The organism is Butyricimonas sp. DFI.6.44 (assembly GCF_022132345.1).
Classification (GTDB): Bacteria; Bacteroidota; Bacteroidia; order Bacteroidales; family Marinifilaceae; genus Butyricimonas; species Butyricimonas muris.
In genome coordinates, this window is the sequence record NZ_JAKNJD010000006.1 from 1 (window position 1) to 230,686 (window position 230,686).

Annotated in this window: 170 protein-coding genes, 2 tRNA genes, 1 pseudogene, 1 CRISPR repeat array and 4 riboswitches (1 of these 178 cut by a window edge); of the genes and pseudogenes, 103 read left to right on the top strand and 70 right to left on the bottom strand. The window is 44.5% G+C overall.

Annotated features, from left to right (window positions below; genetic code table 11):
- The 3 genes from L0M98_RS09340 to L0M98_RS09350 form a co-directional block, all read left to right on the top strand.
- On the top strand, window positions 1-218 hold a 218-nt coding region (locus L0M98_RS09340), incomplete at its 5' end, for a hypothetical protein (protein WP_227215818.1).
- Window positions 219-441: 223 nt separating this feature from the next.
- The gene (locus L0M98_RS09345; RefSeq protein WP_227215817.1) at window positions 442-843 is read left to right on the top strand and encodes a VOC family protein; all 402 of its coding nucleotides are present in this window, start codon (window positions 442-444) and stop codon (window positions 841-843) included.
- Between the two features lie 8 nt (window positions 844-851).
- A complete protein-coding gene (locus tag L0M98_RS09350; protein WP_227215816.1) occupies window positions 852-1,196 on the top strand; it encodes a hypothetical protein in 345 nt (114 codons plus the stop codon).
- Between the two features lie 107 nt (window positions 1,197-1,303).
- Here the strand turns inward: L0M98_RS09350 and L0M98_RS09355 are convergent, their stop codons facing one another.
- Window positions 1,304-1,924 (bottom strand): ORF6N domain-containing protein, encoded by a 621-nt coding sequence (locus L0M98_RS09355; protein WP_099291064.1) that lies wholly within the window; start codon window positions 1,922-1,924, stop codon window positions 1,304-1,306.
- Between the two features lie 222 nt (window positions 1,925-2,146).
- Between L0M98_RS09355 and L0M98_RS09360 the strand changes: the two genes are divergently transcribed.
- The 14 genes from L0M98_RS09360 (at window position 2,147) to L0M98_RS09425 (ending at window position 24,785) form a co-directional block, all read left to right on the top strand.
- Window positions 2,147-2,746: a TetR/AcrR family transcriptional regulator gene (locus L0M98_RS09360; RefSeq protein ID WP_186974660.1), complete on the top strand. Its 600-nt coding sequence runs from the start codon at window positions 2,147-2,149 to the stop codon at window positions 2,744-2,746.
- A complete protein-coding gene (locus tag L0M98_RS09365) occupies window positions 2,743-3,345 on the top strand; it encodes a TetR/AcrR family transcriptional regulator (protein ID WP_227215815.1) in 603 nt (200 codons plus the stop codon). Before L0M98_RS09360 ends, L0M98_RS09365 begins: the two co-directional genes overlap by 4 nt.
- A 75-nt stretch (window positions 3,346-3,420) precedes the next feature.
- A complete protein-coding gene (locus L0M98_RS09370; protein ID WP_176554967.1) occupies window positions 3,421-4,872 on the top strand; it encodes a TolC family protein in 1,452 nt (483 codons plus the stop codon).
- Between the two features lie 42 nt (window positions 4,873-4,914).
- The gene (locus L0M98_RS09375; protein WP_227215814.1) at window positions 4,915-5,904 is read left to right on the top strand and encodes an HlyD family secretion protein; all 990 of its coding nucleotides are present in this window, start codon (window positions 4,915-4,917) and stop codon (window positions 5,902-5,904) included.
- 9 nt (window positions 5,905-5,913) lie between these two features.
- Window positions 5,914-7,086, top strand: a complete 1,173-nt coding sequence (locus L0M98_RS09380; protein WP_227215813.1) for an ABC transporter permease — start codon at window positions 5,914-5,916, stop codon at window positions 7,084-7,086.
- 99 nt (window positions 7,087-7,185) lie between these two features.
- Window positions 7,186-8,376, top strand: a complete 1,191-nt coding sequence (locus L0M98_RS09385) for an ABC transporter permease (RefSeq protein WP_227215812.1) — start codon at window positions 7,186-7,188, stop codon at window positions 8,374-8,376.
- Window positions 8,377-8,418: 42 nt separating this feature from the next.
- Window positions 8,419-9,486 (top strand): efflux RND transporter periplasmic adaptor subunit, encoded by a 1,068-nt coding sequence (locus tag L0M98_RS09390; protein WP_227215811.1) that lies wholly within the window; start codon window positions 8,419-8,421, stop codon window positions 9,484-9,486.
- A gap of 141 nt (window positions 9,487-9,627) precedes the next feature.
- The gene (locus L0M98_RS09395) at window positions 9,628-12,741 is read left to right on the top strand and encodes an efflux RND transporter permease subunit (RefSeq protein ID WP_227215824.1); all 3,114 of its coding nucleotides are present in this window, start codon (window positions 9,628-9,630) and stop codon (window positions 12,739-12,741) included.
- 13 nt (window positions 12,742-12,754) lie between these two features.
- On the top strand, window positions 12,755-14,167 hold the full coding sequence (locus tag L0M98_RS09400; RefSeq protein ID WP_227215810.1) for a TolC family protein: 1,413 nt from the start codon (window positions 12,755-12,757) through the stop codon (window positions 14,165-14,167).
- Between the two features lie 200 nt (window positions 14,168-14,367).
- Window positions 14,368-17,880, top strand: a complete 3,513-nt coding sequence (locus tag L0M98_RS09405; RefSeq protein WP_227215809.1) for an ABC transporter permease/M1 family aminopeptidase — start codon at window positions 14,368-14,370, stop codon at window positions 17,878-17,880.
- Between the two features lie 60 nt (window positions 17,881-17,940).
- The gene (locus tag L0M98_RS09410; protein ID WP_227215808.1) at window positions 17,941-19,020 is read left to right on the top strand and encodes an efflux RND transporter periplasmic adaptor subunit; all 1,080 of its coding nucleotides are present in this window, start codon (window positions 17,941-17,943) and stop codon (window positions 19,018-19,020) included.
- A 325-nt stretch (window positions 19,021-19,345) separates the two neighbouring features.
- Window positions 19,346-22,477: an efflux RND transporter permease subunit gene (locus L0M98_RS09415; RefSeq protein WP_186974652.1), complete on the top strand. Its 3,132-nt coding sequence runs from the start codon at window positions 19,346-19,348 to the stop codon at window positions 22,475-22,477.
- Window positions 22,478-22,489: 12 nt separating this feature from the next.
- Entirely contained in the window at window positions 22,490-23,902 is a 1,413-nt protein-coding gene (locus L0M98_RS09420) for a TolC family protein (protein ID WP_099291052.1), read from the top strand.
- Window positions 23,903-24,068: 166 nt separating this feature from the next.
- Window positions 24,069-24,785: a head GIN domain-containing protein gene (locus L0M98_RS09425; RefSeq protein WP_099291051.1), complete on the top strand. Its 717-nt coding sequence runs from the start codon at window positions 24,069-24,071 to the stop codon at window positions 24,783-24,785.
- On the opposite strand, the gene L0M98_RS09430 is transcribed toward L0M98_RS09425, so the two are convergent.
- On the bottom strand, window positions 24,772-26,121 hold the full coding sequence (locus tag L0M98_RS09430; RefSeq protein ID WP_227215807.1) for a S41 family peptidase: 1,350 nt from the start codon (window positions 26,119-26,121) through the stop codon (window positions 24,772-24,774). The two genes, L0M98_RS09425 and L0M98_RS09430, sit on opposite strands and share 14 nt — an antisense overlap.
- 356 nt (window positions 26,122-26,477) lie before the next feature.
- Here L0M98_RS09430 and L0M98_RS09435 point away from each other — a divergent pair, with 356 nt between their 5' ends.
- From L0M98_RS09435 to L0M98_RS09470, 8 genes are all read left to right on the top strand, one after another.
- Window positions 26,478-27,170, top strand: a complete 693-nt coding sequence (locus tag L0M98_RS09435) for a GNAT family N-acetyltransferase (protein WP_099291049.1) — start codon at window positions 26,478-26,480, stop codon at window positions 27,168-27,170.
- 11 nt (window positions 27,171-27,181) lie between these two features.
- Window positions 27,182-28,366 (top strand): argininosuccinate synthase, encoded by a 1,185-nt coding sequence (locus L0M98_RS09440; protein ID WP_227215806.1) that lies wholly within the window; start codon window positions 27,182-27,184, stop codon window positions 28,364-28,366.
- 166 nt (window positions 28,367-28,532) lie between these two features.
- The gene (gene argC, locus L0M98_RS09445) at window positions 28,533-29,495 is read left to right on the top strand and encodes an N-acetyl-gamma-glutamyl-phosphate reductase (protein WP_227215805.1); all 963 of its coding nucleotides are present in this window, start codon (window positions 28,533-28,535) and stop codon (window positions 29,493-29,495) included.
- Window positions 29,496-29,505: 10 nt separating this feature from the next.
- On the top strand, window positions 29,506-30,618 hold the full coding sequence (locus tag L0M98_RS09450) for an aspartate aminotransferase family protein (protein ID WP_227215804.1): 1,113 nt from the start codon (window positions 29,506-29,508) through the stop codon (window positions 30,616-30,618).
- A 34-nt stretch (window positions 30,619-30,652) separates the two neighbouring features.
- On the top strand, window positions 30,653-31,429 hold the full coding sequence (gene argB, locus L0M98_RS09455; RefSeq protein WP_227215803.1) for an acetylglutamate kinase: 777 nt from the start codon (window positions 30,653-30,655) through the stop codon (window positions 31,427-31,429).
- A complete protein-coding gene (locus tag L0M98_RS09460) occupies window positions 31,429-32,484 on the top strand; it encodes a M20 family metallo-hydrolase (RefSeq protein WP_255723118.1) in 1,056 nt (351 codons plus the stop codon). The genes argB and L0M98_RS09460 overlap by 1 nt, the downstream gene beginning before the upstream one ends.
- A gap of 221 nt (window positions 32,485-32,705) precedes the next feature.
- The gene (gene argH, locus L0M98_RS09465; RefSeq protein ID WP_227215802.1) at window positions 32,706-34,043 is read left to right on the top strand and encodes an argininosuccinate lyase; all 1,338 of its coding nucleotides are present in this window, start codon (window positions 32,706-32,708) and stop codon (window positions 34,041-34,043) included.
- A 506-nt stretch (window positions 34,044-34,549) separates the two neighbouring features.
- Window positions 34,550-35,881 (top strand): sigma-54-dependent transcriptional regulator, encoded by a 1,332-nt coding sequence (locus tag L0M98_RS09470; RefSeq protein ID WP_099291043.1) that lies wholly within the window; start codon window positions 34,550-34,552, stop codon window positions 35,879-35,881.
- 141 nt (window positions 35,882-36,022) lie between these two features.
- Here L0M98_RS09470 and L0M98_RS09475 read toward each other — a convergent pair whose 3' ends face one another.
- Entirely contained in the window at window positions 36,023-38,494 is a 2,472-nt protein-coding gene (locus L0M98_RS09475; protein ID WP_227215801.1) for a hybrid sensor histidine kinase/response regulator, read from the bottom strand.
- Between the two features lie 376 nt (window positions 38,495-38,870).
- On the opposite strand from L0M98_RS09475, the gene L0M98_RS09480 reads away from it, so the two are divergent.
- Window positions 38,871-39,431 (top strand): flavodoxin, encoded by a 561-nt coding sequence (locus L0M98_RS09480; RefSeq protein WP_227215800.1) that lies wholly within the window; start codon window positions 38,871-38,873, stop codon window positions 39,429-39,431.
- A 39-nt stretch (window positions 39,432-39,470) separates the two neighbouring features.
- On the opposite strand, the gene L0M98_RS09485 is transcribed toward L0M98_RS09480, so the two are convergent.
- The 7 genes from L0M98_RS09485 to L0M98_RS09515 all read right to left on the bottom strand — a co-directional run bounded on the left by L0M98_RS09485 (window position 39,471) and on the right by L0M98_RS09515 (window position 44,014).
- A tRNA-Arg gene (locus L0M98_RS09485) sits at window positions 39,471-39,542 on the bottom strand.
- 87 nt (window positions 39,543-39,629) lie between these two features.
- Complete coding sequence (locus L0M98_RS09490; protein ID WP_227215799.1) at window positions 39,630-40,094, bottom strand: ExbD/TolR family protein; 465 nt, start codon at window positions 40,092-40,094, stop codon at window positions 39,630-39,632.
- Window positions 40,094-40,681 carry an ExbD/TolR family protein gene (locus L0M98_RS09495; protein WP_186974638.1) on the bottom strand — a complete coding sequence of 196 codons (588 nt, stop codon included), beginning with the start codon at window positions 40,679-40,681 and terminating at the stop codon, window positions 40,094-40,096. The genes L0M98_RS09490 and L0M98_RS09495 overlap by 1 nt, the downstream gene beginning before the upstream one ends.
- 5 nt (window positions 40,682-40,686) lie before the next feature.
- Complete coding sequence (locus tag L0M98_RS09500) at window positions 40,687-41,133, bottom strand: hypothetical protein (protein ID WP_099291039.1); 447 nt, start codon at window positions 41,131-41,133, stop codon at window positions 40,687-40,689.
- A gap of 3 nt (window positions 41,134-41,136) precedes the next feature.
- Window positions 41,137-41,946, bottom strand: coding sequence for a MotA/TolQ/ExbB proton channel family protein (locus L0M98_RS09505; RefSeq protein WP_099291038.1), 810 nt, complete (start codon window positions 41,944-41,946; stop codon window positions 41,137-41,139).
- Window positions 41,947-42,073: 127 nt separating this feature from the next.
- Window positions 42,074-43,114 carry an asparaginase gene (locus L0M98_RS09510; RefSeq protein WP_227215798.1) on the bottom strand — a complete coding sequence of 347 codons (1,041 nt, stop codon included), beginning with the start codon at window positions 43,112-43,114 and terminating at the stop codon, window positions 42,074-42,076.
- Window positions 43,115-43,117: 3 nt separating this feature from the next.
- Window positions 43,118-44,014 carry a TatD family hydrolase gene (locus L0M98_RS09515; protein WP_227215797.1) on the bottom strand — a complete coding sequence of 299 codons (897 nt, stop codon included), beginning with the start codon at window positions 44,012-44,014 and terminating at the stop codon, window positions 43,118-43,120.
- A 404-nt stretch (window positions 44,015-44,418) separates the two neighbouring features.
- On the opposite strand from L0M98_RS09515, the gene L0M98_RS09520 reads away from it, so the two are divergent.
- From L0M98_RS09520 to L0M98_RS09595, 16 genes are all read left to right on the top strand, one after another.
- Window positions 44,419-44,955: an RNA polymerase sigma factor gene (locus L0M98_RS09520; RefSeq protein WP_227215796.1), complete on the top strand. Its 537-nt coding sequence runs from the start codon at window positions 44,419-44,421 to the stop codon at window positions 44,953-44,955.
- A 160-nt stretch (window positions 44,956-45,115) separates the two neighbouring features.
- The gene (locus L0M98_RS09525) at window positions 45,116-46,324 is read left to right on the top strand and encodes a FecR family protein (RefSeq protein WP_227215795.1); all 1,209 of its coding nucleotides are present in this window, start codon (window positions 45,116-45,118) and stop codon (window positions 46,322-46,324) included.
- Window positions 46,325-46,472: 148 nt separating this feature from the next.
- Window positions 46,473-49,835, top strand: coding sequence for a SusC/RagA family TonB-linked outer membrane protein (locus L0M98_RS09530; RefSeq protein WP_227215794.1), 3,363 nt, complete (start codon window positions 46,473-46,475; stop codon window positions 49,833-49,835).
- Window positions 49,836-49,855: 20 nt separating this feature from the next.
- Window positions 49,856-51,496 (top strand): RagB/SusD family nutrient uptake outer membrane protein, encoded by a 1,641-nt coding sequence (locus tag L0M98_RS09535; RefSeq protein WP_227215793.1) that lies wholly within the window; start codon window positions 49,856-49,858, stop codon window positions 51,494-51,496.
- A gap of 18 nt (window positions 51,497-51,514) precedes the next feature.
- Window positions 51,515-52,261, top strand: coding sequence for a DUF4843 domain-containing protein (locus tag L0M98_RS09540; protein ID WP_227215792.1), 747 nt, complete (start codon window positions 51,515-51,517; stop codon window positions 52,259-52,261).
- 20 nt (window positions 52,262-52,281) lie between these two features.
- Window positions 52,282-53,967, top strand: coding sequence for a PKD-like family lipoprotein (locus tag L0M98_RS09545; protein ID WP_227215791.1), 1,686 nt, complete (start codon window positions 52,282-52,284; stop codon window positions 53,965-53,967).
- Between the two features lie 62 nt (window positions 53,968-54,029).
- The gene (locus L0M98_RS09550; RefSeq protein ID WP_186974633.1) at window positions 54,030-54,950 is read left to right on the top strand and encodes an ABC transporter ATP-binding protein; all 921 of its coding nucleotides are present in this window, start codon (window positions 54,030-54,032) and stop codon (window positions 54,948-54,950) included.
- A gap of 24 nt (window positions 54,951-54,974) precedes the next feature.
- The gene (locus tag L0M98_RS09555; protein ID WP_227215790.1) at window positions 54,975-57,335 is read left to right on the top strand and encodes a Gldg family protein; all 2,361 of its coding nucleotides are present in this window, start codon (window positions 54,975-54,977) and stop codon (window positions 57,333-57,335) included.
- A 202-nt stretch (window positions 57,336-57,537) separates the two neighbouring features.
- A complete protein-coding gene (locus L0M98_RS09560; protein WP_227215822.1) occupies window positions 57,538-58,098 on the top strand; it encodes an RNA polymerase sigma-70 factor in 561 nt (186 codons plus the stop codon).
- A gap of 78 nt (window positions 58,099-58,176) precedes the next feature.
- The gene (locus L0M98_RS09565; RefSeq protein ID WP_227215789.1) at window positions 58,177-59,349 is read left to right on the top strand and encodes a FecR family protein; all 1,173 of its coding nucleotides are present in this window, start codon (window positions 58,177-58,179) and stop codon (window positions 59,347-59,349) included.
- Window positions 59,350-59,508: 159 nt separating this feature from the next.
- Window positions 59,509-62,907, top strand: a complete 3,399-nt coding sequence (locus L0M98_RS09570) for a SusC/RagA family TonB-linked outer membrane protein (protein ID WP_099291824.1) — start codon at window positions 59,509-59,511, stop codon at window positions 62,905-62,907.
- A 17-nt stretch (window positions 62,908-62,924) separates the two neighbouring features.
- The gene (locus L0M98_RS09575; protein ID WP_227215788.1) at window positions 62,925-64,451 is read left to right on the top strand and encodes a RagB/SusD family nutrient uptake outer membrane protein; all 1,527 of its coding nucleotides are present in this window, start codon (window positions 62,925-62,927) and stop codon (window positions 64,449-64,451) included.
- Between the two features lie 15 nt (window positions 64,452-64,466).
- Window positions 64,467-65,171, top strand: coding sequence for a DUF4843 domain-containing protein (locus L0M98_RS09580; protein ID WP_099291024.1), 705 nt, complete (start codon window positions 64,467-64,469; stop codon window positions 65,169-65,171).
- A gap of 16 nt (window positions 65,172-65,187) precedes the next feature.
- Window positions 65,188-66,831: a PKD-like family lipoprotein gene (locus L0M98_RS09585; RefSeq protein ID WP_186974628.1), complete on the top strand. Its 1,644-nt coding sequence runs from the start codon at window positions 65,188-65,190 to the stop codon at window positions 66,829-66,831.
- A 50-nt stretch (window positions 66,832-66,881) separates the two neighbouring features.
- Window positions 66,882-67,808, top strand: coding sequence for an ABC transporter ATP-binding protein (locus L0M98_RS09590; protein ID WP_099291022.1), 927 nt, complete (start codon window positions 66,882-66,884; stop codon window positions 67,806-67,808).
- A 10-nt stretch (window positions 67,809-67,818) separates the two neighbouring features.
- Window positions 67,819-70,140: a Gldg family protein gene (locus L0M98_RS09595; RefSeq protein ID WP_227215787.1), complete on the top strand. Its 2,322-nt coding sequence runs from the start codon at window positions 67,819-67,821 to the stop codon at window positions 70,138-70,140.
- Window positions 70,141-70,215: 75 nt separating this feature from the next.
- On the opposite strand, the gene L0M98_RS09600 is transcribed toward L0M98_RS09595, so the two are convergent.
- The 3 genes from L0M98_RS09600 to dprA form a co-directional block, all read right to left on the bottom strand.
- Window positions 70,216-71,574 (bottom strand): MATE family efflux transporter, encoded by a 1,359-nt coding sequence (locus L0M98_RS09600; RefSeq protein WP_227215786.1) that lies wholly within the window; start codon window positions 71,572-71,574, stop codon window positions 70,216-70,218.
- Window positions 71,575-71,738: 164 nt separating this feature from the next.
- Window positions 71,739-73,073 (bottom strand): NADP-specific glutamate dehydrogenase, encoded by a 1,335-nt coding sequence (gene gdhA, locus L0M98_RS09605; RefSeq protein WP_099291020.1) that lies wholly within the window; start codon window positions 73,071-73,073, stop codon window positions 71,739-71,741.
- A gap of 190 nt (window positions 73,074-73,263) precedes the next feature.
- The gene (gene dprA, locus L0M98_RS09610) at window positions 73,264-74,376 is read right to left on the bottom strand and encodes a DNA-processing protein DprA (protein ID WP_227215785.1); all 1,113 of its coding nucleotides are present in this window, start codon (window positions 74,374-74,376) and stop codon (window positions 73,264-73,266) included.
- Window positions 74,377-74,501: 125 nt separating this feature from the next.
- Here dprA and aroB point away from each other — a divergent pair, with 125 nt between their 5' ends.
- The 20 genes from aroB to L0M98_RS09710 all read left to right on the top strand — a co-directional run bounded on the left by aroB (window position 74,502) and on the right by L0M98_RS09710 (window position 102,289).
- Window positions 74,502-75,533: a 3-dehydroquinate synthase gene (gene aroB / locus L0M98_RS09615; RefSeq protein WP_227215784.1), complete on the top strand. Its 1,032-nt coding sequence runs from the start codon at window positions 74,502-74,504 to the stop codon at window positions 75,531-75,533.
- Window positions 75,534-75,535: 2 nt separating this feature from the next.
- Window positions 75,536-76,741: a 3-phosphoshikimate 1-carboxyvinyltransferase gene (locus L0M98_RS09620; protein ID WP_227215783.1), complete on the top strand. Its 1,206-nt coding sequence runs from the start codon at window positions 75,536-75,538 to the stop codon at window positions 76,739-76,741.
- Between the two features lie 147 nt (window positions 76,742-76,888).
- Window positions 76,889-77,470 carry an RNA polymerase sigma factor gene (locus tag L0M98_RS09625; RefSeq protein ID WP_227215782.1) on the top strand — a complete coding sequence of 194 codons (582 nt, stop codon included), beginning with the start codon at window positions 76,889-76,891 and terminating at the stop codon, window positions 77,468-77,470.
- Window positions 77,471-77,925: 455 nt separating this feature from the next.
- On the top strand, window positions 77,926-79,077 hold the full coding sequence (locus L0M98_RS09630; RefSeq protein WP_099291016.1) for a PDDEXK nuclease domain-containing protein: 1,152 nt from the start codon (window positions 77,926-77,928) through the stop codon (window positions 79,075-79,077).
- A gap of 448 nt (window positions 79,078-79,525) precedes the next feature.
- Window positions 79,526-80,683 carry a FecR family protein gene (locus L0M98_RS09635; protein WP_227215781.1) on the top strand — a complete coding sequence of 386 codons (1,158 nt, stop codon included), beginning with the start codon at window positions 79,526-79,528 and terminating at the stop codon, window positions 80,681-80,683.
- Window positions 80,684-80,784: 101 nt separating this feature from the next.
- Window positions 80,785-84,300 carry a SusC/RagA family TonB-linked outer membrane protein gene (locus L0M98_RS09640; RefSeq protein WP_227215780.1) on the top strand — a complete coding sequence of 1,172 codons (3,516 nt, stop codon included), beginning with the start codon at window positions 80,785-80,787 and terminating at the stop codon, window positions 84,298-84,300.
- A gap of 2 nt (window positions 84,301-84,302) precedes the next feature.
- Window positions 84,303-85,934 (top strand): RagB/SusD family nutrient uptake outer membrane protein, encoded by a 1,632-nt coding sequence (locus tag L0M98_RS09645; protein WP_227215779.1) that lies wholly within the window; start codon window positions 84,303-84,305, stop codon window positions 85,932-85,934.
- 11 nt (window positions 85,935-85,945) lie between these two features.
- A complete protein-coding gene (locus tag L0M98_RS09650; RefSeq protein WP_227215778.1) occupies window positions 85,946-86,599 on the top strand; it encodes a fasciclin domain-containing protein in 654 nt (217 codons plus the stop codon).
- Window positions 86,600-86,621: 22 nt separating this feature from the next.
- On the top strand, window positions 86,622-87,041 hold the full coding sequence (locus L0M98_RS09655) for a hypothetical protein (protein WP_227215777.1): 420 nt from the start codon (window positions 86,622-86,624) through the stop codon (window positions 87,039-87,041).
- A gap of 5 nt (window positions 87,042-87,046) precedes the next feature.
- The gene (locus tag L0M98_RS09660) at window positions 87,047-88,345 is read left to right on the top strand and encodes a thioredoxin family protein (protein ID WP_227215776.1); all 1,299 of its coding nucleotides are present in this window, start codon (window positions 87,047-87,049) and stop codon (window positions 88,343-88,345) included.
- A 7-nt stretch (window positions 88,346-88,352) separates the two neighbouring features.
- Complete coding sequence (locus L0M98_RS09665) at window positions 88,353-91,157, top strand: M16 family metallopeptidase (RefSeq protein WP_227215775.1); 2,805 nt, start codon at window positions 88,353-88,355, stop codon at window positions 91,155-91,157.
- Between the two features lie 192 nt (window positions 91,158-91,349).
- On the top strand, window positions 91,350-92,030 hold the full coding sequence (locus L0M98_RS09670; RefSeq protein ID WP_227215774.1) for a PdaC/SigV domain-containing protein: 681 nt from the start codon (window positions 91,350-91,352) through the stop codon (window positions 92,028-92,030).
- Window positions 92,031-92,138: 108 nt separating this feature from the next.
- Window positions 92,139-92,675 (top strand): RNA polymerase sigma factor, encoded by a 537-nt coding sequence (locus L0M98_RS09675; RefSeq protein WP_237961687.1) that lies wholly within the window; start codon window positions 92,139-92,141, stop codon window positions 92,673-92,675.
- Between the two features lie 94 nt (window positions 92,676-92,769).
- Complete coding sequence (locus L0M98_RS09680; protein WP_227215772.1) at window positions 92,770-93,933, top strand: FecR family protein; 1,164 nt, start codon at window positions 92,770-92,772, stop codon at window positions 93,931-93,933.
- Between the two features lie 103 nt (window positions 93,934-94,036).
- On the top strand, window positions 94,037-97,570 hold the full coding sequence (locus L0M98_RS09685) for a TonB-dependent receptor (RefSeq protein WP_227215771.1): 3,534 nt from the start codon (window positions 94,037-94,039) through the stop codon (window positions 97,568-97,570).
- Between the two features lie 2 nt (window positions 97,571-97,572).
- A complete protein-coding gene (locus L0M98_RS09690) occupies window positions 97,573-99,114 on the top strand; it encodes a RagB/SusD family nutrient uptake outer membrane protein (RefSeq protein WP_227215770.1) in 1,542 nt (513 codons plus the stop codon).
- A gap of 12 nt (window positions 99,115-99,126) precedes the next feature.
- Complete coding sequence (locus tag L0M98_RS09695) at window positions 99,127-99,744, top strand: fasciclin domain-containing protein (RefSeq protein ID WP_227215769.1); 618 nt, start codon at window positions 99,127-99,129, stop codon at window positions 99,742-99,744.
- Between the two features lie 9 nt (window positions 99,745-99,753).
- Window positions 99,754-100,179, top strand: a complete 426-nt coding sequence (locus L0M98_RS09700; RefSeq protein WP_227215768.1) for a hypothetical protein — start codon at window positions 99,754-99,756, stop codon at window positions 100,177-100,179.
- Between the two features lie 60 nt (window positions 100,180-100,239).
- Window positions 100,240-101,529: a thioredoxin family protein gene (locus tag L0M98_RS09705; RefSeq protein ID WP_227215767.1), complete on the top strand. Its 1,290-nt coding sequence runs from the start codon at window positions 100,240-100,242 to the stop codon at window positions 101,527-101,529.
- A gap of 70 nt (window positions 101,530-101,599) precedes the next feature.
- Window positions 101,600-102,289, top strand: coding sequence for a DUF4163 domain-containing protein (locus L0M98_RS09710; protein WP_227215766.1), 690 nt, complete (start codon window positions 101,600-101,602; stop codon window positions 102,287-102,289).
- Window positions 102,290-102,422: 133 nt separating this feature from the next.
- Here the strand turns inward: L0M98_RS09710 and L0M98_RS09715 are convergent, their stop codons facing one another.
- The gene (locus L0M98_RS09715) at window positions 102,423-104,270 is read right to left on the bottom strand and encodes a vWA domain-containing protein (RefSeq protein ID WP_227215765.1); all 1,848 of its coding nucleotides are present in this window, start codon (window positions 104,268-104,270) and stop codon (window positions 102,423-102,425) included.
- A gap of 115 nt (window positions 104,271-104,385) precedes the next feature.
- Here L0M98_RS09715 and L0M98_RS09720 point away from each other — a divergent pair, with 115 nt between their 5' ends.
- Entirely contained in the window at window positions 104,386-104,964 is a 579-nt protein-coding gene (locus L0M98_RS09720) for an RNA polymerase sigma factor (RefSeq protein WP_227215821.1), read from the top strand.
- Window positions 104,951-106,087 carry a carboxypeptidase-like regulatory domain-containing protein gene (locus L0M98_RS09725; RefSeq protein WP_227215764.1) on the top strand — a complete coding sequence of 379 codons (1,137 nt, stop codon included), beginning with the start codon at window positions 104,951-104,953 and terminating at the stop codon, window positions 106,085-106,087. Before L0M98_RS09720 ends, L0M98_RS09725 begins: the two co-directional genes overlap by 14 nt.
- A 9-nt stretch (window positions 106,088-106,096) precedes the next feature.
- Here L0M98_RS09725 and L0M98_RS09730 read toward each other — a convergent pair whose 3' ends face one another.
- Both L0M98_RS09730 and L0M98_RS09735 read right to left on the bottom strand, forming a co-directional pair.
- Entirely contained in the window at window positions 106,097-107,047 is a 951-nt protein-coding gene (locus tag L0M98_RS09730; RefSeq protein WP_186974602.1) for a DUF4435 domain-containing protein, read from the bottom strand.
- 103 nt (window positions 107,048-107,150) lie between these two features.
- The gene (locus tag L0M98_RS09735; protein ID WP_099290996.1) at window positions 107,151-107,987 is read right to left on the bottom strand and encodes an AAA family ATPase; all 837 of its coding nucleotides are present in this window, start codon (window positions 107,985-107,987) and stop codon (window positions 107,151-107,153) included.
- Window positions 107,988-108,096: 109 nt separating this feature from the next.
- Here L0M98_RS09735 and L0M98_RS09740 point away from each other — a divergent pair, with 109 nt between their 5' ends.
- Entirely contained in the window at window positions 108,097-108,465 is a 369-nt protein-coding gene (locus L0M98_RS09740; RefSeq protein WP_227215763.1) for a DMT family protein, read from the top strand.
- On the opposite strand, the gene L0M98_RS09745 is transcribed toward L0M98_RS09740, so the two are convergent.
- Both L0M98_RS09745 and L0M98_RS09750 read right to left on the bottom strand, forming a co-directional pair.
- Complete coding sequence (locus L0M98_RS09745; RefSeq protein WP_227215762.1) at window positions 108,444-109,250, bottom strand: ABC transporter ATP-binding protein; 807 nt, start codon at window positions 109,248-109,250, stop codon at window positions 108,444-108,446. The two genes, L0M98_RS09740 and L0M98_RS09745, sit on opposite strands and share 22 nt — an antisense overlap.
- 1 nt (window position 109,251) lies before the next feature.
- Entirely contained in the window at window positions 109,252-110,268 is a 1,017-nt protein-coding gene (locus L0M98_RS09750) for a FecCD family ABC transporter permease (RefSeq protein WP_227215761.1), read from the bottom strand.
- 170 nt (window positions 110,269-110,438) lie between these two features.
- On the opposite strand from L0M98_RS09750, the gene L0M98_RS09755 reads away from it, so the two are divergent.
- Window positions 110,439-112,253, top strand: a complete 1,815-nt coding sequence (locus tag L0M98_RS09755; protein ID WP_227215760.1) for a TrkH family potassium uptake protein — start codon at window positions 110,439-110,441, stop codon at window positions 112,251-112,253.
- Window positions 112,254-112,423: 170 nt separating this feature from the next.
- A complete protein-coding gene (locus L0M98_RS09760; protein ID WP_227215759.1) occupies window positions 112,424-113,092 on the top strand; it encodes a potassium channel family protein in 669 nt (222 codons plus the stop codon).
- Here the strand turns inward: L0M98_RS09760 and L0M98_RS09765 are convergent, their stop codons facing one another.
- The 14 genes and pseudogenes from L0M98_RS09765 to L0M98_RS22685 all read right to left on the bottom strand — a co-directional run.
- Window positions 113,093-113,890 carry an ABC transporter substrate-binding protein gene (locus tag L0M98_RS09765; protein ID WP_227215758.1) on the bottom strand — a complete coding sequence of 266 codons (798 nt, stop codon included), beginning with the start codon at window positions 113,888-113,890 and terminating at the stop codon, window positions 113,093-113,095.
- A gap of 45 nt (window positions 113,891-113,935) precedes the next feature.
- A complete protein-coding gene (locus L0M98_RS09770; protein WP_227215757.1) occupies window positions 113,936-114,562 on the bottom strand; it encodes an anaerobic ribonucleoside-triphosphate reductase activating protein in 627 nt (208 codons plus the stop codon).
- Window positions 114,553-116,694 carry a ribonucleoside triphosphate reductase gene (locus tag L0M98_RS09775; protein WP_227215756.1) on the bottom strand — a complete coding sequence of 714 codons (2,142 nt, stop codon included), beginning with the start codon at window positions 116,692-116,694 and terminating at the stop codon, window positions 114,553-114,555. Before L0M98_RS09775 ends, L0M98_RS09770 begins: the two co-directional genes overlap by 10 nt.
- A gap of 98 nt (window positions 116,695-116,792) precedes the next feature.
- A riboswitch (cobalamin riboswitch) is annotated at window positions 116,793-116,977 on the bottom strand.
- 255 nt (window positions 116,978-117,232) lie between these two features.
- Window positions 117,233-117,988, bottom strand: coding sequence for a hypothetical protein (locus L0M98_RS09780; RefSeq protein ID WP_227215755.1), 756 nt, complete (start codon window positions 117,986-117,988; stop codon window positions 117,233-117,235).
- Window positions 117,989-118,010: 22 nt separating this feature from the next.
- Complete coding sequence (locus L0M98_RS09785) at window positions 118,011-119,480, bottom strand: DUF5074 domain-containing protein (RefSeq protein ID WP_227215754.1); 1,470 nt, start codon at window positions 119,478-119,480, stop codon at window positions 118,011-118,013.
- A 165-nt stretch (window positions 119,481-119,645) separates the two neighbouring features.
- A riboswitch (cobalamin riboswitch) is annotated at window positions 119,646-119,854 on the bottom strand.
- Window positions 119,855-120,036: 182 nt separating this feature from the next.
- Window positions 120,037-121,056: a PKD domain containing protein gene (locus L0M98_RS09790; protein WP_227215753.1), complete on the bottom strand. Its 1,020-nt coding sequence runs from the start codon at window positions 121,054-121,056 to the stop codon at window positions 120,037-120,039.
- A gap of 7 nt (window positions 121,057-121,063) precedes the next feature.
- Window positions 121,064-122,404: a DUF5074 domain-containing protein gene (locus L0M98_RS09795; RefSeq protein ID WP_227215752.1), complete on the bottom strand. Its 1,341-nt coding sequence runs from the start codon at window positions 122,402-122,404 to the stop codon at window positions 121,064-121,066.
- Window positions 122,405-122,452: 48 nt separating this feature from the next.
- The gene (locus L0M98_RS09800) at window positions 122,453-124,474 is read right to left on the bottom strand and encodes a TonB-dependent receptor plug domain-containing protein (RefSeq protein WP_227215751.1); all 2,022 of its coding nucleotides are present in this window, start codon (window positions 124,472-124,474) and stop codon (window positions 122,453-122,455) included.
- A gap of 10 nt (window positions 124,475-124,484) precedes the next feature.
- Window positions 124,485-125,633: a DUF5074 domain-containing protein gene (locus tag L0M98_RS09805; RefSeq protein WP_227215750.1), complete on the bottom strand. Its 1,149-nt coding sequence runs from the start codon at window positions 125,631-125,633 to the stop codon at window positions 124,485-124,487.
- A gap of 96 nt (window positions 125,634-125,729) precedes the next feature.
- A riboswitch (cobalamin riboswitch) is annotated at window positions 125,730-125,939 on the bottom strand.
- A 130-nt stretch (window positions 125,940-126,069) separates the two neighbouring features.
- A CRISPR array of direct repeats spans window positions 126,070-127,575; the repeat unit is 47 nt; unit sequence GTTGTGATTTGCTTACAAATTAGTATCTTTGACCTATTGGAAACAAC.
- 108 nt (window positions 127,576-127,683) lie between these two features.
- Window positions 127,684-128,016, bottom strand: coding sequence for a CRISPR-associated endonuclease Cas2 (cas2, locus tag L0M98_RS09810; RefSeq protein WP_099290946.1), 333 nt, complete (start codon window positions 128,014-128,016; stop codon window positions 127,684-127,686).
- 4 nt (window positions 128,017-128,020) lie between these two features.
- Window positions 128,021-128,953, bottom strand: coding sequence for a type II CRISPR-associated endonuclease Cas1 (gene cas1 / locus L0M98_RS09815; RefSeq protein ID WP_186974584.1), 933 nt, complete (start codon window positions 128,951-128,953; stop codon window positions 128,021-128,023).
- Window positions 128,954-128,979: 26 nt separating this feature from the next.
- Complete coding sequence (locus L0M98_RS09820) at window positions 128,980-129,978, bottom strand: virulence RhuM family protein (RefSeq protein WP_186974583.1); 999 nt, start codon at window positions 129,976-129,978, stop codon at window positions 128,980-128,982.
- A gap of 2 nt (window positions 129,979-129,980) precedes the next feature.
- Window positions 129,981-134,510, bottom strand: coding sequence for a type II CRISPR RNA-guided endonuclease Cas9 (gene cas9, locus L0M98_RS09825; RefSeq protein WP_227215749.1), 4,530 nt, complete (start codon window positions 134,508-134,510; stop codon window positions 129,981-129,983).
- Between the two features lie 219 nt (window positions 134,511-134,729).
- A pseudogene (locus tag L0M98_RS22685) lies at window positions 134,730-135,011 on the bottom strand (PD-(D/E)XK nuclease domain-containing protein); the annotation flags it as partial.
- 509 nt (window positions 135,012-135,520) lie between these two features.
- Here L0M98_RS22685 and L0M98_RS09835 point away from each other — a divergent pair.
- Together L0M98_RS09835 and L0M98_RS09840 are read left to right on the top strand one after the other, a co-directional pair.
- Entirely contained in the window at window positions 135,521-137,020 is a 1,500-nt protein-coding gene (locus L0M98_RS09835) for an oligosaccharide flippase family protein (protein WP_186974581.1), read from the top strand.
- A 14-nt stretch (window positions 137,021-137,034) separates the two neighbouring features.
- On the top strand, window positions 137,035-138,246 hold the full coding sequence (locus tag L0M98_RS09840; RefSeq protein WP_186974580.1) for a glycosyltransferase: 1,212 nt from the start codon (window positions 137,035-137,037) through the stop codon (window positions 138,244-138,246).
- On the opposite strand, the gene L0M98_RS09845 is transcribed toward L0M98_RS09840, so the two are convergent.
- Window positions 138,243-138,896 (bottom strand): hypothetical protein, encoded by a 654-nt coding sequence (locus L0M98_RS09845; RefSeq protein ID WP_227215748.1) that lies wholly within the window; start codon window positions 138,894-138,896, stop codon window positions 138,243-138,245. The two genes, L0M98_RS09840 and L0M98_RS09845, sit on opposite strands and share 4 nt — an antisense overlap.
- A 270-nt stretch (window positions 138,897-139,166) precedes the next feature.
- On the opposite strand from L0M98_RS09845, the gene L0M98_RS09850 reads away from it, so the two are divergent.
- On the top strand, window positions 139,167-139,850 hold the full coding sequence (locus L0M98_RS09850) for a hypothetical protein (RefSeq protein WP_186974579.1): 684 nt from the start codon (window positions 139,167-139,169) through the stop codon (window positions 139,848-139,850).
- Between the two features lie 657 nt (window positions 139,851-140,507).
- Window positions 140,508-143,369, top strand: coding sequence for a hypothetical protein (locus L0M98_RS09855; RefSeq protein ID WP_227215747.1), 2,862 nt, complete (start codon window positions 140,508-140,510; stop codon window positions 143,367-143,369).
- A 103-nt stretch (window positions 143,370-143,472) separates the two neighbouring features.
- Here L0M98_RS09855 and L0M98_RS09860 read toward each other — a convergent pair whose 3' ends face one another.
- Window positions 143,473-144,240 carry a head GIN domain-containing protein gene (locus L0M98_RS09860; protein ID WP_227215746.1) on the bottom strand — a complete coding sequence of 256 codons (768 nt, stop codon included), beginning with the start codon at window positions 144,238-144,240 and terminating at the stop codon, window positions 143,473-143,475.
- A gap of 142 nt (window positions 144,241-144,382) precedes the next feature.
- On the opposite strand from L0M98_RS09860, the gene L0M98_RS09865 reads away from it, so the two are divergent.
- Window positions 144,383-144,916 carry a methylated-DNA--[protein]-cysteine S-methyltransferase gene (locus L0M98_RS09865; RefSeq protein WP_227215745.1) on the top strand — a complete coding sequence of 178 codons (534 nt, stop codon included), beginning with the start codon at window positions 144,383-144,385 and terminating at the stop codon, window positions 144,914-144,916.
- Between the two features lie 136 nt (window positions 144,917-145,052).
- Here the strand turns inward: L0M98_RS09865 and L0M98_RS09870 are convergent, their stop codons facing one another.
- Window positions 145,053-145,646: a MarC family protein gene (locus L0M98_RS09870; RefSeq protein WP_227215744.1), complete on the bottom strand. Its 594-nt coding sequence runs from the start codon at window positions 145,644-145,646 to the stop codon at window positions 145,053-145,055.
- 269 nt (window positions 145,647-145,915) lie between these two features.
- On the opposite strand from L0M98_RS09870, the gene L0M98_RS09875 reads away from it, so the two are divergent.
- From L0M98_RS09875 to L0M98_RS09920, 10 genes are all read left to right on the top strand, one after another.
- Window positions 145,916-148,633, top strand: coding sequence for a response regulator (locus L0M98_RS09875; protein ID WP_227215743.1), 2,718 nt, complete (start codon window positions 145,916-145,918; stop codon window positions 148,631-148,633).
- A 123-nt stretch (window positions 148,634-148,756) separates the two neighbouring features.
- Window positions 148,757-149,314 carry an RNA polymerase sigma-70 factor gene (locus L0M98_RS09880; RefSeq protein WP_099290936.1) on the top strand — a complete coding sequence of 186 codons (558 nt, stop codon included), beginning with the start codon at window positions 148,757-148,759 and terminating at the stop codon, window positions 149,312-149,314.
- A gap of 58 nt (window positions 149,315-149,372) precedes the next feature.
- Window positions 149,373-150,542 (top strand): FecR family protein, encoded by a 1,170-nt coding sequence (locus L0M98_RS09885; RefSeq protein ID WP_227215742.1) that lies wholly within the window; start codon window positions 149,373-149,375, stop codon window positions 150,540-150,542.
- Between the two features lie 168 nt (window positions 150,543-150,710).
- The gene (locus tag L0M98_RS09890) at window positions 150,711-154,313 is read left to right on the top strand and encodes a SusC/RagA family TonB-linked outer membrane protein (protein WP_227215741.1); all 3,603 of its coding nucleotides are present in this window, start codon (window positions 150,711-150,713) and stop codon (window positions 154,311-154,313) included.
- A gap of 9 nt (window positions 154,314-154,322) precedes the next feature.
- The gene (locus tag L0M98_RS09895) at window positions 154,323-156,059 is read left to right on the top strand and encodes a RagB/SusD family nutrient uptake outer membrane protein (RefSeq protein ID WP_227215740.1); all 1,737 of its coding nucleotides are present in this window, start codon (window positions 154,323-154,325) and stop codon (window positions 156,057-156,059) included.
- Entirely contained in the window at window positions 156,056-157,225 is a 1,170-nt protein-coding gene (locus tag L0M98_RS09900; RefSeq protein WP_099290933.1) for a hypothetical protein, read from the top strand. Before L0M98_RS09895 ends, L0M98_RS09900 begins: the two co-directional genes overlap by 4 nt.
- A gap of 41 nt (window positions 157,226-157,266) precedes the next feature.
- Window positions 157,267-158,628 carry a TlpA family protein disulfide reductase gene (locus tag L0M98_RS09905; RefSeq protein WP_227215739.1) on the top strand — a complete coding sequence of 454 codons (1,362 nt, stop codon included), beginning with the start codon at window positions 157,267-157,269 and terminating at the stop codon, window positions 158,626-158,628.
- A 159-nt stretch (window positions 158,629-158,787) separates the two neighbouring features.
- Window positions 158,788-160,206 (top strand): TlpA family protein disulfide reductase, encoded by a 1,419-nt coding sequence (locus L0M98_RS09910; RefSeq protein WP_227215738.1) that lies wholly within the window; start codon window positions 158,788-158,790, stop codon window positions 160,204-160,206.
- A gap of 25 nt (window positions 160,207-160,231) precedes the next feature.
- On the top strand, window positions 160,232-161,320 hold the full coding sequence (locus L0M98_RS09915; protein WP_227215737.1) for a thioredoxin family protein: 1,089 nt from the start codon (window positions 160,232-160,234) through the stop codon (window positions 161,318-161,320).
- 16 nt (window positions 161,321-161,336) lie between these two features.
- Window positions 161,337-162,695 carry a TlpA family protein disulfide reductase gene (locus L0M98_RS09920; protein WP_227215736.1) on the top strand — a complete coding sequence of 453 codons (1,359 nt, stop codon included), beginning with the start codon at window positions 161,337-161,339 and terminating at the stop codon, window positions 162,693-162,695.
- 120 nt (window positions 162,696-162,815) lie between these two features.
- Here the strand turns inward: L0M98_RS09920 and L0M98_RS09925 are convergent, their stop codons facing one another.
- Window positions 162,816-164,009 (bottom strand): phosphoglycerate kinase, encoded by a 1,194-nt coding sequence (locus L0M98_RS09925; RefSeq protein ID WP_227215735.1) that lies wholly within the window; start codon window positions 164,007-164,009, stop codon window positions 162,816-162,818.
- A gap of 236 nt (window positions 164,010-164,245) precedes the next feature.
- On the opposite strand from L0M98_RS09925, the gene L0M98_RS09930 reads away from it, so the two are divergent.
- The 6 genes from L0M98_RS09930 (at window position 164,246) to rpiB (ending at window position 170,447) form a co-directional block, all read left to right on the top strand.
- A complete protein-coding gene (locus L0M98_RS09930; RefSeq protein WP_099290926.1) occupies window positions 164,246-165,694 on the top strand; it encodes a tetratricopeptide repeat protein in 1,449 nt (482 codons plus the stop codon).
- Between the two features lie 17 nt (window positions 165,695-165,711).
- On the top strand, window positions 165,712-166,152 hold the full coding sequence (locus tag L0M98_RS09935) for a nucleoside deaminase (protein ID WP_099291815.1): 441 nt from the start codon (window positions 165,712-165,714) through the stop codon (window positions 166,150-166,152).
- A gap of 173 nt (window positions 166,153-166,325) precedes the next feature.
- Window positions 166,326-167,351: a Holliday junction branch migration DNA helicase RuvB gene (gene ruvB, locus L0M98_RS09940; RefSeq protein WP_099290925.1), complete on the top strand. Its 1,026-nt coding sequence runs from the start codon at window positions 166,326-166,328 to the stop codon at window positions 167,349-167,351.
- Between the two features lie 186 nt (window positions 167,352-167,537).
- Window positions 167,538-169,079 (top strand): sensor histidine kinase, encoded by a 1,542-nt coding sequence (locus tag L0M98_RS09945; protein WP_099290924.1) that lies wholly within the window; start codon window positions 167,538-167,540, stop codon window positions 169,077-169,079.
- A gap of 75 nt (window positions 169,080-169,154) precedes the next feature.
- Window positions 169,155-169,844, top strand: a complete 690-nt coding sequence (gene rprY / locus L0M98_RS09950; protein ID WP_099290923.1) for a response regulator transcription factor RprY — start codon at window positions 169,155-169,157, stop codon at window positions 169,842-169,844.
- A gap of 171 nt (window positions 169,845-170,015) precedes the next feature.
- A complete protein-coding gene (gene rpiB, locus L0M98_RS09955) occupies window positions 170,016-170,447 on the top strand; it encodes a ribose 5-phosphate isomerase B (RefSeq protein WP_227215734.1) in 432 nt (143 codons plus the stop codon).
- 77 nt (window positions 170,448-170,524) lie between these two features.
- Here rpiB and L0M98_RS09960 read toward each other — a convergent pair whose 3' ends face one another.
- Window positions 170,525-172,807 (bottom strand): NADP-dependent malic enzyme, encoded by a 2,283-nt coding sequence (locus L0M98_RS09960; protein ID WP_227215733.1) that lies wholly within the window; start codon window positions 172,805-172,807, stop codon window positions 170,525-170,527.
- A gap of 150 nt (window positions 172,808-172,957) precedes the next feature.
- On the opposite strand from L0M98_RS09960, the gene L0M98_RS09965 reads away from it, so the two are divergent.
- Window positions 172,958-174,310: a redoxin family protein gene (locus L0M98_RS09965; RefSeq protein WP_227215732.1), complete on the top strand. Its 1,353-nt coding sequence runs from the start codon at window positions 172,958-172,960 to the stop codon at window positions 174,308-174,310.
- 3 nt (window positions 174,311-174,313) lie between these two features.
- On the opposite strand, the gene mutL is transcribed toward L0M98_RS09965, so the two are convergent.
- From mutL to L0M98_RS09985, 4 genes are read right to left on the bottom strand one after another with little or no spacing between them, the layout of a single operon-like run.
- Complete coding sequence (mutL, locus tag L0M98_RS09970) at window positions 174,314-176,197, bottom strand: DNA mismatch repair endonuclease MutL (RefSeq protein ID WP_227215731.1); 1,884 nt, start codon at window positions 176,195-176,197, stop codon at window positions 174,314-174,316.
- A 10-nt stretch (window positions 176,198-176,207) separates the two neighbouring features.
- Entirely contained in the window at window positions 176,208-176,516 is a 309-nt protein-coding gene (locus L0M98_RS09975; RefSeq protein ID WP_099290919.1) for a hypothetical protein, read from the bottom strand.
- Window positions 176,517-176,539: 23 nt separating this feature from the next.
- On the bottom strand, window positions 176,540-177,628 hold the full coding sequence (locus L0M98_RS09980; protein ID WP_227215730.1) for a lysylphosphatidylglycerol synthase transmembrane domain-containing protein: 1,089 nt from the start codon (window positions 177,626-177,628) through the stop codon (window positions 176,540-176,542).
- A gap of 42 nt (window positions 177,629-177,670) precedes the next feature.
- The gene (locus L0M98_RS09985; RefSeq protein ID WP_227215729.1) at window positions 177,671-178,381 is read right to left on the bottom strand and encodes a hypothetical protein; all 711 of its coding nucleotides are present in this window, start codon (window positions 178,379-178,381) and stop codon (window positions 177,671-177,673) included.
- A gap of 1,013 nt (window positions 178,382-179,394) precedes the next feature.
- Between L0M98_RS09985 and L0M98_RS09990 the strand changes: the two genes are divergently transcribed.
- Window positions 179,395-179,568 carry a hypothetical protein gene (locus tag L0M98_RS09990; protein WP_176554956.1) on the top strand — a complete coding sequence of 58 codons (174 nt, stop codon included), beginning with the start codon at window positions 179,395-179,397 and terminating at the stop codon, window positions 179,566-179,568.
- 266 nt (window positions 179,569-179,834) lie between these two features.
- On the opposite strand, the gene L0M98_RS09995 is transcribed toward L0M98_RS09990, so the two are convergent.
- Window positions 179,835-179,908, bottom strand: a tRNA-Ala gene (locus L0M98_RS09995).
- A gap of 695 nt (window positions 179,909-180,603) precedes the next feature.
- Between L0M98_RS09995 and L0M98_RS10000 the strand changes: the two genes are divergently transcribed.
- The 7 genes from L0M98_RS10000 to L0M98_RS10030 all read left to right on the top strand — a co-directional run bounded on the left by L0M98_RS10000 (window position 180,604) and on the right by L0M98_RS10030 (window position 190,525).
- Window positions 180,604-181,185 (top strand): RNA polymerase sigma factor, encoded by a 582-nt coding sequence (locus L0M98_RS10000; RefSeq protein WP_099290915.1) that lies wholly within the window; start codon window positions 180,604-180,606, stop codon window positions 181,183-181,185.
- Window positions 181,186-181,294: 109 nt separating this feature from the next.
- Complete coding sequence (locus tag L0M98_RS10005; RefSeq protein WP_227215728.1) at window positions 181,295-182,455, top strand: FecR family protein; 1,161 nt, start codon at window positions 181,295-181,297, stop codon at window positions 182,453-182,455.
- 95 nt (window positions 182,456-182,550) lie between these two features.
- Window positions 182,551-186,141, top strand: a complete 3,591-nt coding sequence (locus tag L0M98_RS10010; protein ID WP_099290913.1) for a SusC/RagA family TonB-linked outer membrane protein — start codon at window positions 182,551-182,553, stop codon at window positions 186,139-186,141.
- Window positions 186,142-186,153: 12 nt separating this feature from the next.
- Complete coding sequence (locus L0M98_RS10015) at window positions 186,154-187,755, top strand: RagB/SusD family nutrient uptake outer membrane protein (protein ID WP_099290912.1); 1,602 nt, start codon at window positions 186,154-186,156, stop codon at window positions 187,753-187,755.
- Window positions 187,740-188,390, top strand: a complete 651-nt coding sequence (locus L0M98_RS10020) for a hypothetical protein (protein WP_141560896.1) — start codon at window positions 187,740-187,742, stop codon at window positions 188,388-188,390. Before L0M98_RS10015 ends, L0M98_RS10020 begins: the two co-directional genes overlap by 16 nt.
- On the top strand, window positions 188,387-189,154 hold the full coding sequence (locus L0M98_RS10025; protein ID WP_099290910.1) for a hypothetical protein: 768 nt from the start codon (window positions 188,387-188,389) through the stop codon (window positions 189,152-189,154). Before L0M98_RS10020 ends, L0M98_RS10025 begins: the two co-directional genes overlap by 4 nt.
- A 93-nt stretch (window positions 189,155-189,247) precedes the next feature.
- The gene (locus L0M98_RS10030; protein WP_227215727.1) at window positions 189,248-190,525 is read left to right on the top strand and encodes a thioredoxin domain-containing protein; all 1,278 of its coding nucleotides are present in this window, start codon (window positions 189,248-189,250) and stop codon (window positions 190,523-190,525) included.
- A 198-nt stretch (window positions 190,526-190,723) separates the two neighbouring features.
- Here L0M98_RS10030 and L0M98_RS10035 read toward each other — a convergent pair whose 3' ends face one another.
- The 7 genes from L0M98_RS10035 to aspS form a co-directional block, all read right to left on the bottom strand.
- Window positions 190,724-191,845 carry an ATP-binding protein gene (locus L0M98_RS10035; protein WP_227215726.1) on the bottom strand — a complete coding sequence of 374 codons (1,122 nt, stop codon included), beginning with the start codon at window positions 191,843-191,845 and terminating at the stop codon, window positions 190,724-190,726.
- A 137-nt stretch (window positions 191,846-191,982) separates the two neighbouring features.
- On the bottom strand, window positions 191,983-193,008 hold the full coding sequence (locus L0M98_RS10040; RefSeq protein WP_099290909.1) for an endonuclease/exonuclease/phosphatase family protein: 1,026 nt from the start codon (window positions 193,006-193,008) through the stop codon (window positions 191,983-191,985).
- Between the two features lie 155 nt (window positions 193,009-193,163).
- A complete protein-coding gene (locus tag L0M98_RS10045) occupies window positions 193,164-194,087 on the bottom strand; it encodes a rhomboid family protein (protein WP_186974555.1) in 924 nt (307 codons plus the stop codon).
- A 12-nt stretch (window positions 194,088-194,099) separates the two neighbouring features.
- Complete coding sequence (locus L0M98_RS10050; protein ID WP_099290907.1) at window positions 194,100-194,924, bottom strand: rhomboid family intramembrane serine protease; 825 nt, start codon at window positions 194,922-194,924, stop codon at window positions 194,100-194,102.
- Complete coding sequence (gene ricT, locus L0M98_RS10055) at window positions 194,921-196,336, bottom strand: PSP1 domain-containing protein (RefSeq protein ID WP_227215724.1); 1,416 nt, start codon at window positions 196,334-196,336, stop codon at window positions 194,921-194,923. The genes L0M98_RS10050 and ricT overlap by 4 nt, the downstream gene beginning before the upstream one ends.
- A gap of 126 nt (window positions 196,337-196,462) precedes the next feature.
- The gene (locus L0M98_RS10060; RefSeq protein WP_227215723.1) at window positions 196,463-197,590 is read right to left on the bottom strand and encodes a DNA polymerase III subunit; all 1,128 of its coding nucleotides are present in this window, start codon (window positions 197,588-197,590) and stop codon (window positions 196,463-196,465) included.
- 95 nt (window positions 197,591-197,685) lie between these two features.
- Window positions 197,686-199,434, bottom strand: coding sequence for an aspartate--tRNA ligase (gene aspS, locus L0M98_RS10065; protein ID WP_099290904.1), 1,749 nt, complete (start codon window positions 199,432-199,434; stop codon window positions 197,686-197,688).
- 189 nt (window positions 199,435-199,623) lie between these two features.
- On the opposite strand from aspS, the gene L0M98_RS10070 reads away from it, so the two are divergent.
- Window positions 199,624-200,103: a CvpA family protein gene (locus L0M98_RS10070; protein WP_227215722.1), complete on the top strand. Its 480-nt coding sequence runs from the start codon at window positions 199,624-199,626 to the stop codon at window positions 200,101-200,103.
- Between the two features lie 36 nt (window positions 200,104-200,139).
- Window positions 200,140-201,432, top strand: a complete 1,293-nt coding sequence (gene tyrS, locus L0M98_RS10075) for a tyrosine--tRNA ligase (protein WP_099290902.1) — start codon at window positions 200,140-200,142, stop codon at window positions 201,430-201,432.
- Between the two features lie 100 nt (window positions 201,433-201,532).
- Here tyrS and L0M98_RS10080 read toward each other — a convergent pair whose 3' ends face one another.
- The 5 genes from L0M98_RS10080 to L0M98_RS10100 all read right to left on the bottom strand — a co-directional run bounded on the left by L0M98_RS10080 (window position 201,533) and on the right by L0M98_RS10100 (window position 206,215).
- Entirely contained in the window at window positions 201,533-202,246 is a 714-nt protein-coding gene (locus tag L0M98_RS10080; RefSeq protein ID WP_186974554.1) for an energy transducer TonB, read from the bottom strand.
- 220 nt (window positions 202,247-202,466) lie between these two features.
- Window positions 202,467-203,687: a GTPase HflX gene (hflX, locus tag L0M98_RS10085; RefSeq protein ID WP_099290900.1), complete on the bottom strand. Its 1,221-nt coding sequence runs from the start codon at window positions 203,685-203,687 to the stop codon at window positions 202,467-202,469.
- Between the two features lie 63 nt (window positions 203,688-203,750).
- Window positions 203,751-204,437, bottom strand: coding sequence for an energy transducer TonB (locus L0M98_RS10090; RefSeq protein ID WP_099290899.1), 687 nt, complete (start codon window positions 204,435-204,437; stop codon window positions 203,751-203,753).
- Window positions 204,438-204,633: 196 nt separating this feature from the next.
- Window positions 204,634-205,317 (bottom strand): energy transducer TonB, encoded by a 684-nt coding sequence (locus L0M98_RS10095; RefSeq protein ID WP_227215721.1) that lies wholly within the window; start codon window positions 205,315-205,317, stop codon window positions 204,634-204,636.
- Between the two features lie 202 nt (window positions 205,318-205,519).
- Window positions 205,520-206,215, bottom strand: a complete 696-nt coding sequence (locus L0M98_RS10100) for an energy transducer TonB (RefSeq protein ID WP_227215720.1) — start codon at window positions 206,213-206,215, stop codon at window positions 205,520-205,522.
- A gap of 222 nt (window positions 206,216-206,437) precedes the next feature.
- Between L0M98_RS10100 and L0M98_RS10105 the strand changes: the two genes are divergently transcribed.
- The gene (locus tag L0M98_RS10105; protein ID WP_227215719.1) at window positions 206,438-207,115 is read left to right on the top strand and encodes a 4'-phosphopantetheinyl transferase family protein; all 678 of its coding nucleotides are present in this window, start codon (window positions 206,438-206,440) and stop codon (window positions 207,113-207,115) included.
- A 185-nt stretch (window positions 207,116-207,300) separates the two neighbouring features.
- Here the strand turns inward: L0M98_RS10105 and L0M98_RS10110 are convergent, their stop codons facing one another.
- The 12 genes from L0M98_RS10110 to cobI form a co-directional block, all read right to left on the bottom strand.
- Window positions 207,301-208,380 carry a thioredoxin family protein gene (locus tag L0M98_RS10110; protein WP_227215718.1) on the bottom strand — a complete coding sequence of 360 codons (1,080 nt, stop codon included), beginning with the start codon at window positions 208,378-208,380 and terminating at the stop codon, window positions 207,301-207,303.
- Between the two features lie 2 nt (window positions 208,381-208,382).
- Entirely contained in the window at window positions 208,383-209,450 is a 1,068-nt protein-coding gene (locus L0M98_RS10115) for a TlpA family protein disulfide reductase (RefSeq protein ID WP_227215717.1), read from the bottom strand.
- Between the two features lie 69 nt (window positions 209,451-209,519).
- Entirely contained in the window at window positions 209,520-210,713 is a 1,194-nt protein-coding gene (locus tag L0M98_RS10120; RefSeq protein WP_227215716.1) for a hypothetical protein, read from the bottom strand.
- 13 nt (window positions 210,714-210,726) lie between these two features.
- A complete protein-coding gene (locus tag L0M98_RS10125) occupies window positions 210,727-212,184 on the bottom strand; it encodes a RagB/SusD family nutrient uptake outer membrane protein (protein ID WP_227215715.1) in 1,458 nt (485 codons plus the stop codon).
- Between the two features lie 120 nt (window positions 212,185-212,304).
- Entirely contained in the window at window positions 212,305-215,916 is a 3,612-nt protein-coding gene (locus L0M98_RS10130) for a SusC/RagA family TonB-linked outer membrane protein (RefSeq protein WP_227215714.1), read from the bottom strand.
- Between the two features lie 49 nt (window positions 215,917-215,965).
- Window positions 215,966-217,096: a FecR family protein gene (locus tag L0M98_RS10135; protein WP_227215713.1), complete on the bottom strand. Its 1,131-nt coding sequence runs from the start codon at window positions 217,094-217,096 to the stop codon at window positions 215,966-215,968.
- A gap of 83 nt (window positions 217,097-217,179) precedes the next feature.
- On the bottom strand, window positions 217,180-217,746 hold the full coding sequence (locus L0M98_RS10140; RefSeq protein ID WP_227215712.1) for an RNA polymerase sigma factor: 567 nt from the start codon (window positions 217,744-217,746) through the stop codon (window positions 217,180-217,182).
- Between the two features lie 99 nt (window positions 217,747-217,845).
- Complete coding sequence (locus tag L0M98_RS10145) at window positions 217,846-219,210, bottom strand: peroxiredoxin family protein (RefSeq protein ID WP_227215711.1); 1,365 nt, start codon at window positions 219,208-219,210, stop codon at window positions 217,846-217,848.
- Window positions 219,211-219,500: 290 nt separating this feature from the next.
- Window positions 219,501-220,490, bottom strand: coding sequence for an aspartate-semialdehyde dehydrogenase (locus L0M98_RS10150; RefSeq protein WP_227215710.1), 990 nt, complete (start codon window positions 220,488-220,490; stop codon window positions 219,501-219,503).
- 410 nt (window positions 220,491-220,900) lie between these two features.
- Complete coding sequence (locus L0M98_RS10155; RefSeq protein ID WP_227215709.1) at window positions 220,901-222,604, bottom strand: lipid A phosphoethanolamine transferase; 1,704 nt, start codon at window positions 222,602-222,604, stop codon at window positions 220,901-220,903.
- Between the two features lie 16 nt (window positions 222,605-222,620).
- Window positions 222,621-223,766, bottom strand: a complete 1,146-nt coding sequence (locus L0M98_RS10160) for a BamA/TamA family outer membrane protein (RefSeq protein WP_227215708.1) — start codon at window positions 223,764-223,766, stop codon at window positions 222,621-222,623.
- A gap of 88 nt (window positions 223,767-223,854) precedes the next feature.
- Window positions 223,855-224,571 (bottom strand): precorrin-2 C(20)-methyltransferase, encoded by a 717-nt coding sequence (cobI, locus tag L0M98_RS10165; protein ID WP_227215707.1) that lies wholly within the window; start codon window positions 224,569-224,571, stop codon window positions 223,855-223,857.
- A gap of 185 nt (window positions 224,572-224,756) precedes the next feature.
- A riboswitch (cobalamin riboswitch) is annotated at window positions 224,757-224,951 on the top strand.
- Between the two features lie 21 nt (window positions 224,952-224,972).
- Here cobI and L0M98_RS10170 point away from each other — a divergent pair.
- From L0M98_RS10170 to L0M98_RS10180, 3 genes are read left to right on the top strand one after another with little or no spacing between them, the layout of a single operon-like run.
- Window positions 224,973-226,127 carry an ABC transporter substrate-binding protein gene (locus L0M98_RS10170; RefSeq protein ID WP_370645639.1) on the top strand — a complete coding sequence of 385 codons (1,155 nt, stop codon included), beginning with the start codon at window positions 224,973-224,975 and terminating at the stop codon, window positions 226,125-226,127.
- A gap of 33 nt (window positions 226,128-226,160) precedes the next feature.
- On the top strand, window positions 226,161-227,177 hold the full coding sequence (locus L0M98_RS10175; RefSeq protein ID WP_370645640.1) for an iron chelate uptake ABC transporter family permease subunit: 1,017 nt from the start codon (window positions 226,161-226,163) through the stop codon (window positions 227,175-227,177).
- Window positions 227,178-227,223: 46 nt separating this feature from the next.
- Window positions 227,224-228,231, top strand: coding sequence for an ABC transporter ATP-binding protein (locus L0M98_RS10180; protein ID WP_227215705.1), 1,008 nt, complete (start codon window positions 227,224-227,226; stop codon window positions 228,229-228,231).
- On the opposite strand, the gene L0M98_RS10185 is transcribed toward L0M98_RS10180, so the two are convergent.
- From L0M98_RS10185 to cbiD, 4 genes are all read right to left on the bottom strand, one after another.
- Window positions 228,203-228,412 carry a hypothetical protein gene (locus L0M98_RS10185; protein WP_227215704.1) on the bottom strand — a complete coding sequence of 70 codons (210 nt, stop codon included), beginning with the start codon at window positions 228,410-228,412 and terminating at the stop codon, window positions 228,203-228,205. The genes L0M98_RS10180 and L0M98_RS10185 overlap by 29 nt on opposite strands.
- Complete coding sequence (locus tag L0M98_RS10190) at window positions 228,409-229,020, bottom strand: nucleotidyl transferase AbiEii/AbiGii toxin family protein (protein ID WP_227215703.1); 612 nt, start codon at window positions 229,018-229,020, stop codon at window positions 228,409-228,411. The genes L0M98_RS10185 and L0M98_RS10190 overlap by 4 nt, the downstream gene beginning before the upstream one ends.
- Window positions 228,975-229,286 carry a DUF6922 domain-containing protein gene (locus L0M98_RS10195; RefSeq protein WP_099290879.1) on the bottom strand — a complete coding sequence of 104 codons (312 nt, stop codon included), beginning with the start codon at window positions 229,284-229,286 and terminating at the stop codon, window positions 228,975-228,977. Before L0M98_RS10195 ends, L0M98_RS10190 begins: the two co-directional genes overlap by 46 nt.
- 132 nt (window positions 229,287-229,418) lie before the next feature.
- Window positions 229,419-230,686, bottom strand: partial view of a cobalt-precorrin-5B (C(1))-methyltransferase CbiD gene (gene cbiD / locus L0M98_RS10200; protein WP_227215702.1) — the 3' portion only. The gene runs 514 nt beyond the window's last position; only the last 1,268 of its 1,782 coding nucleotides appear in the window; its start codon lies beyond the right edge, outside the window; the stop codon is at window positions 229,419-229,421.

Here is a 230,686-nt window from a genome sequence, read left to right on the forward strand (position 1 = left end):
GTTACAATGATTTGTCGGCGAAAGAATTGAACCGGTTGTTCCGGGATGTCACTTGGTTTGTGGATTTCGGCTGCATAGATTACGGTTTGAATCCCGGAGCTAGTGAGGCGAACAGGTTTTGGCTTGATGAGCATTGTTGGCATATCACGAATTGTTACATGGAGAAGAAGACGGAAAGAATATTGCAGGATGCCGGTAAATGCCGTAAGGAGAATTGATGAACTTGGTTTTGTGGAAGTGTTAATCAAGTATGATGTCAGTTTTTTAATTTTGCAGGAGAGGGAAATATAAATCCCGGGTATTGTTGCAAGAAACTTATAAACGCTTATCTTTGTCAGTACATGCTCCTGAAACTTTATTATCGATGACAGAAAAGGAGTGTTCGAAATTTTAAATGTTGAATGTCAAATCGAGTAAACTAATTTCAAGAAACTACATGATATGAAATTTGCAGGGGTAAGATTGTTAGTTAAAGACTACAAGAAATGTTTCAAGTTTTACACGGAAAAACTTGGTTTTGAACCTCTTTGGGGGGACAAGGAGAGTGGTTATGCTTCGTTCAAAGTAGCCGATGAGATAGAAGGGTTTGCTATATTTGTATCTGATGATATGGCTCCGGCGGTGGGTAATGCGGATAAAGAACAGCCCGTGGGATATCGTGAAAAATCAATGGTATCTTTTGAGGTGGAAAACGTGGATGATGCTTATCGGGCGCTTCTATTGAAAGGAATCGAATTTGTCAATCAGCCGACCGATATGCCTGAGTGGGGAATGAGTGTGGTTCATTTTCGTGACCCGGAGGAAAATTTAATAGAGCTTTATACTCCTCTTCATGCTAAATAAGGTTATTGTTGGATTATAGAGATAAGGCGATACATTGTGTCAAGGATACGGTATTGCCAATGCAAAGAAAGCAATTTGAAGAATGTGGCTGTTGTTTAGACGAACAGTATAAACGATACGGGAATACGGAATGGCTTTTCGCGGAAATAATTGAAGAAGGACACGTTTATGAAATTGGTTACCCGGCGTGTGTTTGTCCGGAAGTGGTAAGCGGAAAAATAAAAGACGTGTCACATTGCGAATGTTCACGCCAGAGTGTATTGTATATTATCGGAAATTTGTTGCCCGATAAAAATATCAGTGTGGAAATAATTGAAACCGTTTTGGGGGGGCGCGGAAAAATGTCGTTTTAAGGTAACCGTGGAGTAAGACCGGATTAGATTGACACGCCCCAAAAAAGAGTTCTTCTCTTTTAAGTTGCTTTTTATACTTTTAATGTGCTACACATGATAACGATAATTTATTCCATTTCCGTATGGTCCGAATCGTTCTGTCTTTTTACACGCTTCACGGTATGCTTGATTTTGCCTATCAAGAAGTTGATTTCTAGGCTTGATTCCGTTTCGGATGTTTCCAAATCGGGCATGACGATATTGGAAAGCATTTCTCCGAAATGCCGCATTTTTGATTGCTGCTTCTTATCATCCGTTTCACTATGAAGAGCACGGAGTTCACGCTTGAGCTGGCGTACCATGGCAAATGTTTCTATGATGGCAATGGTGACTTGTGCAGCTTTCGGACTTTTCAATATGGTGGCAAGCATATAAAGTCCTTTTTCCGTGAACGCTTTGGGAAGCACACGGGATTTGGGAGATATGTTTGCGGTCAATGATTTTGACCGCAAATCGGCAAACTCCTGTTCGCTAAGTTCTAAAATATACCCGACAGGAAACTTTTCCGGATTGTTGCGAACGGCTTGATTTATTTCCTTCGTTTTTACGCCATACAATTCGGCAACGTCCGCATCTAATATCGCCTCGCTATTTCTAAACGGTATGATTCTTTGTCGTACTTGTTCGAATAGCAGGCTGGTATTCGGGAGTACGTTCCCATTTTGTTTTTCTATATCATTGTTTTTCATATGTTTGTTTTTAATGGTAGAGTCAATCAGTAAGTGCAATATTACGAAATTAATTTAAAGAACTCCTTTTTTCAGTTTAGAAAAGTTTAGTTTTTCCCTTGCTCTTCTGTTTATTTTATACTGTATATCTTTTCCCGTTGGTAACACTTTTTGTACTTTTAACGTACTACAGTTATCTTTCAATTTTTATCTTTATCTTTGCAAAGAGTAACAAATAGTTTTATGGCTGAACTTCGGGATGAAATAGTGAAAAAATCGTTACTCCAGTTTTTGAACCGGGGGTATAAAGGTACGTCTTTGAAAGATTTGGAGCAGGCGACAGGGTTGACGAAGGGGGCGTTTTATTATTATTTCAAGGATAAGAAGGAGATGCTGGAGGCCGGAATCGAACGTTATTTCAGTATCACGAGGGAGGAGAGTGACGAGGACGCGGAGCGGGTGGCGACGTTGCGGGAGTATATTGATTTGGTAATTCGGAACAAGGAGGAAGGTGCCGATTTGGCGCAGAAGTTTTTCGGGTGTTTCATTCTGGAAGTGTTGTTTTTTCAGCTTGTGCTGGAGGTGGCGCCGTTGTTTCCCGCTTTCAGGGAACGGATTTACACGTTGTCGAAAACTCGTTTGACACACTGGGAGCGCGTGATTCTGAAAGCGAAGCAAAAGGGGGAGATTCGGGAAACGCTGGATACTTCGGTGTTGGCGCGTAACTTGATGTCGGTGTCGAGCAGTATGTTGAATATTGAATTTGAGGAGCCGAATTTGCAGTATGTCTTTTCCGATATGCGGATGCAGTTCGAGCAATATTATATGTTGATAAAAAAATGAACGGAACGAGGGATACCATTATCGAGACCGCTTTCCTGTTGTTCCTCAAGAAGGGATACAAGGCGGTTACTCTCACGGATTTGGAAAGAGCCGTGGGGATGACGAGAGGTACTTTTTATTATCATTTTCTGAACAAGGAGGAGGTATTGAAGGAAGGTGTCACGAGGTATTACCGGATGTTGAATTGCCGGAGGGCGGGGGAGATTGGGCGTGTACATTCCTTGAGGGAGTTTATTGATTTGACGATACATAATTTGCTGGAGATAGAGAATTACGGGGCAAAGCGGTTTGATAGCGATATCCCGGAGATTTTGTGCCTGTCGCTGATGGTGGAGGTGATTTCGCTTTACCCGGAGTTCAAACAGATGGTGAGTAACACGAAAATCTCGTGGATGTCGAAGTTGGAAGGGGTGATTCTGGAGGCCAAGAAAAATAAAGAGATACGGGATGACGTGGATACGTCTATTTTGGCAAAGAATTTGCTGAATATCAGCGTTGGGTTGATTCATTACGTGGTCATGCATCAAGATATAGCTTACGCTTTGTCGTCCGTGCGTTACCAGTACGAGCAGCTTTATTCGCTCGTGAAAGTGGGGTGAGATTTTTATAAAAGAACATACCGAAAAGTATAAAAACTGATAGAATTGAAAGAGGAAAATAAAAACAATAAGGTGATGAAAAAGTTTACAGTATGTAAATTAGGAATCGGTTGGAGTGTTGTTTTTCTGTGCTTTACATTGGCAACGAACGCGCAGCAAGTGTTAAGTTTGGAGGATTGCCGACGCTTGGCGGTGGAGAATAACAAAAAACTGAAAATTGCAGACGAGGAGGTGAAAGCGAGTGAGGCACAAAAGGCTGAGGCTTTCACGAAATATTTGCCCGGCATTGATGCCATGGGGGTGTACCTGCGTAACCAGAAAGAGATTAATCTTTTGTCGGAAGACGCGCATTTGCCCGTGGGGACTATCGGGTCGGACGGGAAGTTCACGTTTCGTCCGGATCAGTTGATGGTCGGTGCGGACGGTAAACCGGTTATGGTGAACGGGCAGTACGTGCCGAAGGATTACGCCCTTCTGCCGAAGGAGGCGATGTCCGTGGATGCCCGTAACTTGGGAATCGTGCAGGTGGGGTTGACGCAGCCGGTGTACATGGGCGGAAAGATTAGGGCGTATAACCAGATAGCGGGGTTGTCCGAGCAATTGGCGAAAAGCAAGCGTGCGCAGGAGATGCAGAACGTGATTCTGGCGACCGACGAGGCGTACTGGCAGATTATATCGCTGGTTAACCGGAAAAAGTTAGCGGACAAGTACGTGCAGACGTTGCAGAAGTTCGTGAACGATGTTGAATTGATGCACTCGACGGGAGTGGCGACGAAAGCGGACGTGCTTTCGGTGCGGGTGAAGTTGAACGAGGGGGAGATGGTGCAGACGAAGGTGGATAACGGGTTGAGTTTGTCCCGGATGTTGTTGAACCAGATTTGCGGTTTGCCGACGGATACCATCGTGGCGTTGCAAGAGGAAATGACCGAAACGGAAGTGGAAATGGTGCCGGAGGAATCTCTCGAACAGGTATATAGCCGCCGCCCGGAAGTGGCGAGCCTGCAATTTGCCTCGGATATATACAAGAAAAAGGAAAAGATTGTGCTTTCAGAGTATTTGCCGACGGTGGCACTGACGGCAAATTACTTGAGCAGTACGCCTTCTTTTTATGACGGGGTGCGTAGTAAGTTCGAGGGAATGTGGAGCGTGGGAGTGGGAATAAAAGCACCGCTCTTTCATTGGGGGGCTTCCCGCAAGAGCCTGCGGAACGCGAAAGCACAGACCAATGTTATGAATTACAAGTTGGAGGAAGCGAAGGAACAGATAGAGTTGCAGGTGAATCAAGCGGAGTTTAAGATGAAGGAGGTCGCGAAGAAGTTGAAAATGGCGGAGAAGAATCTGGAACGCGCGGAGGAGAATCTGAAGTTCGCTAACCTTGGCTTTAAAGAGGGTACGATTCCCGTGTTGAATGTGCTGGAAGCACAGACGGCATGGCTGACGGCTAATTCCGAATTGATAGACACGAGGATTGAGGCAAGGTTGTGTAAGGTTTATTTGGAAAAAGCGTATGGAATTTTGGATTTATGATTTTAGATTTTTGATTGAGAGATTATAATATATAAGGAAGTTATGAAAGAGGAAAAAAAGGTTAGCGGGAAGGTATTGATGTTCACAGGGATTGTGATTATCGTATTTTTAGTGGCTATTTTTGGATTTATATTCTGGGAGCCGGTGCCGGAGGTGATACAAGGGGAAGCGGAGGCGACGGAAGTTCGGATTTCCGGTAAGGTGCCGGGGAGAATCGAGAAGTTTCTGGTGAACGAGGGCGACCGGGTGAAGAAGGGGGACACGGTGGCGATTCTGGATAGTCCGGAGGTGTTGGCGAAGTTGAGTCAGGCACAGGCGGCGGAGGATGCAGCCCAAGCGATGAGTAATAAGGCTCAGAAAGGTGCCCGGGAGGAGCAAAAAGCGATGGCTTATCAAACTTGGAAGAAAGCACAGGCGGCTCTTGAGGTTGCCCGGAAATCGTATGAACGGGTGCAAAAGTTGTACGAGGGTGAGGTGATGTCCGCCCAGAAACGGGATGAGGCGGAAGCTAATTATAAAGCTATGCTGGCAACCGAACAGGCGGCTAAAGCCCAGTACGAAATGGCTAGAAACGGGGCGGAGAAAGAAGATAAAATGGCTGCCGAGGCTCAGGTAAACCGGGCGAAAGGGGCAGTCGAGGAGGTGAGTTCCTATATCAAGGAAACTTTTTTGGTATCCCCGATTGACGGGGAGATTTCGGAACGCTACCCGAAAGTGGGTGAGTTGGTCGGAACGGGTTCTCCGGTGATGAACGTGTTGGATTTGGAGGATATGTGGGTCGTGTTTAACGTGCGGGAGGATTTGCTCGGAGATTTGAAGATGGGTGCCGAGTTCACGGGTTATATTCCGGCGTTGGGGGATAAAGAGGTTCGTTTGAAAGTGACTTATTTGAAGAATATGGGAACTTATGCCGCTTGGCGGGCGACGAAGACAACCGGACAGTATGACGCGAAGACCTTTGAGGTGAAGGCGGTGCCGATGGAGAAGGTGGAAGGGCTGAGGCCGGGGATGAGCGTTTTAAAAAAAATTTAAAATTGAACTATGCGTGAAAATATAAAGGCGGTGGGGGCGCTGATGAAGCGGGAGATTCGGATGCTGGCAGGGCATCGGATTTACTGGTTCGTGATGGTTTTTGCCCCGCTGTTTTGTTTTTTGTTTTTCATGGATTTGTTGAAGGACGGGTTGCCGAAGAAGTTGCCCGTGGCGGTCGTGGATGAGGATAACACGACGACTTCACGTTCGTTGGTGCGTTCGCTGAATGCTTTTGCCCAGACGGATGTGGTGATGCGGTCGGCGAATTTCAGTGAGGCGAGGGAGGCTTTGCAACGGGGGGATGTGTACGGGATATTTTATATCCCGGCGAACTTCCGGCGGGATGCCTCGACGGGGAGCGAACCCGTGTTGTCGTTCTACACGAATGATACCTATTTTTTGGCGGGTTCGCTGCTCTACAAGGATATGCGTATGCAGGCGAATCTGGCGAACGGGGCGGTGCAACAAACTTTATTGTTGGCACGAGGGGAGAATCAACCCGTGTTGACGGCGAAGTTGATGCCGGTGGTGTTGGATACTCACCCGTTGAATAACCCGTGGTTGAGTTACGCCATTTATCTGGCGAATTTCCTATTGCCCGCGTTCCTGTGTATGTTCGTGATGTTTACCACGGTGTATAGTATCAGCGAGGAGATTAAGCAGAGGACTTCGAGGGAGTGGTTGAGTGTCGGGAACAACTCGATTGTCGTGGCGTTGTTGGGTAAATTGCTCCCGCAGGCGATTATTTTCACGATTATGGGTATGTTGTATCTGTCTATCCTGTACGGTTACGCTCATTTCCCGTTGAATAGCGGTTACTTCCCGATGTTTCTGGCGATGGTGCTGATGATTCTTTCGGCGCAGTGTTTCGCGTTGTTCGTGACGGGGATTAGTCGGCGCAGTCGGATAGCATTGAGTGTATGTGCCTTGTGGGGAGTGTTGTCATTCTCTATTTGCGGTTTCACGTATCCGGTACGTTCGATGCCGGAATTGGCGCAGATCGGTTCTAACCTTTTCCAGATGCGTCACTATTTTTTGATTTACGTGGATCAAGCTTTGAATGGTATACCGATGATCTATTCATGGCAGAATTACGTGGCATTGGCAGTGTTCCTGTTTTTGCCCCTGTTTATCCTGCCGAAATTGAAGTTGGATTTGTTGGAGTTTAAATATATGCCGTAAGCCGCGGAGCGGCTTACGGGTTGCAGGTTACAGGTTGCATTTGCCTGCGGCAAGTTGCAGGTTGAAATCTAAAATCTAAAATCATAAATCTAAAATGGAATGATGGTTTTTTGGACAGATATATATTACGTTTTCAAGCGGGAGTTTTACTCGATTTTTCGGGATCATGCCGTGTTGACGTTTTTTGTGGCGTTGACGTTGGGTTATCCGATCGTGTACACGTTCATTTATAGTAACGAGATCGCACGGGAGGTGCCTGTTGCCGTGGTCGATCATTCGAAGTCGGCGGCGAGTCGGGAGTTTATCCGGAACTGGGATGCGACGGCAAGCGTGGATGTCGTGGCACGTTGTGCGGATATGGAAGAGGCGAAGATTTTGATGTATAAAAAAGATATTTACGGGGTTCTGGAGATACCGGAGGATTTTAGCAAGAATATAGCTCTCGGGGAGCAGGCGCACGTGTCGCTGTTCTGTGATATGGGGGCTTTGTTGAATTACAAGGCTTTGCTTATGGCGGCAACGGATGTGGCTTTGCAAATGAGTAAGGATATCCAGATACGGGGTATGGAGTATGCCACGAAGATAACGGAAGAGATTAAAGCGTCGCCCGTGAAGATTCAGGACGTGAAGTTGTTTAATCCGCAGGGTGGTTTTACTTCTTTCCTGATTCCGGCGGTATTGATTCTGGTGATTCAACAATCTTTGTTGCTGGGAGTGGGAACGATTGCCGGGACGGAACGGGACAGGCGTCGCAAAAGAAGCCAGTTGCCCGTGGGATGTCATTTCTGTCGTCCCGCGCGGGTAGTGTTGGGTAAGGCGTTCGCTTATCTCCCGGTTTATTTTGTCATGGGGTATTGGGTATTTTTTATCGTGCCCCGTTTGTTCGGGATGACACAGATCGGGGAACGGGGGGAATTGATGTTGTTTTTGTTCCCGTTCTTGCTGGCGTGTGTCTTTTTCGCGATCGCGATGTCATTCTTGAGCCGGGAACGGGAAATGCCGTTTCTGATATTTGTATTCACGTCGGTACCGTTGATGTTTATTTCGGGGATCTCGTGGCCGAAGTCGGCTATCCCGGAGTATTGGGTATGGTTCGGCAAGTTGTTTCCCTCGTCGTTCGGGATAGACGGTTTCGTGAAAATTAATAACACAGGTGCCACCTTGTCAGAGGTATTGCCGGAGTTCTGGGGATTGTGGATTTTAGTGGCGGTTTATTTTATTGTGGCATGTTTGTTGTACAAAATAGAGTATAGAAAGCTAAAAAATAAAAAAGATTTAGTGGTTTCGTAACCGGGACAGAAAGATACTGAATCTGAATGTTTAAATGAAAAGATGATGAAAGGTGTTGTGCTTCCCCTGCTGGGGATCGTTTTATTGTTGTGTGCTTGCGGGAATAATAAGTCCGGGCAAGAGCGTACGAGAGCAACGGTGAAAGCCGATACGGTGAGAGATTACCGGGGAGAATTGTCTGTTGTTTATCCGGGGAAGGTTAAGGCTGCCTCGGAGGTGAAATTGTCATTTCGGGTAGCGGGTCCTATAAAAAACGTGTTCCCGGAGGTGGGGGCATTCGTGAAAAAAGGTCAGTTGCTTGCGCGGATAGACCCTCGGGATTACGAGATACAGTTGTCGGCGACCGAGGCGGAGTATAAGCAGGTGAAGGAGGAAGCCGGGCGGGTGATGGAACTGTACCGGCGGGGAAGTGTTCCCGTGAATGACTATGACAAGGCGGTGTCGGGAATCAACCAGATTACGGCGAAGTATAACGCGCATAAAAACGCGTTGGAGGATACGCGTCTGACGGCTCCTTTTGACGGGTATGTACAGCATAAATATTATGATGCGCATGAAACGGTAGCGGCGGGTTATCCGGTAGTGTCGATGATTAACAGTAATTATTTTGACGTGGAGATTGATATTCCGTCAAGTGATTTTGTACGGCAGGATCAGTTTAAGGAGTTTTTTTGCACGATAGATGTATTTCCGGGAAAGGAGTTTCCTCTTGAATTGATAGAAATCACGAGAAAGGCTAATTTGAATCAGCTTTACCGGATGCGGTTGCGTCTGAAGCCGGTGGAGGGGTTGGATATTGCTGCCGGAATGAGCGTGAACGTGACGATAAGTTATAATCCTAACATGGATGCACTGGTGATTATGCCGTTGTCCGCGATCTTCGAGGATAACGGACAGGCTTCCGTGTGGGTGTATAATCCGGGGAAACAGGCCGTGGAGAAACGTCCCGTGCAGTTGAAGAAGTTATTGAGGACGGGTGAAGTGATCGTTTCCGAGGGATTGGTTCCCGGTGAGATTGTCGTTTCGGCAGGTGTGCATAGTTTGAAGGAGGGGATGCAGGTGGAGTTGTTGAAGCCGGTATCGAAGACGAACGTGGGGGGACTGCTTTAATTTTAGATTTAAAATTTTAGATTTAAGATTCGGCAGCTATGCTGCCGTGAACAAAGCGTCCCGCGGTGCCCATTGACCTTATAAACTTTATGGACTTTATAAACTTTATGAACTTTAAACGTTGCGAAGCAACAAAATATGATGAATCTCGCGGAATATGCATTGAATAATAAGGCGCTGGTGAAGTTTTTTATCGCCGTGCTGGTGATTGGGGGTATTTTTGCTTTTATCTCGATGAGTAAGCTGGAAGACCCGGAAATCAAGGTGAAACAAGCTATGGTGGTGACGGTTTACCCGGGGGCTTCGGCGCATCAGGTGGAATTGGAAGTGACGGACGTGTTGGAAAAATCCATCCGTTCGATGGGGGCTATCGGTAGTATAGAGTCGAAGTCGATGGCTGATTTGTCGATGATTACGGTGGAGCTGGAGAGTACCGTGGGACCGGATGAGTTGGAACAGAAATGGGATATTTTGCGCCGCAAGGTTACTAACGCGCAGGCGCAATTGCCGGATGGGGCACGGGCTTCCGTGGTGATGGACGATTTCGGTGACGTGTACGGGATGTTTTACGCGATTACGACGGACGGTATCGGTGACGAGGAATTGTTGGACTATGCCCAACTGGTGAAACGTGAATTGCAGGAAGTGGAAGGTGTGCGTCGGGTGGAGATTTACGGGAACAGGACGGCGTGTATCAATATAGAGATTTTGCAGGATAGAATGGCAAATCTCGGAGTGCATCCGATGGAGGTGCTTGCCACGTTGAATAACCAGAACAAGACGGTGTATCCCGGTTATTTTAACAGCGGGGATCAGCGTTTGCGGGTGGCGGTCAATGATAGTTATCATTCGGTAGAGGATATAAAGAATCTGATTATACAGGGACACGAGGACGATCAGTTGCGCTTGCGGGATATTGCCAGCGTGACGGAAGGATACGAGGAACCTTCCCGCAACGAGATGCGCTATGACGGGAAAAGGGCTTTCGGGCTTGCCGTGTCCATGGAGAAAGGCGGGAATATCGTGAGTCTGGGAAAGAAGGTGGATCGGGAACTGGAACAACTGAAAGAATCGAGGATTCCCACGGGTGTTGAGTTTCACAAGGTGTTTTTTCAGCCGGATAGGGTGAATGACGCGATAAGCGTGTTCATGGTTAACCTGATCGAGTCGGTGGTTATCGTGATTCTGGTGCTGATGCTGACGATGGGATTCCGGAGCGGTGTGATTATCGGTACCGGGCTGGTGATTATCGTGCTAGGTTCTTTCGTGGTGCTTTATTTGTTTGACGGGACGTTGCAACGGGTGTCGTTGGGTTCTTTGATCGTGGCGATGGGGATGCTGGTGGATAATGCAATCGTGATTGTAGACGGTATTCTTGTCGATCTGGAACGGGGGGTGAAGCGTCCGGCGGCGTTGACGAATATAGCGAAGAAGACGGCAATGCCTTTGTTGGGAGCCACGTTGATAGCGATACTGGCGTTTTTCCCGATATTTATATCCCCGGATACGACGGGGGAATACGTGCGGGATTTGTTTATCGTGCTGGCGGTGTCGTTGTTGTTGAGTTGGGTGCTGGCATTGACGCATATACCGATTCACGCGGATCATTCTTTGAAGGTAAAAGCCAAGAAGAGCGGAGAGCAGTTGTATGACAGTAAGATATATCGTTTGTTCCGGCAATTCCTTTCTTTTATGCTTTGGCACAAGTCGATGGCTATCGGGGTGGTCGTGGTATTGCTGGCAATCACGGCTTTCCTGTACCGGTATATCCCGCAAGGTTTTTTCCCGGATTTGAGTTATACGCAGTTATATATAGAATTCAAGATGCCGGAGGGCACGAGAGTGGAGCGGGTGGAATCCGATTTGGCGGAGATCGAGGACTATTTGATGAACCGCCCCGAGGTGACACACGTGACGACGAGTATCGGGGGTACTCCTGCCCGCTACAATCTGGTACGGTCTATTGCCGAACCGTCGATGAGTTACGGGGAGTTGATCGTGGATTACATGACCCCGGAGGCGTTGAAAGAAACGATGGAGGAGATACAGGATTATCTCACGGCGAATTATCCGGACGCTTACGTGCGGATGAAGCGGTATAACCTGATGTACAAGAAATACCCGATAGAGTTGATGTTCACGGGACCTGATCCGGCGGTGTTGAAGGAGTTGACGGAGAAGGCGGAGCAGATCATGCGGGATGAACCCGCGGTGATGCTGGTGACGAATGATTGGGAGCCGATGACGCCGACTCTGATGGTGAATTATTACCAGCCTATTGCCCGAGCGATTGGTCTTTCCCGTTCGGACGTGGGACTTTCCATGCTTTCCGCCACGGATGGAATGCCTATCGGCTCGTATTACGAGGGGGTGCATGCCAAACCGATTTATCTGAAGAGTCTGGATAGCAAGGGCGAGAAGGTGGAAGCCTTGGATAATATTCCCGTGTGGAGTATGTTGCCCTCGACTGCCGCTTTGAATGAAGAAACGCTGAAAGGTTTGTTGATGGGGACGACTTCGGGTGAAGATTTGTTGTCACAGACGATCGGTTCGATTCCGTTGAATCAAGCTACGCGGGGAATCACGATGAAGTGGGAAGATCCCGTGGTGCGTCGCTATAACGGACAGCGTGCTTTGCGGGCGCAATGTAATAATGCCCCCGGGTATACAGCCGAGAGCGCCCGGAAGCTGTTATTGGCGAAAATCGACACGATAGCGTTGCCGGAGGGTTACGCGATGCAATGGTTGGGAGAACATAAGGCGAGCGGGGATTCCATGCGTTACTTGTTTGCCAATATCCCGCTGGCGGTAATTTTGATGATCGCTATATTGATCATGTTATTCAAGGATTTCAAGAAACCCGTCATTATATTCTGTTGTTTGCCTTTGGCGGCAATCGGTATCGTTTTGGGAATGTTGATCAGTGGCAAGGAATTTGGTTTCGTGGCGATAGTCGGGGCGTTGGGGTTGATCGGTATGATGATTAAGAACGGGGTGGTGCTGTTGGATGAGATTGGGTTGCAAATTGCTTCCGGGAAGGAGCAGACACAGGCATTGCTCGATTCGTCTTCTTCTCGTTTCCGTCCGGTGATGATGGCGTCGCTGACCACGATTCTGGGAATGGTACCGTTGCTGGGTGATGATATGTTCGGCTCGATGGCGGTGACGATTATGGGCGGTTTGTTGGTGGGGACGGTGATCACGCTGGTGTTTATCCCCGTGTTGTATGCCGTATTTTTCAAGGATAAAAAATAACAGGTAAAGAGTTATGAGATACGCGTTAGTAATATTGTTGTCGGTTGCCTGTAGTTCGGTTTTCGGACAGGTACATCTGGATTTGAAGAAATGCCGGGAAATGGCATTGGAGAGCAGCAAGAAAATGGCTATTGCCGTGAAGCAAGAGGAAAAGGCGGAAGCGGACAAGAAGTCATATCGAGCCAATTTCTTGCCTAAAATCTCGGCGACGGGCTTGTATGCTTACATGCAGAAAAAGACTTCGTTCACGATTGACGGGGGGTATTTGCCGACATTCGTGCCTCAATTGGACGGGACGTTGAAGCCGAATTATTTGTTGAACCCGTTGACGAACGAGCCGTTGATTGGACCGGACGGGAACCCGATATTTAATCAATACGCTTTTATGCCGGATATTGATTTGGAATTAGGTTTGCGGGGGGCGTATTCGGCGGGAGTGATGTTGGAACAACCCGTTTACATGGGTGGAAAGGTACGTTCTGCTTATCGTATGGCTTCTATCGGTAAAGAAATGGCAGAGATTAATAAAGAGTACAGTCGGGCGGAAGTGATTACCGAGGCGGACGAGGCGTACTGGCAATATTTGCGGGTGGTGGAGTTGGTGGCTTCCGCCGGGAAATATAAATTGGTGGTATCCGAGCTGGTGCGCAACCTGACGGATGCTTTTGAAACGGGGATGGCTTCCCGTAACGATTTGCTGAAAGCACAGGTGCGTCTGAATGAGGCGGAGTTAATGTTGCAAAAGGCGGAGAACGGGAGAGCTTTGTCGGGTATGAATCTTTGTCGGGTGATAGGCATAGATCTTCATTCCGCGTTGCTGGTGAATGATTCTTTGCAGGAGAACGTGACGCCGGGGGTATTGGACAGCAATGAAGGGGTGGAAGGACGCCCGGAATATAATTTGTTGGAAAAAGAGGTCGAGTTGAAGAGCTGGGAGGTTGCCTTGACACGTTCCGATTTCTTGCCTGAATTAGGGGTATCCGCATCATACGGGTATCACGGGGGTATCTCGTTAAACGGGAAGTCCACGGATGTTTCTTCTTTTTCCGCGATAGCGTCATTGAAGATTCCTATATACAATTGGGGTGAAGGAAGAGGTAAAATCAAGGCGATGAAGGCAGAAGAGGAGATGAGCCGATTGAAAAAAGAGGAGATGACTCAATTGATGTTGCTGGAAATAGCCCGTGCCCGTTATAATATCGAGGATGCCCGAACGAGGGTGACTCTGACTCGCAAGTCTTTGAGTCAAGCGGAAGAAAACCTGACCGTGAGCAAAAACCAGTACGAGGTGGGAATGGAAACGATTACCAATTATCTGGAAGCACAAGCCCAATGGCAGAAGGCGTGGAGCGATTGGATCGATGCCAAGGCCGAATTGAGATTGAGTGAAACGAAATATCTGAAGGCGACGGGAAGACTGAACTGATTTTGGATTGAGTGATTCCGTGATTCGGTGATTGCTGACAGTCGTGTAAGGGGAAAGTAACGTGTGATCATGCAAGAAGAGTACATCGTGATTTATGAAGAAAGATGCTCATTTACTTGCAATTGTATTTTATTCTTCCTATCATTGTGAAAACGTGCGCGAAGCTCTTGAGCTAATAAGAATTTTTAAATGCTGTCATCATGAATCTTCACAATTTGAGAACGGTTGCCGCTTACAACTCTAGGTTATTGCTGCGGAGTTGGTTGTTTCGAATCTTCTTTTTACTGACGTTCTGTTGTATTATTTTATACCAAATATTGATTCAGTCGAATCTTTTTATGCTATCGAATAGCGGGTTAATTAGCCTGTCTTCGTTTTTCCCTTACATGAATGCTTATTTGTTCGCGGGATTGCAGGCTATTCCGTTGATATTTCTGGCGGGAATGTTTCTGACGAAGGAGAGGAAGCTGGATTCGATGGATACGATCTATTATCGTCCGGAGAGTAATGCCGAGTATGTACTGGGTATGGCTGCCGGGTTCGCGGGGGTGTTTACCGTGATGGCGATTGTATCTTTGTTTTTCGGTTCTTTGCTGCATCTTTTTGCCAGTAGCTCCCCGATGAACGTGTGGATATATTTGTTTTATCTGGTTACTTTGATTATTCCGGCATTGATTTTCATGGTTGGACTCTCTTTCTTTATCCATACTTGGGTACGTAATCAGGCTTTGAGTATTTTACTCCTTTTGATGGTTGTCGGATTTACGATTTTTTATGCCGGGGGCATGGGACAAGGTGTTTTCGACCCGTTCGGACATAGCTTGCCGAATACTTTCTCGAGCGTGACGGGACATTCGGATTTGACCGGTTATCTTTTACAGAGGTTGTGTTGGTTGCTTGTCGGTTTCGGTTTGCTCGGATTCACGGTGTGTTTGTTCAAGCGACTTTCCAATCGTCCGGTGAACCGGGTACGCGTGATGGGACTTTCTATTGCTTGCATGATAGCGGGTGTTATGGCGGGAGGTCTTGTTTATTCTTTTCACTCCCAAAAAATCTCCGTGAGAAAGGTTTATACGGAAACTTACAATAAATATAATAACGTGCCGAAAGGCAGCGTGACACGTCATGATATACGTTTCGAACAACAAGGTGATGAAATGAGCGCGAAAAGTACTCTATTGATACAGAACCGTACACGGGAAACATTACCGGAGATTATTCTTTATTTGAACCCGGATTTGGAGGTGCTTTCGATCAAGGGGGATTCGGATTTATCGTTCGAGCGGGAGCAACAAGTGATTCGGGTACGAAGGGAATTGCAACCTGACGAGGAGATCGTGCTGACGGTAGTGTACCGGGGTGGAATAGACGAGCGGATATGTTACTTGGGAGTGCCTGATGATATCGTGTTCGAGCAGGAAAGTAATGCTTATTTGAAATGCCGCTACGGAAAGAGGTTCATGTTTTTGGATAAGAATTTCACTTTTCTGACACCGGAATGTCTGTGGTATCCGACAACGACACCGCCCGTGAATCCGGCTCACCCGTATGACGTATCCCCGGAGTTCACGTTCTATTCGTTGCAAGTATCGAACCCGGGCGAACGGACGGTTATTGCACAAGGGGATGAGGAAAAAACGGATAACGGGTTACATTTCACGAATCACCTTCCATTGCCGGGAATTTCACTTTGTATCGGCGGTTACGAGAAAAGGGAGATAACCGTTGATTCCGTGCGATATGAACTTTATCTTTTCAAAGGGCATGATGATATTTTGAGGGGCTTGGAGGCGTTGTCTGATTCATTGCCCGGGTTAATCCGGGAGATGCGGGAAACTGTCGAGTATCAGATGCGTCATTCTTATCTTTATTCCGGTTTGAAGTTGATTGAAACGCCGATAACTTTAGCGAGTTTTTTCCGGCAGGAAAAAGGGACGAGTGAATATATCCAACCCGAGATGGTCTTTCTGCCGGAACGGGGAGTCGGGGTTTGGTCTGATCACAAGGCGGTAATGGAAAGGACAATGAAGGTGATAGCTTCCGTTGCAGGTTTTGATAATATCTCCGAAATGGACAGACTCCGGCAAATGGTTCATGGGAGTTTGACTAATTTATTGACAAGTGCCACGACCATGAATTATGATCGGGGGCAGATACTTATGCGGTGGTTTGGTCCTTCGGCAATCAAGAATGTGGCAGGAAACAATCTTTCGACACGCAACAGTTTGTATTATGCCGCTTCTATGTTTTACGATTATTCGCTTTGTTTCCGGTCAGGTGATTATCCGATTATTAACGCGGTATTATTGAACATATTAAAGAGTCGCTCACGAGATTATTCCGGCCAGATGGCGGAAGAACGTGCTCTGAATTACCTTTCTTCTCATAGTTTTGAAGAGGCTTTCCATGACGGAGAACTTGATCCGGTTGTTTTGTTTCGTGTATTACGGATGAAATCAAAAGAGCTGGTCAGGAGATTGGCTTTAGGAGATATGACAGAAGAGCAGGTCGTCGATTTCTTGGATGGATATATCGCGACACATCGTTTCCAAAAGATTGATTTCGACCAGTTTGATGAAACCTTTGCACGGGAATTCGGCGTCCGTTGGCGGGATGTATTGCCTTCTTGGTACACGAATAAGCGATTGCCTGAATTTTGGATAAAAGATTTTAAAGCGGCGTCCGTGGGTGCAGATAAAGAAAAGGCGGATGAGATGAATAGAATTTTATCTCTTATAGGTAATGGAAGCGTGTATATAGATGGATTGAGCGGCAGTGCCTCGAGGGTGCGTCTTACTATTTTTAATGATAGTGATGTGGACGGGGTGGTATCTATCGAAGCCCGGAAGACAGAGGGGCGTCCCTCTTCCGGCGGTTCCGCTTGGAATTTCGGAAGAAGAATGGAAGAGTCTACCATCACTCGTAATTATTTGATAAAAGCAAAGAGCGGGAAGGAGATCGTGACTAATTTTGACGAGGGTATGATTACTTTGAATACTAATCTTTCTTTGAATATTCCGACAACTCTGAGCGGAGAGAGAGGGGGTACGACAGATGATAAAACCGGCGATAACGAGAGAGAGCTCGGGCGCTCTTATTTTCTCCTCGGTGAAAACGTGACCGTGGTAGATAACGAGGAAGAGGGTTTCCGTATTGTACAGTCTTCATCCAAGAAGCGGTTACGCGATTTGTTCGCCAAGGAGCCGGAGAGTAAATATCTGCGCCAGAATAGGTCGATACAGCTCATGGATGGAGTGGAAGTACGACCGGGATACGTACAAAATGAGAGTGCCTACGGGCTTTCCAAACGTACTCATGCCTTTATGATGCAAGGCGGGGGTGCAAGTATGGAGTGGGTTACCCGGATCGAAAAGGAGGGCGAATATGATGTTTATGCTTATATTCCGCCAAAGATGAGTGCTTATAGAGTCGATAAGGAAAAGCAGGGAAAAGGTATAACCGCCGGTTTTTCCATGGTGACCGCATTTTCGACAACAGAGAGTGATGCGGGATTTAGGCAATATTATACCTTGACAAATGGCAATGAGGAAAAAGAGGTTGTCGGGGAGTGTGACGGGACATTCGGTTGGATATTATTAGGACGATACCGGCTTTCTCCGGGCGAATGTAAAGTCGTGCTGACTGACGAGGGGGAGGCGGATCAGGTGCTTTTAGGTGATGCCGTCAAGTGGGAATATATAGAGGATAAATGATTTTATAGAAACTTTAACACGGGCTTTTGAGTATATATAGTCGATTTAAATGACATATATATGAACAAGACAGTGTTTTCGGTATTGAAATGGGCTTCCGTGTCGGGACTTTTGTTGCTCGTATTTTCCTGCCGTAGGGCTACGCCCGGTTTGGAGATAGCGCAACTGGTAAAGATAGCGGAGGTGCAGAAGTATGAAGGGGAGAGTAGTACGACTTTTCCGGGGAAGATAAAAGCGGCTTCCGACGTGCAGCTGGCTTTCCGGGTAGCGGGTCCTATTTTACGTTTCAACACAGAGGTGGGAGAGTATGTGCGGAAGGGACAAGTGCTGGCAGAGATAGACCCTAGGGATTACAAGTTGCAGTATGACGCCACGAAGGCGGAGTACGAGCAGGTGACGGGAGAATCGGATCGGGTGATCGAGTTGTATCACCGGAAAAGTGTCCCTGTAAATGATTATGACAAGGCGGTTGCAGCGAAGCAACGAATCGCGGCATTGTATCATGCCCACTTGAATGCCTTGAATGATACGAAACTGAAAGCCCCGTTTGACGGGTATATTCAAAAGAAATTTTTCGATGCCCACGAGATCGTGAACACGGGGACTCCCGTGTTGTCCATGATTAATAATGATTACTACGAGGTAAATATAGATATACCTTCCAGTGATTTTATCCGTCGGGAGAGTTTCGAGGAATTTTATTGCGAGGCGGACGTGTACCCGGGGGTAAAGATTCCTTTGGAATTGCTGGATATGACACAACAGGCGAATTACAATCAATTGTTCAAGGTACGTTTCCGGATGAAACCGGAGTCCGATCTGAGTCTGGCGGCAGGGATGAGCGTTAGCGTGACGATTCGTTTTACTCCCGGGCAAGCAGGTCTTGCTGTTGTTCCCATTTCTTCCCTTTTCCAGAAAGAGAATAAGTCGTATGTATGGGTGTATGACACCGCGAAAGAGGTCGTGGGGATGCATCCTGTTCAGATTGTGGAACTGCATAAGGACGGACAGGTAATTGTCGAATCCGATCTGTCGGACGGGACGGTGATTGTTTCGGCAGGAACCAATACTCTTAAAGACGGACAGAAAGTACGGCGATTGACTCCCGTGTCTTCTTCCAACGTGGGAGGACTGCTTTAATTTTAGATTTAAGGATTTTAGATTTTAGATTGAACTCCTCCGTCGGCATAGCCGCCTCCTCCTCTATAAACAGAGGAGGAGCTGGAATACAGTCTTGAACGCGAGAGAAACAACTTGTAACTTGCCGAAGGCAAATGCAACTTGCGACCTGTAACTCGCCGCAGGCGACTCTAAACAGAGGAGGAGCGGTGAATCTTACCGAAGACGGTGAGTATTTTAGTTCTCCCTCTGTTTATAGAGGGAGTCCCCGAAGGGGGAGGGAGTTTGAAATTAACTTGCAACTTGCAACCTGATAACTTGCAACGTTGCCTAGCAACAATATATTATGAACTTTACGGAATATGCATTAAAGAATAGAGCTTTTGTCTACTTCTTCGTTTTCGTTTTGGTAGTGGGGGGAATATACTCGTTTTTCACGATGAGTAAGTTGGAAGATCCGGCGATTACCGTGAAGCAGGCTATGGTGGTGACGGCCTATCCGGGGGCTTCTGCCTATCAAGTGGAGTTGGAAGTGACGGACGTACTGGAGAAAGCGATTCGTTCCATGGGCGATTTGGACCACGTGTCCTCTCGTTCGATGGACGACGTGTCGGAGATTATGGTGGAGTTGAGCAGTACGGTTCCGTTAGCGGAATTGCAGCAGAAGTGGGATATTTTACGAAGAAAAGTGATGGGTGTACAATCCCAACTCCCGGATGGTGCCCAACCGTCTATTGTTATGGATGATTTTGGGGACGTGTACGGTATGTTTTATGCCATGACGTCCGACGGTTTTGATTATCAGGAGATGTCCGACTACGCCGAACTCGTCCGGCGTTCCGTGCTGGATATTGACGGGGTGAGCAGTGTGGACGTGTACGGGGAACGGCAATCATGTATAAATGTCGAGTTCTTGGAAGACAAGATGGCAAACATGGGAGTTCACCCGGCAGAGATAATCATGACGCTCAACGGACAGAACAAAACCGTGTACTCCGGTTATTTCGACAGCGGGGAGAAACGGGTACGTGTAAACGTGAACGGGGCGTATAAGGCGATCGACGACATCCGGAACTTGCTTATTAAAGGGCACGAGGAGGATCAGATACGACTTTCGGACGTGGCGCAAATCACGAAAGGATACGTGGAACCCCAGCGGGAAGGCTTGATATATGATACTTTACCGGCAATAGCTATATCCATTGCCATGGAAACCGGGGGAAATATTCTCGAACTGGGTAAAAAAGTGGATGACAAGCTGGCAGAATTGAAACAAGAGATTATTCCGGCGGGGATAGATTTCCAGAAGGTTTTCTTTCAGCCTGCCAGAGTACGGAGTGCCATTAACGTGTTTATGGTCAATCTGATCGAATCGGTGATTATCGTGATTCTTGTCGTGATGCTTTTCATGGGTTTCCGGAGCGGATATATTATCGGGACAGGATTGGTGATCGTGGTTTTAGGATCGTTGCTCGTGTTATACATGATGCACGGTACGTTGCAGCGGGTTTCGCTCGCTTCTTTTATCGTGGCGATGGGAATGCTTGTCGATAACGCTATCGTGATAACGGACGGTATTCTGGTCGATTTGAAGAAGGGAATCCCGAAACCCGCTGCGCTGGTTAATATCACGAAGAAGACCGCTTGGCCGTTACTCGGGGCTACAACAATCGGTATCTTGACTTTCCTGCCGATATTCCTTTCTCCCGACACGACGGGCGAATACGTTCGGGATTTGTTTATCGTGCTGGCAGTTTCCCTGTGGTTGAGTTGGATTCTTGCCCTCGCTTTCGTGCCAATCCAAGCCGATCGGGCTTTGCGGGTGAAACCGGGCGAGGTGGAGGACGAGCAGAAGATGTACAGTACCCGGACGTACCGGGCGTTTCGTTCCACGCTGCAATTCTCGGTACGCCATCGGGTGTGGGTACTTGGCGGGGTGATTCTTGTACTTGCCGTCAGTGTATATTTGTTCCGATTCATACAACAGGGCTTTTTCCCCGATTTGAGTTACAATCAATTGTATATAGAATACAAGATGCCATACGGTACGAACCCTCAAACGGTGAAACGTGATCTGGCGTCGATACAAAGTTACCTTTCAAGTCAACCGGAAGTCACGACCGTAACCACGAGTCTTGGGGGAACCCCGTCACGTTACAATCTGGTACGTACGGTTGCCGAACCCGCGCTCAGTTACGGGGAGTTGATCGTGGACTTCACTTCCCCCGAAACCCTGAAAGCAAATCTCGATACCTTGCAGCGTTACCTTTCCGAGCATTACCCGGAGGCATACGTGCGGATGAAGCAGTACAACCTCATGTATATGGATTTTCCCGTGCAGTTTATGATTACGGGACCCGATCCCGCCGTGTTGAAAAGGCTTTGTGCCCAAGTGGAGGAGATCATGAAAGAGGATTCGACCACGGTATTGGTGACGAATAACTGGGGACCTACCACCCCCGTGCTTAACGTGGACTACTATCAGCCGATTGCCCGGGTGGCGAATCTTTCCCGCGAGGACGTGGGACTGGCTTTATTGGCAACGACCGACGGGTTGCCCGTGGGTTCGTATTACGAGGGAGAGCATGATTTGCCCATATATATCAAAAGTATCGGGAAGGATCGGCAACGTCCCGGAAAGTTGAATAACGTTCCGGTGTGGAGTCTGGTGCCCTCGACCAATATGTTGAATATTGAAACGGTGAAAGAACTGATGGCGGGGATGATATCTCCCGACGAAGTGATGACAGCCGTGGCGGGTTCTACCCCGTTGAATCAAGCTACAAACGGTATCACGGCCTCGTGGGAGGTTCCCGTGGTGCGCCGTTACAACGGGCAGCGTTCCATCTCGGCCGAATGTAACAATGCCCCGGGATACACGGCAAACGACGTGCGTAACAGTCTTTTGCCCAAGATCGAGCAATTGAATATCCCGCCGGGTTATTCCACGGAATGGCAGGGGGAATACCTCGCAAGTACGCAATCCAAGCAATACCTGTTCAAGAATGTGCCTCTCGGCATCGTTCTCGTGTTGGCAATTCTTATTGCCTTGTTCAAGGACTTCCGTCGTCCGCTAATGATTATTCTTTGTTTGCCGCTTGCCATTACCGGGGTGGTGCTCGGGATGCTTCTGGCGGGTAAGGAATTTGGATTCGTGGCTATCGTGGGAGCCCTCGGATTGGTCGGTATGATGATCAAGAATGGCGTTGTACTTGTCGATGAGGTGGATATCCAGATTCGATCGGGGAAGGATAAAGTGCTCGCTTTACTCGATGCTTCGTCTTCCCGTTTGCGTCCGGTGTTTCTGGCGGCGATGACCACGATTCTCGGTATGATTCCCTTGATTAACGATGATATGTTCGGCTCGTTGGCGGTAACTATCATGGGTGGATTGTTTATCGGTACGGTAGTAACGCTCGTTATCCTGCCCGTGTTGTATTCTCTCTTTTTCAAGATAAAAATGGAGCGGAAAAATTAAAATCATAGTATCATGAAATATTGTATCATTATAATAATCTTTTTGGCTGCATTTCAGACATCTCGTGCCCAGCAGAAACTGGATTTGAAGCAATGCCGGGCTATGGCGCTTGATTACAGCAAACAACTCTCCATCGCCGAGCGGCAGAAAGAGAAAGCGATTTGGACAAAGAAAGAGTACCGGGCGAACTATTATCCCCGTCTTTCTGCCTCGGGAACGTATTTCTACTATCAAAAAAAACAGGAGTACAAATTATCCGGGGGATACCTCCCCACTTATGTGCCGGACGAGAGCGGCAAGTTACAGCCGAACGTGATCATGGGGGGTGACGGCAAACCGGTCATGGGTACTGACGGCAAGCCCCTTTTTCACGAGTATGCCTTTTTGCCCGATATCCCGATTACCCTTTCGATGAGAGGGGTATATATGGCGGGAGTGCAATTACAGCAACCGATCTTCATGGGGGGTAAAATACGGGCGGCACATCAGGCGGCTAAATTCGGCGAGGAGTTGGCGGATGAGAATATCCGGCTCAATCGTTCGGAAGTGCTTGTCGAACTGGAGCAGGCTTACTGGCAATATGTCCGTGTGCAGGAGCTGGTTTCTGTGGCTCGGAAATACAAAGAGGTCACGGGTGAACTGGTGAAAAACCTAGAGGATGCCCGTGACGCGGGTATGGCTCCGTTGAATGATGTATTGAAAGCGCAAGTGAAACACAACGATGCCTTGTTACAACTGCAACAAGCACAACACGGTCGGACGCTGGCAGGCATGAATCTGTGCCGTTTGATCGGGTTGGAGTTGAATACTTCTTTGGAATTGACCGATACTCTTTCGGGGACAATAACACCGGGTATTTTGTCATTACCGGATGAACTTAGTCAGCGTCCCGATTATAATATGCTTGAGAAACAGGTTGAAATGAAGCGTAAAGAGGTGAATGTTACCCGTTCCGATTTCCTTCCGCAAGTGGGTGTTATGGCAGGTTACAGTTACGGGGGCGGTTTAAAATTGAACGGTGATAATTCCAACTCTGCCTCTTTCAGTGCTATGGCTTCGGTTCAAATACCGATTTTCAACTGGGGGGAAGGACGTAACAAAGTGCGGGTAGCGAAAGCCGAGGAAGAGATTACCCGTTTGAATAAAGAGAGGATGAGCGAAATGATGCAACTGGAGATATCCGGTAATCGTTTTAAATTGAGCGACGCCCAGACTCGTGTAAACCTTACCCGGTCGGCTCTGGCACAGGCGGAGGAAAACTTGAAAGTTTCCCGCAACCAATATGACGTCGGCATGGAGAGTCTGACCAATCTTCTTGAGGCTCAAGCGCAATGGCAACAAGCATGGAGTGACTGGGTGGATGCCAAAGCGGCTTTGAAGGTTTGTGAAACGGAGTATTTGAAATCGTTGGGAAAATTAGAATAGTTTGTAAGGTTTGTAAAGTTCATAAAGTTTATAAGGTTTATAGACCCCTGCGGGGCGCTTTGTCCACGGCAGCTTGAGCTGCCGATAAGCACGGTCCGAAGGACACCCGTTACTTTATGAACTTTATAAACTTTACAAACCTTATGAACCTGATAAACTAAACACCATGAAAAACTTATTATTACTATTAGCGTTATTGATTGTCGGGACTGCCGTCGCGCAAGTCAAACGAATTAAAGGAACAGGGTATCTTTTAGTACAGGCACGGGATGCCAAACAATCTTTCACGAAAGTTTCCGTGCAGCAGGGAATCACGTTGTACCTCAAACAAGGTACGGAATTCGGGATCACGATTGAAGCGGATGATAATATCATCTCGTACGTGAAAACGGAAATAAAGAACGGTCAGCTAAACGTGTTCCTTGATCCTAATGTCATCATTCGTAGTTTTACCGCTATGAATGTATCCGTGGCGGCGCCCGATATAACTGATATTAACGTGGAATCGGCGGCAAGATTAATCGGAAGTTCCCCGTTGAAAGTGAATAAATTGGATATAAATGCTTCCGGGGCAGCAGTCGTGAAATTGGAAGTAGAAGGAAAAGAGTTAGACGTGGAAGCCTCTAATGCCGCAAAATTGGAATTGAAGGGAGCGGTCGATCACTTGGAACTGGAACTTTCTTCCGCTGCAACTTTAAAAGCGTGGGATTTACGGGTAACCGATTGCGAAGCGGGAGTCAGCGGGGCAGCCAAAGCAGAGGTATACGTGTCGGGCACGCTGGAAGTGCAATTGTCATCGGCCGGATTGCTTATGTATGACGGCAATCCCCGTATCACGAAAAAAGATGTAAGTGGACGGGGCGCTCTTGTCAAAAGGAAGTAATGTGGTCTTCGAATATCACGACGGATGAGGCTTTTTCGGGAATGATCCGGTTGTATTTCTCTACGGACATACTTCTGGATTTTAATACTACCGGAGTTTTCCCGGGAATCAGAGCGAGAGTCGCGGCAAGCAACGGATCGTTTACATCGTCCAGTTCATACCGGTGCGGGAATGGTTCGGGTATGTATTCTTTCGGTTGAATACCTCCACGTACGGATTCGCCGCGGCTATTCGTGTAGAGCAGGGATATCAACGTGATATTCCAACCTTGCAGGTCACTTTCCGTCGGGGTAAACGTGATACCTCCCATGTTTTTCCCGACAGTGGGAACACCAATGACATTAACTTCCATGTAAGGAGATAAAGCACTGATAAGCAATTCAGAAGCTGATGCGGTTTCTTTTCCTGTAATTACCCACAAGCGCGATAAGTTCAAGCGGGAATCGGCGGGAACCGTTTTGTCGAAACGTTCTTCCAGTTGTTCCGGTATATCTGCATATTTCTCTTGATACACGTCGTTCCATCTTTTGTGTATCAGAATTTCTTCACTTTCCACGACACTTTCCGGGGCTATAAGTGAACACAAGCGTTTAACAGCAAGCATATATCCGCCGGAATTATAACGCAAGTCAAGAATTAATTCCTCGATACCTTCTTCTTTTAGTTTTTGGAAAACGTTGTTCAATTGAAGTAGTGAAGTGGTGTTACGGTACACGAAACTGGAATACGCGATATGACCGATCTTACGTTCCTCGTGGTCGATAACGCCGTACGCGAGTATAGGATTGATAGTAAAATTCTGTGAGGTCAGTTCTATCGTCTTGTAAGGTTCCGATACTTCATCCTCGGACAACCCGATAGATAAAACACTCTTGTAATAAAGATTTGTATAGTTTTCCGTGGTAATCTTCTTACCGTCCATTCGGGTAATCAGGTCGCCTCGTTTTATTCCTGCTTTTGCTGCCGGAGAATTGTCATACACGAAATTCACTTCGGCAATGATGTACCCCTTGTCTTCCCAAAAATTGAGATGATAACCGAATCCGTTTTCGTATCCGCTGGCATCGGCAATTTCACCGAATCCCTGTGATTTAGTGATACGTGACCATGGATCTTTCTCGTATTTCATGTTGGCGAAATAGGTTAACGGATCCAAATCTGCTTCTATCTTTTTATCCTTGACTTCATCTGCCCAGAAATACTGGTCTGTCATCTTGTCTTTCGTGAACGTGTTGATGCGCTCGTAGGTACGAGATGGGGGCGACGGTCGGACTGATGTGTCCTCGCAACCGATCAGAAGACCGATAAGAACCAGAAAGAAGCAAATTCTATACATATTTCATCGTTCTAATTACAAAACACAATATTACGGAATTTTGATGAATTTCCATGCACGAGAAAGTAAGAAAGTTTTATTGGTCTATATTTATGCATATTTATCCAATAGTCAAGCGAGGCTAATATTTTGTGATTCCCGAGAGATTCTCTGTAAAGTGTCCACGTGACGCTTGGTTGTTTTGGAAGCGTTTGATTTATAATGTCGTGCAAGAGAATTCTATTTTTCTTCAAAAAAATGGCATAAATACTTGTTTGTTTGGAATATTAATGCATATATTTGCAAACTCAATAAATAAATATGCATATAGAGAAAACGGAAAATGATTTGAATGATTTAGATTAAATTGTACGAAGATGAAGATTGAAGTATTGGTTGCGTCCGAGAAACACCTGTCATACGTGACGGCGATAAATGACGCGATTGACAACGCTGCAAAAGCGCGTGGAACAGGTATAGCAAGAAGAACGAACGAGTATATCGCCGGGAAAATCCGGGATGGCAAGGCGATTATTGCTTTGAACAGAGAAGAGTTCGTGGGCTTCTGTTATATCGAGTGCTGGGGACACCAGAAATTCGTGGCTAATTCCGGGTTGATCGTTGTACCGGCATACCGGGGATTGGGAGTGGCAAAACGCATCAAGAAAGCCGCTTTCGATTTGTCGCGAAGGCGATTCCCGCGGGCGAAATTGTTTGGTCTGACCACGGGCGAGCAAGTGATGCGTATCAATACTTCGTTGGGTTACGTGCCTGTTACTTTTGCCAAGTTGACCGATGACGAGGAGTTTTGGGCTGGTTGCAAATCATGCGTAAATTACGATATCTTACAACGGACAAATATGACAAAATGCCTTTGCACGGGAATGATTTATGATCCGGAGGTACATGCCCGTGTTCGGGATGCGGCGGGGGAAAAGAGCGGGAACCTACCCGGTAGAATCTTCCGAAAATTGCGTCGGGTGGTGAGTGTTATGCTTGCTGCTTTTAAGGCACCGGGAAATCATCCCGGTGGAAAGCAGGAATACGGGGGAGTTGTTTGTCGTTTGTAAATAACAGAAAAATGAAAAAAGTTGTTTTAGCGTATAGTGGAGGATTGGATACCTCCTACTGTGTGAAATACTTGAGCGATGAACTGGGGCTTGAGGTTTACACGGCGATTGCCAACACGGGCGGGTTCTCGCCGGAAGAGTTGGTTGTGATCGAGGAAAAAGCGTACGCCCTTGGGGCGAAACGTCACGTGACGCTCGATGTAACGGGCGAATATTACGAACAGTGTATTCGCTATATGGTATTCGGGAACGTGTTGCGTAACAAAACTTATCCTGTTTCGGTAAGTTCCGAGCGGACATTTCAAGCGTTGGCAATCGTGCGATATGCCAAGGAAATCGGTGCCGATGCGTTAGCACACGGGAGTACCGGGGCGGGAAACGATCAAGTACGTTTTGATCTTTGTTTCTCGGTATTCGCTCCTGATATGGAAATTATCACGCCGACTCGTGATTTACGATTGAGCCGGGAGGACGAGATCGCTTATCTGAAAGCAAAGGGGGTGGAACGTGATTGGACAAAATTGGTTTATTCCATAAATAAAGGACTTTGGGGTACTTCCGTTGGTGGGCGGGAAACTCTGACGTCCGATCGGTCGTTGCCTGAAGAGGCTTATCCCTCGTCGTTGCAGCGGGTGGGGGAAGAGGAATTGACTCTCGCCTTTGAACAGGGGGAATTGTGTGCGGTGAACGGGAAAACGTATGCTGATAAAATCGAGGCTATCCGTGCGGTCGAAGCCTTGGCTGCTCCTTGGGCTATCGGGCGGGATACGCACGTGGGCGACACGATTGTAGGGATTAAAGGTCGCGTGGGCTTCGAGGCTGCTGCACCGTTAATTATTATCAAGGCGCACGAATTACTGGAAAAACACACGTTGACGAAGTGGCAGTCGTACTGGAAGGAGCAATTGGGTAACTGGTACGGGATGTTTCTGCACGAGGCGATGTACGGGGAACCGGTGATGCGGGATATCGAGAAATTTCTGGAACACTCGCAGCGTAGCGTGTCGGGTGAAGTACGGGTATTGATGCGTCCCTATCACTTTGATTTGTTGGGATGCCATTCTCCGCATGATCTAATGAATGCTTCTTTTGCCAGATACGGGGAGGAAAACAACGCGTGGACAGCGGAAGACGTGAAGGGCTTTACCCGAATATTGTCAATGCCGTTGAGAATACACGAGGCGGTTAATAAATGAGTTTATAAAGTTTATAAGGTTCATAAAGTTATAAAGTTATGGGTGTCTTTCGGACAAAATTAAAGCAGCAGCTTGTGTTGCCGTTGATATGGTATCTCGTGAGTTATTAAAACCTTGTAAACCTTATGAACTTTATAAACTTTATGAACTTTATAAACTGATTGTCATGATAAGAGTTGGAATAGCAGGTGCTGCCGGGTACACGGCGGGAGAGTTGATTCGGATTCTCGTGAATCATCCCGCCGTGGAATTGCGGTATTTGCAGAGTGAATCACACCGGGAAGAACCGATAGGACGGGTACATCGGGATTTGTTGTATTCAAAACAGGTTTTCACGGATTTGGATTTTGATGACATAGATGTACTTTTCCTGTGTATGGGGCATGGAGTTTCTGCCCGTTTTCTATCGGAGAACAAGATACCGCCATTCGTGAGGGTGATTGATTTGAGTAATGACTTCCGCTTACGGGCGTCGGCAGGTAATTTCGTGTACGGGTTACCGGAGTTAAATAAGGACAAGATCATGGAATGTCAACGTGTTGCAAATCCGGGTTGTTTCGCGACTGCGATAGAGTTGGCTTTGTTGCCTTTCGCGAAGAGTGGATTGTTGACAGATAGAATTACGGTCTTCGGCATAACCGGATCGACAGGTGCGGGGCAACGGCCAACAGAAGAAACGCATTACAGTAACCGGGCGCAGAACTTATCCGTGTACAAGGTTTTCACGCATCAGCATTTGGGCGAGATTCGGGAAACCTTGCAGGAGGCGGGAGCAAAAACAGAACTCGATATCGCTTTTGTGCCCGTGCGAGGATGTCATACACGGGGAATTATGGTGAACGTTGTGTTTCAAAGTAAAGCCACGTTAGAGGAATTGACAACTCTTTATAAAACGTATTATGAGCAACATCCGTTTGTACTCATGAGCGATGAGCCGGTGTCATTGAAACAAGTTGTGAACACGAATTATTGTTTTATTCATCCGGATAAAGAGGGGGATAACGTGCTCGTGACATCAATGATTGATAATCTGATAAAAGGAGCTTCCGGACAGGCGGTGCAAAATATGAACCTGATGTTCGGTTTAGACGAAATGACAGGATTACGATTGAAAGCAAATTATTTTTAATGATCAAGAAATGTTTGAAGTATATAATCTGATAAATATAGAGCCCGTCCGGGCAGAGGGAATGTATTTTTGGGATAAGGAAGGAAACAAATACCTTGACCTCTATGGCGGGCATGCCGTGATTTCCATCGGGCATACCCATCCCCGGTACGTGGCGGGAATCACGGAACAGTTGGAAAAGATCGGTTTCTATTCCAATTCGGTGGAGAATCATTTGCAAGGAGAGTTGGAGGAGAAATTGAAACACCTTTCGGGATGTATGGATTACAACCTGTTCCTCTGTAATAGTGGGGCTGAGGCGAACGAGAACGCTTTGAAACTTGCTTCGTTCGTGACCGGGCGGGCAAAGGTGCTTGCCATGCGCGGGGCTTTTCACGGGCGAACAAGTGGAGCCGTGGCGGTGACCGATAATTCCGAAATACGGGCTTCGTGGAATATGGGGCATCAAGTGAAGTTTATCCCGTTGAATGACGAGAAAGCTCTCGAACGGGAATTGGCAAGCGAAGAGTACGCGGCTGTTATCATCGAGGGAATCCAAGGTGTGGGAGGAATCCGGGTTGCGGAACCTGCTTTTTTACAATTGGCACGAGAATGTTGTAACAACCGCGGGACTTTGTTGGTACTTGACGAAATACAATCCGGGTACGGGCGGAGCGGACAATTTTTTGCACATCGCTATGCCGGGATAAAACCCGACATGATTACTATGGCTAAAGGCATGGGGAACGGATTCCCGGTGGCGGGAGTACTTGTTCACGAATGGATAGAGGCAAGGAAAGGAATACTGGGAACCACTTTCGGGGGAAATCACTTGGCGTGTGCCGCGGCCATTGCCGTGTTGGACGTGATACAGCGTGAAAATCTGATAGAGAACGCCTTGCAGGTCGGAGAATACTTTGCCGAACAACTGAGAGGATTGCCCGGGGTAATTGAAGTACGGGGAAAGGGATTGATGATAGGAGTGGATATTGATATTCCGCATATTATATTCCGTCGCCGCTTGTTGGCGAATTACAGGATTATCACGGGATACAGCGGGAAAAATACATTACGGTTACTTCCCCCGTTGTGCATGAGAAAGAAGGAAGTGGATTATTTCACGGAAAGCTTTAAAGGCAATTGAAAATTGAAAGTTGAAAATTGAAAATGAATGCGACATGAGATACAAAGTAATAAAAGTTGGCGGGGCATTGTTGGAAGACGAGGGGCGGTTGGAGCTGCTCTGTCGGAAACTGGCGAAAATAGAACCTCCTTTCATGATTGTGCATGGGGGAGGAATATTTGCCGGACAATTGGCAGAACGTTTGGGAATACCCTGCCGGATGATTGACGGGCGTCGGGTAACAGACGATGAGATGTTGCGTGTAACCGTGATGGCATACGCCGGGTGGGTGAACAAGATATTGGTAGCCCGGTTGCAGACACTTGGTGTAAACGCTTGCGGGTTATCCGGTTGTGACATGAATTTGGTGGGTGCGAAACAGAGAGTGCAAGAAGGAGTAGAATGGGGACATGTGGGAGATGTTGTACATGTAAATAGTACTGTATTGGAATTGTTGTTCCAACGTGGGATTGTGCCAGTCCTGTCACCGATTACGTGTGACGGGCAGGGAGGATTATTAAATTCCAATGCCGATGGAATCGCATCGGCTGTCGCGAAAGCCTTGTCTTCCCGCGTAGAAGTCGAATTAATCTATTGTTTCAATAAACGTGGGGTATTAAGAGATATGGAAGATGAAAATTCCGTGATTCCTCGTTTGACTCCCGTTATGTATGACAAACTCAGACAGGAAGGACGTATTCATGCTGGAATGATTCCAAAATTGGAATATTCATTTGTTGCAATACACGCGGGAGTACAATCCGTGCGATTGGTTCATCCCGATGAATTGGATAATCCCGAGGCAGGCACTCGAATAACCGGAGAAGAATAATGGATACAAAGGAGGCAATAGAAGTATTAAAACGGATTATATCCATCCCCTCTTTTAGCGGGGAGGAGGGGCAAGTGGCAGATGTTATAACCGGAATACTGCAAAAATATAGGTTCGACGTGCATCGTCAAGGTAATAACGTGTGGAGTCGCTCGCCGGAGTTCGACGCGGCGAAACCCACGTTATTACTGGATGCACACTTGGACACGGTACGTCCCGGTGGGGCATGGGATACCGATCCGTTTACCCCGACGGTAAGGGATGGAAAATTGTACGGCTTGGGAAGTAACGACACGGGCGGAAGTATCGTGTCCATGTTGGCAGCGTTCATCATGTTGAACAGAAAGCCACAAGCGTATAATCTGGTGTATTTGGGTTCCGCGGAAGAAGAAAACACGGGAGCCGGGGGAATACAACGCGTATTCCCGGAATTGGGGAGAATTGATTTTGCCCTCGTGGGCGAGCCTACCGGAATGCGTCCCGCGATAGCCGAAAAAGGTCTTATGGTATTGGATTGCCATGTTGCGGGAGTATCAGGACATGCTGCACGGGAGGAAGGCGTGAATGCTATTTACGGGGCATTGCAAGATATAGAATGGTTTCGCACCTATCGTTTCGAACGGGTGTCGGAACTATTGGGAGCGGTAAAGATGAGCGTTACGGGGATTGAGGCGGGAACGGTACATAACGTGGTTCCCGCGACTTGTCGTTTCATGGTGGACGTACGGGTAAATGAACTTTACACGAACTTACAAATACTTGATACAATCCGTCGCCACGTGAAATGCGAGGTATCCCCCCGCTCTATCTCCCTCGATTCATCATCGGTACCCGCGGAGCATCCGGTCGTTCGGCGTTGTCGGGAGTTGGGATTAGAACCCTACGGTTCGCCCACGACCTCGAATCAAGCTGTGATTCCATGCACCTCACTGAAGATTGGTCCGGGAGATAGTGCCCGTTCCCATACGGCGAATGAATATATTCGCTTGGATGAAATAGAGCGAGGAATAGAAATGTTTGTTCGAATATTGGACGGGATAATAATTGATAATTGAAAATTGAAAGTTGAAAATTGAAAATGAAAAGATTTCCGAAGCGAAAGACTATTCTGGCTCCTCCTCTGTTTATAGTCGCCTGCGGCGAGTTGCAGGTTGCAAGTTGCATTTGCCTGCGGCAAGTTACAGGTTGTTTCTCTCGCATTCGAGATCGGCTTCCGGGCTCACTTGGCGGCGTAGCCGACGGAGGAGTTTAATCTAAAATCTAAAATCTAAAATTCATGCGGCTTTGGGATAAAGGATACGATGTAGACAATTTTACCGAATCATTCACCATCGGGAAAGATCGGGAATTGGACGTGATGTTGGCGAAAGCTGACGTGACGGGGAGTTTGGCACATTTGGAAATGTTACATCACGTGAGTTTGGTAAGTGACGAAGAATACAGACAACTACGAAAGGCATTGATCGGTATTCATGCACGGGTGGAAAAGGGGGAGTTTGTGATAGGAGAAGGGGTTGAGGATGTACACTCGCAAATAGAATTGATGCTGGTGGAGGAATGTGGGGATGCGGGAAAAAAGATCCACACGGGACGTTCCCGGAACGATCAAATATTACTTGATTTGAAATTGTTTTCGCGAGAAGCGATTTTCGAGACATTGGAAAGCGTGGAACGCTTGTTCCGTTTGTTGATACAGCGGGCGGAGGAAAGCAAGGATATACTGATACCGGGATACACGCATTTGCAGGTAGCGATGCCCTCTTCATTCGGGTTGTGGTTCGGCGCTTATGCCGAATCGTTGGCAGATGATTTGTTGCTCTTGAAAGCGGCGTACGATATGGTAAATACCAATCCGCTCGGGTCGGGTGCAGGCTACGGTTCGTCGATAGCCTTGAACCGGAAAATGACAACCGGGTTGTTGGGATTCGCCGATCTGGCGTATAACGTCGTGTACGCTCAGATGCAAAGAGGAAAGATGGAAAAGAACGTGTTGTTCGGGTTGGCTGCCGTGGCGACAACTTTGGGGCGGCTGGCTGCCGATGTCTGTCTGTTTGCCTGTGGAAATTTCGGTTTTCTGCATCTGCCGGATAAATACACGACAGGCTCAAGCATTATGCCGCACAAGAAAAATCCGGATATATTCGAACTGATTCGGGCGAAGTGTAATCGCTTACAATCATTGCCAACCCAAATGGCAATGTTGTGCGGGAATCTCACCTCCGGTTATTTCCGGGATATGCAATTAACGAAGGAATTATATTTACCCGCGTTCCGTGAATTGAACGATTGTCTTTTTATGGCTCATCTCGTGCTGAAAGACATGGCGTTAAAACGGGATATACTGAAAGATCCCCGCTACGGGTATATTTTTTCCGTGGAAGATGTAAACGAAATGGTGATGGCGGGAGTACCTTTTCGGGAAGCCTATCGAAAAATAGGAATGCAAGTCCAACAGGGGGAGTATCACGCGGGGACGCGTGAGATTCATCACACGCACGAGGGGAGTATCGGGAATCTTTGTCTGAACAAAATAAAGGACAGGTTTGACGAAAGAATAGCCGCGTGGGATATTTCTGCCGTTCGGGAAGCTGAAAAACGCTTGTTGAAATTGTAGTCTTTTTCTACACTTTTTCCACATAATTCCCCATGGAATACATTCCACGGGGAATTGTAGTTTTATAGCATATCATTGATAATTAGATATCTGAGTGGCAGTGTTACCCTGTTTGCCGATATGGCATACAATTCTCTATTATAAGAGTAAAGGATTGAATGATAAAAAAGGAGGAATTATGGTAACGTACATATTTTTCATCGTGATGGCTATTTCGGGACTTTTACTACCGCACTTTTTAAGTGACCCCGAACATGAAGCGGAATAAAGAAAGCTGGTTGCACGAGCAACTCGATATACACAACTAAGAAGGAATGGACATGCGTCTAAGTTCGTCTGTTCAAAACAGGAACTTTGTCCATAAGTAGAAGATTGAAAGAGGGGAATTTAAAGGGCTTAATTATAGCCCTTTTTTTATGGCTGAGATTTCCATTTTTCCTAAATTGCGTTAAAAACTTTTTTCTTTAGTCGATTAAAACTATTTTCGTGTGTAAAATAATCGACGTATGGCAAAAATCTTAGTGGTTGATGATGATACGACTTTCTGTATCATGTTGAAGAATTGGTTAGGGAAACGGGGATTCGAGGTGGAGAATGCATTCTCGTACAAGGAAGCCGTGAAAAAATTGGACAAGGAAACGTTTGATCTTGTGCTGACGGATTTGCGTTTACCCGATAAGGACGGGATTGATTTGTTGCGGTTGATTAAAGAGAAAACACCCGAGACACAGGTGTTGCTAATGACAGGATACGCCGATATTCAGACAGCCGTGACGGCGATGAAGTTGGGGGCTTTTGATTACGTGGCAAAACCGGTTATCCCGGACGAAATTCTGAAGAAATTGCAGGAAGCGTTGAAGCTGGAAACGGAACCTGCCAAGCCGGTTCAGGCAAAAGTTAAAACAACGGCTTTCGCTTATATAAAAGGGGTAAGTGAGAGTGCTGATCAGCAGTACGAGTATATCCGTTTGGTGGGACCGACCATGATGACCGTTTTAATTAACGGCGAGAGCGGTACCGGTAAGGAATATATAGCCCGTCTGATTCACTTGACGAGTGCCCGGAAAGACGGGCCTTTCGTGGCAGTGGATTGCGGGGCTATCCCGAGAGATATTGCCACGAGCGAGCTTTTCGGACACGTGAAAGGTGCTTTTACGGGGGCAGCGTGTGATAAACAAGGATATTTTGTGACGGCATCCGGGGGAACGATTTTCCTCGATGAGATAGGTAATCTGCCTTATGACGTGCAGGTTCAATTGTTGCGTGCCCTTGAAGAACGCAAGGTACATCCCGTGGGAAGTAGTGTCGATGTGCCTTTTGACGTGCGTATTATTTCGGCTACAAACGAGAATTTGAAAGAAGCTGTTGCCGAAGGGCGTTTCCGGGAAGACTTATACCATCGTCTCAACGAGTTTTCCATCCAAGCTTTGCCGTTAAGAGAACGGAAAGAGGATATCATGGTATTTGCCAATCATTTCCTTGACAAGGCGAACGAAGAATTGGGTAAACAAGTGGCAGGATTTGATGATGAGGTGATGCGGATATTTAATACTTACGCTTGGCCCGGTAACCTTCGTGAATTGCGTAATATCGTGAAACGGGCAACCCTGCTTTGCCAAGGAAAATTAATCACTAAGATATGCTTGCCACCGGAATTATCACAAAAGCCTGTCGAACCGGAAAAGACGATGGGTACCCGCCGGGAGATGGAAATCGAATTAATAAAGGAAGCTCTGCAAAAGTGCAGGAATAACAAGAGCGAGGCTGCCCGGATGCTCCAAATCGACCGAAAAACCCTGTATAATAAGCTAAAAAACTATGGGTTGGAGGATTTATAGTTTGTAAAGTTTATAAGGTTTATAAAGTTCATAAAGTTAAAAAAATCAACGAGATATTATATCAACGGCAGCACAAGCTGCCGTTTTAATTTTGTCCGAAGGACACCCGTAACTTTATAAACTTTATGAACCTTATGAACTTTATAAACTCCGAAGCAACTGTATTACTTCATTCCCCGTTTGAACGACTTTTCTCACGGTTTCAGCTACCTGTGCTTCTTCCACTTGTTCGGGATCCATTCTCTCGAGGGAGAGTAATAGCGGTATAACTTGATTGATTGACAATTGTTTGAACATAGGCAGCATCTTGTGAGCGAGTTTCTTGACTTGTTCCATCTCGTGTTGCTGCACGTGTTCCTCAAGATGTTGGAAATTCTGGACACAATCCGAAACGAAGGATTGAATGATCTGGTTTGCGGCATCCTTATCATTGTCGGCGAAGACCATGATCATACTTAGGTCAAAAGGTGCGTTCGTGTCATGGTCTTCACCCGCGGGTGGAGCTATTTTGATGTCCCAGTCCAATAACTCGTTTACCTTGGTGTAAAGTTGTTCCGGGGTAAACGGTTTATTCAGGTAGGCAGAGAACCCGGCATCAAGGTACTCCTGCTCCTGCATGTCAGCTCGTGCCGACAGCGCGATGACAGGAAGGTCTTTTATCTTTTCCGATGCTGACTGTCTGATCTGTTTCACCAGTTCGAACCCGTCCATATCAGGCATCTGTATATCCGAGAGAACAAGGTCGTAATTCCCTTTTTCGAGTATGGACAGCGCTTCAAGAGGATGGGTGCACGTGTCGCTGCTAATACCTACTTTACGCAAAAATTCCGAATTGACGGTAAGCTGTAATTCATCATCATCCACGAGGAAGGCTTTTGTTCCCTCGTGCATAACGGGAGCGATTTGTCCCGGTTCTGTCGCGGCTGTTTCTTGCATGGGCGCTTTCACGAGAGGAAGTTTCACGGTGAATGTGCTTCCTTCCCTCTTTTTACTGTTGAGGGAGAGTTCTCCTCCTAACAGGTGTACGAGTTGCATCGTGATCGTGAGTCCCAATCCGGTTCCTTCCGCGCCGTTATTGTGCTGTGGTGTAAGTCGGGTAAATTCCTTGAAAATAAGTTCCTGTTCTTCTTCCGTCATGCCGGGACCGGAGTCTTTGATAACGATCATCAGTTGCTCGTTGTTGGTTCCGGGGCTAAAGGCGGAGAGCGAAATCTTACCTTTTTGAGTGTATTTGATGGCGTTGGAGAGGATATTCACCACGATCTGCCTTACTTTCATGGGATCGCCCAAGAAATGTTCGTTCAGCGCGTTGCTGATATCACTCCTTAATTCTAATCCTTTTTCTCCGGCCAAGGGCAGAAAACTGTCTGCAATCTCTTGCAGGAGGCGACCGGGAGTGTACGGAACGGTATTAATCTCCATTTTGTTGGCTTCCAACTTGGAGAAATCCAGTAGGTTATTAGCCAGATGCAATATATGCTCGGCAGAGCCTTTCATGTTCCGGAGGAAATAATATTGGCGTTCCTCCAAGGGTGTATTGCTCAGTAATTCAATATACCCGATAATAGAACTTAGGGGTGATTTTATATCATGCGTAACGGTAAGCATCAACTTTTCCCGGTTGTGCAACAAACGTTCCGTGTAAGCGTTGGCGGCTTCCAGTTCCCGCCTGTATCGTTGGCTTTGGCTGATGTCATTGATGATAAGAATAACAAAAAACACCACCAGCAGGCAGGCTATGATTGCCACCCACGAGAGCGTTTGGGTAAGCTGTTCGGTGGTTGTTTGCTGCTGTTCCAAACGGATACGGGTATGCTCGATTTCCTCTTTTTCGAGGGCTTTTAATATGCGTTTCAAACGTTCCGTGATCTTTTGTCCGCTCTGTATGACAATCTTTTCCCGCTTGTAAATCTCTGCATCGATTTCTTCTTTCTCTTGCTGGTATTGACTCCACGAATCGCGGATCACGTTCATGAGTGAATCCGTGTTATTGGATATCCCGACCGTGTCCGCAAAATAGTGGTAGGTCGTGTCCACTCTTAAAATGGAATCCCTTTTAGTACGGATGCCGAGCCACCCTTTCTTTTCTTTAATAATCTTACTGCTATCCACTGTCGCGACAATCCGATGTTTGATTTCAGGTTCTTTGCCGATAGAGTCTTTCAGAAATTCAATCTTTTCAACTGTCTTATTGTAAAAATCCTCCGGGATAGCGTATTTTTTGACATAGAGTAAATCTTTCAAATTCTGTATCCGGTCGCTCAAAAGCGCATGAACCGTGTCGATCCGCATGTTTTGTTCCTCGCTCATGGACAGGTATTTCAAGGTATCCATATTATACCGGATATCTTGAATCAATTGCATATACCTGTTGAAATTCTTTTCCGAACCGGTTTGGGAAAAAGACAATCCGGTATTCTCTGCCTCGTATAGTTTTGTCAGCGTATTGCCGATGATGAATAATTTCTGTTGCATGACAATCTCGTCATTCCCTTTCTCCGTGAGAGCTATCGTCTGCTTGTAAATAAAAATGATGGCAATAGCACCGAGAAGGAGTATCAGAATATACCCCGTGATCAGTTTGAATTTGGTAAATTTAAACGGTCTTTGCATAACTATCAGTTTGTACAAAGGTATAAAAACTCCCGATAATCCGAATCGGTAATACAGGGCAAATGCGTTAAAAACGCTTCTCGCTCGGTTCATAAAGTTGAGCTTTTCAGCTCCTAAAGTTTATAAAGTTCATAAAGTACTGTGCGTTCTTCGGACAAGGTTTACCGGCAGCCATGCTGCCGTGGACAAAGCGCCCGCCAGAGTCCATAAACCTTATGAACTTTATGGACTTTATAAACTTTTGATGCGTTTGCCCTGATCAGTAATACGGGTATATATATCCGTAATTCGTATAACGAACGGTTTATCGTTTCCCCTTATTTTTGTATTGTCGAATAAACGAGATACAATATAATAATCACAAAAATAGAATAGTATGAGCAAGAAATGTTATTTATTCATGTTAGCGGCGGTATTCACCGGCGTCGGATTGGAAGCACAGCCTTCAGCGGAAAAGAAAAAAGTACTGGTCGTGTATTTTTCCCATAGCGGGAATACCAAAGAAGTGGCGAACCAGATAAAAGAAGCCACGGGAGCCGATGTTTTTGAAATCGTGCCGGAGAAAGCCTATCCGACCAACTATCAGGCGGTAGTCGATCAGGCAAAGAAAGAGATCGCGGAAGGACATAAACCTGCAATAAAGGGAAAGATCGAAAATATCGAGCAGTACGATACCATATTCGTGGGCTCGCCTTGCTGGTGGGCGACGATTGCCCCTCCCGTGTCAACATTCTTGTCCGGGTATGATTTATCGGGGAAAACAATCATCCCGTTTATGACACACGAGGGTAGCCGCATGGGACATACGGGTGACGATATCAAGAAACTTTGCCCGAAATCAAAGGTACTGGACGGCTTCCCGGTACGAGGCAGCCAAGTGAAGAAAGCGAAAGAGGATATATTGAAATGGTTGCGGGAGATTAAGATAATCCGGTGAATAAAAAATGTGTGTCAGTTCTGACACACATTTTTTATGTGATCCCCACGGGACTCGAACCCATATCAAAGGAACCGGAATCCTTCATTCTATCCATTGAACTAGGGGACCATTGTTTTATCCGAGTGCAAAGCTAATCAATTTTTTAAAAAAAGGGAGCGTTTGCCCCCTTTTTTTAAATTATAATTGATAAAATTATTATACTTTCTTCCGTGTCGCGTAGCTGATACGAAGTGAATTCGCTTTACGTAGTTCTTGCTTCACGTCGGTAACAATACCCATCTTTGTAAATTGATCAACTTTCAAGTTGTTGGTAATCATGTTGCGCTCTTCCTCCTTACGAGTTTCCTGCTCGGCGATCACGAAGGCACTGATTTCATGTAATCCGGCAAGTTTGTCATTTAACTGGATACGCGGTTCACTACCGTATACCCCGACAAACTGATCTTTCGGTTTCCCGATATAGATGTTACTAACCAAGGATTTCTTTTCCAGTTTCGAAACTTGTCTTGCCTCGGGCATACCGTTGTTGACCATAAGAGTAACCTCGCGCATCGTTGTACTTACCATGAAGAAGAATAACAACATGAAAACGATGTCAGGTAAAGATGCCGTTGAAATTGCCGGTACATCTTTCGAGCCTTCTTTTCTGAATTTAGCCATTATTTACCTCCTCCTTTCTGTCCAACATTTTTAGGTTCAGCCTCGGAAATAGCCGTCGGGATGTATTTTCTTACCGCATCCATCTGCTCTTCCGTGAGTTCACTATACTTCTTTCCCCACTTTTCCATGGCCTTCATATCTCTTACTTCATCGTAGGCAGCCGTCAATTCATCCTGAACGGCGATATACATTTTGTAAGATGTACCGCGGTCACTTTGCAGGGAAACAATACCATTCGAGATCTCGACTTGCCCGAAGAAAGGAATCTCCTTGAGTTTCTTGCTCGGTAGGTCTGGTTTATTATCCTTGTTCAGGATAAACTCTATCGTTTTTGCCTTCAACTGGGAAACGTCCATCATCTCGGAATTTACAGCCAACATGTCATCCTTGTTTACCATCACCTGTAAAACGTTACGTTTGGCAACGGGAGGAATCTGTACTTTATCCTCGGGTGGCATGGGCGGTAACCGTCTGAACAAACCGGAATCGACGTCCATTGTTGTTGATACCAAGAAGAAGATCAACAACAAGAATGCGATGTCCGCCGTTGAAGTGGCATTAATTTCCGGTGTCTTTTTTCTTGCCATAATAATTATCTAAATCGTCTGATAATTTCAGTTACAATAATTGCTAATACGGCTCCTATTCCCAAGAAATACATGGTAAATAGCATCGTGTCGGCAAATTTCAAAGTGCCTTCCACGTTGTCCGGTCCATCGTATCCCGGAAGATTCATGATCGTTCCGTCTGACATGGAATAAGCGATTAAAACGAGTAAACATACTCCGACGAGCGCGATCAGCGTTTTAACTGCCTGTTTCGGGTTGGTCAACAGGCGACCAATCGGGAATACTAAAGCAGCAAGGGCTGTCAACCCGAACAATATATATGCCCACCATATTAATTGGTCTGTGTATACAGGCGTGCTATATTGGGCGTTCGGAAGCTCTCCCCCGAAGAAAAATAACCCAACTAACACCACTGTAATGGCAAACATTGCAATGGTTAGGATATTTAATAACTTGGTTACTTTAAGCATGGTTTAGTGTTTTTGATTGTACTTTACAAGGATATCTAACAAGGTTACGGATGCATCTTCCATATCGTTTACGATACTTTCAACTTTTGCAACACAGTAGTTGTAGAATACCTGAAGAATCATGGCAACGATCAAACCGGCAACGGTCGTGATCAATGCAACCTTGATACCTCCCGCAACCAATGACGGTTGGATATCACCTGCTGCCTGAATCTTATCGAAGGCGTCGATCATACCGATAACTGTTCCCAAGAATCCCAACATCGGGGCCAAAGCGATAAACAAAGCGATCCAAGACATTCCTTTTTCCAAAAGTCCCATTTGAACGGAACCGTAAGAAACAACAGATTTCTCTACCATTTCGATTCCTTGGTCATAACGGGATAGTCCTTGATAGAAAATACTTGCGATAGGACCTCTGGTCGTGCGGCATACTTCTTTCGCTGCTTCAACACCACCGTTTTCCAAAGCGTCTTCTACACTCGCGATTAATTTCTTGCTATTAGTAGCTGCCAAGTTCAAGTAGATAACTCTCTCGATAGCGATAGCCAAACCAAAGATCAAAGCCAAGATAACGAAGCTCATGAACATGGCACCACCCTCGATGAATTTTTGTTTTACAACGGCGTGGAAAGAAGAACTTTCGATGGCGTCTTCATCTTCCAGAACGGTCGGGTCTGTTGTAGTTTCTTCGTCTTGATAAGTTTCTGTGGTCTCTGTTTGAGTCATTTCATCCTCTTGAGCCATTAGCATAGATGATGCTCCAATAGTAAGCATTCCTAAAACTGCTATTAGTGCAAATAATTTTCTCATGATCAATTTAACTGATTTTTAGTTTATTAATAATTAAATTTTAACTCTATATTTTGTTTTAAGCTGTTATATTTTTCAATTTGCACCACCTTGAGTCCAAATCGGGCACCAAGGTATAAAAAAAACGTTAAAAGCCAATATATTTGGGTGATATTTCTCCCTTCAAGGCGTTATTTAAATATTTTTTCACTTCGTTAGGGTCTTTATATTTGCCCAGCACGTACATCATTTTACACGCTGCCGCTTCCGTCGTGATGTCATGTCCGCTGATAACTCCGGCATTAAGTAGCTCTCTACTTGTTTCATACTTACCCATTTCCACGCTTCCGCCTTGGCATTGGGTAACATTATATATAAAGATACCTTTCGACAGGGCATCCTTTACTTTGTTAAGAAAAACTTTATTTGTCGGGGCATTCCCGGAACCGTAAGTTTCGAGTATGATTCCTTTTAATCCCGGGATACCCGTTACGGCGTCGATCACCTCCGGACGCATACCCGGGAATATTTTCAATATGGCGATATTCGTGTCCACGTCACAGAATGCCTCCACCGGTTCCACCCTCGGCGTGTAATCGATCGCGCTGTAATCGTAATGGATATGAATACCTATGCTCGCTAAAGGGGGATAATTGAATGACTGGAATGCGTCGAAGCTCTCGGCGTTTATCTTGGTCGTCCGGTTTCCCCTGAATAATTTAGCCCCGAACAGGATACTCACTTCCGGTACGATAGCTTTTTCTTGGTCATAAGCCGCCGCGATCTCGATGGCGGCGATCAGATTTTCTTTCCCGTCCGTGCGAATTTTCCCGATCGGCAATTGCGATCCGGTAAACACGACCGGTTTCGTCAGGTTGTTCAGCATGAAACTCAATGCCGCTGCCGAGTATGCCATCGTGTCCGTTCCGTGCAGGATCACGAATCCCCGGTAATCGTCGTAATTCTTCAGAATGATCTCGCACAGATCTTTCCACAGCTTTGGTTGCAGATCCGAGGAGTCGATGATTTCCGGTAATGTATAACTATCGATCGTGAAGCCGAATTCTTTGATTTCGGGAACTTCACAGGCAATCTGGTCGAAATTGAACGGGCATAACGCCCCTGTTTCGGGATCGTTCACCATCCCGATGGTTCCGCCAGTATATATAATCAACACGGGTTTTGTCATAAATCAAAATTTATTATCCACGCTTTTGCTATGCAAATTAAATAAATTCATCGCATTATTCGTTGTTATTTCCTGTAATTTTTTCGTGTCAATACCTCTAATTTCAGCAATTTTAGTGGCTATATACGGAATATAACTACTTTCATTCCGTTTTCCCCGGAAAGGGACAGGCGCGAGGTAGGGTGCGTCCGTTTCGAGAACAAGGTGTTCCGTTTCTATTTTGCCGACGACTTCGGCCATAGAAGATTTCTTGAAGGTGACGACCCCGCCGATACCTAACCGGAACCCGAGATCTATTGCCCGTCGGGCGTCTTCCTCGTTGCCGGGGAAACAATGGAGTATCCCTTTCATATTATAATGTTGCTTTTTCAACACGGCGAAAATTTCCGGCAAGGATTCCCTTGAATGAATCACCACGGGAAGATCCATTTCATGGGCGATATGCAGTTGCCGTTCAAAAACGACGATTTGCTCCTTGTAATAAGTTTTGTCCCAGTAGAGGTCAATCCCGCACTCCCCGATGCCGTATATCGTCGTTTGCCCGAGAAGTTTCTCGAAGGCTTTCATCTCTTCCCGGTACGAGGCGTTGACCGAGGTAGGGTGGACTCCCAGCAACGGGAACAGGTTATCCGGGTATTGCCCGGCAAGTGCCAACATGGATTGTCGTGTAGATCGATCTATATCTGGTAAAATGATATACCGGACGTCAGCTTCAAAAGCCCGTCGCACGGTTTCATCCCGGTCATTGTCAAATTCTTCCGCGTAAATGTGCGAATGAGTATCTATGTACATGTTTTCTTTATCTTGCGGGACAAATATAGGGAATAATTCGGGGGAATGCAAAGGTTTCCGGTTGTAGGTATTCTTCACGGGTTTTACATACATCTTGTTTCTACTCATAACATATATGAATCAAGTATTATTTCCGTATGAATTCCGGTGTAGTAGTACTTGAAAAGTTATTTAAAACCTTTTAGTAAGCTATTAAAACGCTATTATAGTATAGGGTTTTAATAGCGTTTTAATAGGGAACTAATAGCGTTTTATACGGAAATGAACCGGAATTCATACGGAAGTGTAGTTGAATTATTATATGTTATCAGTTTGATTTTTAGAGGAATTGATTGAATCATGCTGAAAATTGAAAACAGCCTCGTGTGATTGAAATTTTAGATAGCCTGTTTTGTTTTAAAACAACCTCTAATGTTGGAATATTGATTTTGTTCTTGATTTTTTTTGTAAAACGGAATAATTTCCCGATTTTTTATAATTTTGTGTTTGGTTCATTCCGTAAACAGGCTAGAATGGGATTATCTATTGAAAAAATCAGGCAGGGTGACGAACAGGCTTTCAAGGAGTTGTTCGACGAGTACTATCAGGCTTTGTGCGTGTTCGCCACGACTTACTTGAAGGATGACACTTTGGCCGCTGATATCGTGCAGGAGAGTTTCGTGAAGTTTTGGAAGCGTCGTGCGGATTTTAATGATACCTTTAATATAAAGTCTTTTCTTTACACGATCGTGCGCAATCACTGTCTGAATTCGATACGGGATAATAAATTGAAACGGGAAGATTTGTCTGTCGTGATGTCGGAGGAATTTTACACGGAAACATTGATCGAGGAAGAAGCGTACAGGATTTTCTACGAGGCAGTGAACGCGTTGCCCCCGCAAACACGTCAAGTCATACAGTTGTCCTTGGACGGTTTGAAAAATTCAGAGATCGCCGAACGTTTAGGTGTTGCCGAGAGTTCCGTGCACACGTTGAAAAAAATTGCTTACAAGAAACTGCGTGTGATGCTGAAAGATTATTATTACTTGGTATTTATGTTTCTTCATTGATTTTTCAGGAGTGTAAGTATTTGTAAATCTGTGTGCTTTGTTCTACTTGAAAAAATAAATGGAATAAAATGAATTTTCCGTTCCCCATAAAAATTGATTTTCGTGTTATATATTAAAACGATTGTAATGACAGACGGTTTTATAGAGGAAAAATTTATTAATGATGAAGCAAGAGAAAAATAAAGTGGAGTATGATCCTTTTGTTATCGCTCAGTGGATCGCGGCCTCGTTGACGGGGGAATTGTCGGGGGAGGAGGAACGGAAGCTGGCGGCATGGCGGGAGAGTTCGGCTAAACACGAACGCTTATACGGGCGGTTGTTGAACGAGGAGAACCGGAGGTGGAAAAAGCAGCAGTTCGATTCGTTTGACAAGGAGAGCGGCTGGAAGGGATACAAGGAAAAAGGGAGTCGGGAGAGAAGGATTTCCCGCGGATGGATACGCTTTGCGCGTTACGTAGCCGTGTTACTGGTACCCTTGTGCGTGGCGCTGTATCTGTGGAAAGGACAGACGGAAGATAAGTCCGTGTTACCGGTAATGGCGAGCCACACGATTGAACCGGGAGGGGCGAAAGCTTCATTGATTTTGTCCACCGGGGACGTTGTCGATTTGGCAGCAACTTCCGGTGCCATCCGGGTAAACGATGGAATGGTTATACAGAATTGCGGAAATATGCTTTCTTATCAAGACACGGCAGGGAAGGTTCCGACGGATAGTTTGATGTATAACGTGGTAACGGTACCGAAAGGCGGGGAATATCAACTGGTGTTGAGTGACGGAACGCAGGTGTACTTGAATTCGATGACTCGGATTCGTTATCCCGTCCGTTTTACCGGGGATACCCGTGACGTGGAACTGGAAGGGGAGGCTTATTTTGAGGTGGCACGGAACGAGGGGAAGCCATTTGTCGTGAGGACGGCGTGTTATGATGTAACCGTGTTGGGAACGCAGTTTAATGTAGCCGCTTACCGGAATGATAACATGACGAGCACGACGCTGGTGCAGGGGGCTGTCGAGGTTTCCGGCAAGGGTATTACCGAGGCGAGAAGGTTGCGGGTGGATGAACGTTTCGTGCTGGATAAGGTGACGGGTAAAGTGACGGTGGAAAAGGTGGACGTGAGTTATGACACGGCGTGGAAAGACGGGAAATTTCGCTTTCGGGACGTGCGTTTGGAGGATATCATGCGGGATGTCGAACGCTGGTATGACGTGACGGTCGAGTATGACGGTGACGAGGTGAAAGATTTCCGGTTCGGTTTTAACATGAGCCGCCACGAGACGATAGAGCCTTTGTTGCGAATTTTCGAGTTGAACGGTAAGGTAGAAATAGAGAGAAATGGAAACATATTAAAGGTTAAACGCGGCAGATAAAAATGGCAGGAAATGCCGGTAACATTTCCTGCCGAAATTATCACCGTTGAGACAGAGATAATTATTAATGCAATTAGTGAACAAATTTATGGAAAAAAAAGCAATTTTTCTCAGAGAAAACCTCGGGAAATTTAAAAAGCTATGGCTTATGACGAAGTTTACACTATTATTTGTTCTTTTGGGATTATTGAGCACGAATGCGTCGGTGTATTCCCAAACGGGGCAACAGATTACTCTTTCGATGAAGGATTCTTATTTGAAAGATGTGCTATGGGCGATAGAGCGCCAGACTACTTTTGTTTTCATGTATAACCAGGAGGACTTGGATAAGGTCGGGAAGGTTAGCGTGAATGTCAAAGCTTCCGGTATCGAGGAGATATTGAAAGCGTGTTTGAAGGGCACGGGGTTGACTTACGTGATCGAGGAGGCGGTGATCGTGCTGAAACCCATGAAGGAGGACGAGAAGAAAAAGGAAATCCGTATTGCAGGACGGGTGACGGACGAGGCAAAACAACCTTTACCGGGGGTGACGGTTCGGATCAAGGGAACCGGGCTTGGTACTGCCACGAATGCCGAGGGGCGCTATTCGTTGGCATTGCCGGAGATGAAGGAAGTGGTGTTGGTTTACACGTTCGTGGGAATGGTTACCCAAGAGGTGAAGTACGTGGGTAAGGACACGATCAACGTGGTGATGAAGGAGGATAAGGTGAAGATGGACGAGGTGGTGGTGACCGGTTACATGAACGTGCGTAAGGAGAGTTTTACCGGGAATGCTACGACGGTGAATAAGGACCAGTTGTTGAAGACGAATAACAAGAACGTGATTGCTGCTTTGCAGGCGTTTGATCCTTCCTTTCGGATTAAGGAGAATAAGCTTTTCGGTTCAGACCCGAACTCGTTGCCCGAGTTCACGATTCGCGGGGAAGGGAGTATCGGTATGAATCGCGGCTTGGAGATGGAGAAGGCTAGACGTTCACAGAGAACGAGTTTGAAGGATAACCCGAATTTGCCGATTTTTATTTTGGATGGTTTTGAGGTGTCCGTGCAGAAGATTTATGACATGGATATTAACCGTATCGAGAGTATGACGATTTTGAAAGATGCTGCCGCCACGGCGATGTACGGTTCTCGTGCGGCTAACGGTGTGGTTGTGGTGACGACGGTTGCGCCTAAGCCGGGAGAGTTGCGGGTAATGTATAATTTTAATGCCGGGGCGGAGTTTCCTGATTTGTCCGATTATAATTTGTGTAATGCTTGGGAGAAGGTGGAAGTGGAACGGTTGTCCGGAAAGTATATTTCAGAGGATGGAGATCCCGGTGTACAATTGATAAAAGATATCGCGTATAATGATTTGGTGAATGAGGTACGGAGGGGCGTGGAAACCGACTGGTTGGCTCAGCCGTTGCATAACGTGTTCAATCATTCGCATAGTTTAAATGTTTCCGGTGGTGTGGAGAGTATTCGTTACAGTTTGGATTTGAATTACGGGACGCATAACGGGGCTATGATCGATTCGTACCGGGATAACATGGGTGTGGGTTTGAATTTGGATTATCGGCACAAATCGTGGTTACAGGTGATGAATTCTGTTACTTTTAATGTGACGAAGGCTTCGGATTCTCCATACGGTTCTTTTGATTTGTATGCAAAGTTGCAGCCTTACTGGGCTCCTTACTCGAATGACGGTGAGCTGTTGGAAACGTTGAAAGACGGGAAGACTGTCAACCCGCTTTATCGGGCTAAAATGTTGGGCAGTTACGCGGGAAAGATGAAATTGAATGATTTGACCGATAATTTTAGTGTGAATATTTATTTTTCAGAGGGGTTTTCGTTTAAGGGACAGCTTTCTGTAACCAAGACCGATTCGGAGACGGAGAGTTTCTCGGATCCGAAAGACCCTGCGTATAGCTCGACTTCCACGAGAGAAAGAGGTGCTTTGACAACGATTTCCGATAAATCTTTTACATGGAACACGAATGCGATGTTTTATTTCAATAAATCGCTAGGAGATCATTTTATAAATGCCACGGCGGGTTTGAATATTCAGGAGTCGCATAATAAAACGACAACATTGGAGTATCAAGGATTCCAGTTGAGTAATTTGCATTCGCCGACATACGCTGCGGAACAAACTCGAAAGGCTGATGTTTCTTCTGATAAAAGTCGTTTGTTGGGAATTTTAGCTTCTGTTAATTACTCGTTTAATAATGTTTATTTGTTTGATGCTTCTTTCCGTATGGATGGTTCTTCTAAATTCGGGAAAGATAAGCGTTTCGCACCTTTCTGGTCTGTCGGTGCTGGGGTGAATGTGCATAATTATTCATGGTTGAAGGATCATTGGTTGGTGAGTACTTTGCGGTTACGGGGTACGTATGGAGTGACGGGTAATGTGAATTTCCCGGCGTATGCCGCTATTTCCACGTATCAGACTTCGGATAAGTGGTATTATAATACACCGTCGAATACGTTGATAGCGTTGGGAAATCCTAAGTTGACTTGGGAGAAAACGCACACGGTGGATGCCGGTATCAATTTGGGATTTTTTAATGACCGTTATGTTTTGGAGGGAACCTATTATAGGAAAGAGACGAAAAATCAATTGGAACAGTTGACAATTCGTTCTTCATCCGGGTTCTCCAGTTTTTACACGAATGCGGGTTCTATCCTTAATAAGGGGTTTGAGTTGAAGTTGAATGCCACGGTGTTGCAAAGCAAAGATTGGACGGTGGCGCTGAATGCCACGTTGGCATCGAACACGAATAAGATTACGAAGTTGGGGCAGGAGGCAGAGAGATATAATCAAAATATCCAAGATTTCCATAATGGGAAAAAACAAGAAAGTGAGGAGAATATGAGTGCCGAGGATAGAGAGGCGTATGGCGAGTTGCTTTATATCCCGTTGACTCAATATTACGTGGGGGCGTCGACGACGGCTATTTATGCGGTGCCTTCTTATGGAATTGACCCGTCTAATGGTAAGGAGTTGTTCCGGAAACGCAACGGACAGAGTACTTACGTGTGGGATGCCGCCGACGAGATTGTAGTGGGTGACAGGAGCCCGGATGCACAGGGTTCTTTTGGTATCAATATCGCGTGGAAAGGGTTTTACGTGAACACGACGTTCTTGTATCAATGGGGTGCTCAAGATTATAATGAAACGCTCAAGAATAAGGTGGAAGAGGCTGATATCGACGGGAGTAACGTGGATAGGAGGGTGTTGACACAACGTTGGATTAAGCCGGGAGATATCGCACCTTTCTTTGATTTGGCAAGGAAGCAAAAAACACAACCGACTTCTCGTTTCGTACAGGATAATAACTACTTGGCATTTAGCGGTATCTCTTGCGGATATGATTTTAGCCAAGAGTTGATTCGCAAATACCGTTTGACTTCGTTGGGTTTGCGGTTCAACATGAATGATGTGTGCCGTTGGTCTTCTATAAAGCAGGAACGGGGAACGAGTTATCCTTACGCTAAAAATTACAGCTTTACGTTGACACTTGGTTTTTAAAATATTTAATGATTTAGGATATGAAGATATATTTACAAATGATGTTTTTGTTGTCCTTGCTTTCGTTTGGTTCGTGTAAGGATTGGTTGGATTTGCAGCCGGAAGGACAGGCAACTAGCGAAGAGTTGTTCGCCACGGGCGACGGTTATCGTTCCGTTTTGGCAGGGATTTACGAGGCTATGGCGTCTAAGAATTTGTACGGGGTGGAATTGCAATTCGGGCTTGTCGATTGTATTTCACGGCAGTACACGTGGGATTGGAAATACGGGGAACAAGGTACCAATATGTATAAACTGGCTCGGAATTTTGATTATTATCATGCCGATTTGAGGCCCACGATTAACGCTATCTGGAAGGATGGATTCAACGTGGTGGCTAACGCGAATAATTTGATTCAGAATCTGGAGGATGTGTCCCCGGATTTGTTCGCGGGGGGAGAGCCGGAGCGTAAGATGATTTTGGGAGAAGCGTACGCTTGTAGGGCTTTGATGCATTTCGATTTGTTGCGCCTTTTTGCTCCTGCTTTGATTCATGATGATGGGGAACAACGGGTGCCGTACGTGGAGGAGTATCCTAATATTCAGCCGAATGGAATTGGGGTGAAGCCTTTTATGGAGAAGGTGATCCGGGATTTGAATAAGGCTCGCGAGTTGACGATCGAGTTTGATACCACGGCTTTGGGGATGAGTATGAGTGCTTCCGGAAAAACTCGTTTCTATGGAGAGTTGGAATATGGAATGGAAGGATACCAAAAGGAAAATACTATAGACGGTTTTTACTTGGGACGAGGGTATCGTTTGAGTTATTACGCGATTACGGCTTTGTTGGCAAGGGCATACCAGTACGCGGGTATGCAGGAGGAGGCTTTCCATATGGCAGAGGCGGTGATGAAATTTAAAGCAACGGGACCTTCGGGTAATTCTTATGATATGTTTTCCAGAGATGATTTTAACGGGGTTCGAGGGAGTAATTACGAGGAAAAGAATGATTTAAAGAATGTATCCGGTTTGATTTTTGCCATTTATAATGAAGAGGCATATAATGATTATGGTCTGGCAAATTTTTTCCAGAAAAAAACGAATGGGATGAATCAAGGGAATTGGTTGATGCTTGATTTGGAAAAACAAAAGATATTCCAAAGACCGGACGGGAATATGGATGAGGCACAGATGGATATTCGTTCTAAGTGTTTGCTTTATAAACCGGAAGATCATAGTATTTGGGGAGATTATAAGATTTCTGCAAAATGGTATTGTAGTGATGATGCGACGACACGTCAAAAGAATGTGCAGATTTTACCGGTAATTCGGGCAACAGAGATGCGTTATATCATGGCGGAATATTATGCCAGAAATCAACGTATGGAGGAGGCTTACAAGATATTGAATGATATTCGTCGGGATCGTTCGGATTACGCGGAAGTGCCGGGTGAGGGTGGAAATATGGAGTGGAAGACGATGGAAGATTTGCCCGTGGCTCAGAATTATGAAGGGTTCCAACGGGATTTGATTCGTGATGCGCAGCGGGAGTGGATTTCCGAAGGTCAGCTATTTTATTTGTATAAGCGCCTGGGGGCAAAGATTTATTTTAAAGAGGACGAGATTCGGGAATTGAACAAGTCCGAGTATATGTTGCCTGTGCCGGATGACCAGAGTATGTAATCGATAAATTGAATGAGTATGAAAAAGATATTATTGTTTGCTATTTGTGTAGTCACATTTTGGGCTTGTTCCGAGCAGGATATTAAGCCGTTCGGGGGACGTCATGAAGTTTATTTTTATAAGTTTTTTATGGACGAGAAGGCTCCCGGTACAGCTAAAGCGGATTCGACGGATGTAACTTTCTTTTTTGCCAAGCCAACGGATGAGTACGTGATGGCAGATGTGGTTGTGGCGTTGGCTGGAAGACCTATAACGGAGGATCTACATTTCGGGTTGAAGGTGGTGGACGAGATGACAACTGCAACCCCGAATGAATACGTCTTGGAAGATGTGTACACGTTTCGGGCTCGTCCTATTTCGGAGGATGCGGAATTGATTTTGGACACGATACAGATTCGAATGAACAAGAGTTCCCGATTGGATGAGTTGGAGGAAGGGATTCGGTTGACGGTACAAATTGTGCCGACGGACGAGGTGCAGGTCGGGCAATTCGAGCGGTCTCGGGCGGTGATTCACTTAACAAAGGATGCCGTGCGTCCCGTGTGGTGGACGCGGGAGGTAGAAGCCGGATTGTTGGGTCCCTATTCCTCGTTGAAGTATAAGACGTTTTTGGAAAATGTACCGGGGGCGTATGATATGGATGGTGACATGATAAAGAATTATCCGGACGAGGCAATCAAGTTGACGAAAGCGTTTAAACAATATTTGGCTGAAAATCCGATATATGACGAGGAGAATTACGAGTGGATGGCAGTGGAAGTTTAATCAATAAATGAAGATGTATTATGAAATATATAAGGTTGTATTTTGTATTATTGATGTTCGGTTTATTAGCCGGATGTTTTGAAGACGAGGGAAATTATGATTACGTGGAAATCAATCCTCCGACATGGGAACAGGAGTTCAATGATCGTACGCCTAAAAATATATACGGGTATGCCGGAAAGGGCGAGGTGATGAAGTTCACGGGAAGTAGTATGTTTAGATGGGAAGGGGATTCCGTGGCTCGTGCCGAGGAGGTGCGTTACGAGTGGAAGATTGGAGATGTGGTTATTAGTGAAGAGTTGGATTTTGAGATACCGACGGATGAGTTGGTTGAAAAAATAGATTTGAAACGTTATAGTAATAGTCAAGGGGAGTGGGGGACGTTTAATATTATTGAGAAAAAGACGGGAATTGTTTTTCCAGCTCGGCTTTACGTGTGGATTTATTCGACGTTTGCTCCGGATGACTGGTTTCTTCTGTCGGAAAATGGTAAAAACGCTAAACTTTCAGTTGTTCGTTTGCGTGTTGTAGAGGAGAAGGGGCAAAAGGTTATCAAGTACGAGTTTAGGGATGATGCCTATAAGGATATTAATGGACACGAGATTCCGGGTAGCCCGCTTGATCTGGTGATGGAGACTTCCCGGGATGTGAGTGCCAGTGGTGCGTGCGTGATACTGACCGATCAGGTTGCCTACGAGGTGAATATGCAGAATCTCGAGAAGGTGAGTGAGGTGAAGGATCAATTTTTGGACGGGACACCTGCGGATTTTAACATTATAGCCATGAAGGAAAAGGCTCCGCAGAGTCCTAGTTTCGGGGAAGGTTCGGCTTCTTTTGTTGCCACGAAAGACGGGCGTTTGTTTACCAGAATGAGGTCTGCAAATTATTTGACAGGTAAGTATTTGACGGAGCCTTATTATATTGACGCCAAAGGGTATAAGATTTCGAAAATTGGTCATACTCTGTATGGTGGAATCATACCTTGTTATGATGAAAAGAACCGGAGAGTGGTGATGGCAACGACGTGGAGGGAAGATATTCCAGGAGAAACTATGGGAGAAGGAACGTCAGTTTATAAGACAAGAGTTTTGCCTTTAGACAATAGTTACTCGGTGCCCGTTGATGGCTTTCCTGAAGGTACTGAAATGTTGCATCTTTCAACTAAGAATCATATTAGTTGGGGATATGGCGGAACAAAAGCACTTTTTTCTGTGTATTATAATGACCCGACAATGGATAAAGATCAAACTTTAGTGGGGGATTTTTCTTTTGAAAATAGAACTGGTTCGATTACGTATACATCATTTGAGCGTTGGTTTTATTTGCCAGTGAAATTGGATGCTTCTTCGATTATTCTTACCAGTGGAACATTGCGTAGTAATAGTGAAACGGCAAATGCTGCTAAATATCGGGATTTTTACACGGTAGGGGATAAATTGTATTACGTGCAGCGAGGAACAGACTGGAGCGATAAGACGGTGAGATTCCTTGAATTTAATGCCTCGTTCCCTTCTAAGGTTACGGCGTTAGCTTACGCTTTTGCTTCATTGGATCAAATATGGGTAGGATGTGAAGACGGAAGTATGTTTGCTTATGATATAAGGAATATTAATTCGCCGAAGTTAGTGTTCGAGAAAAATCTTGGAGGTAAGGTGGTTTCCATGAAGCAGATTGGATGGCATACTAGTAATGAAGATTGGTATTAATAGTGTCAAGATGAGCCGGGATTTGTAGGTTGTATAGATAAAATTGAAAAGTAAATTATTGTATGGAAGAAGCAATTGTAAAAGTCGAGCATTTGTCTCATCGTTATAGTGTGCAGTGGGCGATTCGGGATATTGATTTCGAGATAACTAAAAATGGTATTTACGGATTACTCGGCTCCAATGGAGCCGGGAAATCCACAACCATGAATATCATGTGCGGGGTGTTGAAGCAGACGGAAGGGGATGTGTTTATAAAGGGGGTCAGCGTGAGCAAGAATCCGGTTGAGGCGAAGCGGCATATCGGATTCTTACCGCAGGTGCCGCCGTTGCACCCGGATTTGACAGTCGAGGAATATCTTGAGTATTGTGCAGAGTTGCGTCATATTCCGGATCGGGAGGTGAAGAAAGCGATCAAGGAGGTGATGGAACGTTGCGGTATTTCGCATTTCGCGAAACGGGTGATTCATAATTTATCGGGAGGTTATCAACAACGGGTGGGGATTGCTCAGGCAATTATCCATAAACCGGAACTGGTGATATTCGATGAACCGACGAACGGTTTGGACCCGAATCAAATCGTGGAGGTGCGTCATTTGATAAAGGAGATTGCGCAGGAGCGTACGGTGATTCTGTCGACACATATCTTGACGGAGGTGCAGGCGACTTGTGATTATATCCGGATGATTGAGCAGGGGTCCTTAGTTTTTTCCGGAACGGTGAATGAATTTGATAACTATTTGCAGCCTAACACGCTGGTGGTTTCTTTAGCGGCTGTTCCGTTGGTAGCGGATATACAGGCTCTTTCGGGAATCGTGCGGGTGGAAGAATTGGGAGGTCCCAGGTTCCGCATCCAGTTTTCGGATGCTCGGGAGGCGATGGATCGCATCGTGGAAGCCAGTTATACCCGGGGGTGGCAGTTGACAGAGTTGCAACAGGAGAAGAGTTCACTGGATACCATTTTTGCCGAGTTGTCTAGAAAGTAGTATTAAATTTTATTCGCAGTAGAGATGAAGACGATATTTAAGATAGCAAAGACGGAGTTACGGGATTTGTTTTATTCCCCAATAGCTTGGTTGATTTTGATTATATTCACGTTCCAGACCGGCATGTTGTTTGCCGGGACGATCTCGGAGATCGTGGGATACCAGAGCATGGGTAGCGTGGGTGCCAACCGAACGTTGGGGATTTTTGGCGGAGAGCGAGGTTTGTTCGTGGCGGTGCAGTCTTACTTGTATTTGTATATTCCGTTGTTGACGATGGGGTTGATGAGCCGGGAGTTGGGAAGCGGTTCGATTAAGTTGCTTTATTCTTCCCCGATCACGAATGCCCAGATTATTTTGGGTAAATATTGCGCTATGTTGGCATACGGGTTGGTGTTGACCGGGGTGTTGTTGGTTTACGCTATTTACGGGATTCGCACGATCGAGAACGTGGATATTCCTGTTATTTTGGCGGGGCTTTTGGGATGTTACCTTTTGTTGTGTGCTTACGTGGCGGTCGGGTTGTTTATGTCGAGTTTGACTTCTTACCAGATCGTGGCGGCGGTAGGGACGTTGGCTATTCTTGCCGTGTTGACGTACGTGAAGGGGATGTGGCAGGCTGTCCCGTTTGTTCGGGAGATTACTTACTGGTTCGGTATGACGGGGCGTTCCGATAATTTTATGATCGGGATGATTTGTAGCGAGGATGTGCTTTATTTTGTCGTGGTGGTGATGTTGTTCCTGTTAATGACAATCATTCGATTGCAGGGAAGGCGGCAGAAAGTGGGTTTCGTGAGATCTTTGGGCAAATATGTCGGGGTGTGGGGCTTGGCTGTGGTGTTGGCGTATGTTTCTTCTCGTCCTGTTTTCAAGTACTATTATGATGCGACTCACACGAAAATGAATACGTTGACGCCCAACAGTCAGGCAATTATCAATGAATTGGAGGGCGGGTTGACGATCACGACTTACGTGAATATTTTGGATAAAAATAATTGGGTAGGCTTTCCGAAGAATTATAATGATGATGTACGTCGTTTTGAACAGTATACTCGTTTTAAGCCGGAGATTAAAATGAAGTACGTGCTTTATTATGATACAGTTAAGAATGATTTTTTGGAACGGGCATACCCGGGAATGAGTTACGAGGAGAAGGCGAAGAAGGTGATCGAGAGGGAGGAGTTGAACCCGAGGAAGATTTTGAACCCGGAACAGATTCGTGCGCAAATTGATTTGAGAAGTACGGAGGGAAATCGTACCGTACGTCTGTTGGAGCGGGAATCCGGGGAGAGGACTTTCTTGAGGTTGTATGATGATCACATGATATATCCCTCGGAATCGGAGATTACGGCAGCTTTGAAGCGTATGGTGATGACGTTGCCCACAATCGGGTTCTTATCCGGGCACGGGGAGCGTGAAACGGATCGTCCGGGAGATCGCAATTATTGTATGTTTACTCACTTGCCGATGATGCGGCAAGCGTTGGTGAATCAGGGGTTTGATTATAAGGATGTCACGTTGGAGGAGGAGATTCCCGCGGAGATCAATATTTTGGTGATTGCAGAGATGAGGGAGGCGATGACGGAAGCGGAAAAGGTGAATTTCGACAAGTATGTTGCCCGAGGTGGTAATCTGGTGATTATCGGGGAACCCGGACGACAGGAGGTGATGACTCCAGTGTTGGAGCCTTTCGGGGTGAAACTGGTAGATGGATTTCTGATTCAGCCGGAGAAACCGAAGGATCCCGAGCAGGAGAAATTGGATAACGCAAATCTTGGTCCCTTTGCCGGTTTTATTGCCCCGAAACAGCCGATTGATTTGATTGTTTCGCAACCAACACCGGAGGCAGAGGAGTTGTCATTTGCTTTTCGTTATTTGAGACCTAATTACGTGGTGGTTATGCCTACTGCCGCCGGGTTGGAATACACGACGGATAAAGGATTTGACGTGATACCGTTGTTTATGTCTGATTCGACTTGCTGGAATGAGTTGGAAAACACGGATATAGTAGATCAAGAGGTGGTGTGTAACCCGAAGGTGGGTGAGGTGCAGAAGTCTTACCCGTTAGCTTTGGCATTAACTCGTAAAATGGGTGCTCGAGAACAAAAAGTCATCATATTGGGTGACGCAGATTGCTTGAGTGATGGGGAGCTTACGAGCAACAGAAATCCATTGTGGGCTGCTAATTACGTGATTATTCAAGGTGGTTTCTTTTGGTTGTCGGATGGCGAGGTGCCTATTGACGTGAGACGTCCGGGGGCAATCGATAGGAGATTATTAGTGAGTGATACGGGAGCCGAGGTACTTAATTACGCGTTGCTTGGCGGGTTCCCCGGGTTGTTGCTTTGTCTTGCATTGTTTATTTGGTTGAGGAGAAGAGGCAGATAGTAGTTGTTGTGTGTTGTTTTTTGATTTATGATGAGGTGTTTTGTAATTGAAACACTTCATCATAAATTATTTTACAGTATACGCCGTGAAATTTATAAGGTTAGAGTAGGTATTTTCGATTTTTTTAATCCGTTTATCCGAAATAAATTTTTATTTCTCCTCCGGCAGTCATATCTTTGTTGAAAATTCTGCTGGTGTGGAAATGAATGGTGTCGAATATGATTTTGTTCGTCGGATTAACGAAAAGGAGGAACGGGCGTTTCATGAGATGTTCATGAAATTCCGGTCTTATCTTGTCATGTTTGCCATGCGTCGGGTGGGACAGCAGGAGGTGGCAGAGGATATTGTGCAGGAAGTTTTTATTTCGGTGTGGGAGGGTAAGAAAACGTATAATTCTTATCATGGTTTCAAGGCTTATCTTTATGATCTGGTGCAAAACAGATGTTTCAATTATTTGAAACACAAGCAGGTGGAGGATAGATACTTGTCTTACGCTAAACAGGTAGGGGAAGAGGCAGAAGAGAGTTATAATTTGCTTCAAGAGGAAGTGTATCGTGAATTGTACATTGCCATTCGTGCGTTACCCGAGAAGTGTCGTGCGGTTTTTGAGTTACATCTGGAAGGGAAAAAGAACGAGGAGATTGCCGAAGTCTTGGGTATATCTGTTCTAACAGTCAAGTCCCATAAGCAAAATGCCCTTCGTTGCTTGAAAGAGTACATGGGGAATTTATTCCTTTTTTATATGTTTATGCGAGAGATTTGATTTATTCCTAAAAATTTTTGAATTTCTTTTGCTACTTTTTATACCTCTTGTTGTATATGGGGTAAATTAATAGACGTCATGTACACGAGTGAAGGAAATATTATTCAATTAATTCGGAATTGTTTATTGGGTGTGCTTTCTTCGGAAGACCGACATAAGTTGGATGTATGGTTGGAGGAGGAGCGGGAAAATCAGCTACTTTTTGAGAAAATCAAGAAGGAATTGAGTTTGGGGTCGGAAATGGCTGTGTTTAATAAGTTGAATGACGAAGAAGCATGGTTGCAGTTCAAAGAATTGAGAAAACGTAAGAGTAAGCTACGGACAATAAGGCGGATGTTGTGGTATGCTGCCGTAATAATGCCTTTGACTTTGGGTGTTTTATGGTTTTGGGATGTAAATTTTCACGAAGAGAGAGAATCGGCTTCTGGCATGGAGAGCGTGATTCAGCCGGGTGTTTCTAAGGCAACTTTGATCGTGGCTAATGGAGAGGTGTACGAGTTGAGAAAGGAGGTGGAGCAGGAAGAGATAAAAATGGGAGACGGGCTTGTAGTGAAACGTGAAGAAGGGAATTTGATTTATGATTCAACGATGATAGTGGAAGAGAGGACAATGATAAACACCTTAAAAATTCCCCGGGGAGGAGAATTTAAAATTACTCTTTCTGACGGGACAAGAGTGTACTTGAATTCCGCGACCGATTTGAGGTATCCGATGGTGTTCGATCAAAAAGAACGAAAAGTTTATCTTTCAGGAGAGGCTTATTTTGAAGTAAGCAAGGACGAGAGCAGACCTTTTTATGTCGTGGCGGATGACGTGGTGATTCGGGTGTACGGGACAGAGTTTAACGTGAATACGCATTTGGAACGGGGAGTACAAGCCGTGTTGTTGAGCGGAAAGGTGGGAATCTGCGATAAACGGCATGGAGATGAAATAATCATGAAACCGGGAGAGTTAGCTTGCGGAAACAGAAAGGACGGGGAGATTACATTGAGGAAAGTTGATGTACGTCAATATGTGGCTTGGAAAGACGGGTATTTTGCTTTCGAGAACGAAACATTGGAGCAAATTATGAGTACGCTGTCTTTATGGTATAACGTGGATGTTTTTTTCCAAGCCGAATCTGTAAAAAAAATGATTTTTACCGGCTATATGAAACGATATAGCGAGATAGACGAGATTTTGAGAGCAATCACGGATGTCGTGGGAGTGCAATTTTCTATAAATGACCGAACGATTGTTGTATCGAAATAAAAACGGAAGGTGTTGAAGGCCTCCCGTTGATTCTACCCCATAGGCCCTTGTTGGAGTTGGGCTTTGGGAATGTTGAACTGTTTAATTTACAAATGTATGAAAAAAAATCGATTATGCTATCGATTGAGTCGAGAGCATGTGAAAAAAAAATGGATGATTATGAGATTGTGTTTCTTGTTAATTTGCGGTTTTACCTTTTCTCTTTCCGCTAATTCCTTGGCACAACAGGAAAGAGTAACGTTAAATCTGAAGAATGTTACGGTAAAAGTATTGCTGGATGAAATTCAGAGACAAACCAAACTATGTTTTATCTTTAATCCGCTACAGACGGATCAATTGGGGAAATTATCGTTACAAGTAAAGAATGAAACGGTAGAGGAAGTTTTAAGACGTGTTTTGAAAGATACGGATTTAACTTTCAAGTTTCGTGATGAGCTTATAATAATCACGAGGAAGGGGGAAAAAGATGACGAGAAGAAAGAGAAAACAATTGTAGCTCAGGGAATAGTGAAGGATACGAAAGGGATTCCTTTGCCGGGAGTAACGGTGATGATTAAAGGAACCTCGCTAGGTGTTGTTACTGATGTCAAGGGGGCATTTAAAATAGCATTGCCTCAAGATACTGTAACCCTCGTTTTTACTTTCGTGGGAATGAAAACCCAAAGTGTGAAGCTGAAAGCCGGCGAAGAGCGCAAAGATTTGAATATCGTGATGAAGGATGATGAGCAGAAGATCGATGAGGTGGTGGTTACCGGATACATGAATATCAAGAAGTCCAGTTTCACGGGGAGCGCTACTCACGTGAAAAAAGAGGATATCATGAAAGTGGGGGCTTCAAACGTGATTGATATTTTGCAGGTGTTCGATCCTTCTTTGCGTGTGATGAGGAATAACGATATGGGGTCGGACCCCAATACGTTGCCGGAATTTTATGTACGAGGTCGTTCAGGAATTTCTAATGTAAGAGAGTTGGATGCGTTGGAAGCGGAAGATGTGTCAAAGTATGCTTTAACCAATAATCCGAATACACCGATTTTTATATTGGATGGTTTCGAGGTTTCCGTGCAGAAGATTTATGACATGGATCTTAACCGTATTAAGGATATCACAATTCTAAAAGATGCTGCTGCCACGGCTATGTACGGTTCCCGCGCTTCTAACGGAGTGATTGTGATCGAAACGGTGGCTCCAAAACCGGGCGAATTGACAGTGAATTACAATGGTAATTTAGAGATTACGGCTCCTGATTTGAGCAGTTATAACTTGATGAATGCTAAAGATAAATTAGCGGCAGAAGTTGCTGCCGGTTTATTTGAACCGGAAAATGCAATTTCTTATGAAAGTAGCTGGGATAGTTGGTGGAGAAGTGCTTACAGTGCTTATATCAAAAAGTTGAATTACGTGTTACAAGGAAAGGATACCTATTGGTTGTCACAACCATTGCAGACGCAGTTTAATCATAAACACAGTGTGTACGTGGAGGGAGGGGCTGAGAATATTCGTTTTGGAGTGGAGTTGCGTTACGATAATCAAAACGGTGTTATGAAGGAATCTTATCGCGATCGTATTGGTGCCGGATTGACATTGGATTATCGTTGGAAGGGTTTGCAAGTGAAAAATCAAGTGAATTACAACGTGATGAAGAACGAGAATTCTCCTTATGGTTCTTTTTCCGATTATTCCCGTAAACAACCTTATGCTTATTGGTTGAATGACGATGGTTCATGGGTGGAATTGATTTCTAACGGGGCAACTTCTGTTAAGAATCCGTTATATGAAGCCAAGCAGGGAAATTTCAGCAAGAACGGATATAAGGAGTGGACGAATAATTTGTCTGTCAATTGGTTCTTTAATGATCATTGGATGGTTAAAGCCCAAGTGGCGGTTACTTTAAATGACGCTTGGACGGAAAATTTTACATCTCCAACTTCGGGTACTTATACTGAACGGGGGCAGTTATTCAGTAAGGGTGAATTGATAAAAACCGAAACGAAAACTAATAGTTGGGACGGGAATGCATTTCTTTCTTACAATCGTTCGATAGGAATACATAATATAAACTTCTCTGCCGGTACAAATATTAAATCAACGAGTACGAAGTATATTTATTCTCATTATCGTGGTTTTCCGGATGCGGACCATCATTCCGAGGCATACGCTTACGAGATCGTGAAGAAGCCCACGATGTCGGATAATGAAACGCGTTTGTTAGGAGGATTTGCGATTTTGAACTATAGTTTGAATGATATCTATTTGTTTGATGCTTCTTATCGTTTTGACGGTTCTTCCGAGTTCGGTACAGATCGTAAATATGCTCCTTTCTGGTCGTTGGGAGCGGGATTGAACATTCACAATTATCAGTATATGCAAAAGTACGGCTGGTTGAATAATCTGAAAGTTTCTGCCAGCGTAGGAGAAACCGGTAAATCAAATTTCCAGCCTTATGTAGCTCGTAATACGTTGAACGCGATGTTGGATGACTGGTATCCAACCGGAATCGGAGCTTCTTTGGTGGCGATGGGAAATGAAAACCTGACGTGGGAAAAATTGTTGACGTGGAATTTCCGTGCGGATATCGGGTTGTTCAATCGGGTGATGATAAAGTTTGATTATTATATCAAGAATACGAAAGATTTGGTGACAGAAGTTTCTTTGCCGCTTTCTTCCGGGTTCTCGGTCTACACGGATAACATTGGGGAAGTCGAGAACAAGGGATTCGAGGTAGATGTGAATTGGCGCGTGTATTCTACGAAGGATTGGGATGTTTCTCTTTTCGGAAACTTGGCGCATAACAAGAATAGATTGAAATCTATTTCCGAAACATTGAAACGATATAATGAGCGGATTGATGAATTTTATGCCGGGTACAAAGAGATCGCGGAAGGTTCGAAAATGCAAACGATCATGAGTACCATAAAGAAAAACGAACCGTATATGAAGCCTTATATGAAGTATGAGGAGGGAAATTCGCTGACGGCAATCTATGGAATGAAATCTATCGGTATAAACCCGGCGGACGGACAGGAAATCTACGTGAAACGTGATGGAACTTTGACTTATGATTGGTCTTCTGCCGAACAGCAGAAAGTGGGGGATTCGGAGCCTTGGGCTCAAGGTGCTTTCGGTGTTAATTTGCGTTGGCGAAATTTCACTATGTACACGACGTTCCTGTATGAATGGGGTGGAGATGCTTATAATAGTACTTTGATCAGTAACGTGGAGAATGTGGATTTGAACGCTTATAACGCTGATTACCGGGTGGTGTTGGATAGATGGCAGGAGCCGGGTGATGTGAGTCCGTTAAAGGCGTTGAAGGATCGGTATAATGTGACTCGTCCGACATCTCGTTTCGTGCAGAAAAATAATTTCGTGAACTTCAATTCCTTGTCTTTGAGTTATGACTTTAATCGCGAGTTAATCCGTCGTGTGGGACTGAGTACATTGAAATTGCAATTTAACATGAAGGATATCGACACGTGGTCGACCATCAAGCAAGAGATGGGGTTGTCTTATCCGTTTGCCCGGACGTTTACATTTACGTTGAATGCTAGTTTCTAACTAAAACAAAGAGAGAAATGAAAAAGTTAATATATCTGTTATTATTATTGCCTCTAGGTTTCTTCAATTCGTGTGATGAGTTCCTGGATGTATCTTCCAAGCAGGAGATGCTGCAAGATGAAACTTTTGAATCGCAAAATGGTGTTCATATGTACGTGAACGGGGTTTATCGTTTGTTGTCTGAAACTTCATTATATGGACGGGAATTAACATGGGGGGTAGCGAGTGTGTTGGGAAATAATTACAATTCTACCTCTTCAAGTAATTTGGGTACGAACTATTATAATGTTTCTAAATACACGTGGGAGTATTCGGGGGTACAAACAATTATGACTAATATTTGGGCTAAAGGATACAATGTGATTGCTAATTGTAACAATATTATTCAAGAGATTTCCAAGAAAGACACTTCCTTTTTCGAATTTGGAAGTATGGAGAAGAATATGATTTTAGGTGAGATGTATGGCATTCGTGCCATGATGCATTTTGATTTGTTACGTTTGTTTGCTCCTGCTCCAGTGACGAACCCGACAGGGTTAGCAATGCCTTACGTGACCACTTATCCGGATCATCAGCCTGAACACAAGAGTGTGAATGATGTACTTGCAAGTATTATTGCCGATATGGAGAAAGCAAAAGGGATTTTGGCCCCGGTGGATACTATTTTTTGTTTGAGTTGGAACCAAAGTACTTCCGGACGGATCTACCAGTCGAGCACGTATTCATCCGCTCCGCCTAATGATTTTGTAAGTTATCGGGGAATGCGGATGAATTATATGGCGGCTACGGGATTGTTGGCACGTATGTATCTTTATAAAGGGGATTATGACAAGGCTTATGAACGTGCGCTGGAAGCATTGGAATTTGTTAATGCCGGGTGGTATCGTTGGACAAGCAGTAGCTATCAATATTCATCTAATGCAGCTAGCCAATATCCTAAACGTTTTGACGAGTTATTACTTTGTTTTTCCAATAACAATAGCTATGATAACTGGGAAGCTTATACGACGGGTTCTTATGCCAACTGTTTTGTGATGAATGCTAATTACTTGGCATCTCTGTTTAAGGGAGATGAGGATGATTATCGTTTGCGCGGTATGTATGGAACAAACGGTGTGACCGGTCGGTACAACAATAATAAGCGTTGGTTGGTATGGGAACGCCCGCAATCCACTTCATCTTCGGTGTCTGCCTCTGTGAGTGATCAAGGTCCGCTATTGCCGTTATTGCGTTTTTCTGAATTGTATCACATTCAATTGGAATGTATGTTGCTGCACCGTAATGAACGACGTGAAGCCATTGAATTGCTGAATACCATGCGTGCAAAGCGAGGGTGTAAGTTGAATATTGAACAAGAGACGACAAAAGAGGTATTGCTTGAAATCTTGTATAACGATATTATTCGAGAAACCTTGACAGAAGGGCAAACCTTTTTTATGTTCAAACGATTGAATCGGGATATTTATAACGGAGCTACTAATATAGAGATGAAATCTGAAAATTGGTATGCACCGCTTCCTGATGGCGAAACTTCATATTTATAATAAAATAAAAGTGTTATGAGAAAGTATTTGATTTATATTTTATTTTTATCGTTTTCGTGGAGCGTGAGCGGGTGTTCCGAAGATGATATTAAGTTATATAGCGACAAGGATTATATCCTGTTCACGAAATATATTCAAGATTCCACCAGTTTCTCTTTTCTTGCTTATCCTAACGTGGAACAAGCAGAGTATAAGTTGGAAGTGAAGTTGATAGGACTTCCCTCAGACAAGGATCGGGAATACAAGATTTCCGTGATGAAGGATTATACTGATACTCCGGATGGTACTTATATATTACCGGAAAAGTTTGTGATGGAAGCCGGTCAAGTGGTGGATACTTGTGTGATTGTTTTTAAAAAGACACCGGAACTCTCTAGCGTAGCCCGTCGTTTGACGTTGTGTCTGGAAGAAACTGAAGATTTTGCTTTAGGGCAAGCAGATCGTTTAGTGGCAATTATCAACGTGTCGAATATTATATTTAAACCGGATTGGTGGAACTCTACCGTGGTAAAAACTTGGTTGGGTGAGTATTCTGATATGAAGTACGAGTTATTTATCAAGATAAATGACGGAAAAGTAAACGTGAATGTTAATGATGCCAACGAGATTCGAACCTGTACACTGAAACTGAAAAACTACTTGAAGCAGATGGCGGAGAATGATCAGACCGTGTACGAGAAGGATGGTACCGAGATGAAGGTCGCTTATATCGGAGGTTAATTTTAAATAGGAAGATATGAAAAAGATAACGAAGTATATGCTATTATGTCTGATCGTCTTCGCGTTCGGGGCATGTTATGAAGATAAGGGTCATTATGATCATATTTATTCGAACATTGAAAAACTTAATTATTATTCGAAACAGAATGTGTCTACGGTGACGTTGGGAGATACGGTAAAAATTTTCCCCACGATTACATGGGTGAATCCGGAAGTTGATACATTAGCTTATGATTATTTTTATGTTTTTAGTGGAGATACAATTTGTAGAGAACGGAATCTGATAATTGTTCCCGATGAAGTTGGTTCTTTCACCGGTTACTTGATAGCGCAAGAACGTGCCACGAAACTGATGACAATGGTGAGCGTGAGTTATACCGTGAATTCACGTTTCAAGACCGGTTGGTTGATCTTGTCTGAAAAGGAGGGAAGGACGGCTTTGTCAATGCTTATTCAAACCCGGAATTATTATAATCTGGATGAAGGAGATGAGGGGTACGTGGATTACGAGGATGGTGATATCACGGAAAGTGGAGAGGTGTATGGCGGAGGGTATTTGTGTTCTTGGGAAGATGGTATCGATCTTTATCAAGAATTGCACCCGGATAGTCCGTTGGGTAGTAAACCGGTTTCCGTGGATATGGGTTGGGTCGGTTACAGTAATAATTACGCTGAGATCGTGGTAATCCAAGAGAATGGTGATAATTGGGTGTTGAATGCAAATGATTTTTCTAAATATTATGCTTTTAATGAAGATTTCGGTTCCGGGGTTGCCAGAGCCTTTGAACCGGTTCAGTTTATCGATGCGCTGACTTCTCACTATATGGTCGGGAAAGACGGATCTATTTATTGGAGAAAAATCAATGCATCAACAATGGATTCAAGACAATGCCGTTGGGAGAATCTGCTTTATTTCGGTAATAATGGGAAAATCACGAAAATATTTGATACATGGATCTATAAATTGGGAGCGATGCTGGTATATGATGAAACAAATAAAGCTATTATACCGGTTACTACGGTTGCACAAGCTAATGAATCTGCAGCGGCTCGTCTTTTGGATGTAACTTATGGAGAAACGATACCGGATGGCTTTGTACTACTGGGGAATACCGGCGAGTATACTCCGGTTTATGTGGCTAGTATAGGATCATCCAGTGATTACAATTCATCGACACTATTTATGCTATTGAAAAAGGGGGACAAGCTTTATTCACAACAGTGCTATGCTTACGTGGATGATTATTCCGGTGTTTTTAAGATTTCTAAAATGCAGGCACCCGTAGAATTCCCGGCTGATGGTAAAGTGAATGAAAATTCAATTTACATGAAATGTAAATACGATAGTGATTATATGTTTGTGGCAGAAGGTAGCAGGTTGTATTTCTATGAAATGAGTATTCCGGAACGAGGTTTGAGATTGTTCAAGGATTTTGGTTCTAGGATTACAAGTGTTACTGAAAATCCGGCGAGTTGGATGATAGGTGTGGCGTTGGAAAATGGAGAGTTCCACTTGTTGGGTACGTACGATCGTTTCTTTACAGGAGAAGGTTTGGGAGAGCAAGCGACTTATCACGTGACAAAAGGTTTGGGTAAAATTACGGATGTCGTTTGGAAACCTAGTAGTTATGTCGGTTGGGCTTTCGGTTACAATTACTAGTATTTGGAAAATGTATTGTGTGTGAAATTTAAATATGTGAATTAAGATTTATGGAAAAACCAATTGTAAAAATTGAAAATGTTTCTCATCGGTATAGTGTACAATGGGCAATACGGGATATTAATTTTGAAATACCTACCCGGGGAATTTATGGATTGCTGGGTTCAAACGGTGCGGGGAAGTCAACATTGATGAATATTCTTTGTGGCGTGTTGAGACAAACTGAAGGAGATATTTTTATAAAGGGAATAAATACAAAAGAAAATTCCGTTGCGGCGAAGCGTTTGATGGGTTTTTTACCCCAGAAACCTCCTTTGCATATGGACTTGACGATAGAGGAGTTCCTTTATCATTGCGCGGGAATTCGACTTATGCCTGATAGCGAGATTCCGGGAGCGGTGGAAAATGCTTTAACTGAGTGTGGGATATTGCATTTCCGGAATCGCTTGATTCGTAATCTTTCGGGTGGTTACCAACAACGGGTGGGTATCGCTCAAGCAATTATTCATAGTCCCGAGTTGGTTGTATTTGATGAACCTACAAATGGTTTGGATCCGAATCAAATTCTTGAAATCCGCAATCTGATAAAAAAGATTGCGGAGAACAGAACTGTAATTCTTTCAACCCATATGCTTACCGAAGTGCAAGCGATATGTAATCATATTCTTATGGTGGAAGAAGGTCATATGGTGTTCTCGGGTAGTGTGGATGAGTTTGACAATTACATTACCCCGAACACCGTATTCGTATCTTTACTTGATGCTCCGGCCCCGGAAGTGTTGATTGAAGTTCCCGGGGTAACAAGAGTGGAAGAGTTGGGGGGAACGAAGTTCCGGTTGATAGCCTCGGACGTGAATGATGTTATCGAACAAATGGTGGAATATAGTTATAAAAATGCTTGGCGTTTGAACGAGATACGCGTAGAGAAAAGTTCGCTTAATGCCATTTTTGCAGAATTGTCTAAAAAATCAAAGTAAAGGAAGAAATATGAAAGCTATAAAAAGAATTGCCCTGACGGAATTGCAGACTATGTTTTATTCACCTATAGCATGGTTCATCTTGATTATTTTCACGTTTCAGGCCAGCATGACGTTTGTGAATGCGTTTGAGGGGTATGTCGTTTCTCAAGAATTGGGACGTTACGTTTATAATGTGACCATGGGGACTTTTACCAGTCCTTGGCGTGGGGGATTGTTTCCCGAAATTCAAGGGTATTTATACTTGTATATACCTTTATTGACTATGGGTATCATGAGTCGGGAGTTGAGTAGTGGATCAATCAAGTTGCTTTACTCGTCACCAGTGACGAATTTTCAGATTGTTATCGGGAAATTTATTTCAATAATGATTTATGCGCTTGTGATGATTGCGGTACTTGGTCTGTTCGTTATTTATGGTGTATGTTTCGTGCATGAATTTGATTTACCTCCGGTATTGGCAGGGTTGCTAGGGCTTTACCTGTTGATTTGCGCGTATGGAGCTATCGGGCTTTTCATGTCATCCTTGACCTCTTATCAGGTGGTTGCAGCGATGGGTACCTTTGCGGTATTTGCCGTGTTGAATTACGTGGGTGGTATGTGGCAGGATATCGCTTTTGTGCGGGATATCACGTATTGGTTGTCAATTCGAGGGCGTTCAGGTGAATTTATCAACGGTTTGCTTTGTAGCGAAGATGTAATTTACTTTTTGGTTGTTGTCGTTTTGTTTCTGACTTTTACTGTAATCAGGTTGACCGTGATACGTAAGAAAAAAAGTTGGTTCGTTAGTACTTCTTGGTACTTTTCGGCGATATTGATTGCTGTGTCGATTGGGTATTTGAGTTCTCGACCTACATTCATGTGTTATTATGATGCTACGCGGACTAAAGTAAATACCTTGACTCCGAATAGTCAGGAAATCGTGTCCAAGATGAAAGGGAATTTGACAATTACCACTTATGCCAACGTGTTGGATGAAGATCGATTTTTGTGGTATGGCTTCCCGAAAAGTGAGTTGAGCGATATCAAACGTTTCAAGCAATATACTCGTTTTAAGCCGGATATCAAGATGAAATATGTCCGTTATTATGCCAAAGGAAATAACGAGAAGGAGTTGAATAAGCGTTATCCTACTTTGAATGATCGCGAGAGGATGGTGAAAATCACCCAGAATTATGGTGTAGACTCTTCTATTTATCTTGATGTGAATGAAGTGAGCAAATTGGAAGATTTGTCGGGTGAAAATTATCGTTTCGTGCGAGTATTGGAAAGAGAGAATGGGCAGAAGGCATTTTTGCGTATTTATGATGATATGTATGTGTTCCCGTTCGAGACGGAAATTACCGCGGCTTTTAAACGATTGGTGATGGATTTGCCGCAAGTGGGATTCGTGGAAGGACACGGAGAACGTGATTGTATCAAACAAGGCGATAGAGATTATAATCGTTTTGCACAAGATAAGCCTTTCCGCTATTCTTTGATTAATCAAGGTTTTGATTTCAGACAAGTTACTTTGGACGAAGAAATTCCTGAAGATATCAATATTTTGGTTATCGCGGATGTGAGGGAGGTTTTGCCGGAAGCACATCGGAAGAATTTGGATGCTTATATTGCCCGGGGAGGGAATCTTTTGATAGCGGGAGAACCTAAGCGTCAGGAGTACATGAATCCTCTTGTGGAGCAATTCGGGGTTCGTTTTATGCCGGGACGTTTGGTGAGTCCAAGTGAGAATTTTCAGTCGGATTTTATCATGTCCAAGGTAACAAAAGAGGCTGCCGAGTTTTCTTACCAACTAAAAGACATGTATAGATATGAATACGTGGCAACGATGCCTTCTACCGTGGGCTTGGATTTATCCGGAATACCGAATAGCGGTTTCAAGGTAACAGTATTGTTAGTTACTGATTCACTGAAAACCGTTTGGAATGAGGTTGAGAGTACGGACTTTGTAGACGAAATACCTGTGATGAATCCGGATAAGGGGGAGGTTGAATTGAATCAGGTTCCAACGATGGTTGCTCTTTCTCGCGCCATGGGGAACAAGGAGCAGAAGATTATTATCTTGGGAGATGCGGATTGCTTGAGTAACGGAGAGATCAGTATTTCTCGTAATGGGGTAGAAGCATCCAATTATTCTTTAATTACTTCCTCATTCTTTTGGATGTCAGATGGAGAAGTGCCTATTGATATTCGTCGTCCGAAACTCCCGGATAATAAAGTTTATGTTACCAAAGGAGGAATGACTGTAACAAAGATTTTGTTTATGGGAGTAATTCCATTGGTTTTGATCTTATTTGCGATCTTGATATGGATTAGAAGAAGAGGACGTTAATGTTTGAAAAGTGATAAAAAGGCTACCTTATTCTCTGGAGAATGGGAATAAAGGTAGCCTTTGTATCTCTGATACTCAATTATTGCCATTTAGCAAATTGTATGCTTTTTCGGGAATAAACAACTTCTTTTGTATGATACGATAAGCAACGCATACGGCTACACCCGTGACGAGCCACGAGATGGGATAGATAATCATTAGGGCTTCGAAGGTGGGAAACAGAGGACAGATGACGTATACCCAGAATAAACGCAACACGCAGGTGCCGAATACCGTGAGTATGGCGGGTAGCATGGAATACCCCAGTCCCCGGAGGGCCGCACCTGCTATCTCGTAGGAACAGGCGAGGCTTTGTGTTAGCAATACGATTTCCATGCGAAGGGCTGCAAATCGGAATACTTCGGGACTGGAGGTGAAGATTCCGATAGCGAGTTCTTTTTGCCAGACAAAGAATCCGTTCAGGATGGCGCAGGAGGTAACGCTTAGTAACATGGTCTGGCGGAATACTTTCTTGCAGCGTTCGATTTGTCCGGCCCCGTAGTTTTGACTGATGAAGGTGACGGTAGCTTGGCTGAACGCGCTGACCACGAAGTAGCAGTAATATTCATAGGTGAGGGCTGCGGCAGAGCCGGCGATGGCATTTGAACCGAAGCGGTTGATGGCGGCTTGAATGAAGATATTGGCAATGGAAAATACCATACCCTGTACCCCCGCGGGGACGCCAATCCGGAGCATTTTTCGTAATTCGGGACGGGATATTTTGATGTGTTTGCCTTCCAGACGGAAAGGCTCTTTCTCGTGTAAAAGGATGTAGATGATCATGCCGGCGCAAAACATATTGGATACGACTGTGCCTATGGCAACCCCTGCGACACTCATTTTGAAGACGATGACTAATAATAAATTTAATGCCGTGTTGATGAGTCCGGCAATGATAAGACAATAGAGAGGGCGTTTCGTGTCGCCCATACTGCGAAGAATGGCAGCGCCGAAGTTGTAGATCATGAAGAAGGGCATCCCTAGAAAGTAGATACGGAGATATAGGACGGCTAGGTCAATAACATCATCGGGAGTGTCCATCATTTCCAGAATAGGTCGGGCGATGAGCAATCCGACCGCGAGTAATAGTACGCCACTTGCTAGCGTGACCACGGAAACGGTATGTATGGCATTTTTGATACCGCGTTGATTCTTTTGTCCGATATAGTTCGCGATAACGACACTTGCCCCAACGGATATCCCAACAAACAGGTTTATCATCAGGCTGATAACCGAGGCGTTGCTTCCCACTGCTGCAAGAGCCTGACTACTGGCAAATTTCCCGACAACAGCCACATCCACCGAGTTGAACAATTGTTGCAGGATACTACTTGCTGCCAATGGCAGTGCGAACAATAGAATTTTGTTCAGCAAGCTGCCGTGCAACATATCCATACGAACAGTTCCTTGTGGTGATTTATCTTGAGAGCGCATGATGAAAATCTTCCTAAATTTTTTACGGCACAAAGGTACAGGAAACTATTCATATCGTTGATTTCGGGTAATAAAAAATCCGCTCCGAATTTGGAGCGGATTTTTTATATAGACTTACTGTATTATTAGCAGTGTCCTTGAGCGCACATAGCCTCGGCAACTTTGATGAAGCCACCGATGTTAGCACCCTTAACATAGTTGATCTTGTTACCTTCTTTACCGAATTTAACGCAAGTATCGTGGATGTCTTTCATGATTTGAGACAATTTAGCGTCTACTTCTTCAGCAGTCCAGCTATATCTCATTGAGTTTTGGCTCATTTCAAGACCAGAAACGGCAACACCACCGGCGTTAGCTGCTTTACCCGGAGCGAAAGTAATGTGCTCGTTCAAGTAGTTAACAGCTTCTGCGGTACAACCCATGTTAGAGGTTTCAACTACCATTTGGCAACCGTTAGCAACCAATTTCTTGGCATCTTCTTCGTTCAACTCGTTTTGGATAGCGCAAGGGAATGCGATGTCGCATTTAACTTCCCACGGTTTTGCTTTCGGGAAGAATTTAGCACCGAATTTCTCAGCGTAAGGAGCTACAACGTCGTTGTTGCTAGCGCGCAATTCCAACATGTAGTCTACACCTTCTTGAGTTAAACCTTTCTCGTCATAGATGTATCCGTCAGGACCAGAGATAGTAACTAATTTAGCTCCTAATTGAACTAATTTTTGAGCGGCACCCCAAGCAACGTTACCGAAACCAGAGATAGCTACAGTCTTACCGGCGATCTTCTCACCTTTTTCAGCCAACATATGTTGTGCGAAATAAACGGTACCGTAACCAGTAGCTTCCGGACGTACTCTTGAACCACCGAATTCGCGGTTCTTTCCGGTTAATACACCAACGAATTCGTTGCGAATTCTCTTGTATTGTCCGAACAAGAAACCGATTTCACGAGCACCAACACCGATATCACCAGCAGGTACGTCAGTGTCAGGACCGATGTGTTTGCAAAGTTCAGTCATGAAGCTTTGGCAGAAACGCATAACTTCGTTATCAGATTTTCCTTTCGGGTTGAAGTCAGAACCTCCTTTACCACCACCCATCGGGAGTGTAGTCAAAGAGTTTTTGAAAGTTTGCTCGAAGCCCAAGAATTTCAATCCACCAAGGGTTACTGACGGGTGGAAACGCAAACCTCCTTTGTAGGGTCCAATAGCACTGTTGAATTGTACTCTATAACCACGGTTGATTTGTACTTCACCTTTATCATCAATCCAGGGTACTCTGAACATGATCACTCTTTCAGGTTCTACCATTTTTTCAAGGATCTTGTTAGCCTTGTATTTCGGGTTTGACTGATAGGTATCCCATACAGTTTCGATCACTTCTTGAACAGCCTGGTGGAATTCTGATTCACCTACGGTTCTAGCCTTTAAGGCATCCATGAATTCTTTAATCTCTGCTTTCATTTGAATATTGTTTAAGTAAAAACTTTAAAAAAACATCTTTTAATTTGAATTGTGAAATTCGGTTCAAAGGTATGCTTTTGTTTATGATTCCAAAAATTTTTCGCACTATTTTTTGATACACGCAAACGTTATAATAGTTTAAAATTAAAATCATTTATCGTCCCGTGCTATAAAACTGTAACAAAACGGGTTAAATAAGTGAATAACATTTACCGGGAAGCCGGGTGACTATACCCTCTAGTTCCAGTTTCAAGAGCAAGACGGCCAGATCGTGGACGGGTATCCGGGTGAGTTGATGGAGTTGGTCGATGTTTTGTTCTCCCGCTTCGGTCAAAGTTTGTCTGATAAGGTCTTCGTCGCTTGATTCGGGGAACAAATCGAGTGATGTTTGATAAGGTGCTGTCGGGAGCGGTTCCCAATTCAACGCTTTCAATATGTCGGAGACGTTTTCCACGAGGGCGGCAATATTTTGTTTGATGAGCATATTGCATCCCGTGTAGTTCGTGTCTTCCGGGCGACCGGGGAAGGCGAGGACATCCCGGCTGTAGGATAATGCCTGTCGTGCGGTGGACATGGCTCCCCCTTTCACGGGAGATTCAGCCACGAGTATCGCTTCGCTCATACCTGCCACGATGCGGTTCCGTTGGAGGAAATTCGTGGGGTGTATCGGTGCACAAGTTGGAAATTCGGAAAGTAATGTTCCGCCTTGTTCCAGAATTTTGTCCGCTATATTTTTGTGGGGTGCCGGGTAGATCATGTGCAGCCCGTGACCGAGCACGGCTTGTGCCCGAAGCCCGTGTCGGAGGCAGGCGGAATGCGCGGCAATGTCAATACCGTAAGCCAGCCCGCTGATGACATTGGGACGGAATCCCATGTCAGCCAATTGCTGGAGGATATTTTCCACGCGGGCTTTGCCTAAATCGCTGGCTTTGCGAGTACCCACGATAGCGATATTCTTGGCTTCGTCGGGTTCCAGCGTACCTTTATAGAAAAGTACCAGCGGGGCATCGGCGCAATGTTTCAGCAGGCGGGGGTAATTCGTGTCTTCTATTCCGCAGACTTGAATACGGTGCTTCTCCATGTTCTTTAGTTCCTCTTCAGCCAGTTGCAGCCACTGGGAACGCTCCGGTCGAATGTTTGTCAGGTTGTTCTCTTTGAAAAGCAACTCTATATTTTTGTCACTCTCTTGAAAGAAACCGGTAATGCCGCCACATTGTTGGAATAGGGGAGAATATAAAGCATTGTTTAATCTGGGAGCAATTGTGATTGCCACCCGGTTCAGGGTAGAATTGTCATTGTTCATGCGCCGATCAGTTTTAATGAATTTGACCAAAGTTATTTTTTTATGGCGAGAAAAACAATTAATTTTAAATTTTAATTCCCCGTATCGGTTGAAATAGTGTAATTTTGTGCAGAAATATGGGACAAATGGAGCGTATTATATTTACAACGGATTCGAGTCTTGTCCTCGCCGAGTTGTTACAAGGTGTCAGGCATGATCAATTATTTGTCGTGGCGGATAAGCACACGGTCGGTTTTTGTGACAAGTTACTGGAGAAAGTGAATTGGATGCCGTTGAACGTGGCGGTAGTCGATTGCGGTGAAGAAAACAAGTCACTGGTGAGTGTTGCCCGTGTCTGGTCTATGTTGAGCAAGCGGGGAGCTCGTCGTTCTTCAATATTATTATGCGTGGGCGGGGGTATGGTGACGGATATGGGCGGTTTCGCCGCTTCGACGTTCAAGCGGGGAATGCGTTGTATCTATGTACCCACGACTTTGCTGGCACAAGTGGATGCTTCGTTAGGCGGGAAAACGGGGTTTAATCTTGGTGGGTTGAAAAACGAGATCGGTACTTTCAGCGAGCCGGAACGAGTGGTTATTGATGTTTCGTTATTACAGACGTTACCCGTTCGGGAACGGGTATCCGGTTATGCCGAGATGCTGAAACACGGGCTATTGTCTGACATGGAATATCTGGAGCGGTTACTGGCTTGTGACACGAACGTGCCCGAGCGTGAAGAATTCCTTGAGTTAATTAAAAAATCCGTGTCCGTGAAGAATGATATCGTGACTCAAGATCCGAATGAGAAAGGGATACGTAAAGCCTTGAATTTCGGACACACGATTGGGCATGCCATCGAGAGTTGTTCCATGATGCGGCGGGAAAATATGTTACACGGGGAAGCTATCGCGTTGGGAATAATAGCCGAGTTGTATCTTTCCGTGTGCGAGAAAGGTTTCCCGGGCGAAGTGTATCGCCGGGTGAGGGAATTTATCAAGAGATATTATCCAACCTACCCGATTATGGAGCACGTGGATACATTGTATGAATTGATGTTGCATGACAAGAAAAACGATTGTAAAGGTGTGAATTTTACACTTCTGGAAGATGTCGGGCAGTTTTCTATCAATAATTACTGCACGAAAGAACAGATTACGGAAGCATTAAACCAGATATAAGAATGGATAACGTTATCGCTTGGGAAGGGAAAGAAATAAAAGGTACAGTAATTTTACCGGCATCCAAGAGTGTGTCCAACCGGGCTCTCGTGTTGAGTGCGTTGGCGGACGGGGTGTTGCCTGAAAATCTGTCCGATAGCGATGATACCCTTGTGTTGATGGAAGCCTTGTCCCGAACGGGCGGACTCGTGGATGTCGGTCACGCGGGAACTGCCATGCGCTTTTTGGCAGCTTATTTCGCCTTGCGTGACGGGGTATGGGAATTGACCGGTTCGGGGCGAATGAAGCAGCGACCGATAAAAGTGTTGGTAGAGGCTTTGCGGGAACTGGGGGCAAATATTGAATATTTGGGGAGAGAGGGTTTTCCGCCTTTATGGATTGGTAATGCCGTGTTGAGGGGGAAAGAGATTTGCTTGGATGCCTCGGTCAGTAGCCAGTATATTTCAGCGTTGATGATGATCGCTCCTTTGGTGGAAGGGGGACTCGTGATTGATTTGAAAGGGAAAGTCGTTTCCGCGGATTATATTCACATGACGGCGGAAATGATGCGTCGCTTCGGGGCAGAGGTGTGTATCGCGGGGAATCGGGTAGTCATTCCCGGGGGGAAATATATGCCTGCTGCTTTCCGGGTAAGTGCCGATTGGAGCGCGGCGTCTTTTTTTTACGAGTTGTTGGTTGTCGCGGGCGAGGGGGAACTCTTTCTTCCGGGGTTGGAGTATGATAACTTGCAAGGTGATGCGCATCAAGTCGAGTTATGGCAACAGTTAGGGGTACACACGGAAAGGGTAACCGGGGGGATTCGTTTGTCTACCCATGATGCGCGAGTGCCCCGTTTCGAGGCGGATTTGTCGGGAATGCCCGATACGGCTCTTCCTCTGATTGTAGCTTGTTGTTTATCGGGTATCCCGTTCCATTTGCGGGGTGTCGAAACCTTATATATAAAGGAGTGTGACCGGGTGGATGCCGTTACGCGGGAGTTAAGTAAATTGGGATATAAATTGCAGGTGCCGATACACGGGGAATTATGCTGGGATAAGGTGCGTAATACGTTGACTTCATTAGATATAGACACGTATCAAGACCACCGTATGGCAATGGCATTTGCTCCTGCCGGGTTGAAGTTTCCCGGGTTAACCATTCGGGATGCCGGGGTGGTAACTAAATCGTTCCCCGGTTTCTGGGAACAGTTTAATAATTTAGTGATTTAGAGATTTCCGGTTTACACGGGACGAGGCTTGTGCGTGGTGTACTCGTGCTAGCAATGTTAATTTGATAATAAATTGCGGGAAATATTTTTATTGAATCGAAAATAGGAATATTTTTGTTGACCGTGGATACAAGAAAAACGTGATATTTTGGATGAACAGATATTGATAGAGCGATTAAGACGAAATGACCGGAGTGCCTATTCTGAATTGTTTGATGGGTATTTCGATAAGTTGTTTACATTCGCTTTGAATATGGTTTTCCGGGAAGATGTGGCTAATGATATCGTGCAGGAAGTGTTTATCACGATTTACGAGAAATCGGTTTTTTCCAATTACAGGGGATCGTTGAAAGCGTATCTCTACACGAGCGTGCGGAACCGATGCTACAATTACCTGCGGGATGCCAAGGTCGAAGACCGGAATATGGCATTGTACGCGGAGGCGGCAGTGTATTCCGATAATGTTGACACGATCGACGAGGAAGAGGTGCTGGAAAAGATCCGGCAAGTAATGGATGAATTGCCGGACAGGTGTCGGGAAGTGTGTCTTTTGCGGTTTGTGCATGGCTATAAATACAGTGATATTGCGGAGCAATTGTCCATGAACGAAAACACGGTGAAGGTGCAATTGCACCGGGGAATGGAGAAAATTAAAGAAAGTTTTTCGAATTACGATTTCGTCCTGCTCCTTTTCGTGATGAGTCAATCGTGTTTGCTTTTACAGGCTTAACAGCCATTTTCACGCGGGAATGACCTCGATTGTTTTACCGTTCATTTCCAACACTTGTTCTGTATCCTGCGTGATAATCAATAGTTTTTCGGCTATAACTGTTTTCAGTATATTTTTATTCTATATGCAAAATAAAAAATAGTCATTTTTGTTTTGTATATAGAATAATATTGTTCTAATTCAAAGTGGATGGGAGTAATTGACTAACATACAAAATGTTTCGATTGTTTTACTTTTGAAACGTAATTAAAAGAGGTATGGAAATTTACATGCGAGTCTGTATTTAGGAATTTTCTTAAAAATTTTAATGTATAAAATATCCCAAATCCAGAATATGATTTACTATATTTATGCGGTAATTGAAAAGCCTCCTGTAATATTGAATTGTGTAACGTCTATTTTAGATAGCAAAGAGATGTTTCGGATGTGAGCGGTAAAAATTAATCCATGAGGATATGGAAGAAAATCATAAATTAGAAACAGTTTATAATGCGGCAGTACAAATTATAAAGACAGCTATACTTCGTAGTCAATATCAGGCCGCTAAGTTGGTAAACAAAGAACAGTTGGGACTTTATTGGGGGATCGGGAAATATGTATCACTTAATTCTCGTGATAAATTTTGGGGAACAGGAGCTATTGAAGCTATTAGCCAACGATTGCAAAAGGAATTACCGGGGTTGCGTGGATTTTCTGCCCAACATATACGGAAAATGAGGCAATTTTATGAGGAATGGAGTTCTGTCTTAAAATGCTCGCCACTGGCGAGTAAATTTGCAAATCTTGAAGATAAAATATTAAATCCCATTGAAATAGATAGTAATACTCTACTGATGATAGATTGCTCGCCACTGGCGAGCAATCTAAACATGGAGGAATTCTTTAGTATCAGTTTCACGCACCACATGGAGATTATTCATAAAACGAGTACTATAGAGGAACGTGCTTTTTATATTCATCAAACAGTGGTTAACTGTTGGAATAAATATACATTACGTGTTCATCTCGAAGCGAATGATTATCGGCATCAAGGGGCGATGCCAAACAATTTTGTAAACACGATACCCGATGTTCAACAATCTGTGAAAGCGATCAGTATGTTTAAAGATGAATATTTACTCGACTTTATCAACGTGGAAAATTTGGATGAAAGGGATAAAGAAGATATTGATGAAAGAATAGTTGAAAATGCTATCGTGCAGAATATAAAAAAATTTATAATGACCTTTGGACAAGACTTTAGTTTTATTGGAAATCAATATCACATAGAAGTTTGTGGTCATGATGTATTTATTGATTTGTTATTTTTTAATAGAGAACTCAATTCACTTGTTGCGGTGGAGTTAAAGTACTCGGAATTTCGGCCCATACATTTAGGACAATTGCATTTATATTTGCAGGCTTTAGATGACTATGTGCGAAAACCTCATGAGAATCCGTCTATTGGCATAATTCTTTGTAAGGGTGTTGATCGTAATTTTGTCGAGTATGCTGTTCGTGATTTTAACAAACCATTGGGAGTTGCAACCTACAAGACTGCTAATGATATGCCGGATGAATTAAGAAAAGCTTTGCCGGATATGGATGAATTGAAGAAGTTGTTGTAAGCATAATAAGAATAAAGATAGGACAAGGAAGGGGAAAAATAGAACTAAAGGTATCCGGTTCATAATTTGCCCCGGGAAACTCCCGGGTAAGGATTGCTTACTAGGCAACTTTTCTACCATTGAGTGGCGGTAGATAGCCTTTTGAGTGACTTTTGGGCGGGTTCGCCTACTCATCGCCTGATGTTCGCCCACAGTTCGCCCACGTTTTAACAGAAAAGTATCTTATTTAATACTGTCGAGGGTTTTGTCGATTGAATCTACAGGTACCTTTGCGCCAGATAATCGGTGTGGAATGGTTTATGATGATTTTGGCATTTGTAGTAAATTGATTTTTAGCTTATTATTCTGATGTGTCATTTTATTTTGCCTAAGGAGTAAAAAAAATCATTTTTCGTGTAAACATTTTCGGGTGTTTCGTGTTTTGGATGTGAATTTGAGTGAGATTAAGATGAAAATAGATTGGTTATTGATAAAGCGGAGTTTGACTTCTTCATTGAATGAAGAGGAGGAGAAGGCTTTGCGGGTGTGGTTGGACGAGGCAGAAAAGCATCGTGCCGTGTACGAGGATATGAAGCGTTTCGTTGCCATTCGCGAGGGATACCGTTTGGAAAAAGATACGAGGGAGGATTTTAAAAAGGATTTTCAAGCCAGACTGAATACTGCTTATCGTAAACGAGTGCGCCGGATGTGGATAAAGGTTGCGGGATACGCGGCAATGTTGGTGTTACCTTTGACGATAGTTTTGTTCTTCTTTTTGGAGCAAAAGCCCGCTGTTGACGCGGAGGATTACGGGATTGGACAGATCGTGCATGGGACGAGAAAGGCGACGTTGGTGTTGAATGACGGGAAGGTTGTGGCGCTGGATACTTCTCGTGTGTTGTTGGGACAAGAGGACGGAATGAGTATACGTACGAGCGATCTGGCTTTGGTGTACGTGGATTCCTTGCAAAAAGACCGGGAAGTGGAAGTTCAGAATCGGTTGATTACACCGAAGGGGGGCGAGTACACTTTGATGTTGTCGGACGGAACAAAAGTGTGGGTGAATGCAGCCACCGAGATTCGCTATCCCGTGAAATTTATCAAGGGGGAGCGTCGGGTACGTTTGGAGGGTGAGGCTTATTTTGAGGTGGCAAAGGATGTGGCAAAACCTTTTATCGTGGAGATTGATGGTATGGAGGTGAAAGTGTACGGCACGAAGTTTAATATCAATACCCGAAGGATGGATAGGATGCAGACGACATTGGTCGAGGGTTCCGTGTCCGTGAAACCGAAAGGAAAGCCGGAGGTGATGCTTGATCCGAACCAGCAGGCGGTGTTTAACAAGCTGTCCGGGCGGGTTGCCGTTCAGGAGGTGGATGTTATGCCTTACGTGGCGTGGCATCTTGGGAACTATTTTTTCGAAAACAAGAGTATAAGCGAAATCTTGGATGAGCTTGCCTTGTGGTATGATATAAATGTATTTTTTATGAATGACGAAGTGCGCAACGAGCGGTTTAGCGGTTATTTGCCCCGCTACGGGGAGATCGAGAAGTTGTTGGGGTTAATCGAGAAAACCTCTCATGTTCATTTCGAAATTAAAGGCAAAGTGATAATAGTGCGTAAATAAGAAAAATCCGGACAAGCGCCACTTATCCGGAGTGAAATAAATGTGGGCAAGCAAATGCGACAATGGTTGCCCAAGTAGTTTTTAATTTCAAAATCAAATGTATGAAAAAAAAACAAAGTTTTTACTATTTCTATGGTAAAAAGAAAAATGGTCTATTACGAATCATGAAATTATTAGTTATTTTATTGACAATGACCTGCATGACAATTTCCGCTAACACGTTCTCGCAACAACAGAGGGTGACGCTGGAAATGAAGAATGTCGGTGCGATGGAACTCTTTAAAGAGATTCAGAAGAAAACGAATTTGTATTTCGTGTATAATGATGCTGATCTGGTTTCTTTTAGTAACATTACCGTTTCGGCAAAAGACGAGGAGTTGGATGTTTTATTGAAACGGGTATTTGCCGGGTTGAACTTCTTGTACGAGGGGAACGTTATCATCGTGAAGCCGGCTGTCGCTAAGGATGATGAAAAGAAAGACGTGAAGAAATTCATCGTGAAAGGAAAAGTGTTGGACGAGAAGAAACAGCCGTTACCGGGAGTTACTATACGTTTGGATAGCACTACCGTGGGATGTGCCACGGATGCAATGGGGCAGTTTATGTTGTCTTTGCCGGTGGAAACAGGGCAGTTGATTTTTACTTTTGTTGGTTTCAAGCAAGAAAAGAAAAAGTTTAAGGCTGGGGATGAGTTGATAGTCACGATGAAAGAAGAAGCCTCGGATTTGGACGAGGTGACGGTGATCGCTTACGGGGAACGGAACAAAAAGGAATTGATCAGTTCCGTGTCTTCAATAAAAGCTAAGGATTTGGAAGAAGTACCTTCAGCTAGTTTGGAAAATTTGTTGCAAGGACACATGGCGGGAGTGGAAGTGAATAACGTGTCTGGAGCTCCCGGCGGTGGAGGTACTCGCATTGCGATTCGTGGTTATAACACGTTGATGGTTGATGGAATTAGTGAGAATACTCCGTTATATGTTGTAGATGGTGTACCTATTCAATCATTTACTTCCCCATTAACCGGAACGAATACATTGGCTGAAATTGATCCGATGACGATAGAATCCGTTGAAGTTTTGAAAGATGCCGCTTCAGCTGCTATTTATGGTTCACGTGCAAGTAATGGCGTGATTTTGATCACAACAAAGCATGGTAAAATGGGACAAGCGACCTTTCAGGCGAATGCTTCTTATTCATGGACTTATTTACCAGAAACTCCCATGCAAATACAAGGAAACGGGGAACGTAAATGGTGGTTATATGCTGCACAGAATATGGCAGTAGGAATGATTGACCGTGTAACGAATAATGTTACTTGGCCTACTTCCCCGGAAGAAGTTTTTAGAACTAGCGGACAATATGATTATTTTTGGAGAAATGGTGTGGCTGATGATTATAATAAAATCCCTTTAGAGCGTTTGCTACAAGATAGTTTGAATCCTTTTTATAATAACTCAACAAATTGGTGGAAATATGTGTTTCATACAGGTAAAACTTTGAATGCTAATATACAAGCATCTGGAGGAACGGAACGTATTAAATACATGGTGGGTGCCGGTTGGTATAACGAGGAAGGTATTAATGTTGGTTCAGAATTTTCACGCGCTAATTTGATTTCAAATTTGAATTTGACTCCTCGGAAAAATTTGAGTTTGGATATGCGTTTATCTCTATCATATTCGGATATGAGTATGGCTTCTGGGGGGTTAGGAGCGAGAAATATTTCTTATATGACAGTTAATCCCAAAGGAACGTCGACGTTATTCCCTAATAGTGGATCTGCTTACGAACAAATATTTACTACGATCAATGAAGTGTCTGAGAAGAAATATAATTTTAATATTCGAGCTAATACTCGGTTAGCGTATAAAATTATTGAAGGTTTAGATGTTTCGGCTTCACTTGCCGTGGATTATTCTCAATCACAACTTAATCGTTTTGAACCCAGTTCTTTGGATGCGAGTTACGGGTTAAGTAAGTCATATGGTCAAATGTCCGGTTCCGTGTTAATGCAGACAGAAGAATTGTTACATTACAATTTCAGTTTAAAAGAACGGCATAATTTTGATTGGCTTTTCGGTTTTTCTTACACGAGAGAAGCATCCAATGGTTTGAATGGTTCTGGTAAAGGAGCTCCTAGTGATTATATACATTATGTTGTGGATGGTATGCCGGATTTGAAAGATCTGAATGGGACTACAACTGCAATGAAATCATTTATTTCAAGTTTCAAGGAGAAAAAAATGGTTAGCCTTTTCGGGCGTTTGGCTTATAATTTTGATAGAAAGTATTTAATGGAGTTTACGCTTCGTCGGGATGGATCTTCTGTTTTCGGTAAGGATGTGCGTTGGGCGACTTTCCCGTCTATTGCAGTAGGATGGAATTTTTCAGATGAAGTGTTTATGAAGAATTTTTGGTGGTTAAGCCATGGAAAAGTGCGTGCTTCATGGGGGCAATCAGGGCAAACTTTCTTGGATCCTTATTTAGCACAGGGAGCGATTAATGTCGGCAGTAATTTTTTGGGAGTGACAGGATTGGTTCCCGCCCAAATGGAAAATAGAAATCTGACATGGGAAAAATCTGATCAATATGATTTGGGATTAGATGTTGATTTGTTTGATTATCGTGTGAAAATGAAGTTGGATTATTATTATAAATACACGAAATCATTGTTGTGGCAGATAAATCTTCCCGGAACAGTTTATTTTCATTCAAAGATGTGGGACAATGCGTTGGAAATTTCAAATGAAGGTATAGAATTGGAAGCCCAATTTGATATTTTAAGAGAAACTGAGGTTAAGTGGCGTGCTCGATTTAATATTTCCCGTAACTGGAATCGATTGGAAAAAACTTACACGGGTATGGATGTCGACAGTAAATATGTTATAGGACGTTCAGCTAATGAGTTGCTGGTATTCAAAAATTTAGGGTGCGCTCAAAGTGATAGTGATATTCCTAAATATTGGGATCAACAAGGAAATTATAAAGCATTGGCTAGTGGTGGCATGGCACAGCCGACACGTTTAGGGATGAATGTGATCGCTGATTTGAACGGAGATGGGAATATTACTGATGAGGATAGATATTTTGCGGGTTCTACTTTGCCGTTGGCTCATGGTGGTATCGCAAGTGAAATTAAATGGAAAGGATTTGATTTGAATATTTTATTCAACTATTCTTTGGGGCGGAAAATGATTAATATGTTTAGAAAAGCATCTTTAAATTTTAATTCGATGAATATTGGTTCGGCTATATTCGAGGATTATCGTAATGTGACTTTTTGGCAACAACCGGGTGATAATTCTGATTATCCTATTATTTCTGCAATTAATTATTATCACCAAGGACAGTTTGACGGGTTGATAGATTCTAACATTGAAAAGGTGAATTTCCTTCGATTGAAACAATTGACTTTAGGTTATAATCTTCCCTCCGCATGGGCCAAGAAGTTGTATTTGCAAGGATTAAGAGTGTTTTTCACGGGAGAGAATCTTTTCTTGTGGACGAATTATTCAGGATTAGACCCAGAAAATGTTGATCCGATGCAAGGTTTGGATCAAATGGAGAATTATCCGTCTGCAACGAAATTAACATTGGGATTAACGCTTAAATTTTAATTATGAAGAAGATTCTTTATATTTTATTGATAGGGCTTTTTTCAGCATGTGACAGTTTGTTGGATGTGGAGCCGGAAACTTTGGTCAGTTTTGACAATTATTACAAAACGGAGCAGGATCTGGAAATTTCGTTATATCAACTTCAAAGTTTTATCCATGGTCGATTATTAGAGCAAAATGTACAAGAACGAGCAGGTTTTATTTCAGAGTATAATTGGACACAGGAACATTTTTGGGATCCGTCTACAATGGTAGGCATGAGGGGGCAAGGTGAAGTATGTACGCTTTGGGATCAGACTTATTGGGTTGTGTATATGGCGAATGTACTTTTGGATAACATGTATAAGGCAGAAGCGAATGTATCACCCGAACGAATGAATTATTATAGAGCCCAAGCGTATTTCGGTAAGGCTTTAGGGTATTTTTTCTTAGGACGTCGTTGGGGGGAGGTTCCTATTACACGGAATAGTTCTTCATCTGAAGTATATGGGAAAAAACCTTTGCTTGAGGTTTTGGATACCGTGCTCGCTAATGCGGAGAGAGCGTATAAAATGTTGCCTGTTCAAGCTGATTTGGTTGATCGCACGGGAACGCCTATAACTTCGAAACAATTCGGTAGTAAAGGTTCTGCTTGTGCTTTATTAGCTCATGCTTATGCTTGGAAAGGAAGTATGATTGATTTGATGGGACTTGATGGAAATTCTAATGAATGTTATAAAAAATCAGTAGAATATGCCAATTATTTGATAAAAGGAGATGCCGGAAATTATAGTTTAGTACGTGCTCCTGAAGAATTGTGTAAATATTTCTCTGATTATCAGTCAAATAATCCGGAATCAATATTTGAGTTTTCATTAGATATGTCGGCGGAAATTATTCTTTCGACGTATTTGATTGGGCAAGAATTTATTGGCTATCCAGTTGATCCTTTAACGAAAGCGGGGGACCAACAGTATAAGTCAAGTAAAATTTCTTATAGTACAATCAGAACGTTGTATGATACGCTGGATTTGAGACGGGATGCTTATTTTCATAGGTATAGTTACTATAGTACCGATTCAGTTCAGTTTATGTTTACTGATTCGACAGAATTAGTAATGAAACATTTGCAGGATAGTGTTCGGGAAGAAATAACTAAACTTACCGGGGGTATTGCTTATCCTTTTAAATGGCGCGAGGGCGTGTATGAAGCTGATCCTTATAATCCGGGTGCGATGCGATTAATAGCAATCAAATCAAATTATTCTTATTGGCGTTTATCAGACATATATTTACTACGAGCCGAGTGTTATGTCAAATTAGGAGAAGAGGGTTTGGCGCAAGCGGATTTGAACGAGATTCGAGGAATTAATAATGTGAAGCCTTATCCCAATAGCGGTGGTGATGAGAAAGGTTTGAAATATGCTATTTTCCACGAACGTGAACGCGAGTTATTAATGGAGGGGCATCGTTTTTATGATGTCGTACGCAACGGGATGGAATATGTTAATACTTATTTACCGGGAGCGTTGAAGACGTTGACATTGACTGATGTGAAAAATGGTGCATTATTTTTCCCGATTCACGAGAGTGCATTTAAAATGAACGGATTATTAAGGCAGAATGTGTATTGGGCCCCGTATATGAGAAAATAAAGGAACAAGATATGAAACAGATTATATTATTAGGATTGTTATTATCCGTTTTTGTCGGATGTACAAAGTATAACCAGATTGATACGGGTATAGCCCGGAAAAAGTATCCGGGGAATATGTATGAATATTTTCATTCGGATTCCTATAACTGGGATTCATTATTGTTAATGATCGAGTATACAGGAACAAAAGAGTATTTTACAGGAGAGAAAGTCGGATATGAAGAAATTACATTTTTTGGTCCGACGAACCACTCTATCCGTCGGAAGATGTTCGAGGAAACCCAATTGAATACGGAGACTTGGGTGCAAGAACCGATTTATAAGAGTGTAAAAGCATATGTGGAGGCAAAAGGTGTTGAATATTGTAAAGAATTGATTTTGCGGCATGTCGTGAAAGGAAAATATGAAGTAAAAGATATTCCGAGGGGGACGAGTGATGATAATGCATCAGGAGTCATTTTCACTTCTGCTTTTGGTTCTACATTCCGGGTGTTTTCATTCAGGGAACCGTACGAAAAAGTTCCGGAAGCGGGAGCCGTGGTCTTGTATATAAAAGGTGGAATGAATATGTCCACGAGCGTAGATGTTGCATCAACAGACATAGAACCGACCAATGGGATTGTTCATTCTTTGGCTTATGGATTCACTTGGGGACAATTATAATGAAATGTAAAAACGGAACAAGATGAAACAGACAATATTATTTCTATTTGTGATGGTTTTGGCTTTTAGTGCATGTCATGATGTGAAGATTGGGTATTTGAAAGCCGATAATGCAGAATATTATCCGGATTCATTGGTCGTTGAGACTGATTTGAGCAAGGTAAGTCAAAATAAACTGGATAACGATGCTCCATGGGTAACGAATACGATTAGCGGAATGTTGGGAACAGAGCCGTTGTCTTATGAGTTTGTAAGTGTACGAGCGATTGATGGAGGTGATGCGGATATATTTGCGAAAGAAATTGTTGTACGTGGTAGTGGACGTATGCAATTCCCGTTAAGGACAGAGGCTCCTAAGGGACGCTATATTGTTACCTTAAAGGTAAGTAATGAAGATTATTCTGCGATTTTGCCGGATGTGTTTACGTTTATTTTGAAATGAATATAATGAGAAAATATTTTATAATGATATGCTTCACCCTGTTCATGGGGTGGAGCGCATCAGGCTATAGCCAAGGGATTAAGTTCTTCGAGGGAACTTTCGAGGAAGCGTTAGTGAAAGCAAAGCAAGAGAATAAACTCGTATTCGTGGATTTTTTTGCTACTTGGTGCGGACCATGTAAGCAAATGGCAGAAAAAGTATTCACGAATGAGGAGGTGGGAAAATACATGAATGAGAAGTTCGTGTGTATGCAAATCAATGTTGAGGCAACCGGATGGCAGAAAGAAACTGCCGAGAAATTTAATGTAACGGTATTGCCGACATTGATTTTCTTTAAAGCGGATGGAAACGTGGCATCCCGTTTGGCAGGAGCTCGGGAAAAGGATGATTTTTTGAATGCAGCCAAAGTGGCTAGCGGGGAACAATTAAGTTTCGAGAAATTGTATGACCGTGCCAAATCGAAAAAAGATTTGACTGATATGCAGTTGGTATTGAAACAGGCTCCGGATTATGTGGGTGGTTTGCAGGGAATGGAAGCACAAAAATGGATTGTGCGTATTGATAAATTATATGCCGAGTATGTGAAGGCAAAAATGGGACCGGATTTTATTAATAAAGAGGATTTCCAAATTGCGAATAAGTTTAATAAAAAGAACGTGAAAGATGATGCGGTGATGGAGTTTATTGCCAAAAATCTGGAAACGTACATGAGTAAATTGGGAGAAGCTCCGGGTATCTTGATGGTCGAGTATAATAATGCTGTTATCGAGCAATTGGCAAAAGCGGGTAAGAATGAATACAAGAAATATTTGGAGAGAATCAATGGTGATCTGGAAGCGGCTTACGCTATTATGCCGACGGGAACGTTGACTCCTTACGAGAAATTCAAGTATTATTATGATGGGATGTATTTATTGTCTTACAAAAAAGATGCGGAGTCTTATGTTCAATTAATGAATAAGTATTTGGCGGCTTTGGGTGATCAGGTGGGAGCGAATGATTATGGTGAGATTGCTCAAAATATGTATGTCATGAGTAAGGGAAAATTGAACAACGAACAATTAGGACAAGTGAAGGATTGGTTGGTGAAAGCTATGCAATACGAGGGAACCGGATTGATCGACAGGATTAATTTTGTGACGATGTTGGGGGATACGTATAAGGCATTGAAAGATTTTGATAAGGCAAAAGAAGCTTATAACCAAGGGTACATGGAGGCTTTACAGATCGAGAATAAAATGCAATCTGTTCAAGTGCAAATGATTATGAAACGTAAACTGGAAGCACTGGAATTAGCGAAATAAATAAAGTATGAGGGGATTATTAGTAACGATTGCCGTGTTTCTTTGCACGGTTGGGACTCCTTTGTCCGCGCAGGAAGGCATGGAAGGATTGCGTCACGGGAAACTGGATAACGGTCTGACGTATTACGTGAAGCATTCCAAGGCGGAGCCGGGAAGGGTGAGTTTTTACCTGTTGCAAAACGTGGGGGCGATACTGGAAGAGGATCACGAGAACGGGTTGGCGCATTTCTTGGAGCATATGGCGTTTAACGGTACTACCCATTTCCCGGGAGGGGTGATGCCTTATTTGAGGGGAAGAGGTATTTTCACGTTCAACGCGAAGACAGGGATAAACCAGACGGTGTATAATATCGAGGATGTACCCGTGGCAGAAGGCGGATTGGTGGACACGTGTATGTTTATCGTGAAAGACTGGTGTAGCGAGATATTGCTGAAAGATAAAGATATTGACGAGGAGCGGGGCGTGATTATCGAGGAATGGCGGAGTCATTATAACGTGGGGCGTCGCTTGCAGGAAGGATCGGCTCCGGTGGTGTACAATCACACGAAATATGCCAAACGGAACGTGATCGGGACGGTGGAATTATTGCAATCGTTCCCCTCGGATGTATTACGGGAGTTTTATCGTAAATGGTACAGACCGGATTTGCAGTGCGTGATCGTGGTCGGGGATATTGACGAGGTAGAGTTCGAGAAGCGGGTAAAGGAGCAGTTCGGGAAGATTCCCGCGAGGGAGAACCCGTTGGAACGGTACGAGGTGGAAATTCCAGACCGGGCGGATATGGATTATATGTTGATTCTCGATGCGGAGAATCCCTCGAAGATGATTTCTTTCCACCAACGGGTACACCGGCAGGAGGGATTGGATGAGGTCGGACGCAAGGCGTATTCTTTTAAAGCACGGATTTTTAACGCTTTGATGGGGCAACGCTTGTCCCGTATCGTGAACGCGAACAAGGAGAAGTTTTTGAGCGCTTCCGGTACATTCGAGAGTTTCGTGCGTAATTATAACGGGTTCTCTTTAGACGTGATTCCGTATAAAAATCAAGATGCTGAGGCTTTCGAGCAAGTGTGGACAGCGTGGGAAGAGATTCGTCGTTACGGTTTTACCGACAAAGAGGTCGAGAGAGTGCAGGAGGCTCTTTTCCAAGAGTTGATGAAAATGGAAAGTGAGGTAGAGAAGGAGAGTAACCCGTATTATGTATCCGTGTTCCAGAATCATTTTTTGGCGGGAATGCCTTTTCACGAGCAACCGGTAGAGTTGGGTTTGTTGAAAGAGGCTTTGCTGGAAATCACCGCGGAGGATATGAGTGACTGGATTCACTCGTGGGCGAACGATAGTAATCAGATTGTCGTGGTGTCCGGGAATGACAAGGATTATAAATACTTGACTAAAGATGATATTCTGAATATCATGGCTAAGGTGGCGGAAAAAGATATAGAGCCGGAGGTCGAGGAACACAAGACGCCGGAACCGTTTGACCTGCAACTTCAAGCCGGAACGATTAGGAAAGTGAAAAAGCTGGATCGTTTCAAGGCGGAAGAGTGGACATTGTCTAATGGCGCCAAGGTGTATTACAAGCACGTGGAGGAGGGACATGGGTTCTTTTCGCTGGCATGTAGCAGTCATGGCGGTCGTTCGGTTGTCGCCACGGAGGATTTACCGACATTAACGGCTATGCAAGCATTGACTTTGAAGTCGGGATTGTACAAGTATGACTTGAGTACGTTGAAAGAATTGGTACAAGGCAAGCAGATCCGTTTGAATATGATGATCAGTGATTACACGGAAGGCTTCGGGGGAAGCACGAAAGCGGAGAATGCTGAACTTTTGTTCCAGTTGTATTACTTGTTGTTCCAGCAACCCCGTTTCGATAGGACGCAATTTGACAAATATGTCGAGCGTTCCCGCTACGCGTACGAGAACCAACGGAAGACACCGCAGAATCTCGTGCAGGACACGATCCGGATGTTGACCGTGAGAGAAGACGAACGGAATAAGGATTATGGCGTGGCGTATTTCGACATGATGAATTTCGAACGGTTGGAATCCTTGTATCGTGAACGTTTTTCGAATGCCGGGGAGTTTACTTTCTGTATCGTGGGGGATATCGATCGGGGCGAGGCTGCACGCTTGGCGTGTGAATATATCGGTGCTTTGCCTTCTCGCGGGGGAAAGAAAGAGGAGTATATTATCCGTGATTATAGCGTGGATACCGATACTATTGCACGTGAATTTAAAGTGGTGATGCCGGGGGACAAGGGGATGGTGAATATCGTGCTGGAGAATGATGGCAAGTTCTCGCTGAAAGAGCAGATAGCTTTTAATATCTGGGGACAGATGTTGCGGGCTCGTTACTTCTCTATCGTGCGGGAGCAGGAGAGTGCGAGTTATGGTGTGAATGCGGATGCCGGCTACCGGGACTTTCCGGATAGGAAAGCAACCCTGATGATCGGTTTCGAGACGGAGAGCGATAAGGTGGAAAGGATGAAAGAGATTATCTACCGGGAATTGGAGAAGAGTACCAAAGAACTTTTCAAGGAGAGTGAATTGGCTCCCGTCGTTACGGTAATAAAACGAAGTAACGAGCAGGCAAACGAGAATCTCGGTATCGATTTCTGGATGAATGTGTTAAATAGTTATGCGGAATATGGAAAAGATATCACGGATCACAGTGCTTTTGACAAAGCCTTGGATAGTATTATCGTGAAAGATATTCAACGTGTGGCTCAGAAGTTTTTGAAACACGTGAAATTGCGGGACTGGGTAATAAAATCGGAGAAAGAGAATCCGTTATCGGATTGGGAATAGTGAGGATTAGAACAAGTGTGTGTGGAAAGGGTTGTCTGTATGGGCAGCCCTTTAATTTTTGATTTCATGATTTTAGATTTATGATTCCACCCACATGTGCTTTACTTGTTCCGTGGTTAAAAGTCTTTTTGGTTGGAACCTTTATTTCAAACCTTCCGTATACAACGGAAATTGTTATTAAAGGAAGATATTATGAGGAGATGTATTTTTATTGCCGCATTGCTGGCTTTGTTTTTTGTCGGGTGTCAGAAACCGACGATTAATATAGAGGAGAATATGTTGTCTTACACGAACAATGAATGGGATGTATCCGTGAATCGTCCGGTATTTTCAGCTCAGAATGCGGCTTTGGAGAAAGGATGCAAGGAGGTGAATGAGCGGGTGACGAAATTAATTGACAGTCTGCAAAATGATTTGAAAGAACAAATGAAAGAATACCTGCAAGAAGCACAGGAGATGAAGATCAATCCCATGATACCGTTTACGCTGGATATTCAGGATAGTGTTTTTATGGCAGACGACCGTTATATCAGCTTGCGTTTGGTTGTGTACACGTTGACGGGAGGTGCGAACGGGTTGACGGAGTATTATGCTTTTAATTACAGTATGAAACAAGGGAAATTCCTTGAACCGGAAGATATATTGAATTACAACAAGAGTGCCGAGATTGACAAACAGATTAAGACGAATTTCAAGAACCCGGACAATTGTTTCACGGATGTACCGACATTGTCAAACGTGACGACCGTAAATTTTTCAACGAATGATATTTGTTTTACCTATGATCCTTTGGTATTAGGTGCTCATTATTGTGGAGCGGCTCAGGTATCCGTTCCCCGCATGATTTTGAAGGGTGATTTATTGTTAAAATAGTAGTGGAGATTTGTAGGGAAGATAAGGGCGTTCCGAAAGGGGCGCCTTTTTTGTGTTGATATTTTTGAAAAAAGTCATAACTTGCACTCGAATTATACGGTGTGCCAGATGTTATTGTATCAGTTTAACCACGGTGACGAGAGAGCTTTTAAAAAGTTGTTTGACAACTTTTTTAATCCGTCGTGTGCTTTCGTGAAACGGTATATTCAAGAGCATGAAGCGGTGGAAGATGTGGTGCAGGAAACTTTTATCCATATTTGGGAAAAGCGCGGTATCTACACGGATATGGTTTATTTTAAGGCTTATTTATTCAAGGCACTTCGTAACAATGCCTTGTATTATTTACGGCAACACCGGGAATGTGAAGATGTAAATCCGGCTATAGAAGACGATTCGGATAGTGTATTAAACGCTATTATCGAGGAAGAAGTACACCGGGAAATTATTCGTGCGATTGATAAATTACCTCCCGAAAGACGACGAATCGTGGTAATGAGTATGAATGGTTGTTCGCAGGAGGAGATCGCCGAGAAGATGCATATATCCGTGAATACAATCAAGACCCAGAAAAGAAAAGCCTATGCTTTTTTGCGGGAGGAATTGAAGAATTTGTTCGTGTTTTTTCTTGTTCTTATGAATTTGTAGAGAGATTTTTGAAATAAATTCAAAAAAAACGCATTCCCGGTCACCCCTAAATCGTGTTTCTGCATATTATATATGAATAGTCAGGAAAACATTTATGGAAAAATATAGGGAATCGATAGAATTAGCAGAACAAATCACGAAATACCTGAAGGGAAAACTTTCACCGGAGGAGGAGGTCGAGTTGAAAAAACGGCTACATGCTCATCCGGAGGGAGAGCAACTTCTGGCTCGGGTTCGGGACGAACGATCTATTGCCGCTAAAAAAGAGATGTACGCATCGTTTAGTGCGGATAAGAGTTGGGAAAGGATTCGGAAAGTTACAGGCAAGAAGTCTTCGGGGATGATGTACCGGATGTTCTGGTGGGCGGCTGTTTTTGCCTTGCCTCTTGCTGTAGCCGCCTCGATTCTTCTGGTAAATAAAAGCAAACAGGAAGATCGTCCTCAATATATCGTGGATGCTTATTTTGAATCCAACAAAACGATGTTGGAACTACCCGGGGGAAAATGTATAGCTTTGGATACAGTAAAAAACGTGACGAAAGAATTGAATGATTTTGGTGTCACGCTGGCCGAAGGGCAGGGATTGGATTATTCCGGTTTGGATTCCGTTATGGATGCGAAGGTGGAATATCACAAGGTCGTGGTACCTCGGGGTGGTGAATATAATCTGAAACTTGCCGACGGCACAAATGTCTGGATGTTTGCCGAATCGGAAATTCGTTTCCCGACCCGTTTTGAAGGAAATAAACGGGAAGTGTATTTGTCGGGAGAGGCTTATTTCGAGGTACATCATGATCCCGTTCATCCTTTCTACGTGAAAACGAAGTCGCTTGACGTGAAGGTACTGGGAACAAGTTTTAACGTGAAAGCCTATAATAATATGGAGGTTGTGGAAACCTCGTTGGTTGAGGGGGTGGTAAGTGTGAAGGATAACGTGTTGCGTCCGAATATGCAAGCTGTCTTTCACAAGAACACGGGAGATTTTTCTTACCGGAAAATAAACGGGGAGAGTTATCGTTTGCGTAAAGAACGGGTGTTTGTGTTTGACGAGGAGCGGTTGGATGATATCTTGCAGGAGATGGCACGCTGGTATGATTTCGAGATTTTTTACCAGAACCCGGAGATGGCAGATAAACGGTTCGGTTTTAAATTGGAAAAATACGAGCATGTGGATACACTCTTGGATATATTGGAATTGACCGGGGAAGTGAGATTCACGATGAAGGGAAAGACGTTGACCGTGATGAGTGGAACTTAATGTTAAGCTGAATATAAATAAAAACGGGTAGCGGAAATTTTGTGGTGATTATTTCCTGCCACCCATTTGGTTAAATTCAAAATCAATTTAATTCTTCAAAGTTATGAAAAAAAATCTTTGGACGTGGCTCCTGCACGATAAAAAAAGGAGAATAAATACAATTTGTATGAAAGTCTGCCTCTGTTTGGCGTTTGTTTTGGGCGGCGGGATGCTTGGTAACGCCTTTGCCCAGACGGAGAGATTGACTTTGAAAAGGGAGAATGCTTCGATGTTGGACATCATTTTTGCCGTGGAGAAACAGAGCAAGATGACGTTCGTGTACAGCATGGATGCGGTGAATAAAATCGGGAAAATCACGATTGACGTCAAAGACGTGTTGATTGATAGCGTGATGAATGTCTGTTTAAGGAGAACCGATTACACTTATTCATTGGAGAAGAACGTGGTCGTGATCAAGAAAAAGGCGGAAGCAGAGAAGAAAGCAGCCTTGGACGAGAAGAAAAAAGTGATTACCGGAGTCGTGAAAGACAAGAGGAACGAGGTGCTGCCCGGGGTTTCTGTTTACGTGAAGGGGACGACGATTGGGGTGGTGACCGATGTAAATGGAACTTACAAATTTGAAGTTCCCGGTTCGGTGGATAGATTATTGTTCTCGTTCGTGGGTATGAAGACGAAAGAGGTGGAGTTGAAGGGGCAAACGACCGTGAACGTGGTGTTGGAGGACGAAGTTTCCGGTTTGGACGAGGTAACCGTGGTGGCTTATGGAGAGCGGAAAAAGAGAGAGTTGATCGGTGCGGTGTCTTCCGTGAAAGCGAAAGATTTGGAAGAGGTGCCTTCCGCGAGTCTGGAAAATTTGTTGCAGGGGCATATGGCGGGAGTCGAGGTGACTAATATTTCTGGTTCTCCCGGTGGTGGCGGTACCCGTATCAATATCCGGGGCTATAATTCGTTGTTATCAGAATCCCAGACGGACGGGACTCCTTTGTATGTCATTGACGGTGTACCCGTGCATTCTTTTACTTCTCCCGTGACGGGGACGAACACCTTGGCGGAGATAGATCCTTCGACAATCGAGTCCGTTGAAGTCTTGAAAGATGCCGCTTCTGCCGCATTGTACGGCTCAAGGGCGAGTAACGGTGTAATCTTAATCACCACGAAGCAGGGGAAAACGGGACGAGGAAAATTTTCGGCTAACGTGTCATACTCCTATTCCATTTTGCCCGAAACCCCGGTGCAGACGGGGGGACACTTGGAGCGTATGGCTAATATCTATAAGTTTAGAAGTGTACGTGCGGCTTACGGGAGTTGGCAGACAGGTATTTATAAAATGCCAGAATCTTACCGGGAGGCATATCACCAGAATGGTGCGTATGATTTCTTTTGGAATAACGGATATGTTTTAAATGATGCGCAGAAGGATATGGTAAGACCTTTGCAGGACAGTTTGAATCCTTTTTATAATAATTCGACGAATTGGTGGAAATATTGTTTCGATGCGGGGAAGATTTTGAACGCGAATCTTCAGGCTTCCGGTGGGACGGAAACGATAAAATACATGATCGGGGCAGGCTGGTATAACGAGAGAGGGATTATGCTGGGGAGCGAGTTTAAAAGGGCTAATATTTTGACGAATATTAATGTCGTTCCTCGTACAAACTTGAATGTGGATGCACGTTTGTATCTTGCTTATACGGATCGGAGCCGGGGGGCGGCGAATACTTCTTTCTCGAGCGCGAGTAAGTACGAACGGTTGACTGTTGACCCGAAATCGAATCTTTCTATTTTGCCGGGTTCCGGGGATATTGAAAAGGAAACGTTGAAACAGATAAACGAGTCGTCCGAGAAAAACATCACTTACCGGATTCGGGCAAGTCTGGCTGTGGCGTATGAGTTTATTAAAGGGCTAAAGTTGTCTTCCAGTTTGGCGATGGACTTCTCCGAGGGGAAACGAAATTCTTTTACACCCAGTTATTTGGATCCGACAGATAAATTAAGTGTGTCAACGGGAAGTATCAGTAGCGGAACAATGTTTTCTAACGAGAATTTGCTTGTTTATAATAAGACGATTCGGAATAATCATAATATGGAGATCCTTTTAGGATTGTCTTATTTGAGAGAGGCAAAAGACCAGTTTAGTGCTTCGGGTAAAGGTTCCCCGAGTGATAAGATTCACTATGTTTTAGACGGATTCCCGACGACTTACGAAAAATACGGGAGTATCCAAGCTTTGCAGGCATACCGGTCTAATTTTGAAGAAAAAATCATGCTGAGTTATTTCGGACGTTTGGCTTATAATTATAAAAAGAAATATCTGTTTGAGTACACGCTAAGGAGGGACGGTTCGTCCGTGTTCGGCGAAAACGTGCGTTGGGCTACTTTCCCGTCGGTTGCCGTTGGTTGGGCATTTTCGGAAGAACCGTTTTTCAAAAAATGGTGGTTGAGTTACGCGAAGATTCGTGCATCTTGGGGTACTTCAGGACAACAGTTCAAGGATGCTTATTTGGCACATGGGACGCTTGAGTTCGCGAATCACTTCTTGGGAAATTCCGGGGTATTGCCCTCTCAAATTATTAATACTAATCTGACTTGGGAGGAATCGGATCAATACGATATAGGTTTGGATATAGATCTTTTTGATTATCGTTTGAAATTCAAATTGGATTATTATTACAAGTATTCCAAATCATTGTTGTTCAACGTTTCTTTGCCGGGGAATTATTATTTTCATAAAACGGCATGGCAGAATGCGATGGAGATTTCTAACGAGGGAATCGAGATGGAGTTGAACTATGATATTCTGCGTGACACGGAGGTTAAATGGCGTGGAAAGTTTAATATTTCAAGAAACTGGAATCGTTTCGAGAAGTCGTACACGGATATGGATATGGTGAACGGAACCGGACAGTTGGTACTCGGGCGACCTATTTACGGGCTTTATCTTTATAAAGATTTGGGTATGATTGAGTCAGAAAAAGATATTCCGGCTTATTATGACCAACAAGGGAACAAAAATCTGTTGTACTCGATGAACAAAAGTTACCCGTATGCCGCGGGAACCAGAATGATACAAGATATGAATCAAGATGGAGTCATTAATGGCGACGATAGGTATTATGCTGGATCTACTCTACCGCAAGCTTACGGGGGATGGGCTAACGAGATCATGTGGAAAGGTTTTGATTTGAATGTTTTGTTCACGTACACGTTAGGGAGAAAGATTATTAATTTGTACAAAATTACTTCTTTGCAGTACGATTTTAGACCGAGTACGGTTTTTGTGGATTATGCAAATACGACATTTTGGGAGAAACCGGGAGATAAGGCTGATTATCCGATCATAACTTCCAGTAGCCGCGGTTACACGGGACAATTTGACGGAGCCGTTTCTTCCAACATAGAACGGGTGAATTATTTGCGGTTGAAACAATTGACGTTGGGGTATAATTTCCCGAAAGAGTGGATGCGGAAAATTAATATTGACGGTTGCCGTTTGTTTTTCACGGCAGAGAATTTATTCCTGTTGACAAATTATTCCGGTGTGGACCCGGAAGTCGTAGACCCCTATACCGGGTACGATAACTTCATGTATTACCCGTTAGCCCGGAAATTGACATTAGGATTAACTGTAAAATTTTAGCCATGAGGAAAATTATATATATACTGCTTTTCCCCTTGTTGTGGGGGTGTGATAACGTGCTGGACGTGGAGCCGGAGAATGCCATCACGTTCACGAACTTCTTTAAGACAGAGGAAGATTTTAACGCGATAGTGTTTCAACTACAAGCTTTTTCCCGTTATAAAGCATTTGAGAATGAAATAATGCCTCTTCGCGGATTTATAGCTGATCTGGTAGGTAGTTCAACTTATCAAGATCATCGGATGTTGAATCAGACATCATTAGTAAGTCCTTATTCCAGTTATAATAATTGGGCAAATCATTATGATTTAATTTACGTGGCGAACGTGATATTGGATAATTTGCATCGGGCTGAAGGGGTTTCAAAAGATAAACTGGACTTTTATGCCGGGCAAGCATATTTCGTGAAAGGTTTTGTTTATTTCGATCTTGCCAGAAAGTGGGGAGAGGCCGTAATCACGAAGAATAGCACGAGTATGGAAGTGTATAACAAGAGTTCGATGTCGGACGTGTTGGATGAGGCGATAAAGAATGCTTCGGAAGGATACAAACTATTGCCGAAATACGAGGATATGCCTCTTTTGGGAGCAAATACGTGGGTGTCGAAACAATACGGGTGCAAAGGAAGTTGTGCGGCGTTGTTGGCGCATTTGTATGCGTGGAAAGGAAGTATGATTGAGATGCACGGGTTGGACGGAGATGCGAAAGATTGTTACGGAAAGGCTGTTGAATGGTGTTCGCTTTTGATAGATAAGAAAGCGGGTTACTACGAGTTGGAGCGTACGATTGGTGAGGTATGCACGAAAGCGATGAAAGGGATGGGAGCCAGCCAAGAAAATATTCTGGAGTTCGAGTTGGATCGTTTTCAGGATTATCCGATGGCTTATTTCCCCGGACGCCAATATATTACTTGGCCGGTGAAGGGAACGGAAACTCCTGCTTCCGTGGTGACGAAGACTTTTGCTATCAAAGCTGAAACAGTGAAAAATCTTTATGAAGAGACGGATGACCGCCGGGATGAGTATTTTTATAAATTGGATTCTATGTCACATGACACGATGTATAAGGTAAACCAAGGATTCGCTTACATCTACAAATGGAGGGATGCCGTTTATCAAGATGTGTCGTGGAGTCCGACTCCTCAATTGGCATATATTGATGCGAATTATTGTTACTGGCGTCTGGCGGATATTTATTTGTTGAGAGCCGAATGTTACGCTAAACTGGATGATGATCTGGCTATAGATGATTTGAATACTATTCGCGGGCGAGCCCATGCGACTCTTTATCCCCGCCCGGGTGAGAATGATATCCGGTTGGCTATCTTCAAGGAGCGGGAGCGGGAATTGTTGCTTGAGGGACACCGTTATTTCGATATTATGCGGAATGGTTTGGAATACGTTCATGCGTGTATGGAAGGCAATTTCAAGACGTTGACCCAGCAAGATGTGAAGGATGGGGCTTTGTTCCTGCCGATAGGCGGTGATGCGTTTACCTATAATGATTTGATACGCCAGAATATTTATTGGTCAAAATTCGAGTAAATAAAAATGAAGATGATGAAAAATATAGGATTGATTTTGATTTTGTTTTCGCTTTTTTCTTGTGAAACAAAATACAATTATATTGACACGGGATTGGCAAACGGTCGTTTTGACGGGACGATGTACGATTATTTACATTCCAGTTCTTACGATTGGGACAGTACTCTGCTTTTAGTGGAACGTGCCGGGTTGCGGGATTTGTTTCAGGGGAAACAGGCGGGATACGAGAAAATGACTTTTTTCGGACCGACGAATTTATCTATCCTTCGTTGGATGATAGAACAGGGATATGACGCTATTCAAGATATTCCGGTAGAAGTATGTCGGGATATACTGTTGAAACACGTGGTTGCGGGTGTTCACAAGCGGGATGATATTCCCCGGGGAGAACAGATTCTCGGGCAGACACAAGGCGAGGGTGGCGAAGTGTTCACGAATGCTTTTGGAACGAAGTTCTGGATATATTCGTTTCGGGATACTTATCATGATATCCCGGACGTGGGACCCGTTTACCTGAAAATAATTTCTTTCGATTCGAGGGCTATGATTGATGTGGCTTCAACCGATATCGAAACGGATAACGGGTTCGTTCATTCTTTGGATTACTCTTACACCTTGGGACAATTATAAAAACAGAATATGATGATGAAACAAGTATATTTATTTCTTGTACTGGTCATGACCTGTTGGGGATGCCAGGATATGAAAATCGGGTATTTGAAGGCGGATAATGCTGGTTATTTGCCGAATGAATTGGAAGTGAAAAAAACGTTAGACCCGGTAGAAGATGCTGTTAGAATTGCTAACGAGGCTCCTTGGGTGACGCCGAAAATTCAAGGAGTGCTGGGAACGGCTCCTTTGCAGTATGAGTTCGTGAGCGTGAAGGCTTCGGACGGGGGAGATGCTGAATTATTTAAACAGGAAATCATTGTTCGCGGAGGGGGTGTGATGGAATTACCTTTGTACACGAAACTCCCCGCGGGACGCTATGTGGTTACGTTGAGGGTTTTGAATGACGGTTATTCATCTGCATTGCCGGATGTATATACGTTTATTGTAAAATAGATTATTTATTCGGGTAAACCCGGCACATCCTTGCCGGGTTTACTTCTAAACAGAAAAGAAATGAAAACGATTTTAGTTATATTATTGGTATTGCTCGGGGGAGTCCGGGCATTCGGACAAGGCATTGTTTTTTTTGAGGGGGATTTTAATGCTGCCTTGGAAAAAGCGAAACAAGAGGGAAAAATGCTTTTTGTGGATTTCTACGCGGACTGGTGCGGACCTTGTAAACGCATGGCCAAAGATGTGTTTACTTTGCCCGCCGTGGGGGAGTATTTTAATGAGCGATTTATTTCTGTTCAGATAGATACCGAGGCTCCTGCAAACAGACCTGTCGTCAAACAATATAAGGTAAAGTCTTTGCCGACATTGGCTTTTTTTAGCGCTGAAGGAAAACTTTTATCTCAGTCCGTGGGGGCATTGGCAGGGGATGCTTTTCTGAAATTGGCAAAGGTTGCCACTGGGGACGAAATGAGTTTCGAGGAGACTTATGCGAAACTTAAATCTTCAAAAAATGATTTGCAGTTGATGCAGCAGGTGTTGGCGGGGGCTCCGGCTTACGTGGGTACGTTGGAAGATATGGAGCGTGCCAAATGGATCGCCCGAATCGAGAAACTCTTCAAAGAGTATATCGATTTGAAGATGGGACCGGAACTAATCAATGCGGAGGATTATCGGATTATTAATACCTTTCACCAAGCGGAAAAACCGGGGGATAAACTGATGGAGTTTATGAATAAAAATATGGAAGCGTATCTGGCGTTGGGTGAAGGGCCCGCTTATTACGTGATGGAGTATAATAATAAAATGATAGAGAATCTGGCACGTGCCGGGAAAGAAGAGTATAAGAAATATCTGGAACGTATTGACGGGGATATGAAATTGACTTATAGCGTGGTGCCTCAAAAAACGATGTCTGCCCGCCAACGGTTTACTTATCTGTATGATGCCGAGTACCAGATATTTTATAAAAAGGACGGCGAAGCGTACATGAAATCGATGGATGCTTATTTAAAAGAATTGGGAGATGAGGCTCGGGCGACGGATTATGGTATGGCTGCACAAAAAGTGTATGTCGCCACGGGAGGAAAAGTGCCTGAAGATGTTATTTTGAAAACTAAAGAATGGACGATCAAGGCGTTGCAATACACGGACGTGTCGTTATTGGATAAGATTAATTTCTTGGCGATGTTAGGAGATACGAATAAAGTGTTGAAGGAATATGAGGAGTCGAAAAAGTGTTATAATCAGGCTTTTATGGAGTCAATGCAGATTGCCCAAGAGATGACAAAAGCGATGATACAGATGAAAATTAAACAGAAATTGGCAGAGCTGGATTTGTTAAAAAAATAATTGTGAGGAGTGAATAATCACTCGTTTAAATTCATACTTTTGTGGTACACACAAAAAAACAAAACACACTATGAAAAGTACACTAATTATGGCAATTGGATTGGCTCTCGTGTTCGTGGGATGCCAGCCTAGAGTTCAGAATCTGAACGTGAAACAGGAGCACTCGGAAGTAACTTCGGAAGATTGTGACATCCGGATCGACCGTTCGGTCTTCTCTGCCGCAGACGAGGCTATCAACAAGAGTTGCATGGTTTTGAACGGCAAGATCGAAAAGTTAGTAAATGACTTGAAAGATAGCTTGCGGGCGGATGCTACGGAATTATTCCAAACATTTGCGGACAAACCGGATGAACGTCCGAACTGGAAGTACGAGTTGATAGTTGACGATAGCGTGTTTATGGCTACCGACCAATTTATCAGCGTACGTTTAAGAGTTTATTCCTTCACGGGAGGAGCGCATGGAATGACGACTTATTATTCATTCAATTATGACGTGAAAAATCAAAAGTTCCTAACGAACAAGGAAATCTTGAATTATGCCAATGCCGCACAGATAAACACGCTGTTGAAGGCTAATTTTAAGAATCCGGACGGTTGCTTTACGATGGAACCTACATTAGATTTGGCGGGGGCAATCAATTTTAATGCAACGTCAGTTTATTTTTTGTACGGACAATACGTACTCGGGGCTTATGCTTGTGGTTCTGCTGAAGTTGTTGTTCCGCGGGCAGCTTTGAAAGGGGATATTTTGATAAAATAATCACTCGTTTTTAGTACTTGGAAGGTCTACAAAATCCGTTCGGATTTTGTAGACTTTTTTTAATTTTGAGCAGGATGGCTGTAAGATTGTTATGCTTTCCGCGTACGAGTTTATGAAATAGATGTGCGCCTTACTACTTCAGTAAGGCGGCACTTTCGACCAGACGGATAAACTCTTTCCGGTAGCCTTCCGGATCGTATTGGGTGGCTTCACGGGCAAGATGGATGACGTCATCGTAAGTCAAATCATTTTTATACTTGGAGTCTTGCAACAGCATTCCGAAGCCTGCCACGGCTGCCGAGAATCGGAAGTTCTCGGAAACGTTATTCAATGAAGTATTTTTATCAATGACGGCAACTTCCATTTTGGAACTTTTGTCTGAATCCGGTTGTTTGTACCGGAGTTTCAGTGTCAGTAACTCCGGGCTATCCGTCAGTGATTTTTTCTCTTTCTTTTCGGTTTTCTGGTATTTCAACGGATCGATATCTCCCAACAAATTACTCTTGACTCCGACCGGGATAACTTCATACAAGGCGGTCACGCTATGCCCGGCTCCCATTTCTCCGGCATCCTTCGTGTCGTCGTTAAAGTCCTTGTCTTCCAATAAACGACTTTCGTACCCGATTAAACGGTATGCCTGTACTTTCGCGGGATTGAATTCGACTTGGATTTTCACGTCTTTGGCAACGGTGAATAATGTTCCCCCGAACTCACTCACCAGAACTTTTTTTGCTTCAGTCAGGTTGTCTATGTACGCGTGATTGCCGTTTCCTTTTTCAGCTAGCGTTTGTACCCGGTTGTCCTTGTAATTACCCATACCGAATCCTAATACGGTAAGGTAGATACCCGAAGAACGTTTGGTTTCGATCAGTTTCTCCAGTTCTTGGGGAGAGGATAATCCGATGTTGAAATCGCCGTCCGTGGCAAGAATAATCCGATTGTTCCCGTTCTTGATAAAGCTGGCTTCGGCAACCCGGTAAGCTCTTTGTACCCCGTCGCCTCCGGCAGTTCCGCCGCTGGCATACAGACTTTCGATAACAGATATGATCTTTTGTTTATCTTCACAGGACGTGGAAGGCAGCAACTCTTTCGTGTGGTTTGCATAGGTTACGATGGCTACCCGATCTTGCGGGCGAAGTTTTTGCACGAGCATTTTTAACGACGACTTCAACAAAGGTAATTTATTCTGGTCGCTCATGGAACCGGAAACATCAATCAGGAACACGAGGTTGGAGGCAGGTAGATTTTCCATGGCAATTTCTTTTGCCTTGATTCCGATATGTACCAAGCGATGTTGCGGATTCCACGGGGCCGCGGATACTTCAGTCGTGATGCTCACCGGATCATTACCCCGGGGAGCGGGATAATCATACGTGAAGTAATTCAGCAATTCTTCCGTGCGAATGGCATCAGCGGGAGGTATTTGCCCGTTGTTGATAAAACGCCGCATGTTCGAGTAGGAAGCCACATCCACGTCAATGGAGAACGTGGAAAGCGGGGCATCCAGTGCTTTACGGAATTGATTTTGTGAAAAACTGTTGTATTCTTCCGTGTTAGAGTAATAATCTGCTCGTCGTTGTAAGCTGTTACCCTTGACTGTAACGCAACTCCCGACAAAGGCCTCTTTCTTGACCGTGTGATACCCGCTTACGACAACTTCTTCCAGTTGATTTTGATCTCCATGTAATTTCACGAGTAATTTTGTCTTTTCCACTTTTACTAGGCGGGTTTGAAGTCCGATAAACGAGAAAACAAGAGTATCCCCAATTTGCGCTTGAATAGAAAATTCTCCGGATACATTAGATACCGTCCCGATAGAAGTGTTTTTAATAATGATGGTGACACCGGGAAGCGGTTGATCATCTTTGTCTGTAATTACTTTTCCCGTGACCAAAGATTTTTGGGCAGAAGCCAATAGGCTCAAGCTAACTAGCAAACTCACTATAAATGTGATCTTTTGGAATAAATGGTAAGTTCTCATAAGCGATATAATATTAGAGTTATTTTTTCAAGAAGATGATTTGGCAGAAGAAATTCCATAAATTTGAGAAAGAAATTTTATAAATTCGTATATTTGTAAAAATCAATACTTGGATGTGAATCAGGTTCAGGAACATAGAACGGATGAGGAACTTTTGCGGAAGTATTGTGCAAAAGGAGAGTTGGTGTATCTGGTAGAGGTCTACAAAAGATATATGCCGCTTGTGTATGGTGTGGCATTGAAATATTTAAAACGACCGGAAGATGCACAGGATGCCGTTATGCAGTTGTTCGAGGAATTGATAGTGAAAGTAAAAGGGAGCGATATCAAAACATTCAAACCATGGCTTTATACCTGCGTACGAAACTATTGTCTGATGGAACTTCGGAAGCGGACAAGAAATTTATCGGTTTCTTTAGACGATTCTTTTATGGAATTTTGCGATGATTTTCATCTTACAATAGCAGGAGAGAATGAAGAACGGGAAAAAGCATTGCAGGATTGTATTGAGGCTCTCCCCGAGAAGCAGCGTATCAGCGTGAATTATTTTTTCCTGCAGGAACTTTCTTACAAGGAAGTGGAAGAGCGAACAGGGTTTTCCCTGAAAAATGTAAAAAGTTTTATTCAGAACGGGAAACGAAATTTGAAATTGTGTTTGGAACGTAAAGGAATAACATCGTATGAAACGGAATGATGACATAAAAGATTACCTGCGGGGCAACCGGAAAGGGGAGTCCGCCAATCGGCTGGAGCGGGAAGCTTTGTCTGACCCGTTTCTGTACGAGGCATTGGAAGGACTGACCTCTACCCCGGGGGACCCGATTGATGGTCTGATTCGTTTGGAGCGTCATTTGGAGGAGCGTGTCCGGGGGAGTAAGAAGAAAAGCCGGAGCTGGTTGTATATTGCTGCCTCGTTTTTGGTTTTGGCGATGTGTGGTACTTTGTGGCTTGTCGAAAGGGAAGATACATCGAAAGTTCTGGAAAAGGAAATGGCTATGGTTGCCCCGCGAGAAATGAGGCGTGAGGCTATTGAGGTTTTTTCTGCGGATAGTAGTCATGGTGTAGAGGATTCTGCTCACGTGAGCATGTTGCGGAAGGTACAATCGGAACAAGCGGAGGTTGCGATGGAGGTGATGAAAAAAGAACGTGGGGTATCGATGAATACGGTGGAGGGTATCGTGACCGATGAAAAAGGAGAGGTGTTACCGGGTGTAACGATTCTTGTTTCCGGAACAAGTGTCGGGACAGTGACTGATGAACAAGGAACTTTCCGGTTGGAACTTCCGGAGGGGAAAACGTATTTGACCTTTAATTTTATCGGGATGAAAATGCAAGGCGTTGTTGTAAAAGCCGGGACTCAGATACAAGTGAAGATGGAAGTAGACCAGCAGAAATTGGATGAGGTCGTCGTTACAGGTTATAATACAGTAAAGAAAACAAGTATGGTGGGAGCTGTCGCGACTGTCAGTGGGAATGAATTAAAAAAAGATACGATAGTTTCCGCGGATGATATTGTACGTTTTAATCGTTACATGGCGGATGCTCTGAAATACCCGGAAAAAGACGTGAAAAATGGAAATGAAGGTATTATTCTGGTTTCTTTTGAACTGAATAAAAAGAAAGTACCTAGCCGTATCCGTATTAAAGACGGTTTCTCCAAAGAAAGTAATAAAGAATTGATTCGCTTGTTGGCGGAAAGTCCGAAATGGGAATCCTCGCTTTCCGGTAAGAGAATATATGTTTCGGTTCGCTTCACGATTGGGAAAGCCGGAGCGAAGCATACGGCTGTCCTTGCAACAGAAAAACCTTGGAAATAAAATCCGATGTCAGAACAGCGTGTGAATATCTTCCTCTATTTTCAAGATAGCGGGATAAGCCCCGAACTGGATATTTTTCTTCAGTTGGTCATCAATACTATTCCGGTAACCGAATAAATTAACTCGCGGATGTGTTCCCGCGGAGGCGTCTTTCGCTTGTCGTAAAACTTTTTTGCACACTTCCCGGTTGAGCATATAGACCATATCGTACACGTTATGCCCCCGGATAAAAAGATAGGTCGTATCGGGCGTCAATCCTATTTCTTTATATTTATCTTCCAGAATAGAAAGGTCTGCTTTAGGATAGGCTCTACGTAATTGTGCCAGTTTGCGATCGACCTTGTTTTTTAGGATATTCAACTCTTTGCGTCCGTTCTGTCGGATGTCGGGGCGGCGTTGCCACTCGAATGATGCCAGTTCGTTGAATTCCGCTATCGAGAAGCGTTTAGGATCGGCAACAAGGAAATAAAGATGCCAAAGGAATAGTTTGTACACGATATTCGAGTATTCTTTCAAGAATTGCCTGAAATCAAAAAGATGATTGGGCAACGTGGTGATCCGGCGGCATAAGTCATTTAGTCCCTCTTCGTAACAGTGATGATTCTCGAAAGAATAAGTGTAGGTTTGAAAAATGTAATGGTTGATATCTATATTCCGTTCCTGCAATAAATAACGATAGTCACTGTCAATGCAGATAAAGAATTTAGGATTCAAGTATTTGATGTATTTCAAACATTGTGTCACGCCTTTGGTTTCGTGTCCTTTCTCGTTCCGGGAGCCGGCGATAAAGTGAAACCGGTCATTAGGACGAAAATGTTTGAAAATGGTACTCCAGAATACAATATCATCCTTGTCTTCCACGTGTATGGCGGCACGACACCGTAACAACTGTGCGTCCATCATAAAGCGTTTGGCAGCGTGGTAGTAATATTTTTCTTTTGATATAGGAGGGCGAAACATAACAATTGAAAATTAATTAATTTACGATTTATGAATTACGATTTACGATTGATAGGCAGGCTCAATCTAAAATCTGAAATCATAAATCTAAAATTAGTCATAGTCACTGAATTAATAAGTCTTCGATAAACACGAGTTTGTCACCCCAACCGTCGCCGAAAAGACTCGGGGAGTGCGTGGACGTGATGATCTGGCAATGTGGGTTTAGTTTTTGAATCTCTTCAAAAAGACGGTATTGCCACTCGATGTGCAATGAAATTTCCGGCTCGTCCATCAAAAGGATATAAGGTTGTCCGTCCATGAGAAAAACCCGGAGCAGGATGATTAACAATTGCTTCTCTCCCGAGGAGAGTTTGTACAGGTGAATAAGCTCGTTGCCGTCACGGAAAACAAGCTGGTTAGTCATCGGGTCAATTTCTATCGTTTTTCCGGTACCGGCAAACAGATGATTCACCGTGTCATAGAAATCGCGAATCCGGCGGTTGATTTTCTCTGCCTGCTCGGGAAAGTTCGTGGCACGAAGACGATAATCGGAAAAAGAGTTGTTGTTCTCTCCCACGCTGTACACGATCTCTTTTAACTCGCTCAACAGGGGACTGTCTTCCTTACCCATTTTTCGTCTATCGCGGATAGGCACATCGAATGTACTTATTTTCAGATAATTTACCCCGGCTAGTTTTTGTCTTATGGAAGACACGGAACTATCTTTTCGGAAATTGATCTCGTTACCGTCGATCATGATTTCCGCCTCGATATTGTATAATTTCAACCGTTTGACATCGGCAGATAGCAAGGCGTCGATAATATTAAAAAACGTGGTCTTACCGCTACCGTTGATACCCGTGAGTATATTCACGTCCGGATTCAAGTTTTCCCACCGGAAATTATATTTTCCCCATATATTGCGGATCTCTATTTTTTGAATTTTATTTGCTTTCATGATTCTGGTACTTGATAAAAGTTTGTCCCAATCGTTATCAACAAAGATAATAAATTTTATACTTTCGCGTCGATTTAAGAGATCATTTCATGGATTAATATTTGATACTATGCAAGGACTTTATGCGATATTATTATTGATTGTCTCGAATATTTTTATGACATTTGCTTGGTATGGACACTTGAAGTTGCAGGAAATGAAGTGGATAGATAACTGGCCGCTTTTCGGTGTTATCCTCTTTTCATGGTGTATTGCTCTTTTCGAATATTGTGCGCAGGTACCGGCCAATCGTCTGGGATTCATCGGGAACGGGGGACCTTTCTCGTTAATGCAGTTGAAGGTCGTTCAAGAAGTGATCACTTTGACCATCTTTATTATTTTTTCCATGGTCTTCTTCAAGGGGGTGACGTTCCAATGGAATCATCTGGCGGCTTGCGTCTGTCTTGTACTTGCTGTTTATTTTGTATTTATGAAGTGATGTTTATCCGACACGGGGAACACGCAGGGTTTACCCGAAAGAGGATTACTTTGAGTAATAACCAGTGTGTCGTAGACGCTTTCGATATTGTCGTAAGTCAATACTTCTTCCGGGGTGCCGCTCGAGTGAATACTTCCTTCTTTGAGCATAATCAGTCGGTCGCTGAATTCGCTGGCGAGGTTCAGGTCGTGAATGATAAGCAACACGGTAAGGTTTTGTTCCCGGTTCAAGCGTTGCACGAGATTCAGTATTCGCATCTGGTGGGATATGTCCAAATGGGAAGTGGGTTCGTCAAGCAGGAGAATCTCCGTTTGTTGGGTGAGAGCCCGGGCAATGGCTGCCAGTTGTTGTTCGCCACCGCTAAGTTGGTTCATGAGTTTTGCACGTTTTTCCCATATACCTGTTAATCGCATATTCTTTTCGGCAATGGCGTAGTCCTCCTTGTTCTCGAAAAGTTGTAGCGGGGCGTGGTAGGGGAGGCGTCCCATGAGAACGTAGTCTTCGATAGAGATAAAATCCGCTTCCACGGTCTGGTTGACAATGGCAAGTTGTTTTGCCCTTGCTTTATGCGTCATGCGGAATGCGTCCGTGCCGTTTATCCGGATAGAGCCTTGTTGCACGGGTAGCATGCCGGTGATGGCTCGGAATAAAGTTGTTTTGCCCGCCCCGTTGGGACCGATAATGGAAGTCAATTTACCCCGTTCCACGGTGAACGAGATATCCCGTATCGTGAATTTATGGTTGTAGCCACATTGAAGGTTTTCTATTTCTATCGCGTTATCCATATCAGTCTATCGTTTTTTTCGTTTTGGTGTTACTCATCACGAGGATGAAAATGACACCCCCGATAATTCCGGTGATTACCCCAATCGGTAATTCGTTGGGCGAAATAATCGTTCGGGCGAAAATGTCGGATAAAATCAAGAAGATACCTCCCCCGATAAAAGAACTCGGGAGCAAAATCCGAAAATCGGAACCGATGATAAAACGCATGAGTTGAGGGATAATCAATCCCACGAACCCGATAACCCCGACAATAGAAACACATATTCCGGTAAGCAGGGAACTGAGCAAAAAAAGAACCTTGATAGCCCAGTTGGCATTAATACCTAATTGTATGGCTCTTTCCGACCCCAAACGCATGGCGTTCAACGCCGGGGTGTATAGAAAAGCAAGGCATAGCACGACGAGACTGGTCACGGAAATCAGTGCAATAAGTGTCGGGTCGGTTTCATTCAGAGAACCCATGATCCAAAACACGATACCGTGCAAGTTCTCGCTTTTGGTGACGGACATGATCAGCAACATGAGCGAGGAAGAGATAAAACTAATCATCACCCCTGTCAGCAGGAGGCTGTGTACGCGGACATTACCTCGTCGGACTCCGAGTGTGTAAACCAGAATGACCGTGACAAGAGCCCCGGCAAACCCGGCGAGGGGAAGCATAAAACTCCCGTGCAGGGTATGTAGTGACAGGACGATGGCAGCCGTGACTCCCACCGATGCACCCCCCGATATCCCCAAGGTATAAGGCTCAACGAGCGGGTTGCGGAAGATTCCTTGCAGGATGACTCCGGACAGGCTTAAAGCACCGCCGACGATAAATCCGAGAATGATGCGGGGAACTCTTAATTGACGCAGGATGTTCAGGCGAACATCCTCCGGGTCCCCGTTCCAGAGTTGAAATATATCTTGAATGGAAAAACGAATCTCCCCGAAGCAAAGCCCTGCCACAATACTTCCCGCGAGGAGAAGCAGTAAAAAAGCCAGAAATAGAATCCATTTATAATATTTTCCTTGCATGGGGAAATTCAATAGTGATTTTCAGTGCAAAGATGCGAAATATTGGTTAAACTTGAAAGAGCTTTACAAGTTAGTAGCGGGGACTTTTGACATGCTCCGGGCAAATGAGTTTTTTGCGTTTTTTGTAACCTCGTGCAGGGGGCTGTCGTTAAAAACTAGAAAAAGATGTTATGCTTTCAGTGGAGTTTCAATATAGAGCGAGGAAAATATACAAGTCTGTCAAAAAAATGGTGGAACTGGTAAGCAATGTATTGTTATTCCTTGCTTCATTTCTGGCTGTTATTTTAGTCATTTATCGGTTCGGTTTCAGGATGCCCGATACTTATTCCCACGAAATATATTACGTGTTTCGGGAAATCATGCGTCTTTTTCTAGCTCTTGGATTGTTGCGGTTCGTGTTTAATTTTAGATTGTTACGAGCGGAAAAAGGTTTTTGGGTAGAAGTGCTGGTGCTGTTCTTCTTGTTCGCCTTAACCTTGTTATCCAAACATTTCGATACACCGGGGTTTGAAACGGAACGCCCCGTGTTATTCAAGATAGAGCGTATATTGACTTACGGGGTGGTATTGCTGCTCAGTATTATTCAGCTCTCTAAACAGATATTTGTCGTTATACGAAGCCGGGTGAAGCCGGAAGTTCTTTTTGCCGGGAGTTTCCTGTTTATTATATTGCTGGGAGCGGTATTGTTGAGGTTGCCTAACGCAACCTACGGGGGAATAAGTTTCACGGATGCGCTTTTCACTTCGACGAGTGCCGTGTGCGTGACGGGATTGACGGTGGTCGATACCGGGGGAACGTTCACGTTAATGGGGCAGGTCGTTTTGTTGTTTCTGATTCAAGTCGGTGGTATAGGGGTAATGACCTTCACGAGTTTTTTCGCCATGTCGTTTTTGAGCGGGACCTCTTTTCACGATCAATTGATGATGAAGAACTTGCTGAACGAGGCTTCCCTGAGCGATATATTCAGGACTGTCGTGTACATTGTTTTGACAACGTTTATTATAGAAGGAATAGGTGTCTATCTGGTATATTTGCAGATACAGGATGTTGCGGGAGTCGGGAATAAAATCTTTTTTTCCCTGTTCCATGGGATCTCTGCCTTCTGTAACGCGGGGTTCTCCACTTTACCGGGAAATCTCTACGATCCCTTGATTCGCCACCTGTACGGGTTGCAGATTATTCTGGCGTTTCTGATTATCTTCGGGGGTATCGGGTTCCCGATTTTGTTTAATTACGGGCGTCTTCTGCACTATGGAATCCGGAATCAGATAAAATGTATGTTGGGACTGAATTACAAGGTGGTTCATGAACCCCGTATCGTGAGTACGACAACTCGTATCGTGTTGCCGACAACCTTGGTGTTGTTGGTCGTGGGAACGGGATTATTCTGGATATTTGAGAATCACAATGCCTTGGAGGGAATGTCCCTGACGGGTAAATTTGCGACCTCGTTCATGGGAGCGGTGACGCCCCGTACGGCGGGTTTCAATAACGTGAATATATCCATTTTGCACCCGACGACAATCTTTCTGACTATCGTGTTGATGTGGATTGGTGCGGCTCCTATGTCCACGGGCGGTGGTATAAAAGTAACTACATTCGTGATCGCGTTGAAGAATATTTGGGCGAATCTCACGGGAAACGATCGGGTAGTGGTAGCGCATCGTCAACTGACTCGGGAGAACGTGAATCGGGCACATTCCGTGATAGTGCTTTCCATCCTTTGGATTATTCTGGGTACATTCGCCATTATCATCTTGGAACCGACAGCCACGATAACCCAAGCCGTGTTCGAGATCGTTTCCGCCTTGGGTACGGTAGGATTGACCATGGATCTGACTCCGCATCTGAGTGTTGCGGGCAAACTGATCGTCAGCCTCACGATGTTCGTCGGTCGTGTCGGCTTGCTCACCCTTCTGGCTTGCTTTATCCGCAGGCAGGAAGTGAAGCTGTATACTTACCCGGACGACACGGTAATACTTTAATAATTGAAAATTGAAAGTTGAAAATTGAAAATGATTAGAGTAGGACGTGAATAATAATTTGGACAGATAATATAAATGGAAAAGGTAATGATATATAATAACGAATTGAATCTCGGAAATGGAAAATATGTTTTTCATTTTCAATTTTCAATTTTCAATTTTCAATTATTATGAAGTGTATTGTATTTGGACTGGGAAATTTCGGGCTTGCTCTGTCACAACGGTTGACAAAGCGGGGGAATGAAGTATTGGGCGTCGATTCGGATATTAGTAAGATCAATTTGTACAAGGAATCGATCACGAACACGGTAGCGTTGGACGTGAAGAATGCCCAAGCGTTGCAGACCTTGCCGTTGCTGGACGTGGATGTCGTGTTCGTGGTATTCGGTAAGGATTTTGGAACCTCGTTATTCGTGATAGCGCTGTTGAAGCAGTTTGGGGTGAAGCGTATCGTAGCCCGTTCCATCTCTCCCGTGCACAAGGTGATTTTAACGTCTATGGGAATCACGGAAATCGTAAACCCCGAGTGGGAATATGCCGATTTCTTTGCCACGAAAGTGGAGTTGGGTACGACAATTGATTCTTACGTGGTGGACGACGACCATTTAATTATCGAGTGGGAAGTACATTCCACTTTCGTGGGACGAAAGTTAGAGGATGCCAATTTCGAGGAAGAGTTCGGGTTAAAGCTGGTAGCGTTAAAGCGTTACGATGCCAAGGCCGATAAAACGCTGGTCATGGACAATCCTCCTGCCGACCTTGTGTTCACGACAAAAGACGTGTTCGTGCTTTTCGGTCAGCCGAAGAATTTCCGTAAGCTCGGGATACAAATTGCCTGATCAATACAGTAGTTTGATCAACTCTTCTACCGTCTCCACGAAAGTGATGGGCGTGGGGCTGCAAATGTAATCGTCAAGCGGGAATAGCTTGTCATTTTTCACGGCATTGAGGCTATTGATCTCTTTCCATTTGGAAATCTCGTTTTCGCCCACGATGCCCATGCCGACGATGAAAATGATATCCGGGTTTTGGAGAAGAACAAATTCTTTGGATATCATGGCATTGTCGAGGTCTTTGGCGATATTTATCCCACCGGTTTGTTGGATATAGTCGTGCATGAACGATCCGGGTAGGGCGGTATACAACGGGTCGCATCCGATCTCCATGAATACCTTGGGATGTCTGTCGGAAGGAATGTTTTTCTTGGCTTCTTCCAATCGTGTTTTGCACTCTTGCACGGTGCTTTCCGCTTTTGTCTTTTTATTTGATAATTCTCCCAGAATAATGAATTGCTCGCATATCTCCTCGAAGTTTTTGGGTTGTTCCAGTCGTAGCGTCTTTATACCCATGCGTTCGAGTCCTTCCAGAACTTTAGGCGGAGTAAGTCCTCCGGTGAGAACGATATCGGGACGGAGAGCCACGATCTTCTCCATGTTCACGTTCACTGCGTCAGCCACTACGGGAATAGAATCTGCCGGTTCCGTGATGCAAAAACGGGTACATCCCACGATGTCCTCGTTTGCTCCTAAAAGATACAGGTTTTGCGTGATGGAGGCGGCGAGCGATACGATACGTTTTTGTGAGTATCCGGTGATTGCCGTGATAAGTAATATGGATAATAAAATGAACTTCTGCATAATCTTGATATATAAAATGGGTGTGTAAAAGTAATATTATTTCGTTTATTCGTGTATATATTTATCCAGAATATCCCCGTCCCGGAACTCCTGCATGACATAGTGTGTACCTGAGAATTTTTCCTGTAAGTTTTGGATGTCCTCGGGGCTTTGCACTTGCGGGATAACCGTCGTCCGGAACTGGTATTCCAGTCCGGAGGTTTTGATAATCCGGATAGATTCTTGTATCTTTTCCAGCAACGAGGCTGTCATTGTGTAATTTACCTTTCGGTAGCAGGGGAGCGAGAGGGAGGATTTGATATCCATTGCCACGGCATCTATCCATCGTCCTGCAATCAGTTGTTGTAAAATCTCCGGATTCGACCCGTTCGTGTCGAGTTTCACGGGTAACCCGAGAGCTTTTATTTTTTGGATAAACGGGAGCAGGTCTTCGTGCAATGTCGGTTCACCCCCGGATATCACCACCCCATCAAGCCACCCTAATCGTTTATCGAGAAAACCGAATATCTCCTCTTCCTTTAAGTCTTGTGTCTGCCGGAGTAATTCCGGCAGTACAAGAGATGGATTGTGGCAGTAACCGCAGCGAAAATTGCAACCTTTCGTGAATATCACCGCGGATACTTTGCCTTCCCAGTCGATTAGGCTTTGTTTGACAAATCCTCCTATTCGCATAGTACTCTTTCTTTTTCCCGGACGCTCTTGTCAAACAGTTTCCGGTCGTCGAACTCGGCTCGTTTCCCGTTGTTCCATTGGCTCACGGGACGCATGTACCCTACTATCCGGCTGTACACTTCCGAGGAAGCCCCGCAACGCGGACATTTGAAATGTTCTCCCGCGATGTACCCGTGCGAGGGGCATATGCTGAACGAGGGCGAGAGCGTGATATAAGGTAGGCGGAAATTTGCCGTTACCTTACGAATCATGTTTTTAGCCGCTTGTGCGGACGTGCGGTGTTCTCCGGTAAACACGTGGAAAACAGTTCCACCCGTGTACAGCGTTTGTAATTTGTCCTGTTGGTCGAGTGCCTCGTACAGGTCGTCCGTGAAGTTCACGGGCAGATGCGTGGAGTTCGTGTAATAAGGATCGGCACCCTGTTTGAATTGTTCTTGGTTGGCAACGATAATATCGGGATATTCGGTCGTGTCGAGCAAAGCGAATCGGTAAGAGGTACTTTCCGCCGGAGTGGCTTCAAGGTTATAGATATTACCGGTTTCATCTTGGAATTGTGCCAGTATATCTCGCATAAAGTGCATCACTTTTTGTGCGAATCCCATCCCGTCCGGGTGTGAAATAGGAACCCCGAGGAAGTTCATGCAACACTCGTTCATGCCGTTGATACCGATCGTCGAGAAATGGTTTTTCCAGAAACACCCGTAACGCTCTTTCACGTAACGCAGGTAATATTTGGAATAAGGATACAGCCCTTTTTCCGTGTAGCGTTCAATAATTTTGCGCTTGATTTCCAGACTTTCCTTGCTGATTTCCATCAAGTGTTGCAGGCGTTGGAAGAAATTCTCTTCCGATGCGGCTTCATATCCCAAGCGGGGCAGGTTGATCGTGACCACACCTACCGATCCGGTCAACGGGTTCGCTGCAAACAAACCGCCGCCCCGTTTCATGAGTTCCCGTTTATCCAGACGAAGGCGACAACACATACTGCGCACGTCATCCGGCTTCATGTCCGAATTTACGAAATTGGAGAAATAAGGAATACCGTATTTTGCTGTCATTTCCCAGATGCCCTCGTACTCCGGGTTATTCCAGTCAAAGTCCGGGGTAATATTGTACGTCGGGATGGGGAACGAGAACAGGCTGCCGGAAGCATCCCCTTCGCTCATCACTTCGGCGAACGCTTTGTTAAGCATCGTCATTTCGGCTTGGAAATCCCCGTACACCTCTTCTTTGATTTCACCCCCGTGCACGATATGTTCGTTTTTCAAGAAATCGGGTACGGCGAGATCCATCGTGATATTGGTAAACGGTGTCTGGAATCCTACACGGGTGGGTACGTTCAAGTTGAACAGGAATTCCTGCAAGCATTGTTTCACCTGCTTGTAGTTCAACTTGTCATAGCGTATGTAGGGGGCGAGGAACGTGTCGAAGTTAGAAAAAGCCTGTGCCCCAGCGGCCTCGCCTTGCATGGTATAGAAGAAATTCACGATTTGTCCGAGAGCCGTGCGAAGGTGCTTTGCCGGGCTGCTTTGCGCTTTCCCCTCCACTCCCCGGAATCCGACGGTAAGTAAATCCTTCAAGTCCCATCCCACGCAATAGACGCTTAGGAATCCCAAGTCGTGGATATGCAACGCCCCGCTTTTGTGCGCTTCCGATACCCGTTCCGGGTAGAGTTGGCTCAGCCAGTAATTGGATGTGATTTGCGTGGATATATGCTGATTCAGTCCTTGCAGCGAGTACGAGGAATTGGCACTCTCTTTTACCCTCCAATCGCTCAATGACAGGTAATTATCCATTACCTCTATATTTGTCAGTAAGGTCTTCGAGTTTCGGATTTGCTCGTGTTGCTTGCGGTAAAGCAAGTACGTTTTCATCAGTTGCAGGTCGCCGTGCTGGAACAGTACTAGCTCCACGGTGTCCTGTACCTGTTCCACGTGCGGGAGTTCCTTTTCCGGTGTGCTTGCGGCAAGAATTTGCACGACTTTGTCACACAGGGCACGTGCCGTTTTACGATCGGGCTGTCCGATGGCTCTCGTTGCCTTAAAAATAGCTTGTTCAATCTTTTCCGGTTTGAAATCGCAAATTTCCCCGTTGCGTTTCACGATTCTTGAGAACGTGGTTGATGTTTCCATGATTAAAATTTTAATAATTAAAAAAATACTTCGGGGGAAACACGAGAAAAGATCGTGTATGGCAGAGAATTGTCTTTTTCGCTTTTCACCCGAAAGCTCCAATTTATTTGCAATCGGCAGGTCTTCTGACTTACTCTCGCTTTTGAATCTCCTTCCCGTCGACAGCGTGACAGTGGATTATTGATTCAAGCGTTGAATAGAGCTTACAGCTACGGGTATAGTGCGGGATTTTCACCTGCTTCCCTGTTCGTCACCGGAGTGAACCGAATGCATGGCAAATGTATGATAAAATAATTGTATTTCAATAGTGGTTTTCAAATAAAATAATTTTATTGGGATTGATGTTTTCTATTGTGCTTATAATAAGTATAATGTGTTTTGTTTTTGAAAATTGTTGGCTCAAAAATATGGAACTTGATTGCTTGATGTAGTTTTTTTTTCTTTAGGTTTGAATTGATTTGTGTAAAAAAAAAACGACCGAAAATTTTACTTTTCGGTCGGTCTTTTTTATAAGTGTATTATCCTGCTATTGTTTTTCTTAATTATTGGGTGCGGCTTTCAATAATTCCGGTCTGGGATCAACATTGTATTCTGCCGAATTAATCGTGGAGAACGTCCAAGCATCCCAAGAATTATTTGCTAATGAACGTTGAGCAACTAGATATTGTGAATAATCAAATCCATCCGGTACTGTCGTTGCGTCAGTCCAGCCTAACCAATAACTTGCGTAGGCTTCGTACCAGCCGCCCATCCAGAGGTCTTCGGGAGAAGAGGTTTTCATACCGTCTAAATTATCCCCATTCTTTTCTTGATAGATGCCGTTCACGAAGTCCTTTTCTGTTAAAGTGAGAGAAGAATTACTGATTTTAATTTTTCCATCATTATTTCCGTCATACCCGAATCCCTTGATTGTGACTCCCCCGAAATTATTTCCGAGAATAACGTACAAGCGAGTATCTTTTTTTGCGATAGCTTTAACCATATCTATTCCCGTTGCACCGGAAGCCCAACGGTATCCCCATGCCAAGAAATGAATTTCATCATCAGTGGGATTCTCAATATCTGAGGCTGTTACCCATTGGATCGTAAGTGCGGAACGGTTATTTCCCGTTCCTGTCCAGTTTTGGATATCATTAATAGAATTGACGGATTGAAGATTTTCATTTACAACTAAAGGCGTTGTATTTGTTTTTAAATCTTCCATTTCCGCTAAGATGGATGTATCCTCGTTACAAGAAGCTAAAAAGCCGATAAATAATAAGGCTATGAAAGATTTTGATAATAAACTTCTCATTGTTTTGATTGTTTTAAATGATTTACTTGAAGTTATAGGTAAAGAATACATTAGCAGGATAATCCGTGTAATTTGCGTAATCACGACTTATTCTGGCATAATTTTCGCTCTCGGGATTAATGCGGCTGAAATCAAAAATCGTGATATGGTTCGTGTGGCGTTGTGAGCCAATTCCCTTTACCGTGTTTAAAAAGACCTCTCCCGTGATAGGATGAACAGCACAAGTATTATATACCAATGGCTTACTCGCGTAGTTCCCTTCCCAGAAATCAGAAGAAGCGGGAATCCAATTTTTGGCATCAATCATGTATTTTGTTTCATTTGTACTGAAAATGTGACGATAAATTGTTGTGGTCGTGTTGCTGATATATATCGTATCTCCCTTGGCAGTGATGTTCGGTGCGGCAGGTTGCGATGCTCTGATACGCAAAAGTGAGGCTGCTTCACCTTCCAATTGATTTTGTGCTAATATTTCATATGATTTCGGGTCGATTTTGTAGATAATACCGCCTTCATCCGAGGCCCAAAGGTTTCCGTCTGTGGCTTTGATTAGCCCGGAAATCTGTTTCTTCCCGAATGCAATTGTATGTGCAACCTCGTTTTTGCCTCGTTCGATAACTATGACCGTGTTTCTTCGTGAGGCAAATAATTTTCCTTCTGCCACAGCCATGGTATTTTTCCGGGCGCCTTGGGTGCCTTTGATTAGAGTCGCTCTGTGATCATTTGCCACTGTTGACGGGTGCATTAGGAAGATGCCATTCCTATTATCACGTATATAGATATCGTCATCTCCCAATACGGCAATGTGTGTTGGCCAATACGAGAAAGTGGTATCGATTACTTGCACCATCTTTCCCTCGTCTTCATAATAACTCGTGTCTATTCCTAAGATAAAAGGATCATGAAAAGAACGTTCTTTTTTTAATGTTTCAGCATTGCAAATGGTTAGAAAACCACCCCCGTTTCCTCCATTTTGGGATACGATATACATTTTGTTGTTTTTGATATATAGGTCTTGGCACACATCTCCTAAATACTCGCCGTTCACCTTGTAATATACATTAGGGGTAATATCTCCTTCCGGGCTGATGTAAATCAACGAGCCGTGAGTCGTAACTAACCCTTCATTCAGTATAAAAGTCCCGTTTTTATACTTACCGGGATTCACGGTAATCGTTGCGGTTTTGGTCGTCGTGCCGTCTGAATTTTTTGCGGTCAGGGCTAGTTGGTAGGTGCCGCTGTTTTCTGCTTTGAACACGTATGTGTCACCTGTCGAAACCTCATCGTTGTCCAGTGCCCAACTAAACGTGTTTTCCAAAGCATTGGTAACTTCCGCCCTGAACACGATGGAATCCGTCAACTCCATGGAATAATTCCCTTGCGCGAAACCCACGATGGGCAGGGTTGGGATGTAGTCATCATCATCACTACACGCGCTAAACAACGAGATCATCAATCCCCACACGATAAAAAAGAAATACAACTTCTTCATAACTGTTTTTTTTGAATTAATTTTATATATTAAAAAACGCAATAATTAATTCATACCCATGTATCCCACGTGGATACAAACATTTCTGTTTGTAGGAAAAAGATGGCGTCAAATATCGACTTGTAAACGGTACTGGCGTTTATGTTCTCCTTTCCCTTTGAACATGAAACATATTAGCTTGTGGCAGGTCTTCTGACTCGTTTCCTTCTCCGGGGCTTCCTTCCCGTCCCTCGTGTCGGGGACAGTGGATAAAGTATGCCCGGGAAGTATAGTGAAACTTACAGCAGGGGATTCTGTTCAGGATTTGCACCTGATTCCCTTTTCATCCCGAAATGCGATACGCGAATCGGGACACCACTCACTTCCATTATTCTTCGCGAAGATAGAGGAATGATGTTAAATAATCAAGTATTTTTTTTATTTTATATTCAAATCGCACTCCTTTTAGTCTATTCTTAAAATGTATTGATGATGTGGAAGTAAAAAAGCTCCCGGATTATTCGGGAGCTCAAGTATAAAATTATTTTTTAGTTAAGTATTTTGGAATATGCTATTGCTATTTGATGCCTGCTGCTTTCAACAAGCGGGGTATGGGTAGGATATTTTGTTCCGCATCATTAATCGGGGAGAATGTCCATGCATCCCAGCACTCGTCTTCCAGTTCCCGGTTACTGGCGTAGAAATTGGAATACTCGTACTCTTCCGCTTCCAGTACGGCTTCCCCGTATCCCAACCAGTAGGATGCATAAGCCACGTACCAGCCACCCATCCACCAGTCGCCTTCGCTGGTAACCCTGACGTCGTCAATGTTATCCTCTTGCTTTTGCACGTATATGCCATCCGTGAAATCCGCTTCTGTCAAAGAAATCCCCTTGTATTCTCTTTTGTCGTGCTCGAAATCATCGCTTTCAATCGAGATTTTCCCGTCACCGTTGCCGTCATAACCGAACCCCTTGATAGTAGTCCCTAGGGCATCGCTCGAAACGATGACGAACAAGCGGGGAGCACTCTTGGCAATGGCTTTAATCATGTCAAATCCCGTGGGGGGTATCTTCCCTTTTTGCGGTTTATTCCACTTGTATCCCCACGCCCGGAAAAAGACATCCTCGTCTGCCGGGTGCAATAAATCCTCCACCTCCGGTTTTACCCATTGTATCGCCAGCACCGAGCGGCAATCGCCTTCGCCCGTCCAGTTTTTGACATCCGAGATTTTGAAACCGTCCTGTACCGTGATATACGTGCTGTCCGATGCCTCGCCCAAGATGTTGGATGCCGTCACCTTGATTTTATACTCTCCCTCTGTGGCGGACGAGAACTCGTATATCGTGTCTGTTGATGTTGCCTTCCCCTCCACGAACCATTGCAGGTCAGCATGCGTGGTGTTGATGATATTCGCTCTTAATCTTACTGCTTTCGCGGGAAGAATAGCATTTTTCAAGCTCAAGTTCTGTACAGACACCTCCGGTGCGGTAAGAGGCATCTCCGGTTCATCTTCTCCGCCATCATTATCGCTACAGGAACTCCACATTCCCGTGATAGCCAGAATAGCTAATATATAAAATAAATTCTTTTTCATGAACCGTTTATTCAAAATTATAAGTGAAGAATGTGCCGGCGGGGAATGCCGTGTGATTTTCGTAATTTGCACTTAATTCTGGTTCATCCCCGCTAAAGTTGAATACACTGATGTTATTAATCTTGTAGTCTTGGCCGTATCCTTTTATGGAATTTAGATAAACTTCTCCGGTAATCGGGTGAACAGCGCACGTGTTGTAAATGATACCGACGTTGTCGACCATCGTTTTGGCATCCACCATTAATTTCGTTTCTCCCGTGCTGAAAATATGACGGTAAATTGTTGATTTAAGGGCACTCATGTATAGCGTGTCCCCTTTGGCTGTAATGCTGGGGGCTGCTGCGTATGATGGGTTCAGAAGGCTTTTTGCTTCCTCTGATACAGTGCTGCTTCCTAGTTTGGCGTATGTTTTCGGGTCAACTTTAGTGATTTTCCCGGATGCATCGGAAACCCAAAGATTCCCGTCGGATGCTTTAATTACACCGGAAACATTCCCGTCAAATTCAATCGTATTGCTAATTGCATCTTTACCTGCTTCAATTACGACAACCGTGTTTTTTACTGTGGCAAAAACTTTCCCGTCAGCAACAGCCATTGTATTTTTCCGAGCACCCTTTGTGCCTTCAATAAGAGTGACGGTTCCGCTTGATGGTTGAAATCTTTTTATTCCATTATTGTCACGTAGGTAAATGTTATCATCTCCTAGTACTGCCACGTGGCTAGGCATACTCACCTGTCCGTTAAGTTCTTCCTGAAATTTTCGCTCCCTTTTCAATGTTTCTGCATTGAGGATGGTTAAAAAGCCTCCGTCATCACCCCCGTTTTGTGAAAGAATATACATTTTATTGTTTTTGATGAATAGATCTTGGCTTTGCTTTCCCAAGTCACCTCCGTTTTCAAGGTAATAGGCGTTATCTGTCACCTCTCCTTTAGGATTAATGAAAATTAAACTCCCGGGACTGCCCATGGGTGATTCGTTTACGATAAAAGTACCATACTTGTATTTCCCGTGAACTTCGATTGACGTGGAAGCGTGATTGCGGCTATTTGTAGTGTATGCTATAACAGAAACATTATAATTACCAATACTTTCTGCCGTGAAGGTATAAATAGAATCTGTTGCCACTTTTTCCCCGTTTACAAACCACTCCAAACTTGTTTCCGTTGGGTTGTCAACTTTGGCTTTCAGTACGATAGATTCCATCGGGAGCGTCGAAAAACTACCACTCTCGCTTTCGATGGTTACGGTCGGTGGTACGGGTGTCCAGTTATCGTCATCATCACTACAAGAACTCAAGAATCCTACAAATATTCCCAAAAATAAAAGTGCTAAATAAAACTTCTTCATAATTCTAATTTTCATCATGTAATATTATATAACTTGTTTATTCTTCCTCTAAAATTCCCACATCAGCGACACGAGGCAGTTTCGCAACGGCATCGGGTAGTACTGCGTGGATTCGTAATAAGTGTCCAGTAGATTGTCCACCCGTATCTGCGGGGTGAGGCTCATCCCGTTACGGAACTCGTGACGGTAGCCTGCCAATATATTGTGTACCGAATAGGGGTCAGTAGCGTATGCTTGGTCGGTCGTGATAAAGCGTCGCCCGATGTAAGTCACTTGCCACGAGAAAAAGGCTCCCCGGTAATCGGCGGCAACCCGCACGTTCCATTTGAAGCGTGGCACGTAAGGAATCTGCTTCATGTAAGAGCCGTCGTCCTCGTGCTGTTTCTTGCGGGTACGGGATTGCGACCAACTGTAATTACCGGATGCGTTCACCTTTAAATCCCCCATCTCGTATGTCAGCTTCCCGTACAGTTCCACGCCTTCCGAGCGCACGTTGCGGTGATTCTGCGGCGTCCACACCCATTGATTCCCGTCCTTGGGCAACCATAGTATCCAGTTGTCGATATACATCAAGTAGCCCGATACCTCTGCGTCCAGCGATAACCCCCGGTACAAGTGTTTCCGGTAAGCCACGGAAGCGTCATACGAGTACCCGTCTTCCGGCTTCACCTCCGGGTTGCCTCCCGGTCGCCAATAGAGGTCGTTCATGCTTGGGAACCGATAGTTGTAAGCCATATTTCCCTTTACCTGCAACTCTTTTTCCCACAGGTTGAATACCACGCCCGCCGACCACGTGGATACTCCCCGGCTATCGTTTTGCTCGAACATATACTGCCCGTTCAGCATCATCCATTCCACTGGGGTCCACAACGCCGATGCCTGCCACGACAGCACGTTACGGTGATGGTGGAATGGCGGTTCCACCACCGGGATATCATAATCCACGTCGCCCAGCGTGTATTTCGACGAGTCAATATCAATGTAACTGCTCACCCGTATCAAATCGTGCGAGTAAGTCAGGCTTGTCCCCAGCACGAGATTTTCCCGCGGGGTACACGTGTAGTCTGCAATGCCTTGCCACGTCTGCGATTGATTTTTAGTACCCTCGGGGTCGAACATCCCCCCGGCGTACCATTTGTCGTACTTCTGCCGGTAGTACAGCCACGCCGCTTTCACGTGCAGGGCGTGTATGCCCCGGGTGAAATCCACGCCTACGTATGCCCGGAAATTCGTTTCCCGCTGTTTCTCGTGTGATTGGTTCACCACCCCAAGCGCGGGGGGCAACATCCGTTCGCCCTCTTGATACCATGCTACTGCCGTCAACCGGGTGTAGTGCGACAACCGGAAATAACCTTCTTGCATTGCCGCCCATTGCGTGTAATCGGCATCCTGCCGTTTCTCGCGGAAGGGGACGTTGGTCAGAATCTTGTTCAAATAAGTATAGTTGTTATCCGAGTGCTGGTAATACAGGCGGGTTTTGAAACTTGATTTCTCTCCGCCTGTGTTTACTTGTGCCCCCGTGGTGTACGTGCCGTAGGAACCGTACTCGCCCAGCACTTTCCCGCTTACTCCCTTTCGCCAATCTGGGTCGGTGAATAGGTTGACACTTCCCCCGATGGCTCCCGTCCCGTTCTTCACGTGGCTGCTCCCGTAATACAAGTTGATATTGTCCGTGAAGAAAACCGGGATTTGCGAGAAATCGAACGTTCCCGACATCGGCGGCGTGATATTGATGCCGTTCCAGTTCACCCGTGTTTGCGAGGGACTGGCTCCACGGAAGGAGGCGGTCGACAAGGCTCCCATCCCGAGGCTCTTGATATAAATAGCCGTGTAGTCCGTCAGTAACTCCGCCAACGAACGGGTTTTATTCGCTTGCATGATTTCCGGGTCTATGCGGCTAACCTTCGCCCCGGCATTTGCCTCGTTGGCGTGTTGGATACGTTGACTCACCACTTGCACCGTGTCGAGAGTCCCGTGCATCGCCACCGAATCCCGCCGCTGTGCCTCTGCCTGCATCCCGCCGCCCAGCGTGAAACAGGCACATAATCCTATCGTTATTTTTTTGAGCATAATCACTGTTTTATTGTTGATACCCGGGGAAATACACTTGTCCGGGATAAACACCCACTTTGTGGCTTACCCTTCTCCCGTCTTTCAGGTAATGACGGATATAACCTCTTTGTGCCGTGTAATCCAAACAATCGCACAGGTAAACGTCGCCTTCGGGGCTAACCGCGAACCCGTACATCATACCCACGCCCGGCAGGTCGTAATAATGTTCGAATTCACCCGTCGTCACGTTCATTCGGTACACGCTCTGTTGTTCTTTTTCGCCCTTGGCGTTTTCTTCTGTCGCACGGGTTTTCACGTTGAAGTATATCCATGTTCCCGTCGGGTCGATATCCGTGCGGTTGTAATTGATATAGCCGATAATCTCGCCCGGGGTCTGTGAATTCGGGTCGCCGATGGGGAGGGTGTACGATTTTACCACTTTTTCCCGTTTCGGGTCTACGCCTTTCAGCGTGACGCCTGTCACGACACCGCTCCTTTTCTGGTACATCAATCCCCAGATTATGCCGTCTTTGTCTATCAGCATCCGGCACGTCTTCGTGTACTCCTCGTTGTATATATCCTTGATTACCCGGGCGTACTCTTTATTGATATTGTTGGCATCGAACACGTACAAACCTCCCTGCGTCATGCCGAACACTTTATTTTCCGCCACGACCAGATATTCCACCCATCTCGGGATTGAAATATATTCCAGCGGCTTCCCGTAAGGGGCTACCGTGCGAATACGCACCAGTTGTCGGTTCAAGTCGGACACGACGGCTTCTGTTTCCGAGATAGGCACTATCTGTCGCGGGTAACCCGCCTGCGTGTAGAGTATCGTTCCCTCGGATTTGAACGTCACGGGATTGACCACCTCGATTTTCTTCGAGTTATTCATCGCCACGAAATACTTTCCGTTAATCAGCGTGATGGATTGTGCCACGTCACCCATCGGGCGGTGGTTCACGTCTTGAAAGGCATCTACTACCACGGTACTGTCTTTGTATATCACCGATATCGCCCCGGCGTTCGTGTTAATCAACCCCTCGTTCAGCACGAGAGCCTCGATATCCCCGTCGCCCAGCACCCCGTCGGGATAAGGCATCCCCGGTTTGTCGCACGACGCTAACGTCATGCTAATCCATACGATTGCCAGAAAATAAAACCACTTTTTCATGAACATAAATTCCCTTTTAGTCAGAAAAAGGCTTGACGTACACGGTCGACAATTGTTAAGCTATCGGCGTTCACGTTCTTCCTTCCCCTTGAACGTTAAACAATGTTGTGCATGGCAGGTCTTCTGACTTGTTTCCTTCCCGGCGTCCTTCCCATCCTTAAAATGGACAGTGGATCATGAGTGCCGGAGAAGTTGTTACGAAACTTACAGCAGTGGATCTGTTCAGGATTTGCACCTGATTCCCTATTAATCTCACGTAAGATTGTAGAATATCTCACACGAGAACCATAACGCCGCAAAAATAATACGTATTTTTTAATATTACTAATGAATGGGGAAAAGATTTATTTCGTTAGGAGCACGGTCTATCTCTCGTTATTGCGAGTTTTAGCATTGAGATTTATCTTGATCTTAGATTGTAGCCATATTGTTGTGTATTGTAATTTACATATAAATTAGTATCTTTGACCTATTGGAAACAACATACGGTTCCGGGGGAAGAGTATGACAAGTGTTGTGATTTGCTTACAAATTAGTATCTTTGACCTATTGGAAACAACAATTCATCAGAAGGAAGCATTTCTTCCCAGTTGTGATTTGCTTACAAATTAGTATCTTTGACCTATTGGAAACAACTTCCGGAGTAGGTTGTTTTTGAGAGTCTTGTTGTGATTTGCTTACAAATTAGTATCTTTGACCTATTGGAAACAACTCAACGGATATACATTCGGTTAGAAAAGTGGTTGTGATTTGCTTACAAATTAGTATCTTTGACCTATTGGAAACAACTTTCAAGGTGAGAACAAACCCGAGAAATCCGTTGTGATTTGCTTACAAATTAGTATCTTTGACCTATTGGAAACAACCGAATTTGTCAGCCCATTCTTGCAAAACAGTTGTGATTTGCTTACAAATTAGTATCTTTGACCTATTGGAAACAACCTCTCAATTGCAACAACGATACATAAAAGGGTTGTGATTTGCTTACAAATTAGTATCTTTGACCTATTGGAAACAACCGCTGATTGGAATCTACTCACAGAATCAGAGTTGTGATTTGCTTACAAATTAGTATCTTTGACCTATTGGAAACAACTTTCAAAGTGAGGACGAACCCACGAAATCCGTTGTGATTTGCTTACAAATTAGTATCTTTGACCTATTGGAAACAACGATATCGTTGCAAGGGCTTAAATGAAATCGTTGTGATTTGCTTACAAATTAGTATCTTTGACCTATTGGAAACAACTAACACATTCGGGTGTCTCTCGACAATACCGTTGTGATTTGCTTACAAATTAGTATCTTTGACCTATTGGAAACAACCATACTTCTCTCCACAGAATGGACAGTATGGTTGTGATTTGCTTACAAATTAGTATCTTTGACCTATTGGAAACAACTTTCAAAGTAAGGACGAATCCCAGAAATCCGTTGTGATTTGCTTACAAATTAGTATCTTTGACCTATTGGAAACAACTCTATTTCTGTAAGGTTTTTACCCTGTACAGTTGTGATTTGCTTACAAATTAGTATCTTTGACCTATTGGAAACAACTTTCAAGGTGAGAACGAATCCTCGAAATCCGTTGTGATTTGCTTACAAATTAGTATCTTTGACCTATTGGAAACAACATACTCACGAAGACGAACATAAGCAGCAGAGTTGTGATTTGCTTACAAATTAGTATCTTTGACCTATTGGAAACAACGCGGACTACCGACGTTACATAGAAGCCGCAGTTGTGATTTGCTTACAAATTAGTATCTTTGACCTATTGGAAACAACGAAAATGATGTTATCAATCCGGTATTAAGAGTTGTGATTTGCTTACAAATTAGTATCTTTGACCTATTGGAAACAACGCGAACTTCTTTATAAGGGTGTGACCGTTCGTTGTGATTTGCTTACAAATTAGTATCTTTGACCTATTGGAAACAACTCAATCTTTGTTATTGTTTGAATAACAAAGATTTATATCTTGAAATAGGAAAGAAAAAAGGGATAGAATCCTTACAATAAATCTCACATAAAAGTGGGATTTATTGTTTTAAAATAATTCCAATTGTTGGCCGGGAGAATCGGGTGCTTGTGGTTTATGTCCATAAAATAATTCAATACTTCCAAATTGTTTATCTGTGATGCACATAATTCCTACTTTTCCAAATTCAGGAAGAAAGGATTTCACTCTTTTAATATGGACTTCTGCATTTTCCATGCTAGCGCAATGGCGGATATAGATAGAAAATTGAAACATAGTAAAACCATCCCGTTGTAAATTTTTCCGGAAATCGAAATATGCTCTTTTATCTTTTTTAGTATCTGTTGGCAAGTCGAAGAAAACAAGTATCCACATAATACGATATTCACTGAAACGATCCATGCTACTATCGTTCGGGATAAACTATTTTACGGCTTTCCCCGCAAAAACATTTATAAAGTGAAGCTGTTGTTTGGCCTACAGCTACCATTAGAGGGCTACGTCTACCATTAATAACAACTTCTAAAGTTGGGATCGTGAGCAAAGATGCTTTTAATTCTTTTGTTAACTCAATAGGTATATCGTGTGCGTTCGTTAATTGAAATACCAGTTCGTCCACGTAAGGTCGGTAGGGTTCCATGATATCATCAGCAAGGCAATAAGCGTTATAGCGATTATGATGATGAATCCCTAGAGTCGGTAACAAGCCGCTTGTGACAAGTCCTCGTGCCACGATGGCACGTAAGATTGCATAACCGTAATTCAATAGATTGTTGGGAGGAATACCTTCACGTTCGCGAGTGAATCCTTTTATGTTGCTAAATAATAATTTCCAGTAATATGCCGCGGCTCGAGCTTCTAAATTGTCCGGGTCGCCGCTTCGTACGTTATTTGCCCAAACACGCATACATTTTATTTCCTCGTGAGTGCAAAGGCTTAATACGGTTGCTTGATTATTTATTTTGGTTTGAATGGTTTGTTGCCAAAGCTGTTTCTTTAGAGGTACAGAGGCGTCTAATTGTTCACGGAAACGTTCATTTTGTGTTGTATTACCATAAAGTGGCAACATAAGACCTACAGGCATACTTTTACTGTCGCAAGTGATAAGCGCACAATTGTTTTCCAGTAAAGCTTCAATGACCCCGGATGTAATGGTGATTTGTTTGTTGTCCAGTATTACAATGCCTATATCCTCGATAGCCCGGGTTGTTTCAGCTTGTTTTTTTAGAGTTTCGGGAAGAGATGTGCTTTTTTCAACTTCGGGCAATTTGATGACTAGTTGCCCGTTTCGTAAAGAAAGATATACGGGATTGCCAAAATAGAGAGTTTTCTTGATCATGGTGTAAATATTTCTGTGAGTGCCGTTTATTGTTTTAGATTTTTCCTCTCTCTTTCAAAGTTCTCGATAAAATGTATCTCCACGGGAGATAATTGCGAATCCGTTCGTTGCTTGAATTTGTCGTATTCGGTATCAGCTTTCAGTTTTGCTATTTCTGCCGAGATGCTTCCGGCGTGTGTCAATAGTTCCTTCCCGGAAAGTTTAAGAAAATCATCCAGTTTTTGCATCCAGTCTTTCATGTACATGGGTGTATGACTTTTAGCTTGCAATTCCGCGAAATCGAGAAAGAGGCTAACGATTCGGTTCAAGATATCCAGTTCTTCTTCGGTCAGATAATTTTTGGCGTACTCGGCGTCACTTCGTTTTGGTATCATTCCTGTCCACGTGGTCAAGCCCATGAAATCTTTCTCCGCGTCTGCTCGGTTATAAATAATTTCAGCTGCCGTGTGCCCGTGAACCGAGAAATGCATCTTGTTCTGTATCGTGGCAAAAAACAATCGGGTCATTTCCGTACGCGGGTCATAATCTATGCTGAGTGCATAAATTTCAAGAACTTTCCGGTAGAATAGTTTTTCCGATGAACGGATGTCACGAATACGTGCGAGCAATTCATCAAAATAATTGCCTCCTCCCGCTCTCTTCAACAAATCGTCATTGAGTGCAAATCCTTTTACTAAATATTCTTTCAACACTTGCGTGGCCCATATACGGAATTGTACGCCCCGGTGGGAATTTACCCGATACCCCACGCTGATAATCATATCAAGATTGTAATAAGAAACTTGATATGTTTTCAAGTCAGAGGCAGTTGTTGCATTTTTTGCAACAACTGCCTCTGTTTTTAATTCGCCACTCTCCAATACGTTTTTTATATGTCTGGATATCGTGGATTTATTGCGTTGAAATAATTCCGCCATTTGATCAATACTCAGCCAAACCGTGTCCTCGGAAAGGATCACTTCTATTTTGGCTGCTCCATCTTCTGTTTGATAAAGAAGAATTTGACTTTTATTTTCCTCTTGCATGGCTATTCCGGTTTAAAGTCTCCTATTTTTATAATATTTCCCAGACGATCTATTTTGAGGGGAAGACAGGTTTCTTTTATCATTTCCTTTTCTCGAGTGATTGCTCGTTCCATTTTATTCATAGAAGAAAATTCCATTTTATCTACAATGCTTTTTGCAACTTCCGCTTTGATAAAGAAACATCGGTTACCGGTGGCTGACACCGTTTTATACACCCGCTCCCGATCTATCGGGAAATGAATCTCTCCATCACTCACCTCCTTCGCCGTGGGTAAATATATCAAATCATTGGGCGAAAGAATATATTTCGGGCTATCCCCATTTGCGTCCTCGGGAGCGGGCGACAATCCTTTCTTTTGCCGGTCAATAACCGTATTTAACGGGATTGTTGCGTACGTTCTTTTGCGTGCAAACGTGCCGGTTTCTGGATCAACACTTTCCGTTTCATAGATCGCGAAGAATAGATTGGTACCTTTAGCGGCTTCCACGAATTTTGAACTTTTATTTCCCGATTGTCCGACGGCAAATTTATCAGCTTTCTCGTACCATCTTACTTTATAAATAGGTTGATGGTGCGTCCCGTCGTTAAGTCGCTTTATATCCCGATTCATGGCACCAATCCCGTCGGGCGAAAACGCTAAATTGGGATCATCATTATTTTCCTCTAAATGGCGGAGCAGGATTTTCTGAATACCTGTATCCGTTATTTCTTCTATTATTTTCTTTCGGGTAAATGTCGTATCCAATGGTTTGCGAGTGGCAAAATACCTGTCCTTTGTTTCTTGCGTGAAATAATAAACTTCAATCTTTGAAAGATTAATGTCTTGCCAGACATCACGATTGTCTTCAAAATACTTCTTTATCTTCCCGCTATCATAACCTAGTTCGAGCATGGCTATTAATTTCTTTTTTAAGTCTTTTTCCACGATCGTTTGTGGTTGCTTGATAGCCTCCTTCAGTGAAACCGTTTTTATTTTGCGCAGATTCACTTCTCCGAAGACGGTTTCTTTATGCATCGGTTTGCGGATAGCCCAACTTGTTCCCTTCGTCTGACTGGTAGATACTTTTTTCCCGTTTTCGTAATGCAGGTAGTGATTTGTCGTTTTATTTATGACACGCAGATTCTGCTTGAAACTGACAATGATGTTTTGCAATGCCGTCTGCATATCTCGCGTGAATGTTTCCCAAGGCTTGTTGAGAATCCATTTATAATTACCTTTATCGTCAGTTTTATATTTGGTACAGAGTAACGATTGCAAGTCATGGCGGGCAACCTTTGCTTTGTTGCTTGCCGACTGGTTATTCAGGTAATTCACGATATTACGATTCGCGCACGCGATGACGATAGCATCCATAGCGTGGTGGCGATGGTCGATACGCTTTTTATTGAAACCTTTCTGCAATTCGAGGGGGATTGAAGGAATAATATGTCCGTTCGCGCTCACGGATGTAAATCGAGAGCACCCCGTTATTTCATTCAACCGAACAAAACGGGGTAGAATAATTTTGTTCCAAACATCATTAACCCCCCAATCCTTCTTCAGCCGATCGGTAACGCCACCCGTGCACACGATGACATTTTTGGAAAGAGCCTCTTCTTCTCCTTCTTCCCGCACGATATTCGAGAGCAAAGATGTTACTACTTTACTGATATAGCGGCTGTCATTCAATTGGCGGGCAATGAATTGCTCGGGAATATCCTCCATGAGCAGTTTCTTCATTTTACCACGGTTACGCGAATAGTGTTCACGCGCGAAACGCTCGTAGGCTTCAACGGAGAAAATTTCAACCGTTTTCCCGGAACCGAGGTACACCTTTTCCCCGGGATGTTTTTTGATAAACTCGTACCCCAAGCAATTACTTTTTAATTTATTCACTTCCGCTTCACAAATCACCTTGTTGCTGAACGAATCATCAAAATAACGTGCTTGCGGGATGATATGTTCTATTTCATAAGCGGGAGTGAACAATTTGCCAAGTGGTATTACCTCACCTGTATACGGGGATACATATTTTTGTTCCAACCACAGCTTGTAACGTAAGATTTCAGAACGGGAGGGGTACCTTTTCGTGTCACCTTGTTTGAATTTGTCCAATATGGAAGAAATATCTTCCGGTAATTCGGGAGTACTATTTAACACGGTATCCTCGTAAATACGCAAAATATCTTGTTGGCTTGGAGAATAAGGACGAACATTTTCAATCTCGAATTCCGGATTTATAAATTCCGTCAACAACATTTTGACGCGTAAGTTCGTGTTTTTATTTTCCAAAATCTGTCGTGTTATGTCGGCACGCTTGCCGGACGGATTCTTCATCTCTCGTCCAAGCTCGACGTGAATTTCATCAATCCGACCTGCTTGTTTCCAAATATCTCGAACCGTGCGTAATGTCTCCGTGATCACTTGTTCCACGATCGGATTACGCAATGAATGTTGCTTGAATGATTGCAAGTAATCGTCTATATCCGCGGGAGTCTTCCACCGGGTGATATCTTTCATTTCCGAGTGACGATCGTAAACGATATAACACGCCAGCCACGTGGGCAACGAATGGAAGTCATTGATGGAGGTTAGGTTAATCGCTTTCTCCCGAACCCGGTTTCGTATATTGTCGTCGTACTCTCCGGCAATTATTTTGTCAATTCGAGTCTTGGTTTGGGCATCAATAGCAGTTTCGTTCCAGTACTTTCCGCTTCGCATCAAGGGAAGTAATTTCTTGATAGCTTTGGCTGAATAGGCTCCGTATTCTTTTTTGAAAGGAGGGAACTTTTTAAATACGTCCGCGAATTCGGCATTCAAATTATTTTTACGGGCAAACGACCGAAGAGCTTTTTCAATTTCTTGTTTATCCTCCACCGAGTATAAAATATGCCACAAGGCTTCTTCTTTTTCCCTCGTGAGGAAGGTGGGAGCTACGTGTGCTTTCCCGAGATAAGCCAAGATTTGGGCATGGGTTTCATTGCAAGGATAAGTTTTTTCTTCGACATAATTCCATCTGTAATTGGCGGCTTTGTTTTTCAAGTGAAATGCCGGATATTTCAAAAAATTCTTTTGGTCGATCTCTTTTTTGTCATTTAACCACGAGAACAATTCGGCGTAATCTTCTTCTGTGGGCAATAATTGTCGGGTGACATCTATATCAACCCCTGCATTTTCGCCTTCTTTCTGGTAAATACGGATGTTGGAGATAAATTGCCACAGGCGAAATTCTTGGAATAACGGGTGGGATTTGGCGATACATTTGATCGGGGAGGTCTTGATTTCTCCTGTTTCCGTGTCAACGAAAGTATTCTGCTCGTACGGGCAATTTTCAATGAGCGACTTTTTACTTTTCAACGGGCGTTGATAAAAGATAATGTCATTCATGAAAAGGTGAATAAAATCTCTTGCGGCAATATTATTGCGATGTGCCTCGTTGTTGGGATAAAGTTCTTGAATACAGGTAGTATATAATTCTTTGTCCTGTAATTCCGGGTGAAATTTGATTTGTGCCTTCAGTATCTGTTGAAGTTCATCCCTGTAATATTTACGCTCGATCGTGTGTATCAGTTTCCCGCGTATTTTTTGAGAAGGATTCTGTAACAAGGTATCGTAAATATATCTGCCCACGGTTTCACCACTCTTCTCGATATCAGCCTCGGTTCTTTTTTTTGAAAGCGTCCAATCCTCTTCTTTCGGTGCTCTAAAAGATCTTTTTATATTCCCTTCTTTGTCTTTTTTAGGGTTTCCCTCCGCGTCTATATCTGTTGTTACGATGAATTCTTTTATTTTGCCTTCCCACTCTAAAGGAGTGGCACTTGTCCGGCGATATATCATGCCATTCTCCAGATGAATGTTATACCACGAGTCTTTTCCTTTTTTTTCTCCGCTGTCTTCTACTTTTACGACTTTAAGCGCGTAAAATTCTTCCAGTTTAGAGGAATTTTCTTTTTCTTCTTCTCCCCGGAGTTGATAGTAGCCTCGTTTTTGGTTAAAATTTAGTAGTATCCATGCCAGTTCCTCTTTCTTGATTTTTTGTGTTAGAGCCTTTTTGCGCAAATAGTATAGCGTCCAATCATAAGGAACTTTTTTATTGCCCGCGACTAATTCAGGTGCATGGGTGGCAAAATCAAATAACATTTCATTGAAAGAATCTTTGAAAATAAATTCATGTATTCCGTTTTCATCCGGTTTCCACGGAAGTTTACATTCAATGCCTGTTGAGAATTTCCCGTGACGATCCAAATGATTCGTGTAATGTTCAGGTAAAAATCCCAGTAAATCTAAAACACGGTGTAAACGTTCACGTCTTAATAAATGCCTCTCTCGTAAACGGCGTACGCCTCTATAGCGGGTACGTTCAGCGGTTTGTGATGTTGAATTTCCTTTATTGAAGTCCCCCAATATGGCGGCATCCATCGGAATAATGCGACTGCCGGCGGCTTCTATTTCCTTTAATTGTATTTTGTCCTCGTTATCAATATTACCGTTTATTAGAGCCCAGCCGATACTGTTAGTTCCTAAATCCAGTCCTAAAATTTTTTCCCCCATGACCATACTGTTTGAATTTCTTCAAAACTATAAATATTTCTTTAAAAATCCTATGGTATTTCGTTTATTTTTTTCTATGTTTGCGATACTAATTTAAGCAAATCACAATAAGGATTATTCCGTTGTGAAAACATTTAGGGCAGGGATAAGAATAATTTTCTTGTCCTTTCTCTTTTTTATACTCCCGCGTATTTGCCCGGTGAAAAAGTGCTCCGGATACTATTTCGCCGGAATCACGATCCACTTTTCGATATTCCGGGTTTTGGCACTGAAATTCACCCCGATTTTGAACAATTTACGGCTGTCCGTTTCAAAAGGCAGGGCGTAACGTTTGTCGTCGATTTGTTGTAGTGCTTCTTCCGCCGTACCGTTCAATTTAAATTCCATCACGTAGATATAATCTGCTGCTTTTACCACTAAATCCACTCGTCCCTCGGAGGTACGGTATTCCGTTTTCGTGTAGAATCCCACCAGTTTGAAAACGATGAACAACACGTTCTCCAGATTGCATGCACGCGCGCTCCACGACTCCCTTGAAGCGCAAGGCGAGAGTACTTTCCCCAACTTCGGTACCGTAGATTATTTTCCATTTCATCAGAGCCTCGTTCAAGATTTTATCCAAGCTGTCCGGAGAATCTTATTTCCCGATATTCAGATCGAGATGTAACACCGGTCTGCGCACCCAATCCTTTTCCAACGCCTCTATCGCCAGTCCCTCGAACAACTCCTTTTCTCCTTGGAAATCCGTTTATTTTTTTGTGACAATAAGACAAAGATACCTAAAATGTCGGTACATGCGCCATGTTTTTGTATATCTCGGATAATTTGTTACGTTATATATTTATTATTCAACCATGCAACTTCATATTTTTTGCATATCTCGGATAATTTATTACGTTTGTATGTTTGTTCTTCAACCATGCAACTTTATGTTGATTGTATGTGAAGGGATATTGTAAAACATTTAGATACTGTAGTTTATAACTGTATACATGCTCGTGAATTGAAACATGATGTGTAGGAGTTTCGTGGCGGATAACAGTAGAACGGCGCAAGCGTTATGGTTGGCGCTGGCTAATGCCTTGTCATTATGCATGACATTGGTCATATCGGCTATCCTTAGCCGATATATGACTGCTGTCGAGTATGGCACGTATCGTCAGGTTGTTTATATTTACTCGACTTTGTTGATGATCTTTTCCTTCGGGCTTCCCGGTGCGTATTCTTACTTTCTTGCACGTGTCCCGGTAGAAGAAGGGCAGGCGGTGATTCGCAAACTCGGCGTGTTATTCTGGGGACTTTCTTCCGTCTTTTCAGTCACCTTGTTCACGGGGGCATCACGGATAGCCGAATTACTTGGCAACCCGTTGCTAACCGATAATTTGAAATATTTTGCCATAACTCCCTTGCTATTGATGCAGGTATTGGGCGTCGAGCGCGTATTGACCGTGTACGGGAGGGCACGTGTTGTGCTGGTGTACGTGCTGTTGAGTCGCGCTTTCAGCGTACTTTGTTCCGTGATACCCGTGATTGTTTTCAATACCGGGGTTCCCGGGGCAGTTATCGGGTTGGTGCTCGCTTCTTTTGGCTCCTTTCTCGTTGGTATGCGACTCTTGTCATTGCCCTTTAAGAATGTAACACGGGGAAGAACGGATTTGACTATCGCGGATATATTGCGCTTCTCGATGCCGGTGTTTTCTTCGAGCTTGTATGGATTTGTCATTGGTTCCGCGAGCCAATTTTTCGTGAGCCGCTACTTTGGGGTGGAAGAATTCGCTATGTTCGCGAACGGTTACAAGGAACTTCCGGTAGCGGGGATAATGATTGGTGCCGTTTCCGGTATTTTATTACCGGAATTTTCCCGGATGACAAAGGACGGTTCCGGTAGCGGGCAATATCTGGTACTTTGGAAAAACGTGGTGCTTAAGTCTGCGTCGGTAATATATCCGTTTACCGTCTATTGTTGCATTTTTGCCCCGGAAATAATGGGGGTGTTATACGGGACCGCTTATCGTGAAGTCGCCGGTTTATTCCGGATTGTCACGATAGTAAATTTGGTGCGTATCGTGCCGTACGGACCGATAATGTTCGCGTTAGGCAAAGGCAAGATATTTGCCAACGCCCACTTGGTCACGGCGGTACTATTGCTCTGGCTTGATTTCCTTTGCGTTACCTTTTTCCCGTCTTTGTCTGCGATTGCTATCATTGCAACGGCAACCACGGTCTTTTGTCTTGTGGTTTTAATGGTAAGTACGGCACGGCTCCTGAACACCGGGCTTTCGGGATTGATGCCATGGAAATCCATGTCCAAAATTCTATTCGTGTCTGTCTTCTCGTGTTTTTTAGGGAGTTGTGCGGTAAATTTAACGGGAGTTACCCGTGATTTTCCGGTTCTTCTCTCGGGATTTTTGATATCGGTTGTTGTCTATCTGCCTCTTTCATATATCGCGGGGATTAATTACGTGAGGCTGTTGAAACCGTTGGTGTCATCCCCGCGAACGAATCCATGAAAATGAAATTGACTATGAATATTCTAATTATCACAAAGCATTTTTATCCTTACAATCGAATTGCCTCTTTTCGAATTAACTCGTTCGCTAAATATTTTCATGAAGCGGGGCATTCGGTAACGGTCGTGACCGAGGGAGAATGTGATGAAACCGCCTTGTGGAATGGCTGTGAAGTTTACTATATTAAAGATCCGATGATGACTCCGGCGTATTTGTTTAAACAAATACAGTTAAATAAAAAATGGACTCCAAGACGAGTGGTTAGGGCTTTAGAAGCAAGAATATTTTTGAAGGGACCCTGTATTTGGCGTGCCAAGGCCTATAAAAAAATAGAAGAATTATTTCAAAGGAATGATTTCGATGTGGTATTGAGTTCTTTCGGACCTTTGACTCCTCACGCACTCGTGATGAAATTGTTAAAGAGAGGATACAAATTCTTTTGGGTTGCTGACATGCGTGACGAAATGTCAAAACATCCTGTCTATTCCAAAATATACGCGAAACGGCTCTCGTTTTATGAACGTAAAATACTCGAGAAGGCAGATTTGGTATTGTCCGTGTCGAAGCCCCTTATTGATGATTTTAAGACGATGTGTTCACACGAGCGGTTTTTGGAAGTGAGAAACGGATATGATTACGAGGAGTGTCATGAAGTGAATTTTCAATCCCAATTCACGATGGGCTATATAGGTAGGTTTTATGGAATGGCTATTCCGGATAATCTGTTTAACGCCTTTTCCGAATTAATCGAGGAGGGAAGACTACCCGAAAACAGTCGGATTAAAATAGTTGGAAATCACAGGCATGTTGATGTACCCGGCAGGATATCGTCGAACGTGATTCAATGTAAGGCTGTGCCTCATGAAGAAGCGATCAGGATATCCACGACCGAGGTTGATACTCTCGTGATGGTGCATAGCTCCGGGCGGAAAGGAGTGTATTCCGGTAAATTGTTCGATTATCTTGCCACGAATAAACCTATTTTAGCTTTGTACGACCCTAACGATGTGGTTGCCCCGCTACTTGCCGAAACAAAAGCCGGGTTTATCGTTGACGACGCCGATAAAGAGGGAATTAAAAATATGATCATGAAATGTTATCAGATATGGAAGAATAAGGAGGTGCTTCCGCGAGATTGGGACAAGATAAAACAATACTCGCGTCGCAACCAAGTCCAAATTCTTCTCGATTACCTGTCTGCAAATTACCGGGGCAAAAACAGCTAGATGCCCGCGTATTCGCTCGGTGAAAAGCGATCCGGGTTCTCGTTGCCGAAGAACAAATATAGATGCAGTGGCGTTCCGTCCGGTTGTCCTGCCGCGGGGATTTCCATGGTTACCTCCCCGTCACCGCGGTGCGCGTTGTGGCAGGTAATCATTTGCGGGGAACGGGGTTGCGTGTTGTAGAAGTACCCGAGGTACACTTGATCCGAGGCGCTTGCTTTCGGTCGGTCGGCGTCATTTTCCCAGCGGAGAGTAACGCTCCAGCCATCTCGTGCTACATCGGTAATCACCGGGGCTTCCAAGGTTCCCATGGAGAAACGGAATGTCGGGAACGCCCACACGCCTTTGCCCGGGCGGAGGCATCCGCCGTTCACGGAGTGGAATGCCGAGTCGCTTTTGGATATCCCCGTTGCCCTTGCCCACGTGCGCCATATTGGCAACCCCCCGGTAGCACGGCGGTATATTCGCCACATCTTCCGAACCTCGGTGAATTGGCTGGAAGATTTCTCTTCTCCTTCTGTTCTGGATTTCTTGGGGCCTCGTTTGGATTTGCATTTCCGTATGGTTCCCCCGTACAGGTAATACGTGACGCCGTCCATTTTTAGAGGTCCGTTAGCTAGTAAAGCCGCTAGTAAAGATGAGTTTCTATCCATAGCCTATATGATTTAAGTATTAATTCCGTATCAATTCCGGTACAATAGTACTTAAAATATTTTAGTTATGCAATAGTTTTCCTTTATGAACGCTATTATAAATAGGGTTCGTATAGCGTTCATATAGGGTTCGTATAGCGTTCATGACGGAATTCATACGGAATTGTTCCGGAATTAAAGCCGGATTAATATGTGTAATTGCCTAATAATAGCATGGTTTTAGAATAAAATGGTTATATTTGCAGAGAGAAATTTTAAAACAGAAAGAGTATGGCAGAATTTGTGAATCCGGTAGGAAAAATACGGGGGAAATACGGGAACGTGATTGGCTACGTGCGGAAGAACGGGAAGAACTATTGCAAGAGTGCGGGGTTGAAGCGTAAGCCGAACGGGGAGGTGCAGAAACGGCAGTCGATAGCCTTCGCCACGACGACAGAAAGAAAACGATGGTTGATGGTCGCCATTCGGTTAGGATTTCCCGGGGGAAACGGCTATCCGGAGGGGTTCAACGGGTTCGTGAGCGCGAACGTGACGAATGCCGTGGAAGTGGAGAGGGTTGACCCGGAGAAACCGATCAGTGTGCGCAAGAAAGCCGGACGGGAGTTCCGTGGCGAGATCGATTACCGGAAATTGCGGGTAGCAGCCGGGCAGTTGGTACCGCCATCGGTTAGTGCCGAGGTGGACGCGGAGAACCGGAAGGTGCATTTCACCTCCCCGGGGGAGCAACTCGAATTGATCGATTGTTTCTTGGATGATAAAATTTATGGCGTGGTGGCTGGTGTACGGAACAAGCGTTGCCGCGTGGTGGAATTGGGTACACGGGGAGAGGCTATCGGCACGAGCGTGGATTTCCCGAGAAATGTCGAGGCAGACGAGCTTGTCGTTTACGTGTTTGCGGCGGGTGCCGACGGGAAGGATGTTTCCGATTCGGTGTGCGTGTGTCACCCGGAGTAATGTTGACTAATAAAAAAGTTTTATCTGGCGAATGAAAGTTATAGGAGAACCGTTTGGGGAACTAAGCGTCTAGGGTTTTCTTAACTATTGATTGCTAAAATTAATACGCATATTTTTTAATGAAAAAATATCAATAAATGTTCGTTTATTGACTGCAAATGTACGATTATTTATTAAATATGAAAATATCAACAAAGAAAATTTCATATTTTAGCAAAATATATTTGCATTTGTGATAAAAATCGACACAATGACTTTATTTTAAAGCAATAGAAGATGTCTTTAAAATCGTGATTAATCTTTTCTTGTTTGTTTTTACAGATATATTTTACCCGGTTAATGAAATTTTCCACTGAAAGAAATTGTGGGTTATTTTCTGCCTAAACCAGGTAAAACTCTTCTATTAATGATTATTTATGATGGATAATTGTAAATCTATTTCTGCTAATATCCTTTTTATCAGGCATGTAGTGTATTTGAATGTGCCTTCTTTTGCATGTGTATCGCATTGATTGTCATTTGTTTACATGTGTTTTAAAACGAATGATTATTGATATGACAGATTTGTTAAAACACGAACAAATTCGATAATAGTAATTAAAGTATTTAGATGATATAGAAATGAGATTTTTAATTACCAATTTTAATTTTATACGTATGAATAGAAAATGGAATTATGTAAAAAAGGCACTCTTCGGAATGTTGATTTTGGGATTAGCGAGTCCTTCATTCGTTGGTTGTAAAGATTACGATGACGATATTGATGATTTGCAAAAACAAATTACTGAAAACAAGGAAGCCATCGAGGCGAACAAAAAAGCGATTGCAGATATTCAAAGTGCGGTTGATGCCGGAGCGATACTGGTCGATGTGCAAGAAACGAGTAATGGCATCGTTGTAAAATTGTCTAATGGCAAATCTTATCCTATCACGAACGGGAAAGATGGCAATGATGGAAACGATGGAGCGGTTGCTCCTGTTCCGACATTTGAGATTCAGGATGGTAAATTGGTGGCAAGTTATGCAGACGGAACCTCGAAGGTGGTTTGGGACAAGGTACTTTCAGTGGATGACTTTACTTTCCGTGTTGAAGAGGGACATTTGATTGTCAACGAGAAAGACATGGGAAAAGTTTCCGGAACGGACGGTTTGACTCCTGAAATTAAATTTGAGGGTACGAAGTTGGTGATCAAGATTGGTGACCAGACGATCGAGAAGGAACTCAAGGGCGAGAAAGGCGATGATGCTGACTTGACTCCTCTACAATTCCGGGTAAATTCCGTGAACGGAGAGTTGGAATACACGAAAGACGGCAATACGTGGACCAGCACGGGCACGAAAGTAACCGGGGAGGTACCTGCATTGAATTTCGAGATCAAGGATGGTGTGTTGTATTTGAACCCGAATGAAGATTTCACGCAAGGTGCTATCGGAAGTGTCGTGCCGAATGAATTTAAGGTAGGTAGCGACGGGTACTTGTACGTGAACGGTAAAAAGACCGAAGCTTTGGTTCCCGGTGTTTACATGAAGAAAGATGTGGAAAATGGAACGATGACAATCCATATACCGGCTTATGATGAGGAAACGAATGGTATCAAGGTGGATGTCAACGGCATTGTTTACGAGGATGTTGTTATCCCGCTTCATATTAACAAGATACAGGTAACTTCGGTGACTTTAGTACCGATGACCGAGGGTGGTGATCTAAAGGTTTATAAATTAGCGGGTGCAGATGAAGATGATGAACCCTTGTACGCGACAGCCAGTCAATTGCGCTTCCGCGTGAACCCGGAAGGAGCTACATTGGGAACGGATTTCAAGATGCTGGAAGTGATGGATCAATTCAAACTTTCAAGAAGTGCCGGACCGGTATTCTCGTTATTGAATGCGAAACAAAACGAAGAGGATGGATTGGTGTATGCCGATTTCAAATTTGAAAATGTGGATTTAACATCGGAAGACGCCTACACGTTGGCTGCCGGAGTTGAGAATCTTTACACGGGAAAGGTAATCTATTCCAATTATACTGAATTTAAGCCTGCCGGACAAGAAATAACACCGCAATTTATGAAATTGGCTAACGGGAAAGAAGTTGTTGTCGGGGAAGGTGAGACACCGGTGTTTGAATTGATTCGTGTTGCGGGCAAGAGCGTGAATATCGCGGAAAATATTTTCGTGAAGGCTAAGATTAAAGAAGCTGCCGCACAAGAACTTCGTACTATCGAGTCTTATGGTTTTGCTGCCCCGACTTTCGAGGTGAAAGAGGCTTTGGAGCCCGGTGTATCTTCCAAGAATATTTTCGCGGTGGAGGGAACCACGATTAAGGTGAATGATGTTACTTTCCAAGCGCAAGGTGCAGAGGCTACTTTCAGCGTGATTGCTAAAGTAGGCGACCTTACCGTCGGTACACAAGAAATTAAAGTGAAGATGGTAGAGGATATCAAACAATTGAATTTGATCAAGGATGTAGTTGTAGATAACTTTAACGGCTCTGCACGGGAAATTGCTCTTGCTCTTGAGGCAAATGCAATCAACCAGTTCAATACGCATTTCAACGTTGACGTGACAACGGCTGATAACGTGGAAGTGGCATTCAAGGTAACGGATAAGAACGGTAATGATGCTACGGCTAACTTTACTACATTTGATAAATTGTCCGCGACACCGAAAATTACAGTGAATGCGGGAACCAAGGACGGTGTTTACAATGTGGTGATGACTGTGACGAACACGGTGAGTCCAACAGTTAAAGTTATGAGCGAAACTAAATTCACGATCTCTGTTCACGAGATCAAGTTCTTGGAAGCATGGAAAGTGGCGGAATACTGGCAGAAGGGAGCGGATGCTATCACGATCAAAGTTGATAAGACTACCGAAGATTTTAAATCCGATTTGAGCAAGTTGTTTAATATCAATGCTGATTTGGGCGTGAAAGTAAAATACGTGAACAAAGCCGGTGAAACTAAGGTAAAGGTAGAAGGCAATGAAGCTAAGTTAATGGCACCGAAGAATCTCGCTATCGGTGGAAATGTAAGCGGTAAGATTGTTGCTCAACTGGTGAATGCAGAGGATGAATCGCTTGTTGTTGATGAGAAGGAGATCGACGTGACCTTTGAAAACCCGATCAAATCCTTCACGGTAAGCGGGGAAGACAAGTTGACCATGTTGGATGCCACGGCTTCCGGTGATCAAGGTGGTGTGACGTTGGATATCGATAAGTTGTTAACTCTTGCTTTGAATGTGGATAACCGTGCCGGAGAGATCGTGAATATTATCAAGAAGGATGAAGAAAGCGGTAAGAATGCAATTGAACCCGATGGCGGCATGTATGGTGCTTCTGCTATTGCATACTCGTTGAAAGGTGCAGATGACAGATTCTCTATTAACGAGGGCAAGTTGACTTGGAGAAATACAAGTACTGCTTTGTCCCAAGAAGTGAAAGCTGTTGTTGTGATCACGATAGAGAATAATTGGAAGACGATCACGAAAGAGGTAACGGTAACTGTAAAACCGAACTAAATAATTTGCAACCAGAACGTAGGTCCGAATCTAGGACCACCTTCACTCCCCGCGAAGAGATTCGCGGGGAGTCTTGTTTTGGTATAATTTCTTTCGTGTGTTATTAATTGTCTTTCTTTATTTTGGATACTCCCGTGGCATCGAGTTTTATGATTTTCGGGTTGCCGGAGTACGTGATCGAGGATACCCCGGAGGCTTTGGCGCTAAGTTCTTTCACGACGTTGATGTTGACGTGGGAAGAGCCTGAGGCTTCGATGGTGGCATTGTCGATCCGGAAGTTGTCAAGGTTCGCGCGAGAGGCTCCGTTTACTTCAATGTTGCCTTCCGTGCTTTTGCCCGCGAGGGTGAGGTTGCTGGCTCCCGATATTCTGAAAGCTATCACGGGGGCGGTGAGTTCACCGGATATTTTTGACGTTCCTGCCAAGTGTATTTCTGCTTCTTGATTTACGCGGATGGGGGCGGTTGACTTCATGGCGGAAGCGCCGACAATTTTCGCCTTGAAGTTGTTCGCGGTGATTTCTCCGGTCAAGGTGAGGGAGGAGGCTCCGGTCAATTCGACATTTTCTAACGCGGACAGGTTGACTTCGGCGGTGAATTTCTCGTTGTTTTTTCCTTTGATTTTACCTTCAAAGGTAATGAGTAGTATCCCGTCCTGTTTTAGCGTGAAATTTAGTTGCTTTTCCAGTCGGGCGGGAATGGTGACCGATGCCCCGGTGGAGTCGCTTTGTCTGGCGGTAACTTTGAATGCCCCGTGGACTTCGATTCCGGTGATTCTTTCTCCTTGGAAACGGGAAATCGTGATTTGTTCTTGTGCGATGGCTCCGGTGAGGGCGAAGCAGAACATGAAGAGGATGAATGTAATTTTTTTCATGATTATTATTTTTTAATAGGACGTTTAAAGGTAGTGAAAAGTTACAAAGGGTGATAAGTATTGGGGAAGAAATAGAAATTTGTTTGTTAAGAATTAATCTTTACTTTTGTAAGTATCAGATGTTTTTTTAATCTATAACGCTATGCAATACACTTGTAAATATCTTTCGCCCGCGGGTGGAATAACGATTGCCAGTGATGGTGATAGTTTGACAGGACTATGGTTTGACGGTCAGAAATACTTTGCCGATACGTTGTCGGCGGAGCATGAAGAGAAGTCTTTGCCTGTTTTCGTGCGGACAAAAGAGTGGTTGGATTGTTATTTCGGCGGTAAGGAGCCCGGTTTCACTCCCGATTTGCATTTGGATAGCACGCCTTTTCGTCTTGCCGTGTGGGAAATATTAAGGGAAATTCCTTACGGTAAAGTGATAACTTACAAGGATATCGCGGAAGAAATTGCCCGGCAAAAGGGGGTGCGGAATATGTCGGCTCAAGCGGTGGGAGGTGCCGTGGGGCATAACCCGATCAGTATTATTATACCGTGTCATCGTGTTGTCGGTTGTAATGGCAGTTTGACCGGATACGCGGGAGGTATTGCTAAAAAAGTTCATCTGCTTACTTTGGAAGGTGTTGACCCGGGTAGATTTTTTGTCCCGTCGAAGGGAACGGCATTGTGATAGACGTGTTTTCACGGGAATTAGTAGCTTCCTTTTTCTATTAAAATATAAATTGGAGCACTTTTTCTCCGATTTTGATATTAAAAGATGTTAAATGTAATGTTTTTTCGGGGGAACAGGGATTTCTTGTTTTTGATTAGTGCAGGGATTCCAGTAGAATATTAAGATTGGAGGTGAAAATTTTCACGGACATGGCAAGCAGGATGATGCCGAAGAATTTTCGCAGGATGTAGACACCGCTTTTACCCAAGATGCGCTCCACGAGGTAGACGTTGCGCAGGACGACGTAGACGACGAGCATGTTGAGGATGATGGCGATGATGATGCTCAAGGGGCTACATTCGGCTTTGAGGGTTAAGGTTGTTGCCAAGGCTCCTGCCCCGGCGATAAGCGGGAACACGACGGGGATGAATGTGGTTGCTCCTTCCGGACCGTCGTTTTGAAATATTTCGATGTTGAAAGTCATTTCTATGGCAAGCACGAAAAGTACTAGCGCTCCCGCCAGCGCGAAAGAAGGTATGTCGATGTTGAATAATCTCAATAACCCGTCCCCGGCAAAAAAGAAAGCGATAAATATAACCAGAGATATTCCTGACGCTTGGGCTGCGTTGACTTTTTTCCCGGTACTGTTAAGACCGATGACGATTGGGGTGGAACCCGTGATATCGATAATAGCAAAGAGTACCATGAAGGCGGTGAATATTTCTTTTATATTGATGCTGAAATCCATAAATCGAATAATAATATGTTTTAATTGACGGGACAAAGATAAGGATAAAAAATAGAAAAGTCGGGTGCTAAAAATGGAATATCTTGTATGGGGGTAATTGTCTTGTAAATTGGAGAAGGTAATCTTTCATAATTATCACTCGTGATTGACTGAATTTATCCTATTTTGTTCTATCTTTGCACGATAGATACCCTTGTCGTAAGGGGATGGAAGGAATTTTGAGTGTAAACATATAGCACATCTGTTGTGCCGGCGAAAATAGAGGAATAATGAAAGAACGTGAAATGCCTTCTCGGGAGGATGGTAATTTGTCTTTTGAAGAGGAAGTGTCCGAATTAATGGATGAACAGTTTTTGTTCACGGAAAGTGTATGTATTGATTTACCCATGGGGGTTGAGATTTATGATGCACGGGGGATATTGCGTTTTATAAATGATAGTGCCTTGCGTATATATGGTGTTGAGGACCGGAATACCGTGGTCGGTACGGTTAATCTTTTCAATAGTCCTTATATGGATGAAGTGTTGGAGGCAAAAGTCCGGGGAGGAGAGGAGATTGAACTGGAGTTCGAGTATGACTTCGACAAGATAAATAGCAATGCCTATTTCAAGAGTAAAAATCGGGATACCATGATTTACGCGGTGCGGATTGTCGCGGTGCGGAACAAGAAGGGAAGTATTATAGGGCATATATTACTCACGAATGATGTTACTGCCGTGAAGGAAGCCGAGTTTCACACGGAAGAGAGCAAGAAGGATATGGAGATGGCGATGGATACGGCTAATATGTCGTCTTGGGTGTATGATGTGGATAAGAAGGTATTCGGTACTTTATATGGCAAGGCTATCGTGGAAGATGGTGTGACTCTTGCCGAGTTACTGGTGAAATTGCATCCTCAGGATCATGTCCCGTTGATGCAACTTTTTTCCCGATTGATAGATAAAGAAATTCAACAAGGGCAGATAACGGTGCGTTTCTATGACGAGCGGGAGGGACAATACCGTTATTACGAGAGCCGGATGCGATTGTCGATGGAGCATTTCGGAAAGCGGTTGATTGTCGGAACGCAAATGGATGTGACGGATAAAGTGCGGATGGTAAAGAGAACACAGGATTTGCTCGCGAAGCGGGAGTTGGCGATGCAATTCAATAGTATTGTTCATTGGGATTTTGATATACGGACACGGAAGTTTGAAGCCTATAATGACCCGATTAATGATTATGCCAGTGATAAGCTTGTGACTGTTTCCGAATACATGGAGGTAGTCCACCCGGAAGATTGTTCTGTTTTCAATGATGCTATCCAGTCGATGTTGTCCGGAGAAGATCTTACGATTGATTTTACTTGTCGCATGCAAACCAAGTACGATGAAACATGGCAATATTTCAGTGTTACGGGTGTTCCTTTCGAACGGGACGAAGAGGGTAATATTGTGCGATTCACGGGATTCAGACAGAATATTTCCAAACTTCACCAGTTGGATGAAGAACTCAGAAGAAGGAATTACAGGATAGAACTTACTTTTAAGACTGTCGGGATGTCTTATTGGGATTTTGATGTCGAGAGCAAGCAGTTCCGGGCGTTTAACGATCCGGTAAATGATTTCCTCTCGGAAAAGGCAATCACTCCCGAGGAGTATCTGAATGTAACCCACCCGGATGATATAGAGCATGTTCGTGAAAATATCGATTGTATGCTCCGGGGGGTAGATAGAGAGTTCGCTTTTAAATACCGCTCCAAGACGAGGTGGGATAAGGAGTGGCAGACTTTGCTGGTGACCGGCGTGCAGGTCGAAAGGGATAAAAGAGGGCGTGTACTTCGTTATACCGGAATCAAGTTTAATAACACGAAATCGGAGAACGTGGCACGGGAGTTAAAGGAACTGAAAGAGAAAGCCGAACTTTCCGATCGGCTTAAATCGGCTTTTCTTGCTAACATGAGTCACGAGATACGTACGCCGTTGAATGCCATTGTCGGGTTTTCCGGGTTGATGGTGGATTGTGACGATCCGGCGGAAAAAGAGGAGTACATGAATGTTATCCGGTCTAATAATGAGTTGTTGTTGCGATTGATTAATGATATTCTTGATCTCTCCAAGATTGAATCGGGTGTTCTTGAGCGTAGGAGAGAGAATTTCAACGTGACGAAGGTGTGTAATGAGTTGTACATGATGATTTCGCAGAAGATCACGAATCCTGATGTCGAATTTTTATTGGAGCCCGGACCGGACTGTTGGATATTTCTGGACAGGAACCGGCTTAAACAGGTGTGGATGAATTTCCTTTCCAATGCCGTGAAATGTACGCGGTCGGGATATATTAAAATGGGATACTCTATCGAGAGGGGAGGCATCCGGGTGTATGTCGAGGATTCCGGTGTCGGAGTCCCCCGGGAGTTGCAGGATAGATTGTTCGGTCGGTTCCAGAAGTTGAACGAGTTCGCGCAGGGGACCGGGTTGGGACTGGCTATTTCCAAGGCTATCGTCGAGGGTGCGGGGGGAGAGATAGGGTGTTCTTCTACTCCCGGTGTCGGCTCGACTTTCTGGGCGTGGGTGCCTTGTGCCATATCCATGGAGGAGAATGGTGATCCGGTTATCACGCAATTTTCGGAAAAACATTCTTCTTTGGATAAATCACGGGAACTGAAAATTTTGGTAGCTGAAGATAATGATAGTAATTATTTGCTGGTGCGACAGATTCTTAAGGGGTATCATGTTGTTCGTGCGCTGAATGGAGTTGAGGCTGTAAAGATGAGTCGTGACGAGAAGTTCGACCTTATTTTTATGGATATGAAAATGCCTGTCATGGGCGGACTGGAAGCAACCCGGAAAATACGAGAGTTTGACGCGGAGATACCCATCATCGCTCTCACGGCAAATGCGTTTGATTCTGACAGAATCAGCGCCATGGATGCCGGATGCAACGCCTTTTTGGCGAAACCTTTGGAACGAAAACAGTTGCTTGAGATTTTTTCTATGAAATGGTAGGGGGAAATTAAACATTGGTGATGATTGTTTTATATGCCTGAAATGTGAAGGTGGAGTCTAAAAGATAGAAAAAAGGTTATATATTTGTAACGTTGAAGTGATGTTTTATTTATCCGGAGTGTCATGGCTGACGTTGATGATGTTTTTGTACGACAGGTAAACGGGAAGCAGGAAAGAGCTTATCATGAGTTGTTCCGGCGGTTTTATAATTACCTTGTAGTGTATGCCATGAGGCGGGTGCAACGGCAGGATGTGGCGGAGGACGTCGTTCAGGAAGTATTCGTGAGTATGTGGGAGGGTGATAAGGAGTTCAATTCGTTTGTCGGGTTGAAGGCGTTTTTGTATAATGCCGTGTCGAATCGTTGTCTGGATTATTTGAAACACCAGAAGGTGGTAGACCGGTACGTGGCTGTTGCTTTGCGGGAAGGGAAGGAATGGGAGGAGATGGATTTGGTGGAGGAGGAGATGTACAGGGAATTGCATTTGGCTGTACAGGGATTGCCGGAAAGGAGCCGTGCGGTTTTCGAGTTGCATCTGGAGGGGAAGAAAAACGAGGAGATTGCGCGATTGCTGGAATTGTCGGTACTTACCGTGAAATCGTACAAGAAAAACGCGATGCATTATTTGAAGAAAAGATTGGGTGATTTGTATTTTTTATTGAACGCGGTAAAAATAATTTGATTCGGATACCCTCTTTTTGTACCCTCGGTCGTATTTGGTGTAAATAAGAAATTACGCCATGAGCAGTGCCAATAAAAATGAAATAAGTTGTTTGCTTCGGAAGTATTTTTCCGGGACGTTGTCCCCGGGGGAGAAAATACGGCTGGATAGTTGGTTGGAAGAAAGGGAGGAACACCGGGTTCTTTTCGAGAGATTGCATAATGACACTCGATTTGCCGAGGAGTATGGGGTGTTTCGACGAGTGGATACGGAGCGGGCGTGGGAGCGTTTTCGCGAGGGACAGGGATTAGGTCGTAGACGGAGGATAGGCACGTGGGTGAGATACGCGGCTGTTATTATGATACCCTTGATTGTCGGGGGGATTTGGTGGGGAATTTCTTCCGGGCGGAAGGAGAAGCAGCCGTTGGTGGCGCAAAAGTCTTTGCCTGTATTGCGGAAGACAGACGTGATTCTGGAACTTGCCGACGGGAAGAAAGTGGTTCTGAAGGGGAAGCAGGAGAAAATGATTCAAGTGGGAGAAAAATTAGTCGTGAAGCAGGCAGCCGGGGAGTTGGTGTACTCGGATTCCGTGGGGAATACTCGGGTTGACACGAATATATTGCGAGTGCCCAAGGGTGGGGAGTTTAAATTGCAGTTGGCTGACGGGACACGGGTGTATTTAAATTCCGCGACAAAACTGAAATATCCGGTGGCTTTCGAGGGGGAAGAACGGCGGGTGTATCTGGAAGGAGAGGCTTATTTCGAGGTGGCGAAGGACGCGGAACGACCGTTTTTTGTTGTCACGGACGAGATGACGGCACGGGTGTACGGGACGGAATTTAACGTGAACACGAGTTCCGAGGACGGGGTGCGCACGGTGTTGGTCGAGGGAAAGGTGGGGGTGACCGTGCGGGGTTCCGAGCGGGAATACGTGTTGAAGCCTAGTGAGATGGCTTTCTATGACCGGGGCTTGGGAAAGGTAGACGTGCGGGAAGTGGATACGGATTTGTACACGTTGTGGAGAAAAGGGATGTTTGTTTTCGAGCGGGAGTCTTTGGAAAGTATTATGGAAACACTTTCGGCATGGTATGATGTGGAAGTGTTTTTCCAATCGGAGAGCGCGAAGCGGTTGCATTTTTCGGGGCATATGAAGCGTTACGAGCAGATAGACGAGATTTTGCACGCGATTACGGACGCGACGGGTGTCGTGTTTACTATAAACGGGAAAACAGTTTGTGTTTCAAGATAAAACGGAAGGTCGGCAAACCCTCCGTTTCATTCTCATTTAAACAATAAACCTCGCCTTGGAACCGTGAGGGTTTATTGAGTGTTTAATTTATATTACGACAAATGTATGAAAAAAAAACGATTATGTTTTCGATTACCCTGTGGTACGAGAAAAAAAATTGAAAGAGTGATGAAATTTTTTTGGATTTTAATGTGCGCTTTTACTTTCTCTGTTTCGGCAAATTCATTTGCTCAACAGGAACGAGTCAGCTTGAATTTGAAGGATGTGGCAGTACGGACATTGTTCGATGAGATTCAACGCCAGACGAATCTTTATTTCGTGTTCAACACGGAGCAGACGGATCAGTTGGGGCAATTGTCTTTGCGTGTCGAGAACGAAACGGTGGAGAACGTGTTGAAGAAGGTGTTGGAAGGCACGGGGTTGACGTATAAGTTTCGCGGGGATCTGATCGTGATTCAGCAGGAAGACGAGAAAAAGGACGAGAAGAAGGGTAAGCGGATTTTCGGTACGGTTGTTGACGAGAGTACGAAAGAAGTGTTGCCGGGGGTTACGGTGAAGTTGTCCTCGGGGGCTTCCGTGACGATGGGGACTTCCACGGATCACCGGGGGCGATTCGAGTTGGTACTTCCGGTGACGAAGGGTACGTTGGAGTTTTCTTTCGTGGGGTTCGAGAGCCAGAAGGTGAGTTTTAACGAGAAGACGGATAGTTTGCGGGTGGTGTTGAGAGAGAAGGTGAACGAGTTGGAAGATGTCGTTATTACCGGTTACCAACAGATTGACAGGCGGCATTTGACGGCGGCGGTGACTTCGCTTAAAATGGATGATATTGATGTGCCGGGTATAAACCGTCTTGACCAGATGCTGGAGGGGCGTATCCCCGGAATGACTTTTATGCAGAATAGCGGTCAGGTGGGGGCTACCCCGAAGTTGAGAATACGCGGAACTTCTTCTGTCCTCGGGAATCAGGAGCCGTTGTGGGTGGTAGACGGGATTATTCAACAGGATCCGGTGAACATTGATCCGCAACAATTGAACGACCTCGATTTCGTGAATTTGTTGGGTAATGCTATTGCCGGGTTGAACCCGGACGACGTGGAGCAGATCGACGTGTTGAAGGATGCCGCGGCAACGGCATTGTATGGCGTGCGGGCTGCTAACGGGGTGATCGTTATTACGACGAAAAAAGGAAAGGTGGGACCTCCCAAGTTGTCTTATTCGTTGACGGGAAGTTTTTCGACTCGCCCAAGGTACACGGACAAGGGGTTGAACTTGATGAACTCCAAGGAGAGAGTGGATGTTTCCCGCGAGTTGATGGAGCGGGGGGTGCGTTATACCGGAACGTATAACAGTTTCACGGATTGGATCGGTTACGAGCAGGCTTATTTGGATCATTATAAATACGGTGCGATCAGTTTTGAAGAGTTTCAAAAACGTTCGGCTTATTATGAAACGTTGAACACGGATTGGTTTGATATCTTGTGTCGGGATGCTTTTTCGCACAACCATTCGTTGAGTATCAGCGGGGGAAGTACCAGCGCGAAATATTACGCTTCATTTGGGTACGCGAACGACCAAGGGGAGATTCGCGGGGAAAAGAACGAACGCTACACGGCAAGTGTGCGGGTAACGGTGCAGCATAATAAATTCCAGATGCAATTCGGGATATCCGGTAACGTGCAGGATAAGTTATATAATCCGAGTGAATTGGGAATTATGAATTATGCTTATAATATGACCCGTGCTATCCCTTTGCGTTGGGAAACGGGTGCATTGTACACGTACCAAAAGAATAATCAGCCGTTTAATATCATTCGGGAGATGGAGGAGTCTGAATACAAGATAGCCCAAAAGAGTGCGAGCGTGAACGCGCAGTTGCAATACCGGGTGTCGGAGGCGTGGAAATTGGTTGGTACTGCCTCTTATTCTATGGGTACTTCTGATGATGAAACTTGGTACGGGGAAAATTCCAATTATATTCTTCAATTGAAGAACAAGAGCAATAAGTTGTCCGAGAGTTTGTGCCCTTTCGGGGGAGAGCTGAAAACCAATGCTACGCGTAATAGTTCTTATATGCTTCGTTTGCAAACGGATTATAGCCGGTATTGGGATAAGGACAACGAGCATTTCACGAATGCTTCTGTCGGTTACGAGTTGTCGTCATCGACTTACCGGAAAGAGGCGAACACGGAACGGGGGTATTATAAAGACCGCGGGATGAGTTTTGCCGGATTTGCCGATGGTGATTATGAGAAATACCCGAAATTCTACGAGTGGAGTGTTTCCAATCACCCGAAATATACTAAATCGTTGACAAACACGATGTCGGCTTATCTCACGTTGACGTATAGTTACAAAGACCGGTATATTTTTAACGTGAATACCCGTGCGGATTGGTCTAATGCTTTCGGTAGCCGTAGTAACGAGAAGTTGCTTCCCGTGTGGTCGTTTTCCGGACGCTGGAACATGACGGAGGATATTGTTCGGAACGTGAATTGGATCAATAATTTGGCATTGCGTGTGTCATACGGTATCCAAGGAAATATGTCGAACGATCAGCCTACGCGTTTGATTATCAATAAGGGTGGATATAGTAACTCTAAGGGTGGATATACTTCGACGATTAGCAAGTTCCCGAATCCCGATTTGAAATGGGAAAAGACACACTCTTTTAACGCCGGCTTGGATTTCAGTTTGTTGAAAGACAAGATTCAAGGTTCTGTTTCATGGTTTTACAAGAAAACGATTGACGCGTTCCTGTCGAAAACCGTGTGTAACGTGAACGGGGTAAATTCTTACGTGGTTAATTCCGGTAATGTTGAGAATAAGGGTATCGAGTTGACGTTGAATTTTGTCCCGATAAACCAGTCGGTATCGTCTAACGGAAAGAGAGGGTTCGTGTGGAGGTTTGATCCCCAGATCGGGCAGACGTTGAATAAGTTGTTGAACGACCAATTGCGTAAAAATGATAAAACTTTGCAAGATGAATTGTCGTTGTCACAATTTTTGAGTGGTTCCGTTCAGTTGGCGGGAACACCTTTGAATACGTTCTTTTCTTATAAATACGCGGGCTTGGACGGCGAGGGAAAGCCGACGTTCAAAGGCTTGGAAGCGGACCGGGCTGATGAATTGCATGAAAAGTACAAGAATTTGAGTAAGAAGGACGTGTGGTTGGCGGTTTTGGATGAGTCTGGAAGCCGGGTGCCCGTGATTCAAGGTGGGGTTAGTAACTATTTCGGTTACCGGAGTTTCACGTTGTCTGTTAATTTCACGTATAGTTTCGGGAACAAGATTCGATTGTTGCGTATCGCTTCCGGGGAATATAGCGCCGTGTCACCGAAACCGATGCAGAATTTGCGTCGGGAGTTCGTGAATCGCTGGAGAAATCCGGGTGACGAGAAGATAACGGATATACCGGCATTGTCTATTGACGGTGGACAAGATAAAGGGTGGTGGTATAAAAACGAGTATAGAAATCATTGGGAACCGAGCGGGAATGCTACTATATATTCGATGTATGATGATTCGGATATCAGAGTGGCGAGTGGTAATTACGTGCGTTTGCAATCTCTTACTTTGCGGTATTTGTTACCCAAGGAGTTGTTGAAAAAGTTGGGAATGTCTTCCGGGTATTTGTCTTTGTCCGGCTCTAATTTGCACACTTGGGCGAGCAAGGAGTTGAAAGGGCAGACGCCGGAACAATCGGGGACTTCCAGCGTGGTAAATATTTCGATTCGACCGAAGTATTCGTTTAGTTTGAATGTTGTTTTTTAAAATGGATGTATGATGAAAAGATACAGTATTTTGTGGTTTACGGTGCTCCTTTGCTGGCTAAGCGGGGGATGTAAGGATTTCTTGAACGAGTACTCGCAGAGTCTTTCTTATATAGAAACGGCAGCGGATTTGCAGGAATTGTTGTTGGGAAGCGGGTATCAGGATCCCGCTGTGACTGTAAGACCGGGTGGAGAGTATGTCGCTCAGGCGTGGAACAACACGCAGATGAAAGATTTCATGACGTATATTCATTTGATGGATGATGATCTAAAAGAGGCGCCCGATCCTAAAGAGAAAGACACTCATAACAGACCTTGGCAGACTATGTCCGGATTCTATCGTTGGGCGGATGACCCGAATATGAATATACTGGGTACATCGTATATCGATCCCGTGTGGGAGGATTTTTACAAGCGTATTGCTGTCTTGAATTCTATTATATCGGAGATTCCCAGACAGAGGGAGAAAAATAAAATAGGGGAAGAGGAGGTATTGAATCAAGTGGGAGGAGAAACCTATTTTTTGAGGGCTTGGTATTATTTCATGTTGACCAATATATACGGTGCGCCTTACGAGAAGGCTAACCCGAATGCCAAATGGGGAGTGCCATTGAAGTTGTCGGAGGAGGTGATTGATATGTATTATTCCCGCCACACGGTAGGTGAAGTTTATGAAACGATCGTTTCCGATTTGAAGACCGCTATTAAATTCTTTGAACGGATGAGTGCGCCAAGTAAGTCGAAACGCATCGCGAGTGCCGAGGCTTGTTACGCTTTGTTGAGCCGGGTTTATTTGTACATGGAACGGTATGAGGATTGTATCGAGGCGGCGGATAAGATAGAAGGTTTTGGGGTAAGGGAACTTGGTTCGTTGCCTGTTGCCGAATCTTTTGCCACGATAGAATCCGTGGAAACGATATTTTCCCACGGACCGTACGTGATGTATTGGATTCATGGGGAGGATGCTGAAATAGAAACGGTTAACAAGATTGATATAGACCATTTGTTGGAAACGGGAGAAGTTATCATGATCCAGACACAGGAGGTGAAGCAGAATGCTTGGTCGTGGGCTTGTTCTGCCACGTTTGAATCTTTGTTTGACGAGAATGATTATCGATTGAATCGTTTTTTCAGTCGCACCCGTTACAAGAAAAATTTGGTACCGAGGAAGTATAAGGCGAGTATGACTTTTGCCGAATATGATCCGGTGAGTATGGATACCGTGGTGTGCACGAACACGGGAAGTCCTGCAGCTTCCGCGGGGTGGTTGCGTTATGGCGAGGTGCTTTTGAATAAGGCGGAGGCACAGGCTTGTTTGGGACAGGGTGATGCAGCCAACACGTTGAAAGAGTTGCTCCGGTCTCGTTACAAAGTGATGCCGACGATTCCCGGCGGGGGAAAGGAATTGGTGGATTTCGTGCGTTTGGAACGGCGCAAGGAGTTGTGTTTCGAGGGACATCGTTGGTTTGACCTTCGCCGTTACGCGGTGAACTCGGTTTACCCGGATAAAAAGCCGATAGAACATGTTTGTTATCAAATTACAACCAACGACAAGGGGGTGGCCGTGGCTGAAAAGGTTGGAGAAACAACTCTTGAAGCATATAGCGAGAATAGCATGGGGTCGTGGATGATTCCGATACCGCAGAGTGTAATCACTTTTTGCGACGGGAACATGGAAAATCCGGAGCGGAGAGGGGTGTCTGCAAATTTTGTACTTGAAGAAGAAAAAGAGGAGGAAACATTATGAAAAGGTTTATTTGTATTTTGTTGCTGGGGATGTTTTTGGCGTGTTCAGAGGAGGATGCGTTGACCCCCACGGAGGTGAAAGATTGGTACGTGATTACCCCGACGGAGAATATGGACGAGGTGGATGAAGCGATTTATCACTTGTATGAAAAGTACAATAAGGCTGTGTTTTACAAGGATACGATCGGCTCTGAAGACCGGGGTTGGAAAGACGAGAACGGAAACCCGAAACTCTATTACGAGGTGCTTCGGTTAAGTTATGACATGACGGAATCAAATAATATTCAAACGAAAATCACTTACACTCCCGCGGATGTGTCGACTCCCGAGAGCAAGAAGGCTATGCTTCCTTTGTTGGAATTGATGGATGAGAAATTGTTTGCATGGATTGAGGGAGCGGACGTGCACGTGCCTGCCGTCCTGATCGTGCAAGATATGGAGAGAGCGAAGAAGCCTTTGTATGTGTACCGGGGATTCGGGGTACTTGGTTTTGCCTTGAACTGTTTTGAGCAAAAGAATGCGGATTCTCTTATCCAACGGACTTTTTTGCATGAGGTGTGTTATGTGGCTTTACAAGAAAATTTGTCTACTTATCAAGATATTGTTATTAATGCTTTTGAAAACAACACTTCAGCATCTCCCGCGGTAGCGAAAGAGTGTTGGGGGGTGAATTACGAAACGTTTGTACCTTCCTATGTTTCTTGGCTTACCAGTGTGAATAATCTGCAAGTGTATGCAAACATGAAATTGCAGTATGAACAACAAAAGGAGGAGGCGCTGGAGCAGTTGAAAAATGAGAATTTAACCGAGGCAGAGCGGAAAAAATGGGAAACTAAACTTAGTTCCGCTGAAATGATGCTTACTTTCGTGGAGGGGAAATTGGGTAATTACGATGAGTACAAAGCAAATCTGGAATTGTATTGTCCCGAGAATTTTGGTTTGTTGGGTTTGACACAAGGTAAAGTCGGTGATAAATTGGCCTATTTTGTTCCGACTGCCGTAGAGGATTTTGCCGCTTACTTGGATGCCATGTTGGATTATAGCGAGGAGGAGTTCAAGGCAAAATACGAGAAGTATCCTTTGGTGCAAGCACGCTATATTCTTGTACAACACGTGCTGAAGAATGCCGGATTTGATATTCAACGAATTCGGTCGGAGATTGATTGAAAATAGTTGTCTGTTTTTAGAGAAATAAATGTTTTAAAAAGATGAAAAAGATATTCGTTTTGATGTTGGTGCTTTGTTGCACCCGGATGCTTGTTGCCCAAGAGTTTACGGCAATTAAAGGAAAGGTCGCGGATCGGTGGTTGCTGCAAGTCAAATTATACGAAACCGTTGATGGTGCACCCGTGGTATGCGCTGTGGCTAAAGTGGAAACCGATGGCAGTTTCGGTTTTCTGGTGAAACCGAAAAAGCCCGGTTTTTATGTGTTAGGAGAAGACGAGAAAATGAATTTCCCTGTTTACGTGAAAGGAGGAGAAGAGATTAACATCGAGTTGCGGGAGAATAAAGCTACTTTGACGGGTAAGAATACAAAAGAGAACGTGCAATTGTATAAGTGGCAAGAATATGCTTATAATATTTGGTTGAAAAGTGTGTTCTTTCAGAAGATTATTTCTACCTATGAAGATTTTTTCCCCGAGTACGAGAAATTTGTCGATGGGTTGCCGGCATTCAAAGCAAGCGTGAAGAGCGGTAATAAAGTTTTCGATGCGCTCCTTAAAGAGTGGATAGATTATTCGGCGGATTATTACGGTATAGTGTTTCTCTACACGCCTCGCACGAAACATCCGAAAGCATCCGATTACCCGGCATATTATAACCAGATTGTAAATCCCGAGAAGTTTGCTGACGAGAGCGTGCTGGCCTTTCCGAACGGGACTACTATGTTGCGGTTGTACGCGATTTTTGCCGCGAATCAAAAAAATGTCGCTCCTTCCGACAAGGCGGCTTACGAGCAAGCCTGTTTGGAGGCTTTGCCTAATGATCGGTTGAAAGGGGAGTTTGTTGTTGACCGTTTTTTCTCACAATATCGTACTTACGAGGAGTATCTCGATGGGATGAATAAATTCGGGAAATATTGGCTATCACCTTCTTTAAAGACCCGTGCCGAGGCTGTCGGAACTAAACTATACCAAACCCGTTCCGGGGGGATAGCTGCTGATTTCACCTATCCGGATGTGCGGGGCAAGAATGTGTCCTTGTCCGATTTTAAGGGGAAGGTCGTGTTGATCGATGTATGGGCGACATGGTGCGGACCTTGTAAGCAAGAGATTCCTCATTTGAAAAAACTCGAGGAGGAGATGAAAGGAACCGATGTCGTTTTCTTGGGCGTATCGGTGGATGAAGCCAAAAATAAACAGAAATGGCTCGATTTTATTGAAAGCGAGAAATTAGGTGGTATTCAGGTGTTTGCCAACGGTTGGAGTAAGATAACCAAGGATTACCGTATTAACGGGATTCCTCGTTTTATCGTGATTGACCGTAAAGGAAACGTGGCGTCGTTCGATGCCCCTCGTCCCTCGAACCCGGCTTTGAAAAAGATGTTGGAAATGGAATTGAAAAAATGAGTCTATAAGGTCCATAAAGTTTATAAGGTCCGTAAGGTCGATGGACCCCTGCGGGACACTTTGCTTACGGCGGTGAAGCTGCCGATAAATATAGTCCGAAGGACATCTGTGATTTTACGGACTTTATAGACTTTACGGACTCATAAAAGTTTGATTATCATGAGAAGGATTGGTGTATTATTGGCACTTTTGTCGTGTTGTGCTTTTATCTGTCCGGGGCTTTGGGCGGGAGAGAAGGGGAAACGGCGTATTCAATCACGGGAGCAGAGTGTTTTCGCGGGAGTGAAGGGATTGGTCAGTCGCGACAAAATGCAGGAAGTCGGTTTGTATGAAGCGGTAGACGGGGGCGAGACTTTGATTAGCAAAACCCGTGTCGGCGCGAACGGTTGGTATGGTTTTGCCGTGGAAGTTGTCACTCCCGGTTTTTATACCGTGGGAGGGGAGAAAACGAGTGAGCGTATTCGTGTTTACTTGGAGGCGGGGATGAACGCGGAGGTCAATATTCTGGAGGATTCTCTCGTTATTACCTCTCGTAATTCTCCTGAAAACCTGTTGCTTGCCGAATGGGAAGGCTTGTTTGAGCCTGTCCGTCGTAGGGTGGATCACATGGATTATATTTTCTTTACTTATAAGGAATTATTCCCGTATTATATGGAATTTTTGCCTCAGGCCGAGGCTTTTAAGTCAAAGATTCATTGTCGGAATCGTTCGTTTGCGGAATTGCTAAAGCAGACTGTGGATTATGATGTTGAATATTTTGCCTTGCGCGCCTTGACCGCAATCAAGATTGATCGGGTGGTGAGGAAAGGGTGTCGGCCGACTTTGGATGAGTATCCGGTTTATTATAAAACTTTGGTAACGAAAGATAAATTGAAAAATGCGGATTTGCTGAAACAACCTTATGGGACCGATTATCTAGAAAAATATACAACCCTTGCGTTACAGCTGGAAAATCGAAAGAGTACGATTGCCGATCAATTGAGGTGGGTGCCTTGTGATTTGTTGAAGGCAGAAATTGTGTTGCGTCATGCCGGACGGGCAAAGACGTACGAGAAATACGATGAGATTGTCACTTACTTTGCACGTTATCTGACCACCGAGAGTCATCACCGGCGTATGGATGAACTCAGTGCAAAACTTTACGTGGGGAACAAGGGTGACAAGGCGGCAAATTTCACTTATCCTGACCGGAATGGTAAAATGGTTTCCTTGTCTGATTTCAAGGGAAAAATCGTGGTGGTTGATGTTTGGGCGACGTGGTGCGGACCTTGCCGGGAAGAGATTCCCGCTTTGATAAAATTGGAAAAAGAGATGCACGGGAAAGAGGTCGTTTTCATCGGGGTTTCCGTGGACGAGAAGAAAGACCACCAGAGATGGCTGGAAGTTCTCGACAAGGAAGGGCTGGAAGGCGTACAACTTTTTGCCGACGGGTGGAGCCAGATCGTGAAGGATTACAAGATTAAAGGCATTCCCCGTTTTATGGTTTTCGACCGGAAAGGCAATGTGATTATGATAGACGCTCCCCGTCCTTCCGAACCGGCGTTGAAAGCGTTGCTGGAGAGGGAATTGGATAAATAGGAAAATAACTTAACAAGAAAATATCATGAAGAGGATAGTTATATTGTGTGGTATCGTTTTGTGTTTCATTCAACTGAACGCGCAAGAGAAAGGAGTACAGTTTCAAGACCTAACTTTTCAGGAGGCTTTGGATAAAGCGAAAGCGGAAGACAAACTGGTTTTCATGGATTGTTATACCAGTTGGTGTGGTCCCTGTAAACATATGTTGAACACGGTGTTCGTTTTGCCCGAGATGGGCGAATTTTTCAATGATCAGTTTATTAATGTCAAGTATGATATGGAGAAGGGGGAAGGGCCTCGGTTACGGGGAAAATTTCGTATCACCGCTTATCCCACCTTTTTGATTCTCCGTCCCGACGGCACTTTGCAACATCGTATCGTGGGTGCGCGGAAAGGGACGGATTTTCTGGAATGCGTGAAGCGGGGTGCGAAAGAGGAAACTTCCCAATTTTACTTGGACGAACTCTATCGGCAAGGGAATTTGAGCAAGGAACAACTTCCCTCTTATCGTGTAGCCTTGAAGGACGCGAAAAGAAATGCCGAACTGAAACATATCACCGGGGAAGAGTTTAAACAACTCTCTGATGCGGAGAGGTGTTTGTCCCAATACTGGTATCTTTACGACCAAGATGAGATCACTTTTGAGGACGAGAGATTTGCTTATTTGATAGCCCACAAGACTGAATTTGACAAACAGGTGGGGAAAGAGATCGTGGATAAGAGAATATATGATAGTTATTTTCAAAGATTGGCGGCCCTTAAAGCTAACGTTCCGGTTTCAGAGTCGGTTGCCTTGATAAAAAGACAGATTGCTTCCGTTGATTTCGAGAAAAAGGAGGAGATTGTTTTATCTCTTCGCTACGTGGAAGCCCGTAATAGTCAGGATATCGATGTTTTGCTCGATATCATGGAAAAGAGTTTGCGGGATTTGCCTCGTGCTTTCCTGTGGCAGGCTCCTTTCTTGGATTTTATTGTTAAGGAAGGGAACCGGAAACAGGTAGACCGTTATATAGGTATGGAGAATGAAATGGTTGAGGCGATGGATAATGAACCTTTGAAAAAGGCTGTAAAGGAAACATTCGCTAAATATCGTTCCGGTCGAATCGATAATTGATTTATATATGATAGGTATGAGAAAAATATTGATGATGTTATTGTTGTCCTTCACCTGCTGGGGTGTTACGCGGGCGCAAGATACCTTGGCTGTCGTTTCGGGACGAGTGGAAGGGGAGAATCCGGTGATGTTGGTTATCCAACGGCAAATGGGGATGTCCCAACGATTACTGGAAGCTAAGGTGCAGGGAGATTATCGTGAATCCCTGACCGTCAAGGAGCCGATGATTGTTTCTCTTTCCTTGGGCAGGCAAACTGTTTCCAATACCGTTTTCTTGACACCGGGTGCAAAGCTCGAGGTGGATTTCTCCCGTGAGGATAAGTTCGGAGGTACACACGCCGGAATCAATAATTTGTTGTCACGCTTGTTTACCGACGAGTATCAACCGAAAACCTCCGGTTTGAAGGAGTACTCCCGGGGGTACGCGGAAGCATTGGTTCGTGCTTATCAAGGGCGCGTGGAACAAGTCGAAGCCTCCAGACTTTTGCCGGAAGAACAAAAAGTCGTGCAAGGGGTTGCCCAGTACCAGTTGTTGCGAGATATGTATATGATGATTGATCTCTCGAAGGCTTTCGGGAAGGCTTTTGCCGCCCCGGAGGTTGATACCGATTACAGCGATCCTCTTTTGAATATCGATTGGCTACCCGAATTGGTGTTTGCCGGGGATTGGTTTCCCGTTTTTCAAGAATGGTTGTTTGCCCAAGTGCAAACCGGAAAGATCAAAATAGGTTCCCGCGAGAGCTATTTGAACGATATGGCTGCCGCTATAAAAAACGAGGAGTTGCGGGAAGCTTATTTGTTGGGGGCACTTTGGAGAGAAGTGCTGCGGGGAAACGTCAAAGACTTTGGGGAACGGCTGAAAAAAGCAACCGAAATTGTGAAGTCTAAAGACGGGAAGGAGCAATTGAAGGCTTACGCCGAGCGGTTGGCCGAAAGTACTTATCCCGCCATGGAAGGTGTGGATTTGAGTGACTATGGATTCCCCAACGAAAAGGGGGATACCGTCTATCTGTCCGACTTCAAAGGCAGGTACGTCTTTATTGACCTTTGGTCTACCGGTTGTAATCCCTGCGTGGCGGAAATCGCCTATGTCAAACGTTTGGAGCAACGTTTAGCTTCTCTTCCCTTGGCTTGGGTGTCTATTTCTTTGGATTCCAATGCAGATACATGGCGGGCTTTCATGAAACAAAAAGGCATGACCGGGGTACAATTATTGTGCACCCGCTCCCGTAAGCATCCTTTCATGCAACGTATGGTTGTCAATGGTATTCCCCGCTTCGTTATCTTGGATCCTGACGGAAAGGTTTGGGATGCTTCTTCCCGCCGCCCCTCTGATCCGGTGCTGGGGGAATTGTTGCTGAAGGAGTTGAAATAATAGGTGATATTAGATTATTTTTAATCGGATAGTCGTATTCTTTGTTGGAGTAAAAAGCAGGGGCTGTTCAAAAATGAATTGACAGCCCCTGTTTTATTTCTTTGAGTATTTTACTTGGGATTATTTCCCGCGGATAGCGGTAATACCCGGTAATTCTTTTCCTTCGATGTATTCGAGCAATGCACCGCCTCCGGTGGATACGTAACTCACTTTGTCGGCAAGCCCGAATTGGTTGATGGCAGCCACGGAGTCACCGCCTCCGATGAGTGTGAAGGCGCCTTTGGCGGTAGCTTTCACGATGGCGTCAGCGATTGCTTTCGTTCCCACGGCGAATTTAGGCATTTCGAAAACTCCCACGGGACCGTTCCAAAGGATGGTTTTGGATTCCTCGATGATTTTCGAGAACGTGGCGATGGTTTCCGGACCGATGTCCAAGCCTTCCCAGCCGTCGGGTATTTCCATGGAAGATACCAATTGTGTGTTGGCGTCGTTGCTGAAAGCATCGCCGGCGACAGTGTCGGTAGCTAACACGAGGTTTACACCTTTTTCTTTGGCAATTTTCATGATTTCAAGAGCCAAGTCGAGTTTGTCATCTTCGCAGATAGAGGTTCCGATATGACCGCCCAAGGCTTTCTTGAACGTGTAGGTCATTCCGCCACCGAGGATGAGGTTGTCGACCTTATCCATTAAGTTCATGATGATGTCGATCTTGGAAGATACTTTTGAACCACCCATGATAGCGGTGAACGGGCGAACGGGATTGTGCATCACTCTGTCAACACTTTCCAATTCTCCCTTCATCACGTAACCGAATAGTTTGTCATTCGGGAAGAATTTGGCGATAACGGCAGTAGAAGCATGAGCGCGGTGGGCGGTTCCGAATGCATCGTTGATCCACACGTCACCAAGGGAAGCTAGTTTTTGAGCAAAGCCTTCGTCGCCTTTCTCCTCTTCTTTGTAGAAACGGAGGTTTTCCAACAAGAGTACTTCGCCGGGGTTTAGCGCGGCAGCCTGCTCTTTCGCGCTTTCGCCGATGCAGTCATCTGCGAATTTCACGGGAACACCCAGTAATTCTTCCAGATGTTTCAAGATATGTTTTAGTGAAAATTTGTCTTCGGGTCCGTTTTTCGGGCGTCCGAGGTGGGACATCAAGATGACGGAACCACCGCCTGCCAACACTTTTTTGATCGTGGGAACGGCTGCCCGCATGCGGGTATCGTCGGTGATCTCGAATTTGTCATTTAACGGCACGTTGAAGTCCACGCGGATAAGTGCCCGCTTGTTTTTAAAGTTGTAATTATCAATTGTCTGCATAGCAATTGTTATTTTAATGAATAGATTACTTAATTGACAGATAAAGATACGTATAAAATTATATCAAAATGAAAAAACAGGGACGAAAATTTGCATCAGTCAAGGAAAATGCAGATTTTTACCACCCGTATAGGATGTTACGGATTTGCAGGTAAAAAGGTTAGCCTGATGAATACCGGTCGTGTGTGTTGATGCGCGAAGACAGTAGTCTGTAGCCGTTACGAAAATAATGCAGTATGAGACGAAATGGCATTTTGTTGCTTATAGGTCTGTTTGTTTTCTTGATCTTGCAAGGGTGCCGGAGAAGCGAGAAAGCTAAAATGGAGGAGTTGTGTGACGAGTTGAAGAACTCTGTCATGATGACGCCTGTGTTTGATTCATTGGTTGAGTCTTCCGCGAAGTTGCCTAAGTTTCTGCGGGCAAAAGTGTTATTGGTGGCGGGAACGAATTATTCCATGAAGACGGAACAACTTAAAAAAGCGAAGGAGTATTTGCAGGAGGCAAACCGGCTCGGGTCACGGGAGGTGAAGAACAGAGCGACTTTGGAACTGGTGCGACTGTACGGGACTCTCGTGTTGCGAGATGATTGCGTGGAAGAGGCGATTCGTTTTATAGGCAGGGCAAATTCAAAGGTGGTGTTTGTACAGGAGGAAGAGGCGGAGTTCTATTTTTTAAAAGCACGGTTTTACAAGGCGATAGATATTGAACGGGCGTTTGGCGCTATTGAGAAAGCGATAACGATGTACCGGGGGATGGGGGATACGAAGGAGGAGATTGAGATGTGGTGTTTTAAGGCAACGCTTTACGGGGTGTTGGAGGAGTTTGAAGAGCAATATGCTTGTTATGAAGAGGCTTATCGGTTGTTGGGAAAAGTGAGGTATAAAAAAGATGTGCGTCCCTTTTTCGAGCAAATGGCGGCGAGCTTGAAGAGATTGGGACGTTACGATGAGGCGTTGCGTTTGTACGGGGCGGTTTTGAAGAATTTGCCGGATACGGCCGGTCTCGGGCGTTACGGGATACAGGTGGCTGAGGCTTATACCGGATTGGGAAGGCACGCGGAGGCTAGGGTAATATTGAAAGAGGCATTGAGAGAGGAAAAACGACCGGGGCTGCGTAATACGTTGTTGGGGCGAATTGCCGACTCTTTTTTGAAGGAGGAAACGCGTGATTCCGCCTTGGTTTATTTTAAGTCCGTGATAGATTTATATGATCAATATGCCCGGGAGAAAGGCTTAAGGACACCCAAAGTGAGTTTCAAAAACCATTTGAATTATGCCCGTTGTTTATGGGATAACGGGGAACAGGCGGAGGCTTTGGAGCATCTTGAACAAGTAAGTCGAAGAGAGGCGGAGACGCCGGAAAGTCTGCGGGCGCAGATGGACGTGTTGGAGCAGTTGTGCGAGTATTATGCACATCTGGAAGGAAAGGCGGAATTGCACGAGGCATTCCGTCGGCATGATTCGATAATGGATCTGTATCAAGTGTTGAACGAGGAGGGGCGTTACAGGAACGTGTTGCAGAATTACAAGAATCGGAAGTTGCTTCAAGAGATCGAGGCCATGAGTCAAAAGCAGGAGGAAACGAATTGGTGGTTGATATTCGCATTGGTTGCGACGATAGGGGTGCTTGGCGTGCTCATGGTTTACACGTGGATTGTGTGGGTAAAAATTCGGAATAAAAAATGATATAATATATAGGTATGATGGATAAGCACGAGATGTTTATGCGGAAAGCTTTGGAAGAGGCCAAACTGGCGGAAGAAGAAGGGGAAATTCCCGTGGGTGCCGTGGTGGTATGCAAGGATCGGGTGATAGCACGGGCACATAATCAAACCGAACGGCTGAATGACGTGACGGCGCACGCCGAAATGTTGGCAATAACGTCGGCAACATCCATGTTAGGCGGAAAATATTTGAATGACTGTACGCTTTACGTGACTATGGAGCCTTGTGTGATGTGCGGTGGGGCGTTGGCGTGGGCGCAATTAGGCGAATTGGTTTACGGGGCTGCCGATCCGCACCGGGGATATGCCCGGCTCACCCCTTCGGTGTTGCACCCGAAGACGAAAGTTAGCGGAGGCGTGCTGGCGGAAGAGTGCGGGGATTTGGTGAAGGAGTTTTTTGCAAGAAAAAGAGAACGGTAGCCTGTGCGCGTGCTAACGCTATTTATGATTTATGATTTAAGATTTACTGATTCTGTGATTTCCGATCGGGTAATTTCATTTTCCATTTTCAATTTTCCATTTTCAATTGTTTTGTTGTACATTTACCAATTGAATTTGCAAAGACAATCGTAAATCTTAAATGGATTAGTTTCATGGGAAGTTTTGATATAAGAAACGGGAGCGTACCTGATGGTGAGAAGGAGCTGGAGAAAGCGTTACGGCCTCTGAGTTTCGGTGATTTTCGGGGACAGAAGAAAATTGTTGAGAACTTGGAGATTTTCGTGCAGGCTGCCAAGATGCGGGGTGAATCGCTTGATCATGTCCTGTTGCATGGACCTCCCGGGTTGGGAAAAACAACTCTGTCGGCAATTATAGCCAACGAGTTGGGTGTGGGGATAAAGATTACTTCCGGTCCGGTGTTGGATAAGCCGGGAGATTTGGCCGGGTTGCTGACCAATCTGGAACCGAATGACGTGTTGTTTATTGATGAAATTCATCGGTTGAGTCCGATCGTGGAGGAATATTTGTACTCGGCCATGGAGGATTTCAAGATCGATATCATGATTGATAAGGGGCCCGCGGCTCGTTCGGTGCAAATTCAATTGAGTCCGTTTACCCTGATTGGGGCGACAACTCGTAGCGGGTTGCTGACAGCCCCGTTAAGGGCTCGTTTCGGGATTAACAGCCATCTGGAGTATTATGATCTGGACGTGTTGACCGGAATCGTGGAGCGCTCTGCCGCCATATTGAGGACAAAGATCACGAGTCAGGCATCCAAAGAAATCGCAACCCGTAGCCGGGGTACGCCTCGTATAGCGAACGCTTTGTTACGTCGGGTGCGTGACTTCGCGATGGTGAAAGGGAACGGGGTGGTGGATCACGAGATTACCACGTATGCTTTGGAAGCGTTGAATATCGATAAGTTCGGGTTGGACGATATGGATAATAAGATATTGTTGACGATTATCGATAAATTCAAGGGAGGTCCCGTGGGATTGACCACGATTGCCACGGCGGTGAGTGAAGATCCGGGTACATTGGAAGAGGTGTACGAGCCATTTTTGATCAAGGAAGGATTTTTGAAGCGGACACCCAGAGGTAGAGAGGTCACGGATTTGGCTTATAAGCATTTAAGAAAAGATAGAAGGAAAGATGATTGGCAAGCAACACTTTTTTAAGTGTAAGTTGTTGAACCGTTGAATGTTTTTTAGAAGTTTCACAAGTGTTAAATGTTAAGCACGAGTGCTGAAAATGGCGTTATTTTATGGATTTGATAAAAATTGATAGAATGTCAAATAGTTATAGTTTAGTTAAATTTTATTAAGCGTGCTAATTGTTAAAATCGAATTGTTAAATTTGCATGTATGAGAAAGCAACAGATAATCATATTAGGGATTGTGTTTGGCATTTCTTTGCTGGGGTTGGTTATTCTCCAAGCGAGTTACTTCCAGACGGCTTACGATGTGAAAAGAGAGCAATTCTTTTTCACGGTGAACCGTGCCATGGATGAAGTCGTCGATTATATCCGCCAGAAAGAAGAGTCGGGGAGATTTGTGCAGGATCAGAATTTGTTGCAGGCAAAAAAGTCGGGACTCGTGCTGAATGCACCCACGTATATCGATCCCAAGCGTTTGGTGGCGTCAAAGAATGATGTTGCGTTGATGTTGGGGTCAACTTTAGTTTCGGTGGACGATGATTCTGACGTGCAGGATATAAGCGATTTCGTGGGAAGTAAGTTTAAAGAGGATAATCTGGAAACTTCTATTTTGAAATTGCGGCAAGCGCTTAAGGAACGCACGGGAGAAGATTACAAATTAGTGCCCGAGGGGAAAGAGGATAAACATCAGATTGAAGGTCGGGTGGATTTGGACAACCTGTACGGTTTTATCGGTAATACGTTGAAAGATGCGGGGGTGCGCTCCCGTTTCGAGTTCGGTATAAAAGAGAATGGTAAGTTTATATTGAGTTCCGCCAATTTTTTGAGTCAGGCGTCCGATGTCACTTTTAACCGGAAGATATTCCCGGGTGAGGTAAATTCTGCCGTGTTGTACTTGAAATTCCCGGATGCTTCTTCCGACACGGCGGGTTCGCTCTGGATGATATTGCCGGGATTGATTATCACGATCGTGATTGTCTTTTGTGGGGTGTTCTGCCTAATTGTCATTGTACGGCAGAAAAAGTTGTCAGTGATCAAGAATGATTTTATTAATAATATGACACACGAGTTCAAAACGCCGATTGCCACGATCTCTTTAGCATCCCAGATGTTGAAAGACGGTGCGGTGACGAATACTCCGGATTCGGTCGATAGGATAGCGACGATTATCCGCGACGAGAGCAAGCGTCTGACCTTCCAAGTCGAGCGTGTGTTACAGACCGCTTTATTCACGGAAACCCGGATGAAGCTGAAGTTGAAGAATATTAATATGAATCAACTGATAGAGGATTTGTTGCCTAAATTCAGTTTGCGCGTGGAAGATAAAGGCGGAAAGTTTTCGGCTTATTTGGAGGCGGAGCAGGATGAGGTGCTGGCGGATGAGGTACATGTAACAAACGTGATTTCCAATTTGGTGGATAACGCTATTAAATATTGTGTAAAACCACCGGAAATTACCATCTATACACGTAATAAAGATAAAGAAATTGTAATAAGTGTGATCGATAATGGCATAGGAATTGCTAAGAAAGATCAGAAGCTAATCTTCGAACGATTCTACCGGGTGTCAACAGGAAATTTGCATGACGTGAAAGGTTTCGGCTTGGGACTGTCATACGTGAAGAAAATTGTTGAGGCTCACGGTGGAAGGATTGATGTGGAAAGTTCCCCGGAAAAGGGTAGCTGTTTTGATATTATTTTACCATTAACTGTAAAAAAGCAAAAGATAAAGAGAACTTTATTTTTCTAATTTCGTATATTTTTTCAGACAAATTAGAAAAGAGAATAATGAAAATCAACACGAATTATTAAAAACAACATAGCTATGGATGAGAAAATTAAAATTTTATTGGCAGAGGATGACACCAATCTGGGTATGCTTCTTAAAGAGTATTTAAGAGCTAAAGGTTTTGAAACTATTTTATGTGAGGATGGAGAAATCGCGTATGAAACGTTCTTGAACGAACCGTTTGATATTTGCATTTTCGACGTGATGATGCCTAAAAAAGATGGATTTACACTAGCAAAAGAAGTAAGGCAGATTAATAGCGAAATTCCAATTATTTTCTTGACAGCTAAATCAATGAAAGAGGACGTGTTGGAAGGATTCAAACTGGGTGCCGACGATTATATGAGCAAGCCTTTCAGTATGGAAGAGTTATTGCTTCGTATCGAGGCCGTGTTGAGAAGATCAACCGGGTTGAAACCTGAAGACGAGCAGGAAATCTTTAAAATTGGTAAATTGACCTTCAATTCCAAGAAACAAACTTTGTTTGACGGCGAAGAAGAACAAAAGCTGACTACAAAAGAATCAGAGTTGCTCCGTTTATTGTGCTTGAATGTAAATAAAGTGCTGGAGAGAAACTATGCTTTGAAAAATATCTGGGCTGATGACAATTACTTTAATGCCAGAAGTATGGATGTTTATATCACGAAATTGCGTAAGCATTTGAAGAAAGATCCGTCAGTGGAGATCATCAATGTTCACGGAAAAGGATATAAATTGATTCTTTGATGATATTAAGAAGGGTTCTTGAGGAACCCTTCTTAAGTTACAGGTTGACAGGTTGCAGGTTACAAGTTCGATAAAAAACTTGTGGTTTGCAACCTGTTAATTTGTGACTATTTTTTACCTTTGTAGGGAATGTATAATATGGCTACCGGGGTAGCGTTAATTTTAAATAAGATGAAAATAGGGATAGCATGTGACCACGCGGGTTACGAGTACAAAGAGAGATTAGTGAAATATCTTCGGAAGAAAGGACATGAAGTAAAAGATTACGGGACACACTCCACCGAGAGTATGGATTACCCGGATACGGCACACCCGTTGGCTTTTGCCGTGGAAGCGGGAGAACACGAGAAAGGAATCGTGTTGTGTGGAAGTGGTAACGGTATTTCCATGACCGTGAACAAGCATCAGGGAATCCGTTGCGCTTTATGCTGGAACACGGAACTTGCCGCTTTGGCATGCCAGCATAATAACGCTAACGTGGTGAGTATCCCCGCCCGCTTTATCGCTTACGAGGAAGCACAGGCGATAATAGATACATTTCTTGCTACCGGTTTTGAAGGCGGTCGCCACCAGAGGAGGATAGAGAAGATTCCGGTGAAGTAATTTGTGATTTTAGATTTACGATTTATGATTGAAGGAAATACTTGAATCATAAATCGTAAATCTAAAATCATAAATCATTAAATTCTGCACATATCCACCGGTGTTTCCTTTTGGGCATCGGTGACGGCGAGGGTAGTCATGTAAACGATGTCCCTTACGCTGCATCCCATTTGTAAGATATGCACGGGTTTGTTCAAGCCCAATAGCACGGGACCGATGATCTCGTTGTTGCCGAGTTCTTGCAGTACGCCCAAGGCGATGCTACCGGAACTGAGGTTCGGGAAAATAATGGTGTTTACATCCTTGTCTGCTAACGGGGAGAAGGGGTAGCGGGCTTGTCGCAGCTCTTTGTTGAAGGCAACGGAAGCGGACATCTCCCCGTCCACGAGTATCTCCGGGTATTTGCGTTGCAGGACTTCCACGGCTTCTTGTATCTGTGCCGGGCTTCCCAGTTTGTACTCGCCGAAGTTAGAATAGGAGGTGAGTGCCACCACGGGTTCCACGTTGAATTGTTTCACCGCCTCGTAAGTCAGGACGGTTACACATTCCAGCGTGTCGGCTGACGGGTGACTGTTTACCGTGGTATCAGCCAGAAAATAGGTTCCTTTTTTGTTCGTGACGATATGCATACCCACGGCATATTTGCAGCAAGCCCGTAACCCGATGATATCCTTTGCTGCGCGAAGCACGTCATGATAGTCGGAATGAACACCGGAAATGAAGCCGTCGGCATCACCGGATTCCACCATCATGAGTCCGATGAAGTTCGGGTTTTTCATGCCTGTTTTGGCTTGTTCCAGAGTCACTCCTTTGCGTTGTCTTTTCTCGTAGTAAAGCTGGGTGTAACGGGTTATTCTTTCGGTTTCCCGGGCGGGATCGAATATCGTGAATTCCGGCAGTTCCAGTTTGTATTGCTTTTGCAGGGCATAGATCTCTTCGCGGGAGCCGATGAGTATCGGGTATGCTATCTGTTCGGAGAGGATTTCCTGTACCGCCATGAGGGTTTTGATGTCGGCACCTTCCGCGAAAACAATGCGTTTTGGATTTGTTTTTGCCTTGCGTGTCATTCTCCGCATCAAACGTTCGTCCTGTCCCATCCTTTTTTCCAGTTGATCCTGATAGGTTTCCCAGTCGGTGATTTCCTTGCGTGCAACACCCGATTCGATGGCGGCTTTTGCCACGGCGGGTGCAATCCGGCTGATAAGACGGCCGTCCAAAGGCTTCGGGATGATGTAATTCCTGTCGAATGCCAGTGAAGGATCGTTGTACGCCATTTTCACGTTCTCGGGCACGGGTTCTTTGGTCAGTTTTGCCAGAGCGTAAGTGGCAGCTAATTTCATCTCCTCGTTGATTCCCCGGGCTTGCACGTCGAGTGCACCCCGGAAGATATACGGGAAGCCGAGTACGTTGTTGATCTGGTTCGGGTAGTCCGAACGTCCGGTGGCGAAAATGATATCGGGGCGGCTGTGAATGGCTTTCTCGTAGCTGATTTCCGGATTCGGGTTTGCCAAGGCGAAGACGATCGGGTCTTTTGCCATGCTTTGGATCATTTCCTCTGACAGAATATCTGCCACGGAAAGTCCAAGGAACATGTCAGCCCCGACGAGAGCCTCTTGCAATGTGCGTGCGGAAGTTTCCACGGCGAATTCTTCTTTCTCGGCATTGAGTCCCGCCCTGCCGGAGTAGATGACTCCTTTGCTGTCGCACATGAGCATATTCTCTTTCTTTACCCCGAGAGCTTTGTACAGACGGGCACACGAGATTGCCGCGGCTCCGGCGCCATTGACAACCACGCGGACGGTGTCTATCTTTTTGCCGTTCAGTTCAAGCGCGTTGAGTAGGCCGGCAGCCGAGATGATTGCCGTGCCGTGCTGGTCGTCGTGCATCACGGGGATATCCAGTTCCTCTTTCAGGCGGCGTTCGATCTCGAAACACTCGGGAGCTTTGATGTCTTCCAAGTTGATTCCACCGAAGGTCGGGGCAATCATTTTGACCGTTTCGATGAATTTGTCAACGTCTTTCGTGTCTACCTCGATATCGAATACATCGATGTCGGCGAATATTTTAAATAACAGACCTTTTCCTTCCATAACGGGTTTACCGGAGAGTGCCCCGATATCCCCCAAGCCGAGTACGGCGGTTCCGTTGGAAATGACTGCCACGAGATTACTTTTGGCGGTATATTTGTAAGCGTCGGTCTGGTTCTTCTGGATTTCCAGACAGGGCTCGGCTACCCCCGGGGAATAGGCTAATGAAAGGTCATATTGAGTGCTATGTGGCTTAGTGGGAATGACTTCTATCTTTCCCGGTCGTCCCATGGCATGGTAATGCAAAGCTTGTTTTTTGTCCATTTTGTTCATGTTGTTGCTTATTTTAATAGACCGTAAAACTATTTAGACTTAATACAAATAACAAGGTGTTGAATGTTAATAAAAAGTTAAAGTTTAAATATTAATCGAGGTTAAAAGAAGTTATTATTAATTTAGCAAATTGTAAACTAGGCAGGCTAGATGATGGGTAAAATTGGTGGTATATTGTTGGTGATGATTTGTTTGATGTGGTGTTGTAATACCCGCAAAACTGTCATGGAGTTGAATTTGGTCGGTACTTCCGGGATGAAACCGGAGTTAGTGATGAACGGAAGCGAGCGTGTGATAGACGTGAACGAGATGGGGTATGCCAAATTGGTCATGCAAGAGGGTGAAAACGGGTATGCTACTTTGAGGTACGGGAAAGACCGGATTCCTTTATTTATAGAGGATGGGAAATCATTGGTCGTTTATGTGTACGGAGACCATGCGAAAGGAAATACGCGTTTCGAGGGAACCGGGGCTTCCAAAACAATTTATTTGAATAGTCTGGAATCGAGGAATAAGTCCTTCGAGTACGAGTTGGATGGGGAAGAGTTTTTGCAACAACTGAAGGAGCATGTGGCAGAACAGATTTATTATCTGGATACGATGGAGTTTGACGAGGCTTTCAAGGATATGGAGCGTAACCGGATAAAATTTTCGGCTTACACGGTATTGGAAAATTATCCGTTGTATCACGCGTGGAGCACGGGGAATAAGGATTATCAACTCGATACGTCCTATCTTGACAGTGTCAAAGGGTTTATAAAGGAAGACGAGAAATTGTTGGTATTGAAAGAATACCAAGAGGGTATGGCTTCTTTGGTTTCGGTAATCAGTACCTCCCGGTTGAAAGAGTATGACGCTTACAAACGGGTGACGGCACAATTCGATTACGTGATTCACAATCTGACAAACAGTACGTTGATAGAATTTCTGATCGATCATTACGCTTATAATTATTTGTTGGGTGCGGGAGTGGACGAACACATGGGAACGATCTTGAGAACGTATGACACGTACGTGAAAGACGTGAAGATGCGGAAGCGTTTCTATGACGGGTACGAGCGATGTATGAAGATCGTGTCCGGTAGGCCGGCTATGAATTTCGTGTTCACGGATATGGCGGGGCAGGCTTTCAGACTGGATGATTTCCGGGGGAAATATCTCTTTATCAACGTGTGGGCGACATGGGGAGTACCCTGTCGGGCGGAAAATGTTTATTGGGAGAAGTTGGAAAAAGAGTTCGAGAACGAGAATATCGTGTTTATTGCCGTTGCCTGTGATAAAGACCGTGCCATGTGGGAGAAACGGGTACGAGAGAACCCGAAGGGCGAGGTGCAATTGTACATGGGAAGCGATCGTTCCTTTATGGACTTTTACATGATACGGGGGATCCCGCGGTTTATATTGATCAGTCCCGACGGGCGGATTATCGATTCGGATATGTCCCGTCCATCGAATCCCGAAACGGCGAAGGTATTGTGCACTTATCTGAAAAGTAGCAAGTGATTTTTATTTGAACCACTGGGTCACATCCTCGTTTTTCAGGATGTGGATGATAGTTTTGCCGTCGGCCGTGTAATTCGGGTGTCGGCAAGAGAAGAGGTTGTCAAAAAGATCACTCATTTCTTGTCTGTCCAGCGGGGTGTTATAGTCCAGTGCGGCGGCTTTTGCCAAAGAGAGGGCGATTCGTTCCCGCATCTTGTCCCGGATGGAACCTTCCGTGTTCTTGTAATGCTCGATCAGGCTCATCAGAACTTCTTTCCCTCGTGAGGTCGATAAGTCGGGAGGTGTAGAATATATGGCATAACAATTTTTCCCGAATTCTCCCAGCTCGAATCCTAAAAGCATGAGATCGTCGAGAATGTCTTTCACGAGCATGAAATCTTCTGCCGATAATTCCAGTGTTTCGGGAAACAGGCTTTTCTGTCCTCCTGCGGCTTGGTGGGACAATGTTTCCTTGTAACGCTCGAACAGGATGCGTTCGTGTGCCCGTTTCTGATCGATAAACATGAGTCCCGAATGAACGGGGGTCACGATGTAACGACCTTTCATTTGTACGAATGAGATGACGCCCTCGTGCTCTTCCTGTTTCTCCGCCATTTCCGGGATTTCGGTTTGGATTTCTTCCTGTTTATCCTCCAGTCCGGCAAAGAGGGCGTCCCAATTAGCGGGCACCTGTTCTTTGCGGTGGTGCTCGTACTCCCGTTGGCTACCGCCCCCGCTGTTTCCGCACGTTCTCGCTTTTTGTTCGAAATCCGAATCCTCTTTTGAAATGGAGGTGGAGTAGTTAAACGGGTTATAGTTCGGGTTGTAGCTTACTTTCGGTACTTTCGGCACGATTGGGGTGTCGGGTAGCACGAAGTCTACTTTGTCCGCCGTGTCAAAATCGATGGTCGGGATCACGTTGAATTTTCCCAATGCTTCCTTGACACTGGCAAGGATAATCTGGAAAATAGCACTCTCGTCCTGAAATTTAATTTCGGTTTTGGTCGGATGTATATTGACGTCTATAATAGACGGGTCTACCGTGAAATACAAGAAATACGAGGGGATCATGTCTGCGCTGATCAGTCCTGCGTAGGCTTCCGTGAGTGCCTTGTGGAAGAAGTTGTGCTTCATGAAGCGGTCGTTCACGAAGAAATATTGTTCCCCGTAAGTTTTACGGGCATGTTGCGGCACGCAGATAAAACCGTTGATGGTGACAATACCGGTTTCGCAATTCACGGAGAGTAGTTTGGAATTGATCGTCTTGCCAAAGGCGTTCACGATACGTTGCCGTAGTCCGGATGCGGGAAGATTATATATTTCATTCCCGTTGTTTGCCAAGGTAAATGCCACTTCGGGCGTGGCAAGGGCTACCCGCAGAAATTCGGTCGTGATGTTACGCAATTCGGTGTTGTCCGACTTCAGAAATTTCCGGCGGGCGGGGATCGTGTAAAACAAGTTTTTCACGAGCATATTCGTTCCGCGGGGACAACTGATGCTTTCTTGATTCTTTAACTCGGAATCGGCGACAAAAAGATAAGTTCCCAGCTCGTCTTCTTCCCGACGAGTACGTAATTCCACTTCTGCCACCGAAGCGATAGAGGCAAGGGCTTCTCCGCGGAACCCCATGGTGCGTATGTTAAATAAGTCTTGGGCGCAAGAGATTTTGGAGGTGGCGTGTCGTTCGAATGCCATACGGGAATCTCTCGGCGACATTCCTTTCCCGTCGTCGATGATTTGAATGAATCCTTTTCCCGCGTTCTTTAATATTACCTGAACCTTTGTCGCTCCCGCGTCAATGGAATTTTCCATCAATTCTTTCACGACGGAAGCCGGACGTTGCACGACTTCTCCCGCGGCAATCTGGTTTGCCACTGAATCGGGTAATAATTGAATAACATCTGCCATACCTGCGCTCCTAGAAGAATTTCATGATTACATCCAGCTTGTAGGTCACCAGATAAAAAGCAACCATGAGCAGGATAATTAATATGAGAAACAAACGTGTGGAGTATCCTAATCCAGCCTTTGGACGTGTAGCTCTCTTTTTATTAAATTCCCGTTGTAATCCGGCACGCACGTCGGGGACGTATTCCGTTCCGTTTTCAGCGAGCCCCAGTTCGGCACGGATACGTTTCTCCCGTTCTTTACGGGCTTCCGCTTCGGGGTCCCAGTAACGGGGTTTCAGATTGAAGCGTCTGTATTCCGGTTGTTTAAATAGTCCCATGGTTCATTCTCCTCTTTAATTGTTTATTTTTTCGTTTGCTTGGCGGATTTCCCGAAACTGCGGGCAACCCACTTGGGTACGATAAACGCTCCTATAAACAGGTAAGGGTAGTAGCTGATGAGTCTCCAGAGAATGGCCATCGCGATGGCAACTCCTGCGCTCGGTAGAAATTCCCCGAGATACTTGGAGAAAACAAATTCCGCGAAACCACTACCTCCCGGTGTAGGGCTGACCAACATCATGATCCACATGACAAGTTGTCGTGCAAAGATAAGAAAATGTTGCGCCCAATCATAGCGTCCGAACCAAAAAGCTACAAGAATGGCGTTCACAACCCAGTAACGGGCAGTCCACGAGAAGAATGTAGCCCCGAAGGTTTTTAACCAGAAGGAGAAGGGCATCTTCCGCAATTCACGGGAATTACGAATAATGTCGGTTCCCGCCTCGTTGGCATCGTGACGCCATTTGCGAAGAATCCGCCATTTGAATAATTTCATGATCAACCATTTGAGGCCCCGGGGATTTTTGAATAACCCGTAACTCAATATGAGGAGGTAGGCTAATTTCACCCCGTAACCGATGGCCGCGAAAGCGATCAAACTGTCTGCGACCGCCTTGGTCGTGTCGGGCATATACCACAAGGCTTGGTGGTTCACGCATAAAAGGATGATCGGGAACATGATGATAAAGTACAGTTCGTCGAGAAAGGAGGTTGCCATGACCATTGCCGAGCTTTTCCCGACACCGATACCTTCCTTGTGCACGAAGAGGATGGCGAGGCTGGTTCCCCCGATGGCAGAGGGGGTGACCGCCGAGGTAAATTCCCACAGGAAGATGACGCGGAGTGATTGTACCCACGTGAGTTTATCGCCCGAAAGTACTTTGATTCGTACCACGTACCCGAAATCCCGGATTGCCATGCAGAGCACAGCCACGAACAGCCAGAACACGGTGTTCCACGTGAAGGTGATCATGTCGAATGCTTTCGGGTCGAATTCCCGGTATAGCATGTAGGATACCACCGCCAAACCGATGACGATGGGGTATATGATCTTGTAAGGCCTGATTTTCTTTGTTAGTTTCCGGTTCTCCTCCGTGCTCTCCTGTGCCATAACTTCGTTCGTTTATTTTTGGCTAAATTACGAAATTGTATTTTACGCGGCAAGCGTATTTGTTCTTTTCGTCAGATCTTCATGGTAACGTTTGTTTACAGCCCGATGGATAAAGTACATGTAGGGTAAACCGAGATTGGTTTCCAGAAGTGAATTTACTACAATGGTCATGAAGCTGGGATTGCGTATACCCGTTACCAGAAGCACGAACTCCCACGCGAATTGCACTAGAATGCCAATGGCGAGTATCCAGACGATGTTGATTTTTTGGCTTTCGTCTTTGGTCTTTATATTATGTATGCAGAGTATGGCGTAGCCGACAAATAGGATTAATGCCATAATACCGTGATACGCTCCGGTTCCCCGCGATATGGATATCGGGGCGAACCCGCCCCCGAAGTTCTGGCTGAGAAGCGAGCAGGTGAACCATGAGGCGATGATGAGTATCGACCATTCGAGAGCCCTTTTATCCCGGTCGAGCCAAAGCCAGATCCACACGAAGTTCGTGAAACCGTAACTCATGCTTAACCAGAGCAAAAACCAAAAGGGAGCAGCTCCTTCTACCGAACGGGTACCCAAATAAAGGTAGAAATAGCCATAATCGACTATAAAATAGAGCACTCCGGCAAGTAACCCCACGATAATGGCAAGGTGTCTTTTGGTGTAAACAAGGGTTGCACCCAAGAAAAGTAGGAAAGCGAAGTCCAGATACATGTAGAGAGCGTTCATCGAACGTGCTGCAATAACTTCCATTTTGTTGTTGTTTTAGGTTTTACGGGAAATAATTGCAGCATATTCTGTGCCAATTTTAGATTCAGACAAGTCGATATGTCTATACGGGTGATTGGGAAGCAGATGCGTGAGGAGTTATGTATTATATTAAAAGAATGCACGGGAGAAACTGAAAAGTATTGTGTGTGGGTTTCTCCCGTGCGAGGATCGGCGTTTAACTAAACCAAAAAAATCATGGCTTATGAAGTCACAAATATAAGAATTAAATTTGAAAACAAGATAAGAATATTCTCAATTATATGCTGTGCGGCTTAATTTACGACAAAATGGTGTTATCTTGCGTCATTACCGCGATACCCGAGGATATAATAATTCCGAGAAAAGATGTTTGTATCATTTGTTTCTGTTACGATTGTTAATTTTCATGATTCCATTGTTGGAAGTTGATGCTTTTATTATGATATGGAATTTTGTGTATAGTTAGGCTATGGTGACTTTGATTGGAAGATAATGGATGAACTCTGATTCTTGATTTTAGGATGTCATTTTATTACAGTGGTTTACGATAAAGTAGAAAAAAATAACAACAATTTGTTACAACCGAAAGGATTAATACTTATATTTGTAGTGCTCGAATGAAATAAAGAACGCTAGTTGCATAAGAAGGGTTAGCCTCCGGTATGCTATTAGCGTTCTTTTTTTATTTCATCGAGCAAACGATTTAAGAAAAGAGACCGGAGGCTCTTTACAAGTAAGGGCATACGTTACATATAAAGGTATTGTTACAATTTCCGTGACAATTTTTTTTGAAAATTTCAGTTTATAGGGGTAGGGCCGTGATGGTGACCTGCCCCACTTTTTATTTATCGCTTTTGGTATTCAGTTATCGTATTATGTGTGATCTTGGCGGCAGTGTACCCGTCAGGTTGTACCGAGGATAGCATGGGAGATAATAACACGGTGCTTTTGTTCGTGTTGGAGTATTGTCGACTTCGCCGGAAGATAAGTTCGAGAGTTACGAACAATTGCAGGTTATGGCGAAGAAGATTAGGAAGAGGTTGATCGGGAATGCGGGTAGAGGAAACGTGTTGTTGAGATGTTTGGATTGTGCGTCGATAGAGATAGAGCCGGAATGGAAAAAGGATATGAAGTGCTTGAAATGGATGTTTGACACGAAAACGGGAGAACGGAATTTACAATCTAAGTAATAGATAAGAAACGGGAATTTTTAATTTAGTTGTAATTTTTTTTGATTAATCTTTCGGCAAGAGTGTATTTTTCTTCTTTGGTTTTACACACTTTGATTCCTCGTTCTATTTTTGGGATTCAATCAACTTGTTTTTTTAGCAATCCTTATTTTCATTTTTTCCTGTTTTTTTTAATGTCATTCCAAAACCTAAAAAGAGAACAGAAAAATTAGAAAACATCGCTCAAAGTGTAATTTATTGATTACCAATAACTTAAGCACTGTTCGTGGAGAATATCGGAATCGAACCGACGACCTTTTGAATGCCATTCAAACGCTCTAGCCAACTGAGCTAATTCCCCGTTTGCGGATGCAAATATAGATAAATTATTGAAAATAGAAAATTCTTGGATATGAATTTTCCGGGTGGTGAAGTAAACTTTTGATTTACATTTGGTTTATTCCGCCTAATGTCGTGATGTAAATGGGTAATACTTGAGTTGTAATGTGGTTGTGCGTTTGTTGTATACACAGTGTAGAGATGCTTCGGGGTATATCTATGGCGGATCAATAACGGTAGAACATCGAATGAAGGAGCCTACTTTAGGGGAAAGATGACCTTTATGTTCGGGATTTTTCTTTTCGGTTAGTTGATAGGTGGTTGCGGGGTTATGTGGTATATTAGGATTCGGATAGAATCCGAAGAGAACCCGTGGAATTCCCGTGTCAAACACGTATCACTTTCGAATCACTCCCGCATCAAAGGCGCTTGGGAGTGTTTTTGATGCGGGAATGTTCAGGGTGTGGTGTAGGCGTGTGTACTGATTAGGCCGGATTCTGTGCGGGACATCGGTAGCTTGAAGGTGTGTTCATGTCTTGAACAGGGGTGTTTATGAAAACACGTGGGCTCTTTATGAAAAATGGTTGGAGAAAGGGTCAGGCGGGTAGTATCTTTGTATTGGAGAAGTTCTTTGACATGTTGATTGGTATTTATATTTGGAAATGTGTTTCGTGATTTGCTTATTATTGTTACATTTGCCTTCCAAAATTGGCGTAAATGAGTACAGTAGAGAAGGAACGGGATTATTTTTCACGAATGCAGCAAGGTGATAAATGTGCGTTTGAGTATTTTTTTAAAACGTACGTGGATATGTTGTATGCTTATGCCATGGGTTTTTGCCGGGATCAGGACGTGGCGGAAGATTTGGTGCAGGAGGCTTTCGTGCGTTTTTGGACGATGCGGGAGAAGTTGTCTTACTCGGAGTCGATTTACGGTTATCTTCAACGAACGGTAAGAAATATATGCATTAACCAGAAAGTGCGTGAGCGAGTGGAGGAAAAATATCGGCAGGCGGTTTTACATTCCGACGAGGATGAATTTTGTTGGGAAGACGACGATGAACTGGAAGAATTGCGGCGGCAGTTATTGGAAGCGATTGACCGATTGCCGGAGAAATGTCGGGAAATGTTTATTCTTAGTTGCGTGGAAGGGTTGAAGTATCAGGAGGTAGCTGACCAGTTGGGTGTTTCGATCAACACGGTAAAGACCCAAGTGCGTTTCGGGTATAAAAAATTACGTTCCGATTTGAATATTCCGGGAAAAGTATTGATTGTACTTTTGACTATTCTATTGAAATAGAGGTGTTCTTCGTGATGAGATAAATATAATTTGATTTTATTCTGAAAAAATATCTTTTTCTTTCACCCTTTTTTCTTCTCATCTTGTTAATGGGATATAAGATGAAGAAATGAAAGAAGAGAATACTGTTCATATTGAAAATATACTACGCCGCTTCCTTACGAAAGGGGAAACGGTAAAGTGGGATGAACTGCGAAAGGAGTTGGGAAAGGATGAATATGCCCACGTGAAAAAGGAATTGCTTCGTTTGAGAGGAACCCGACTGGAGGCGAATCACGAGCGGATATGGGAAAAGATACAGGATGATTTGAGGCAAAAGACGAGGAAGAGGAAAATGCTTCGTTTCGTGAGGTATGCCGCCGTGTTGATGCTTCCGTTAGCATTGGGAATATTGTTTTTGTTGCACCGGGAGGATGGGCAGATGCCGAAACTTGTCGCGGTGAGTACTATTGCGGACACTACCGGTCTGCACAGGGTTTATTTGGTGCTGGACGGGGGGACAAAGGTGGAGTTGTCAAAACCTCACGTGGACACGATCCGGCGGGAGGATGGGAGCGCTTTAGCGGTAGATACGTTGGGAACGTTGATGTACAACACGGTGAAGGCTGAGAATCCCAAGTTATCTTATCACACGATTATCGTTCCGAGGGGAGGAGAATACACACTGGTGTTAAATGACGGCAGTCGGGTACGATTGAATGCTGATTCCGAGTTGCGTTTTCCGATAGTATTTGCTTCGGGGGAAAGAAAGGTATTCTTGAAAGGCGAGGGATATTTTGAGGTGCAACGGGATACGACACGCCCGTTCCGGGTGGACGTGCACGGGGATGCTATGATAGAGGTATTGGGTACGGAATTTAATATCAATGCTTATCCGGAGAACGGGCAAATTTTCACGACATTGGTGGAAGGGAGCGTGAAGGTTGCGGGTATGATGTCCGATACAGCCGTTGTATTACAACCTCGGCAACAAGCGGCTTTGTGGGGGGGAGGTATCCGTGTGCGAGAGGTAAATCCGGAGGATTATATCACGTGGATTAACGGACGATTCTATTTTGAAAGGATGCCGTTGGAAGAGATATTGTTGCAATTGGAACGGTGGTACGACTTGCAAGTGTTCTGGGCGAGCGAGGAGTTGAAATCTTACGAGTTCACGGGAGCGGTTTGGAGAGACAATTCTATCCGGCAGACGTTGGATATGATAGAGAAAACGACGGATGTTTGCTTCACGGTTTCCGGTCGCACGGTGACGGTGACAGCTTCATTATAAAGAAAAACGGCATCTGTTAGCGCAGATACCGTCTTGTTCAAACTAATCCGAAGTAGGATTCTGGATTAGTGATGTTAAACTATTAATACAAAGTTATGGAAAAAAATCAAACCATGCAACAAAAGGCTCCCCGGAGTTTCTGTTCGCGGTCTTTTCGGGTGACGAGAGCGTTTTGGGTTTTGTTGTTTTGCGGCTTGTGCATGGCGGCAATGCCGGCAAACGCCCAAGATAACAAGGTCACTCTCCACGTGAAAGATATGCCGCTGGGGGATGTCGTCAAAGAATTGAGAAAACAAACCGGTAAAGATTTCCTTTTTAGCAACCGGGAGGTCGATGTGAATCAAAAGGTGACCGTGAACGTGACGGCTAAGTCCTTGAAAGAGGTACTTTCCCTCGTTTTCGGGGAAAATTATCGCTTCGAGATCGAGGAAAACGTGGTCATTGTGCGCCCGTTCGTGCAAACGACTGCTTCCGGACAAAAGGGTTTACTGGTTTCGGGTGTGGTGCTGGACGAGAAGAATCAACCCCTGCCGGGCGTGACGGTAAAACTCACGGGTACCACCGTGGGTACTGCTACCGCCCAGAACGGTAAGTTTGCACTGCATTTGCCGATCACAAAGGGCACGCTGGAGTTCTCGTTCGTGGGTTTCAAGTCTCAGCAAATCGCTTTCACGGAGAGTACGCGGGATTCTATTCGGGTGATCCTGAAGGAGGATGTCGCCGGGTTGGATGAAGTACAGGTGATCGCTTACGGGCAGCAGAAGAAGCGGACGGTGATTAGTTCAATTTCTTCCATTAAAGCGGACGATATTAAAGAATTGCCCACGCATAGTTTCGAGAGTTTGCTGCAAGGACACATGGCAGGAGTGGAAGTGAATAATATTTCCGGTGCTCCCGGTGGTGGCGGGTCTATCGTGGCTATCCGGGGATACAATTCATTCTTCGTGAAAGATGCCAATGGAGAGGATGCGGAGGGTGCCGACAGGGCATACGGGACCCCGCTGTATGTTGTTGACGGAGTGCCGATGCAGGCTTTTACTTCACCCATCACGGGAACGAACACGTTGTCGTCTTTGGATCCTTCGATGATAGAGTCTATCGAGGTTTTGAAAGATGCCGCCTCATCCGCTATTTACGGTTCCCGCGCGGGTAACGGGGTGATCTTGATTACCACGAAAAAAGGGCGTTCAGGACAGGCAAAATTTATGGTGAACGCTTCTTATTCTGCGTCTTGGTTGCCTCGGACGCCGGAGCAGAGCGGGGGACAATTGGAACGTTGGTACAATCTTCAAGGATTGCGTAACACGAGAACTCCTTATCAGGCTGCTGACGGAACCTGGAGGATGCCTTCGTCTTTCGGGGAAGTGTATAACTTTTCCACGAAGAACGAAAGTAACCAACCTTATTATGATTGGTTTTACGGGACGCAAAGTGGTGCGAATACTTCATTCGTGTTGCAGGATAGTTTGAATAGTTTTTACAATAATTCGACGGACTGGTGGAGGTATAGTTACCACACTGCGAATGTGTATAACGTGAATATACAGGCGAGCGGTGGAGGAGATAAGGTGACTTATATGATCGGAGCCGGTTATTTTAAAGAAGAAGGAATCATGTATGGCAGCGATTTCGAGCGTCTTAACGTGATGACCAATATTTCGGCTCACCCGACGAAACGATTGACCGTGGATAATCAGATCGCCTTGGGGTATTCCAATAGAAGCAAGGGGGGAGCCAAAGGAGGAGCTAAGATTGAAGGGATGACTGTCGATCCGATGAAGACTTCCACTTTACTCCCGAGTAAGGGGAATGTCGTGGAAGAATTACTGGGCAGGGCGAATAGCGTGGAACAGAAAAATCATGATTATTCTGCGCGTTATAATATGGTACTGAATTACGAGATTATCAAGAATCTTTCTTTGCGTATCACGGGTGGAATTGATTATAGCCAACAAAATATGAATCAATTCGAGCCGAGCACGAATGACGAAAGACATCACTGGTCGAAATCGGAAGGTGCGATATCCAGAAACATCGCTTTACAGAACGAGAATTTATTGAATTATTCTCTTACCTTGAAGCAAAATCATAATTTCAGTGTTTTATTGGGATTGTCGTTCCTGAAGAACCAGTATTATACTAATTCGGGGCGCGCCCAAAAAGGACCGAATGATTATACTCACTATGTTCAAGGTACTTGGGGAAACCAACAAGGATTGGTTGACGACGCGGACGAGGGCTCGAAAACCCCGGCGTGGATATCGGCATTCAATTACTCGTCCGATTTCGAGGAAGAACATTTGAATAGTTATTTCGGGCGTTTAACCTATAATTATAAAGAAAGGTATATGTTTGAAGCCACTGTTCGCCGGGACGGTTCTTCCGTGTTCGGGGAGAAAGTACGTTGGGCGACTTTCCCATCCTTCGCTATCGGCTGGATATTCTCGGATGAATCTTTCGTGAAACCTCTATACTGGTTGAGTAGCGGGAAGATTCGTGCCAGTTGGGGAAGATCGGGGCAGAAATTTAATCAACGCTATTTGGCACATGGATTAATGGGGCAGAGCCAGAATACTTTTTACGGTAATGTCGGTATTGTACCCGATCAGAGTGGCGGTGTGATAAACAGGAAATTGACCTGGGAAGAAACCGATCAATATGACGTGGGGTTGGATATGAGTTTCCTGAATTACCGGCTGAAGTTTACTCTTGATTATTATTATCGCCGCACGAAGGGACAACTGAATAACGTGAAACTTCCGGGAGATATCTATTTCCATACTTTCCAGTGGCAGAATGCCTTGGCAACGTCTAACCAGGGTGTCGAGTTGGAACTTACTGCTGATATTCTTCGGGAAACAGCCGTGAAGTGGAGAATGAAGTTCAATGTTTCGCGTAACTGGAATCGTTTGGATAAAACGATAGATGGTTATGATTTTGAAAATAATGTATTGGGCAAGCCGTTATATCGTATCCGGGTATTTAAGACAGACGGATTCTATAACACGTCGAACGAGGTGCCAGTGTATTATATCGATAAGGAAGGCGGTATGCCTAAGCCCTTGAACACGAATGGAGGGTATGGGATCTTTTTTCAAGGCACACGTAAGATATTGGATTTGAATAGTGACGGAACAATTGATGAGGATGACAGGTATTACGCGGAAACGCCTCTCCCGTTAGCCCATGGCGGTTTTTCCAATGAGATTCGATGGAAACAACTTGATTTGAATGTTTTCTTCGTGTATTCCTTGGGACGCCATATCGTGAATCAGGCAAAATATCAGCGTGCAAGTGTCTCGTACGGGACAGAAGCTCCATTGCTGAATGATGTCCGGAAATACGATATGTGGAATGGGGACGGTCGTGGTAATTATGATTTCCCCGGCTATCAATACTATTCTAGCCTGGGATTCCAATCTGACGGTGGATTTGACAAAAATATCGAGAGCGTGAATTTTATTCGTTTGAAACAATTGACGCTTGGCTACAATTTGCATGACCGGATTGCCAAAAAGATTGGGCTCAGTGGTGCACGTGTTTTCTTGACGATGGAGAATTTGTTTTTAATCACGAACTATTCTGGTCTGGATCCTGAAACGGTGGATGTTACAAGTGGTATAGATATGTTGCAGACTTATCCGTTGCCAAGGAAATTCACTGTGGGTTTGACTGTTAATTTCTAAAAAAGAGAGATTATGAAAAAAATATTTATCATTTTATTCTTTTTACCGCTTTTTGCTTGTGACGATTGGTTGGATATCGAGTCAGAGAAGTCCGTTACTTACCTGAACTTCTTCAAGAGCGAGCAAGACTTGGAAAGTACGTTAATATCCATGTTCGGATTCGAGAAAAATATTTGTGCTTCTTCGATGGTCCATCCTTTTGGATGGTGTGGGTTGCAGTGTGACAGCCTCGCGGACAATGAAGGCTATCGGGAACTCGATCCCCAGAGTTTTATGAGCAAGATGTATATGTTAAGTTGGTCGCAGAATTACAAGGCGATTTATCTCGCGAATATGCTTGAAGAAAATAGATTCCGTTTCGAGAATATCTCGGAAGAGAGAGCTGATTACTGGATAGCCCAGGCTAATTTTATAAAAGCATTTGCTTATTTCAACGTGGCTCAAAACTGGGGAGATGCCCCCTTGGCTCAACCGACGGAATCTACCGAGGCTGTTGGCAAAAGTCCTGTCGATTCCTTGTTCGCGCAAGCCTTAAGGGCTGCCGAGAAGGCATTAATACTTCCCACGTATGATAAATTGACGGATGCCCATGGTGATGCCGTAACTTCTAAACAATACGCCAGCCTGGGGACGGTTCATACTTTGCTTGCCAATATTTACGCTTGGATGGGCGGATTATACGACAAAGAGGAATACTGGAAAAAGGCGGAGGAGCATGCGTCTCTCGTGATTGATGGAAAAGTAGGGGGCTATAAATTGGAACTGACCGTGGCGGATATGGTAAAGAACACGTTAGGACCTGTTAGAAAAAGCAATGAAACTATTTTTAGTATTGCCGTAAATAACGAGGATGAGAACCGAACGGCACAAGTGAGTTTTTATCCTATTTACCCCGGGCAGGCATTGATTAACTATCCTTATTCTCCAACTAATTACACGGATATTGAAGACCCCGGACAGAAAAAAATGTTGGTTGCAACCGTGGAAAAGATATTCCCGGAGGAGGCGGATACCCGGAGGAAGGAGTACTGGAAGGATTTGGGACAACAGGTTACTCAATGGGAGTATATTTATGACGAGGAGACATGGGAAGTAGTAGATTCTGTCCCTTATGCTTATTCTGAATATGCCTTTATAAATAAATGGAATGAACCGTATTATTCAACGGATCAGAGTGTGATAGAACACAATAAAGGGATTGCTCCCTTGCTGGCAATGGAAGGGGATCGGGTTGTCTGGCGTTTGGCGGATTTGATTTTGCTTCGGGCTGAATGTCGGGCCCGGTTGAATATGGCGAAGCCGGCAAAGGATGATTTGGATGCAATTCGTGTAAGGGCAGGACTCGAGGGATACGAGGGTAGCGGTACTGCAGATATTGAAGAACTACGGAAAGAGATATTCCATGAACGGGAACGGGAACTTTTTGGTGAAGGGCAGCGCTATTATGACATCGTGCGAAATGGATATTTCCGGACGGAATTGTCTTCCGTGTACAAGAGTCTGACTGATGCAGACGTGAAAGGAGGAGCGCTTTACCTCCCTGTCGCTCGCAATTCTTTTGAGAAAAACACTTTAATGAAACAAAATAGTTATTGGTTATGGCATCAACAATAAAAAATATATGCAAGGGAATAATTATCATGGTAGCCATAGTATTTGGTTCCTGCACGAAATACGAATATATCGATGGGGGATTGGCAAAGGGGGTACACGATTGTTCCATGTGGGATTATTTCCACACGGACGGTTATGACTGGGACTCCACGAGGGTAATGATCGAGCACGCGGGTATGAAAACTTTTTTTGATGGTACCGGTGAGTACAAGCAAATTACTTTTTTCGGGATCACGAATCATGTTATTTGTCGTTATTTGCTGAAGAAAGGTTATGACCGCGTAAGCGATATTAACGCGGCTGACTGTAAAAAGCTTTTGGAAGCCTTGATCGTGCCTAAAAGAATTATGACGGAAGATATTCCCGCGGGAAGGCGGTTGGTTGTCGGGCAAAAATTAACGGAAGAAGAAGGAGCCGTTTGCGAAAGTTTGCGGGGTGAACTTTTCTTGTGGAAATTGCAAGATGCATATCAAGATATGGCACATGCGGGTGCTTTCCATTTGTATATCGCTATCAAGAATAGCATAGAGGCAAAGCCCGAGGTAGTCGCCTCCTCGAATATTCAAACCAATAATGGAGTAGTACAATCTTTGAATTATGACTTTGATCTAAATAACTTTTTAATTAATAGATGATGAAAAAGATATGGTATATATTATTAGTCGGATATTCGTTGGGCTTCTTCGCTTGTAACGATGTCGAAGTCGGGTATTTGGACATAAAAAATGCAACGTATGCTATAGACAGTTTGCATATCTATGACGTTAAAAGTACTCTGGATAAATATAGCGCTGATTACGATGCGGGTATGTCGTCTTTACTCGCGGAGATCGAGGAACTCGAAAACCAAGAAGCTGATATGGAAGATGAATTGGATGCCCTCATGGATCAAATATATGATTTGGAGGATCAGATGTATGACCCGGGTATTAGTGATGAGGAATATGACGAACTTGAGAGACAAATGGCGGAATTGGAGGCTTCGTATAATGATCTTTATGCTGAATATCGAGCCTTGGGGAAGCAAATTGCAAGTATTCAGGAAAATACAGTTGATAAAGTTGCCCAAGAATTGGGATTTGAAAGTGAAGCGATGATGAAAAGTGAAATCGTTAAACTTGAAAATCGGATAAAATATCAATCTCCGTGGGTAACCCAGCCTATTGAAAGTGTGTTGGGCACAGAACCTTTGTCGTATGCTATTGCGAACGTGAAAAACGATAATCTGGAAAATGCTGAATTATTTCGGCAATCGTTGACCATTATGGGGGGAGGACGTATGAATGTTGCGTTTGGTTGCAAGGCTCCCGCTGGAAGATACGTGGTGTCGATAGAGATTGAGAACGAGGGGCAGCGTGCCGTGTTGGAAGAGGTATATACTTTTATAGTGGATAAGTAGTGTGATTTTGAGATTTATGATTCGTGACGGGACGGTCTGTCACGGGTCATAAAATCTTGAATAATAATTCTTTTATAAATTAAATCGGAGTTTATGGTGAAATTATTTTATATGTTGGCGTTCCTGCTCGGAACGCTGGGGAATTTGTCTGCCCAGATGGTGATGTTCAAGGGCTCTTTTGACGAGGCTTTGAAGAAGGCGAAGGAAGAGAAAAAGGATTTGTTCGTTGATTTTTACGCGGACTGGTGCGGACCTTGCAAGGCGATGGCTACACGGATATTCACGTTGCCAGAGGTGGGCGATTATTTTAACGCTCATTTTGTTTGCGTGCAGGTAAACGTGGAGGCGAAGGAGAATAGCGAGGTGGCGAAGAAATACGATGTGAAGGTTTTGCCCACGATGGTATTTATCAATGGCGAAAGTAAAGAGTTGAGGCGGGCGCAAGGAGCAATGGAGGCGGCAGCCCTCCTGAAAGAAGCGAAGATCGCGAGAGGCGAAGAGTTGAGTTTCATACAAATGTACGAGAAGTTCAAGAAGAAAAAGAACGATTTGGATTTGCATCAGCAATTGTTACTGGATGCCCCTCTTTTCTTGCCGAGACAGGAGGAATATGACCGGCAGAAGTGGACGACCCGGATCGAGAGTCTTTTCCCGGCTTACTTGAAGAACAAGAAGTTGGGGAACATGATTAACGAGAAGGACTTTCAGATATTGATGTTATATCACCCGCAGACTTCTAAAGAGGATGAGGTGTTCGATTTTGTTGTCGCCAATTATGACAAATTTGTTCAAGTGACGAAAAATAAAGAGGTTGCGGGTTACTTGATCGCTTTGAATAACGGGTATATTGTTCAGTTATGTAAGAAAGGTGATTTGGCTTACAAGGATCGTCTGGAACGGGTGAACAAGGATTTGAAACCGGTGTATTCCGAAATCTCATTCGGTTCGTTGAGCGTGTTGGATGCCATCACGTTGTTAGCGGACGCTACTTATTATTTGTATCGGCATGACGAAGCAAAGTTCTTCGAGAATATGGATAAATATTTTGCCGGAAAAGGTGATCAAGTTGAGGCGGGAGATTACGGGCAGGCGTTAGAGGATTTGTCAATGGCTTATAACGGGCAGTTGTCGAAGAATGCTTACACGAAATCCATTGATTGGATCACGAAGGCTCTGGAAAAGAAAGATATGGATGCGGAAATGCATACTCGCTTTTTGATTATACTGGCTCAATGTTTTCAGAATACGAATAACGTGGAAAAAGCCAAGCAATGTTTGAATCAGGCATTCGTGGTAAGTGCCGGAATTTCTGACCAAATGCAGATGCAATATACGCAACGGATGATAAAACAATATATGGAAGGTTTATAGAAAGTAGTGTGCTTTATCTGAATTTCAGATCACTTCGAACTGGATAATGATCTGAATACTTGACCGTATCCCGGGTGTAGGATACTGTTTTGAATAATGGTGAGTGCAGGATGTGGTCGATATGGAACGAGGGGAATTCCTCGATGTAAGTGTTCCCGAGACCACGTCCTTTTTCGTTGAAGCTATCGGTCATCCCGTTTATTTGACAAATTCCCAAAAGTTGTCTGGTGTTATAACTTTAAAAATTGAGTTGGGATAAGTCTCTGCAAAGATTTTCGGAATGGAGGTTTTACTTTTAGTGTTCCATTTAAATTCGAAGGTTGTTAGTATCCCGTCTTGATCTTCTACTAGATCAATTTCTTTTTGGTCATGGGTACGCCAAAAATATTGAGTAGCAAAGTTTTTGGAATAAGAATTACGTTTTACTCTTTCGCATACCATTAGATTTTCCCAAAGTGCGCCCACGTCATTCCGTAGTTCCAATGGTGCAAAATTAGAAATGACAGCATTCCTGATTCCATTATCGTAAAAATATACTTTCTTCCCTTTTTTTATTTCGTTTCTAATGTTACGATTGAATGAATCCAGTCTAAAGACAACAAAGCATTTTTTAAGGAGATTGATGTAGTTTTCCACGGTTTCCCTGTCCACTCCTAATAAATTACTTAATTCGTTATATGATACTTCACTACCTAGTTGTAATGCTAAAGCCCTAACTAATTTTTGCAAGATGTCAGGCTTCTTCATTCCCTTGTAAGTGAAAAGGTCTTTGTAGAGATAATTGTTGGCAAGAGTTACTAGAGTTCGTTTGGCATCGGTCGGTTCGTTAATAACTTCAGGATAAAGACCGTAAATCATTCTTTGTTCCAATAAACGTTGTTCTTCTCTTTCGGATGTATGAGCTGCAAGTTCGGATAAAGAGAATGGGAATAGTTGATATTCTATGATACGTCCTGTAGCCGGTTCGTTTATTTCATTTGCCATATCAAGAGAAGAAGAACCTGTAACAATCACTTGTCCGGCTAGTTTTAAATCACCGATCATTTTAATGGTCAGACCTATATTTTTTACTCTTTGGGCTTCATCGATAAAAATGATCTCGTAAGATGATAACAATAACTTGAGTTCTGTCGATGTTTTTTCCTCTAACAACAACTTGTCGTCAAGGTTGTCACAATTTAAGAATAAGCATTTATTTTCTTTGGAAGATAGCTCTTCCAGTAATGTTGTTTTTCCGACTTGTCTTGCACCTAGAAGTACAATAACTTTTTTTCTTTTAAAATCGGCGAGTATTGAATTGTAGATTTCCCTGTTTATCATATAAACTTTCTTTTGGACAAATATATGAAATTCTGTGGTTGTAACCGCAAAATTCATGTGAATTTTGCGGTTACAACCACAGAATTTAGTTAAATATTATATATATGATAGTTCTATTACACGATAATTTCTTCCTGTTATCTATGCGAAGGGGCATATTTTAGTTTCGTTTTTACGGGGTAATGGTCTGAATACCTGACAGTATCCCGAGTGTAAGATACTGTTTTGAATGATGGTGTGTGCAGGATGTGGTCGATACGGAACGAGGGGAATTCCCCGATGTAAGTGTTCCCGAGGCCACGTCCTTTTTCGTTGAAGCTATCGGTCATTCCAGTGGATAAAGTATGGTAGGCATAGGAGAGGGGCGTGTCGTTGAAGTCGCCGCATATAATCACGGGGTAGGGGGATTGTTGCATGTGGGCTTTGATTTCAACGGCTTGGTTGGCTCGATTGCGGTTCGCGTGAACGAGGCGTGAGGATATCTTTTTGACGCCTTGCGTGGCGTTTTCCGTGTTACCGCTGGTCAGGTTTTTATAGATTTGTTCTTCTTTGTTGCCAAGGCGATAGGATTCCAAATGAATGGCGTATACCCGGACGGTGTCACCCTTCACGTCGATGTCCGCGTAAATACAAGCGGCGGCATTGCCGGGAGGGAATTTGATTACTCCTTTATGGATGATAGGATAACGGGAGATCAAGGCAACATCCTTGTTGCGATAGCGGTATTTGTATTCCGGAAATTTCTGGAAGGAAGCGTCCCGGTTGGGAAATTCCTGTATACACACGATGTCTGCATCGCTGTTGTTGATGTAATCCATGATTTTTTTGGGTGCGTCTTTTTCCTGCATCCAGTTATTCGCGTTCATTTGTCGGATGTTGTAAGTCAAGATGGAAAGATCGTGGGGTGCGTCCGGTGCTACTTTGGGGTTTAAGGCATAGTAAGTTGTGATAAACGGGTATCCGGAAGCAATGACTAAAAAAGAAAGAATGGCAATCTTCTTCCACCGGAAGAGCCAATAGAGGAATAATATGATATTTGCTATTAACAGGTAATGGTAAGCGAGTCCCAATAGTGACGAGGGATAAAACGTGTTCGGGTTTACATACGGGGAAGTATAGCTTCCCAGCAAGCCGATCATTGCCGCAATCGTGATGATCCTCATAACCGTGTTAAATAGACGAACCAAATTAATTTATGATTTTAAATTCTATTAATTCCTTGATTTATGATTTTAGATTTAAGATTGAGTATCCCTTCTGCCAATCACCGCTTTTTTTATCGTAAATCGTAATTCATAAATCGTAAATTGACTCGTTTTCAATTTTTTGATTTGAACAGAATCTCTTTTTCTTCTTTTGTCAGGCTTTCGTAGCCGTGTTTGGAGATTTTATCCAGAATGTCGTTGATGCGGTTGTCCTTTTGTTTCTTGTACTCGTTGTATTCTATGTCGTTCATATCGGATACTTTCTTTTTGTATTTGACATGCATTTTCTTTTTCGGTTTACTGAAAAGTTTACCCAGTTTGTCGAGGAGTGACATAAGACCGCCCGTGAGGTCAAAGTTGCGACGCATGGACAGCGTGAACAAATAGCCGAATACGGCACCTCCCAAATGGGCGATATGTCCCCCCGCGTTTCCCGACGGGATACTGATAAGGTCAATTACTGCCGTGAAAATGGCCAGATGGATTAACTTCACGGGACCGATCAGGAAGACGTATATCTTGTGATTCGGGAGATAGGTACAGACTGCAAACACGATAGCCATGACGGAGGCTGAAGCCCCGATAGCCCACGAGTAGAACCGTTCGACCTCGAATGCCGGAAATATGGCATAAGCGGCGATATACACGATTGCCCCGCTGATACCTCCCAAAAGATATACTCCCGTGAGTTTCGAGCCGGAGAAATAATTCAGGAAAATAGACCCGAACCAGTATAACCATAGCATGTTGAACAGTAGATGGATAAATCCGAACTGGGTGAACATGTAGGTGATGATGGTCCACGGGGTATGGAGAAGATTTTCCGGTAGGGCGGGAACTCCCATGTAAGGCAACAGCATGGCGTCGACATTTTTTCCTCCTGTCAAGGTGATCACGACGGCAATCAACTTGATGATGATAAAGACTCCTATATTGATATAGATAAGTCTGGTCAGTGCAGAACCCTGTCTGAACGAGCTTTTTATCCCGCCCCAAATTCCTTCTGAAAAGTTCGATCCATACGAGTTGTTATACATATCCGTTTATTTCTAATAAAATCGTTTACTGTGTTTCCGCCAATAGAGGATCAGGAAGAAGCCGAATAACATACCACCGAGGTGTGCGAAATGTGCCACGTTGTCCCCTACTGAATTTTGAAGCCCGAAGAATAATTCGGCTGCACCGTAAAGGAGCACGAAATATTTTGCCTTGATCGGAATCGGGATGAACATCAGGAAGAGTTCCGTGTTCGGGAATAACATTCCGAACGCTAACAATATACCGAATACGGCACCGGATGCCCCGATCGTAGGAGTATTCTGGTATGCCTGAATGATATTCTTGAATATTTCTTCACCCATTTGCGCGAACTGGGTGTTCGAGGGATATTGGTTCCACTGATCCACGATCTGCATCGCGTATGATACGAATTTCGGGTTGCTCACGTGCGCCCGGACGAACTCGGCCAACAGTCCCGGTTCGGGAGTGCTTTGAAAGGCATAGAATTGTTCCTGCATGTTATGAACCCCGTACCAGCTTACCAGTGAATGGAGTGCCGCGGCACCCAAACCGGTAACGAAATAGTAAATCACGAATCGTTTGGTACCCCACACGGATTCAAGAATACGACCGAACATGAACACGGCAAACATGTTGAAGAAAAGGTGTGCGAGCCCCTGTTGCGTGAACATGTGCGTGATATACTGGTATATTTTGAAATCCGGGGATTGCGGCAGGTGCATACCGAGTATGTTCACCAAATCTAAATTCAGTTTCTGTCCTACCGTGTTGATCAATAGGAATATGATGACGTTTATAATGATGATAACCTTTACTGCGGGAGTCATGCCCGCGAATGGTCTATAGTTGTTCATTGTTCAGCTGGTTTGTTGTTTTCTTTATTCTCCGGTTTATTATTGTTTTTGTTTTCCGGTCTGTTATTTTGATTATTTCCTTGTCTTCGGGGATTCCGATTGTTACCTTGACGGTTGTTCGGACGATTATTGCCTTGGCGATTGTCTTGCCTGTTGCCGGGTCTGTTCTCGTTCTTGGTCAAAGTCTTCTTTTCGGCTTTTTCCCCGGAGGCATTTACGTCTTTTTCTCTCGGTTTGTTTTCCTCGTTGTTATTTTCTTTTTGAGGATTTCTCCGGTTCCTGTTTCTATTACGGCGTCTGCCACCTTGCTCTTTCTTTTCGTCGAAGCGATTCAAGCTCTCCTCGCCGACACCGTCGGTATATTTGATATTTACCGCTTCGTTCTTATCGATTTCAAGTGCTTTCGCCGGAATGATCCCTTTCTTGTTCAAGGCGATGATCTCTTTTACTCGTGCCACGGGTAATTTGATCAGTGCGCCGCGTCCTTCTTTGTCAAAGGAGTAGGACATATTCCGTCCGAAAATATCTGTTTTCTGGTGATAGAGCATACCTTCGCCCGTGTTCAACCATACATTGGACGAGGGGAAGTCCTTTTGTTCGTCAATGTAGGCATCCACCTCGTAATTAAGACAGCATTTTAATTTGCCGCATTGTCCCGCGAGTTTTTGGGGATTCAATGAAATATCCTGATATCTCGCCGCGGATGTGGATACGGAAATGAAATTCGTGATAAATGTCGAACAGCATAGTTTACGCCCGCATGAACCGATACCACCAATACGTCCGGCTTCCTGACGTGCACCGATCTGTTTCATCTCGATGCGGATATGGAATGTTTCCGCCAGAATCTTGATTAACTTCCGGAAATCCACCCGGTCGTTGGCAATGTAGTAGAATATCGCTTTGGTCTTGTCTCCTTGGTACTCCACGTCCCCGATCTTCATGTCAAGATTGAGGTCTGCGGCGATGATTCGCGACCGGATCATGGTATCGTGTTCCAACGCGATGGCTTGTTGCCATTTCTCGATGTCGTGCGGTTTGGCTTTCCGGTATACTTTTTTCAAGGGATTGCGCTCCAAGTCAACCCTTTTCAACTGCATTTGCTCTTTCACGAGTTCACCCGTGAGCGATACGATTCCGATATCGTGCCCGAGAGCCGCTTCAACCGCCACGATGTCCCCGATATGCAGTTTCAAGTTGCTGTTGTTCAAGAAGAAGCCCTTGCGCGTGTTTTTGAATCTTACTTCCACGATATCGGATGGGGTACAACCTTCCGGAATGTCCTGCATCCAGTTGTAGACGGTAAGTTTTCCTGCCAACAGGCGATGGTCAATTACCGGAACAACCGTGGGGTGCTGCTTTATATCTTTATTTTCAATGTTTTCTTGTTTATCTTCAGTTATTTCGCTCATAGTGTATTAATTGAAAATTGAAAATTGAAAATTGAAAATGAGTGGACTTCTGTCTTTCGAGTAAATATTTTCGTTTTTCCAATGCTTCAATTTTTAGTTTTTATCTTTTATTTTTTAGTTCTCCCGTCACGGTCTGATGTTTTGCATCACTTTGATACAAAGATCCGTGAGGATAATTTTCCCGTTCCCGTTTCGAATGATGTCGCTGTATGCTTTCTCGAATTCTTCGAAAAGAGGAATGATATTTCCTTCATGCACGTAAGGAGAGAATTTCGTGGAGAAAGTCTTCTCTCTTTCTGTCATGTATACAATTTTTTCTATCCCAAAGTTCCGGACAAAATTCTCCCGTAACATCCGGGTGCAATGGATTAGAAAACTTTTTTGTTTCTCTCTCCCGAGAGAGGCCAATTCGTTGACAAATTCGTTGACAGGAAGCATCTTGCGCTCCCAGCACAAGCGCATCATCTGTACGAATTTCTCTTGGTTATATATCGTTTCGTCAGTTTCGTTCAACATCCGGAGTGCTTTCAGCCAACTCCCGGAAGCCACGTGAGCCACCTCCTCGGCGGATTCCCGAATCAGTCGTTTTTGCAGTACCAGTTGTTCCGCGATATCTTGTTGTGTTAATGGCGGAATATTGATTCGCTGCGTACGGGAGAGGATCGTGTTGATAATCTCTTCCGCGTGTTCCGCTATTAACAGGAAAAGCGTGTTCGGGTAAGGCTCTTCCAGTATCTTGAGTAGTTTGTTGGAACATTCCGCTTTCATTTTTTCGGGCAACCAGATGATCATCACCTTGTATTCCGATTCAAATGATTTCAAGTTTAGTTTGCGGAGAATGTTGCCGCTTTCCTCCGTGTATATCATGGCTTGGGCGTTCTCGTCCGCTCCCATGGCACTTAACCATTTTTCAAGGTCTATATAGGGACTTTCGAGCAAGAGTTTTCGCCATTCGTTGATATACTCGTCGCTGATAGGTGTTTTTATCCTCGTGGATTTTACAACAGGATACACAAAATGCAGATCCGGGTGAATCAACTTCTGCATTTTTTTGCATTCGGGACAGACACCGCAGGCATCTTCGTGTTTATCTCCCGTGCAAAACAGGTATTGTGTGAAAGCCAAGGCCAAAGCCAGTGAACCCGCTCCCGTTTCCCCGGCAAAAAGTTGAGCATGACTGACTCTTCCCGATTGCAGGGAAGATATCAGTCGTTGCTTTATCTCTTCATGTCCTATGACGTCTTTAAAAAACACCTTATCAATTTTAGATTTAAAGATTTATGATTTTAGATTTCTCGTCCGCAAGCCAACGCTTTTGTAATCGTAAATCGTAATTCATAAATCGTAAATTAATTTGTTTTCAATTGAATGCCTAGTTCATCGAATTGTTCTTTCGCGATCTCGGAGGGAGCGTCAAGCATGACGTCACGACCGGAGTTGTTCTTCGGGAAAGCGATGACGTCGCGGATTGAATCAAGTCCGGCGAACATGGAAGCAAGACGGTCAAATCCGAAAGCGATACCGCCGTGAGGAGGAGCCCCGTATTTGAACGCACCCATGAGGAAACCGAATTGTTCTTGCGCTGTCTCGTGCGAGATTCCCAAGCAATCAAACATTTTGGATTGTAGTGCAGAGTCGTGGATACGGATAGAACCACCACCGACTTCCACTCCGTTGATTACCATATCGTAAGCGTTTGCCCTAACCTTACCCGGGTCGGTTGTCATCAAAGAAATGTCTTCCGGCTTGGGGGAGGTGAACGGGTGATGCATTGCGTAGAAACGCTGGGTTTCTTCATCCCATTCCAACAACGGGAAGTCTACCACCCACAGAGGTTTGAATACATCCTTATCTCTTAAACCGAGGCGGGAACCCATTTCTAAGCGTAAATCGCAAAGTTGAGCTAACGTCTTGAATTTCGGTCCGACGAGAATCAACAGCAAGTCGCCCGGTTCTGCTTTGCAGGCATCCGCCCAAATCTTCAGATCTTCCGGGGTATAGAATTTGTCGATGGATGATTTGAATGTGCCGTCTTCGTTGTAACGCACGTAAACCAATCCTTTTGCTCCTGTTTGCGGGCGTTTCACGAATTCCGTTAATTCGTCCACTTGTTTGCGGGTGTATCCGGCACATTTCGGTGCGCAGATCGCCCCGATGTATTCCGCCTCGTTGAACACGGCAAAGTCTTTTCCCTTTGCCACGTTTGTCAAATCGACGAATTTCATGTCAAAACGGATATCGGGTTTGTCACAGCCGTATTGCTCCATGGCGTCAATCCACGTCATTCTCGGTAGCGTGGGAATATCCACGTTCCGGATTTCTTTGAACAAATGCTTGATCAATCCCTCGAATGTATCCAGAATATCCTCTTGTTCCACGAACGACATCTCACAGTCAATTTGCGTGAATTCGGGTTGACGGTCTGCGCGGAGGTCTTCGTCCCGGAAACATTTCACGATCTGGAAATAACGGTCGAAACCGGAAACCATCAGCAGTTGTTTTAGCGTCTGCGGACTTTGCGGCAAAGCGTAGAATTGACCTTGGTTCATACGGGAAGGTACCACGAAATCACGTGCGCCTTCCGGTGTGCTTTTTACAAGCACGGGAGTTTCTACCTCGATAAAATTCTGGTTGCTCAGGTAATTTCTTACCAGTTGCGCCATCCGGTGGCGTAACTCGATGTTCTTGCGTACAATGGGACGGCGTAAGTCCAAGTAACGATATTTCATACGGAGTTCATCACCGCCGTCGGTTTGGTCTTCTATCGTGAAAGGAGGAGTTTCCGACTCGCTCAGCACGGTAAGCTCGTTCACGGATATCTCGATATCTCCCGTCGGAATTTTATTGTTTTTGCTGGCTCGCTCGATCACGGTTCCTCTTACCTGAATCACGTATTCCCGTCCGAGTTTAGCCACGTTATTTTTAATTTCTTCGGGTGCGGACTCTTCAACCACCAATTGGGTAATGCCATAACGATCACGTAGATCCACGAAAGTCATGGCTCCCAGTTTTCTTACCTTTTGTACCCATCCGCTAAGACAAACGCTCTCTCCCGCGTTTTCTATCCTTAATTGCCCACAAGTATGTGTTCTATACATAATTATCAAATTTAGATTCTGGCATAAATATCCTGCGAAAATAGTAAGAATTTGTCAGTTTAAAGACATAAACTGCCGAAAATTGAACGCGGGTATATTTTTGTTGAATAATTTTGGTTTGAATACTCGTGTAAGAGTAGACAATTCCTTATCTTTGGGAGCTGAAATGATGTGATTAAATAATTAACAGTGAATTACATTGATGTGATAATATTGCTCCCGTTAGTATACGGGGCTTATAAAGGGTTTAGTCGAGGATTGATAGTTGAGATGTCAACGTTGTTCGCGTTGGTCTTGGGGGTTTTTATCTCTTTGAGATACGCCGTGAACATGGAGGATTTTTTGAAAGACTTTATAGCGATGCCGGAGTCGTATGCCTATTATATCGCTTTTGCGGTTACCTTCTTGCTGGTTATTATTGTGATTCATTTGTTGGGGAAATTGCTCACGAAGTTGATTGATATAGTTTCGCTTGGGTTGTTTAATAAACTGTTCGGGATCGTGATGGGCGTGTTGAAATCGGCAATCGTGGTATGCGTGATTCTTTTTATCGTGAATGCGATGGACAATCGTTATGAATTTATCTCAGTAAAAACAAAAAGTGATAGTCTATTGTATCAACCTTTTGTTAACTTCGCGAATGGCGTTTACGAGAGCGCTTTTAAATAATTTGGAACGAATACGAACATATAAATTTAAGAATCGATGAATTTTGTAGAAGAACTAAGATGGAGAGGGATGGTTCATAGTATTATCCCGGGTACTGAAGAGCAACTTGCAAAAGAGTTAACGACTGCTTACGTGGGGATCGATCCGACGGCTGATTCATTACATATCGGGCATCTGGTTTCGGTGATGATGATGAAGCATTTGCAAATGGCAGGTCACAAACCCATCTTTGTTATCGGGGGAGCCACTGGAATGATCGGTGATCCTAGCGGCAAATCCTTGGAACGTAATCTGCTTGATGAAGAAACGATCCAAAAGAATATGGCGGGGATCAAGGCTCAATTATCCAAGTTTATTGATTTCAACTCGGATGCATCCAACGCTGCGATTATGGTGAATAATTACGATTGGATGAAGAATTTCTCTTTCCTTGATTTTATCCGGGAGGTGGGAAAACATATTACCGTAAACTATATGATGTCAAAAGAGTCCGTGAAAAAACGGTTGAGTGCTGATTCTACACAAGGATTGTCTTTTACTGAATTTACCTATCAATTGGTGCAGGGATATGATTTCCTTTATTTACGTCGGAATTATAATTGTTTGTTACAAGTAGGAGGTTCCGACCAATGGGGAAATATCACAACCGGGGGTGAGTTGATCCGCCGCAAGGACGGGGGTGAGGCTTACGGTTTCACGTGGCCGTTGATGACCAAAAGTGACGGAAAGAAGTTTGGTAAGACGGAATCGGGTAACATCTGGTTAGATCCGAAACGGACTTCTCCTTACAAGTTCTACCAGTTCTGGTTGAACAGTACGGATGAGGATGCCGCTAAATATATTAAAATATTCACGATATTGCCTCCAGCTGAAATTGATGCGCTGATTGCCGAACATCAAGAGGCTCCGCATTTGAGAAAATTGCAGAAGGTACTGGCGAAAGAGGTGACTTGTTTGATTCACGATGAAGAAGCCTATGAGTCTGCATTGGAAGCATCACAAATCCTTTTCGGCAATGCTACTTCAGATGCTTTGAAGAGATTGGATGAAGATACTTTATTGTCCGTGTTCGAGGGGGTGCCTCAATTTGATGTCGAGAGAGCCGATCTGGAGGCAGGTATCCATATTGTGGACTTGATGGCAGAAAAGACTTCCATGATGTCTTCCAAGGGAGAGGCTAGGCGCGCTCTAAAAGGAAATGCTATTAGTATTAATAAAGAGAAAGTGCAGGATCAGGAATTGATTGTTACTCCCGAGTACTTGATAGATGATAAGTTCATCCTCTTGCAGAGCGGGAAAAAGAATTATTTCTTGATTACGGTGAAATAGAAAGGTTTATAAAGTTTATAAGGTTCGTAAAGTTTATAAGGTTCTATTACTTTATGAACTTTACGAACTTTATAAACAAAGAGAGGCTGCAGCCTCTCTTTTATTGTAGTTTAAAATTAATGGGTACCGTGTAGGAAACTCTTACGGCTTTGCCTCTTTGTTTCCCCGGGATCCATTTCGGCATGGTTTGAATAACCCGCACAGCTTCTTTATCGAGTGATGGATCGACAGCCCTGATGACTCTTACATCCGTGATGCTGCCGTCCTTTTCGATAACGAATTGCACGACTACTCTACCTTGAATATTGTTTTCTTGAGCTATAATCGGATATTTGACATGTTTCGACAGCCAAGCCTGTACATCTCCGCCGGGGAATCTGGGCATATCCTCTACGACCACGAATATATCCGATTCTCCCGTGTATTCACCATCTCCATAGCTATCATAGTCTCCCATACTACTTCCGGAATAATTGTTACCGTATGAGTTTTGATTCCCGACATTAGATTCGGCATCTTCGATTTCGAGCATGTCATCGATATCCAATTCTTCGTCAACAATCTGCATAAGGTCAGTCAACCTAGGAGCGGGCGGAGGGGGAGGGGGTGGTCTCATCAGTGATTGTTGGGTGATGGGAATAATCTCCTCTTCCAGCGGCTCTTCCGCGACCGTTATGAAGCCTTCTTCAACCTTCACGTTAGTTCTCCATTCGAAAGCAAAGAGTAGAGAGGCTAATGCTAGGATTAGACCTATCTCGAAGAAGATACCCTTTTTGTTTTCGAGACTCGCTTTAGATGATTTCTTTACTTCCATAACTTAATTGTCTTAGTTAAGCTTTTACCTCTAATATACAAAAAGTTAGCCGAAAAGCCAAATATATTGGTTTACTTTTCCGTAAAAGAAGTGAATTAGTCAAAAAACTCTGGAATTGTTATGGTTGGTAAAACTGTAAAGTCCATAAGATAGCCGATTGGTGCTGATCTTATGGACTTTATAAATTATAAGGGTTTTACGGTTAAAACAGTTGCCCGAACTATTCTTCTTCGTATTCTTGATACAGGAAATCGTTGAAAGGGAAACGTGCGGAATGGATATCTTTCACGATATCGTATAGTTTTTCCTTTAGTTCATCAATGTTCTCTTTCCCCTTTGCCGAGATATAGACCGTTTCCCCGCCCTGCTTGGACATCCACATTTGTTTCAGGTCATCCAGACTGTAATTTTTGCGCTCAATGGGTGTCAGGTCGTCTTCGTCTTTTTTCGTGTAGGTAAAGGCGTCTATTTTATTGAACACGGTGATCGTTGGTTTCGGGGTATCTATGAGTTCGCTCAAAGTCTCATTTACAATCCTTACCTGATCTTCGAATTGAGGGTGTGATATGTCTACTACATGGAGAATCACATCGGCTTCTCTCACCTCGTCCAGAGTCGATTTGAAGGACTCTACCAGATGATGGGGAAGTTTACGAATAAATCCTACCGTGTCGGCTAAAAGAAACGGTACGTTCTTTATAGCGATTTTCCGGACGGTTGTATCGAGCGTGGCAAAGAGTTTGTTCTCCGCGAACACTTCCGATTTGCTTAAAAGATTCATCAAGGTGGATTTGCCGACATTGGTATATCCCACGAGAGCCACACGTACCAGTTTACCCCGGTTCTTGCGCTGCGTGACCATTTGTTTGTCGATCTTTTCCAGTTGTTCTTTCAAGCGGGTAATTTTATCCCGGATGATGCGTCGGTCGGTCTCTATTTCCGTTTCCCCGGGACCGCGTAGACCGATACCTCCTTTTTGTCTTTCCAAGTGAGTCCACATACCTGTCAGTCGCGGGAGTAAATACTGGTACTGGGCAAGTTCCACTTGGGCTCTTGCTTCTGCGGTACGGGCTCTTTTAGCGAAAATGTCAAGGATCAGGTTCGTGCGGTCGAGGACTTTCCTGCCTTTTAATTCCCGTTCGATATTCCGGAGTTGTGTCGGGCTGAGTTCATCGTCGAAAATAATCAAGTCAATGTCGTTTTCTTCAACATAGTTTTTGATTTCTTCCAGCTTACCCTTCCCTACGAAAGTTGCCGTTACCGGTTTATCCAAATTTTGTGTGAATATTTTCACGGTTTCCGCTCCTGCTGTCTCTGCCAGAAAAGCGAGTTCGTCCAAGTATTCGCACATGGTATCGTAGCTGATATTTTCTGATTGTAGTGCTACGCCTACAAGAATTGCTTTTTCTGCTTCTTTTTTCGTGTAAAAATAATCGCTCATATATAAGGAAAAGAAAGGGCTGACGATGAACGACAGCCCCTTTATTAGTTTAAAGTGTCTTTCTTACTGTAATCTGAAGTTGATAGGTACAGTGTAAGATACTCGTACGGGTTTACCTCTCTGTTTTCCGGGTTTCCATTTCGGCATGGATTTTACCACGCGAACGGCTTCTTTATCCAGAGAAGGGTCAACACCTCTCAATACTTTCACGTCAGTGATGCTACCGTCTCTCTCGATCACGAATTGTACGGTAACTCTACCTTGGATATTGTTTTCTTGTGCAATAACCGGGTATTTCACGTTTTTACCTAACCATTTATTAATATCTCCCGGGAACGTGGGCATATCCTCTACTACTTGGAAAATATCTTCCTCACCGTAATCCCCTTCATCATAACCGGTTCCGTCATAGTCATAGCTATAATCAGTGCGGTTTTCCACGTTAGCTTCCACGTCTTCGATTTCCAGTTCTTCATCGATATCCAATTCTTGGTCAACGATCTCGATCAAGTCTGTTAACTTGGGAGCTGGAGGAGGAGGTGGAGGCGGTTTCATCATCTGTTGGGTAATTGGAATGATTTCCTCTTCCACGGGCTCTTCGGCTACGGTAACGAAACCTTCTTCTACTTTCGTGTTGGCTTTCCAGTTGAAAGCGCAAAGTAGAATACCTAGAGCCACTACCAGACCGATCTCGAAGAAAATACCTTTCTTTCCTTCTAGGTCTGCCTTAGGTGTTTTTTTGATTTCCATGTTATTAGTTTAATATTATAAGCTCTATATTTCTTCAATTTGCGTCGGTAAAAATAATCAAATTCGGTATAAACCACAATAGTTCTCTTCTTTTTTTTGAAGAAAATGTTAAATATAGGATTGATTTTCCTTTAAATATTCTTAAATAAAAGAGACTGTCAATACTGATAGTCTCTTTTCCAGAAGGTATTGGATTTTATTGTAATCTGAAATTGATCGGTACCGTGTAAGATACTCTTACGGCTTTACCTCTTTGTTTGCCGGGTTTCCATTTGGGCATGGATTTTATCACGCGAACGGCTTCTTTGTCCAATGAAGGATCGACAGACCTCAATACTTTCACGTCGGTGATGCTTCCGTCTCTCTCGATCACGAATTGTACGCTTACTTTACCTTGAATATTGTTTTCTTGAGCGATAACCGGATATTTCACGTTTCGGCTTAACCATTTGTTAATGTCTCCCGGGAATGTGGGCATATCCTCCACTATTACGAAGATGTCAGGTTCGTACCCGTCGTCATCGTATCCGTTTCCGTTTTCGGTATAAGAATAATTTGTCTGATTCTCCACGTCCGCTTCGACATCTTCGATTTCTAATTCGTCGTCAATGTCCAGTTCTTGGTCAACGATCTCGATCAGATCGGTTAATTTAGGGGCTGGTGGAGGGGGTGGGGGAGGTTTTAAGTACGAATGAGTGATCGGGATGATTTCTTCATCCATAGGTGTATCTATCACGGTATTGAAACCTTCTTCTACTTCGGTGGTCGCCTTCCAGTTGAAAGCGCAAAGTAGAATACCTAGAGCAACGACCAAACCGATCTCGAAAAAGATACCTTTCTTCCCCTCGAGGTTTGCCTTGGGTGTTTTTTTGATTTCCATATTCTTGCTGTTTAGATTCTGTAACTCTCGCGTAATGTATCTGTAAAGATAATAAAATTTAGTGGCAAATGCAAATTTTTCGCTCTTTTTTTTATTGAAAATGTTAGATTTAGCTTCATGAATAAAGAGAAGTAAAAAAGGACAACCACTTGGATTGTCCTTTTTCGGGATGTTCGTATTGTATGTAAATCACTGTATGTTTCTAGTAACTGATGCGGAATGTGATAGGGATAGTAAATTTTACCCTTACGGTCTTATCTCTTTGCATTCCCGGTTTCCATTTCGGCATGGAGTTTACCACTCGAAGTGCTTCGCGATCCAAGTCCGGATGAACGGATCTTAACACTTTCGCGGCAGTAATGCTACCGTCTTTTTCAACGATAAATTCAATAAATATTTTTCCTTGAACTCCGCTTTCTCTTGCTCTTTCCGGGTAATTTAAGTTTTTCCTAAGCCATTTGTTTAAATCTCCGTTAAATTTGGGCATGAGCTCCGGGTTAAGAAATGGTATAGTTTCATCAAATTCTTCATCTCCCGTACCGGTCGAATATTGATCTTCTATACCTTCAATGCCGTTTATAGAACCGTTTTGACTTTCGGTAACGTCAATGATGTCCGGATCATCCAATTCCAATTCCTCGTTCACGATGTCGATATAATCGATCGGCATCATTTTGATTTTGGGTAACGGTCTGGATGCTTGTTGAGGTACTACTATCGGAAGAACGTCATCTTCAATGATATCTGCGTCCACGAGAATGATTTCTTTTGTTTCTTCTTGGTAGAATTTTGTCTCAAAGGCAAAAAACACGACTGCAAGAGCTATAACAAGCCCTATCTCGCGGAAAATAAACCGCTTGTTTTCCAAATTGGAACGGGATGTTTTTTTTGCTTCCATGACCTTGCGTTTTTAAAATGTTATTTAAACGTTAATTTGATGTTTCAAAAGTAGAAGATAAAAATGATATAAACAAGTTTTTGAACCAGAAATGTGAATATTTTCTTAAATTTTTAAGCGGTGTATTTTAAAATAACGTTAAGAGTCCCGTATTTATTAGGTTTTCTGGAATATTTGTTCATCGGAAAGAGGTGTTATTTATATCTTTTCTAACTTTGCATCATGATAAAAGTATTATTTATCCGGGTTCCGTCAGATGAAATGTATGACGAGGTGTTCACTTCTTTGCAAGATAAAGTGTCGGAAGAGTGTTTGGTTGAGGCGGGGAGCTTTAGAAATAAGGGTGTTGCCATACGTCGGGTACTTGGCGAAGCCTTGGCGGTTTTCGCGTTAAGGAAATATTTCGGGATGTCCTTCGGGAGTTATCGGTTTGCCCGGGGGGAGAAAGGCAAACCTTTTGTTGCGGATCGGGAGGATGTTTTTTTTAATATTTCTCATTCGGGAGTTTACGTGGTCTGTGCCGTTTCCGACGGGGAGATCGGTGTGGATATTGAAAAGCGGTCGAAGGCGAGAATGGAGGTTGCCGGGCGTTTCTTTCACGTGCGGGAAGTACGGGAATTGGAAGTTGCTTCCGGAGTTGAACAAGATAAATTGTTCTACGATTACTGGTCGGTCAAGGAGAGTTTCCTTAAATATACCGGTACGGGATTAACCCGCCCGTTGAATAGTTTTGTCGTGCGGTTTTCAGATGGAAAAATTTCATTGTCAGAGGGAACGAGGGAATTGCCTTTGTATGTTTATCCTTGTTTGATAGATACTGGTTATGCTTGTTATGTTTGCGGAGAATATAATGAGAAGCCTGCACTCTGTGCCGTTTCCTTACAAGAATTGATATGTTGAGTGGTTCGAAAGAATGAGAGCGTGTCAAAACACGCCCTCTCGTCCATAAGGTCTAAATGTCCATCATGTCGTAAGGCCAAATACACAAGTGATCAATATATTATGATGTTGTCCATCAGAGTATTATCAAATTACTGACTTTATAGACTAGAGGTGTGTTTTGACACATCCTAAATGCCGAGTATCTATCCTTTTGAAAGGCTTGCCATAATTCGGTTTATTTGATTTTTATTTTCGGGTTGAACACGTTTACTTATTTCCTGCAAACAGGTGCGAGTTTTTTCCAATTGTTGTTGATTGGCGATTTGTTCGAAATTTTTTAATTCTTGCAAAACGCTTACGAGTTCTTGTTCGTCCGGGAGTTGTTGAGGCAGACTTTGTAGCACTTTGAGGATTTCGTTGACCCGGTTGGTCTGTTTGTTGTTGATGATTTGCCGGAATAACATACTGTATCTTAATGCTCGTGCCCCTTTGTAATTATCCTTTTCCAGTTGTTTTAGATCTGTCATCCGGCTGTCGAAATTCATTTTCATCATTTTCATCATACGAAATTCATTTTTGTACGTGTTCATGATTTTAGTTTCTACCTCTTGGTGTCCCAGTTTTCTGCTAAATGCTTTTCGGTTGTTCATGAGATAGCGGAAAACTGGGATGTCGATACTTTCAATTGCATTTTTAATGAGATTCCAGTTCTCTGGTTTGCATAACTCGTTGACACCTAGTGAGGGCATCGTTCCGCTCAAAACCTCTTGTAACTGTTTTTTATCGTGTATTTGCAGAAAAGCGATGTATTCTTTTAAAAAGGAATCGCTTCGTTCTCCCTTCTCGTATTGTTGTTTCATTTCGGCCAACTTTACCACATTTTTGACTTTCTGCACGAAATCGTCTTCAGGTTTGGATACCGCACCACCATCCATACGACAGAAAAGGCTTCCGTCATGATTTAAGATCAGATAAGTCGGATAGATTTGTACTTGATATTTTTTTGCGATATCAATTCCTTCTCCTTCCTGCATATCCTTCATGATGCAGATGTAATTACTGTTAAAATAGTCGCCGCATTCTTTCAGCGGGAAGATGAAATTGACCATGTATTTGCATGGTCCGCAGGTCTTTGTGTAGCAATCGATGAATAATTTTTTCCCTGTTTGTTTCGATTTTGCCAATGCTTCATCAAAAGTTAGGTCTTCAAAATTTGTTCCTTCTTGGGCGATGCTGTTTCCAGCAAGGCATAATAGCAAACTGATAAGGTAAATGAATTTCATGGTTATTGTTTTAACGTGTTTAGTATTAATTCTTTCATTTCTTTACCGGGACCGGGGGCAAATGTAGTCACGATCTGTCCCTTTTTATCTATGATGAAATAACGAGGAACGCCAACCACGTGGTATTCCGTTTCAAAATGGGAGTTCTCCGAGGGAGCCGAGATTAAATTCAGCATGTCGGTCATGTTATTTTCTTCAATAGCCTTCAGCCATTTACCGTGGGCACTTTTGCGGTCAATCGAGACGGTAATAAATATAATGTTTTCATTTTCTTTGAATTCGTCTTTTAGCTGCATGAATTGGGGCATTTTTTTGATACAATTACAGCACCATGTGGCCCAAATATCTACTACAATTACTTTCCCTTTGAAATCAGCGAACGTGTATACCTTGCCATTTGTGTCTTTCAAGATGGATAAGGGAGCGGGTTTGCCTTTGGTAAGGGAGGCGTATTGTGAGTATAGTTTTAATATCTCTTGTTTTAACGGGGAATCAGCCACGTGTGATTCTATGATTGATTGTAACTCGATAATTTCTTCCGGACAACCGTTGTTTTGCATGAGAAATTTCATCTTTTCCAAATAAATGTCGTGTAGTAATTTGTTGCTGTGGGAAAAAATATCTTTTAATTTGGCGTAATCGTTGTGATTGAGGGGTCTCGCGGGGAATAACGTGGACATGGAAATACCATCTCTCGCGGCATCAAATGACTCTCCTTTTTTCAACGCTTGGAGCATGTAATAATAATCGGCGAACTTTGCAGTACCGTATTGACTCATAAAGGCGGTTACGATGGAATCTTCGATATTTATTCGGGGAAGGTGCTCCAATAGTAAGGCAATATCTTGTGCTTTACCCCGTTGTGAGATAATGTAAGTTCCTCCTTGCAGGATGAAGTGGCAGCTGTTCCATAAGTTGTTTTTCGAATGCTTGGGGCGGCAACTTGGATAAGCGGTCAAAATTTCTTGGGCAGAAGAGAAAGAGTCTTTCTGTTTTTCCGTCGCTTGGGGCGTTTGAGCAGAAGAAACAAGGGTGAAAAATAACGTAAGAATAGATAATACAGATTTCATGTGGAATTTTAGTGTAATAATTGATAATGTAAAAGGGGGCGTGTGGGTTTATCCCCACACGCTTGATATTTATTCTTTCGGTCCGTTTACAATACCGTCGATATCGAATCCTAAATCTTTCATGTGTTTCACAACTAGGTTGAATTTCTCGTTAACCAAGGGATAAGTTTCCAGTGGATATTTTTTCTGAAATTCTTCTTGAGTGTACCAAAGAGCGGCTCTTAAATAAGTTATGAAGTAAACGTAAGATTTGTTTGTAGTTTTTTCTTCTGAATAAGAACTTGTTTCTAGGGTATACATACTGAGATAGGATAAAGGTGAAGAAAAATGGATTGGCGGTCTGTTGTTAGGTGCATGCGTGAATGTTGGATTTATTCGTTCGATAAAACCGCGGGTGATAAAATAATCTTTATCATCTTTGTAGAGAGTATTTGTGTAATATTTTGTCTTGAAATCAATGCCATCCTCCATATTGGCAGGTTCATCAAGAACTCCTTCCATTAATGCTGCAATAAACATGTTTGCCAAGAATGTACAGCGTTTGATTTTATAGGCATTCTTGTCTTTATTAGCCATTTCCGATGCGGTAAAGGATACTGCCCAATAATCGAATCCATCCGTTTTCAAGGCAACAAAATTTGGATCTACCGGAGTTGTTCCGGTCCCTGTTCCGGTTCCCGTTCCAGTCCCTGTTCCGGTTCCCGTTCCAGTCCCTGTTCCGGTTCCCGTTCCGGTCCCTGTTCCGGTTCCCGTTCCGGTCCCTGTTCCGGTTCCCGTTCCCGTTCCGGTTCCCGTTCCGGTCCCTGTTCCGGCTCCCGTTCCGGTCCCTGTTCCAGTTCCCGTTCCAGAGCCACTTCCGGAATCTTCTGCTACTTTTCTAAAATTATCTAGCATATAAATTTTGACAGGTAAAGCATATTGTGCTATTTCCGGAGTAATGAAATTGAAAACATGCAGTTTGAAGAAATTGATATAAAATTCTGCTTGTTCATCATTCAAGTCATTTCCGGTATAGAGAGCACCGCTACCAATGGATTGCCATTGGCGGTTCAAGTCATAGTCGGTAATATCCTTGTATAATAGGTATACTTGATATTTTTCGTGGATTTCTTCTGCATCATGGTCCCAAGGATTATCGCCTTGCGGGAATTCGAATCGAAGCGTGGAATAGTTACCCGAGGGAGTCACCGGGTCCTCGCTATAGCATCCTGTTGACAGGGCAATCAGGCCTGCTGCGAATATCGATAATAGTTGTTGTTTCATATACGTCTCTATTTTAGTTGATTGTTGTAACATTTCCAATGCGCGGAGCTTCTGCTAATGGATTTTGATGTAAATAAGCATTCAATTCCAAGGCTGTTGCGGGGAGCGGCAAGGTATAGCTCGGATCGTTTTTTTGTAGCGTGTACACTATTTTCGTATTTTCATCCTGATACCATGTGTGTTGAATTTCCGGCATACCCCAACGGCGTAGGTCGAACCAGCGGTGGTCTTCAAAACACAGTTCTCTACGTCGTTCTTCCCTGATAAAAGTGATTAAATCTTCCGTGTTGGAGATATTCGTCTTTTTGTAATCTTCCGGTGCAAATCGTTTTATGCGCAATTCTTCTAAAGCTCTGATTGCTTCGCTTTGAGCTGTGGCATCGCCTTGTTGTGCCAACATGGCTTTTGCCTCGCAATAGTTCAAGTAAGCTTCTGATAGACGTAAACTTCTTCCGAATGTTAAAATAGCATTGGTCACGGGTTGATAATAATAGCTTGAACTCATGGCGACTTTACCGAATGCTTGGTACATATGTTCCTCTTCGTTGGGTGCAGTGTACCAACTGCGGCTGATATAACGGGTTCTACGTAAATCGGTGGACTCAAAGCTGTTTAGTAATGTTTTTGAAGCTCGAAAATACGAATGTTCTCCATCTATATTGCGTCGGTTGTATAACCAATCCACGCAGTCACCTACGCTGAAATATGGGAAGATTGTTTCCGTTGAGACGTTATACGAGTGGTAAGTTGCGTAAACGGGAAATCCGTATGAATTTACATTTGCGATCGAGTTCAAGTCCAGCAAATGGAAATTCTTATTCAACATCACGGAGTCTGCATAGGTTGCGGCTTTTTCCCACTCTTCCATGTACAGGTAAATTCTGGAAAGTAGTAAATGCACCATCGGAAGGCTGGTTCGATAGTTTGCCTCCCATTGTTGCTCCTCCGGAAGCATATGGTAGAGACGTCCTGCTGCCTGTAAATCCGTGATTATTTGCTCGTATACCTCCTTGACGGAACTTCTTGCCAAATTCTTTAACTCTACTCCACTGTTCAATTTTAAGGGTACGCCCATGGCATCCTTGTCATGATTGTAAGGAGCGCCGAAAATGTTGACAAGATTCAGGTAGTAGAAAGCGCGTAATGTTAATGCTTGTGCCCTCACGGAATGCTCCATGTTAAGATTGTTATCATTATTCATTTCGTCAATGTAATCCAGTACGGCGTTCGCCCCGAGGATCAATTCGTAGAAATTTTTATAGGTAGAGATATTTAAGCTCCCCGCTTCTAGCATTTGTTCGTACATCTTGGGTTGCCAGCTAAAAGGAGCCAACCAAAGGTTGGGATTGGTACCTTCTCTCGGTTTTTGATAGGGGGCTCCGTCTACATCATCGTCCAGTAGGCCGAGAAATATGTTTAATCCTGTCATGTCTGAACGGGGATAAGCTTCGCCCAACAATAATTCGTTCATTGATGTAATATCTTTGGGAACGAATTCGCTTTTGGCTTTTGGTTCTAGAAAATCACCGCAGCCCCAAAGAAAACTTGCTAAAAGTATAAATATAATGAATTGTTTCATAGTTTCTATTGATTAAAATCCGAGACTCAAGCCAAAGGAGAATACTTTGGGCATAACACTTTGTGAAGAATTGCTACTTAATTCGGGGTCGAATCCGTTGAAGCGTTTGCTGGCGATGACAAACGGGTTGCTTACCGCTGCGCTGACGCTGAATGAAGTTGCCCCGAACTTTTGACACAACTTTTGAGACATATTCCATGAAAGGGAAATGGAGGTACAACGGAAGAATGAGGCATTCACAACCATCGCGTCCGAATTCGCCCACATGCTATACCGTGAATTCGAGATATTACCGTCCGGTGTTGCTAAATTAAATATATTGTCCACGGAAGTGTACAATGCCGGAATGATAGTGGATTGCTCATCTCCCGGTTTCTTCCAGCGTTTGTTCAAATCTTTGGATAGATTGTTGAGCGGGCTGGGCAATTTGCCGTTGCTGAAATCCGAGTATGGATTAGGCAAACGTTTCTTGGCACCCACCAAAGCGGAGAAATAAGCCGACAACTGCAATGATTTGTAACGGGCACTGGTATTGAAACCTCCAGTGAAATAGGGATCTTTCGAACCGGAATAAACCAAGAATGTAGTAGGATCTATTTCAGGATCGGCGGTCTCGTAATCGATGAAATTGAACTCCGGGTAACCGTTTTCAGGATTCAAGCCAGCGAAAGAATACGACCAGAAAGCTCCTAGCGGATAGCCTTTTTTCAAAGGACGATTACCACTCCCACTGATGAATGAGGTTTTCGTGAGTTTATTCACCTTGGTCGTCACGTCGTCGCTTTGCGATGAGTTCCAGTTCTTGGAAGCGTTGAAACCGACAGTCCAAACAAAGTCTTTTCGTTTGTAGGGAGTTATGTTTATGGAGAATTCCACTCCTTCGTTCTTGATGCGTCCGCCGTTCAAAAGCAATGAGGGCATACCGTACTCTTCTGCCACGTTTTCCGAGAGGAACGTGTTCGAACGTCTACCGTAATATTCGAAGACCATGCTAATGCCCTTGAATAATTGCATGTCCAAACCGAAATTCCATGTACGGGTACGCTCCCATTTCAAATAAGGATTGGGAATACTGGATATGGTGATATTGTATTCATTATACCCGGCAAGAACTCCTTGCTGGCGGCAAATCAAATCGGGACTGATCGTGGTGACCACGTATCCCTGTATTCCGTACGTGGCACGCAGATTCAATTGGTTGAGCCAAACAATATTATCCTTGATAAAGTTTTCTTCTGCCATTCTCCACGAGAAGCCGAAAGAGTAAGTCGGGTCGAATCTTTTCCGGGAATCTTGCCCGAAACGGTTGGAACCGTCGCCGCGGATATTTGCGTTTAGCACATAACGATCTTTCAGAGCATAGGCAATCGTACCGAAAAAGGACAATGAATTGTTCGTAATGGTCGTGTTTTTCCAACCACCATCTGTGAAAAGGGTTTCGAAAGCAGCCCAGTCCCCGACATTGCTATAAGATATAGGGATAATTTGGGAGGGAGCCGTCGGTTTTACTAGAATTTCGCCTCGTTCCGGGACGTACCCCCATACGGTATTGGTGTTGTTTTTATTGACATTGGAGGTGAGCTCAACCGCCAGCATGGCATTCAGTCGGTGGATGTCGTTAAACGTGCGTGAAATGCTCACCTTGTGCTGCATGTTGTAATTGGTCGCGTTAGTGGTGTTAGTCGTCAATTGACCTCCATAAGGCAACATGGCGGCATTGAATTTATCGGAATTAGGTCGTTCCGTTCCGTAATCGTACCCCCGGTAATTACTGGCAATGTATTTCGTTTTTTCTCCGGCATAAGCGTTGGAATGGTTACTGGTGGTGGAAATGCTACCGACAAATGAGTACTTCAACCAATTAGTGATATCCCAATCTAGGTTGACCGTTGAACTTATGCGGGTATTTTTGTTCTTGGAATAGCTGTTGTCAAATTCATTCATGAAATTGAAACCGTATTGCAAAGTCCCTTTTTCCAATCCGTTCCAAGTGTACGAGCCGTATTCCTTGTAAAATACAGGGGCACCGTTTTCCTCGAAGGCGGGAACAGCTCTACTGGTATTCGTGGCGTACGAGAGCGGCGATACGCCGGGACCGAATCCCTTCCCGTTGTTTATGCTGGCGTTCATGTTGAACGTTACTCTTACTTTTTCCCACAGTTGGGATGTAACATTCAAACGGGAGGTAAATTGGTTTAATTCATCACCGATTTCAATACCACGGCTATTGTTATACCCGAATGAAGCATTGTAGGTAGTTTTCTTTGAGCCGCCGGAAATACTTAGATTGTGGTTATGGCTGAAGGAATTGCGTGTCAGCAAATCGAACCAGTCCGTGTTGCATGACTCCAGCCATTCCATGTAGTGCGTGAATTCGCTTTCGGAGATTTTACGTTGGTTATACAATGCCATCAAACCCTCGTAAGTGTAAATCTGGGGCAGCGGATCAGATTGGTATCGAGCGCCGGCATCATAAGCCTCTTTGCTGAACTGGATGCGTTCTTTGGAGTTCATGAGGTTAAACATTCCGTAATTCGGACGTGCCCGCATCGAGAAGTTCACGGAGTAGCGGACACTCGTTCTTTCCGTTTTGCCTTGCTTTGTCGTGATAACGATAACCCCGTTGGACGCCTTCGAACCGTAGATGGCTGTTGCCGAAGCATCTTTCAGTACAGTGATGGTCTCGATATCTGCCGGATTTAACCATGAAATTTGGTTCCCGATTAAATTCTTCAAATCAGAGGCAATGTATTGGGTAGCATCAATGTCAAGCGGGTCTGCCTGAATGATTCCGTCTACCACCCACAACGGGTCGGTATTACCTAGAAGTGTGGAACGACCGCGGATAGTGATCTGCGGTTTGCTACCTACGCGGGAAGAGCTGTTCACAACCACCATTCCCGGAATCTTGCCTTGCAGCATCTGATCGATGGAGTTGGCTCCGGGCATCAGGATATCCTCGGCCTTTACCGTGGTGAAAGAACCTACCATATCTTTGCGGGGAAGACGGTTGTAACCCGTTTCCACGACCTCCACCTCTTCCAGTTGAGTTTCGTCCAGCTTCATGACGATACGCAACGGTTTGTCGTCTTTGCACGCAACCTCCTGTCTCTGCATACCGATGAAAGTGAAAATGAGGGTTTGTTCTCCGGTGTCGGGAATTGTGATGCTGAAATTTCCGTTCACGTCCGTGGAAACGCCCACGGTTGTCCCCTTGATGAGAACTGTCACCCCGGGAAGTGGTTCCTTGCTTTCGTCAAACACGGTTCCTTTAATGACTCTTTTCGTTTGCGGTTCTTCCGATTTTTCTTTTACCACGACCACTCCCTCTACCATCGAGTAAGATAACCCGAAATGTTTCAGTACGATGTCAATGGCTTCTTTCACGGGAGTGTTCTCGACGACAAGGTCTTTACACCTTTTGTCTTTTACTTTTTCGAGGTTGTACATGAATTTAACTCCGGTTTGTTTGCGGAACTCGTTGATGACTTCCACGAAAGAGGCATCCTTGTAGTTCAAGTTTACCGTCTTGTCTTGCGCGTAGGTCTGTTTACTGCACAATAATGAAACGGATAAGAATAGAAAACTAACAAAGATGTACGCTGTTCTTTTCTTTTTTTCCATAATGTTGTTTTATTATTTGATATGATAGTCCAGTGGTATCTCTGGTATGTTATATTCCGACGATGATGTTTTTCCCTCTGACTTCGATTTTTATATCCGAGCTTTTCTCGAACATTTCGATGAATGTACTGATGTTTTTGAAACGGCTCAAATCGCCCGAAAAATGCAGGTTCTTTACTGCTTCATTCCTGTAAAATACGTGGATGTCATACCATCTTTCGAGTTGGTTCATGATGTCTTCCAGCCTCATTTCTTGGAACAGGAACATACCGTTCTTCCATGAGGTAGAGTAACGCGAGTCCACGATTTTTATTTCTTTTTGTCCGTCTTGTTTTATAACGATTTGTTGATCGGGAGTCAGGATAAACTTTTCCCCGTCGGGAGCGATGTAGGCAATTCTCCCGTTTACGAGGGTTGTTGTGGTTTCCCTGTTTCCCGGGTAATTGTTCACGTTGAATTCCGTTCCCAACACGGTGATATTACCTCTGTCTGTTTTCACGATAAAAGGAACATCCGAGTGATTGACGCTGAAATAGGCTTCTCCCGATATGGTTACTTCCCGTGTTGAATCGGTGAAATTAACCGGGTAAGTAAGTTGCGAATCGGAGTTCAGCCATACTTTGGTCCCGTCAGACAAAGTCAGCGTGAACTCCCCGCCCCGGGGTACGATCAACGTGTTGCGGATAGTCCCCGTCGGGACGAGGGTAGTCGGTTTGTACTGCAGACCTGTTGTGTCGATTTGGAGCTTTGTCCCGTTTTGTTCTATAGTTTGTCGGGTATTTCGATTCAGTTCGATTTTCTGTCCGTTGTGCGTGATTAGTAATGCCTGTTGCTTTCCGGGATGGATGTCTGATAAATATATCTCGTTGTCTTGTTTATTTTTCTGATGTTCTTGACGTGTATATATATATGTCCCCGAACCAATCAAAATTAGAATGGCAACAGCGATTCTTACATAGGTATACTTCGGCGTTATTTTTGTCGGGGTGATATTTTTGTGATAAGCTTTCAAATAATCGAACCGTTCCTGAGCCTCTATTTTCCGGCGTAGGTATCGGTCATCGGAAAATTTCCGGGCAATATCTTCCAGTCGGGAATCCTCGTGTGAGGATTGCTTTTCCTTGTTCAAGACTTGGCGAAACAGCCAATCGGATTTTTCATGTAAAGAGTTCCACTTCATGATACAGTCATTTTTGTTGTACACTATATCCCAAAAGTGGTTTGGCGGGTGACAGCTGACGTGATTTTTTTTTCTTGTCGTGATTATTTTAATATTTCCAGTAACAACAATAAACCGAAATACTCTTTTAAATTTTCTTTTATAAATAAATATGCCCTTTTTTTCTGCGTTTTGACAGTGTTAGCACTAATACCGAGTTGTGATGCGATTTCCTGAATGGAAAGCCCGTCTATGCTTAACCGTAGTATGGTTTGGCGTTGTTCGGGGAGAAGCGCTATGACCATCCGTAATTTGCGAATGACATCTTCCTCGATAGCTTGATAGAATAGATCTTCCTCCTCTTCCGCTTGCACCGAACTCCATTCCGCTTTTCGCCTGTCTTCCACTTTTTGGTCCCGGATGTATTTTAGCGTGTTGTTATACACCGAGCGGTATAGATAGGATGACAATATTTTGACGTCTTGAAAATGTAGGCTTGATTTCCAGATTGTAACCAGACATTCTTGAACAATATCTTCCGCTATGTTTGTTTCGTTTATGATAGAAGACGAGTAATTGCACAGAGCCCCGTAATAAAAGCGATACAATTCTTTCCACGCGAGTGGGTCTTTGCTGTTTATTCCTTGTATGAATTTATCGGGCTTTGTCATAATTGCAGCTGTTCTTCTATTTGCAAATAAACAAAAAACAGTAGAAATGACAAAATACAACCATGTTAATGATTGTACTTTGTCATTATATTTATTGTTTTAAAATTGCTCTGACAGGTATTTTTCAAATTCGCCGGATGAGGGTTTGGGAAGATTAATCCTTGCGATTTTCCCGTCCGGGGTGATTAATATAAATTGGAAAATAGTCTGGGGATTATAGTGGTATCCCGAGAGGAATTCCCTTGTCTTTTCCAAATACAGGTGTGTGCCTGTTTGGATATCTTTGTTCCTGATAACTTCCCTCCAATATTCATTCTTGGGTTCAATGGAAAGGTTAACCAGTTGAATATTCTTTTCCTTGAATAATGGGGTTAATTTATTAAGGTAGGAAAATTCGGCGATACAAGGAAAAACGTTCTGCCAGATATAAAGGCAGACGTACTGGTTCCGGAAATCTTTTAAGGAAAATTCTTTTCCCGTCGAGTCCCTTGCGAAGAAATCTATCGCTTCGTTACCCGGTTCAATGCGAACCCAGCTATCGTAAACGTCCGTGTATCGGGATAATAATTCCGGGTTCGTTAGTTTTTCGCGTGTTATTTTATCCAGTTCCTCTATTTGTACAATTCCGTTGCGTTGCACGTATTCATTTGCCCAAGTGGAGATGAAGTATTGAATCACTTCATCTTGTTTGAAATTTTGGGTGATATATTGTATGCGTTGTAACACGTTCTCGTAAGGCGTTGTTGCCTTAGCTTCGTTCTGTGCGTTGAGGAAAGAACACGCGTGCGTGATAAAGTTCCGGTATTCTTGAAGGTCAAGGTAATCTTTGTCTTCCTCGAGCCAGTTTTTGAGCGTGGTGTAATAATTGGCTTCGATTTCTTCTTTCTTTTGCCAGCCGTGAGCGTAAGGATAATTCAAAAGAACGGAGCCGAGTAAATATTTAATACGAGCGTGTTCCAGTTTCACGAATTTCTTGCTTGCTTTTTTCAGTGTGTTTTCGCAAGAATCTAGCAAGCGTGAATTTTCCTGTATCGCTTCTTTCAATTTTGTTTCAAATTCTGGCAAGGGCAAAGAATAAATGTTACGGGAAGGGAATACGGCTTTCCAGCGGGAGAGGTATTCCGTGATAGGAGGACGGTCCCCTGTGAGCTTGGACGTGCCGTGAAGTTTTTTACCATCGAATGTAAGGTGGATATGATCCCCTTTCTCCGCGTAAATTTGTTTGCGTTCACTGAATCCGTTGTGTAAAGTTAGGTAGATTGCCTCGGCGTTGTCTATGATACGTTCTCCGTGTTTGGCGGAGTCGAATTCAATGACTCTTACGTCATATTCTGTTGTTGATATGCCCAGCCCGATTTCCGGTAGTTCGTCGACGTCAATGGAGATTTTTATATTGTTCCCGTGACGTGGTGAGGTGGCGCAAGAGATTAGTGTGAAAAGTAAAAAGAAATAATAGCATTTCATGTTTTAGATTTTATTTAAGTGATTTACTACTTATACTAATCCCAAAAAATGCTAGAGGGTGACAGGGGAGAGAAGAAAAATTTGCAACATGGAGGTGTGTTTTGACACACCTCTAGTCTATAAAGTCCATAAGGTCGAGCCTTCGGCTCCTAAAGTCTATAAAGTCAGTGATTTGATAATACTTTGATGGTCAGTGTTATAATATACTGGTTACTTGTGCATTTGACCTTACGACATGATGGACTTTTAGACCTTATGGACGAGAGGGCATGTCGAAACACGCCCTCATGTTATACTAGATTATGCTTGTTCAAGTATTCCGCTATCTGCACGGCATTCGTGGCGGCTCCCTTGCGGAGGTTGTCGGAAACGACCCACAGGTTGAGGCTGTTCGGCTGGGAGAAATCCCGGCGGAGGCGTCCCACGAAGACCTCGTCCCGCTCGTTGGCGGTGATTGCCATGGGGTAGAGATTTTGCATGGGCTCGTCTTGCACGACGATGCCGGGGGATTGAGCCAACAGGGTGCGAACCTCGTCCAAGTCGTAGTCTTTCTCGAATTCGAGGTTGATGCTCTCGGAGTGTCCGCCCACGACGGGAACCCGCACGGCTGTGGCGGTTACTTTAATTGTGTCGTCGTTTAATATTTTGCACGTTTCGTTCACGAGTTTCATCTCTTCCTTCGTGTACCCGTTCTCGGTGAATGAGTCACAGTGCGGGAGGCAGTTGCGGTCGATGGGGTGAGCGTAGGCTTTCTTTACTTCTTTGCCTTCCCGTTCACCTTCCAGTTGGTTGATGCCTTTCAGACCGCTTCCGGTGACGGATTGGTAAGTGGATACCACCACGCGTTTGATTCCGTATTTCTTGTGCAGGGGAGCCAAGGCGACCAGCATCTGTATCGTCGAGCAATTGGGATTGGCTATGATTTTATCTTCCCGGGTCAGCGTGTCGGCGTTAATCTCCGGTATCACGAGTTTTTTCGTGGGGTCCATTCTCCACGCGGAGGAATTGTCGACCACGGTTATTCCCGCGGCGGCAAACTTGGGAGCCCATTCGAGGGAGGTGTCCCCCCCGGCGGAGAAAATAGCGATTTGGGGTTTCATGTCGATAGCGTCCTGCATTCCCATGACTTTATAGTTTTTTTCCTTGAAGGTGATTTCTTTACCCACGGAACGCTCGCTGGCGACCGGTATCAGTTCTGTTACCGGAAAATTCCTTTCTTCCAAAACCTGCAACATTTTTCTTCCTACAAGACCTGTTGCGCCTACTACTGCTACTTTCATTTCGAATGGATTTTTAATTGTTTGAAAGCCTGTTACGGCATTTCTTGTATATAAGTTAGTTGTTTTATTACCGGGTCAAAAATAGTGAATAAGCATTGCTTCGGCAATAGGAACGAGGTATTTTTTCAATATTGTGTCCCCGTGTTAAAATTGTAACAGAACGGTTGACATACCCTTCAATGCCCCTTCTTTAATCTCAATCTGTGGCACGTGCGAATTTATTGTCCGGTGAATCATCGCGAGGACAGGCATGTCGTTGGTGTTAAAAAAGCCTATTGTTTACTAAATCGTGGGCGAAGAGTGGGCAAACTGTGGGCGATGAGTAGGCGATGTCGCCTAATACCCGCCCAATACTCACCCGAAAGTCACCTGCCGGGGTTATGTAACAGTTGGTTTACAGGAGTATATCCCTAGTTTTTGCAGGAAGTGTTTACCGTGTGATCCATGCCTCGCTGTTGCACCATCTCTTTGTCTTGTTTTTTCAAACCGACTTCGTAGTAATTGATCGGGTTGTCGTGATCACCGAGGTACATACGCGGTTGTCGTTTGAAAACCGGGTTGACTAGCGAAAATTCCGGCTCGAAGTGCGAGGTGTTGATCTCGGCAAGGTTCAGCAGGGTATGGAAAATATGGTTCGTGGCAACGGGTGCGTTGCTGTTGTAGCGTGCCACTTGATAGAAATTGGGACGTGCCTCGATGTAGTTGTTCGAGAACCAGATCATGAACGGGATATGTAGCTGATAATAGGTTGGGATCGGCGAGGCGTGCAGGAAGCGTTTCCGGCTGTCGTCGAGCAGGTCTTCCCCGTGGTCGGGGGAGTAAATCATGGTGGCGTCGCTGCCGGAGGCGCGTAATATCTCGATCACGTTGTGCAGGAAATGATCCGTGTAAATGATACTGTTATCGTAGGCGTTGACGAGTTGTGCCTTGTTTTTGTATTCGATTTCGGTGGCGTCAGCCGGGGTAAAGTGAGCGAACTCTTCCGGGTAGCGTTCCTTGTAATTGAAGTGTGAACCGTAAGTGTGGAACACGATGAGGAGGTTGGCGTTTGCCAGCGAGTCGATATAATGCTGCATGAAAGGTAACATGGCTTCGTCGTAATTGTTGATCGTGATTAAACCGCCGTCCTCGGTGGGGCGGATGTTTTTGTAATAATCAGCTTCCTCGCCGAAATAGTCGGTAAACGAGCGGTTCGGTACTTGGTTGGAAAGGAACACGGTCTTGAATCCGGCTTCCTTGAAAGCGGTCACTACACTTTTTTGGGTGTACAGGCGCTCGTAATGACAGGCGTCGGCGGCAGACAGGATGAGAGGCACGCTTTTATGCGTGGTGTTCGATTGAGTGATGGCGTCTTTGTACAAGACGAGGTTAGCCTCGTTTTTCAACTTCGGGTTGGTTTCCCGTTCATAGCCCCACAAGCTCCAATTCTCGGCACGTCCGGCTTCCCCGATGACGAGGACGTATATTTCCCGGCGTTCATGGGCGGTATCCCGTGTGGCGCAGAACGTGAAGTCCTTGGAGGTGACGGGGTAATCCATGCTGCGGTTCCATTTCTTGCAGGCAAAGTAGAAGTTGTACATCACGTTCGCCGGGTAGAGGTCTGTTTTTACCTCGTAGGTGTTGTCCCGTCTTTTCTCGTAAGCGGTAAGACCGGAGCCGATGATGAGTAACACGAGTCCCCACGTGATCATTTTCCGGCGGAAAGCGGCAGGGCGGACTACCTTGTGATGGACCGCGATGGAAGCCAGCACGATGACCGGGATGTAGAGGACGCACACGATGATAATGGATGGCCAGATGTTGCCCAGCAGTTCGCCCGCCTCGGACGCGTTCGTGGTGGGCAGGTTCAGGAACATGTCCACGGCAATGACGGATTCCCCGAAGAGGTAAAATAGCACGAGTTGGAACGCGTGCAGGATAAGCATGGGGATGAGTATGAGTTGCATGAGTCCCGCCCGTTTGAAGAGCGAGAAGACGATCATGTAGATGCTCAAGGGAACAAGGATCAGGATGATCTTCCCGATCGCGGAGAGAGGTTCCGTGAATATCAGGCAGAAGTTGGGGACAAGGTTCAACACGATGAAGAGCCAGAACAGGGTTTTGCTCTTTTTCACGAAGTTGACAAGTCCTTTAGAAAGCCTCGTTAATATTGAAGTAGAATGCTTTGACGCCTTTGCCGATACCATAATCCAATCTTACGTTAATTCTGTTTTTAAATTCCCAACGGTAGCCGATGCCATAAGTGGGCAGGGTGTGGCTCCATTTAAACTTGTCCATGTCCGGAAACACGTTTCCGGCACCTGCCCACGCGGTTATGCCGTGGCGGTTGTATATTTTTTGACGGAGTTCTACTTGCGTCTGTATCAGGTCATTGTCCCGGTAGCGACCCTCGTAGTAACCTCTCATGCTGTACGAACCGCCCATCAGGGCAACCATACTCCATGGGGTGTCCCCGTAGTTGAATATTCCTTGTAATTGCGTGGCAACGATAGCTCCTTTCCACGCTTTGTGATAATACCGGAAGTCGAAGCTGGTACGCTTGAAATCCTGATCGTTACCGAGGAAGCCGGGAAAGAACTGTTGCTCCAGTTGTACGTAGATTCCCTTGTAAGGGTTCGGGATAAAATCTCTCGAGTCATACGAGATGATGATTCCGGGCCCGAAGGTGGTGACGTTCTTGGGTGCCCCGTTGAGGAAGCTGATGTCGTCGAAATCTTTCGCGTTCACGTTGCGGAACATGAGGTTGGGACCCACGTAGAGGTTGGGAGCCAGACGCCACAGGAGTTCTAGTTTGACTTGTTGTTCCAGTCGTTTATATTCGGTTTTGCGGTCTTCATGTCTGCCGGCTTCATAACCGATGCCCCAGAATTCGCTGGGGAAGGAGAAGAAGTACATGTTGGCGTTGAGCCGGAAACGGTCACGCGGGAAAATACTATTGTTCCGGATTCCCAGCAGGTAGAATCCCGTGGTGGTGATGTCTCCGTAGATGGCGACGTTGGAGGGGGAGATGGTTTTGTCGTGCCGGTCGATACGGTATAGCCCGGATGCCACGAGCCCGAGTCCCAGTTTGGTGTCGCTTGAAAAATGCGGTCCCCCGATAATGGAGAAGTCGAATCGCTTTTCTTCTTTCTCTTTGTTGGCGTCCGCGAAATAACGGTAGAACCGATGGAAGAATCCGGTCTTCACGGGTGTGGTGTCAACGGTGACCGTGTCTTGCCCGGTGGCGGAAAGCGACAGGACGCATAATAACGCGATATATAGTGTATGTCGAATCATTTCAGATTGATAAAGTTAAATTAGCATAGATTAAACAATCATTCATCTCGTGATTTCCTTGTACGCAATATTTGTGCCAATTGTTGGGTTAGCCGACAGAGATTCTTTTGGCAGGTCGTATAATCATTAGGGAAAAGTAAGGGAATTCGATTTCCACGAGGGCGTTCCGGTCGGTTTCATGTTGTTCGTTCGCGGTGCCCACGTTTTGGTAATAGTGGTATTCGGCATCCGGGTGTTGACGGATGAATTCGTGGACGGTATCGGTGCATTGCGATAATTTCATGATGACGATAACGTGGTTCGTGGTGGTGAGCTCGTGAAGTTCTTCCGGCGTTGTTTTACCCGGTAGGACGATGAGTTTTTCTTCTTGTTTCACGATATGAAGTCCCGATACCGCTCCCGCGGCGATGAACGCGGGTACTCCGGCAATGACGGAGGTGGGGATGTGCATGGAGGCGAGTTTTTCGAACATGTAGTTGCCGGAAGAGTAGAAGCCGGAATCGCCTTCGGCAGTGACGGCAACCGTTTTCCCCTCGGCAACCCGTGCCGCGATTTCGAGGCAGAGTTCATCGTAAGCCCGGTTGGCAAACGTGCGGTCTTTGGACATCGGGACGTGGAAGACTCGGATTTTACTAGCCTCGACGGGTAGGGACAGGATGATGTCCCGGGAGTATGATTTGAAAGTCCCTTCTTTGCTTTTCGTACCGGGGCAATAGATTACGTCAACTTCCTGCAAGGCTTTTAATGCCTTGACCGTTATTAACTCCGGATCGCCCGGACCGAGGGAGATGCTGATTACTTTCATAGTCTATTAAGTCTATAAAGTCCGTAAAGTCTATAAGGTCCATAAGGTCAGTTCTCGAAGTTGTCGTGATGTTTCTGGTGTTTGGGACTTTACGACTTTATGGACCTTATGGACTTTATGGACCTTTTGAACTGATTCCGGGTGCAAAAGTCGTTAAAAAACGGATACGCTCAAAATAATATTTATATATTTGCAGGCGTCTTGGTGCTTCCGTGTTGGAAGAAAAGGGAATCCGGTGAAATTCCGGGGCTGTCCCCGCAGCTGTAAAGTCGTTTCCTGCCTCGAGGGTGGGCAGATTTTTTCTATAAAACCACTGGATTGGAATCCGGGAAGGAGAAAAGATGACAAGCCAGAAAACCTGCCAGATGACACGAATGATTAATACTTTCGGAGGAAAAGAGATGAATGGATTAGTACGTTTATTGTGTATTTTGTGTGCTTGCGGAGTGTTTTGTTGCTGCAAGTCGAAAACGAGTAAGAAGTCGGTCGAGAAACAGACCGTTCAGGCGGGGAGCGATTCGATTCCCCGGGTTCGGATTAAATACGCTAAAGGGTTTTGGTTGGAGTACCGGGACGGGTATGCCGTGTTGAATGTCAAAGACCCGCAGGAGAGTAGCCACACGTGTTACCAGTACGCTTTGATTCCCCGGGGAAAGAAGGTGCAAACCCCGGCAGAGTTGCCCGTGGTGGAGGTTCCGGTACGGAGCGTGGTGTGCATGACTTCTTTGCAGTTGTCTAATTTTATCAAACTGGACGCGACGGACCGGGTGGTGGGTATCACGAGTACCCGTTTTCTTTTTAACGGGGAGATGCAGAAGCGGGTGGACGAGGGGAAGACTCGCCGTATCGGGATAGAGGGGAATTTTGATAACGAGATTATCATGAGCCTGAATCCCGACCTGATGTTGATTTCGCCTTTTAAACGCGGGGGGTATGATGCCGTGAAAGATATCGGGATTCCTCTAGTGCCGCATCTCGGGTACAAGGAGATGACTCCTCTCGGGCAGGCGGAATGGATTAAGTTCGTGGGGGTGTTGCTGGGAATGGAGGATAAGGCGGGATTGGAATTTGACCGGATAGAGAACCGGTATAATTCGTTGAAAGCGATGGTCGGTGACGTGCAACGTCGTCCCGTGGTGTTTAGCGGGGAGCTGAGAGGCGGGGTGTGGTATGCCGTGGGGGGAAAGAGTTTTCTGGCACAGCTTTTCCATGACGCGGGGGCGGATTATTTCTTGAAAGACGACCCCCGTTCGGGTGGGGTGACGTTGGATTTCGAGACGGTGTACAATCAGGCGGAGAGTGCCGACTACTGGAGAATTGCGAATAGTTTTGCCGGGGAGTATTGTTATGCCGCGTTGAAGGCGCAAGACGAGCGTTACGCTGATTTCAAGGCTTTTAAGGATAAACGTGTCATTTATTGTAACATGCGGGAGAAGCCGTTTTACGAGAGTATGCCCGCCGAACCGGAGGTGGTGCTTGCCGATATGATTCGGGTGTTTCACCCGGGGGTGTTGCCCGACCATGAACCGGTGTATTACGATTTGCTTAATAAATAAGAGTGCATGGGACGAGGGAGAAATACGATATGGATGTTTTTTATCACGGTGTCTATCGTGGTGTTTTTGTTATTGAATATGTTGTTGGGCTCGGTGGCTATCCCGTTTTCATCGGTTTGGAACGTGCTGACGGGTAGCGGGGATGAACCGGTGGCTTGGCAGAATATAATTTTGAAGTCCCGGTTGCCGCAGGCGTTGACGGCGTTGGTGGCGGGTGCGGGACTTTCTATCAGCGGGTTGCAGATGCAGACTATTTTCCGTAATCCGTTGGCGGGACCTTCCGTGCTGGGTATCAGTTCGGGGGCGAGTCTGGGGGTGGCTTTCGTGGTGTTGTTGTCCGGTAAACTGGGGGGAGTGGCTTTGAGTCGTCTGGGATTTATCGGGGAGGTGGCGCTGTCTGTTGCGGCTATCGTGGGGGCGTTGTCCGTGATGGGATTAATCGTTTTCGCTTCCCGGAAGATACGGGGGAGTGTTACTCTCTTGATTATCGGGGTGATGATAGGGTATATCGCGAATGCCGTTATCGGGGTACTGAAGTTTTTCAGCGTGGAGGAGGATATCAAGGCGTACGTGATTTGGGGATTGGGTAGTTTCGCCCGGGTTTCGGGGAACCAGATGATGTTGTTCGTGACGATTATGGCGGTGATTATCCCGCTGTCTTTTTTGTTGATTAAGTCGTTGAATCTGTTGATGCTGGGGGACGGGTACGCCCGTAATCTGGGATTGAATATCAATCGTGCCCGGGTGTGGGTGATTACTTGCTCCGGGGTGTTGACGGCGATTGTTACGGCTTATTGCGGTCCGATTATCTTTTTGGGGTTGGCGGTGCCTCACTTGTGTCGCGCGATATTCCAGACTTCAGACCACCGGATATTGATGCCGACCTCGATGCTGGTGGGGGCTTCGCTGGCGTTGCTTTGTAATCTGATAGCCCGTTTGCCGGGGTTCGAGGGGGCTTTGCCCGTGAATTCGGTGACGGCATTGGTCGGGGCGCCGGTGGTGGCGTCGGTGTTGTTCGGGAAACGGAAGAGGAATGAGGTGGAAATTTAATGATTTACGATTTATGATTTACGATTTGTGATTTTAAATTTGGGTTATGGTTCGTTTGGTAAATCTTTCTATCGGGTACAAGGGTAAGAGCGACACGAAGGTGGTGGCTCAAGGGATTTGCACGGAGATACACGGGGGGGAGTTGACTTGTCTTTTGGGGGCGAATGGAGTGGGAAAGTCCACGCTTTTGCGTACCTTGTCGGCATTTCAACCGAAGTTGGGAGGGGAGATTTTTATTATGGGGCGGGAGCTCGGTACTTATTCAGACAAGGAGTTGTCGAAGACGATAGGCGTGGTGCTGACCGAGAAATGCGACGTGCGCAACATGAGTGCCCGGGAGTTGATAGGGATGGGAAGAAGTCCGTATACCGGTTTCTGGGGAACGCTTGACAAGGAGGACTGCCGGATAGTGGAGGAGTCGATTGCGCTGGTGAGGATTGAGAATCTGGCTTCCCGTATGGTACACACGCTAAGTGACGGGGAGCGGCAGAAGGTGATGATAGCGAAAGCGTTGGCGCAACAGACACCCGTGATATTTTTGGATGAGCCGACGGCATTTTTGGATTTCCCGAGTAAGGTGGAGATTATGCAGTTACTTCACCAGTTGACACGGGAAACCGGGAAGACTATATTTCTTTCGACGCACGATTTGGAACTCGCCTTGCAGATTGCCGACAAGATATGGCTGATGGATAAGCAACACGGCATCACGATAGGCACACCGGAAGATTTGGCGTTGGAGGGACATTTGAGTAGTTTTTTTGCCCGTAAAGGGATTGTTTTTGATATGGAAACGGGGTTGTTCCGGATAGAGAATCAATATACTTCGCGTGTGCGCTTACAGGGACACGGGCAAAAGTATGCCATGGTGCGGAAGGCGTTGCAGCGTAACGGGGTGTTGGCTAACCGGAACGTGGAGTCGGGGGTGTACGTGGAAACGGGTGATTTGACAACTTCGGGTTTCAGGATTAACGTGCCGGGAAAGCCCGTCCTAGAGGTGCAGACGATTGAAGAGTTGTTAAGCGCTATGCCTGCTGTCTTGCCGGAAGGGTAAAAAAATAAGGCAGCTCCTTATTCAGAGCCGCCTTGCTTCTTTTGCGGTTGTAAACTTTCTTTGATTTGTGAACCCTGCTGATGTTCACGGGATGGAGATGCTCCCGTATCTCTTCTTCCCTTCGGGCTTTCCTCGTTGCTTTCAAGTAGTCTTCCCGAGTAATTTTGGTTTTGTTTTTCATGTCTGTTTTTGTAAATGTGTTTTTATATTGTTTTTTACCGTATCCCAACTTGTATTAGTCAACATGACGGGAGAAGGTTCATTTTCTGCATCTTCAAAATACGAAAGGCTTTTTAATACTAAAAATGAAGAGCCATCCGTGTATTTACGGTTGTAAAATACAAGCATTTCTTTTAGAGTGAAATGTTGTAAGAGAAAATGGATGTCGATAAAATCCTTTTTTGAACCTCTTCCTGTTATTGCGGCTAGTTTCATCGCGCAAATGTCTTCTAAAGCAGCCAATTTTATATCGTCTTTTATTTTTAGCGGGGATAACCATGGGTATGGATAATTCACGATGTCGACTTTTATTCCATCTATGGAGAAGATATGGATATTCGGAGATTCTTTTATCTGAATGACTTTACCAATTGTATTCAAATACTGTATTAGGTCAAGACTATCTGTTTGAATATTTCCAAATATATCAAGGTCAACAGACTTTCGATGCCCGATTTGGAGAGCTAAAGCGGTACCTCCCACGAGTCGGGTATTACTCAATACGGGTAATTCCTGTAACTTTCTTAAAAGTTCCAGTGTGTGGGGTTCGATTGTCGTGTGGTGTAACATTTGAATTGGTGTATTGGAGTATTTGTTATCGTGGCAATGTAGGCAAGAGCCCGTGGGTCTAACTCCCGGACATTTTTGATTACTTCGATGATGACCGGTTGCGTGTAATAAGCGAGAATGGCGTGCCAATCTTCCAGTTGACCGTATTCAAGAACACGTTTGATAATGTAGGCACGGTGAGTATCCATATCAAGAGTTGCCTTATCTATATCCCAGAATAGATAGGGTGAAAGTTGATTGATGATGGATTCTTTTGTGTCTTTCATTCTAATTTATTTTCGGCAAAGATACGCAATTATTTTGATAATCTAATCACTCGATTTTCTCGTTGCAGGGCAAATGCGTCAAAACGCTTTTCGCCCTGTCCTCGTTGCTGATTGCTTAATCTTTTGACGGACTTATTCTTCCGGAATAAGAATAATCTCTAAACGTGTCCGCGAGAGTAAGGGGAGGCAGTGAGTGGAGCAATGTTGCACGAGGGTATCGAAGAAAGCGGGGGTGTGGGCGAAGATGTCCCATAGTTCGCGGGCGAGGGTGATGTCGGCAATGCGGGCTATGGATGAAGGGGGGCATTGGCTTTCGGCGGCGAGGCGGGTGATGAAGGCTTTGTTCATGACGACGTGTTTGCTATGCGTGTCGAGGTTGCCCTCGGCGAGTTTGACGGCTTTGCCTATCATGATGCCCATGGTGACAGAGGGGATGGACTCGGTTTCTGCCAGTTTGAGGGTTTCGCCGATGAAGTTGCCGTAGTGGATAAAGGCTTGGTCGGGCAGTTCGGGGAAGCGGGAGCGGAGTGTCTTTTCGCTTTTGGCGCCGGAGTTGATGACGATGTGGTTACAGCCAAGGGCTTTGGCTACCTGTATTTCTTTGCGGATGCTGTTGACGAAGGCTTCCGAGGAGAAAGGGCGTACTACTCCGGAGGTGCCGATGATGGAAATACCGCCCGTGATGCCGAGGCGGGGGTTGAATGTCTTGGCGGCGAGTTCCCTGCCGCCGGGTACGGAGATACGGATGTTGATGCCGGGTATATCCTTATGCTCCCGGAGTAGACGTTCCGCTTCCCGTGTCATCATGGCACGGGGAGTGGTATTGATGGCTGGTTCCCCCACGGGTATGCCCAAACCGGGAAGCGTGACGGTGCCGACTCCTTCGCCTTGTAGAAAATGGACGCCGGGAGTGGCGGACGGGGTAATTTCCGCGTATATCGTGTAGCCGTTCGTGACGTCCGGGTCATCTCCCGCGTCTTTGGTAATGCCGCAAGTGCAGGAGTTCGGGGCAAACGTGCAGGAAGCAACGGGAAAGGTGATTGTTTCACCGTTGGGGAGGGTGATTGTCGATTGCTGTTGCGGTTCGCCCGTGAGGAGTCCTTGCAGGGCGGCTACCGTGGCGGCTGTGGCGCAGGAGCCTGTCGTGAATCCGCTTCGCAGGGGGAAGAATCCCGGCACGAGTCGTTCCACCCGGTAGCGTAGCCCGTGTTCCCCGTTTACGGTGTAAAAACTTTCGGGTAACGCGGGACGGCGAATGACGAGTACGGGGATGCCGAGGGCTTTTGCCGCTGTAATCTTTTCGGTGTAGAAACCCGATTCTCCGCTCTCTTTGGTGATGATGGCGTCCGGTTGAATCTCCCGGAATAGCACCGCCTCGTCTTGTTTGTCCTGCCAGAAGA

What these genes read in the sequence shown, in the direction of transcription:
- L0M98_RS09345 (WP_227215817.1), top strand. Translation starts at nt 442, where the DNA reads ATGAAATTTGCAGGGGTAAGATTGTTAGTTAAAGACTACAAGAAATGT.
- L0M98_RS09355 (WP_099291064.1), bottom strand. Translation starts at nt 1,924, where the DNA reads ATGAAAAACAATGATATAGAAAAACAAAATGGGAACGTACTCCCGAAT.
- L0M98_RS09360 (WP_186974660.1), top strand. Translation starts at nt 2,147, where the DNA reads ATGGCTGAACTTCGGGATGAAATAGTGAAAAAATCGTTACTCCAGTTT.
- L0M98_RS09365 (WP_227215815.1), top strand. Translation starts at nt 2,743, where the DNA reads ATGAACGGAACGAGGGATACCATTATCGAGACCGCTTTCCTGTTGTTC.
- L0M98_RS09370 (WP_176554967.1), top strand. Translation starts at nt 3,421, where the DNA reads ATGAAAAAGTTTACAGTATGTAAATTAGGAATCGGTTGGAGTGTTGTT.
- L0M98_RS09375 (WP_227215814.1), top strand. Translation starts at nt 4,915, where the DNA reads ATGAAAGAGGAAAAAAAGGTTAGCGGGAAGGTATTGATGTTCACAGGG.
- L0M98_RS09380 (WP_227215813.1), top strand. Translation starts at nt 5,914, where the DNA reads ATGCGTGAAAATATAAAGGCGGTGGGGGCGCTGATGAAGCGGGAGATT.
- L0M98_RS09385 (WP_227215812.1), top strand. Translation starts at nt 7,186, where the DNA reads ATGATGGTTTTTTGGACAGATATATATTACGTTTTCAAGCGGGAGTTT.
- L0M98_RS09390 (WP_227215811.1), top strand. Translation starts at nt 8,419, where the DNA reads ATGATGAAAGGTGTTGTGCTTCCCCTGCTGGGGATCGTTTTATTGTTG.
- L0M98_RS09395 (WP_227215824.1), top strand. Translation starts at nt 9,628, where the DNA reads ATGAATCTCGCGGAATATGCATTGAATAATAAGGCGCTGGTGAAGTTT.
- L0M98_RS09400 (WP_227215810.1), top strand. Translation starts at nt 12,755, where the DNA reads ATGAGATACGCGTTAGTAATATTGTTGTCGGTTGCCTGTAGTTCGGTT.
- L0M98_RS09405 (WP_227215809.1), top strand. Translation starts at nt 14,368, where the DNA reads ATGAATCTTCACAATTTGAGAACGGTTGCCGCTTACAACTCTAGGTTA.
- L0M98_RS09410 (WP_227215808.1), top strand. Translation starts at nt 17,941, where the DNA reads ATGAACAAGACAGTGTTTTCGGTATTGAAATGGGCTTCCGTGTCGGGA.
- L0M98_RS09415 (WP_186974652.1), top strand. Translation starts at nt 19,346, where the DNA reads ATGAACTTTACGGAATATGCATTAAAGAATAGAGCTTTTGTCTACTTC.
- L0M98_RS09420 (WP_099291052.1), top strand. Translation starts at nt 22,490, where the DNA reads ATGAAATATTGTATCATTATAATAATCTTTTTGGCTGCATTTCAGACA.
- L0M98_RS09425 (WP_099291051.1), top strand. Translation starts at nt 24,069, where the DNA reads ATGAAAAACTTATTATTACTATTAGCGTTATTGATTGTCGGGACTGCC.
- L0M98_RS09430 (WP_227215807.1), bottom strand. Translation starts at nt 26,121, where the DNA reads ATGTATAGAATTTGCTTCTTTCTGGTTCTTATCGGTCTTCTGATCGGT.
- L0M98_RS09435 (WP_099291049.1), top strand. Translation starts at nt 26,478, where the DNA reads ATGAAGATTGAAGTATTGGTTGCGTCCGAGAAACACCTGTCATACGTG.
- L0M98_RS09440 (WP_227215806.1), top strand. Translation starts at nt 27,182, where the DNA reads ATGAAAAAAGTTGTTTTAGCGTATAGTGGAGGATTGGATACCTCCTAC.
- argC (WP_227215805.1), top strand. Translation starts at nt 28,533, where the DNA reads ATGATAAGAGTTGGAATAGCAGGTGCTGCCGGGTACACGGCGGGAGAG.
- L0M98_RS09450 (WP_227215804.1), top strand. Translation starts at nt 29,506, where the DNA reads ATGTTTGAAGTATATAATCTGATAAATATAGAGCCCGTCCGGGCAGAG.
- argB (WP_227215803.1), top strand. Translation starts at nt 30,653, where the DNA reads ATGAGATACAAAGTAATAAAAGTTGGCGGGGCATTGTTGGAAGACGAG.
- L0M98_RS09460 (WP_255723118.1), top strand. Translation starts at nt 31,429, where the DNA reads ATGGATACAAAGGAGGCAATAGAAGTATTAAAACGGATTATATCCATC.
- argH (WP_227215802.1), top strand. Translation starts at nt 32,706, where the DNA reads ATGCGGCTTTGGGATAAAGGATACGATGTAGACAATTTTACCGAATCA.
- L0M98_RS09470 (WP_099291043.1), top strand. Translation starts at nt 34,550, where the DNA reads ATGGCAAAAATCTTAGTGGTTGATGATGATACGACTTTCTGTATCATG.
- L0M98_RS09475 (WP_227215801.1), bottom strand. Translation starts at nt 38,494, where the DNA reads ATGCAAAGACCGTTTAAATTTACCAAATTCAAACTGATCACGGGGTAT.
- L0M98_RS09480 (WP_227215800.1), top strand. Translation starts at nt 38,871, where the DNA reads ATGAGCAAGAAATGTTATTTATTCATGTTAGCGGCGGTATTCACCGGC.
- L0M98_RS09490 (WP_227215799.1), bottom strand. Translation starts at nt 40,094, where the DNA reads ATGGCTAAATTCAGAAAAGAAGGCTCGAAAGATGTACCGGCAATTTCA.
- L0M98_RS09495 (WP_186974638.1), bottom strand. Translation starts at nt 40,681, where the DNA reads ATGGCAAGAAAAAAGACACCGGAAATTAATGCCACTTCAACGGCGGAC.
- L0M98_RS09500 (WP_099291039.1), bottom strand. Translation starts at nt 41,133, where the DNA reads ATGCTTAAAGTAACCAAGTTATTAAATATCCTAACCATTGCAATGTTT.
- L0M98_RS09505 (WP_099291038.1), bottom strand. Translation starts at nt 41,946, where the DNA reads ATGAGAAAATTATTTGCACTAATAGCAGTTTTAGGAATGCTTACTATT.
- L0M98_RS09510 (WP_227215798.1), bottom strand. Translation starts at nt 43,114, where the DNA reads ATGACAAAACCCGTGTTGATTATATATACTGGCGGAACCATCGGGATG.
- L0M98_RS09515 (WP_227215797.1), bottom strand. Translation starts at nt 44,014, where the DNA reads ATGAGTAGAAACAAGATGTATGTAAAACCCGTGAAGAATACCTACAAC.
- L0M98_RS09520 (WP_227215796.1), top strand. Translation starts at nt 44,419, where the DNA reads ATGGGATTATCTATTGAAAAAATCAGGCAGGGTGACGAACAGGCTTTC.
- L0M98_RS09525 (WP_227215795.1), top strand. Translation starts at nt 45,116, where the DNA reads ATGATGAAGCAAGAGAAAAATAAAGTGGAGTATGATCCTTTTGTTATC.
- L0M98_RS09530 (WP_227215794.1), top strand. Translation starts at nt 46,473, where the DNA reads ATGACGAAGTTTACACTATTATTTGTTCTTTTGGGATTATTGAGCACG.
- L0M98_RS09535 (WP_227215793.1), top strand. Translation starts at nt 49,856, where the DNA reads ATGAAGATATATTTACAAATGATGTTTTTGTTGTCCTTGCTTTCGTTT.
- L0M98_RS09540 (WP_227215792.1), top strand. Translation starts at nt 51,515, where the DNA reads ATGAAAAAGATATTATTGTTTGCTATTTGTGTAGTCACATTTTGGGCT.
- L0M98_RS09545 (WP_227215791.1), top strand. Translation starts at nt 52,282, where the DNA reads ATGAAATATATAAGGTTGTATTTTGTATTATTGATGTTCGGTTTATTA.
- L0M98_RS09550 (WP_186974633.1), top strand. Translation starts at nt 54,030, where the DNA reads ATGGAAGAAGCAATTGTAAAAGTCGAGCATTTGTCTCATCGTTATAGT.
- L0M98_RS09555 (WP_227215790.1), top strand. Translation starts at nt 54,975, where the DNA reads ATGAAGACGATATTTAAGATAGCAAAGACGGAGTTACGGGATTTGTTT.
- L0M98_RS09560 (WP_227215822.1), top strand. Translation starts at nt 57,538, where the DNA reads ATGAATGGTGTCGAATATGATTTTGTTCGTCGGATTAACGAAAAGGAG.
- L0M98_RS09565 (WP_227215789.1), top strand. Translation starts at nt 58,177, where the DNA reads ATGTACACGAGTGAAGGAAATATTATTCAATTAATTCGGAATTGTTTA.
- L0M98_RS09570 (WP_099291824.1), top strand. Translation starts at nt 59,509, where the DNA reads ATGAGATTGTGTTTCTTGTTAATTTGCGGTTTTACCTTTTCTCTTTCC.
- L0M98_RS09575 (WP_227215788.1), top strand. Translation starts at nt 62,925, where the DNA reads ATGAAAAAGTTAATATATCTGTTATTATTATTGCCTCTAGGTTTCTTC.
- L0M98_RS09580 (WP_099291024.1), top strand. Translation starts at nt 64,467, where the DNA reads ATGAGAAAGTATTTGATTTATATTTTATTTTTATCGTTTTCGTGGAGC.
- L0M98_RS09585 (WP_186974628.1), top strand. Translation starts at nt 65,188, where the DNA reads ATGAAAAAGATAACGAAGTATATGCTATTATGTCTGATCGTCTTCGCG.
- L0M98_RS09590 (WP_099291022.1), top strand. Translation starts at nt 66,882, where the DNA reads ATGGAAAAACCAATTGTAAAAATTGAAAATGTTTCTCATCGGTATAGT.
- L0M98_RS09595 (WP_227215787.1), top strand. Translation starts at nt 67,819, where the DNA reads ATGAAAGCTATAAAAAGAATTGCCCTGACGGAATTGCAGACTATGTTT.
- L0M98_RS09600 (WP_227215786.1), bottom strand. Translation starts at nt 71,574, where the DNA reads ATGGATATGTTGCACGGCAGCTTGCTGAACAAAATTCTATTGTTCGCA.
- gdhA (WP_099291020.1), bottom strand. Translation starts at nt 73,073, where the DNA reads ATGAAAGCAGAGATTAAAGAATTCATGGATGCCTTAAAGGCTAGAACC.
- dprA (WP_227215785.1), bottom strand. Translation starts at nt 74,376, where the DNA reads ATGAACAATGACAATTCTACCCTGAACCGGGTGGCAATCACAATTGCT.
- aroB (WP_227215784.1), top strand. Translation starts at nt 74,502, where the DNA reads ATGGAGCGTATTATATTTACAACGGATTCGAGTCTTGTCCTCGCCGAG.
- L0M98_RS09620 (WP_227215783.1), top strand. Translation starts at nt 75,536, where the DNA reads ATGGATAACGTTATCGCTTGGGAAGGGAAAGAAATAAAAGGTACAGTA.
- L0M98_RS09630 (WP_099291016.1), top strand. Translation starts at nt 77,926, where the DNA reads ATGGAAGAAAATCATAAATTAGAAACAGTTTATAATGCGGCAGTACAA.
- L0M98_RS09635 (WP_227215781.1), top strand. Translation starts at nt 79,526, where the DNA reads ATGAAAATAGATTGGTTATTGATAAAGCGGAGTTTGACTTCTTCATTG.
- L0M98_RS09640 (WP_227215780.1), top strand. Translation starts at nt 80,785, where the DNA reads ATGAAAAAAAAACAAAGTTTTTACTATTTCTATGGTAAAAAGAAAAAT.
- L0M98_RS09645 (WP_227215779.1), top strand. Translation starts at nt 84,303, where the DNA reads ATGAAGAAGATTCTTTATATTTTATTGATAGGGCTTTTTTCAGCATGT.
- L0M98_RS09650 (WP_227215778.1), top strand. Translation starts at nt 85,946, where the DNA reads ATGAAACAGATTATATTATTAGGATTGTTATTATCCGTTTTTGTCGGA.
- L0M98_RS09655 (WP_227215777.1), top strand. Translation starts at nt 86,622, where the DNA reads ATGAAACAGACAATATTATTTCTATTTGTGATGGTTTTGGCTTTTAGT.
- L0M98_RS09660 (WP_227215776.1), top strand. Translation starts at nt 87,047, where the DNA reads ATGAGAAAATATTTTATAATGATATGCTTCACCCTGTTCATGGGGTGG.
- L0M98_RS09665 (WP_227215775.1), top strand. Translation starts at nt 88,353, where the DNA reads ATGAGGGGATTATTAGTAACGATTGCCGTGTTTCTTTGCACGGTTGGG.
- L0M98_RS09670 (WP_227215774.1), top strand. Translation starts at nt 91,350, where the DNA reads ATGAGGAGATGTATTTTTATTGCCGCATTGCTGGCTTTGTTTTTTGTC.
- L0M98_RS09675 (WP_237961687.1), top strand. Translation starts at nt 92,139, where the DNA reads ATGTTATTGTATCAGTTTAACCACGGTGACGAGAGAGCTTTTAAAAAG.
- L0M98_RS09680 (WP_227215772.1), top strand. Translation starts at nt 92,770, where the DNA reads ATGGAAAAATATAGGGAATCGATAGAATTAGCAGAACAAATCACGAAA.
- L0M98_RS09685 (WP_227215771.1), top strand. Translation starts at nt 94,037, where the DNA reads ATGAAAAAAAATCTTTGGACGTGGCTCCTGCACGATAAAAAAAGGAGA.
- L0M98_RS09690 (WP_227215770.1), top strand. Translation starts at nt 97,573, where the DNA reads ATGAGGAAAATTATATATATACTGCTTTTCCCCTTGTTGTGGGGGTGT.
- L0M98_RS09695 (WP_227215769.1), top strand. Translation starts at nt 99,127, where the DNA reads ATGATGAAAAATATAGGATTGATTTTGATTTTGTTTTCGCTTTTTTCT.
- L0M98_RS09700 (WP_227215768.1), top strand. Translation starts at nt 99,754, where the DNA reads ATGATGATGAAACAAGTATATTTATTTCTTGTACTGGTCATGACCTGT.
- L0M98_RS09705 (WP_227215767.1), top strand. Translation starts at nt 100,240, where the DNA reads ATGAAAACGATTTTAGTTATATTATTGGTATTGCTCGGGGGAGTCCGG.
- L0M98_RS09710 (WP_227215766.1), top strand. Translation starts at nt 101,600, where the DNA reads ATGAAAAGTACACTAATTATGGCAATTGGATTGGCTCTCGTGTTCGTG.
- L0M98_RS09715 (WP_227215765.1), bottom strand. Translation starts at nt 104,270, where the DNA reads ATGAGAACTTACCATTTATTCCAAAAGATCACATTTATAGTGAGTTTG.
- L0M98_RS09725 (WP_227215764.1), top strand. Translation starts at nt 104,951, where the DNA reads ATGAAACGGAATGATGACATAAAAGATTACCTGCGGGGCAACCGGAAA.
- L0M98_RS09730 (WP_186974602.1), bottom strand. Translation starts at nt 107,047, where the DNA reads ATGTTTCGCCCTCCTATATCAAAAGAAAAATATTACTACCACGCTGCC.
- L0M98_RS09735 (WP_099290996.1), bottom strand. Translation starts at nt 107,987, where the DNA reads ATGAAAGCAAATAAAATTCAAAAAATAGAGATCCGCAATATATGGGGA.
- L0M98_RS09740 (WP_227215763.1), top strand. Translation starts at nt 108,097, where the DNA reads ATGCAAGGACTTTATGCGATATTATTATTGATTGTCTCGAATATTTTT.
- L0M98_RS09745 (WP_227215762.1), bottom strand. Translation starts at nt 109,250, where the DNA reads ATGGATAACGCGATAGAAATAGAAAACCTTCAATGTGGCTACAACCAT.
- L0M98_RS09750 (WP_227215761.1), bottom strand. Translation starts at nt 110,268, where the DNA reads ATGCAAGGAAAATATTATAAATGGATTCTATTTCTGGCTTTTTTACTG.
- L0M98_RS09755 (WP_227215760.1), top strand. Translation starts at nt 110,439, where the DNA reads ATGCTTTCAGTGGAGTTTCAATATAGAGCGAGGAAAATATACAAGTCT.
- L0M98_RS09760 (WP_227215759.1), top strand. Translation starts at nt 112,424, where the DNA reads ATGAAGTGTATTGTATTTGGACTGGGAAATTTCGGGCTTGCTCTGTCA.
- L0M98_RS09765 (WP_227215758.1), bottom strand. Translation starts at nt 113,890, where the DNA reads ATGCAGAAGTTCATTTTATTATCCATATTACTTATCACGGCAATCACC.
- L0M98_RS09770 (WP_227215757.1), bottom strand. Translation starts at nt 114,562, where the DNA reads ATGCGAATAGGAGGATTTGTCAAACAAAGCCTAATCGACTGGGAAGGC.
- L0M98_RS09775 (WP_227215756.1), bottom strand. Translation starts at nt 116,694, where the DNA reads ATGGAAACATCAACCACGTTCTCAAGAATCGTGAAACGCAACGGGGAA.
- L0M98_RS09780 (WP_227215755.1), bottom strand. Translation starts at nt 117,988, where the DNA reads ATGAGAAGTTTATTATCAAAATCTTTCATAGCCTTATTATTTATCGGC.
- L0M98_RS09785 (WP_227215754.1), bottom strand. Translation starts at nt 119,480, where the DNA reads ATGAAGAAGTTGTATTTCTTTTTTATCGTGTGGGGATTGATGATCTCG.
- L0M98_RS09790 (WP_227215753.1), bottom strand. Translation starts at nt 121,056, where the DNA reads ATGAAAAAGAATTTATTTTATATATTAGCTATTCTGGCTATCACGGGA.
- L0M98_RS09795 (WP_227215752.1), bottom strand. Translation starts at nt 122,404, where the DNA reads ATGAAGAAGTTTTATTTAGCACTTTTATTTTTGGGAATATTTGTAGGA.
- L0M98_RS09800 (WP_227215751.1), bottom strand. Translation starts at nt 124,474, where the DNA reads ATGCTCAAAAAAATAACGATAGGATTATGTGCCTGTTTCACGCTGGGC.
- L0M98_RS09805 (WP_227215750.1), bottom strand. Translation starts at nt 125,633, where the DNA reads ATGAAAAAGTGGTTTTATTTTCTGGCAATCGTATGGATTAGCATGACG.
- cas2 (WP_099290946.1), bottom strand. Translation starts at nt 128,016, where the DNA reads ATGGATCGTTTCAGTGAATATCGTATTATGTGGATACTTGTTTTCTTC.
- cas1 (WP_186974584.1), bottom strand. Translation starts at nt 128,953, where the DNA reads ATGATCAAGAAAACTCTCTATTTTGGCAATCCCGTATATCTTTCTTTA.
- L0M98_RS09820 (WP_186974583.1), bottom strand. Translation starts at nt 129,978, where the DNA reads ATGCAAGAGGAAAATAAAAGTCAAATTCTTCTTTATCAAACAGAAGAT.
- cas9 (WP_227215749.1), bottom strand. Translation starts at nt 134,510, where the DNA reads ATGGGGGAAAAAATTTTAGGACTGGATTTAGGAACTAACAGTATCGGC.
- L0M98_RS09835 (WP_186974581.1), top strand. Translation starts at nt 135,521, where the DNA reads ATGATGTGTAGGAGTTTCGTGGCGGATAACAGTAGAACGGCGCAAGCG.
- L0M98_RS09840 (WP_186974580.1), top strand. Translation starts at nt 137,035, where the DNA reads ATGAATATTCTAATTATCACAAAGCATTTTTATCCTTACAATCGAATT.
- L0M98_RS09845 (WP_227215748.1), bottom strand. Translation starts at nt 138,896, where the DNA reads ATGGATAGAAACTCATCTTTACTAGCGGCTTTACTAGCTAACGGACCT.
- L0M98_RS09850 (WP_186974579.1), top strand. Translation starts at nt 139,167, where the DNA reads ATGGCAGAATTTGTGAATCCGGTAGGAAAAATACGGGGGAAATACGGG.
- L0M98_RS09855 (WP_227215747.1), top strand. Translation starts at nt 140,508, where the DNA reads ATGAATAGAAAATGGAATTATGTAAAAAAGGCACTCTTCGGAATGTTG.
- L0M98_RS09860 (WP_227215746.1), bottom strand. Translation starts at nt 144,240, where the DNA reads ATGAAAAAAATTACATTCATCCTCTTCATGTTCTGCTTCGCCCTCACC.
- L0M98_RS09865 (WP_227215745.1), top strand. Translation starts at nt 144,383, where the DNA reads ATGCAATACACTTGTAAATATCTTTCGCCCGCGGGTGGAATAACGATT.
- L0M98_RS09870 (WP_227215744.1), bottom strand. Translation starts at nt 145,646, where the DNA reads ATGGATTTCAGCATCAATATAAAAGAAATATTCACCGCCTTCATGGTA.
- L0M98_RS09875 (WP_227215743.1), top strand. Translation starts at nt 145,916, where the DNA reads ATGAAAGAACGTGAAATGCCTTCTCGGGAGGATGGTAATTTGTCTTTT.
- L0M98_RS09880 (WP_099290936.1), top strand. Translation starts at nt 148,757, where the DNA reads ATGGCTGACGTTGATGATGTTTTTGTACGACAGGTAAACGGGAAGCAG.
- L0M98_RS09885 (WP_227215742.1), top strand. Translation starts at nt 149,373, where the DNA reads ATGAGCAGTGCCAATAAAAATGAAATAAGTTGTTTGCTTCGGAAGTAT.
- L0M98_RS09890 (WP_227215741.1), top strand. Translation starts at nt 150,711, where the DNA reads ATGAAATTTTTTTGGATTTTAATGTGCGCTTTTACTTTCTCTGTTTCG.
- L0M98_RS09895 (WP_227215740.1), top strand. Translation starts at nt 154,323, where the DNA reads ATGATGAAAAGATACAGTATTTTGTGGTTTACGGTGCTCCTTTGCTGG.
- L0M98_RS09900 (WP_099290933.1), top strand. Translation starts at nt 156,056, where the DNA reads ATGAAAAGGTTTATTTGTATTTTGTTGCTGGGGATGTTTTTGGCGTGT.
- L0M98_RS09905 (WP_227215739.1), top strand. Translation starts at nt 157,267, where the DNA reads ATGAAAAAGATATTCGTTTTGATGTTGGTGCTTTGTTGCACCCGGATG.
- L0M98_RS09910 (WP_227215738.1), top strand. Translation starts at nt 158,788, where the DNA reads ATGAGAAGGATTGGTGTATTATTGGCACTTTTGTCGTGTTGTGCTTTT.
- L0M98_RS09915 (WP_227215737.1), top strand. Translation starts at nt 160,232, where the DNA reads ATGAAGAGGATAGTTATATTGTGTGGTATCGTTTTGTGTTTCATTCAA.
- L0M98_RS09920 (WP_227215736.1), top strand. Translation starts at nt 161,337, where the DNA reads ATGAGAAAAATATTGATGATGTTATTGTTGTCCTTCACCTGCTGGGGT.
- L0M98_RS09925 (WP_227215735.1), bottom strand. Translation starts at nt 164,009, where the DNA reads ATGCAGACAATTGATAATTACAACTTTAAAAACAAGCGGGCACTTATC.
- L0M98_RS09930 (WP_099290926.1), top strand. Translation starts at nt 164,246, where the DNA reads ATGAGACGAAATGGCATTTTGTTGCTTATAGGTCTGTTTGTTTTCTTG.
- L0M98_RS09935 (WP_099291815.1), top strand. Translation starts at nt 165,712, where the DNA reads ATGGATAAGCACGAGATGTTTATGCGGAAAGCTTTGGAAGAGGCCAAA.
- ruvB (WP_099290925.1), top strand. Translation starts at nt 166,326, where the DNA reads ATGGGAAGTTTTGATATAAGAAACGGGAGCGTACCTGATGGTGAGAAG.
- L0M98_RS09945 (WP_099290924.1), top strand. Translation starts at nt 167,538, where the DNA reads ATGAGAAAGCAACAGATAATCATATTAGGGATTGTGTTTGGCATTTCT.
- rprY (WP_099290923.1), top strand. Translation starts at nt 169,155, where the DNA reads ATGGATGAGAAAATTAAAATTTTATTGGCAGAGGATGACACCAATCTG.
- rpiB (WP_227215734.1), top strand. Translation starts at nt 170,016, where the DNA reads ATGAAAATAGGGATAGCATGTGACCACGCGGGTTACGAGTACAAAGAG.
- L0M98_RS09960 (WP_227215733.1), bottom strand. Translation starts at nt 172,807, where the DNA reads ATGAACAAAATGGACAAAAAACAAGCTTTGCATTACCATGCCATGGGA.
- L0M98_RS09965 (WP_227215732.1), top strand. Translation starts at nt 172,958, where the DNA reads ATGATGGGTAAAATTGGTGGTATATTGTTGGTGATGATTTGTTTGATG.
- mutL (WP_227215731.1), bottom strand. Translation starts at nt 176,197, where the DNA reads ATGGCAGATGTTATTCAATTATTACCCGATTCAGTGGCAAACCAGATT.
- L0M98_RS09975 (WP_099290919.1), bottom strand. Translation starts at nt 176,516, where the DNA reads ATGGGACTATTTAAACAACCGGAATACAGACGCTTCAATCTGAAACCC.
- L0M98_RS09980 (WP_227215730.1), bottom strand. Translation starts at nt 177,628, where the DNA reads ATGGCACAGGAGAGCACGGAGGAGAACCGGAAACTAACAAAGAAAATC.
- L0M98_RS09985 (WP_227215729.1), bottom strand. Translation starts at nt 178,381, where the DNA reads ATGGAAGTTATTGCAGCACGTTCGATGAACGCTCTCTACATGTATCTG.
- L0M98_RS09990 (WP_176554956.1), top strand. Translation starts at nt 179,395, where the DNA reads ATGGCGAAGAAGATTAGGAAGAGGTTGATCGGGAATGCGGGTAGAGGA.
- L0M98_RS10000 (WP_099290915.1), top strand. Translation starts at nt 180,604, where the DNA reads ATGAGTACAGTAGAGAAGGAACGGGATTATTTTTCACGAATGCAGCAA.
- L0M98_RS10005 (WP_227215728.1), top strand. Translation starts at nt 181,295, where the DNA reads ATGAAAGAAGAGAATACTGTTCATATTGAAAATATACTACGCCGCTTC.
- L0M98_RS10010 (WP_099290913.1), top strand. Translation starts at nt 182,551, where the DNA reads ATGGAAAAAAATCAAACCATGCAACAAAAGGCTCCCCGGAGTTTCTGT.
- L0M98_RS10015 (WP_099290912.1), top strand. Translation starts at nt 186,154, where the DNA reads ATGAAAAAAATATTTATCATTTTATTCTTTTTACCGCTTTTTGCTTGT.
- L0M98_RS10020 (WP_141560896.1), top strand. Translation starts at nt 187,740, where the DNA reads ATGGCATCAACAATAAAAAATATATGCAAGGGAATAATTATCATGGTA.
- L0M98_RS10025 (WP_099290910.1), top strand. Translation starts at nt 188,387, where the DNA reads ATGATGAAAAAGATATGGTATATATTATTAGTCGGATATTCGTTGGGC.
- L0M98_RS10030 (WP_227215727.1), top strand. Translation starts at nt 189,248, where the DNA reads ATGGTGAAATTATTTTATATGTTGGCGTTCCTGCTCGGAACGCTGGGG.
- L0M98_RS10035 (WP_227215726.1), bottom strand. Translation starts at nt 191,845, where the DNA reads ATGATAAACAGGGAAATCTACAATTCAATACTCGCCGATTTTAAAAGA.
- L0M98_RS10040 (WP_099290909.1), bottom strand. Translation starts at nt 193,008, where the DNA reads ATGAGGATCATCACGATTGCGGCAATGATCGGCTTGCTGGGAAGCTAT.
- L0M98_RS10045 (WP_186974555.1), bottom strand. Translation starts at nt 194,087, where the DNA reads ATGTATAACAACTCGTATGGATCGAACTTTTCAGAAGGAATTTGGGGC.
- L0M98_RS10050 (WP_099290907.1), bottom strand. Translation starts at nt 194,924, where the DNA reads ATGAACAACTATAGACCATTCGCGGGCATGACTCCCGCAGTAAAGGTT.
- ricT (WP_227215724.1), bottom strand. Translation starts at nt 196,336, where the DNA reads ATGAGCGAAATAACTGAAGATAAACAAGAAAACATTGAAAATAAAGAT.
- aspS (WP_099290904.1), bottom strand. Translation starts at nt 199,434, where the DNA reads ATGTATAGAACACATACTTGTGGGCAATTAAGGATAGAAAACGCGGGA.
- tyrS (WP_099290902.1), top strand. Translation starts at nt 200,140, where the DNA reads ATGAATTTTGTAGAAGAACTAAGATGGAGAGGGATGGTTCATAGTATT.
- L0M98_RS10080 (WP_186974554.1), bottom strand. Translation starts at nt 202,246, where the DNA reads ATGGAAGTAAAGAAATCATCTAAAGCGAGTCTCGAAAACAAAAAGGGT.
- hflX (WP_099290900.1), bottom strand. Translation starts at nt 203,687, where the DNA reads ATGAGCGATTATTTTTACACGAAAAAAGAAGCAGAAAAAGCAATTCTT.
- L0M98_RS10090 (WP_099290899.1), bottom strand. Translation starts at nt 204,437, where the DNA reads ATGGAAATCAAAAAAACACCTAAGGCAGACCTAGAAGGAAAGAAAGGT.
- L0M98_RS10095 (WP_227215721.1), bottom strand. Translation starts at nt 205,317, where the DNA reads ATGGAAATCAAAAAAACACCCAAGGCAAACCTCGAGGGGAAGAAAGGT.
- L0M98_RS10100 (WP_227215720.1), bottom strand. Translation starts at nt 206,215, where the DNA reads ATGGAAGCAAAAAAAACATCCCGTTCCAATTTGGAAAACAAGCGGTTT.
- L0M98_RS10105 (WP_227215719.1), top strand. Translation starts at nt 206,438, where the DNA reads ATGATAAAAGTATTATTTATCCGGGTTCCGTCAGATGAAATGTATGAC.
- L0M98_RS10110 (WP_227215718.1), bottom strand. Translation starts at nt 208,380, where the DNA reads ATGAAATTCATTTACCTTATCAGTTTGCTATTATGCCTTGCTGGAAAC.
- L0M98_RS10115 (WP_227215717.1), bottom strand. Translation starts at nt 209,450, where the DNA reads ATGAAATCTGTATTATCTATTCTTACGTTATTTTTCACCCTTGTTTCT.
- L0M98_RS10120 (WP_227215716.1), bottom strand. Translation starts at nt 210,713, where the DNA reads ATGAAACAACAACTATTATCGATATTCGCAGCAGGCCTGATTGCCCTG.
- L0M98_RS10125 (WP_227215715.1), bottom strand. Translation starts at nt 212,184, where the DNA reads ATGAACGAATTATTGTTGGGCGAAGCTTATCCCCGTTCAGACATGACA.
- L0M98_RS10130 (WP_227215714.1), bottom strand. Translation starts at nt 215,916, where the DNA reads ATGGAAAAAAAGAAAAGAACAGCGTACATCTTTGTTAGTTTTCTATTC.
- L0M98_RS10135 (WP_227215713.1), bottom strand. Translation starts at nt 217,096, where the DNA reads ATGAAGTGGAACTCTTTACATGAAAAATCCGATTGGCTGTTTCGCCAA.
- L0M98_RS10140 (WP_227215712.1), bottom strand. Translation starts at nt 217,746, where the DNA reads ATGACAAAGCCCGATAAATTCATACAAGGAATAAACAGCAAAGACCCA.
- L0M98_RS10145 (WP_227215711.1), bottom strand. Translation starts at nt 219,210, where the DNA reads ATGAAATGCTATTATTTCTTTTTACTTTTCACACTAATCTCTTGCGCC.
- L0M98_RS10150 (WP_227215710.1), bottom strand. Translation starts at nt 220,490, where the DNA reads ATGAAAGTAGCAGTAGTAGGCGCAACAGGTCTTGTAGGAAGAAAAATG.
- L0M98_RS10160 (WP_227215708.1), bottom strand. Translation starts at nt 223,766, where the DNA reads ATGATTCGACATACACTATATATCGCGTTATTATGCGTCCTGTCGCTT.
- cobI (WP_227215707.1), bottom strand. Translation starts at nt 224,571, where the DNA reads ATGAAAGTAATCAGCATCTCCCTCGGTCCGGGCGATCCGGAGTTAATA.
- L0M98_RS10170 (WP_370645639.1), top strand. Translation starts at nt 224,973, where the DNA reads ATGAATGGATTAGTACGTTTATTGTGTATTTTGTGTGCTTGCGGAGTG.
- L0M98_RS10175 (WP_370645640.1), top strand. Translation starts at nt 226,161, where the DNA reads ATGTTTTTTATCACGGTGTCTATCGTGGTGTTTTTGTTATTGAATATG.
- L0M98_RS10180 (WP_227215705.1), top strand. Translation starts at nt 227,224, where the DNA reads ATGGTTCGTTTGGTAAATCTTTCTATCGGGTACAAGGGTAAGAGCGAC.
- L0M98_RS10185 (WP_227215704.1), bottom strand. Translation starts at nt 228,412, where the DNA reads ATGAAAAACAAAACCAAAATTACTCGGGAAGACTACTTGAAAGCAACG.
- L0M98_RS10190 (WP_227215703.1), bottom strand. Translation starts at nt 229,020, where the DNA reads ATGTTACACCACACGACAATCGAACCCCACACACTGGAACTTTTAAGA.
- L0M98_RS10195 (WP_099290879.1), bottom strand. Translation starts at nt 229,286, where the DNA reads ATGAAAGACACAAAAGAATCCATCATCAATCAACTTTCACCCTATCTA.